This is a genomic window from Methylobacterium sp. D48H (genome assembly GCF_053345715.1).
Genome location: NZ_JBKFAP010000001.1, coordinates 1,056,252 through 1,257,701, shown reverse-complemented (window position 1 = coordinate 1,257,701; position 201,450 = coordinate 1,056,252). Strand labels below are relative to the sequence as shown.

General features: G+C 71.8%; 202 protein-coding genes, 4 tRNA genes and 1 other RNA gene (1 of these 207 cut by a window edge). 101 read left to right on the top strand and 106 right to left on the bottom strand.

Going from position 1 to position 201,450, the window contains the following annotated elements; genetic code table 11:
* A partial coding sequence (locus ACLBX8_RS06150; protein WP_447714743.1) for a hypothetical protein occupies positions 1 to 584 on the top strand: 584 nt, incomplete at its 5' end.
* Positions 585 to 587: 3 nt separating this feature from the next.
* Here ACLBX8_RS06150 and ACLBX8_RS06145 read toward each other — a convergent pair.
* Positions 588 to 947 (bottom strand): helix-hairpin-helix domain-containing protein, encoded by a 360-nt coding sequence (locus ACLBX8_RS06145; protein WP_091676385.1) that lies wholly within the window; start codon positions 945 to 947, stop codon positions 588 to 590.
* A 225-nt stretch (positions 948 to 1,172) separates the two neighbouring features.
* Here ACLBX8_RS06145 and rpmF point away from each other — a divergent pair, with 225 nt between their 5' ends.
* Positions 1,173 to 1,361: a 50S ribosomal protein L32 gene (rpmF, locus tag ACLBX8_RS06140; protein ID WP_003601373.1), complete on the top strand. Its 189-nt coding sequence runs from the start codon at positions 1,173 to 1,175 to the stop codon at positions 1,359 to 1,361.
* A gap of 19 nt (positions 1,362 to 1,380) precedes the next feature.
* Here rpmF and ACLBX8_RS06135 read toward each other — a convergent pair whose 3' ends face one another.
* Positions 1,381 to 1,695: a hypothetical protein gene (locus ACLBX8_RS06135; protein ID WP_447714742.1), complete on the bottom strand. Its 315-nt coding sequence runs from the start codon at positions 1,693 to 1,695 to the stop codon at positions 1,381 to 1,383.
* Positions 1,696 to 1,788: 93 nt separating this feature from the next.
* A complete protein-coding gene (gene phaR / locus ACLBX8_RS06130; protein WP_056531522.1) occupies positions 1,789 to 2,385 on the bottom strand; it encodes a polyhydroxyalkanoate synthesis repressor PhaR in 597 nt (198 codons plus the stop codon).
* Positions 2,386 to 2,710: 325 nt separating this feature from the next.
* On the opposite strand from phaR, the gene ACLBX8_RS06125 reads away from it, so the two are divergent.
* From ACLBX8_RS06125 to ACLBX8_RS06110, 4 genes are all read left to right on the top strand, one after another.
* The gene (locus tag ACLBX8_RS06125) at positions 2,711 to 3,895 is read left to right on the top strand and encodes an acetyl-CoA C-acetyltransferase (protein WP_091926534.1); all 1,185 of its coding nucleotides are present in this window, start codon (positions 2,711 to 2,713) and stop codon (positions 3,893 to 3,895) included.
* 114 nt (positions 3,896 to 4,009) lie between these two features.
* Positions 4,010 to 4,738, top strand: coding sequence for an acetoacetyl-CoA reductase (phbB, locus tag ACLBX8_RS06120; RefSeq protein WP_020090774.1), 729 nt, complete (start codon positions 4,010 to 4,012; stop codon positions 4,736 to 4,738).
* Between the two features lie 429 nt (positions 4,739 to 5,167).
* Positions 5,168 to 5,644 carry a hypothetical protein gene (locus ACLBX8_RS06115; RefSeq protein WP_234081968.1) on the top strand — a complete coding sequence of 159 codons (477 nt, stop codon included), beginning with the start codon at positions 5,168 to 5,170 and terminating at the stop codon, positions 5,642 to 5,644.
* A gap of 21 nt (positions 5,645 to 5,665) precedes the next feature.
* The gene (locus ACLBX8_RS06110) at positions 5,666 to 5,905 is read left to right on the top strand and encodes a hypothetical protein (RefSeq protein ID WP_447714741.1); all 240 of its coding nucleotides are present in this window, start codon (positions 5,666 to 5,668) and stop codon (positions 5,903 to 5,905) included.
* A 220-nt stretch (positions 5,906 to 6,125) separates the two neighbouring features.
* On the opposite strand, the gene ACLBX8_RS06105 is transcribed toward ACLBX8_RS06110, so the two are convergent.
* Together ACLBX8_RS06105 and ACLBX8_RS06100 are read right to left on the bottom strand one after the other, a co-directional pair.
* The gene (locus tag ACLBX8_RS06105; protein WP_447698330.1) at positions 6,126 to 7,352 is read right to left on the bottom strand and encodes a glycerophosphodiester phosphodiesterase family protein; all 1,227 of its coding nucleotides are present in this window, start codon (positions 7,350 to 7,352) and stop codon (positions 6,126 to 6,128) included.
* A gap of 95 nt (positions 7,353 to 7,447) precedes the next feature.
* A complete protein-coding gene (locus ACLBX8_RS06100; RefSeq protein ID WP_447698331.1) occupies positions 7,448 to 7,876 on the bottom strand; it encodes a cupin domain-containing protein in 429 nt (142 codons plus the stop codon).
* 99 nt (positions 7,877 to 7,975) lie between these two features.
* Between ACLBX8_RS06100 and ACLBX8_RS06095 the strand changes: the two genes are divergently transcribed.
* Positions 7,976 to 8,599 (top strand): ribonuclease D, encoded by a 624-nt coding sequence (locus ACLBX8_RS06095; protein ID WP_447680862.1) that lies wholly within the window; start codon positions 7,976 to 7,978, stop codon positions 8,597 to 8,599.
* Between the two features lie 164 nt (positions 8,600 to 8,763).
* Here ACLBX8_RS06095 and ACLBX8_RS06090 read toward each other — a convergent pair whose 3' ends face one another.
* Together ACLBX8_RS06090 and glnA are read right to left on the bottom strand one after the other, a co-directional pair.
* A complete protein-coding gene (locus tag ACLBX8_RS06090; RefSeq protein ID WP_447698332.1) occupies positions 8,764 to 9,402 on the bottom strand; it encodes a VOC family protein in 639 nt (212 codons plus the stop codon).
* 218 nt (positions 9,403 to 9,620) lie between these two features.
* The gene (glnA, locus tag ACLBX8_RS06085) at positions 9,621 to 11,030 is read right to left on the bottom strand and encodes a type I glutamate--ammonia ligase (RefSeq protein ID WP_012322030.1); all 1,410 of its coding nucleotides are present in this window, start codon (positions 11,028 to 11,030) and stop codon (positions 9,621 to 9,623) included.
* 332 nt (positions 11,031 to 11,362) lie between these two features.
* Between glnA and ACLBX8_RS06080 the strand changes: the two genes are divergently transcribed.
* Positions 11,363 to 12,397, top strand: coding sequence for a glutamine synthetase beta-grasp domain-containing protein (locus ACLBX8_RS06080; RefSeq protein WP_012322031.1), 1,035 nt, complete (start codon positions 11,363 to 11,365; stop codon positions 12,395 to 12,397).
* 266 nt (positions 12,398 to 12,663) lie between these two features.
* On the opposite strand, the gene ACLBX8_RS06075 is transcribed toward ACLBX8_RS06080, so the two are convergent.
* Positions 12,664 to 12,843: a DUF2735 domain-containing protein gene (locus tag ACLBX8_RS06075; protein WP_091926542.1), complete on the bottom strand. Its 180-nt coding sequence runs from the start codon at positions 12,841 to 12,843 to the stop codon at positions 12,664 to 12,666.
* 185 nt (positions 12,844 to 13,028) lie between these two features.
* Positions 13,029 to 13,367 (bottom strand): P-II family nitrogen regulator, encoded by a 339-nt coding sequence (locus tag ACLBX8_RS06070; protein ID WP_003600526.1) that lies wholly within the window; start codon positions 13,365 to 13,367, stop codon positions 13,029 to 13,031.
* 194 nt (positions 13,368 to 13,561) lie between these two features.
* Between ACLBX8_RS06070 and ACLBX8_RS06065 the strand changes: the two genes are divergently transcribed.
* Positions 13,562 to 15,064, top strand: a complete 1,503-nt coding sequence (locus ACLBX8_RS06065) for an NAD(P)H-hydrate dehydratase (protein ID WP_447698333.1) — start codon at positions 13,562 to 13,564, stop codon at positions 15,062 to 15,064.
* A 16-nt stretch (positions 15,065 to 15,080) separates the two neighbouring features.
* On the opposite strand, the gene ACLBX8_RS06060 is transcribed toward ACLBX8_RS06065, so the two are convergent.
* Positions 15,081 to 16,583, bottom strand: a complete 1,503-nt coding sequence (locus ACLBX8_RS06060; RefSeq protein WP_447714740.1) for a multicopper oxidase family protein — start codon at positions 16,581 to 16,583, stop codon at positions 15,081 to 15,083.
* 148 nt (positions 16,584 to 16,731) lie between these two features.
* On the opposite strand from ACLBX8_RS06060, the gene ACLBX8_RS06055 reads away from it, so the two are divergent.
* From ACLBX8_RS06055 to ACLBX8_RS06010, 10 genes are all read left to right on the top strand, one after another.
* Positions 16,732 to 16,816: transfer RNA gene (locus tag ACLBX8_RS06055), tRNA-Leu, on the top strand.
* A gap of 131 nt (positions 16,817 to 16,947) precedes the next feature.
* Positions 16,948 to 18,381, top strand: coding sequence for a trigger factor (gene tig / locus ACLBX8_RS06050; protein ID WP_447680865.1), 1,434 nt, complete (start codon positions 16,948 to 16,950; stop codon positions 18,379 to 18,381).
* 126 nt (positions 18,382 to 18,507) lie between these two features.
* The gene (locus ACLBX8_RS06045; RefSeq protein ID WP_012322036.1) at positions 18,508 to 19,134 is read left to right on the top strand and encodes an ATP-dependent Clp protease proteolytic subunit; all 627 of its coding nucleotides are present in this window, start codon (positions 18,508 to 18,510) and stop codon (positions 19,132 to 19,134) included.
* A 184-nt stretch (positions 19,135 to 19,318) separates the two neighbouring features.
* Positions 19,319 to 20,590: an ATP-dependent Clp protease ATP-binding subunit ClpX gene (gene clpX / locus ACLBX8_RS06040; protein WP_020090762.1), complete on the top strand. Its 1,272-nt coding sequence runs from the start codon at positions 19,319 to 19,321 to the stop codon at positions 20,588 to 20,590.
* Positions 20,591 to 20,836: 246 nt separating this feature from the next.
* On the top strand, positions 20,837 to 23,263 hold the full coding sequence (gene lon / locus ACLBX8_RS06035) for an endopeptidase La (RefSeq protein ID WP_447694113.1): 2,427 nt from the start codon (positions 20,837 to 20,839) through the stop codon (positions 23,261 to 23,263).
* Positions 23,264 to 23,345: 82 nt separating this feature from the next.
* The gene (locus ACLBX8_RS06030; protein ID WP_447714739.1) at positions 23,346 to 24,065 is read left to right on the top strand and encodes an aspartate/glutamate racemase family protein; all 720 of its coding nucleotides are present in this window, start codon (positions 23,346 to 23,348) and stop codon (positions 24,063 to 24,065) included.
* 61 nt (positions 24,066 to 24,126) lie between these two features.
* Positions 24,127 to 24,202 (top strand) — tRNA-Val (locus ACLBX8_RS06025).
* 357 nt (positions 24,203 to 24,559) lie between these two features.
* Positions 24,560 to 24,781: a hypothetical protein gene (locus tag ACLBX8_RS06020; RefSeq protein ID WP_331299404.1), complete on the top strand. Its 222-nt coding sequence runs from the start codon at positions 24,560 to 24,562 to the stop codon at positions 24,779 to 24,781.
* Between the two features lie 77 nt (positions 24,782 to 24,858).
* Positions 24,859 to 25,167, top strand: coding sequence for a hypothetical protein (locus tag ACLBX8_RS06015; RefSeq protein WP_447698337.1), 309 nt, complete (start codon positions 24,859 to 24,861; stop codon positions 25,165 to 25,167).
* A gap of 148 nt (positions 25,168 to 25,315) precedes the next feature.
* Complete coding sequence (locus tag ACLBX8_RS06010; RefSeq protein ID WP_447698338.1) at positions 25,316 to 25,561, top strand: hypothetical protein; 246 nt, start codon at positions 25,316 to 25,318, stop codon at positions 25,559 to 25,561.
* 446 nt (positions 25,562 to 26,007) lie between these two features.
* Here the strand turns inward: ACLBX8_RS06010 and ACLBX8_RS06005 are convergent, their stop codons facing one another.
* Positions 26,008 to 26,325 carry a GCG_CRPN prefix-to-repeats domain-containing protein gene (locus ACLBX8_RS06005; RefSeq protein ID WP_170855074.1) on the bottom strand — a complete coding sequence of 106 codons (318 nt, stop codon included), beginning with the start codon at positions 26,323 to 26,325 and terminating at the stop codon, positions 26,008 to 26,010.
* Between the two features lie 364 nt (positions 26,326 to 26,689).
* Here ACLBX8_RS06005 and ACLBX8_RS06000 point away from each other — a divergent pair, with 364 nt between their 5' ends.
* Positions 26,690 to 27,652 carry a phytanoyl-CoA dioxygenase family protein gene (locus ACLBX8_RS06000; protein WP_447680871.1) on the top strand — a complete coding sequence of 321 codons (963 nt, stop codon included), beginning with the start codon at positions 26,690 to 26,692 and terminating at the stop codon, positions 27,650 to 27,652.
* Positions 27,653 to 27,688: 36 nt separating this feature from the next.
* Here the strand turns inward: ACLBX8_RS06000 and ACLBX8_RS05995 are convergent, their stop codons facing one another.
* From ACLBX8_RS05995 to ACLBX8_RS05985, 3 genes are all read right to left on the bottom strand, one after another.
* Positions 27,689 to 28,612 carry an alpha/beta fold hydrolase gene (locus ACLBX8_RS05995; RefSeq protein ID WP_447698339.1) on the bottom strand — a complete coding sequence of 308 codons (924 nt, stop codon included), beginning with the start codon at positions 28,610 to 28,612 and terminating at the stop codon, positions 27,689 to 27,691.
* The gene (locus ACLBX8_RS05990) at positions 28,613 to 29,626 is read right to left on the bottom strand and encodes an SDR family oxidoreductase (RefSeq protein WP_447698340.1); all 1,014 of its coding nucleotides are present in this window, start codon (positions 29,624 to 29,626) and stop codon (positions 28,613 to 28,615) included.
* A gap of 125 nt (positions 29,627 to 29,751) precedes the next feature.
* Positions 29,752 to 31,182, bottom strand: a complete 1,431-nt coding sequence (locus ACLBX8_RS05985) for a mannose-1-phosphate guanylyltransferase/mannose-6-phosphate isomerase (protein ID WP_100250603.1) — start codon at positions 31,180 to 31,182, stop codon at positions 29,752 to 29,754.
* Between the two features lie 190 nt (positions 31,183 to 31,372).
* Here ACLBX8_RS05985 and selA point away from each other — a divergent pair, with 190 nt between their 5' ends.
* Together selA and ACLBX8_RS05975 are read left to right on the top strand one after the other, a co-directional pair.
* Complete coding sequence (gene selA / locus ACLBX8_RS05980) at positions 31,373 to 32,827, top strand: L-seryl-tRNA(Sec) selenium transferase (protein WP_447698341.1); 1,455 nt, start codon at positions 31,373 to 31,375, stop codon at positions 32,825 to 32,827.
* Positions 32,828 to 32,950: 123 nt separating this feature from the next.
* Complete coding sequence (locus ACLBX8_RS05975; protein WP_020090750.1) at positions 32,951 to 33,421, top strand: MarR family winged helix-turn-helix transcriptional regulator; 471 nt, start codon at positions 32,951 to 32,953, stop codon at positions 33,419 to 33,421.
* A 21-nt stretch (positions 33,422 to 33,442) separates the two neighbouring features.
* Here ACLBX8_RS05975 and ACLBX8_RS05970 read toward each other — a convergent pair whose 3' ends face one another.
* Both ACLBX8_RS05970 and ACLBX8_RS05965 read right to left on the bottom strand, forming a co-directional pair.
* Positions 33,443 to 34,813 (bottom strand): pentapeptide repeat-containing protein, encoded by a 1,371-nt coding sequence (locus ACLBX8_RS05970; RefSeq protein WP_447698342.1) that lies wholly within the window; start codon positions 34,811 to 34,813, stop codon positions 33,443 to 33,445.
* 45 nt (positions 34,814 to 34,858) lie between these two features.
* Positions 34,859 to 37,177 carry an FdhF/YdeP family oxidoreductase gene (locus ACLBX8_RS05965; RefSeq protein ID WP_447714738.1) on the bottom strand — a complete coding sequence of 773 codons (2,319 nt, stop codon included), beginning with the start codon at positions 37,175 to 37,177 and terminating at the stop codon, positions 34,859 to 34,861.
* Between the two features lie 156 nt (positions 37,178 to 37,333).
* Between ACLBX8_RS05965 and ACLBX8_RS05960 the strand changes: the two genes are divergently transcribed.
* Positions 37,334 to 37,507: a metallothionein gene (locus ACLBX8_RS05960; RefSeq protein ID WP_020090747.1), complete on the top strand. Its 174-nt coding sequence runs from the start codon at positions 37,334 to 37,336 to the stop codon at positions 37,505 to 37,507.
* 153 nt (positions 37,508 to 37,660) lie between these two features.
* On the opposite strand, the gene ACLBX8_RS05955 is transcribed toward ACLBX8_RS05960, so the two are convergent.
* Positions 37,661 to 37,948, bottom strand: coding sequence for an MTH1187 family thiamine-binding protein (locus ACLBX8_RS05955; RefSeq protein WP_447698344.1), 288 nt, complete (start codon positions 37,946 to 37,948; stop codon positions 37,661 to 37,663).
* Positions 37,949 to 38,058: 110 nt separating this feature from the next.
* Entirely contained in the window at positions 38,059 to 38,961 is a 903-nt protein-coding gene (locus tag ACLBX8_RS05950; RefSeq protein WP_091679325.1) for a LysR family transcriptional regulator, read from the bottom strand.
* A gap of 107 nt (positions 38,962 to 39,068) precedes the next feature.
* On the opposite strand from ACLBX8_RS05950, the gene kdgD reads away from it, so the two are divergent.
* The 3 genes from kdgD (at position 39,069) to gudD (ending at position 42,881) form a co-directional block, all read left to right on the top strand.
* Positions 39,069 to 39,983, top strand: coding sequence for a 5-dehydro-4-deoxyglucarate dehydratase (gene kdgD, locus ACLBX8_RS05945; protein WP_427507325.1), 915 nt, complete (start codon positions 39,069 to 39,071; stop codon positions 39,981 to 39,983).
* A 98-nt stretch (positions 39,984 to 40,081) separates the two neighbouring features.
* Positions 40,082 to 41,437 (top strand): MFS transporter, encoded by a 1,356-nt coding sequence (locus ACLBX8_RS05940; protein ID WP_447714737.1) that lies wholly within the window; start codon positions 40,082 to 40,084, stop codon positions 41,435 to 41,437.
* 94 nt (positions 41,438 to 41,531) lie between these two features.
* Positions 41,532 to 42,881, top strand: a complete 1,350-nt coding sequence (gene gudD, locus ACLBX8_RS05935; RefSeq protein ID WP_447714736.1) for a glucarate dehydratase — start codon at positions 41,532 to 41,534, stop codon at positions 42,879 to 42,881.
* A 22-nt stretch (positions 42,882 to 42,903) separates the two neighbouring features.
* Here gudD and ACLBX8_RS05930 read toward each other — a convergent pair whose 3' ends face one another.
* The 7 genes from ACLBX8_RS05930 to ACLBX8_RS05900 all read right to left on the bottom strand — a co-directional run bounded on the left by ACLBX8_RS05930 (position 42,904) and on the right by ACLBX8_RS05900 (position 50,487).
* Entirely contained in the window at positions 42,904 to 44,445 is a 1,542-nt protein-coding gene (locus ACLBX8_RS05930; RefSeq protein WP_447714735.1) for an amidohydrolase family protein, read from the bottom strand.
* A gap of 26 nt (positions 44,446 to 44,471) precedes the next feature.
* The gene (locus ACLBX8_RS05925) at positions 44,472 to 45,278 is read right to left on the bottom strand and encodes an ABC transporter ATP-binding protein (RefSeq protein ID WP_447714734.1); all 807 of its coding nucleotides are present in this window, start codon (positions 45,276 to 45,278) and stop codon (positions 44,472 to 44,474) included.
* Positions 45,268 to 46,197 carry an ABC transporter permease gene (locus tag ACLBX8_RS05920; protein WP_447714733.1) on the bottom strand — a complete coding sequence of 310 codons (930 nt, stop codon included), beginning with the start codon at positions 46,195 to 46,197 and terminating at the stop codon, positions 45,268 to 45,270. Before ACLBX8_RS05920 ends, ACLBX8_RS05925 begins: the two co-directional genes overlap by 11 nt.
* A gap of 4 nt (positions 46,198 to 46,201) precedes the next feature.
* Complete coding sequence (locus ACLBX8_RS05915) at positions 46,202 to 47,254, bottom strand: ABC transporter substrate-binding protein (protein WP_020090738.1); 1,053 nt, start codon at positions 47,252 to 47,254, stop codon at positions 46,202 to 46,204.
* 536 nt (positions 47,255 to 47,790) lie between these two features.
* Positions 47,791 to 48,684 (bottom strand): hypothetical protein, encoded by an 894-nt coding sequence (locus ACLBX8_RS05910; RefSeq protein ID WP_447698351.1) that lies wholly within the window; start codon positions 48,682 to 48,684, stop codon positions 47,791 to 47,793.
* Between the two features lie 11 nt (positions 48,685 to 48,695).
* Positions 48,696 to 49,682 (bottom strand): SPFH domain-containing protein, encoded by a 987-nt coding sequence (locus ACLBX8_RS05905; protein WP_447698352.1) that lies wholly within the window; start codon positions 49,680 to 49,682, stop codon positions 48,696 to 48,698.
* Positions 49,683 to 49,755: 73 nt separating this feature from the next.
* The gene (locus ACLBX8_RS05900; protein WP_447698353.1) at positions 49,756 to 50,487 is read right to left on the bottom strand and encodes an NUDIX hydrolase; all 732 of its coding nucleotides are present in this window, start codon (positions 50,485 to 50,487) and stop codon (positions 49,756 to 49,758) included.
* 250 nt (positions 50,488 to 50,737) lie between these two features.
* Here ACLBX8_RS05900 and ACLBX8_RS05895 point away from each other — a divergent pair, with 250 nt between their 5' ends.
* From ACLBX8_RS05895 to ACLBX8_RS05885, 3 genes are all read left to right on the top strand, one after another.
* Positions 50,738 to 52,927, top strand: a complete 2,190-nt coding sequence (locus tag ACLBX8_RS05895; RefSeq protein ID WP_447698354.1) for a marine proteobacterial sortase target protein — start codon at positions 50,738 to 50,740, stop codon at positions 52,925 to 52,927.
* Positions 52,924 to 53,514: a class GN sortase gene (locus ACLBX8_RS05890; protein ID WP_447698355.1), complete on the top strand. Its 591-nt coding sequence runs from the start codon at positions 52,924 to 52,926 to the stop codon at positions 53,512 to 53,514. Before ACLBX8_RS05895 ends, ACLBX8_RS05890 begins: the two co-directional genes overlap by 4 nt.
* A gap of 92 nt (positions 53,515 to 53,606) precedes the next feature.
* Positions 53,607 to 54,359 carry a helix-turn-helix domain-containing protein gene (locus tag ACLBX8_RS05885; RefSeq protein ID WP_447698356.1) on the top strand — a complete coding sequence of 251 codons (753 nt, stop codon included), beginning with the start codon at positions 53,607 to 53,609 and terminating at the stop codon, positions 54,357 to 54,359.
* 44 nt (positions 54,360 to 54,403) lie between these two features.
* Here the strand turns inward: ACLBX8_RS05885 and ACLBX8_RS05880 are convergent.
* From ACLBX8_RS05880 to ACLBX8_RS05870, 3 genes are all read right to left on the bottom strand, one after another.
* Positions 54,404 to 54,477: transfer RNA gene (locus tag ACLBX8_RS05880), tRNA-Gly, on the bottom strand.
* Positions 54,478 to 54,575: 98 nt separating this feature from the next.
* A complete protein-coding gene (locus tag ACLBX8_RS05875) occupies positions 54,576 to 55,097 on the bottom strand; it encodes a hypothetical protein (protein ID WP_447698357.1) in 522 nt (173 codons plus the stop codon).
* 49 nt (positions 55,098 to 55,146) lie between these two features.
* Positions 55,147 to 55,989, bottom strand: coding sequence for a BKACE family enzyme (locus ACLBX8_RS05870; RefSeq protein ID WP_331299386.1), 843 nt, complete (start codon positions 55,987 to 55,989; stop codon positions 55,147 to 55,149).
* 175 nt (positions 55,990 to 56,164) lie between these two features.
* On the opposite strand from ACLBX8_RS05870, the gene aroQ reads away from it, so the two are divergent.
* The 13 genes from aroQ to ACLBX8_RS05805 all read left to right on the top strand — a co-directional run bounded on the left by aroQ (position 56,165) and on the right by ACLBX8_RS05805 (position 69,294).
* A complete protein-coding gene (aroQ, locus tag ACLBX8_RS05865; protein ID WP_091977797.1) occupies positions 56,165 to 56,614 on the top strand; it encodes a type II 3-dehydroquinate dehydratase in 450 nt (149 codons plus the stop codon).
* A gap of 143 nt (positions 56,615 to 56,757) precedes the next feature.
* Complete coding sequence (locus ACLBX8_RS05860; RefSeq protein ID WP_056531596.1) at positions 56,758 to 57,459, top strand: orotate phosphoribosyltransferase; 702 nt, start codon at positions 56,758 to 56,760, stop codon at positions 57,457 to 57,459.
* Between the two features lie 13 nt (positions 57,460 to 57,472).
* On the top strand, positions 57,473 to 58,552 hold the full coding sequence (pyrC, locus tag ACLBX8_RS05855; protein WP_447698358.1) for a dihydroorotase: 1,080 nt from the start codon (positions 57,473 to 57,475) through the stop codon (positions 58,550 to 58,552).
* Positions 58,553 to 58,759: 207 nt separating this feature from the next.
* Positions 58,760 to 60,205 (top strand): amidase, encoded by a 1,446-nt coding sequence (locus tag ACLBX8_RS05850; RefSeq protein ID WP_447698359.1) that lies wholly within the window; start codon positions 58,760 to 58,762, stop codon positions 60,203 to 60,205.
* 423 nt (positions 60,206 to 60,628) lie between these two features.
* A complete protein-coding gene (locus tag ACLBX8_RS05845) occupies positions 60,629 to 62,404 on the top strand; it encodes an acetolactate synthase 3 large subunit (protein WP_100250623.1) in 1,776 nt (591 codons plus the stop codon).
* 82 nt (positions 62,405 to 62,486) lie between these two features.
* Positions 62,487 to 63,029, top strand: a complete 543-nt coding sequence (gene ilvN / locus ACLBX8_RS05840) for an acetolactate synthase small subunit (protein WP_447698360.1) — start codon at positions 62,487 to 62,489, stop codon at positions 63,027 to 63,029.
* A gap of 53 nt (positions 63,030 to 63,082) precedes the next feature.
* The gene (locus ACLBX8_RS05835; protein ID WP_447698361.1) at positions 63,083 to 63,379 is read left to right on the top strand and encodes an AbrB/MazE/SpoVT family DNA-binding domain-containing protein; all 297 of its coding nucleotides are present in this window, start codon (positions 63,083 to 63,085) and stop codon (positions 63,377 to 63,379) included.
* Positions 63,357 to 63,716 carry a type II toxin-antitoxin system PemK/MazF family toxin gene (locus ACLBX8_RS05830; RefSeq protein WP_447698362.1) on the top strand — a complete coding sequence of 120 codons (360 nt, stop codon included), beginning with the start codon at positions 63,357 to 63,359 and terminating at the stop codon, positions 63,714 to 63,716. The genes ACLBX8_RS05835 and ACLBX8_RS05830 overlap by 23 nt, the downstream gene beginning before the upstream one ends.
* Before the next feature lie 44 nt (positions 63,717 to 63,760).
* Positions 63,761 to 64,405, top strand: coding sequence for a glutathione S-transferase family protein (locus ACLBX8_RS05825; protein WP_091977792.1), 645 nt, complete (start codon positions 63,761 to 63,763; stop codon positions 64,403 to 64,405).
* Between the two features lie 82 nt (positions 64,406 to 64,487).
* Positions 64,488 to 65,144 carry a TetR/AcrR family transcriptional regulator C-terminal domain-containing protein gene (locus tag ACLBX8_RS05820; RefSeq protein ID WP_447698363.1) on the top strand — a complete coding sequence of 219 codons (657 nt, stop codon included), beginning with the start codon at positions 64,488 to 64,490 and terminating at the stop codon, positions 65,142 to 65,144.
* Between the two features lie 12 nt (positions 65,145 to 65,156).
* Entirely contained in the window at positions 65,157 to 66,176 is a 1,020-nt protein-coding gene (gene ilvC, locus ACLBX8_RS05815) for a ketol-acid reductoisomerase (protein WP_056531609.1), read from the top strand.
* 166 nt (positions 66,177 to 66,342) lie between these two features.
* Positions 66,343 to 66,996 carry a pyridoxamine 5'-phosphate oxidase family protein gene (locus ACLBX8_RS05810; protein WP_020090721.1) on the top strand — a complete coding sequence of 218 codons (654 nt, stop codon included), beginning with the start codon at positions 66,343 to 66,345 and terminating at the stop codon, positions 66,994 to 66,996.
* Positions 66,997 to 67,218: 222 nt separating this feature from the next.
* Positions 67,219 to 69,294 carry a methyl-accepting chemotaxis protein gene (locus tag ACLBX8_RS05805; protein WP_447698364.1) on the top strand — a complete coding sequence of 692 codons (2,076 nt, stop codon included), beginning with the start codon at positions 67,219 to 67,221 and terminating at the stop codon, positions 69,292 to 69,294.
* Positions 69,295 to 69,315: 21 nt separating this feature from the next.
* Here the strand turns inward: ACLBX8_RS05805 and tam are convergent, their stop codons facing one another.
* The 5 genes from tam to ACLBX8_RS05780 form a co-directional block, all read right to left on the bottom strand.
* Positions 69,316 to 70,098: a trans-aconitate 2-methyltransferase gene (tam, locus tag ACLBX8_RS05800; RefSeq protein WP_091679265.1), complete on the bottom strand. Its 783-nt coding sequence runs from the start codon at positions 70,096 to 70,098 to the stop codon at positions 69,316 to 69,318.
* A gap of 22 nt (positions 70,099 to 70,120) precedes the next feature.
* The gene (locus ACLBX8_RS05795) at positions 70,121 to 70,822 is read right to left on the bottom strand and encodes a haloacid dehalogenase type II (protein WP_447714732.1); all 702 of its coding nucleotides are present in this window, start codon (positions 70,820 to 70,822) and stop codon (positions 70,121 to 70,123) included.
* Complete coding sequence (gene trpS, locus ACLBX8_RS05790) at positions 70,819 to 71,883, bottom strand: tryptophan--tRNA ligase (protein ID WP_091679259.1); 1,065 nt, start codon at positions 71,881 to 71,883, stop codon at positions 70,819 to 70,821. The genes ACLBX8_RS05795 and trpS overlap by 4 nt, the downstream gene beginning before the upstream one ends.
* A 93-nt stretch (positions 71,884 to 71,976) precedes the next feature.
* Positions 71,977 to 72,738, bottom strand: a complete 762-nt coding sequence (locus tag ACLBX8_RS05785; protein ID WP_042674887.1) for an endonuclease III domain-containing protein — start codon at positions 72,736 to 72,738, stop codon at positions 71,977 to 71,979.
* A gap of 161 nt (positions 72,739 to 72,899) precedes the next feature.
* A complete protein-coding gene (locus ACLBX8_RS05780; protein ID WP_447714731.1) occupies positions 72,900 to 73,667 on the bottom strand; it encodes a GyrI-like domain-containing protein in 768 nt (255 codons plus the stop codon).
* Between the two features lie 195 nt (positions 73,668 to 73,862).
* On the opposite strand from ACLBX8_RS05780, the gene dapF reads away from it, so the two are divergent.
* Both dapF and mtaB read left to right on the top strand, forming a co-directional pair.
* On the top strand, positions 73,863 to 74,750 hold the full coding sequence (gene dapF, locus ACLBX8_RS05775) for a diaminopimelate epimerase (protein ID WP_091679253.1): 888 nt from the start codon (positions 73,863 to 73,865) through the stop codon (positions 74,748 to 74,750).
* Positions 74,750 to 75,976 carry a tRNA (N(6)-L-threonylcarbamoyladenosine(37)-C(2))-methylthiotransferase MtaB gene (mtaB, locus tag ACLBX8_RS05770; protein ID WP_447714730.1) on the top strand — a complete coding sequence of 409 codons (1,227 nt, stop codon included), beginning with the start codon at positions 74,750 to 74,752 and terminating at the stop codon, positions 75,974 to 75,976. Before dapF ends, mtaB begins: the two co-directional genes overlap by 1 nt.
* Before the next feature lie 182 nt (positions 75,977 to 76,158).
* On the opposite strand, the gene ACLBX8_RS05765 is transcribed toward mtaB, so the two are convergent.
* Positions 76,159 to 76,833 (bottom strand): RluA family pseudouridine synthase, encoded by a 675-nt coding sequence (locus tag ACLBX8_RS05765; RefSeq protein WP_447714729.1) that lies wholly within the window; start codon positions 76,831 to 76,833, stop codon positions 76,159 to 76,161.
* A 57-nt stretch (positions 76,834 to 76,890) separates the two neighbouring features.
* Here ACLBX8_RS05765 and ftsY point away from each other — a divergent pair, with 57 nt between their 5' ends.
* Complete coding sequence (ftsY, locus tag ACLBX8_RS05760) at positions 76,891 to 78,291, top strand: signal recognition particle-docking protein FtsY (RefSeq protein WP_447698369.1); 1,401 nt, start codon at positions 76,891 to 76,893, stop codon at positions 78,289 to 78,291.
* Here the strand turns inward: ftsY and ACLBX8_RS05755 are convergent.
* Both ACLBX8_RS05755 and ACLBX8_RS05750 read right to left on the bottom strand, forming a co-directional pair.
* Complete coding sequence (locus ACLBX8_RS05755; RefSeq protein ID WP_447714728.1) at positions 78,288 to 78,674, bottom strand: type II toxin-antitoxin system VapC family toxin; 387 nt, start codon at positions 78,672 to 78,674, stop codon at positions 78,288 to 78,290. The two genes, ftsY and ACLBX8_RS05755, sit on opposite strands and share 4 nt — an antisense overlap.
* The gene (locus ACLBX8_RS05750; RefSeq protein ID WP_042674895.1) at positions 78,671 to 78,931 is read right to left on the bottom strand and encodes a type II toxin-antitoxin system VapB family antitoxin; all 261 of its coding nucleotides are present in this window, start codon (positions 78,929 to 78,931) and stop codon (positions 78,671 to 78,673) included. Before ACLBX8_RS05750 ends, ACLBX8_RS05755 begins: the two co-directional genes overlap by 4 nt.
* Before the next feature lie 87 nt (positions 78,932 to 79,018).
* Between ACLBX8_RS05750 and ACLBX8_RS05745 the strand changes: the two genes are divergently transcribed.
* Positions 79,019 to 79,633, top strand: coding sequence for a septation protein A (locus tag ACLBX8_RS05745; RefSeq protein WP_447698370.1), 615 nt, complete (start codon positions 79,019 to 79,021; stop codon positions 79,631 to 79,633).
* Between the two features lie 3 nt (positions 79,634 to 79,636).
* On the opposite strand, the gene ACLBX8_RS05740 is transcribed toward ACLBX8_RS05745, so the two are convergent.
* The 3 genes from ACLBX8_RS05740 to ACLBX8_RS05730 are packed head-to-tail and all read right to left on the bottom strand — an operon-like array spanning position 79,637 to position 81,199.
* Positions 79,637 to 80,251 (bottom strand): DsbE family thiol:disulfide interchange protein, encoded by a 615-nt coding sequence (locus ACLBX8_RS05740; protein WP_447714727.1) that lies wholly within the window; start codon positions 80,249 to 80,251, stop codon positions 79,637 to 79,639.
* Entirely contained in the window at positions 80,248 to 80,391 is a 144-nt protein-coding gene (gene ccmD / locus ACLBX8_RS05735) for a heme exporter protein CcmD (RefSeq protein WP_020090708.1), read from the bottom strand. Before ccmD ends, ACLBX8_RS05740 begins: the two co-directional genes overlap by 4 nt.
* Before the next feature lie 10 nt (positions 80,392 to 80,401).
* Entirely contained in the window at positions 80,402 to 81,199 is a 798-nt protein-coding gene (locus tag ACLBX8_RS05730; protein WP_100250638.1) for a heme ABC transporter permease, read from the bottom strand.
* 405 nt (positions 81,200 to 81,604) lie between these two features.
* Here ACLBX8_RS05730 and ACLBX8_RS05725 point away from each other — a divergent pair, with 405 nt between their 5' ends.
* On the top strand, positions 81,605 to 82,279 hold the full coding sequence (locus ACLBX8_RS05725; RefSeq protein ID WP_056531636.1) for a hypothetical protein: 675 nt from the start codon (positions 81,605 to 81,607) through the stop codon (positions 82,277 to 82,279).
* 33 nt (positions 82,280 to 82,312) lie between these two features.
* Positions 82,313 to 82,624: a hypothetical protein gene (locus tag ACLBX8_RS05720; protein ID WP_100250639.1), complete on the top strand. Its 312-nt coding sequence runs from the start codon at positions 82,313 to 82,315 to the stop codon at positions 82,622 to 82,624.
* Positions 82,625 to 82,633: 9 nt separating this feature from the next.
* On the opposite strand, the gene ACLBX8_RS05715 is transcribed toward ACLBX8_RS05720, so the two are convergent.
* A complete protein-coding gene (locus tag ACLBX8_RS05715; protein WP_447698373.1) occupies positions 82,634 to 83,392 on the bottom strand; it encodes a tRNA1(Val) (adenine(37)-N6)-methyltransferase in 759 nt (252 codons plus the stop codon).
* Complete coding sequence (locus ACLBX8_RS05710; RefSeq protein WP_447714726.1) at positions 83,389 to 83,613, bottom strand: putative signal transducing protein; 225 nt, start codon at positions 83,611 to 83,613, stop codon at positions 83,389 to 83,391. Before ACLBX8_RS05710 ends, ACLBX8_RS05715 begins: the two co-directional genes overlap by 4 nt.
* Before the next feature lie 168 nt (positions 83,614 to 83,781).
* On the opposite strand from ACLBX8_RS05710, the gene ACLBX8_RS05705 reads away from it, so the two are divergent.
* On the top strand, positions 83,782 to 84,801 hold the full coding sequence (locus ACLBX8_RS05705; protein ID WP_091679233.1) for a polyprenyl synthetase family protein: 1,020 nt from the start codon (positions 83,782 to 83,784) through the stop codon (positions 84,799 to 84,801).
* 68 nt (positions 84,802 to 84,869) lie between these two features.
* On the opposite strand, the gene ACLBX8_RS05700 is transcribed toward ACLBX8_RS05705, so the two are convergent.
* Positions 84,870 to 85,298: a MarR family winged helix-turn-helix transcriptional regulator gene (locus ACLBX8_RS05700; RefSeq protein WP_056531645.1), complete on the bottom strand. Its 429-nt coding sequence runs from the start codon at positions 85,296 to 85,298 to the stop codon at positions 84,870 to 84,872.
* A 136-nt stretch (positions 85,299 to 85,434) separates the two neighbouring features.
* On the opposite strand from ACLBX8_RS05700, the gene ACLBX8_RS05695 reads away from it, so the two are divergent.
* Together ACLBX8_RS05695 and ACLBX8_RS05690 are read left to right on the top strand one after the other, a co-directional pair.
* Entirely contained in the window at positions 85,435 to 87,252 is a 1,818-nt protein-coding gene (locus tag ACLBX8_RS05695; protein WP_447714725.1) for a chloride channel protein, read from the top strand.
* Entirely contained in the window at positions 87,249 to 87,728 is a 480-nt protein-coding gene (locus tag ACLBX8_RS05690) for a hypothetical protein (RefSeq protein WP_447698376.1), read from the top strand. Before ACLBX8_RS05695 ends, ACLBX8_RS05690 begins: the two co-directional genes overlap by 4 nt.
* 19 nt (positions 87,729 to 87,747) lie before the next feature.
* On the opposite strand, the gene ACLBX8_RS05685 is transcribed toward ACLBX8_RS05690, so the two are convergent.
* Entirely contained in the window at positions 87,748 to 88,620 is an 873-nt protein-coding gene (locus tag ACLBX8_RS05685) for a 4-(cytidine 5'-diphospho)-2-C-methyl-D-erythritol kinase (RefSeq protein WP_447714724.1), read from the bottom strand.
* Between the two features lie 189 nt (positions 88,621 to 88,809).
* On the opposite strand from ACLBX8_RS05685, the gene ACLBX8_RS05680 reads away from it, so the two are divergent.
* Positions 88,810 to 89,952: an aminotransferase class V-fold PLP-dependent enzyme gene (locus ACLBX8_RS05680; RefSeq protein ID WP_447714723.1), complete on the top strand. Its 1,143-nt coding sequence runs from the start codon at positions 88,810 to 88,812 to the stop codon at positions 89,950 to 89,952.
* Positions 89,953 to 90,084: 132 nt separating this feature from the next.
* Entirely contained in the window at positions 90,085 to 91,422 is a 1,338-nt protein-coding gene (locus tag ACLBX8_RS05675; protein WP_447714722.1) for a hypothetical protein, read from the top strand.
* A 12-nt stretch (positions 91,423 to 91,434) separates the two neighbouring features.
* Here the strand turns inward: ACLBX8_RS05675 and ACLBX8_RS05670 are convergent, their stop codons facing one another.
* Complete coding sequence (locus ACLBX8_RS05670; protein WP_447714721.1) at positions 91,435 to 92,433, bottom strand: lipid II:glycine glycyltransferase FemX; 999 nt, start codon at positions 92,431 to 92,433, stop codon at positions 91,435 to 91,437.
* A 359-nt stretch (positions 92,434 to 92,792) separates the two neighbouring features.
* Positions 92,793 to 94,052 (bottom strand): glycosyltransferase family 4 protein, encoded by a 1,260-nt coding sequence (locus ACLBX8_RS05665; protein ID WP_447714720.1) that lies wholly within the window; start codon positions 94,050 to 94,052, stop codon positions 92,793 to 92,795.
* A gap of 106 nt (positions 94,053 to 94,158) precedes the next feature.
* Between ACLBX8_RS05665 and ACLBX8_RS05660 the strand changes: the two genes are divergently transcribed.
* Positions 94,159 to 95,343: a DUF1972 domain-containing protein gene (locus tag ACLBX8_RS05660; RefSeq protein WP_447714719.1), complete on the top strand. Its 1,185-nt coding sequence runs from the start codon at positions 94,159 to 94,161 to the stop codon at positions 95,341 to 95,343.
* Positions 95,337 to 96,581 carry a glycoside hydrolase family 5 protein gene (locus ACLBX8_RS05655; RefSeq protein ID WP_447714718.1) on the top strand — a complete coding sequence of 415 codons (1,245 nt, stop codon included), beginning with the start codon at positions 95,337 to 95,339 and terminating at the stop codon, positions 96,579 to 96,581. The genes ACLBX8_RS05660 and ACLBX8_RS05655 overlap by 7 nt, the downstream gene beginning before the upstream one ends.
* Positions 96,582 to 96,615: 34 nt before the next feature.
* On the opposite strand, the gene ACLBX8_RS05650 is transcribed toward ACLBX8_RS05655, so the two are convergent.
* On the bottom strand, positions 96,616 to 97,914 hold the full coding sequence (locus tag ACLBX8_RS05650) for a VpsF family polysaccharide biosynthesis protein (protein WP_447714717.1): 1,299 nt from the start codon (positions 97,912 to 97,914) through the stop codon (positions 96,616 to 96,618).
* Positions 97,911 to 100,016, bottom strand: a complete 2,106-nt coding sequence (locus ACLBX8_RS05645) for a GumC family protein (RefSeq protein ID WP_447714716.1) — start codon at positions 100,014 to 100,016, stop codon at positions 97,911 to 97,913. The genes ACLBX8_RS05650 and ACLBX8_RS05645 overlap by 4 nt, the downstream gene beginning before the upstream one ends.
* A gap of 434 nt (positions 100,017 to 100,450) precedes the next feature.
* Here ACLBX8_RS05645 and ACLBX8_RS05640 point away from each other — a divergent pair, with 434 nt between their 5' ends.
* The 7 genes from ACLBX8_RS05640 (at position 100,451) to ACLBX8_RS05610 (ending at position 105,296) form a co-directional block, all read left to right on the top strand.
* On the top strand, positions 100,451 to 100,705 hold the full coding sequence (locus tag ACLBX8_RS05640) for a hypothetical protein (RefSeq protein WP_020090689.1): 255 nt from the start codon (positions 100,451 to 100,453) through the stop codon (positions 100,703 to 100,705).
* A gap of 69 nt (positions 100,706 to 100,774) precedes the next feature.
* Positions 100,775 to 100,931, top strand: a non-coding RNA gene (gene ssrS, locus ACLBX8_RS05635) — 6S RNA.
* The gene (locus ACLBX8_RS05630; protein WP_447714715.1) at positions 100,921 to 101,538 is read left to right on the top strand and encodes a 5-formyltetrahydrofolate cyclo-ligase; all 618 of its coding nucleotides are present in this window, start codon (positions 100,921 to 100,923) and stop codon (positions 101,536 to 101,538) included. The genes ssrS and ACLBX8_RS05630 overlap by 11 nt, the downstream gene beginning before the upstream one ends.
* A 3-nt stretch (positions 101,539 to 101,541) precedes the next feature.
* On the top strand, positions 101,542 to 102,360 hold the full coding sequence (locus tag ACLBX8_RS05625; protein ID WP_012322254.1) for a TIGR00282 family metallophosphoesterase: 819 nt from the start codon (positions 101,542 to 101,544) through the stop codon (positions 102,358 to 102,360).
* A 207-nt stretch (positions 102,361 to 102,567) separates the two neighbouring features.
* Positions 102,568 to 103,557 (top strand): MotA/TolQ/ExbB proton channel family protein, encoded by a 990-nt coding sequence (locus ACLBX8_RS05620; protein ID WP_234082025.1) that lies wholly within the window; start codon positions 102,568 to 102,570, stop codon positions 103,555 to 103,557.
* Entirely contained in the window at positions 103,557 to 104,570 is a 1,014-nt protein-coding gene (locus ACLBX8_RS05615; protein ID WP_020090686.1) for a peptidoglycan -binding protein, read from the top strand. The genes ACLBX8_RS05620 and ACLBX8_RS05615 overlap by 1 nt, the downstream gene beginning before the upstream one ends.
* 279 nt (positions 104,571 to 104,849) lie before the next feature.
* Entirely contained in the window at positions 104,850 to 105,296 is a 447-nt protein-coding gene (locus tag ACLBX8_RS05610; RefSeq protein ID WP_447714714.1) for a methyl-accepting chemotaxis protein, read from the top strand.
* Between the two features lie 72 nt (positions 105,297 to 105,368).
* Here ACLBX8_RS05610 and ACLBX8_RS05605 read toward each other — a convergent pair whose 3' ends face one another.
* The gene (locus ACLBX8_RS05605) at positions 105,369 to 107,213 is read right to left on the bottom strand and encodes an ABC transporter transmembrane domain-containing protein (protein WP_447714713.1); all 1,845 of its coding nucleotides are present in this window, start codon (positions 107,211 to 107,213) and stop codon (positions 105,369 to 105,371) included.
* Between the two features lie 240 nt (positions 107,214 to 107,453).
* Between ACLBX8_RS05605 and rpmE the strand changes: the two genes are divergently transcribed.
* Together rpmE and ACLBX8_RS05595 are read left to right on the top strand one after the other, a co-directional pair.
* Complete coding sequence (rpmE, locus tag ACLBX8_RS05600) at positions 107,454 to 107,702, top strand: 50S ribosomal protein L31 (RefSeq protein WP_012322259.1); 249 nt, start codon at positions 107,454 to 107,456, stop codon at positions 107,700 to 107,702.
* Between the two features lie 355 nt (positions 107,703 to 108,057).
* Complete coding sequence (locus ACLBX8_RS05595; protein WP_447714712.1) at positions 108,058 to 108,840, top strand: MetQ/NlpA family ABC transporter substrate-binding protein; 783 nt, start codon at positions 108,058 to 108,060, stop codon at positions 108,838 to 108,840.
* A 66-nt stretch (positions 108,841 to 108,906) separates the two neighbouring features.
* Here ACLBX8_RS05595 and rcdA read toward each other — a convergent pair whose 3' ends face one another.
* The 5 genes from rcdA to ACLBX8_RS05570 all read right to left on the bottom strand — a co-directional run bounded on the left by rcdA (position 108,907) and on the right by ACLBX8_RS05570 (position 113,669).
* A complete protein-coding gene (gene rcdA / locus ACLBX8_RS05590) occupies positions 108,907 to 109,437 on the bottom strand; it encodes a protease adaptor protein RcdA (protein WP_020090682.1) in 531 nt (176 codons plus the stop codon).
* Between the two features lie 179 nt (positions 109,438 to 109,616).
* Positions 109,617 to 111,752: a TonB-dependent receptor family protein gene (locus ACLBX8_RS05585; RefSeq protein ID WP_447714711.1), complete on the bottom strand. Its 2,136-nt coding sequence runs from the start codon at positions 111,750 to 111,752 to the stop codon at positions 109,617 to 109,619.
* A gap of 44 nt (positions 111,753 to 111,796) precedes the next feature.
* Positions 111,797 to 112,129: a hypothetical protein gene (locus ACLBX8_RS05580; protein ID WP_447714710.1), complete on the bottom strand. Its 333-nt coding sequence runs from the start codon at positions 112,127 to 112,129 to the stop codon at positions 111,797 to 111,799.
* Between the two features lie 145 nt (positions 112,130 to 112,274).
* On the bottom strand, positions 112,275 to 113,249 hold the full coding sequence (locus tag ACLBX8_RS05575) for a copper chaperone PCu(A)C (RefSeq protein ID WP_447714709.1): 975 nt from the start codon (positions 113,247 to 113,249) through the stop codon (positions 112,275 to 112,277).
* 42 nt (positions 113,250 to 113,291) lie between these two features.
* Positions 113,292 to 113,669 (bottom strand): hypothetical protein, encoded by a 378-nt coding sequence (locus ACLBX8_RS05570; RefSeq protein ID WP_447714708.1) that lies wholly within the window; start codon positions 113,667 to 113,669, stop codon positions 113,292 to 113,294.
* Between the two features lie 229 nt (positions 113,670 to 113,898).
* On the opposite strand from ACLBX8_RS05570, the gene ACLBX8_RS05565 reads away from it, so the two are divergent.
* Together ACLBX8_RS05565 and ACLBX8_RS05560 are read left to right on the top strand one after the other, a co-directional pair.
* The gene (locus ACLBX8_RS05565) at positions 113,899 to 115,197 is read left to right on the top strand and encodes a L,D-transpeptidase family protein (protein ID WP_020090677.1); all 1,299 of its coding nucleotides are present in this window, start codon (positions 113,899 to 113,901) and stop codon (positions 115,195 to 115,197) included.
* A gap of 215 nt (positions 115,198 to 115,412) precedes the next feature.
* Positions 115,413 to 117,077 (top strand): calcineurin-like phosphoesterase C-terminal domain-containing protein, encoded by a 1,665-nt coding sequence (locus tag ACLBX8_RS05560; RefSeq protein ID WP_447714707.1) that lies wholly within the window; start codon positions 115,413 to 115,415, stop codon positions 117,075 to 117,077.
* 33 nt (positions 117,078 to 117,110) lie between these two features.
* On the opposite strand, the gene ACLBX8_RS05555 is transcribed toward ACLBX8_RS05560, so the two are convergent.
* Positions 117,111 to 117,689: a type 1 glutamine amidotransferase domain-containing protein gene (locus tag ACLBX8_RS05555; protein WP_056531689.1), complete on the bottom strand. Its 579-nt coding sequence runs from the start codon at positions 117,687 to 117,689 to the stop codon at positions 117,111 to 117,113.
* 166 nt (positions 117,690 to 117,855) lie between these two features.
* On the opposite strand from ACLBX8_RS05555, the gene ACLBX8_RS05550 reads away from it, so the two are divergent.
* Positions 117,856 to 118,059 carry a hypothetical protein gene (locus tag ACLBX8_RS05550; protein ID WP_012322267.1) on the top strand — a complete coding sequence of 68 codons (204 nt, stop codon included), beginning with the start codon at positions 117,856 to 117,858 and terminating at the stop codon, positions 118,057 to 118,059.
* 30 nt (positions 118,060 to 118,089) lie between these two features.
* Here ACLBX8_RS05550 and ACLBX8_RS05545 read toward each other — a convergent pair whose 3' ends face one another.
* Positions 118,090 to 118,479, bottom strand: a complete 390-nt coding sequence (locus ACLBX8_RS05545; protein WP_020090673.1) for a hypothetical protein — start codon at positions 118,477 to 118,479, stop codon at positions 118,090 to 118,092.
* A gap of 317 nt (positions 118,480 to 118,796) precedes the next feature.
* Between ACLBX8_RS05545 and ACLBX8_RS05540 the strand changes: the two genes are divergently transcribed.
* Complete coding sequence (locus ACLBX8_RS05540) at positions 118,797 to 119,006, top strand: cold-shock protein (protein ID WP_012322269.1); 210 nt, start codon at positions 118,797 to 118,799, stop codon at positions 119,004 to 119,006.
* Positions 119,007 to 119,232: 226 nt separating this feature from the next.
* Positions 119,233 to 119,469 (top strand): AsnC family transcriptional regulator, encoded by a 237-nt coding sequence (locus ACLBX8_RS05535; protein WP_091679178.1) that lies wholly within the window; start codon positions 119,233 to 119,235, stop codon positions 119,467 to 119,469.
* A 33-nt stretch (positions 119,470 to 119,502) separates the two neighbouring features.
* Here ACLBX8_RS05535 and ACLBX8_RS05530 read toward each other — a convergent pair whose 3' ends face one another.
* Positions 119,503 to 120,318 carry an inositol monophosphatase family protein gene (locus ACLBX8_RS05530; protein WP_447698397.1) on the bottom strand — a complete coding sequence of 272 codons (816 nt, stop codon included), beginning with the start codon at positions 120,316 to 120,318 and terminating at the stop codon, positions 119,503 to 119,505.
* A 420-nt stretch (positions 120,319 to 120,738) separates the two neighbouring features.
* On the opposite strand from ACLBX8_RS05530, the gene ACLBX8_RS05525 reads away from it, so the two are divergent.
* Positions 120,739 to 121,194 (top strand): DUF6101 family protein, encoded by a 456-nt coding sequence (locus tag ACLBX8_RS05525; RefSeq protein ID WP_447698398.1) that lies wholly within the window; start codon positions 120,739 to 120,741, stop codon positions 121,192 to 121,194.
* Between the two features lie 15 nt (positions 121,195 to 121,209).
* On the opposite strand, the gene ubiA is transcribed toward ACLBX8_RS05525, so the two are convergent.
* On the bottom strand, positions 121,210 to 122,157 hold the full coding sequence (gene ubiA / locus ACLBX8_RS05520) for a 4-hydroxybenzoate octaprenyltransferase (RefSeq protein WP_447698399.1): 948 nt from the start codon (positions 122,155 to 122,157) through the stop codon (positions 121,210 to 121,212).
* Positions 122,158 to 122,245: 88 nt separating this feature from the next.
* Positions 122,246 to 122,725: a hypothetical protein gene (locus ACLBX8_RS05515; protein WP_020090668.1), complete on the bottom strand. Its 480-nt coding sequence runs from the start codon at positions 122,723 to 122,725 to the stop codon at positions 122,246 to 122,248.
* A 220-nt stretch (positions 122,726 to 122,945) separates the two neighbouring features.
* Between ACLBX8_RS05515 and ACLBX8_RS05510 the strand changes: the two genes are divergently transcribed.
* From ACLBX8_RS05510 to ACLBX8_RS05490, 5 genes are all read left to right on the top strand, one after another.
* A complete protein-coding gene (locus ACLBX8_RS05510; RefSeq protein ID WP_056531698.1) occupies positions 122,946 to 123,698 on the top strand; it encodes a 16S rRNA (uracil(1498)-N(3))-methyltransferase in 753 nt (250 codons plus the stop codon).
* Between the two features lie 293 nt (positions 123,699 to 123,991).
* Positions 123,992 to 125,359, top strand: coding sequence for a glutamate--cysteine ligase (locus ACLBX8_RS05505; RefSeq protein WP_447698400.1), 1,368 nt, complete (start codon positions 123,992 to 123,994; stop codon positions 125,357 to 125,359).
* A 98-nt stretch (positions 125,360 to 125,457) separates the two neighbouring features.
* On the top strand, positions 125,458 to 125,799 hold the full coding sequence (locus tag ACLBX8_RS05500; RefSeq protein WP_447698401.1) for a hypothetical protein: 342 nt from the start codon (positions 125,458 to 125,460) through the stop codon (positions 125,797 to 125,799).
* A 79-nt stretch (positions 125,800 to 125,878) separates the two neighbouring features.
* On the top strand, positions 125,879 to 126,148 hold the full coding sequence (locus ACLBX8_RS05495) for a sulfurtransferase TusA family protein (protein ID WP_020090664.1): 270 nt from the start codon (positions 125,879 to 125,881) through the stop codon (positions 126,146 to 126,148).
* A 37-nt stretch (positions 126,149 to 126,185) separates the two neighbouring features.
* Positions 126,186 to 126,761, top strand: a complete 576-nt coding sequence (locus tag ACLBX8_RS05490) for an NUDIX domain-containing protein (RefSeq protein WP_026604542.1) — start codon at positions 126,186 to 126,188, stop codon at positions 126,759 to 126,761.
* A gap of 2 nt (positions 126,762 to 126,763) precedes the next feature.
* Here the strand turns inward: ACLBX8_RS05490 and ACLBX8_RS05485 are convergent, their stop codons facing one another.
* From ACLBX8_RS05485 to ACLBX8_RS05460, 6 genes are all read right to left on the bottom strand, one after another.
* The gene (locus tag ACLBX8_RS05485; protein WP_447698402.1) at positions 126,764 to 127,627 is read right to left on the bottom strand and encodes a WecB/TagA/CpsF family glycosyltransferase; all 864 of its coding nucleotides are present in this window, start codon (positions 127,625 to 127,627) and stop codon (positions 126,764 to 126,766) included.
* Positions 127,620 to 129,095, bottom strand: coding sequence for a GumC family protein (locus tag ACLBX8_RS05480; RefSeq protein ID WP_020090661.1), 1,476 nt, complete (start codon positions 129,093 to 129,095; stop codon positions 127,620 to 127,622). Before ACLBX8_RS05480 ends, ACLBX8_RS05485 begins: the two co-directional genes overlap by 8 nt.
* Before the next feature lie 280 nt (positions 129,096 to 129,375).
* Entirely contained in the window at positions 129,376 to 130,527 is a 1,152-nt protein-coding gene (locus ACLBX8_RS05475) for a glycosyltransferase (protein ID WP_447698403.1), read from the bottom strand.
* Entirely contained in the window at positions 130,524 to 132,500 is a 1,977-nt protein-coding gene (locus ACLBX8_RS05470) for a glycosyltransferase (protein WP_447714706.1), read from the bottom strand. The genes ACLBX8_RS05475 and ACLBX8_RS05470 overlap by 4 nt, the downstream gene beginning before the upstream one ends.
* Before the next feature lie 86 nt (positions 132,501 to 132,586).
* A complete protein-coding gene (selD, locus tag ACLBX8_RS05465; RefSeq protein WP_447714705.1) occupies positions 132,587 to 133,633 on the bottom strand; it encodes a selenide, water dikinase SelD in 1,047 nt (348 codons plus the stop codon).
* A gap of 62 nt (positions 133,634 to 133,695) precedes the next feature.
* Positions 133,696 to 134,415 carry a cytochrome c biogenesis CcdA family protein gene (locus tag ACLBX8_RS05460; RefSeq protein WP_447714704.1) on the bottom strand — a complete coding sequence of 240 codons (720 nt, stop codon included), beginning with the start codon at positions 134,413 to 134,415 and terminating at the stop codon, positions 133,696 to 133,698.
* Between the two features lie 196 nt (positions 134,416 to 134,611).
* Between ACLBX8_RS05460 and ACLBX8_RS05455 the strand changes: the two genes are divergently transcribed.
* From ACLBX8_RS05455 to ACLBX8_RS05445, 3 genes are all read left to right on the top strand, one after another.
* Positions 134,612 to 135,121 (top strand): hypothetical protein, encoded by a 510-nt coding sequence (locus ACLBX8_RS05455; protein WP_056531711.1) that lies wholly within the window; start codon positions 134,612 to 134,614, stop codon positions 135,119 to 135,121.
* Positions 135,122 to 135,250: 129 nt separating this feature from the next.
* Positions 135,251 to 135,574 carry a hypothetical protein gene (locus ACLBX8_RS05450; RefSeq protein ID WP_012322287.1) on the top strand — a complete coding sequence of 108 codons (324 nt, stop codon included), beginning with the start codon at positions 135,251 to 135,253 and terminating at the stop codon, positions 135,572 to 135,574.
* A gap of 88 nt (positions 135,575 to 135,662) precedes the next feature.
* Complete coding sequence (locus ACLBX8_RS05445; RefSeq protein ID WP_020090654.1) at positions 135,663 to 135,800, top strand: hypothetical protein; 138 nt, start codon at positions 135,663 to 135,665, stop codon at positions 135,798 to 135,800.
* Here the strand turns inward: ACLBX8_RS05445 and ACLBX8_RS05440 are convergent, their stop codons facing one another.
* Positions 135,801 to 136,043 carry a hypothetical protein gene (locus tag ACLBX8_RS05440; RefSeq protein WP_056531713.1) on the bottom strand — a complete coding sequence of 81 codons (243 nt, stop codon included), beginning with the start codon at positions 136,041 to 136,043 and terminating at the stop codon, positions 135,801 to 135,803. It abuts the gene before it with no gap.
* 168 nt (positions 136,044 to 136,211) lie between these two features.
* On the opposite strand from ACLBX8_RS05440, the gene flaF reads away from it, so the two are divergent.
* Positions 136,212 to 136,583 (top strand): flagellar biosynthesis regulator FlaF, encoded by a 372-nt coding sequence (gene flaF, locus ACLBX8_RS05435; protein ID WP_020090652.1) that lies wholly within the window; start codon positions 136,212 to 136,214, stop codon positions 136,581 to 136,583.
* A 13-nt stretch (positions 136,584 to 136,596) separates the two neighbouring features.
* Here the strand turns inward: flaF and ACLBX8_RS05430 are convergent, their stop codons facing one another.
* Positions 136,597 to 137,010 carry a flagellar biosynthesis repressor FlbT gene (locus ACLBX8_RS05430; RefSeq protein ID WP_056531717.1) on the bottom strand — a complete coding sequence of 138 codons (414 nt, stop codon included), beginning with the start codon at positions 137,008 to 137,010 and terminating at the stop codon, positions 136,597 to 136,599.
* 150 nt (positions 137,011 to 137,160) lie between these two features.
* Between ACLBX8_RS05430 and ACLBX8_RS05425 the strand changes: the two genes are divergently transcribed.
* Entirely contained in the window at positions 137,161 to 137,937 is a 777-nt protein-coding gene (locus ACLBX8_RS05425) for an SDR family NAD(P)-dependent oxidoreductase (RefSeq protein ID WP_447714703.1), read from the top strand.
* An 85-nt stretch (positions 137,938 to 138,022) separates the two neighbouring features.
* On the opposite strand, the gene ACLBX8_RS05420 is transcribed toward ACLBX8_RS05425, so the two are convergent.
* The 5 genes from ACLBX8_RS05420 to ACLBX8_RS05400 form a co-directional block, all read right to left on the bottom strand.
* Positions 138,023 to 138,253, bottom strand: a complete 231-nt coding sequence (locus ACLBX8_RS05420) for a hypothetical protein (protein ID WP_020090649.1) — start codon at positions 138,251 to 138,253, stop codon at positions 138,023 to 138,025.
* Positions 138,254 to 138,469: 216 nt separating this feature from the next.
* Positions 138,470 to 138,721, bottom strand: a complete 252-nt coding sequence (moaD, locus tag ACLBX8_RS05415; protein ID WP_020090648.1) for a molybdopterin converting factor subunit 1 — start codon at positions 138,719 to 138,721, stop codon at positions 138,470 to 138,472.
* 54 nt (positions 138,722 to 138,775) lie between these two features.
* Positions 138,776 to 139,375, bottom strand: coding sequence for a CDP-diacylglycerol--glycerol-3-phosphate 3-phosphatidyltransferase (gene pgsA / locus ACLBX8_RS05410; RefSeq protein WP_020090647.1), 600 nt, complete (start codon positions 139,373 to 139,375; stop codon positions 138,776 to 138,778).
* Between the two features lie 73 nt (positions 139,376 to 139,448).
* Entirely contained in the window at positions 139,449 to 141,515 is a 2,067-nt protein-coding gene (gene uvrC, locus ACLBX8_RS05405; protein WP_100250674.1) for an excinuclease ABC subunit UvrC, read from the bottom strand.
* Between the two features lie 74 nt (positions 141,516 to 141,589).
* Complete coding sequence (locus ACLBX8_RS05400) at positions 141,590 to 142,306, bottom strand: protein phosphatase CheZ (RefSeq protein WP_020090645.1); 717 nt, start codon at positions 142,304 to 142,306, stop codon at positions 141,590 to 141,592.
* A gap of 272 nt (positions 142,307 to 142,578) precedes the next feature.
* On the opposite strand from ACLBX8_RS05400, the gene ACLBX8_RS05395 reads away from it, so the two are divergent.
* Entirely contained in the window at positions 142,579 to 143,379 is an 801-nt protein-coding gene (locus ACLBX8_RS05395; RefSeq protein ID WP_447698407.1) for a L,D-transpeptidase, read from the top strand.
* 99 nt (positions 143,380 to 143,478) lie between these two features.
* On the opposite strand, the gene ACLBX8_RS05390 is transcribed toward ACLBX8_RS05395, so the two are convergent.
* From ACLBX8_RS05390 to pgeF, 3 genes are all read right to left on the bottom strand, one after another.
* Entirely contained in the window at positions 143,479 to 144,237 is a 759-nt protein-coding gene (locus ACLBX8_RS05390; protein ID WP_091977749.1) for a DUF2076 domain-containing protein, read from the bottom strand.
* A 197-nt stretch (positions 144,238 to 144,434) separates the two neighbouring features.
* On the bottom strand, positions 144,435 to 145,274 hold the full coding sequence (locus tag ACLBX8_RS05385; RefSeq protein WP_447698408.1) for an outer membrane protein: 840 nt from the start codon (positions 145,272 to 145,274) through the stop codon (positions 144,435 to 144,437).
* A 267-nt stretch (positions 145,275 to 145,541) separates the two neighbouring features.
* On the bottom strand, positions 145,542 to 146,309 hold the full coding sequence (pgeF, locus tag ACLBX8_RS05380) for a peptidoglycan editing factor PgeF (RefSeq protein ID WP_447698565.1): 768 nt from the start codon (positions 146,307 to 146,309) through the stop codon (positions 145,542 to 145,544).
* Between the two features lie 144 nt (positions 146,310 to 146,453).
* On the opposite strand from pgeF, the gene ACLBX8_RS05375 reads away from it, so the two are divergent.
* On the top strand, positions 146,454 to 146,645 hold the full coding sequence (locus ACLBX8_RS05375; protein WP_012322302.1) for a hypothetical protein: 192 nt from the start codon (positions 146,454 to 146,456) through the stop codon (positions 146,643 to 146,645).
* Between the two features lie 41 nt (positions 146,646 to 146,686).
* On the opposite strand, the gene ACLBX8_RS05370 is transcribed toward ACLBX8_RS05375, so the two are convergent.
* The 10 genes from ACLBX8_RS05370 to rpsF all read right to left on the bottom strand — a co-directional run bounded on the left by ACLBX8_RS05370 (position 146,687) and on the right by rpsF (position 155,547).
* Positions 146,687 to 147,757: a class I SAM-dependent methyltransferase gene (locus ACLBX8_RS05370; RefSeq protein WP_447698409.1), complete on the bottom strand. Its 1,071-nt coding sequence runs from the start codon at positions 147,755 to 147,757 to the stop codon at positions 146,687 to 146,689.
* Positions 147,754 to 148,656 carry a prolipoprotein diacylglyceryl transferase gene (lgt, locus tag ACLBX8_RS05365; RefSeq protein ID WP_056531735.1) on the bottom strand — a complete coding sequence of 301 codons (903 nt, stop codon included), beginning with the start codon at positions 148,654 to 148,656 and terminating at the stop codon, positions 147,754 to 147,756. Before lgt ends, ACLBX8_RS05370 begins: the two co-directional genes overlap by 4 nt.
* Before the next feature lie 82 nt (positions 148,657 to 148,738).
* A complete protein-coding gene (locus tag ACLBX8_RS05360; protein WP_447714702.1) occupies positions 148,739 to 149,653 on the bottom strand; it encodes a VOC family protein in 915 nt (304 codons plus the stop codon).
* Positions 149,650 to 150,552: an SMP-30/gluconolactonase/LRE family protein gene (locus ACLBX8_RS05355; protein ID WP_447714701.1), complete on the bottom strand. Its 903-nt coding sequence runs from the start codon at positions 150,550 to 150,552 to the stop codon at positions 149,650 to 149,652. The genes ACLBX8_RS05360 and ACLBX8_RS05355 overlap by 4 nt, the downstream gene beginning before the upstream one ends.
* 10 nt (positions 150,553 to 150,562) lie before the next feature.
* Positions 150,563 to 151,012, bottom strand: coding sequence for a cupin domain-containing protein (locus ACLBX8_RS05350; protein WP_447680939.1), 450 nt, complete (start codon positions 151,010 to 151,012; stop codon positions 150,563 to 150,565).
* 226 nt (positions 151,013 to 151,238) lie between these two features.
* Complete coding sequence (locus tag ACLBX8_RS05345) at positions 151,239 to 152,726, bottom strand: replicative DNA helicase (RefSeq protein WP_020090635.1); 1,488 nt, start codon at positions 152,724 to 152,726, stop codon at positions 151,239 to 151,241.
* A gap of 312 nt (positions 152,727 to 153,038) precedes the next feature.
* Entirely contained in the window at positions 153,039 to 153,611 is a 573-nt protein-coding gene (rplI, locus tag ACLBX8_RS05340) for a 50S ribosomal protein L9 (protein WP_020090634.1), read from the bottom strand.
* 41 nt (positions 153,612 to 153,652) lie between these two features.
* On the bottom strand, positions 153,653 to 154,702 hold the full coding sequence (locus ACLBX8_RS05335; RefSeq protein ID WP_056531742.1) for a DUF2232 domain-containing protein: 1,050 nt from the start codon (positions 154,700 to 154,702) through the stop codon (positions 153,653 to 153,655).
* Positions 154,703 to 154,830: 128 nt separating this feature from the next.
* Positions 154,831 to 155,082, bottom strand: a complete 252-nt coding sequence (gene rpsR, locus ACLBX8_RS05330; protein ID WP_007561044.1) for a 30S ribosomal protein S18 — start codon at positions 155,080 to 155,082, stop codon at positions 154,831 to 154,833.
* A 3-nt stretch (positions 155,083 to 155,085) separates the two neighbouring features.
* A complete protein-coding gene (rpsF, locus tag ACLBX8_RS05325; protein ID WP_447714754.1) occupies positions 155,086 to 155,547 on the bottom strand; it encodes a 30S ribosomal protein S6 in 462 nt (153 codons plus the stop codon).
* A gap of 506 nt (positions 155,548 to 156,053) precedes the next feature.
* Here rpsF and hpnA point away from each other — a divergent pair.
* The 6 genes from hpnA to ACLBX8_RS05295 all read left to right on the top strand — a co-directional run bounded on the left by hpnA (position 156,054) and on the right by ACLBX8_RS05295 (position 163,096).
* Positions 156,054 to 157,082, top strand: a complete 1,029-nt coding sequence (gene hpnA, locus ACLBX8_RS05320; protein ID WP_026604540.1) for a hopanoid-associated sugar epimerase — start codon at positions 156,054 to 156,056, stop codon at positions 157,080 to 157,082.
* A complete protein-coding gene (gene hpnC / locus ACLBX8_RS05315; protein ID WP_447698412.1) occupies positions 157,079 to 157,975 on the top strand; it encodes a squalene synthase HpnC in 897 nt (298 codons plus the stop codon). The genes hpnA and hpnC overlap by 4 nt, the downstream gene beginning before the upstream one ends.
* Complete coding sequence (gene hpnD, locus ACLBX8_RS05310; RefSeq protein WP_020090629.1) at positions 157,972 to 158,823, top strand: presqualene diphosphate synthase HpnD; 852 nt, start codon at positions 157,972 to 157,974, stop codon at positions 158,821 to 158,823. Before hpnC ends, hpnD begins: the two co-directional genes overlap by 4 nt.
* Positions 158,823 to 160,124 (top strand): hydroxysqualene dehydroxylase HpnE, encoded by a 1,302-nt coding sequence (gene hpnE, locus ACLBX8_RS05305; RefSeq protein ID WP_447698413.1) that lies wholly within the window; start codon positions 158,823 to 158,825, stop codon positions 160,122 to 160,124. The genes hpnD and hpnE overlap by 1 nt, the downstream gene beginning before the upstream one ends.
* A gap of 42 nt (positions 160,125 to 160,166) precedes the next feature.
* The gene (gene shc / locus ACLBX8_RS05300; protein WP_020090627.1) at positions 160,167 to 162,164 is read left to right on the top strand and encodes a squalene--hopene cyclase; all 1,998 of its coding nucleotides are present in this window, start codon (positions 160,167 to 160,169) and stop codon (positions 162,162 to 162,164) included.
* A gap of 233 nt (positions 162,165 to 162,397) precedes the next feature.
* Positions 162,398 to 163,096 carry a phosphorylase gene (locus tag ACLBX8_RS05295; RefSeq protein ID WP_447698414.1) on the top strand — a complete coding sequence of 233 codons (699 nt, stop codon included), beginning with the start codon at positions 162,398 to 162,400 and terminating at the stop codon, positions 163,094 to 163,096.
* 122 nt (positions 163,097 to 163,218) lie between these two features.
* On the opposite strand, the gene ACLBX8_RS05290 is transcribed toward ACLBX8_RS05295, so the two are convergent.
* The gene (locus tag ACLBX8_RS05290) at positions 163,219 to 164,745 is read right to left on the bottom strand and encodes a Do family serine endopeptidase (protein ID WP_020090625.1); all 1,527 of its coding nucleotides are present in this window, start codon (positions 164,743 to 164,745) and stop codon (positions 163,219 to 163,221) included.
* A 326-nt stretch (positions 164,746 to 165,071) separates the two neighbouring features.
* Between ACLBX8_RS05290 and ACLBX8_RS05285 the strand changes: the two genes are divergently transcribed.
* A complete protein-coding gene (locus tag ACLBX8_RS05285) occupies positions 165,072 to 165,437 on the top strand; it encodes a hypothetical protein (RefSeq protein ID WP_447698415.1) in 366 nt (121 codons plus the stop codon).
* Between the two features lie 70 nt (positions 165,438 to 165,507).
* On the opposite strand, the gene ACLBX8_RS05280 is transcribed toward ACLBX8_RS05285, so the two are convergent.
* The 4 genes from ACLBX8_RS05280 to ACLBX8_RS05265 all read right to left on the bottom strand — a co-directional run bounded on the left by ACLBX8_RS05280 (position 165,508) and on the right by ACLBX8_RS05265 (position 171,922).
* Positions 165,508 to 168,225 carry a valine--tRNA ligase gene (locus ACLBX8_RS05280; RefSeq protein WP_447698416.1) on the bottom strand — a complete coding sequence of 906 codons (2,718 nt, stop codon included), beginning with the start codon at positions 168,223 to 168,225 and terminating at the stop codon, positions 165,508 to 165,510.
* A gap of 113 nt (positions 168,226 to 168,338) precedes the next feature.
* Entirely contained in the window at positions 168,339 to 168,884 is a 546-nt protein-coding gene (locus tag ACLBX8_RS05275) for a PopZ family protein (RefSeq protein WP_056531758.1), read from the bottom strand.
* Positions 168,885 to 169,081: 197 nt separating this feature from the next.
* Positions 169,082 to 170,695 (bottom strand): TolC family outer membrane protein, encoded by a 1,614-nt coding sequence (locus tag ACLBX8_RS05270; protein ID WP_091679122.1) that lies wholly within the window; start codon positions 170,693 to 170,695, stop codon positions 169,082 to 169,084.
* 411 nt (positions 170,696 to 171,106) lie between these two features.
* Positions 171,107 to 171,922 (bottom strand): collagen-like protein, encoded by an 816-nt coding sequence (locus ACLBX8_RS05265; protein ID WP_447698417.1) that lies wholly within the window; start codon positions 171,920 to 171,922, stop codon positions 171,107 to 171,109.
* Positions 171,923 to 172,201: 279 nt separating this feature from the next.
* On the opposite strand from ACLBX8_RS05265, the gene ACLBX8_RS05260 reads away from it, so the two are divergent.
* Positions 172,202 to 172,426 carry a hypothetical protein gene (locus tag ACLBX8_RS05260; RefSeq protein ID WP_447680948.1) on the top strand — a complete coding sequence of 75 codons (225 nt, stop codon included), beginning with the start codon at positions 172,202 to 172,204 and terminating at the stop codon, positions 172,424 to 172,426.
* Positions 172,427 to 172,447: 21 nt separating this feature from the next.
* Here the strand turns inward: ACLBX8_RS05260 and ACLBX8_RS05255 are convergent, their stop codons facing one another.
* Positions 172,448 to 174,361: a putative bifunctional diguanylate cyclase/phosphodiesterase gene (locus ACLBX8_RS05255; RefSeq protein ID WP_175556273.1), complete on the bottom strand. Its 1,914-nt coding sequence runs from the start codon at positions 174,359 to 174,361 to the stop codon at positions 172,448 to 172,450.
* Between the two features lie 306 nt (positions 174,362 to 174,667).
* On the opposite strand from ACLBX8_RS05255, the gene ACLBX8_RS05250 reads away from it, so the two are divergent.
* On the top strand, positions 174,668 to 175,735 hold the full coding sequence (locus ACLBX8_RS05250) for a spore photoproduct lyase family protein (protein ID WP_447714700.1): 1,068 nt from the start codon (positions 174,668 to 174,670) through the stop codon (positions 175,733 to 175,735).
* 93 nt (positions 175,736 to 175,828) lie between these two features.
* On the top strand, positions 175,829 to 176,287 hold the full coding sequence (locus tag ACLBX8_RS05245; RefSeq protein WP_091925371.1) for a nucleoside deaminase: 459 nt from the start codon (positions 175,829 to 175,831) through the stop codon (positions 176,285 to 176,287).
* Between the two features lie 16 nt (positions 176,288 to 176,303).
* Here ACLBX8_RS05245 and ACLBX8_RS05240 read toward each other — a convergent pair whose 3' ends face one another.
* Positions 176,304 to 176,615 carry an ETC complex I subunit gene (locus ACLBX8_RS05240; protein WP_020090615.1) on the bottom strand — a complete coding sequence of 104 codons (312 nt, stop codon included), beginning with the start codon at positions 176,613 to 176,615 and terminating at the stop codon, positions 176,304 to 176,306.
* A gap of 25 nt (positions 176,616 to 176,640) precedes the next feature.
* Positions 176,641 to 176,717, bottom strand: a tRNA-Pro gene (locus ACLBX8_RS05235).
* A gap of 358 nt (positions 176,718 to 177,075) precedes the next feature.
* Between ACLBX8_RS05235 and ACLBX8_RS05230 the strand changes: the two genes are divergently transcribed.
* The 4 genes from ACLBX8_RS05230 to ACLBX8_RS05215 all read left to right on the top strand — a co-directional run bounded on the left by ACLBX8_RS05230 (position 177,076) and on the right by ACLBX8_RS05215 (position 180,313).
* Positions 177,076 to 178,014, top strand: a complete 939-nt coding sequence (locus ACLBX8_RS05230; protein ID WP_447714699.1) for an SMP-30/gluconolactonase/LRE family protein — start codon at positions 177,076 to 177,078, stop codon at positions 178,012 to 178,014.
* 115 nt (positions 178,015 to 178,129) lie between these two features.
* Positions 178,130 to 178,837 (top strand): glutathione binding-like protein, encoded by a 708-nt coding sequence (locus tag ACLBX8_RS05225; protein WP_132366017.1) that lies wholly within the window; start codon positions 178,130 to 178,132, stop codon positions 178,835 to 178,837.
* A 7-nt stretch (positions 178,838 to 178,844) separates the two neighbouring features.
* On the top strand, positions 178,845 to 179,420 hold the full coding sequence (locus tag ACLBX8_RS05220; RefSeq protein WP_082558041.1) for an NUDIX domain-containing protein: 576 nt from the start codon (positions 178,845 to 178,847) through the stop codon (positions 179,418 to 179,420).
* Complete coding sequence (locus ACLBX8_RS05215; protein ID WP_447714698.1) at positions 179,417 to 180,313, top strand: inositol monophosphatase family protein; 897 nt, start codon at positions 179,417 to 179,419, stop codon at positions 180,311 to 180,313. The genes ACLBX8_RS05220 and ACLBX8_RS05215 overlap by 4 nt, the downstream gene beginning before the upstream one ends.
* Before the next feature lie 94 nt (positions 180,314 to 180,407).
* Here ACLBX8_RS05215 and ACLBX8_RS05210 read toward each other — a convergent pair whose 3' ends face one another.
* The 4 genes from ACLBX8_RS05210 to clpB form a co-directional block, all read right to left on the bottom strand.
* Complete coding sequence (locus ACLBX8_RS05210; RefSeq protein WP_447714753.1) at positions 180,408 to 182,357, bottom strand: DUF4139 domain-containing protein; 1,950 nt, start codon at positions 182,355 to 182,357, stop codon at positions 180,408 to 180,410.
* A 258-nt stretch (positions 182,358 to 182,615) separates the two neighbouring features.
* Positions 182,616 to 183,077: a hypothetical protein gene (locus ACLBX8_RS05205; RefSeq protein ID WP_447714697.1), complete on the bottom strand. Its 462-nt coding sequence runs from the start codon at positions 183,075 to 183,077 to the stop codon at positions 182,616 to 182,618.
* Positions 183,078 to 183,411: 334 nt separating this feature from the next.
* On the bottom strand, positions 183,412 to 183,861 hold the full coding sequence (locus tag ACLBX8_RS05200) for a hypothetical protein (protein ID WP_447714696.1): 450 nt from the start codon (positions 183,859 to 183,861) through the stop codon (positions 183,412 to 183,414).
* Positions 183,862 to 184,043: 182 nt separating this feature from the next.
* Positions 184,044 to 186,668 carry an ATP-dependent chaperone ClpB gene (gene clpB / locus ACLBX8_RS05195; protein WP_447714695.1) on the bottom strand — a complete coding sequence of 875 codons (2,625 nt, stop codon included), beginning with the start codon at positions 186,666 to 186,668 and terminating at the stop codon, positions 184,044 to 184,046.
* 198 nt (positions 186,669 to 186,866) lie between these two features.
* Between clpB and ACLBX8_RS05190 the strand changes: the two genes are divergently transcribed.
* Positions 186,867 to 187,637, top strand: a complete 771-nt coding sequence (locus tag ACLBX8_RS05190; protein ID WP_042671271.1) for an MOSC domain-containing protein — start codon at positions 186,867 to 186,869, stop codon at positions 187,635 to 187,637.
* A 144-nt stretch (positions 187,638 to 187,781) separates the two neighbouring features.
* Here ACLBX8_RS05190 and ACLBX8_RS05185 read toward each other — a convergent pair whose 3' ends face one another.
* On the bottom strand, positions 187,782 to 188,372 hold the full coding sequence (locus tag ACLBX8_RS05185) for a c-type cytochrome (RefSeq protein ID WP_447714694.1): 591 nt from the start codon (positions 188,370 to 188,372) through the stop codon (positions 187,782 to 187,784).
* Positions 188,372 to 189,646 (bottom strand): PQQ-dependent sugar dehydrogenase, encoded by a 1,275-nt coding sequence (locus ACLBX8_RS05180; protein ID WP_447714693.1) that lies wholly within the window; start codon positions 189,644 to 189,646, stop codon positions 188,372 to 188,374. The genes ACLBX8_RS05185 and ACLBX8_RS05180 overlap by 1 nt, the downstream gene beginning before the upstream one ends.
* Before the next feature lie 317 nt (positions 189,647 to 189,963).
* Here ACLBX8_RS05180 and ACLBX8_RS05175 point away from each other — a divergent pair, with 317 nt between their 5' ends.
* Positions 189,964 to 190,617, top strand: a complete 654-nt coding sequence (locus ACLBX8_RS05175) for a protein-L-isoaspartate O-methyltransferase family protein (RefSeq protein ID WP_056531789.1) — start codon at positions 189,964 to 189,966, stop codon at positions 190,615 to 190,617.
* A 68-nt stretch (positions 190,618 to 190,685) separates the two neighbouring features.
* On the opposite strand, the gene ACLBX8_RS05170 is transcribed toward ACLBX8_RS05175, so the two are convergent.
* From ACLBX8_RS05170 to ACLBX8_RS05160, 3 genes are read right to left on the bottom strand one after another with little or no spacing between them, the layout of a single operon-like run.
* Positions 190,686 to 192,152: a flavin-containing monooxygenase gene (locus ACLBX8_RS05170; protein WP_447714692.1), complete on the bottom strand. Its 1,467-nt coding sequence runs from the start codon at positions 192,150 to 192,152 to the stop codon at positions 190,686 to 190,688.
* A complete protein-coding gene (locus tag ACLBX8_RS05165; RefSeq protein ID WP_091679093.1) occupies positions 192,149 to 193,051 on the bottom strand; it encodes an alpha/beta hydrolase in 903 nt (300 codons plus the stop codon). Before ACLBX8_RS05165 ends, ACLBX8_RS05170 begins: the two co-directional genes overlap by 4 nt.
* 1 nt (position 193,052) lies before the next feature.
* Complete coding sequence (locus ACLBX8_RS05160; protein ID WP_447714691.1) at positions 193,053 to 193,898, bottom strand: SDR family NAD(P)-dependent oxidoreductase; 846 nt, start codon at positions 193,896 to 193,898, stop codon at positions 193,053 to 193,055.
* A gap of 74 nt (positions 193,899 to 193,972) precedes the next feature.
* On the opposite strand from ACLBX8_RS05160, the gene ACLBX8_RS05155 reads away from it, so the two are divergent.
* Together ACLBX8_RS05155 and ACLBX8_RS05150 are read left to right on the top strand one after the other, a co-directional pair.
* The gene (locus tag ACLBX8_RS05155; RefSeq protein ID WP_447714690.1) at positions 193,973 to 194,662 is read left to right on the top strand and encodes a TetR/AcrR family transcriptional regulator; all 690 of its coding nucleotides are present in this window, start codon (positions 193,973 to 193,975) and stop codon (positions 194,660 to 194,662) included.
* A gap of 57 nt (positions 194,663 to 194,719) precedes the next feature.
* Complete coding sequence (locus ACLBX8_RS05150) at positions 194,720 to 195,967, top strand: NupC/NupG family nucleoside CNT transporter (protein WP_447714689.1); 1,248 nt, start codon at positions 194,720 to 194,722, stop codon at positions 195,965 to 195,967.
* A gap of 4 nt (positions 195,968 to 195,971) precedes the next feature.
* Here ACLBX8_RS05150 and ACLBX8_RS05145 read toward each other — a convergent pair whose 3' ends face one another.
* From ACLBX8_RS05145 to pqqA (ACLBX8_RS05135), 3 genes are all read right to left on the bottom strand, one after another.
* Positions 195,972 to 196,925 (bottom strand): class I SAM-dependent methyltransferase, encoded by a 954-nt coding sequence (locus ACLBX8_RS05145; RefSeq protein WP_020090598.1) that lies wholly within the window; start codon positions 196,923 to 196,925, stop codon positions 195,972 to 195,974.
* 159 nt (positions 196,926 to 197,084) lie between these two features.
* Entirely contained in the window at positions 197,085 to 197,174 is a 90-nt protein-coding gene (gene pqqA / locus ACLBX8_RS05140) for a pyrroloquinoline quinone precursor peptide PqqA (protein WP_020090597.1), read from the bottom strand.
* A gap of 80 nt (positions 197,175 to 197,254) precedes the next feature.
* Positions 197,255 to 197,344 carry a pyrroloquinoline quinone precursor peptide PqqA gene (gene pqqA / locus ACLBX8_RS05135; protein WP_007559223.1) on the bottom strand — a complete coding sequence of 30 codons (90 nt, stop codon included), beginning with the start codon at positions 197,342 to 197,344 and terminating at the stop codon, positions 197,255 to 197,257.
* 393 nt (positions 197,345 to 197,737) lie between these two features.
* Here pqqA (ACLBX8_RS05135) and mgtE point away from each other — a divergent pair, with 393 nt between their 5' ends.
* Entirely contained in the window at positions 197,738 to 199,150 is a 1,413-nt protein-coding gene (gene mgtE / locus ACLBX8_RS05130) for a magnesium transporter (RefSeq protein WP_376738881.1), read from the top strand.
* A gap of 15 nt (positions 199,151 to 199,165) precedes the next feature.
* Here mgtE and ACLBX8_RS05125 read toward each other — a convergent pair whose 3' ends face one another.
* Positions 199,166 to 200,707, bottom strand: coding sequence for an acyl-CoA synthetase (locus ACLBX8_RS05125; RefSeq protein ID WP_447714688.1), 1,542 nt, complete (start codon positions 200,705 to 200,707; stop codon positions 199,166 to 199,168).
* Between the two features lie 108 nt (positions 200,708 to 200,815).
* On the bottom strand, positions 200,816 to 201,450 hold the end of the coding sequence (locus ACLBX8_RS05120; RefSeq protein ID WP_447698431.1) for a molybdopterin cofactor-binding domain-containing protein. Its footprint extends 1,588 nt past the window's final position; 635 of the gene's 2,223 nt are visible here — the last part of the coding sequence; its start codon lies beyond the right edge, outside the window; it ends in the stop codon at positions 200,816 to 200,818.

Below are 201,450 nucleotides of genomic sequence, written 5' to 3'. Positions count from 1 at the left end.
CGCCTGCACCGGCCGCGCCTGCGCCGGCCGCGCCCGCCGCGCCGCCGCCGCCGGGCCAAGCCGCCCCTCAGGCGGCGACCCCCACGCCCGCCGCCGGCCCGACCCTCGAGCAGCCCTGCGGGACGCAGGCGGCCCGCTTCGAGAGCGCCAAGGGGTTCAAGATGGTGATCACGCGGGCCGGGCAGGTCCGCACGACGAACCCGCTCAGGCCGCTGACGACCGAGGTGAACGAGGTTCTCCAGGTGGTGATCGCCGGAAAGGTCGCCACGGCCTACGGGCCCGATTTCACGACGCTGCGGCGCGGCGGCGCCGCGTCGGGCATCGAGGCGATGCTGGGCGGTTCGATCCACTGGGAGCCGACGCTGCCGACCTTCCCCGACCCGATCGCGATCGTGAGCGAGGAGGGGACGCCCCTGGCGCAGCTGACCTTCCGCGCCTGCGAGGCGCCGCCCGCCGTCAAGGCGCCGAAGGTGCCGAAGGCCGAGGCCCGCAAGAAGGCGCCCCGCCAGGCGGCACCGAAGGCCGCAGCGGCCCCGAAGACGCCCCCCGGCTTCTCCATGCCCCAGGGGGCGATCGCCGAGTAGCGGCTACTTCTGCTTGGCGATGATCTTGTCCTTGATGCCGTCGTAGACGCTCTGCGGGATGATCTTCTTGGAGACGAGATCGTCCTTCCCGCGATACGGCCGTCCCTTGATGATCGCGGCCGCGCGCGCCGCGCCGATGCCGGGCAGCGCGTCGAGCTCCTCGGTGCTGGCGCTGTTGAGATCGATCAGCGCCCCCTTGGCGGCGTTCGGCGATCCGGCGACGGGCGCGCTCGGGGCCGCGGGCTTCGCGGGGGCCGTCGGTGCCGCGGTCGTCGGCGCCTGCGGCGCCTGCGCCAGGGCCGGGGCCGCGACGAGGCTCGACAGGAGGGCGAGGAGGGCGAGGGTCTTGGTGGAGGAAGCCATGGCGTTCTCCCGAGAGGCGCGGCCCGCACAGCGGTGCCGTCCGGCCAGATCTGCGCCGCTCCGCTTGAACCCGCCCTTAACGGTTGTGGTCCGGCACCCCTAGTCACGGGCCGGCGCCGGAGCTATAAGCCCGGCCTCATCCGTATCCCGCGGTGTGCGTGGCGATCCTCGATCGAGGAGCCGCCCGCGCGCCGCTTTGTCCGCGGCGTCACGAAGGATCCAGCCATGGCCGTTCCGAAGCGAAAGACCTCCCCCTCCCGCCGCGGCATGCGCCGCTCGGCCGACGCCCTCAAGGCGCCGACCTACGTCGAGGACAAGGATTCCGGCGAGCTGCGCCGTCCGCACCACATCGACCTGAAGACCGGCATGTACCGCGGCCGTCAGGTCCTGAAGGTGAAGTCGGCCGAGGCCTGAGCCTCGCGAGGGCGGCGCCTCAGGCGAGGCGCCGCGCGGCCTCCGCGTAGCGCGCGGCGGCCATCCGGGTCCGTTCCAGGCGCGACGGCAGCAGCGTCGGATCGCCCGCCGTCAGCAATTGCGCGATGAAGCCGGCGCGGGGTCTCCCCGCGGCCGCGCGTTCCGATGTCCGGGGGGCGGGCGGCTCATCGGACCGGCCACCGTCGATCAGGGCGAGCGCCTGGACCTCCGTCCGCGCCGCCTCGGGGGAGGCGTCCGCGTCCGGGACCGGCGCGCGCCGGGTGGAGCGGACCTGTGTCGGGCCGAGACGGCTGACTGTTCCGATACGCACCATGCGCACATTCTCCGCACGTTTCCGTGCCCGTGTCGCAAAGGTGGGGCCGACGTTTACCGATCGTCAACCCTTCGTCCGGTCGGTCCGGCCGAATTACTTTTTCGCGAGCGCTTCCAGGCGCTGCTGCATCTCCAGCATCTGGCGCTTGAGATCGTCCAGCTCGCCGCCCCCGTAGGTCGCGGGCTGAGTCGCGGCCGGCGCGGTCGGCTGGGCTCCCGGCGCGGGCGGGGCGAAGCCCGTGAACATCTTCATGGCATCGCCGAAGAAGTTCATGTTGGTGCGCACCTGCTGCTCGATGGCGTTCTGGAACGCCGCCGGGCCGAAGCTCTGGGCGAACTTCTCGCGCAGGCCGTCCTGGTCCTTGGCGAAGTTCGCCATGGAGAACTCGAGGAAGCTCGGCACCATCGTGCGCATGCTGTCGCCGTAGAAGCGGATCAGCTGGCGCAGGAACGCCACCGGGAGCAGGTTCTCGGCGCCGGCCTTGTTCTCCTGCTCGAAGATGATCTGTGTCAGGACCGAGCGGGTGATGTCGTCGCCCGTGCGCGCGTCGTAGACGACGAAATCCTCGCCGTTCTGCACCATCGTGGCGAGGTCCTCCAGCGTCACGTACGTCGAGGTGCCGGTGTGATAGAGGCGCCGGTTGGCGTACTTCTTGATGACGGTCTGGGTGGCCTTGACGGTATCCGCCATCGGGAACGGCCTTTCTGGACTCGGGACCGGGGGGCGTTGCAGACGCGCGGTGCTGTCTGACGGGGGCTGTCTTCGCGCCCGCAACACGATCCTTAAAGCCTTCCCCGGGCGCAGAAAACAGCAAACTGCAGCTGTTCAACGCAGAATAATGCAGAGCGGTCGGGGCGGTCGCGCCATTTCAGTCTCGCGGTCGCGTCATCGGCGCGTTTGGCGCGTTGATCCACAACCTTGACTTCGCCCACCTCAGGCCCTTCATCCCAGGGCCGGCACAGAGCGCGCCCCGGGACGTGGAAGGCGCGCCGGCTCGCGAGAGGAGAACGTTCACATGGCAGGCAGCGAAGAGATCGTCATCGTCGGAGCGGCGCGCACGCCGGTCGGCTCGTTCGGCGGCGCCTTCGGGGCGGTGCCGGCCCACGAGCTCGGCGCGACGGCGATCAAGGCCGCCCTAGAGCGCGCCAAGGTCTCGCCCGACGAGGTGGACGAGGTGATCTTCGGCCAGGTCCTCACCGCGGGCGCCGGCCAGAACCCCGCCCGGCAGGCGGCCATCAAGGCCGGCATCCCCGAGAAGGCTACCGCCTGGGGCCTCAACCAGGTCTGCGGATCGGGCCTGCGCACGGTCGCGATCGGCATGCAGCAGATCGCCAACGGCGACGCCAAGGTCATCGTGGCCGGCGGCCAGGAATCGATGTCGCTGTCGCCCCACGCGCAGTACCTGCGCGGCGGTCAGAAGATGGGCGACGTGAAGCTCGTCGACACCATGATCAAGGACGGGCTCTGGGACGCCTTCAACGGCTACCATATGGGCCAGACCGCCGAGAACGTCGCCCAGGCCTTCCAGCTCACCCGCGAGCAGCAGGACCAGTTCGCGACCCGCTCGCAGAACAAGGCCGAGGCCGCCCGCAAGGAGGGCCGGTTCAAGGACGAGATCGTCCCCGTCACGGTGCCGGGCAAGAAGGGCGACACGATCGTCGACACCGACGAGTACATCCGCGACGGCGCCACCCTGGAGGCGATGGGCAAGTTGAAGCCGGCCTTCACCAAGGACGGCACCGTCACGGCCGCCAACGCCTCGGGCCTCAACGACGGCGCCGCCGCCCTGGTGCTGATGTCGGCCTCGGAGGCCGAGCGCCGCGGCCTGACCCCGCTCGCCCGGATCAAGTCCTGGGCGACCGCCGGCGTCGACCCGAAGGTGATGGGCACCGGCCCGATCCCGGCCTCGCGCAAGGCCCTGGACAAGGCCGGCTGGAAGCCGTCCGACCTCGACCTGATCGAGGCGAACGAGGCCTTCGCGGCCCAGGCGCTGGCCGTGAACAAGGATATGGGCTGGGACGACGCGAAGGTGAACGTCAACGGCGGCGCCATCGCCATCGGCCACCCGATCGGTGCCTCGGGCGCCCGCGTCCTCGTCACCCTGCTCCACGAGATGAAGCGCCGCGACGCCAAGAAGGGCCTCGCCACGCTCTGCATCGGCGGCGGCATGGGCGTGGCGATGTGCGTCGAGCGGACCTGATCGGTCTGTCACGACAGTATCGGCCCACAACATAGACTTAAGGCCGAAGTCAGAAAAAATCGCGTGCGGACGCCATCCGCACGCGGCATCAAGTGATGCGAACAGGAGGAAACAATGGCTCAAGGACGCGTCGCCCTCGTGACGGGCGGCACCCGCGGCATCGGCGCGGCGATCTCGAAGCGGCTCAAGGACAAGGGCTACAAGGTCGCCGCCAACTACGCCGGCAACGACGAGGCGGCCAACGCCTTCAAGGCCGAGACCGGCATCCCCGTCTTCAAGTTCGACGTGGGCGATCTCGCGAGCTGCGAGGCCGGCATCAAGGCGATCGAGGCCGAGCTCGGCCCGGTGGACATCCTGGTGAACAACGCCGGCATCACCCGGGACGGTGCCTTCCACAAGATGACGTTCGAGAAGTGGCAGGCGGTCATCAAGACCAACCTGGACTCGATGTTCACCTGCACCCGTCCGCTGATCGAAGGCATGCGCAGCCGCAACTTCGGCCGCATCATCATCATCTCGTCGATCAACGGCCAGAAGGGCCAGGCCGGGCAGACCAACTACTCGGCCGCCAAGGCCGGCGTGATCGGCTTCGCAAAGGCGCTCGCGCAGGAGAGCGCCTCGAAGGGCATCACGGTCAACGTGGTGGCGCCGGGCTACATCGCCACCGAGATGGTGATGGCGGTGGCGGAGGACATCCGCAACAAGATCATCTCCACGATCCCGACCGGCCGCCTCGGCGAGGCCGACGAGATCGCCCACGCGGTCGAGTATCTCGCCAGCGACGAGGCCGGCTTCGTGAACGGCTCGACGCTGACCATCAACGGCGGCCAGCACTTCGTCTGATCGCCGCGGGCGCGCCGGATCGACCCGGCGCGCCCGCCCTGTGGGCGAGCCGCCCCACCGCGCCGGACGCGCATCTCTCCGTCCGGTGAGCGTTCCTTCCGACACTCCGCGCGGCCGAGCCCGACGACGGCGCTCCTAGCGCCGGGCCCCGCCTGCCGGCGACCGTCCCGGGCCGCGCCGGTCCGGCCCACGCGCCGCGCGCGCCGCCGGCCGTGGTCGCGGGCCCGCACCATCCGACCCATCAAGCGTGACGAAAGTCCTTCCCCGCGTGCGGAATCGCGCGTTGGGCGGGATAACGGGCATTGCGGGCAGCGATCGAGCCGCCGGCCCGCGTGTTCTGAGACACGAACAATTCGAACGGCCTCGTATAGACCTCCTTCCATCGGCTCACGGATGGTCCTGCCGATAGAAATCGAGGTCCTGAGGATCATGAACAACTGGTTTCACGGTAAATTCGGCGTTCAGTTTATCGGCGCGAGCCAGAATTGTTCTTCCCGCACGACCGCGATCCGTGACGACCGCTCCGGGCTGCCCGCAATCGCGAAGCTCGGGCTCGCGGCGGCCTGTGCCCTGGGGCTGGCGGCCTGCGTCACCCCGCAGGAGCGCCACGCGCTGGATCAGAACCAGTGCTACGCCTTCGGCTTCGAGCCCGGCACCGACGGCTTCGCCGAGTGCATGATGGGGCTCCACCAGCAGCGCGCCGTCGCCCAGTCCAACAGCAACCTGTACTGGCAGGCGCAGCTCGCCGAGCAGAACCGCCGCCGCGAGGCGCAGCAGGACCTCTACAAGGTCATGAGCCTGCAGCGCACCGGCGACGCGCGGTTCCCCGTCTGCGGCGCCTCCTCGGACGGCGGCATGGATCGCCGGACCATGACTTGGTACGGCCCGAACTGCCGCGCCCGCTGATCCGGATCGAGGGAGGTCCCCATGTCCGACATGACGACGCGCGGCCCGCGCAACCCGAGCCGGATCATCTTCGTGACCGTGGCCCTGATCGGCATCGCCGTCGGGTTCGCGACCGCCAGCCTCGTGTGGTTCACGCTCGCTGTCCTCGGCTCCGCCGCTCTGACCTGCGCGGGCTACGGCCTGATCCGGCGGCGGCTCGGCTGGAAGCCGCTGAGCGGTGAGTACCTGTTCAACCTCCTCCACGTGCTGAGCCCGCACTAGGCGGACACCGCGCACGGCCCTGCGGTCGCGCCGCGGGGCTCATCGGCGGGCGGCGCAGGTCCACGAAGACCTGGCCGCGCCGCGCCCCCATCCCCCAGACCGCTCCGCCTCCGAGGCCACCATGACGCTCGCCCTCATCATCACCGGCTTCCTGATCGTGAACTTCGTGATGGCCGGCCTCTTCTCCCTCGTGGCCCTCTGGGCCGACTGAGCGGCGGCGTTACGGAGCGCCGACGCAGTTGGCGTAGAAGGTCGTGGTCGCGGGCCAGTCGGAGAAGACTCCCAGCACGCCCACCTGACCGTGCAGGACGTCGAGCAGCCGCAGGATGTCGCCGTCGCCGGTGACCACCGGCTTGATCGACTGGTAATAGTACCCGCCGCCGCCCTTCAGGGGGCCCGAGCGCTCCAGCGACCACGCGATCAGCCCCAGCCCGGCCGCCTTGGCCTCCCGGGCGTAGGTCGAGGGCTCGATCGTCCCGTCCGGGCCCGGCCGGACCAGCATCCACAGCGGCGGCGCCAGGATCTTCACGCCCTTCCGGGCGAGCTCGGCCATGCCGGGCTGCCACGTGGCGGGCTTCTCCGGGTCGAAGCCCTTCGCGGTCTCGTCCCGGTCGTCGAGGAAGATCGCCTGGCGGCCGAATTCCGGATCCTTCTCCAACCAGTAGAGGATGTCGCGGAGCTGGAAGCTCTGCGGGTAGACGTCGGAGGCCGGGATCCCGGCCTCCCGGTACTCGTCGACCAGCTGCTGGGCGTACATGTCCTGCGTGTAGGTGCCCTGGAACGGCATCGGGACCTGGGGCGCCTTCAGTTCGGGGGTGAATTTCCGCCCCATCCCCTTCACCAGCGCGATGTACTCTTTGTGCGACATCAGCGTGCCGGTGCCGGCGTAGAGGTCGGTGCGCCAGCGCGGCGTGGCGTTCATGTAGGCCGCCACCGTGGTGGCGTCCGGGTCGGACGCGTCCATCTTCCCGTTCAGCGACTTGAATTCGTCCAGCGTCAGGTCGCTGGTGCAGCACTTGGCCGAGGCCTTCCGCCCGGTGGCCGGGTCGGCCGGCGTGAAGCCCTGCGTGCACTTCGCCGCGAGCTCGGGCCGGGCGAGGATGTCGGTGGTCGTGTGCAGGTCGCACTGGCTGTGGCGGCAGACGAGCTGGCGGTCCTTGGTGAAGGCCACGTCGCACTCGATGATCCCGGCGCCCATCCGGTACGCGGCGAGCAGGCCCTCCCGGGTGTGTTCGGGAAACATCAGCGGCGCGCCGCGGTGCGAGATCGAGAAGGTCCGGGGCGTGTAGGTCCGGTCGACGCCGCAGGCGGCGAGCCTGTCCTTGAGCGGGCCGGGCTTCAGCTGGTCGACGAGATAGAAGGGCCGGGGGCCGAGCTGGGCGGCCTCGCCGGCGAGCGCGGGGCCCGCTCCCAGAAGCAGCCCCAGCCCCAACATGATCGCACGCATCGCGAACCTCCCGTTTCAGGCCGCCGGTAGAGGGGGACGGTGACAGGGGCGTGACCCCGCACGCCCCGGCGCGCCGCCGCCATGATAGCGGCGGATCATCCGCGCGGCGTCGGCCGCCAGTCGGGCGGCGCCATCTCGAAGCCGGCGAAGTCGAAGCCCGGCGAGACCGTGCAGCCGACGAGCGTCCAGGCGCCCAGGCTGGTGGCGGTCTGCCAGTGGCCGGCCGGCACGACGCATTGCGGGCGCTGCCCGGCGGCGAGGTCCGGCCCGAGATGCCGGGCCTCGGCGTCGTGCCCGTTGGGGCTCGTGGTGATCACCAGCGGCGCGCCGGCGTGCCAGTGCCAGATCTCGGTGGCGTCGACCCGGTGCCACGCCGAGACCTCGCCGAGGTCGAGCAGGAAGTAGATCGCGGTGCCGACCGAACGGCCGTCGACGGTCCGTGGATCGCGGAACGTCTCGCGGTAATGGCCGCCCTCCGGATGGGGATTCAACCCCAGGGTCGCGATCACCTCGGCTGCCGTCATGTCCAGCTCCCTGTCGGTCCCGGCCGCGCGGATCGTCCGCGGCTTGCCGGCACTTGGCACCGATGCTACCGGCCGAAAACCCCGCAAGGTCCGAGAACGATGCCGAGCCCGACCGTACGTCTCCACCGCGGCGACCTGCCCGCCACCTACGACGCGGGGCGGGCGGTGGCCATCGACACCGAGACGCTCGGTCTCAACCCGCATCGGGACCGCCTCTGCGTTGTGCAGCTCTCCACCGGCGACGGCACGGCCGACGTGGTGCAGATCCCGCAGGACGGGCCGGAGCCGGTCGTGCTCAAGCGGGTCCTAGCCGATCCCGGCATCCTGAAGATCTTCCACTTCGCGCGGTTCGACGTGGCGGTCCTGTACAGGGCCCTCGGCGTGATGCCGAGCCCGGTCTACTGCACCAAGATCGCCTCGAAGCTCGCGCGCACCTACACGGATCGCCACGGGCTGAAGGACGTGGTCCGCGAGCTGGTCGGCGTCGACCTGTCGAAGCAGCAGCAATCCTCGGACTGGGGCGCCGAGACCCTGTCGCAGGCCCAGCTCGACTACGCGGCCTCGGACGTCCTCCACCTCCACGCGGCCCGGGAGCGGCTCGACGCGATGCTGGCCCGGGAGGGTCGCACCGACCTCGCGGCCGCCTGCTTCGGCTTCCTGCCGACGCGGGCGCGCCTCGACCTCGACGGCTGGCCCGAGACCGACATCTTCGCGCACACCTGATCGTCAGGCGGGGCCTGCACACTTCCTGTGCGGAGTGAGACTTTCCTGTCACCGCACCGCGATAAGTCGCTGGTAGGTTGTGGCTGCCTGGGCTTCCGAGTCCCGGCCAGGCCCTCCTCGCCGGTCGCCCACCCGATCAGGCCGGCGAGGAGGGTCCGTCGCCCTCAGGTCAGGGTCCGCGGGCCCGACGGCGTGCTGATCCGGGCGGTCCAGCGCGAGCCCGGGCCGGACACAACCTGCGGTGGAGCGACGAGGCCCAGCGCCGCGTGAAGCCCCGCGACGGCGGCGGGATCCGGATCCGTCAGGACGAGCGCCTCCAGACCGGCGCCGAGATCCGGCATCGTCGCGGCGGGATTGCCGCGCGGTCCCCACGCCATCGCGCAGGGCGCGGCCCCGTCCGCCGGCCACGCCCCGCCCGGGGGCACCGCGAAGCGCCAGGACAGGTCGCCCCGGGTCATCGTCGCCGCCGCGCCGAGGAGCGCGCTGTGCGCGGCGAGGAGGCCGTCGAGATCGTCCGCGCGGGCGACGAAGCCGCGCAGCCGCCGGCCCGAATCCCAGTCGGCCCGCACCCGCGCCGCGTCGCCGAGGCCGAACCAGCGGGCGCCCGACGGCGGCGGCGCCTCCGGATCGACGGCGATCACCTCCAGGAACAGGGCGTCGCCGAGGCGCAGCAGGTGGTTGCGCGTGCCCATCTCGCGGTGGCGACCGCCCTCGGGCATGGCGAGGCCGAGGCAGTCCCGCACATGGGCCACGCCCTCCGCGAGGTCGGGCGCGACGACGACGAGGTGGTCGAGGGTGAGCATCGTTCGGGCTCCGTGCGCGCGGGCACCTATGCAGCCGGCCGCCGGGCATGCCCGGGACCGCACCGGTCCCGACCCGGTCTCGGCGCTCACGGGCTGCCTCGGGTGAGGCGGCGAGGGGTAACGTCTGAGCGTCCCCAAGAAAAAGGCCGGGGCCCCGCGAGAGGCCCCGGCCCGGGAGTGCGTGCCGGGCCGGGCCTCGTGCCCGGCCGGCTCTCACATCACAGCGAGTAGTACTGCACGAACTCGATCGGGTGCGGTGTCATCTCGTAGCGCAGGACCTCGGTCATCTTCAGCTCGATGAACGAGTCGATCTGGTCGTCCGAGAACACGCCGCCCTCCTTGAGGAAGGCCCGGTCCTTGTCGAGGCTGTTCAGGGCCTCCCGGAGCGACCCGCACACGGTCGGGATCTTCTTCAGCTCCCGCGGCGGCAGCTCGTACAGGTCCTTGTCCATGGCCGGGCCCGGGTCGATCTTGTTCCGGATGCCGTCGAGGCCGGCCATCAGCAGCGCCGAGAAGGCGAGGTAGGGGTTCGCCATCGGGTCGGGGAAGCGGACCTCGACGCGCTTGGCCTTCGGGCTCTTGGTCCACGGGATGCGGCAGGAGGCCGAGCGGTTGCGCGCCGAGTAGGCGAGCAGCACCGGCGCCTCGTAGCCCGGCACCAGGCGCTTGTACGAGTTGGTCGACGGGTTGGTGAAGGCGTTCAGCGCCTTGGCGTGCTTGATGATGCCACCGATGTACCAGAGGCACTCCTGGGACAGGCCGGCATACTTGTCGCCCGCGAAGACCGGCTTGCCGTCCTTCCAGATCGACTGGTGGACGTGCATCCCTGAGCCGTTGTCGCCGTAGACGGGCTTGGGCATGAAGGTCGCGGACTTGCCGTAGCTCTGCGCGACGTTGTGGATGCAGTACTTGTAGATCTGCATGTGGTCGGCGAGCAGGGTCAGCGTATCGAACTTCATGCCGAGCTCGTGCTGGGCCGAGGCCACCTCGTGGTGGTGCTTCTCGACCTTCACGCCCATGGACTGCATGGCCGCGAGCATCTCGCCGCGCATGTCCTGCGCCGAATCCTGCGGCGGGACCGGGAAGTAGCCGCCCTTGGTCTGGACCCGGTGGCCGAGGTTGCCGCCCTCGTAGTCGGTGAAGCCGTTGGTCGGCAGCTCGGTGGAGTCGAGCTCGAAGCCCGTGCGGTACGGGTCGGCGCCGAACTTCACGTCGTCGAACACGAAGAACTCGGCCTCGGGGCCGACGTAGATCGTGTCGCCGATGCCGGTCTGCTGCAGGTAGGCCTCGGCGCGCTTGGCGGTGCCGCGCGGGTCACGGCCGTAGGGCTCGCCGGTGGCCGGCTCCAGCACGTCGCAGACGATCGACATGGTCGCGGCCGAGAAGAACGGGTCCAGCGTGGCGGTGACGGGATCCGGCATCAGCAGCATGTCGGACTCGTTGATCGCCTTCCAGCCGGCGATCGAGGAGCCGTCGAACATGGTGCCCTCGTCGAAGATCTCCTCGTCGATGAGCGACACGTCGAACGTGACGTGCTGCCACTTGCCGCGCGGGTCGGTGAACCGGAAGTCCACGTAACGCACGTCGTTGTCCCGGATCGTCTTCAGCACCTCGGCCGCAGTCGTCATCGTGGGCATCCTCCAGGGATCTCTGAATCGGCTCTCGTGGCGCACCCGCACGCGGTCGCGCGCCGGCAAGCGGCGCTTGATATCCGGCGCGGGCGTGCCTTGCCACCCGCCGGGCAGCGGAATCGGCCGACGGATGAAACGATCGGCCCGTTCGCGCACCCGATCTCGCAACCGTGATCGGCAGCTCCGTTTCTAGGGCACCGTTGTTCGCCGGCAATGGCCTTCCTGGCACGATCCATGCAATTGCGGCCGCAGCCGTCGACGAGGCGGCAAGCCGTTCGCGTCTTCCCGGGTTGCCCAGGTCGCGCATCGATACGGACGAGAGAACCGGAATGACCAAATACAAGCTCGAGTACATATGGCTCGACGGGTACACGCCGACCCCGAACCTCCGCGGTAAGACGCAGATCAAGGAATTCGACAGCTTCCCGACCCTCGAGCAGCTCCCGATGTGGGGCTTCGACGGCTCGTCCACCAAGCAGGCCGAGGGCGGCAGCTCCGACTGCATGCTGAAGCCCGTGCGCCACTTCCCCGACCCGGCCCGCAAGAACGGCGTGCTGGTGATGTGCGAAGTGATGATGCCGGACGGCGTGACCCCGCACGAGTCCAACAAGCGCGCCACCATCCTGGACGATGCCGGCGCCTGGTTCGGCTTCGAGCAGGAGTACTTCCTGTACAAGGACGGCCGCCCGCTCGGCTTCCCGGCCTCCGGCTACCCGGCGCCGCAGGGCCCGTACTACACCGGCGTCGGCTACTCGAACGTCGGCGACGTCGCCCGCAAGATCGTCGAGGAGCACCTCGACCTCTGCCTCGACGCCGGCATCAACCACGAGGGCATCAACGCCGAGGTGGCCAAGGGCCAGTGGGAGTTCCAGATCTTCGGCAAGGGCTCCAAGAAGGCCGCCGACGAGATGTGGATGGCCCGCTACCTCCTGCAGCGCCTCTGCGAGAAGTACGGCATCGACGTCGAGTACCACTGCAAGCCGCTCGGCGACACCGACTGGAACGGGTCGGGCATGCACTGCAACTTCTCGACCGCGTTCATGCGCGAGCACGGCGGCAAGGCCTACTTCGAGAAGCTCATGGAGGCGTTCAAGAACGCCCGCGAGGAGCACATCGCCGTCTACGGTCCGGACAACCACATGCGCCTGACCGGCAAGCACGAGACCGCCTCGATCCACGAGTTCTCGTACGGCGTGGCCGACCGCGGCGCCTCGATTCGCGTGCCGCACTCCTTCGTGAACAACGGCTACAAGGGCTACTTGGAGGACCGCCGCCCGAACTCGCAGGGCGACCCCTACCAGATCGCCTCGCAGGTGCTGAAGACGATCGCTTCCGTGCCGACCGAGGCCGCTGCAGCCGCGTAAGACGCGGAGCTTCGACAGACGATGCGAAGCCGGGCCCTCGGGTCCGGCTTCGCCGTTTCCGGGGTAACGGGCTTCCGATCTACCCCGTCCTGGGGGTTGGAGCGCGGCGCAGGCCTCGACGGAGGCCTCGGGGGATCGCGCGGACCGCCGGGCGCCCTCTCGAGGCCCGCTGGCGTGGGCACGTCAGGATGAGTGGGTCGGGTGAGGGAGCCCGTCGGGCCTGCTCGACGGCCGCAGGGGCGCCATCGCTCCCGAATTCCCCCGCCTCAGGACCGCCGCGGGCGCTCGTCCTCGCGGATGGCGGCCTCGTGGTACCACGCGCCTCCGCCGAAGCTCGGCACGGGCGCGGGCTTCGCCTCCGGAGCCGCCCGGGCGGTCTCGCGCGCGCGTCGGAACGCGGACAGATCGTAGATCTTGGCGGTCTCGCGCGGGTCCGTGGCGGCCATCGCACTTCCTCCTGCATCCGGTTTAAGCGGCCGGTCGGGCCGGCCGTTCCCGATGTTGTGGGGTGCGGGAGGCGGCGCTCCAGGGCCGGAGGCGCCGATGCCGGACATTCGCGCAGTGCGAAATCTTAGGCAGTGTCGCGCGGAGCGCGGCCGCCGGCGGTCTCACGACCGCGGGCGGGCTCGGGTCAGATCGCGTCCGTGCCGGTCTCGCCGGTGCGGATGCGGATCGCCTCCTCGATCGTCGAGACGAAGATTTTGCCGTCGCCGATGCGCCCGGTCTGGGCCGACTTGCGGATCGCCTCCACGGCGCCCTCGACCAGGGCGTCGGACAGGACGATCTCGAGCTTCACCTTGGGCAGGAAGTCGACCACGTACTCGGCGCCCCGGTAGAGCTCCGTATGGCCCTTCTGACGGCCGAACCCCTTCGCCTCGATGACGGTGATGCCCTGGAGGCCGACCTCCTGGAGCGCCTCCTTCACCTCGTCGAGCTTGAAAGGCTTGATGATCGCTTCGATCTTCTTCATGCCGCTCGGGCCTGCGCTGCGGTGCCTGGCATTTCTAACATCCTCGTGACGCCTTCGCCACGCCGTTTTCGCGGCGCGTCCGACCATAGTGCCTATTTGCTGTGCGATGCACGCACATCCTTAGAGCGCTTCACCGGAATCTGGCGCGATTTTAGTCAGGGCTGATCGGTGCACGGGCAGAGGCGGAGACGGATATGCGGTTGCTGACGGTCGCGGCAATGAGGCGGGTCGATGCCGCGGCAATCGAGGGCGGCGTGCCGGGCCTGACGCTGATGGAAGCGGCCGGGGCCGCCGTGGCCGGGCGCGCCCGGGCGAGGCTCCCGGCCGGTGGCCGCGTCGTCGTGCTGTGCGGGCCGGGCAACAACGGCGGCGACGGCTTCGTGGCCGCGCGCCTGCTGGCCGAAGCCGGCTACGCGGTCGAGCTCCTCTGCCTCGGCGCGGTGTCGGCGCTGACGGGGGACGCCGCGCTCGCGGCCGCGGCCTGGACGGGGCCGGTGCGCCCGGCCGAGGGCGGCGCGCTGCCGTCCGGCGACCTCGTGATCGACGCGCTGTTCGGCGCCGGCCTGTCGCGCGACCTCGACGGCGCCGCCCGCGCGCTCGTGGAGGCGGTGAATGAGACCGGGATGCCGGTGCTCGCCGTCGACGTGCCGAGCGGGGTCGACGGCGATACCGGCGCGGTGCGCGGCGCCGCCATCCGGGCAGTGGAGACCGTGACCTTCGTGACCTTCAAGCCCGGGCACCTGCTCCAGCCAGGGCGGGGCCTGTGCGGCCAGCTCAGCCTCGCCGATATCGGAACCGGCCCGGCGGCGCTGGAGGCGGGCCTGGCCGCCGGCGCGCCCCTCGACCGGAACGGGCCCGACCTGTGGGGCCGGGACTTCCCGCGCCTCACCGGCGCGAGCCACAAGTACACCCGCGGCCACGCCCTGGTCCTGTCCGGGCCGGCAACCAAGACCGGCGCCGCCCGGCTCGCCGCCCGCGCCGCCCTGCGGGTCGGGGCCGGGCTCGTCACCGTCGCGTCCCCGACCGCCGCGCTGCCCGAGAACGCCGCCCACCTCACAGCGATCATGCTGCGGCCCTGCGAGAGCGCCGACGACCTCGACGACCTGCTCACCGACGAGCGGCTGAACGTGATCCTGGCCGGACCCGGGCTCGGCACCGGCGAGCCGACCCGGGAGCGCGTGGCCGTGGCGGCCGCGGCCGGGCGCGGCCTCGTCCTCGACGCCGACGCGCTGACGAGCTTCGCCGGGAAGGCGCCGCTGCTCGCCGCCCATCTCGCCGACGGGGACGCGCGGGCCGTGCTGACCCCGCATGCCGGCGAGTTCGCACGGCTCTTCGACGGGACGGACGCGATGGCCGAGGGCACCGACAAGGTCGCCCGGGCCCGCGCGGCGGCCGCGCTCACCGGCGCCGTGGTGGTCTTCAAGGGGGCCGACACGGTGATCGCGGCCCCCGACGGCCGCGCGGCCATCAACGACCACGGCAGCCCCTATCTCGGGACGGCCGGGTCCGGGGACGTGCTCGGCGGCCTGATCGCCGGCCTGCTCGCGCAGGGCATGGAGCCCTTCGCGGCCGCCGCGGCCGGCGTCTGGCTTCACGGGGATGCGGGCCTGCGCCACGGGCCGGGCCTTATCGCCGAGGACATCCCCGAGCTGATGCCGGCGGTCTTGCGCGACCTCGTCGCGTCGACCGGGAGCTGACCCGGCGGCTGACCGCTCAGGTGACCTCGAACATCGTCCAGAGGCCGGTGTCGAACCGTTCCAGCACCGTGGCGCTGATCAGCCAGCGCCCCGGATTGTCCGCCAGGAAGCCGATCCGGGCCGTCCGCCCCTCCAGGAGCTGGAACGTGTCGAGCCAGTAGGGCTCCCAGCCGTCGTCCAGGGGATGGAGCAGGCGGAAGCAGTGGCCGTGCAGGTGCAGGGCCTGCGGGAAGGCGGTCTCGTTGCGTAGGGCCAGCACCACCACCTGCCCGCGCTTCACCGAGAAGATCGGCGCGAGGCCGGCGGTGCCGCTCGCGCCGTTCACCGACCAGATCTTCTGCGGGTCGCCCGTGTAGACCGGATCGGGCGCGGGGCCGTCCTTGGCTCCGTCCTTCACTCCGTCCTTGCCCTTCGGCACGAAGGCGCCGCCGGTGATCACCACGTCGCGGCGCAGGGCGTTCTGGAGCTTGATCTCGGCCGGCAGGCGCTTGTTCTCGCCGATCGGCCCGATCGGGGGCCGCTTCTCGGTGATCCGGGCGCCCTTGGTGACGACGCTCGCCAGGACCAAGCCCTTGCCGATCAGCGCGTGGATCTCGCAGGTGGCGCCTTCCTCCTCCGGCAGGTCGACGAGCAGGTCGTAGCGGGTGCCCGGCGGGAAGGGCAGGGTCGCCCGCAGGGGCTCGAACGTGTCGGTGGGCTGGCCGTCGACCGCCGCCACGTAGACCTTCACGCCCTCGAACTTGATGCGCGTTGCCCGGGCGTTGCAGGCATTGCCGAGACGCAGGCGGATTCGGGAGCCGGGCCTCGCCTCGAAGGCGCCCGGCACCGGCTTGCCGTTGACGGTCACGAGGTTGCCGAGGCGCCCGTGCGCGGCCGCGAGCGCCGTCTGCCCGAACGGCATGAGGGTGCCGTCGTCCTGGAGCCGCCAGTCCTGCAGCACGACGCTGACGTCGGCGTCGACCGCGGGCGGGTTCGTCTCCTCGACGACCAGCATGCCCGCGAGGCCCCGGCCCGACGGCTCGCTCGCCCCGCCGACGACTAGGGGCCGGATCAGGTAGGAGCCGGCATCCGGCGGCGTGAAAGTGTAGAGGAAGTCGCTGCCCGGCGGGATCGGCGCCTGGGTCACGCCGCCGACGCCGTCCATGGCGTTGACGTTGCGCACCCCGTGCCAGTGGAGCGACAGCGGCTTGTCGGTCCGGTTCTCGACCTTGAGGCGCAACGCCTGCCCGAGCTTCACCCGGACCACGGGCGGCAGGGCCTTGCCGTCGAAGCACCAGACCGCCGTCTCGGGTGCGGGGTCCGGCCGGAACCGGGCCTTGCCGGGCGCCGCCGGCAGGGCCGCCGGCGCGGCCGCGGGTTCCGGCTGGACGGGCGCGGATGTCCCAGGCGCGGCGGCCGGCGCCTGGGCCCGCGCGGCCTCCGGCGCGAGCCCGAAGGCCGCCGCGGCGGCGAGCAGGGTTCGGCGCGACGGCGTGCCGGCGCGCGAATCGGTCGGCGGCACGGTGCGGGATGGCGGCATGGGATCTCGGCTGCGGCTCGCGACGGACCCGCTCCTTAGCGGCGCGCGGGCTCCCGCGCCACAGGGGCAAGTTTTTTGCTGCGGGCCCGCCGGCCCATGCTATAGGGCGCGCTTCCGGCGGCCGGCGATGCGCCGGATGTCGGCGCGCGCGGGCGTGGCGGAACTGGTAGACGCGCTGGATTTAGGTTCCAGTGTCGCAAGACGTGGGGGTTCGAGCCCCTCCGCCCGCACCAGGACCTCTGCTGAGGTTGCGGTCCCCTCGGGACCCTCCGCCCCGTACCCGACATCTCGGCATCCCGGTCCGCGCGAGCACGACGCCGGCCCGGCCGGCGAACCCAGGTTTCTTTGAAGAGCGACGACGACGATGCAGGTGACCGAGATCAACGCCCAGGGGCTGAAGCGCGAGTTTCAGGTTCTGCTGGCCGCCCAGGAACTCGAGGAGCGCCTGACCAACGAGCTGTCCGGCATGAAGGACAAGGTGCAGCTCAAGGGCTTCCGTCCCGGCAAGGTGCCGGTCGCGCACCTGCGCAAGGTCTACGGCCGCTCCGTGATGGCCGAGGTGGTGCAGAACGCCGTCAACGAGGCGAACCGCCAGATCGTCACCGATAACGGCCTCAAGCTCGCCCTGGAGCCGCAGGTCGAGTTCCCGACCGATCAGGCCGAGGTCGAGAAGGCGCTCGACGCCAAGGGCGACCTCGCCTTCAAGGTCGCCCTCGAGGTGATGCCGAGCTTCGAGCTCGCCGACCTCTCCGACGTCAGCCTGACCAAGCTCGTCGCCAAGCCCGCCGACGCCGAGGTCGACGAGGCCCTGGAGCGCATGGCCGGCCAGAGCCGTCCGTTCACCGAGCGCGAGGAGGGCGCCGAGGCCCAGAGCGGCGACCGCGTCACCATCGACTTCGTCGGCCGCATCGACGGCGAGGAGTTCCAGGGCGGCAAGGGCGAGGGCATCGACCTGGAGCTCGGCTCCGGCTCGTTCATCCCGGGCTTCGAGGAGCAGCTCGTCGGCGCCAAGGTCGGCGACAAGCGCCTCGTGAAGGTCACCTTCCCGGCCGAGTACGGGGCCGAGCACCTCGCCGGCAAGGACGCCGAGTTCGACGTGACCGTCACGAAGATCCAGGCGGCGGGCGAGGCGAAGATCGATGACGAGCTCGCCAAGTCCATGGGCATGGAGTCGCTGGAGAAGCTCCGCGAGGCCGTGTCCGAGGCGATCGGCCGGGATTTCGAGGCCGCCTCGCGCCGCCGGCTCAAGAAGGAGCTCCTCGACGCGCTGGACGGCAAGTACGCCTTCGAGCTGCCCCCGTCGCTGGTGGCCCAGGAATTCGCCGCCGTCTGGGCCCAGGTCGAGCAGGACCTCAAGACCCGCGGCAAGACCTTCGAGGACGAGGACACCACCGAGGAGAAGGCCCAGGCCGAGTACCGGAAGATCGCGGAACGGCGCGTCCGTCTCGGTCTCGTGCTTGCGCAGGTCGGCGAGAGCGCCGATATCAAGGTCTCGGACGAGGAGGTGAACCAGGCCCTCATCGCCCGGGTCCGGCAGTTCCCGGGCCAGGAGCAGCAGGTCTGGGACTTCTACCGGAAGAATGCGCAGGCGCTCGCGGAACTCCGCGCGCCCCTGTTCGAGGAGAAGGTCGTCGACCACGTCCTCGGGCAGGTCAAGCTCGTCGAGGAGCCCGTCTCGAAAGAGGCGCTTTTCGCGGACGAAGATGACGACGACACGACCGGCGGCAAGCCGGCAGACAAGGCCGAGGCCAAGGGCGAGTCCAAGACCGACGCCAAGTCCGAAGCCAAGGCCGACTGAGTCCCGCTCTGTCCCAGGACGGCGGGCAAGGGTTAGGCGATGGTTAAGCATCGCCGGTGTTCGCTGACATGCCCGGGGCTGCCCTGATTCGCGGCAGCCCCGGGCCTCACTCCGGGGCAGGATGAGATGAGAGATCCGATCGACGTCTACAACAACGCGCTCGTGCCGATGGTCGTCGAGCAGTCGAGCCGCGGCGAGCGCGCCTTCGACATCTACTCCCGCCTGCTCCGCGAGCGCATCATCTTCCTCACCGGCCCCGTGGAGGATTACGGCGCGTCGCTGATCGTGGCGCAGCTGCTCTTCCTCGAGGCGGAGAACCCGAAGAAGGAAATCTCCTTCTACATCAACTCCCCCGGCGGCGTGGTCACCTCGGGCCTGTCGATCTACGACACGATGCAGTTCATCCGCTGCCCGGTGACGACCCTCTGCGTCGGCCAGGCCGCCTCGATGGGCTCCCTGCTGCTCACCGCCGGCGAGCCGGGCCACCGCTTCGCCCTGCCGAACGCCCGGATCATGGTTCACCAGCCGTCCGGCGGATTCCAGGGTCAGGCGACCGACATCCTGATCCACGCCCGCGAGATCGAGGCGCTGAAGCGGCGCCTGAACGAGATCTACGTGAAGCACACCGGCCGCGACTACGACACGATCCACACGGCGCTGGAGCGCGACAACTTCATGACCGCCGACGCGGCCAAGGAGTTCGGGCTCATCGACGAGGTGATCGAGAAGCGTCCCGAGCCGGCGGCCGCCTGACCGGCCCGCATCGCCTGACCGCCGCGGCGCGGCCTTGATCCCGCCGCGGCAGCGTGTTTGCATCGAGGTTCGGGCCCTTCGGTCAAAGGCGCGCAGCACACTGTTTCTTTAAACGGGCCCCCTACATTCATGCGATGCGCGTCCGCCCCTTGCCGGCGGCGGACGCGAGGAATCGGAGACCGATATGAGCAAGACTGGCGGCAACGACTCGAAGAGCACGCTGTATTGCTCGTTCTGCGGCAAGAGCCAGCACGAGGTCCGCAAGCTGATCGCCGGCCCCACGGTGTTCATCTGCGACGAGTGCGTCGAGCTGTGCATGGACATCATCCGCGAGGAGTCGAAATCCTCGCTGGTGAAGAGCCGCGACGGCGTGCCGACGCCCAAGGAGATCCGCCGCGTCCTCGACGACTACGTCATCGGCCAGGACTTCGCCAAGAAGGTCCTCTCGGTCGCGGTGCACAACCACTACAAGCGGCTCGCCCACGCGACGAAGCACAACGACGTCGAGCTGGCCAAGTCCAACATCATGCTGATCGGGCCGACCGGCTCGGGCAAGACCCTGCTCGCGCAGACGCTGGCCCGGATCCTCGACGTGCCGTTCACCATGGCGGACGCCACGACGCTGACCGAGGCCGGCTACGTCGGTGAGGACGTCGAGAACATCATCCTCAAGCTGCTCCAGGCCTCGGACTACAACGTCGAGCGGGCGCAGCGCGGCATCGTCTACATCGACGAGATCGACAAGATCTCGCGCAAGTCCGACAACCCGTCGATCACCCGCGACGTGTCGGGCGAGGGCGTGCAGCAGGCGCTCCTGAAGATCATGGAGGGCACGGTCGCCTCCGTCCCGCCGCAGGGCGGAAGGAAGCACCCGCAGCAGGAATTCCTGCAGGTCGACACCACCAACATCCTGTTCATCTGCGGCGGCGCCTTCGCGGGGCTGGAGCGGATCATCTCCCAGCGCGGCAAGGGCACCTCGATCGGCTTCGGCGCGACCGTGCAGGCCCCGGACGACCGCCGCACCGGCGAGATCTTCCGCTCGGTCGAGCCGGAGGACCTGCTGAAGTTCGGCCTCATCCCCGAGTTCGTCGGCCGTCTGCCGGTCCTGGCGACGCTGGAGGACCTCGACGAGGCCGCGCTGAAGAAGATCCTGCAGGAGCCGAAGAATGCCCTGGTCAAGCAGTACCAGCGGCTGTTCGAGATGGAGAACGTCGACCTGACGTTCCAGGACGAGGCGCTGTCGCTCGTCGCCCGCAAGGCGATCGAGCGCAAGACCGGCGCCCGCGGCCTGCGCTCCATCCTGGAGACGATCCTGCTCGACACGATGTACGACCTGCCGGGCCTCGAGTCCGTGGAGCAGGTGGTCATCGGTCCGGAGGTGGTGGAGGGCAAATCGCGCCCCCTCTACATCCACGGCGACCGCAACAAGGACACGCCCGCGAGCGTCAGCGCGTAGGCACTCGGCAGGGTTGCATCAGGCGCCCGGCCCAGGCCGGGCGCGCTGCGGGGATCGCCTTGAAAACGCGCTTCCTCGCAGCCACCTCAGGCTCAGCGCGGTGGCCGCACGCTCCTTCGAGGTCCGGTCCGCGTCGCCAGCCGCAAAGTTAGCGAAATCCGACCCTCGCGGCCCGGTCGGCACCCGGCTGTAGGCGCGCTCCGTGCATGGGGGCGCCGAACCTGGGCGTCCCTGAGAGGAAGTCACATGTCACAGTCGAAATCGCGCCAGCCGGTGGTCCCGGGTTCGACGGGCTCCTACGCCGTCCTCCCCCTGCGCGACATCGTCGTCTTCCCGCACATGATCGTGCCCCTGTTCGTGGGCCGCGAGAAGTCGATCCGCGCCCTCGAGGAGGCCGTCCGCACCGACCGCCACATCCTGCTCGCCACCCAGATCAACGCGGGCGACGACGACCCGGCGACCGACGCCATCTACAAGATCGGCACGCTCGCCTCGGTGCTCCAGTTGCTGAAGCTGCCCGACGGCACCGTGAAGGTGCTGGTCGAGGGTGTCGGCCGCGCCAAGGTCGTCGACTTCACCCGCTCGGATGAGTTCTACGAGGCGACCGCCGAGGCGCTCCACGACGAGCTCGGCGACCGCGTCGAGGCCGAGGCGCTCGCGCGCTCCGTGCTCTCGGAGTTCGAGAACTACGTCAAGCTGAACAAGAAGATCTCTCCCGAGGTCGTCTCCGCCGTGACCCAGATCGACGAGCCGTCGAAGCTCGCCGACACGATCGGCTCGCACCTGCTCGTCAAGATCTCCGACAAGCAGGGCATCCTGGAGACCCCCACGGTGGCGCAGCGCCTCGAGCGCGTGCTGTCGCTGATGGAGAGCGAGATCTCCGTGCTCCAGGTGGAGAAGCGCATCCGGACCCGCGTCAAGCGGCAGATGGAGAAGACCCAGCGCGAGTACTACCTGAACGAGCAGATGAAGGCGATCCAGAAGGAGCTGGGCGACTCCGAGGACGGCCGCGACGAGCTGGCCGAGCTGGAAGAGAAGATCGAGAAGACCAAGCTCTCCAAGGAGGCCCGCGACAAGGCGACGGCCGAGCTGAAGAAGCTGCGCCAGATGTCGCCGATGTCGGCCGAGGCGACCGTCGTGCGCAACTACCTCGACTGGATGCTCGGCATCCCGTGGGGCAAGCGCTCGAAGATCAAGAAGGACCTGCTCGGCGCTCAGGCGCTGCTCGACGAGGATCATTTCGGCCTCGACAAGGTCAAGGAGCGGATCGTCGAGTACCTCGCGGTGCAGCAGCGCGCGAACAAGCTCACCGGCCCGATCCTGTGCCTCGTCGGTCCTCCCGGTGTCGGCAAGACCTCGCTCGGCAAGTCCATTGCCAAGGCGACGGGTCGCGAGTTCGTCCGGATGTCGCTCGGCGGCGTGCGCGACGAGGCCGAGATCCGCGGTCACCGCCGGACCTATATCGGCTCGATGCCCGGCAAGATCGTGCAGTCGATGCGCAAGGCCAAGACCTCGAACCCGCTCATCCTGCTCGACGAGATCGACAAGATGGGCATGGACTTCCGCGGCGATCCGTCGGCGGCGCTCCTCGAGGTTCTCGACCCTGAGCAGAACAGCACCTTCAACGACCACTACCTGGAGGTGGATTACGACCTCTCGAACGTGATGTTCGTGACCACGGCCAACACCCTCAACATCCCGGGCCCGCTCATGGACCGGATGGAGGTGATCCGCATCGCCGGGTACACCGAGGAGGAGAAGGTCGAGATCGCGCGCAAGCACCTGATCCCGAACGCCCTGAAGAAGCACGGCCTCGGGACGCACGAGTGGTCGATCGACGACGATGGCTTGATGATGCTGGTCCGCCGCTACACGCGGGAGGCCGGCGTCCGCAACCTGGAGCGCGAGCTGTCCAACCTGATCCGCAAGGCGGTGAAGGAGATCCTGATCACCAAGACCAAGTCGGTCGCGGTGACCCCGGACACCCTTCCGGTCTTCCTCGGCCCGCCGAAGTTCCGCTACGGCGAGATCGACGCGGACGATCAGGTCGGCGTGGTGACGGGTCTGGCCTGGACCGAGGTCGGCGGCGAGTTGCTGACGATCGAGGGCGTCATGATGCCCGGCAAGGGCAAGATGACGGTCACCGGCAACCTGAAGGACGTGATGAAGGAGTCGATCTCGGCGGCGGCGAGCTACGTCCGCTCCCGGGCGATCGACTTCGGGATCGAGCCGCCGCTGTTCGACCGCCGCGACATCCACGTCCACGTTCCGGAAGGGGCGACCCCGAAGGACGGTCCGTCGGCCGGCATCGCCATGGCCACCGCGATCATCTCGACGCTCACCGGGATCCCGGTCCGCCGCGACGTCGCGATGACCGGCGAGGTGACGCTCCGCGGCCGGGTCCTGCCGATCGGCGGTCTGAAGGAGAAGCTGCTCGCCGCGCTGCGCGGCGGCATCAAGACGGTGCTGATCCCCGAGGAGAACGCCAAGGACATCGCCGAGGTGCCCGACAGCGTGAAGAACGGGCTGGAGATCGTGCCCGTGTCGCGGATGGATCAGGTGCTGGAGAAGGCGCTGGTCCGTCAGCCCGAGGCGATCGAGTGGGAGGAGCCGCTCCCGGTGGCGAAGCCCGCCCGGACCGAAGAGGACGGCGCCGCCTTCGTGGCGCACTGAGCCGCCCGATCGTTGAGACGAGCCCCCGGTGCCCCGAGCCCCGGGGGCTTTTTCATGCGCGGACGCGAGCGCGGAGGCCCGGATGCGCATCCTGCTGATCAACCCGAACACGAGTGCGCACGTCACCGATCTCGTCGCCGGCCATGTCCGCACTCAGCTCGGCGGCCGTGCGGAGCTGCGCGCCGTCACCGGCCGGTTCGGAGCCCGCTACATCGCGAGCCGGGCGGCGGCGGCGATCGCCGGCCACGCGGCCCTCGACGCTCTCGCGGAGCACGGCGCCGGCTGCGATGCGGTCTACCTGGCCTGCTTCGGTGATCCCGGCCTCCTCGCCCTGCGCGAGCTGTCGCGGGTACCTGTCATCGGCATGGCGGAAGCGGCCTGCCGCGAGGCCGCTGCGTCCGGTCGCTTCGGGATCGTCACCGGAGGCGCGGCCTGGGAGCCGATGCTGCGGGAGTTCGTGGCGGCGCTCGGCCTCGCCGACGCTCTCGCAGCCCTCCGCACGGTGGCTCCGAGCGGCGGCACCATCGCCCGTGACCCGGACGCGGCCTTGGAGATCCTCGCCGAAGCCTGCCGCGCCTGCGCGGGGGCCGGCGCCGAGTCGGTCATCCTGGGCGGTGCCGGTCTGGCCGGGCTCGCCGCGCGGATCGCTCCGCAGGTTCCCGTTCCGGTGATCTGCTCGGTCAAGGCGGGGACCCGCGCAGTTCTGGCCGCGGGCGCGTTCGGGCAGGCCCCGTCGAGGCCCGAACCTGTCGAAAGCATCGGCCTGACACCCGTGCTGGCGACGCGGCTCATCGATCCCTGATAAGGATCCGGGGTGCGGACCCTTGCACCGGACCGGGACCATGCCGTAACGGTCGCCAGCCGGGCGGTTAGCTCAGTTGGTAGAGCGTCTTCTTTACACGGAGAGGGTCGGGGGTTCGAGTCCCTCACCGCCCACCAAGATTGTTTCTCGTTTTCAGTTGTTTGCTGATGTGAGGCCGGCAAATTCCGGCCTCAACAGCCGTTCTGACGGCACCTTACGGCATCGTGGTTCCGGCTAGGCCGCGGCCCAAAGGAGAGGACGTGAAGCCGCCGCCGGCAGTCGACGGCTCGAGCGCCTCGGACATCTTCTGGCCGTCGCGCCTGCGCTGCTGCGCCTCCACGGCCCGGTCCTAGGACACGCCGAACCGAGCTGGTGCGCCTCAAGGACGAGATGAAGGCGCTGGAAAAGGTCTCCGTCCAGAAGAAACGCGGGATCCAGTTCGAGCGGCAGGCTGCCCGCTGACCGGCTTGGCGGAGCGTGCTAACCTAAGCCGCATGCCCCGCTGGCTTCAATTCGCCCTCGGCCTCGTCACGCTGATCGCGCTCGCCGCGGGCATCGTGCGTACGCTCGTGCGTCACATGCCGGACGCGGTCGCATCGTGGCTCGGGCCGTGGGCTTACGAGGCGTTGATCCTGCTGCTGGCCGTCAGCGTCGTGGCGATCATCGTGCGGGCCGCCCAGGGTTATCGCTCTCCTCGATCTGATAAGGTGCGGTAATGCTCCCCCGGCTCGCGATCCTCCTCCCTTTGCTCGTCTCCACGGTCGCGCACGCTGCGGGCCCCGGAGCCAGGGCGGTGGGCACCTTCGAGCACCAGGAGGACGGCTACGAGCAGGGCGTCGAGGTGAAGGCAGCGGGCGCAGCCAGCTTCACGGCCCGGTTCTCAACGGGAACCAAGGGCTGCGGCGGTGAGGTGACGATGAAAGGGCGGCCGACCGGACCCGACACGGTCGTCTTCAGCAAAACCGAAGGTGGGCAAACCTGTCGGATCACCGCCCGCTACGCTTCGGATTTCCGGTCCGTCGTCTTGGAAGAACAGGGCTGCACGATGTGGCACGGCGCCTCGTGTGAGTTCCAAGGGACGTTGAAGCGAACGGGTCGCTAGCTGCCCCGCCACGATGCGGCGCGCCTGTGGAGGCGCCGATAAATCTGGCGAGGGCGAATATCAGTACTAGGACACAATTAGAGAGTGGGCCTGTTGCAAAAACAGGAGGATCTTCGGATGCTTCGCCCTGATTCGAGGGCGGGCTCGCGTGTCGATGGCGTTCAATCAGATTTTATTCTCGATTTTTGTGTATCTAGGTGCCGCCATTTGCGGAGCAGTGGCGGGTGCAATACTGGGTTTTCTCGTCGGTGCTTGGTATGTTGACATCATGAAGGTAACTCAGCGCGAAGGCACGGCCGGCTATATGGTCGTTTTGCTTTTCACACCAATCGGGGCGGCCTTGGGAGCCGTTGCTGCCCTCGTCGCGCTGGTCATTCGTCGTCACTATTATTGAAGAGTTCAATCAGGCATTGTCGGGCGCCAACGCGCCCTGGCTGAACTGCCGCGCGCACTGCGCCACACCTTCGCGACGGGGGGCATGAGGGCGGGCGTGCCGTTCGGCAAGGTTGCTCGAGCGCTCGGCACCAACGGGCAGGTCGTGGAGCAGGTTTATGGCCACCACCTCCCGGAGCATCTGCGCGGCGTTGTGGAGACCGTGTCGCGCGACGCTCGGTCGTAGGGCACAGGAGGTATCCGAGGAACAGGCTCGGAACAGGTCTCCGGATATTCTTCGGAGACCTGTTCCGACAGGACCTCGCGAGGCCCGCTTCGTCTTTCCCCTGTGCCGTCGCTCTACGGCCTGGGAACGCCGATTCTTCCACGGAGAGGGTCAGGAGTTCGAGTCCCTCACCGCCCGCCAGCGCTCCGGCGCCGGCCTCCGTCGACGGTGAGGACGGGCGGCTACCGGTAGCCGCCGTTCGGCAGCCGTCCGTGATACGGCGTGTTGCGGCAATGGCCCCACGGTCCGCGCCAGTAGCCGGGCGGGCAGCCGTTCCCCGCTCGCACCTGATACCAGCCGCCGGGCAGCGGACCGACATAGGGCGTGCTGCGGCAGTGGCCCCAGGGGCCGCGCCAGGCGCCCGGCCCACATCCCCCCGCCACGAGCGTGATCGGCGCCGCGAGGCCCGGATCGGCCACGACCGGCATCGCCTGCGCGGCCGAGACCGGCAGCGCCGCCAGGGCTACGGCCGCGGCAGCTTTCGTTAAGATATTCATCATCACTCTCCGGGAAATCGGTCCGTATTGATCGCCCCGATCTTTCACAGAACTCATCAATACCCCCCGCAGATGCATTAAATATCGGCCATGAAAGAAATTGGTTCCGGAAATGCGAGCAATCCGATGCATTGGCGCGGCGCTTCCGCGCCGGCATCGCCCGTCAGCGGGAGCGCCGCTGGCGGCCGGCAGCCGCGTCCGGCCCCGGAAAGAGCTGCAACCGGAAATCTCAACCGGAGGTGGTTCATGATGAAGCTGAAGGCAAATGCCTGAGGCTGTGACGCTCAGTCATACCTAAGAATCGGTACTGTAAGCCTCGGAATAGACGTGGGCATCCTCGCGGAATCACTTCGAAGCGGAGGGTGCGATGCCAGTCACGATTCCGGATCGCCTGGGGCTCGGCGTCGCCGATGCCGGGAACGGCCTCTCCGCCCGCGCGGCCGAGGCACGGTCGCGGCTCGTCCGCTGGATCGTGGGTAATCGTGCGCAGGCGCGCGTCCCGACGCGGATCTTGACCGACGACGAGATCGCCGCGTTCCGGCGCGACGGGTTCGTCACCGTCCCGGCGATCACCACCGCAGAGGAGCTCGACACCCTGCGCGGCGCCTATGACCGTCTGTTCGAGGAGGCGCGGGGCTGGAAGGACGGGAGCCTATTCGACCTCGTCGACGTCGACCGCGGCGCCAGCGAGGCGCGCTCGCCCCAGCTCCTCAACCCGTCCCGCTTCGAGCCTCTGCTCCGGGACATCCTGTTCCGGGCCAACGCCCTGGCCATGTCGCGCCAGCTCCTGGGGAATCGCGCGGCGCTCGTCTTCGAGCACGCGATCCGCAAGCCGCCGAAGATCGGCGCCGCCACCGCGTGGCACCAGGACGAGGCGTTCTACGCCGCCTACACGAATTACCGGGCGATCACGGTCTGGATGCCCCTGCAGGACGTCTCGCCGGAGAACGGCTGCATGCTCTACGTCCCGGGCAGCCACCGGGAGCCGCTCCTCCCCCATCGCAGCATCGGCGGCGACCCGCGGATCCACGGGCTCGAGGCCCTCGGCGTTCCGGTGGAGCGCGCGGTCCCGTGTCCGCTCCCGGCGGGCGGCGCCACCTTCCACGATTGCCGGACCCTGCACTGCGCCGGGCCGAATCTCAGCGCCGGACCGCGGCGCGCCTACGCCCTCGGCTTCGGGGTCCGCGCGCCGGAGCACACGCTCCGCCACGAGCATCCCTGGAACGCCGAGAAGCGCACGCTGCGGCAGGAGCGCGAGCGGCAGGCCCGCGGCGGGCTGGCCCGGTTGAAGGCGGGCGCCAAGCAGCAGATCAAGGCGCTCATCCGCTGAGGGAGGCCCCGCCCGCGGGGCTCGTGACCGGGTCCGTCAGGCCTCCGACCGCACCGCCAGGGCCGCGCGCACGACCGCGTCGGTCTGCAGGTGGTGCAGCATGTGGCCGGCCCCCGGAAGGGACTCGAACCGCGCCCCCGGGATCAGGCCGGCCGCGCGCCGGGCGTGCAACTCGGTGTTCACCACCAGGTCGGCGCTGCCGCCCAGGATACGGGTGGGCCGGCGCAGGGACGGGTAGCCGAGGACGCTGCGCGCGAGCCCCGGCCAGAGCCAGCCCGCATCCTCGCCCTCGGCGGTGATCTGTGCCGGGCGACCCGCGAGGGCGAAGGGGAAGTCCCGCGCGAAGCGCGCCGGCATCGCCTCGGGGAAGAACATCGCGTTCCACAGGAGCGGGAGTAGCGCCCGGTCGCTGCTGGCGCCCAGGAACGCCGACAGCGCGTCGCCGCCGAAGGGCAGCGCCCGCGGCCCGAACAGCACCTGCTCCAGCCGCGGCTCGGGGAAGCAGATCGGCGCGAGGGCGACGATGCCGGCCACCTCGTCCGGATGGAGCATGCCGTAGGCGAGGGCGACGGCGCCCCCGAACGAGTGGCCCAGGATGACCGGGCGCTCCAGGCCGAGGCGCCGCACCGCCTCCCGGATGGACGCCGCCTGGTCCCAGATGTCGGCGCCCCCGCCGCGCGGCCGGCGGCTGAAGCCGTGGCCCGGGCGGTCGACGGCGACCACGCGGAAATGCTCGGCCAGAGCCGGCACGGGCCCGAGCCAGACGTCCTCCAGGCACATCAGCGTGCCGTGGATCGCCACGAGGTCCGGCCCGGCGCCGGTCTCCGCGTAGGCGATCGTCCGGTCGTCGGCCAGGGACACGATCCGGCGCGGCACGATCCGGGGATCGGCCTCGGGGCCGGTCCCGGCCTCCCGCGCCGGTCGGACGGGGCCGGGTAGGGTCTCCGTCGCGACAGCCACTTACAGGCGCCGCCGGCGCCCGGACGAGGTGCCGAGCACCGCGAAGGCCGTGGCCGCGCCGACGCCGAGCAGGCCCGCCGCCGCCGCGAGGGGGTGCAGGGTCGCGCGGGTATAGGCGCTGGTCCGCATGACCGGGACGGGCGGGTCGCCCCGCGTCTCGCCCGCTGAGACCGGCGCGTGCAGGGCGCCGTCCGGGTTGCGGGGCGCACTCCGGCGCTTCTGGAGCGCGATGATGGCCGGGCCGAGATAGTCGTAGGCGCCGGGCGCGAATTCCTTGCCGGCCACGAAGGCCTTGCCGGCCCCGCCCACGAAGATGTCGCGCTGCGGGTGGACGGCTGCGTGCAGGATGGCGTTCGCCACCTCCTCCGGCGGGTAGATCGGCGGCGGCAGGCTCGGCTCGCGGTCCATGTAGTTGCGCGCCCGCTGGGGCAGGGGGGTGTCGATCGAGGCCGGCTTGATCAGCGTCACCGAGATCGGCGCGTTCTCGTCCATCAGCTCCATGCGCAGGGCGTCGGTGAAGCCCTTCACGGCGTGCTTCGAGGCCGCGTACATGCCCTGGAACGGGAAGGCGAGGTCGGAGGCGATGCTGCCGACGTTGATGAGGGCACCGCCGTGTTGGCGCAGGTGCTCGGTCGCCACGAGGGAGCCGTAGACGGTCCCCCAGAAATTCGTCTGGATCAGGCGCTCGTGGTCGGCGTCGCTGATCTCGCGCAACCGGCCGTAGATCGAGCCGCCGGCCACGTTCACCCAGGTGTCGAAGCCGCCGAAGGTCGCCTCAGCCCGGTCGGCGACGGCCTGCACGTCGGCCCGCCGGCCGACATCGGCGACGACGTCGATCGCCTTGCCGCCGACACCCTCGATCTCGGCGCGGACGCGCGCCAGGGCGTCGCCGCTGCGGGCCGCCAGCACCACCCGGGCGCCGCGCTCGGCCGCCATCCGCGCCGTGGCGAGGCCGATGCCCGACGAGGCGCCGGTGATCACGATGACCTGCTCGCGGAGCGGCTTGTGCTTCATGCGGTGTCCCCGACGCTGCGGCGCGGCCGCACGGGAGCGGCCACACGCTAGGCTATCGATCGGGGCGGCCGCATGTTCCGGGCGCGGCTGCGGGTGATCGGGTCGCAGGCTGCCCGGCCGGGCGCTCAGCGGCCGTAGATGTCCTCGACGCGGATGATGTCGTCCTCGCCGGTGTAGGAGCCGACCTGGACCTCGATCAACTCCAGCGGGATCTTGCCGGGGTTGGCCAGCCGGTGCATCGAGCCGATCGGCAGGTAGACCGCCTCGTTCTCGTGGACCAGCACCACCCGCTCGTCGATCGTGACCTCGGCGGTGCCGCGCACCACCACCCAGTGCTCCGCCCGATGGTAGTGCTTCTGCAGCGACAGCCGCCCGCCCGGCACCACCTGGATCCGCTTCACCTGGAAGCGCTCGCCGAGGTCGATGCGCTGATACCAGCCCCAGGGACGGTACATCCGCAGGTGCGCGTCCGCCTCCGGCGCGCCCTGCGCCCGCAGGGCGCCGACCAGCTCCTTCACCTTGCCCGAATGCGCCTTGGAGGCCACCAGCACCGCGTCGGGGGTCGAGACCACCACCACGTCCTCCAGGCCCACCACCGCCGTCAGGCCCTCGCCCTGGCTGTGCACGAGGCTGTTCTTGGTCCCGATCAGCGACACCCGGCCGCGCACGGCGTTGCCGGCCTCGTCGTGGTCCAGCACCTGCCAGACCGCGTCCCAGGTGCCGACATCCGACCACGCGAACGACACCGGCAGCACGCCGGCCCGGGCGGTCCGCTCCATCACCGCGTAGTCGATCGAGATCTTGGGCGCCTGGGCGAAGGCCGCCGCGTCGAGGCGGACGAAGTCGAGGTCGGTCACCGCCGCCTCCAGGGCCGCGCGCGCGGCCGCCAGCACCTCGGGGACGAACGCCTCCAGCTCGGCCAGCATCAGGTCGGCGCGGAACAGGAAGTAGCCCGAGTTCCACAGGGCGCCGTCGGTGATCAGCGCCTCGGCGCCGGCTTGGGTAGGCTTCTCGACGAAGCGGGCGACGCGGGCCGCGCCCGGGGCCTCGGCGATCGGCTCGCCGCGGCGGATGTAGCCGTAATCGGTGGCCGGCCGGTCGGGCTCGATGCCGAGCGTCATCGTGTAGCCGGCCTGGGCGCCGGCGGCCGCGCGCCGCACGGCGTCGACGAAGGCCGCCGTGTCGGGCACGACGTGGTCGGCGGCCATGATCAGCACCACGGCCTGCGGGTCGCTGGCGGCGGCGTGCAGCGCCGCGACCGCAACGGCGGCGGCGGAGTCGCGGCCCTGCGGCTCCAGCAGGATGTCGGCGGAGAGACCGAGCTGGTCGCGCTGCTCGGCGACGATGAAGCGGGCCTCGGCCGAGGCGATGACGGTGGGCGTGGCGAAGACCGTGGCGTCCGACACCCGCGCCAGCGTCGCCTGGAAGGTCGAGCGCTCGGCGTCGACCAGACGGGCGAACTGCTTGGGCATGCTCTCCCGCGAGGCCGGCCACAGCCGCGTCCCCGTCCCCCCGCACAGGATCATCGGGTGGATCTGGATCGAAGGTCGGGACATGGTGACGTCTCCCGAGAGGGCTCGGCGGGGTCGGCGCGGCCGAGCCCGCCCCGCGCGGGTGCGATGGACTCTCGGGCGCCGATTTCAGGATCTGCCCTTACCGTCGGGCCGGGACCGGAACAACCTGCGCGCATTATCCGCGCGTCGACGGGCTGGCTCCGTGCACCGGGATGGTTATCTCTGGCCTGCCATGAACGCGCCCGTCCCCACCCCGCAGGCCGACGACCCGGCGCCGTCCCCGCGCCGGATTCCCGCGGTGGAGCGCCTCGTCGGCGGCGCGCCGCCGGCGGAGCTCGAGACCTACGGGCGGACGGCCTTCACGGACGCGATCCGGGCGGTGCTGGCCGAGATCCGGGTCGGGGGCGGCCCCGTCCCGGACGCGGAGTCTATCCGGGCCGCGGCGTCGGCGCGGCTCGCCGCCGAGCGGCGCCCGTCGCTGCGGCCGGTCTTCAACCTGACCGGGACGGTGCTGCACACCAATCTCGGCCGCGCCCTGCTGCCCCGCTCGGCCGCGGAGGCGGTGGCCGCCGTGATGGTGCAGGCGAGCAACCTCGAGTTCGATCTCGAGACCGGCGCCCGGGGCGAGCGGGACGACCATGTCGAGGGCCTGATCTGCCGCCTGACCGGCGCCGAGGCCGCGGTGGTGGTCAACAACAACGCGGCCGCGGTCCTGCTGGTGCTGAACGCGCTCGCCATGCGCAAGGAGGTGGTGGTCTCTCGCGGCGAGCTCGTGGAGATCGGCGGCTCGTTCCGGGTGCCCGACGTGATGGTGCGGGCCGGCTGCCGCCTGCGCGAGGTCGGCACCACCAACCGCACCCACCTGCGCGACTACGCGGAGGCTCTCGGGCCCCGCACCGGCCTCGTGATGAAGGTGCACCCGAGCAACTACGCCATCGCGGGCTTCACCGCGGTGGCCGATCCCGTGGCCCTCTACGCCCTCTGCCGGGAGCGCGGCGTGCCGCTGGCGGACGATCTCGGCAGCGGCAGCCTCGTCGACCTCGCGGCCTACGGGCTGCCCCCCGAGCCCACCATCCGCGCCGCCCTGGAGCGGGCCGACGTCGTCACCTTCAGCGGCGACAAGCTGCTCGGCGCGGTCCAGTGCGGCATCGTGGCCGGCCGGAAGGACCTGATCGCCCGCGTGCGAAAGAATCCGCTGAAGCGGGCCCTGCGCGTCGACAAGATGACCTACGCGGCCCTCGAGGCCGTGCTGCGGCTCTACCTGCACCCGGAGCGGCTGCGCGCGGAGCTCCCGACCCTGCGGCTCCTCACCCGCGACCGCGACAGCATCGCCGCCCAGGCCGAGCGCCTCGCCCCCGCAGTGGCGGAGCGGCTCGCCGGCCGCGCCACGGTCACGGTCGCCGAGTGCATCAGCCAGATCGGATCCGGCGCACTGCCGGTGGAGACGCTGCCCAGCGCCGCCCTGGTCCTGGCGCCGGCCTCGGCGGGCAGCCGCGGCGCGGGCGGCCGGTGCCGGCGGCTCGCTGAGGAGTTGCGCCGGCTCCCCGTGCCGGTGATCGGCCGGATCAGCGACGAGGCCGTCCGCCTCGATCTCCGGACGCTCGAGGACGAGGCCGGCTTCCTCGACAGCCTGGCGGCGCTCCCGCCCGTCGCGGGCGGGGGACGAACACCGAGACGAACCCCATAGGGTTGTTAAGAGAACGGGCCGGACGACCGGAGCTTGCGCGCCGGTATCCCGTGTTATGGTATGGTGACGAACCCGCGGTCGCGGTCGAGAATGGCGGTGCGTGGACCGCGATGGGCAAACGATATGGCGTATATTGCCGATACGGCTGAGGCGCAGCCGGAGACGGATCCGCTGCTTCTCGATAATCAGCTCTGCTACGCGCTCTATGCTGCCGCGCATCGGATGACCAAGTCGTACCGGCCGCTGCTCGAGCGGCTCGGACTGACCTATCCGCAATATCTGGTCCTGCTGGTGCTCTGGGAACAGGACGGCGTCACGGTCTCGGAGATCGGCCGGCGCCTGCGCCTCGATTCCGGCACGCTGACACCGGTGCTCAAGCGCCTGGAGAGCGCGGGCTTCCTGCTCCGGACCCGGCGCCAGTCGGACGAGCGCGAGGTCGAGATCGCCCTGACGCCAGAGGGCGCCGCCCTGCGCGCCGACGCGGTCTCGGTCCGCGAGAGCGTGATGTGCCAGCTCGAACTCAGCGAGCCGGAGATCCGCGCCCTGCGCAAGGATCTGAGCCTCGTCATCGAGCGGCTCAGCGTGAACGACTGAGCGGCCCGGACGCGATCGGGGTCACCGCCGCAGGCGGTTGCCGAGGACGAAGCCGTACAGCCCCATCAGGATGATGCCGACGCCGCCCTCGATGCCGACCAGCAGGTTGGTGACGCGGCCGGTGGGCTTCAGGCCGATCTCGGGCGGGTTCGCGGTCATCATGTTGAGCGCGCTGTAGCTCAGGAGATCGAGGGGATTGTAGGTCGGCCCGGCCTCCGGCCCCTCCACGATGAACAGGCCGCCCGTCAGGCCGAAGAGCCCGCCGAACAGCACGATCAGCAGCGCGAAGGCGCGGGCGATGCGCGACAGGCTCTCGCCGTAATCGCACAGCCACTCGACGAAGCGGTCGGCGGTCCAGCGATAGCCGTGCCGCAGGAATCCGGACCAGTCCCGGTCGGACCAGGCGGCGCGAGCCTGCTGCCCGGCATGGAACCGGCCCATCCGGCGGCCGCGCTTGTAGGCCCAGCTCGCCGCGTCGTGGCTGCCGATGCTCTTCCAGTTCTGCTCCAGGGCGAGGTAGCTCGCCTGGGCGGCGTCGTAGGCGCCGGCCACCTCCTCGCCGACCGCGCCGCCGAGCTGCTCCACGCTCATCCGCGTGCCGTTCAGCCACGCGCCGGCGAAGCGCGCGTGCCGCAGCCGGCAGGTCGCGAGGTTGAGCCGCACGAGGTCGGTGTCGGAGAGATCCGCCCCCGAGAGATCGGCGCCGTCGAGCTTCGCGCCGGTGAAGTGCGCGCCCCGCAGCCGCGAGCCGGCGAGGCTCGCCTTGGTCAGGCTGGCCTCGGCGAAATCCGCGTGGGTCAGGTTGGCGTCGGCGAGCTTGGCCTCGTCGAGCCGCGCCCCGCGGAAGACCGTGTCGTCCGCGTCCGCCCCGGAGAAATCCGCGCCCCACAGATCGGCGCCGGCGAAGTCGGTCCCGTCGAGCAGGGCGCCGGACAGGTCGGCGAAGCGCATCGCGGCCTGGCCGAACCGGGCATCCTCCAGCATCGCCCCGGCGAACTTCACCTGCCCGGCGACGATGCCGGTGAAGTCCGCCCCCGAGAGATCGGCCTCCGACAGGTCGGCCGCCTCCAGGATCGCCCCGGTGAAGCGGGTCGAGCGCCCGACCGCGCCGGACAGGCTCGCCCCGCGCAGGTTCGCGCCGGAGAGATCGGCCTCCTCCATGCGGGCGCGGGACAGGTCCGCGCCGGCGAGCGCGAGGCCGCCGGATTCGGCGTCGGTGACGAGGCCGGCGTCCGGCACATCCGCGAGGGCGCCCGGCCCGGCGCTCAGCTGCGACAGGTCCGCGCCCGGCTCGCGCAGGGGCGCCCCGGCGGCGATCCGGCCGACGAGCGCGCGCAGCCGCGATTCCACCGGAGCGTCCGGTCGCGCGTCGGGAGGAGTCGCCTGGTCCATGGTCGTTCCTTGCCGGAAGGCGCGACCGGACGCCAGACGCTCCACTCAGGGTGCGGCGGTCGCGGCCGTCACCCGCACGGTGATCGCCTTGGCGGCGGGAGTCTTGGACTGCTCGTCGTAGTGCCAGAGCGGCAGCAGGACGTTCAACTCCGGGTAGTATCCGGCGCAGTTGCCCTCGGGGATGTCGTAGGCGATCACCCGCAGCCCGCCGACGCGCCGCGTCACCTGGTCGTCCGCCTCGGTCGCCACGTCGACGCTGATCCCGTCCCTCAGCCCCAGCCGCGCGATGTCCCGGCGGTTCATGAACAGCACGTCCCGGGTGCCCTTCACCCCGCGGAAGCGGTCGTCGTAGCCGTAGACCGTGGTGTTGAACTGGTCGTTCGAGCGCAGCGTGATGAGGTCGAGCACCTCCGGACCCCGGTCGGGCAGGTCTGGATCGGCCTCCAGGCCCTCGGGGACCGCGAAATTCGCCCTGCCGGTGTCGGTCTCCCACTTGCGGTCGCGGGCGCCCAGCGGCTTCAGCAGACCGCCCGGGTGGAACATGCGGCCGTTCAGGTCGTGGAATACGCTCGGGTAGGTCGCCTCGATCGCGTCGCGAACCCGGGCGTAGTCGGCGACCCAAGCATCCCAGTCGATGCGGGGATTGGGCGGCAGGGTCGCCTTGGCGATCTCCGCCACGATCCAGGGCTCGGAGCGCAGGTGCGGCCCGACCGGGTCGGCCACGCCCCGCGAGCCGTGGAACTGGGCGGTGGAGCTCTCCATCGACACGGCCTGCGGGCCGCTCGCCTGCCGGTCGATCTCGATCCGCCCGAGGCAGGGCAGGATGTAAGCGACGGCGCCGTTCACGAGGTGCGAGCGGTTGAGCTTGGTCGAGATCTGCACGGTGAGCCGCTGCCGCCGCCAGGCCGGTTCCATCCGGGCGGTGTCGGGCACGGCCCGCAGGAAGTTGCCGCCGAGCCCGATGAACGCCTTCACACGCCCGTCGAGGACGCCCTCGCAGGTCTCGACGGTGTTGAGGCCCTTCTCCCGCGGCGGCTCGAAGCCGTAGAGTTCCCGCAGTTTGTCCAGCGGCGCCAGCTCCGGCTTCTCGGTGATGCCGACGGTGCGCTGGCCCTGCACGTTCGAGTGGCCCCGCACCGGGCAGATCCCGGCTCCGGGCTTCCCGATATTGCCGCGCAGCAGCAGCAGGTTCACGAGCATCCGGACGGTCTCGGTGCCCTTGCGGTGCTGGGTCAGGCCCATCCCGTAGATGCCGATCACCGCCTTCGCGCGGGCGTAGACTCCGGCGGCGGCCTCCAGGGCAGCCCGGGTGAGGCCGGAACGCCGCTCCAGCGCGGCCCAGTCCTGACCGTTACAGAAGGCGACGAAGGTCTCGAAGCCGTGGGTGTGCTCGGCGATGAAGGCGTGGTCGAGCACCCGCGGCCGGCCGGCGGCCTCCGCGGCCCGGTCGAGGGCGATCAGCGCCTTGCACAGCCCGGTGAGCGCCGCGAGGTCGCCGCCGGCCTTCACCTGATGGTACTGCGTCGAGATCTTCGTGGACGAGCGGGTGAGCATCTCGACCGGCGATTGCGGGTCGGTGAAGCGCTCCAGCCCGCGCTCGCGCAGCGGGTTGAAGGTGATGATCTGCGCGCCCCGGCGCCGCGCCTCCTGGAGCGGGTGCAGCATCCGCGGCGAGTTCGACCCGACGTTCTGTCCGAAGAAGAAGATCAGGTCGGTGGTCTCGAAATCCTCCAGCAGCACCGTGCCGACCGGCGCGCCGATCGACTGCGGCAGCGCCACCGAAGTCGGCTCGTGGCACATGTTGGAGGAGTCGGGCAGGTTGTTGTTGCCATAGAGCCGCGCGAGCAGGGCCCACATGTAGCTCGTCTCCAGCGACGCCCGGCCGGAGGCGTAGAACACCACCGACCGCGGGTCCTGCGCGCGCAGCTCCTTCAGCTCCCGGCCGATCTCGGCCAGGGCCTCCGCCCAGGTAACGGGCCGGTAGCGGTCCATCGCCGGGTCGTAGCGCATCGGGTGGGTCAGGCGGCCCTGCTCCTCCAGGGCGTAGTCGCTCCAGCCGAGAAGCTCCGTCACCGTGTGCGCGGCGAAGAAGTCCGGCGTCGCGCGGCGGCGCGTCTGCTCCCAGGCGGTCGCCTTGGCGCCGTTCTCGCAATACTCGAACGCTAGCGGCTTGGCGGGCTTCGCCCAGGCGCAGGAGGTGCACATGTAGCCGTCCGGCTTGTTCTGCTTGAGCAGCATCGCCGAGCCGGTGACCGGCACGCCCTCGCGGGTCAGGATCTCGACGAGGGAGCGGGCCGAGCCCCAGCCGCCCGCAGGCCCGTCATAGGGCTCGATCCGGACGTCGTCGGTGTTCTGATCGGCCATGGCGCCCTCCACCCGGCGCAGCGAGCACCGGACCTGGGGAACGCGCGAGCGGGCGAATGGGATCACGGGCGCGTCACCGCGCCCGGAGAAGGGTTTCCTCGCCGCCGCAGCGGTTCTAACGTCGACATGCGGACTGTCCCGCCGGAGGAGGAAATCATGGCCAGCGTCGACGTCGAGATGGTGAAGTGCGCCTGCCAGGACTGCGTCTGCGTGATCCCGGTCGCCAAGGCCGTGTCGCGGGACGGCAAGGCCTATTGCTGCGACGACTGCGCGAACGGCCACAAGGATCACGCCGGCTGCGAGCACGCCGGCTGCGCCTGCCACGGCTAGGGCTTTTCTCGTTCGCGTCGCGACGGTCCGGAGGACGCGTCACCGGTCGAGCCAGCCGCGACGCGCCCCCTCTCCCGCACGAGCGGGGACCCGCACCTCATTCGGCGCGGGTTCGGAGAACGACCCCGGGATAACGCGCTGCGGCGGTCGCGGTCAGGAGACCGCGGCGAGCTTGTCGGCCATCGACTGGTCCTTGTCGCGGCGCGTCGAGAAGATCAGCGTGAAGAAGGTCCGCTGGACGCCGAGCTCGGCGAGCCTCGCCTCGCACCGCTCCGCCAGCGCGCAGATCTCCGACAGCTCGCCCTCGATGTTCGTGCCGTTGGGATGCATCGTGGCGGTGAGCCCGCTCGACTCGATGATCCCCTTGAGCTCGCGGACGTAGCGCGAGACCGACGGGCCGACACCCATCGGCACGATGCAGAGGTCGGCCGAAACTCTCATGGTGCCTGCCTGATCCGGGAGGGGCGGCCCCGGCCGGCTGCGCGACCGGAAGCGGGGCGAGCGCGCAGCCTATCGCCGGCCGCACCGACTTTCCAGGCCGGCGCCGGCGGTCACGCCTCGCCGGTCTCCAGCGCCGCCGCCCGCACCGAGGGCAGGCAGGGATTGGCGTTGTCGCTGCGCCACGCGAGCCACAGCTCCGGCCCGGTCGTGGCCGGCAGGGCGATGGGCCGGAGCCGGATGTCGGCCATGCTGTTGCCCCGGGCGCTGCCCGGCACCAGCGCGACGCCGATGCCGGCGCCGACGAGGGCCAGCATCGCGTGGACTTGGTTCACCCGCTGCACGATCCGCGGCTGCACGCCCCCGGCCTCGAACAGCCGGTCGAGCAGGTCGATGAAGTAGCGCCCGCCCCGGGGCGACCAGGTCACGAAGGCCTCGCCGTCGAGGTCCCGTAGGGTCGGGGCGTGCGCCGCCGCGAGGCGGTGCCCGCGCGGGACCGCGAGCAGGAGCCGCTCGCGCGCCAGCGGCGCGGTGGCGATCGCGGATTTCGGATCCTGCAGGACCGGGGCCGGCCGCAGGATCGCGAGATCGGTGCGGTTCTCGCCCAACGCCAGGATCTGCTCGTCCGAGACCATCTCCTCCAGCACGAGATCGACCTCGGGCAGCGTCCGGCGGACATGGGCCACGACCTGCGGCAGCGTCCGGTAGGCCGAGGCGGCGGTGAAGCTGAGGCGCAGCACCCCGCTCTCGCCCAAGGCGGCGCGGCGCGTGATGCGCGCGGCGTTCTCGGCCGCCGCCAGCACCCGGTAGGCCTCGGCCAGGAAGGTGCGGCCCGCCGGGGTCAGGCGCACCGCCCGGGTGGTCCGCTCCAGCAGCGTCACGCCCAGCGTCTGCTCCAGCATCTGGATCTGCCGCGACAGGGGCGACTGGGTCAGGTGCAACCTCGCCGCGGCCCGGCCGAAATGCATCTCCTCGGCGACGGCGACGAAGCTGCGGGCGTGGCCGAGGTCGAACATTGATGCAGGATCCGGGATAATCCAGCCAAAATCAACGTTGGACGCATTTAACGCCGGCGCCTAACCCCGGACGCGACACCGAACGGTGCGTTCCAGGGAGAGAATCGATGGCGAGCATGACCCCGGCCGAGATGGCGCGCGTGCTGGGCTCCGGCCTGCTGTCCTTCCCGGTCACGCATTTCCGCGACGATCTCAGCTTCGACGAGACCGCCTACCGGGACAATCTCGGGCGGCTGGCCGACTACAGGGTGTCGGGCCTGTTCGCCGCCGGCGGCACCGGCGAGTTCTTCTCGCTGACGCCCGCCGAGATCGACCGCGTCCTGCGCGCCGCGGTCGAGGAGACCCGCGGCCGGACCCCGGTCATCGCCCCCGCCGGCCAGGGCACCGCCCTCGCGGTCGAGATGGCCCGGGCCGCCGAGGCCGCCGGCGCGGACGGGATCCTGCTGCTGCCGCCCTACCTCGTCGGCTCCGAGCAGGCCGGTCTCGCCGCCCATATCGAGGCGGTCTGCCGCGCGACCTCGCTCGGCGTCATCGTCTACAATCGCGCCAACGCCCAGCTCAACGAGCAGACGCTCGCCGGCCTGTGCGAGCGCTGCCCGAACCTCGTCGGCTTCAAGGACGGCGTCGGCGACGTCGAGCTGATGACCCGGGTCTACGCCGCTCTGGGCGACCGCCTGACCTATGTCGGCGGCCTGCCCACCGCCGAGACCTTCGCGCTGCCGTACCTGGAGATGGGCGTCACCACCTACTCCTCGGCGATCTTCAACTTCCTGCCCGAATGGGCGCTGTCCTTCTACGACAGCGTCCGCCGCCGGGACCGCGACGCCGTCTACCGGGAGCTGCGCGACTTCGTCCTCCCCTACATCGCGATCCGCAACCGCAAGCGCGGCTACGCGGTCTCGATCGTCAAGGCGGGCATGAGCGCCGTCGGCCGCCACGCCGGCCCGGTCCGGCCGCCGCTGACCGAGCTCGACGCGGCCGAGCGCGCCGAGCTGACGGCCCTGATCGGCGACCGCCGCTGAGCCCGCGCCTCGACACCCAAGACAGACCCGCCGAGCCAACGGCGGCCACGACCCGCCTCCCGGATCAACCGGGCGGCGACGAGCCTGGGAGAACGTCCATGAGTGCCAGTTCGACCGGCGCGCCGAGCACCCTGCTCGCCGCCGCCGACGCGGGTCGCCGCACCCGCGTCCGCCTGCTGATCGTCGCGATGCTGTTCGCCGCGACCACCATCAACTACGCCGACCGCGCGACCATCTCGATCGCCGGCCCCGACATGGCCAAGGAACTCGGCCTCTCGCCGGTCCAGATGGGCTACGTCTTCTCGGCCTTCGCGTGGTCCTACGTCCTCGCCCAGATCCCGGGCGGCTGGCTCCTTGACCGCTACAGCGTCAAGTGGGTCTACGCCGCCGCCGTCGCCCTCTGGTCGGCCTTCACGCTGGTCCAGGGCGCCGTCGGCTTCTTCACCGGCCTGACCGCCGTGGTGCTGCTCTTCGCCCTGCGGCTCGCCGTCGGCCTCACCGAGGCGCCGGTCTTCCCCGCCAACGCCCGGATCGTCGCCGCGTGGTTCCCGACCCGCGAGCGCGGCATGGCCTCGGCGTTCTTCAACTCGGCGCAGTACTTCGCCACGGTGCTGTTCACGCCGCTGATGGCGTGGATCGTCCACAATTTCGGCTGGCACCACGTCTTCACCAGCATGGGCCTGCTCGGCATCGCCTTCGCGGTCCTCTGGCTGCGCGTGGTCGACAGCCCGAAGAACCACCCGTCGATGAACCAGGCGGAGCGGGACTACATCGAGGCCGGCGGCGCGCTGCTCGACATGGACGGCCAGAGCCGGTCCAAGCAGGGCGATGCCGGCCGGACGCTGCGCCAGCTGCTCGCCAACCGGATGCTGCTCGGCATCTATGTCGGCCAGTACTGCATCACGGTGCTGACCTACTTCTTCCTGACGTGGTTCCCGGTCTACCTCGTCAAGGAGCGCGGCCTGTCGATCCTGCAGGCCGGCTTCGCCGCGGTGCTGCCGGCGCTCTGCGGCTTCATCGGCGGCATCCTCGGGGGCGTGATCTCCGACCTGCTCCTGCGCCGCGGCTTCTCGCTGACGGCGGCCCGCAAGATCCCGATCGTCGGCGGCATGCTGCTGTCGATGAGCATCATCGGCTGCAACTACGTCCAGGCGGACGCCCTGGTGGTCGGCCTGATGGCGCTCGCCTTCTTCGGCAAGGGCATCGGCGCGCTCGGCTGGGCGGTCGTCGCCGATACCTCCCCGCGGGAGAGCGGCGGCCTCTCGGGCGGCCTGTTCAACACCTTCGGCAACACCGCCGGCATCACCACGCCGATCGCCATCGGCTACATCGTCCAGAGCACGGGATCGTTCAACGGCGCCCTGGTCTTCGTCGGCCTGAACGCCCTCGTCGCCTGCTTCTGCTACCTCGTGGTGGTCGGCGAGATCCGCCGCGTCGAGCTCAAGGCCCACTGACCCGCACGCCGGACCGGCCCCGGCCGGTTCGGCCCCGCATCGATCCCGCCTCGCGCCCGGCGCAGACCGGCCGGGGGCCCCCGAGGAGGACGCCATGCTGAATGACAGTCGCCACGCCGCCCGCCACACGCCGACCGTGACCGCCATGAAGGTCGTGCCGGTGGCCGGCCACGACAGCATGCTGCTCAACCTTTCGGGCGCGCACGGCCCGTACTTCACCCGCAACCTCGTGATCCTGACCGACTCCACCGGCGCCACTGGCCTCGGCGAGGTCCCCGGCGGCGAGGGCATCCGCAAGACCCTGGAGGATGCCCGGGACCTCGTCGTCGGGCAGCCGCTCGGCGCCTGGAACGCGGTGCTCAACGCCATGCGGACGCGCTTCGCCGACCGCGACGTCGGCGGGCGCGGCCTGCAGACCTTCGACCTGCGCATCACCATCCACGCGGTCACGGCCGTCGAATCCGCCTTCCTCGACCTGCTCGGCCAGTACCTCGATGTGCCGGTCGCGGCGCTCCTGGGCGAGGGCCAGCAGCGCGACGCCGTCGAGATGCTCGGCTACCTGTTCTACGTCGGCGACCGCACCCGCACGGATCTCGGCTACCGCGCGCCGACGGCCCGCGACGGCTGGTTCTGCCTGCGGGACGAAGAGGCGCTGACCCCCGAGGCCGTGGCCCGGCTCGCCGAGGCCGCCTACGACCAGTACGGCTTCAACGACTTCAAGCTGAAGGGCGGCGTCCTGCGCGGCGAGGAGGAGATCGCCGCCGTCACCGCGATCCACGAGCGCTTCCCCAAGGCCCGCGTGACGCTCGACCCGAACGGCGCGTGGTCCCTCGCGGAGGCGATCCGCCTCTGCAAGGGCCAGGGCCACGTCCTGGCCTACGCGGAGGATCCCTGCGGCGCCGAGGGCGGGTTCTCGGGCCGCGAGATCATGGCCGAGTTCCGCCGCGCCACCGGCCTGCCCACCGCCACCAACATGATCGCCACCGACTGGCGCCAGATGAACCACGCGATCCAGCTCGGCGCCGTCGACATCCCGCTGGCCGACCCGCATTTCTGGACGCTCGCCGGCTCGGTCCGGGTGGCCCAGCTGTGCCGCGACCACGGCCTGACCTGGGGCTCGCACTCGAACAACCACTTCGACGTGTCGCTCGCGATGTTCACCCACGTGGCCGCGGCGGCGCCCGGCAAAGTCACGGCGATCGACACGCACTGGATCTGGCAGGACGGCGAGCGCCTGACCAAGGAGCCGCTGGCGATCCGCGGCGGCCTCGTGCGGGTGCCGGAGCGGCCGGGCCTCGGCATCGAGCTCGACATGTCGGCGGTGGAGGAGGCCCACGCCCTCTACCGCGACCACGGCCTCGGCGCCCGCGACGACGCGGCCGCCATGCAGTTCCTGATCCCCGGCTGGACCTTCGACAACAAGAAGCCCTGCCTGGTCCGCTGAGGCCCGGCCCGGGCCCGCGCCGTCAGACGCGCGAGCTCGGGCGGTAGAACGGCTCGTGCCGCGACGGGTCGATGTAGTCGGCGTAGAAGCGCCGCGCGTGGGGGAGCAGCGCCTTCGACAGCTGGCGCCGCTCGACCTCGTCGTCCGAGAGCGCCCGCGACAGGTCGTCGTGGAGCGCCTTCAGGGCGGCGTCGCGGTCGACCCGGGTGAAGCGGCCGTCCGCGTAGAGCACCTCACCCTCGCACAGAACCGCGGTGACGCCGCCGGTCTTGGCCCGCTGGATCACCGCGTCGAGGAGCGGCGTCTCCGGGTCGAGATACGGGTAGGCGATCTGGTCCCAGTCGATCAGGACCATGTCGGCGCCCTTGCCGACCTCGATCGTGCCGAGGCTGTCGCCGTAGGGGGTGGTGCGGGCGCCGCCGACGGTCGCCATGCGCAGCACCTGGGCCATGCTCGGCACGTCGGCCTCGTCCATGCCGGGCACCCGGTGGGCGCGCAGCACGAGGCGCATCTCCTGCAGCATGTCGCGGTCGTCGTTGATGCCGGCCTCGTCGAGGCCGATCGCCGTGTTGATGCCCTTCGCCTCGAAGCGGTTGAGCGCCGCCACGCCGGAGCGCAGCCGGAAGTTCGAGGAACAGTTGTGGCAGATGCAGGTGCCGGTCGCCGCCACCCGGTCGATGTCGGACTCGTTGAGCCAGACCCCGTGGCCGAGCGTCAGGCGGGGCCCCAGCATGCCGAACCGGTCGAGGTACTCGACCGCGGTCCCGCCGCCGCGCTTCTCCGCGTAGGCCTTCTGGTAGGCGGTCTCGACGAGGTGCATGTGCATCGGCACGTCGTAGGACTCGGACAGGCCGGCGAGGCCTTCGAGGGCCGCGTCCGAGCACCAGTGCAGGTTGGCGGGTGCGAGCTGGATCTTGGCCCGCGCGGCTCCGGCCTGGCCGCTATGCAGGCTGCGGAACAGCGAAAAGTTGTCCTCCAGGGACATCTGGAAGCGCTCGAACCAGCGCTTCATCGGGTCCTGCAGCGACGCCGGCAGGCTCGCCACGAAGTCCCTGTCGGCCTGGTAGACGAGGCGGTTCTGGTCGCGGACCGCGAAGCAGTACGAGACCCGCATGCCGATGTCGCGGTAGGCGCGCAACACCTCGTTGGAGCGCGCCTCGACCTCCTCCAGGCTGCCGGGCATCCAGCCGTGGATGTGCTGGACCGTGGTGATCCCGGAGCCGACCATCTCGAAGGCCGAGTACAGGGTGTCGAGGTAGAGGTTCAGGTTGCGTGCCACCATGCGGGTGACGAACCACAGCTCCAGGGGCATGTCGGGGGAGCCGAGCTGCACCGGGGTCAGGCCGACATGGTGGTGGCCGTTGACGAAGCCCGGCAGCAGGATCTCGCGGCCGGAGCCGATCACGGGTGCGTCGGGGTAGCGGGCGTGCAGGTCCGCGTAGGTGCCGACCGCGGCGATGACCCCGTCCTTCTGAAGAACCGCGCCGTCGGCGATCTCCTCCCAGCGATCGTGGTCGAGGGTGCGGGTGATCATCCGCCGGCTGCGGATCAGCGATGTGGCCATGGTCGTGTCCGTGTTGGGGGAGGGGGTCAGACGAGCGCTTCCTGCTCGGCGAAGGCCCGGTCGACCTCGTCGCGCAGGAGCTCGGTGAGGTGCCGCCGCAAGGCCTCCGCCTCGGGCGAGAACGGGTCGCGCGGGCGGGCGAGGTCGTTGCGGACGATCGTCTTGATCCGCCCGGGGCGGGCGGTGAACACCACCACCCGGTCGGCGAGCGCCACCGCCTCGTCGATGTGGTGGGTCACGAACAGCACCGAGGCGCCGCTGTCGCGCCAGACGTCGAGCAGGAAGTCCTGCATCTTCTGGCGGGTCTGGACGTCGAGCGCCGCGAAGGGCTCGTCCATCAGCAGCACCTTCGGGCGCATGGCCAGTGCCCGCGCCACCGCCACGCGCTGGCGCATGCCGCCGGACAGCTCGTCCGGCCGCTTGTCGAAGGCCTCGGCGAGGCCGACGCGCTGGAGCGCGGCCCGGGCGACGCTCCGCCGCTCGGCCTCCGGCACGCCCTTCAGCGACAGTCCGAAGCTGACGTTCTGCCAGACGCTGAGCCAGGGCAGCAGCGAGGTCTCCTGGAAGATCAGGCTGCGCTCCGGCGACGGGCCGGTGACCGGTTCGCCGAAGGCCAGGAGTTCGCCGCCGGAGGCGGGTTCGAGCCCGGCGATCAGGTAGAGCAGCGTGCTCTTCCCGCAGCCCGAGGGGCCGAGGAACACCACGAACTCGCCGGGCCGCACGGTCAGGTCGATGTCGCGCAGGGCCTCGTGGGCGCGGGCGGTGCCGGCCGCCCAGACCTTGGCGACGCCGCGGCACGCGACGGCGTCCTCGGATGCGGGATCAGAGGCCAAGGGAGGACCCCGCGTCGCGCGGCAGCCAGTACAGCAGCCGCCGCTGGACCAGCCGGAACAGCAGGTCGAAGGCGAAGCCGAGCAGGCCGATCAGCGTGATGGTGAAGAACACGAGCGACGGGTTGAAGGTGTTGCGCGCCAGCATGATCACCTGGCCGAGCCCGTAGCCGACGCCGGTCGCCTCGGCGACGAGCACCACCATCCAGGCGCCGAACAGGTTGAGGCGCAGCACCGCGAGCAGTCCCGGCAGGATCGCCGGCACGATCACCCGGGCGTAGATCTGGCGCTTCGACGCCCCCATGGTCCGCGCGACGTTGATGTAGTTGCGGTTGACCCCGTCGATCTGCTGGATGGTCGAGAGCACCATCGTGAAGAACAGGGCGATGAACACCATGAAGATCGCCGGGGCGTTGCCGATCCCGAACATGAAGATCGCGACCGGCAGCCACGCGATCGGCGAGACCGGCGCCAGCAGCGTGATGGTCGGCAGGGTCAGCCGCTCGAACAGCTTGAAGTAGCGGATCGCCACGCCGACGAGGATCGACAGGGAGGCCGCCAGGGCGAGGCCCGCCAGCACCCGGCCGGTCGAGGCGAGCACGGTGATCAGCACCGCCATGGCGGGGCTGGGGCCGGTATTCATCCCGGTGCCGATCTGCCAGCGCTGCGCGGTGTTGAAGAAGCGCGCTTGCTCGGCGAGGTTGCCGAGGAAGATGTGCGGCGGCGGCAGGAGCTTGGCGTCGGCGATGCCGAGCGCCCAGAGCAGCTCCCAGAGACCGGCGAAGCAGCCGACCGAGACCAGCATCCAGCTGGTCCGGCGGAGCAGGGGGACGAACCCTTCGGGCAGCGTGAGGCGTTGACCGAGCGGGAGGCGCGGCCGGTCCTGCGGGACGGCGGCCGCGCGGGCGAGGAAGGTGGCCATCCGCTCAGGCCGACTTCAGCTTGAGCTTGCCGTAGAGGTCCGGGTTCTCGGCGATGACCTGTTCAAGCAGGGTCCAGTCGATCGCGTCGCGGCCGGGCTTCTTCTTGATGTAGCCCATCTCGGCGACGGAATCGGTCCGGTCGAGGATGAACTGCGTCTGGTTGCGGGCGTCCACCACCGAGGGCTGCCGGCCCATGGCGAGCTGGGCGTTGCTCATCGAGGTCTTGTAGTAGGAGCCGACGAGCTTGTTCAGGGCGACCTGGGGGTCGCCCTCCGCCAGTGCCTGGGCCTTCATCATGCCCTTGATCAGGGCCTTCACGGCAGCCGGGTTCTTGGCGATCAGCTCGTTGCGGACCGCCAGCACGCAGTCGGTGTAGCCCTTGCCGTAGATGTCGGTCCCGTCGGAGAGCTTCACCGCGCCCTTCACGTCGGTGAGCAGCGCCGTGCCGTAGGGCTCGATGGTCGAGATGATGTCCAGCGCCCCGGCGCGAAACGCCTCCACGGCCTCCGGGGTCGAGCCCATGTAGCGGACGGTGATGTCCTTGAAGGCGACGCCGTTCTTCTTCAGCCAGTCGTAGGGCAGCACCTCCAGCGTATCGAGCTGGAAGGTCCCGAGCGTCTTGCCCTTGAGCTTCTCCGGGCTGTCGAGGCCGGGCTGGGCCACGAGCACGCAGCCCTCGATGCCGCCGCCGGCCACGATCTTCACCGGGGCGCCCGCGTCGTAGAGGGCCATGAAGCTCGTGTAGGGCATCACGCCGGCATCGACCTGGCCCATGCCGAGGAAGGTGACCTGATCCGAGAAGGTCGGCGTGTTGACGAAGTCGATCGTCAGCCCGTCATCCTTGGCGAGCTGCATCGCCTCGGCCAGGAAGAAGTTCAGGTTGCAGAAGCCGGTGCCGTGGGTCGCGCGGATGCCGGTGGCCGCCGCGGCCGGGCCAGTCAGGCCCGGGCCCACCGCCAGGGTCAGCGCGGCGGCGGTCCCGCCGAGGAAGCGCCTGCGGCTGGGCTTGAACCGCGTGAGATCCGGGACGCGATAATCGCCGTGACGGTCGCACATATCGACTCTCCTCAGAGGGCGGATCGCGCGATCCGCCGGACGGCGCGTGCCGGTGCTGAAACGGAGGGATCGGAGCTCGGGACAGGCTCAAGGCAGTCGCGGAGATCCGGTCGCCCGGCACCTCACCACATCGACGGCACGCCAACCTCTAGCCGCCGCCGGGGCGACGCTGCGCTGGTGAATACGAACCAAGAAGCGTGCCAGACGCGGGAATCTGCGGTGTTGGCGGCGCGCCTCGCCCGTCGGCGCTGTCGAGGAACGGCACCGCCGTCCTTGCGAGCGGAGCGAAGCAATCCAGCCGCGCCAGGCCTCCGGACATGGCGCTGCCCTGGGTCACTTCGCTGCGCTCGTGATGACGGAGGTGTCGCATCGACCGGTTCGACGCCCGCGAAAGCGGCTGTCTGCCGCCGGCGTGTTCAGCCGGGCTCTTCAGTCAATGCCGGTCCCGCGCGGGCGAAGAACGCGCGGAGCGGGCCCTCGGGCAGCATCCCGAGCCTCGCGCACAGGCGGTCGTCGGGCGCCCGGTCGGCGCCGCGCTACGCGGCCACGAGGTTGAAGGTGCGGTCGGCCGGGGCGAGGCTCACCCGCCGCCCCCAGTCGAAGGCGACGAAATCCTGCTCGATCCCGTCCGAGAACACCACGCCGCCCTCGTTCATCCGCGACACCACGGTGAGGGGCGATCCGGCGAACTTGCCGCCGCGGAGGTCGGTGCCGGTGGCGACGCTCGGGAACGGCTCGCGCACCCAGTAGCCGAAGGCCGCCTCCTCGATGCCCACCTCCACGGTGAGGTGCGTCGCCTCGCTGATCGAGCGCGCCCAGCCGGTCAGGCCGGTGCCCGAGGCCACGATCAGACCGCTCGACGAGTGGTCCTCCGCCCGCGCCCCGTCGTCGATGCGGTAGCGCGCCGATTGGTGGCTGCGGTGGCCGACGAAGATCTCGTTCAGGGCGAGCAGCCGCTCGCCGCCGTCGAAGGTCGCCTGCACCATGGTGCGCCGCTGGAGGGGCGCGGCGCCGGCCGCGCTGGCGGGCAGGAGCGCGCGCAGGGCCTCGACCCGCGCCCGGGCCAGCACGCCGTCGTAGAGGTCGGGCGCCGGGTTGACGCCGACCACCGGCTGCCCGTCGAGGTACTTGGCGACGTTGGCCACGAGCCCGTCCTGTCCCACCGCCACGACCACGTCCTCGGGGGCGAAGAGGAAGCGGTCGAGGTCGGGGCGCTTCACCAGGGCCTGCCGCCAGTCCAGCGGCACGGCGGACCGGGCCTCGGCGAGCACGGCCTGGAACTGCGCGTGGCGTGCCTCGACCTCGGCGAGCGTCTGGCCCCGGCTCTCCAGGAAGAACCGGACCTGGCCGCGGGTCGCGTGCCGGGCGATGAGCAACTCGTAGTCCGTGTCGCGGATGACGAAGACCACGCGGGGGGGGATGGCCGGCACGGCGGACCTCCTCAGCGCGGCGCGAGCCGCGGGGACAGCGCGCCCCGGAACTCGCCGAGGACGGCCGCCAGCAGGTCGGGCGTGACGTTGACGTGCTCGATCGTCTCCAGCTTGCCGGCGAGTTCCCGGGCCGCCAGCCCGAGCAGGACGGCGGGCGGCATGTCCCGGTAGACGGCGGCGCGGCGCTGCTCTGCGTCGGCTCTGGCTCCCTCGACGAGGCGGATCCGCTCGGCCTCCGCGGCCGCCTCCAGGCCCCGCGCCTCCGCGACGCCGGCGGCGCGGTCGCGGGCGTTCTCGGCCTCCTGCGCGATCAGCACGGTCTCGCGCCGGGCCAGCTCGGTCTTCGTGGCGAGCTCGTTCTCCGCGATGGCGCGCTCCTTCTCGACCGCCAGGGCGCGCCGCGCGAAGGTCGCCTCGTCGGCCTTCTGCTGCAGGGCCTCGAAGGTCGGTGTCTGCAGGGCGCGCTCCAGCTCGCTCGTCGGCGCGAGGTTGGTGAGCCGCACCGACACCGCCGCCACGCCGATCTCGGCCAGCGCCGGGGCGTCGGACAGCACCCGTTCCAGCACGGCGCGCAGCGGCTCCGGCCCGGCGTCGAGGAGGGCGCCGATCGGGCTCGCCCCTAGATACTGGAGCGCCGCCTGGCTGGCGATGCCGCCGAGGCGCGCCTCGATCCGCTCGATCGGCTCGCCCTGCATGCGCCCGGTTCGGAGGTCGATCGAGAAGTCGACCCGGCTCGCCAGCAGCTCCGGATCGACGACGTGCCAGCCGATCGTCCCCTGGACCACGACGGTCTGGAAGTCCCGGCTGCGGCCGCGGACGAAGAGCGTCATCTCGCGGTCGTCCACCGGCACCTCGCTGATACTGGCGGTCTCGGGCCGGAACCAGAAGACCAGACCCCGCCCGCTCTGCCGGACACGGCCGTTGCGGAAGCGGATGATGTGGCTGCTCGCCTCGCTCCGGAGCTGGGCGATGACACCGATGTTGCGGACCGTAGCCATGATGGGCTCCTCGAAGCGCTCTCCGCCGAAGTGGATACCGGTTCGGGTCAAGAGAGCGCGTTGAAACAAAGGCTTAGAACTGGCCTGACCTGTCGAAGCGGAAGAGTTCGGCGGGGCGGAACGCCGTCCCGGCCTCGCGGGCGCCCGTCGGCGCGATCCAGCCCCGGTCGCGCATGCGGCGCCGGAAGGCGGATTTGTTGAGGGGCGCGCCGCGGATCGCCGCGTGCACGTCCTGGAGCTGCCGGAGGGTGAAGTGCTCCGGGAGCAGCGCGAAGCCGACATCCGTGTAGTCGAGCTTGCCGCGCAGCCGCTTCACGGCGAGCGCGAGGATGTCGGCGTGGTCGAACGCGAGGGCGAGGGGTGCGCCGTCCTCCGCCTCGGCCGAGACCGGGCCGCCGGACTCGCCCGCCCAGGGCACGACCAGCGCCGCCGCCGCGAGCCCGGCACCGCCCGCCAGGGCCTCGGCGAAGGCCGATTCCGGCAGCAGCGCCAGGTAGGCCACCGAGACGATCCGCATCCGCGGATCCCGATCAACGGCGCCGAAGGTGTAGAGCTGCTCGAGCCGCGCCCGCCCGATGCCGGCCTTATCGCGCAGGACGCGCTCCGCGGCGGCGTCGAGGGTCTCGGCGATGCCCACGAACCCGCCCGGCAGGGCCCAGAGGCCCGCCTGCGGCTGCTGGCCCCGCCGCAGCAGGAGGGCAGCGAGCCGGCCCGCCCGGATCCCCAGCAGGACGAGATCGACCGCCAGGGCGGGCCGCTCGTAGGCCGCAGGATCGTAGCCTGCCAGGAACTCGGACTCGGTCATCGGTCTCTTCTGCTCAACTTGAGCATAACTAAGACGCAGATTGCGCATATGTCAAGCCGAGAGCGGATTTGCCGGGAAGCGCCGCGGGACGCACAGCTCCGCACCGGCTCCGCACAGATCCGCCCGGGCGCGGCCGGCCGGTGCGGTCCGAGCCTGGAAAAGGGCGAAGCTTCTCGTGGCGACGGAGGGGCTGGCGCGGGAGCTTCAGCGGCGAGCCGGCATCGATCCGCCGGCGCAGGAGGTTTCCCCGATGCCGTTCTTCGCTCCACGATCCGCGGTCGAGTCCCCCCGCAACGCCGCGCTGTCACCGCTCTTCCTCGCGCTGCTGGCGCTGCTCATCATGCTGGCCTCGGCCCACGCGGCGCCGGGCCGAGACCGGGGTGGCCTCACGCTGCGCGGGCCGGCCGGCACCGCGCCGGTCGAGGCCGTCCAACTGGCGACCGACATCAGCGTCGACGTCAGCGGCCCGACCGCCCGGGCCACCGTCACCCAGGCCTTCCGCAACGTCACGGCGGACTGGGTCGAGGGCACCTACCTGTACCCCCTGCCGGAGGACGCGGCCGTCGACGGGATGAAGCTCGTCGTCGGCTCCCGCGTGATCGTCGCCGACATCCGCGAGCGGGCGGCGGCCAAGCGCGCCTACGAGGCCGCGAAGGCGGCCGGGCAGTCGGCGGCGCTGACCACGCAGGAGCGGCCCAACGTCTTCACCAACGCGGTCGCCAATATCGGCCCCGGCGAGACGGTGGTGGTCCAGATCACCTATCAGCAGACGATCCCCGTCTCGGGCGAGACGCGGACGCTGCGCCTGCCCCTGGTGGTCGCGCCCCGCTACAATCCGGCCCCCGCCCCGGTGGACGCGGTCTCCCTCCACGGCGTGGCCGAAGCGGCCCGCGACCCGGTTCCGGATCGCGCCCGGATCAGCCCGCCGGTGCTCGACCCGGCCCTGTCGTCGCCGACCAACCCGGTCGCCGTCACCGTGCGGCTGCAGGCGGGCTTCCCCGTCGGTGACGTCCGCAGCGCGACCCACGCGATCCGCGTGACCGAGACCGGCCCGGAGGCGCGAACGGTCACGCTCGCCGACGGCGTCGTCCCGGCCGACCGCGACCTCGAGCTAACCTGGGCGCCGGTCCCGAGCCGGGTGCCCGGCCTCGGCCTGTTCCGCGAGACCGTGGCGGGCCGGACCTACCTGCTGGCCGCCGTGAGCCCGCCGGCGATCGAGACCGACACGACCGCCCGGCCGGCGCGCGACGTCACCTTCGTCATCGACAATTCCGGCTCGATGTCGGGCGCCTCGATGCGGCAGGCCAAGGCCGGGCTGCTCGCCGGTCTCGCCCGCCTGACCCCGTCGGACCGCTTCAACGTCATCCGCTTCGACGACACCTGGGACGCGCTTCATCCCGCGCCCGTCCCGGCGACGCCGGAGGCCCTGGCGCAGGCCCAGGCCTTCGTCGCCGCTCTGGAAGCCCGCGGCGGCACCGAGATGCTGGCGCCGCTCAAGGCGGCCCTCGCCGACCCGCACCCCGAGGACGGGCGCGTCCGGCAGGTCGTGTTCCTCACCGACGGCGCCGTCGGCGACGAGGAGCGGATCTTCGCGGCGATCCACGCCAATCTCGGGCGCACGCGCCTGTTCATGGTCGGCATCGGCTCGGCGCCCAACGGCCACCTGATGCGCCACGCCGCCGAGATCGGCCGCGGCAGCTTCACCGAGATCCGCGACCTCGCGCAGGTCGGCGAGCGGACCCGCGCGCTCTACGAGAAGCTGGAATCCCCCGCCGTCACCGACCTGACCGCGACCTTCTCGGTTCCGGGCGTCGAGGTCACGCCGGGCGCGCTGCCCGACCTGTATCGCGGCGAGCCGCTGGTCTTCGCCGCGCGGCTGCCGGGGGCGGCCGAGGAAACGGCCCGCGGGACCGTGACCGTCTCGGGCCGGGTGGGCGGCCGGACATGGACCCGGACGCTCCCCCTCGCCGAGGCGGGTGCGGGCGCCGGCATCTCCAAGGTCTGGGCGCGATCCCGGATCGGCGAGACCGAGACGGCGCGCATCACGGGGCGCCTCGGTGCGGACGCGGCCGACGCCGCCATCCTGGCGCTGGCCCTGGAGCACGGCCTGACGACGCGGCTGACCAGCCTCGTGGCCGTCGACGCCACGCCGCGCCGCGCGCCCGGCACGCCCCTCGTCGCCGCCGACCTGCCGCTGAACCTGCCGGCGGGCTGGGACTTCGCCAAGGTGTTCGGCACGGACCGGCCGGGCGCCACGCCCGCCGACGACGGGGCAGCGCGGATCGTGCCGATCCGGGCCGAGGGCGCGGCGGTCGACCTGCCGCGGACCGGGGCCGGCATCGTGGCGCAGCTCGGCCTGGGCCTGCTCCTCGCCCTGCTGGGTCTCGTGCTCGGCACCGGCCTGACGATCGGCGGCCGGCGGACCGGGGACGCGCGATGAGCCGGCGCACGGTGACCGGACTGGGGAGGGTCCTCGCGGCCCTCCTCACCCTCGCGGGGCTCGGTTTCGCGGCGCAGGCCGCCTGGATCCCCGCCAAGGCCGCCCTGGCCCAGCTGCTGCTGGAGCGCGCCTTCGCCCGCACCCTGGCCGAGGGTCGGCCCGCCCGGCCCTGGCCCTGGGCCGACACCGAGCCGGTCGCCCGGCTCACCGTCGCGGGCCGCAGCTTCGTGGTGCTGCGGGGCGGGAGCGGCCAGGCCCTGGCCTTCGGCCCCGGCCACCTGGACGGCACCCCGGAGGCCGGCGCGCCCGGCACCGCGGTCATCGCCGCCCACCGCGACACGCAGTTCGCGGTGCTGGGACAGCTCGGCCCCGGCGATCCCGTCACGGTGACCGGCCGCGACGGCCGGACCCTGCGTTTCCGCGTCACCGGCACGCGGGTGGCCCGGTGGGACGCGTCGGGCATCGACCCGCAGGCCCCGGGGCGGCATCTCGACCTCGTCACCTGCTGGCCCCTGGAGGCGCTGCAGGCCGGCCCGCTCCGGCTGATCGTCGAGACCGAGCTGGCCCCGGAGCCGGAGCGTTCCTGACGGCTCGGCGTGGACGGTCAGCTTGGCCGCGCTTGCGCGAATGTGCGGTTTCGTGCGGATCTGTGCGGGTCAAGCCCGTGCGAGCCGTGCCTGTGAGCGAGATCGAACTGTCCGAGGCGCAGAGCCGCGCCATTGCCCAGACCGTGCGCGAGGCGCTGGCCCGCCGGCGCATCTCCCGGCAGACGCTGGCCGAGGAGGCCCGGATCAGCATCTCGACCCTGGAGAAGGCGCTCGCCGGCCGCAGGCCCTTCACCCTGGCGACGACGATCCGCCTGGAGGAAGCCCTGGGCCAGTCCCTGCGCCAGGAGACGGGGCGACCGGCCCCGGAGGCGGCCCGTCACGCGCCCGACGAGCTCGGCTCCTACTCGCGGGAGAGCGTCGCCTGGATCGAGGGGCGCTACCTCACCCTGCGTCCGTCGTTCGGGTCGGCGGGCGCGATCTTCGCCTACCGCACCGAGATCGCCTGGGACGCGGACGCGGCCCGCCTCGTCTTCCGCGAGGCCGAGCGGCTCGACGCCCCCTTCGCGCAGTCCGGCAGCGTCGCCGTGCCGAGCCAGTCGGGCATGATCTACCTCGTGACCAACTGGCACGGGCAGCACCGCCTCGCGGTGCTGTGCCGCCCCAACATCCAGGGCGAGATGTACGGGGTCCTGACGACGCTCCACGCCGGGCGCGGCACGCAGCTGACCCCGGCTGCTGCGCCCCTGGCACTGCTGCCCGAGCAGGCTGGCGCACACGGGTACGGGCGGATCGGGCCGGAGGCGCCGGGCTACGCGCTGTACCGGGCCTATCTCGCCCGGGTGCACGACGACGGCTACGCCACCTTCTTCACGGGCGTCGCTTGACGGGGTCTGACGGGTGAGCCCGAAGGCGCAGAGCGCGGCGGGCTTGGAGCGGGTACCGGGAATCGAACCCGGGTATTCAGCTTGGAAGGCTGCTGCTCTACCATTGAGCTACACCCGCGCGGGCGGATCGTTAGCACGCCGGGTCGGCCGTGAGAAGGTGGGTCGGGATCGCCGCCGCGCGGGCGACGTCCCGAAACCGCGACGTCGCCGGCCGGCTCACAGGCACGGATTCATGACCGGCTCGCGCGGGATCGAGAGCAGGTCGTCGACCTGGGCGCGCAGGCCCGCGGCGCCGCCGGTCCGCAGGGCCTCGTACAGGGCCTCCGCGTCGCGGCCGCAGACCGCGCCGGGCCGCTGCTCCGGTTCCGTCATCCCGTCGCGCGACGGGACGGCCCCGTCCGGGGCGTTGTCGGCGATGAAGCGATCGATGCGCGCGAGCGCGGCGCGCAGTTCCTGCTGGAAGTCCGGGTCGGCGCCGGCGTGGCACGCCTGTCCGACGGTGCGCATCGCCTGCAGGATGCCGCGCATGCACAGCACCGCACCCTTGCCGGTCCGGTCGACCTTCGTGACAGTGTCGCCGCGCCGAATGGTCTGGATCCCGTTCACGAGCGCCTCCGCCGATCCCGGTCCGGCCTGACCGGGGGCCTCCGAGGCCACGGCCAGGAGCGCGCAGGCCGCGGCGGCGCAGCCGACGATCAGGGATCGCGGTCGGGACGGCGTGCGTGTCGTGAGGCGCATGGATCCGGTGCCGTCTCCACCGCGCGACCGCGGCAACATCCGCGCGCGCTCAACCCAGGCCCAGGGCGGCGCGGGCCTCCGCGGGCGTGGCGACGCGGCGGCCGTGGCGCGCCACCGCCTCGGCGGCGAGGCCGACGAGCTCGGCGTTGCTCGCCGCCAAGCGGTCCTTCGTCACCCGGATGTTGTCCTCCAGGCCGGTGCGGACCGCGTCCGCCCCGCGGGCGAGCGCCCAGTCCATCACGATCGCTTGGTTGCGCCCGATCCCGGCCGCCGTCCAGGTCGCCTCCGGCAGGATCCGCCGGGTCTCGGCGAGCAGGATGTCGAGGAGGTGCTCCTCGGCCGGCATCGCGTTCTGGACGCCCATGACGAACTGCACGTGCGGGCGCGCGTCGATCAGGCCCGCCTCCACCAGCCGCTTGGCGCCGTGCAGGTGCGAGAGGTCGAAGATCTCGATCTCGGGACGGACGCCGTACTGCTTCATCTGGCCGGCGAGGTCGGTCACGAGGCTCGCGGAATTCTCGTAGACGATCGTCGGGAAGTTCACCGAGCCGGTGGACAGGGAAGCCATGTCGGGCCGGTGCTTGAGCGAGAGGCCGCGGGCGGCCGGGTCGCGCCCGCGCCCGCCCGTCGAGAACTGCACGATCATCCCCGGGCAGTGCCGGCGCAGCCCCTCCTGCACGGCGGCGAACCTGTCCGGATCGGAGGAGGGCGACTCGTCGTCGTTGCGCACGTGGATGTGGCAGAGCGTGGCGCCGGCCTCGAAGGCCTGCTGCGTCGACTCGATCTGCTCGGGCACGGTGACCGGAACGGCCGGGTTGTCGGTCTTGCGCGGCACCGAGCCGGTGATCGCCACCGCGATCACCACGGGCGCGTCGCTCCGGGATCCTGCCATTCGCCTGTCCTCCCTGCCGCATCGGGCTTCCGCGACCGGGATAGCGCCGCGGGATCCGGATCTGAACCGCCCGGCGCGGGCGGCAGCTCCGTGTGCGGGACATCTCCGACCGGATGACAGCCCGGACTTGAGTCTTGCGGGCGCTTGCCGCACCTCTCGACCCGCGAGGCACACGATGAACGACACCGTCCTGGTCCTGAACGGGCCGAACCTGAACCTGCTCGGCAAGCGCCAGCCGGAGATCTACGGCCGCGAGACGCTGGCCGACGTCGAGGCCCTGTGCCGCGAGACGGCCGCCGGCCTCGGCCTCGCGGTCGATTTCCGCCAGAGCAACGCCGAGCACGTGCTGATCGACGCGATCCACGAGTACCGCGTCGGCTCGGCCGGCATCGTCATCAACGCGGGCGCCTACACCCACACCTCGGTCGCCATCCTCGACGCGCTGAACACCTGCGAGGTGCCGGTGATCGAGTGCCACATCTCGAACGTTCACCGCCGCGAGGCCTTCCGCCACCATTCCTACATCTCGCTCGCGGCCACGGCCGTGCTGGCGGGATTCGGCACGCACGGCTACGCGCTGGCGATCCGGCACCTCGCGCATCTGCGGGCCGGCAGACCTGCGTGAGGCGCGGATAGCGCCGCGATCAGGGTTGACGCTGGCGGAGACAGGGCGGAGGAGGGCGGTCAGGCCCTATTCCCACGCGATCTCTCTGGCCGGACCGGTTCTCAAGGCCCCGGAGAGCGCCCCAAGCGGAGCGCGCACGCCGCATGACCAGCCCCTTCCTGCCCCTCGACCGGAAAGTGATCGCCCGCGAGGCGGCCAAGATGTTCCTCGAGATCGAGGCGGTGCTCTTCTACAAGGACGAGCCGTTCAAGTTCACCTCGGGTTGGGCGAGCCCGGTCTACACCGACAGCCGGAAGATCATCTCGTTCCCGCGCCTGCGCTCGACGCTGATGGATTTCGCCACCGCCACCATCGTGCGCGAGATCGGCTACGAGAAGCTGACCCACATCGCCGGCGGCGAGACCGCCGGCATCCCCTTCGCGGCCTGGATCGCCGACCGGATGATGCTGCCGATGCAGTACATCCGGAAGAAGCCCAAGGGGTTCGGCCGCAACGCCCAGATCGAGGGCGAGATCGTCGAGGGCGCCCGGACGCTGCTCGTCGAGGACCTCGCCACCGACGGGCGCAGCAAGGTCAATTTCTGCAAGGCCCTCCGCGATTCGGGCGCCCAGGTCGATCACTGCTTCGTGCTGTTCTACTACGACATCTTCCCCGACAGCGCCGCGCTGATGGAGGAGATCGGTATCAAGCTCCACTATCTCACCACGTGGTGGGACGTGCTGGCGGTGGCCAAGGAGATGGGCACCTTCGACCCGAAGACGCTGGCCGAGGTCGAGCGCTTCCTCAACGCGCCGGCGGAGTGGTCGGCGGCCCATGGCGGCATCTCCGCCTTCGGCCAGGCCTGAGGGGCATCCCGCGATGAGCGTCGCCGACCTGTTCCCCGCCGAGCGCCAGGACGCGAAGACCGTCGACCGGATCACGATCCGGCGGCCGGACGACTGGCACATCCACCTGCGCGACGGCGCGATGCTGAAGGCGGTGCTGCCCTACACGGCGGCGCAGTTCGCCCGGGGCATCATCATGCCGAACCTCGTGCCGCCGGTGACAACGGTCGCCGCGGCGCAGGCCTACCGGGAGCGCATCCTGGCGGCCCTGCCCGCCGGCATGGACTTCACCCCGCTGATGACCTGCTACCTGCGGGACGACACCGACCCGGACGAGATCGAGCGGGGCTTCGCTGAGAAGGTCTGGGTCGCTGCGAAGCTCTACCCGGCCGGGGCGACCACGAACTCGCACGCGGGCGTCACGGACCTCGTCGGCATTACCCCCGTCCTGGAGCGCATGGAGCGGATCGGCATGCCGCTCCTGATCCACGGCGAGGCGACCGACCCGGAGATCGACATCTTCGACCGCGAGGCCGCCTTCATGGAGGGCAGCTTGATCCCGCTGCTCGCTCGCCATCAGGGGCTGAAGGTCACCGTCGAGCACGCCACCACGGCGGAGATCCTCGACGTGGTCCGGGAGCACCGCGGCCGGTGCGCGGCGACGATCACGCCGCACCACCTCGTGATCAACAGGACGCACATCTTCCAGGGGGGGCTGCGCCCGCACCTCTACTGCCTGCCGGTGGCCAAGCGCGAGCGGCACCGTTTGGCCCTGCGCGAAGCCGCGACCTCCGGCGAGGCCTGCTTCTATCTCGGCACCGACACCGCGCCGCATGTCCGCGGGGCCAAGGAGGCGTCCTGCGGCTGCGCCGGCGTGTTCTGCGGGCCTTCCGCGCTCCAGACCTACGTGCAGGTCTTCGACGAGGAGGGGGCGCTCGACAAGTTCGAGGCCTTCGCGTCGCTCAACGGCGCCCGCTTCCACGGGCTGGAGCCGAATGCCAAGACCGTCACTCTCGAGCGGCGGGAGAGCCGCATCGCCGAGGCCGTCGCGGTCGACGACACGGCAGTCGTCGTGTTCCGCGGCGAGGAGACGCTGCCCTGGTCGGTGGTATAGCGAATCAGGGCGATGGGTGCGCTCCGTCATCGCGAGCGCAGCGAAGCGACCCAGGGATGCGCGACATCGGTGATCGTCGCGCGACACTGGATCGCTTCGCTGCGCTCGCAACGACGATGATCGGCACTCCATCCAATCAGCCAGAGCCATCTTTGCCTGGATCCAACCTCCGGTTACCGATCTTCCGTTGATCCGGGGGAGGGCAAGATGCAGGACGCGCGACAGGACGGCATCACCGCCATGGGCGCGGTGGACCTCGCGGCCGCCATTCGCGGCCGGGTCGTCTCCTGCGCGGAGGTGATGCGCGCCTATCTGGAGCGGATCCACCGGATCAACCCGCAGGTGAACGCCCTCGTGGGCCTCGCCGACGATGCCGCGCTCCTGCGGGAGGCCGAGGCCGCCGACGCCGCGCTGGCGCGGGGAGACGCCGTCGGGCCGCTGCACGGCTTCCCGCTGGCCGTGAAGGATCTCGATCCGGTCCGCGGCCTGCGGTTCACGCAGGGCTCCCCGATCTTCGCCGACCGGGTCGCCGACACCGACTCGATCATGGTGACGCGCCTGCGCGCCGCCGGGGCAATCTTCATCGGCAAGACCAACATCCCCGAGTTCGGCCTCGGCTCGCACAGCTTCAACCCGGTCTACGGCGCCACCGGCAACGCCTACGATCCGGCCAAGACCGGGGGCGGCTCGAGCGGCGGCGCCGCGGTCGCAGTCGCCTTGCGGATGCAGCCGGTCGCCGACGGCAGCGACCATGCCGGCTCCCTGCGCAACCCGCCGGCCTTCAACAACTGCTACGGCCTGCGCCCGAGCTGGGGCCGGATCCCCGCCGAGGCCAAGGACGTGTTCAGCCCGAACCTCGGCGTGCTCGGGGCGATCGGGCGCACGCCCGGCGATATCGGCCTGATGCTCTCGGTGCTGGCGGGCTACGACCCGCGCTGCCCGAACGCCATTCGGCAGGACCCGTCCGCCTTCGCGAGCCCGCTCGCCCGCGACTTCCGCGGGACCCGGATCGCGTGGCTCGGGGATTGCGGCGGCCAGATCCCGTTCGATCCCGGCGTGCTCGACGTCGGGCGTTCGGCGCTCGCCACCTTCGCGGAGATCGGCTGCACCGTCGAGGAGGCGATGCCGCGCTACGACATGGAGACCCTCTGGCAGGACTGGCTGGTGCTGCGGGCCTTCACCGTCGCGGCGAACCTCCGCCCGTTCTACGACGAGCCCCGCCACCGGGCCTTGCTGAAGCCGGAGGCGGCCTGGGAGGTCGAGCGGGGGCTGGCGCTCGGCGCCGACCGGATCATCGCGGCGCTGGAGGGGCGCACCCGCTGGTACGAGACCCTGCGCCGCTTCATGGAGACCTACGACTACGTGGTCATGCCCAGCGCCCAGGTCTTCCCGTTCGACAAGGGCCTGCGCTGGCCCGAGACGGTGGGCGGACGGGCGATGGACACCTACCACCGCTGGATGCAGATCACGATCCCCGCGACGATGTCGGGCCTCCCGTCGCTCGCCGTGCCGGCGGGCTTCGGCGAGGCCGGTCTGCCCACCGGCATCCAGATCGTCGGCCCGAACCACGGCGAGCTCGCCTGCCTGCAACTCGGCGCCGCCTACGACGCGGCGAGCAACTGGGTCCGCCGCTTCCCGCCGCCGCTGAACTGAGGGGCGGCTCGACGATCCAGCCGGCGCAAACAAGCGCCGGACGCGTTGACCCGCTCCGCGCTCTCCGCTAAGAGGCCCGACACTTCGCGTGCCGACCATGAGCCAGTTCCGGATCATGTGGCCGCCGCGGGGCAGGTTCGGGTTTCCGATGACGACGGTCCTTATTGTAGCGGTAGCGTCACCGACGGGGCGGCCCTGAACGAGGGCCGCGATCCGGGCGGTGGCGCATGCAGGGTCCCTCGGGGCCCTTTTTTGTTGCCCGCGTCCGGGCGGGACAGGACTGGGACGGACGGAGATCCGGGGCGAGAGGCACCTTCGGGCGAGGCGGAGACCGCCCCGCGTGACGGGGGTGCCGGGAGAGAGGACGGGGCAGGGCGGCGATCACGGGATCGCGGTGGCTCCGGAGAGCGCGAGGAGACGAGCATGGGCGGCGAGGTCATGACCGGGGCCGAGATGGTCATCCGGGCCTTCCAGGATCAGGGTGTCGACACGCTGTTCGGGTACCCGGGCGGCGCCGTACTTCCGATCTACGACGCGCTCTTCCACCAGAACGCCGTCAAGCACATCCTCGTCCGCCACGAGCAGGGCGCCGTCCACGCCGCGGAGGGCTACGCCCGCTCGTCCGGCAAGGTCGGCTGCGTCCTCGTCACCTCGGGCCCCGGCGCGACCAACATCGTCACCGGGCTCACCGACGCGATGCTGGATTCGATCCCGCTCGTCTGCATCACCGGCCAGGTCCCGACGCACCTGATCGGCACCGACGCGTTCCAGGAATGCGACACGGTCGGCATCACGCGCCACTGCACGAAGCACAATTACCTGGTCAAATCGATCGACGACCTGCCGCGCATCTTGCACGAGGCGTTCTACGTCGCGGCGAACGGCCGGCCGGGCCCGGTCGTCGTCGATCTGCCCAAGGACATTCAGTTCGCCTCGGGCCTCTACGAGCGTCCGGAGATCGCGAGCCACAAGACGTACCGCCCGGCCGTGAAGGGCGACGCCGACCGGATCCGCGCGGCCGTCGAGCTGATGGCGACCGCACGGCGGCCGGTCTTCTACACCGGCGGCGGCGTGATCAACTCGGGCCCAGAGGCCTCGCGGCTGCTGCGCGAGCTCGTCCGCGAGACCGGCTTCCCGATCACCTCGACCCTGATGGGGCTCGGCGCCTATCCGGGCACGGACGAGAAGTTCCTGGGCATGCTCGGCATGCACGGGACCTACGAGGCCAATCTCGCGATGCACGAGTGCGACGTGATGATCTGCGTCGGCGCGCGGTTCGACGACCGGATCACCGGCCGGCTCGACGCGTTCTCGCCCTTCTCCAAGAAGATCCACATCGACGTCGACGCCTCCTCGATCAACAAGGTCGTGAAGGTCGATGTCGGGATCGTCGGCGACTGCGCCTCGGTGCTCGGCGACATGCTGGAGGCGTGGCGCGCCCTGCCGTCGCGGCCCGACAAGTCGAACCTCGATCCGTGGTTCCAGAAGATCAGCGCCTGGAAGGCGCGGGACTGCCTCGCCTACTGGCCGTCGGGCACGATCATCAAGCCGCAATACGCCGTGCAGCGCCTCTACGAGGCCTGCAAGGACCGCGAGACCTACATCACCACCGAGGTCGGTCAGCACCAGATGTGGGCCGCCCAGTACTTCAAGTACGACGAGCCGAACCGCTGGATGACGTCGGGCGGCCTCGGCACGATGGGCTACGGCCTGCCGGCGGCGATCGGCACCCAGCTCGCGCACCCGAACGGGCTCGTGATCGACATCGCGGGCGAGGCCTCGATCCTGATGAACATGCAGGAGATGTCGACGGCGGTGCAGTACCGCCTGCCGATCAAGGTGTTCATCCTGAACAACGAGTACATGGGCATGGTCCGCCAGTGGCAGGAGCTGCTGCACGGTTCGCGCTACTCGCAGAGCTACTCGGAGAGCCTGCCGGACTTCGTGAAGCTCGCGGAGGCCTACGGTGCCAAGGGCATGCGCTGCGAGAAGCCTGGCGACCTCGACGGCGCCATCGCGGAGATGCTCGCCCATGACGGCCCGGTGATCTTCGACTGCATCGTCGACAAGACCGAGAACTGCTTCCCGATGATCCCGTCGGGCAAGGCGCACAACGAGATGCTCCTGTCCGATTACCTCGGCGAGACCGGCGTCGAGCTCGGCGACGTGATCTCCGAGGAAGGCAAGATGCTGGTGTGAGGGCGGGCGGCCCGGCGTCACCGCCGGGCCGCGATCCGCCGCTGCGGCGGCGATGGGTCGAACGACGAGGACGAGACCGGCGATGAACGCGATGAACACCCACTACCCCGATGTCGTCCGCGTCGAGCCGGTGAACCGGCACACGCTGGCGGTGATCGTCGACAACGAGCCCGGCGTGCTCGCCCGCATCTCGGGCCTGTTCTCCGGCCGAGGCTACAATATCGAGAGCCTGACCGTCTCCGAGACCGAGGAGGCGCGCCACATCTCGCGCATCACCATCGTGACCACCGGGACGAACGCCGTGATCGAGCAGATCAAGGCGCAGCTTGACCGGCTGGTTCCGGTGCACCGGGTCGTGGACCTCACGCTCCAGGGCAACGCCATCGAGCGCGAGATCTGCCTCGTGAAGGTGAAGGGCGAGGGCGAGCACCGCAGCGAGGCCCTGCGGCTGGCCGCCGCCTTCGGCGCCAAGACGCTGGACGCCACGCTCAACTCCTTCGTGTTCGAGTTGACCGGTGCCACCGAGGAGATCGACCGGTTCGTCCGCCTGATGAGCGTGATCGGGCTGGTGGAGATCTGCCGCACCGGCATCTCCGCGATGGGGCGCGGGGCGGAGCCGCTGTAGGATCCGGCGGCCCGAATCTGCTACGATGCGCCGTCCCCGCAGGAGGCGGAGCGATGGAAGCCAAGGTCATTCGCTGGGGCGACGATCTCGCCGTGCGGCTCAGCAGTGCGGAGGCCGAGGAACTCGGCATCCGTGAGGGCGAGACCGTGGAGATCGTCTCGAAGCGCTCGCCGCAGCCCGAGCCGACGCAATGGGCCGGGCGTCGGTATGTCGACGGGCTGCCGGTCTACACCCTCGAGGAGATGATCGCCGAGGCCCGGCGTCTGGGCCCGGAGGCCGAGCCGCCGACGGTCGATTGGGGACCGGATCGCGGGTCCGAGATCATCGATGACGACAACGACCCATACTGACTGGCAGCCGAAGCCGGGCGAACTCCTGCTCGTCGATCTTGAGCCGGTTCGCGGCACGGAACAAAAGGGTATTCGGCCCGCGCTTGTCGTGTCGGATCCGAACATGAACCAGTTGACGCGTCGCGTGATTGTCTGTCCGATCACGCGCAATCCGCATCCGTGGCCGACGAAAGTGTTCCTGCCGGCGGGCCTTTCCGTCACTGGCGCTGTCTTGGTGGATCAAGTCCGCTCGATCGACAGGGCTACACGCATCCTGAGGAGTCTTGGCAGCGCGCCCGATGAGATCGTGGCCGACGTGCGCGGCAAGCTCAGGACGCTGCTCGGCCTTACGGTCTGAGATACGCGCGCTCTTCGTATGCTTTCCACAGCAGACAGGCTTTCATGACCGCCCGCACCCTCTACTACGCCCCCGGCGCCTGCTCGCTCGCCGCCCACATCATCCTGGAGGAATCCGGGCTGCCCTACGAGGGCCTCAAGCTCGATCTCGCCGCGGGCGACCAGCGCCGGCCGGAATACCTCGCGATCAACGATCGCGGCCGCGTGCCGGCGCTGACCGAGGACGGCTGGGTGCTCACCGAGTGCGCGGCCATCATGCGCCACGTCGCTCGTCAGGTGCCGGAGAAGGGGCTCTGGCCCACGGATCTCCGCGAGCAGGCCGCCGCCGACGAGTGGCTCGGCTGGCTCGCCTGCAACCACCACGTGACCTACGCCCATGTCCGCCGGCCCGAGCGCTACACCGAGGACGAGAGCGCCTTCGAGGGCATCAAGGCGAAGGCGGCCAACACCTACGCGGACCTCGCCACCATGACCGAGGTGCGCCTGTCGCACGGCGGCTGGGCGGTGGGCGACCGGTTCAGCGTCGTCGACGCCTACCTGACGGTCTTCTGGTTCTGGGCCAACGGCCCGGTGCTCCGGTTCGACATGGCCGGGCGCTTCCCGGCCTGGACCGCCCATGCGCGCCGGGTCGCCGAGCGCCCGGCTGTCCAGGCCGTCTTCGCCCGCGAAGGGCTGCCGCTCCCCCGCTAGCAGGTGCGGTCACGGCACCCCCTTGCCGCGCCCTACGAATCGGCCTAAAGCGCGTACCGTACGGTACGGTACGCCATTCGAGATGATGCAGGCCAGCGCGACAGCAGAGCGGGAAGAGCCGTCGGCACGCCAGCAGGCGGTGCTGGACGCCGTGCTCGGCCTCATGGTCGAGGACGGCGAGCAGCTCACCATGGACGCGGTCGCGCGCCGGGCGAGCTGCTCGAAGGAGACGCTCTACAAGTGGTTCGGCGACCGAGACGGGTTGCTGACCGCGACGGTGCGCTGGCAGGCCTCCCGGGTCCATGCCGGGAACGACAGCGCGCAGGTGCTCGACGGCGCGACCCTGCGGGAGCGCCTGCAGGACTTCGCCGTGACGTGGCTTGAGGTCATCACCGGCCCGACCTCGGTGGCGCTGAACCGCATCGCCATCGCGCATGCGGGCTCGCGCAAGAGCAATCTCGGCGGCATCGTCCTGGCGAATGGGCGCTTCGCGATCGGCGAGCGGGTGAAGCCCGTGCTGGAGGCGGGGCGCGCCGCCGGCCTGCTGAGCTTCGCCGACAGCGAGGCTGCCTTCCGCACCTTCTTCGGCCTCGTCGGCCGGGATATCCAGATCCGCCTTCTGCTCGGCGAGACCCTCGACCTCGACGGGGCCGAGATCCGGCGCGACGCGGGCCGCGCCGTCGAGCAGTTCCTGGCCCTCTACGGCCGGGCCAAACCCGACCCGAAACACCAAGTCTAAGAGGAGACAGACATGCGGGTGTATTACGATCGTGACGCCGACCTGAACCTGATCAAGGGCAAGAAGGTCGCCATCGTCGGCTACGGCAGCCAGGGCCACGCCCACGCGCTCAACCTGCGCGATTCCGGCGTGAAGGACATCGTCATCGCGCTCCGCGAGGGCTCCGCCACCGCCAAGAAGGCGGAAGCCGAGGGCTTCAAGGTCTTGTCGGTCGCCGAGGCCGCCAAGTGGGCCGACGTGGTGATGATGCTGACCCCCGACGAGCTGCAGGGCGACATCTACCGCGAGTCCCTCGAGGGCAACATGAAGCAGGGCGCCGCGCTCCTGTTCGCCCACGGCCTCAACGTCCACTTCAACCTGATCGAGCCGCGCAAGGACCTCGACGTCCTGATGGTCGCCCCGAAGGGCCCCGGCCACACCGTGCGCTCCGAGTACCTCCGCGGCGGCGGCGTGCCGACCCTGATCGCCATCGCGCAGGACGCGAGCGGAAACGCCCACGACCTCGGCCTGTCCTACGCCTCGGCGAATGGCGGCGGCCGCGCCGGCATCATCGAGACGACCTTCAAGGAGGAGTGCGAGACCGACCTGTTCGGCGAGCAGGCCGTGCTCTGCGGCGGCCTCGTCGAGCTGATCAAGGCCGGCTTCGAGACCCTGGTTGAGGCGGGCTACGCCCCCGAGATGGCCTATTTCGAGTGCCTCCACGAGGTGAAGCTGATCGTCGACCTCATCTACGAGGGCGGCATCGCCAACATGAACTACTCGATCTCCAACACGGCCGAGTACGGCGAGTACGTCACCGGCCCGCGCATCGTCACGCCCGAGACCAAGGCCGAGATGAAGCGCGTGCTCAACGACATCCAGTCGGGCACCTTCACCCGCAACTGGATGCTGGAGAACAAGGTCAACCAGACCTCGTTCAAGGCGACCCGCGCCAAGCTCGCCGCCCACCCGATCGAGGAGGTCGGCGCCAAGCTCCGCGGCATGATGCCGTGGATCTCCGAGAAGGCGCTGGTCGACAAGACCCGCAACTGATCCGCATCCGCGCGGTCGGGCCCGGCCCGTCCGCGCACGCGCGGGGCCGGTCACGCGGAGGCGTGGCCGGCCCTTCGCGTTCCGGGTTGCCCGACACGGGGTGTCCCGGCCATAAGCCCGCCAGCGGTCCCGCGCGTACGAGGACCGGCAAGCGGAGAGGACACGCATGGCATCGCTCTATTCCGACGCGCACCGGGCGCTGCAGGAGGAGTTCGGCACCACCAAGCTCGCCGTGCGTCTCGACGAGGACTGGGTCCACGAGACCGTCCAGCCGGACGAGGCCGCCTTCATCGGCTCCCGCGACATGTTCTTCCTCTCGACCGTCGACCCGGACGGCATGCCGACGGTCTCCTACAAGGGCGGTCCCACGGGCTTCGTGAAGGTGCTCGACGACAAGACGCTCGTCTTCCCGGGCTTCGACGGCAACGGCATGTTCTACTCGATGGGCAACATCGAGGGGCAGGCCAAGGTCGGCCTGCTGTTCATCGACTTCGAGACGCCCCACCGGATCCGCGTCCAGGGCCACGCGACGCTGCTGCGCGACGACGCCCTCTTGGCCGCGTACACCGAGGCCAAGTACCTGGTGAAGGTCGCGGTGACGAAGATCTGGATCAACTGCCCGCGCTACATCCACAAGTATCAGAAGCTCGAGCAGAACAAGTACGTGCCGCGTCCCGGCCGCGAGACCCCGCTCGCCGCCTGGAAGCGCCTCGACCTCGCGGGCGACGTGATCAGCGATGCCGACAAGGCCCGCGTCGCCCAGGAGGGCCGGCTGGAGGTCGCGGAGTACGAGGCGCTGATGGCCCGCGGCGAGGCCTGATCGTCCATTCCGGCCGCCCCGCAGTCCCGGGCGGCCGGTGCGGAACTCAATTTTCGTCAAATTAGATGTTGCCGAGTATATATCTTTAGCATCACATATTAATACGGCAAGACTTCTGTATATATATTTTCATGGTCTAAAAAATTCTTGACGATGTGAGTGACGAGCCATAAATTTCGTGCAGATTTTGCCGATCGTATCTTTGCTCGGACCGTTAAGACCATGGTTTCGCTCCCGCTGCGCGTCGCATTGATCTGCAGCATCCTGATCGCTGCGGTGTTCGCGGGTGGGACGACTTTTCTCGCCCGCCGAATCGACGCGTCCTTCGATGAGCAGGCCGCAGAGATACAGTCGGAGACGCTGTCGAACGAGGCGCGCGAGGTCCGCTTCCGCCTCGCGGTAGCGGCCAAGACTGCCGAGAGCATCGCGGCCTCCGCGTCGGCCCTGCGCGCCGGCCGCATCCAGGACCGGGACATCTACGACGCGCTGCTGCGCGAGCTTCTGCGCGCCAACCCCGAGCTGATCGCGACCTGGACGGGCTGGGAGCCGGACGCCCTGGACGGGCGCGACCGCGCGTTCGCCGGCACGGCCTCCTCGGACGCGAGCGGCCGCTTCATGCCTTACTGGAACCGCGGGAGCGGCACGATCAAGCGCGAGGTCCTCACGGGCTACGAGGCCGAGCCGGACGGTGCCTATTACCTCCGGCCGAAGCGGCTGAACCGCTTGGTCGCCATCGAACCCTACATCTACCCGGTGGCCGGGAAGGACGTCGTCATGATGTCGTTCGGCGCACCGATCACCGTGGGCGGCACGTATCGCGGCACCGCCGGCGTCGACATCGATCTCGGGTCCCTGAATGCCGCCCTCGGGGCGGTGAGGCCGTTCGGGACCGGCTACCTCGCCGTGGTCTCGGCTAACGGAACGACCGTCGCGCATCCGACCGGCGCGGCGGCCGGGAAGCCGATGCACGGCTTCGACGCGTCGGCGGCCGACGCGGCCCGGCAGGCGATCGCGGCGGGAGCCGTGGTGGTGACCGACGCGCCGGGCCCGGACGGGGCGCCGTGGCGCTACATGGCGCAGCATATCCAGGCGGGCGAGACGCCCGACCGCTGGGCGATCGTCGTCGCGGTGCCGGTGGCGACGCTCACGGCCGCCGCCGATCGGGCGCGCGCGACGCTGATCGGCATCTCGGTCCTCTGCGTGCTGATCGGGTGCGCGGCCGTCTTCGGCGCGCTGCACCGTCTCGTCGGGGCGCCGATCCGCGGCCTCGGCCGGACCATCGGCGACATGGCCGCGGGCGATTACGGGGCGGATGTGCGCGAGGCGCGGCGGCGCGACGAGGTCGGACTGGTCGGGCGTGCCGTGCTGAAGCTGCGCGACGGCCTGCGGGCGCAGGCGGAGGCCGACGCGCGGACGCGGGCGGAGGCTCAGGCGGCGGCCGACCGGGACCGCAAGCGGGTGACCGCGGACTTGGCGAACAGCTTCGAGCAGGCCATCGGCGGCATCGTCGCGACGGTCACGGACGCGGCCACCGCGCTGCAGGCCACGGCCGGGGCGCTGGCCGCCACGGCGTCGGAGACCGCCGGCCAGTCGACCACCGTCGCGGCCGGGGCCGAGGAGGCCGCCGCCAACGTCCGGGCCGCGGCCTCGGCGGCCGAGGAGCTCGGCAGCTCGGTGCAGGAGATCGGGCGTCAGGTCCAGGGATCCGCGCAGCTCGCGCGGGCCGCGGCCGACGAGGCCGGGCGCACGGTGCGGCTGGTGGAGGATCTGAGCGCGGCGGTGATGAAGATCGGTGATGTTGTGGCGCTGATCAGCGGCATCGCCGGCCAGACCAACCTGCTGGCCCTGAACGCCACCATCGAGGCGGCCCGCGCCGGCGAGGCCGGCCGGGGCTTCGCGGTTGTGGCCGCCGAGGTGAAGGCGCTGGCCGAGCAGACCGCACGGGCCACCGAGGAGATCGCGGGCCAGATCGCCCGCGTCCAGGCCTCGACCGAGCAGGCGGCCTCGGCGATCGGCAGCATCACGACGCGCGTCGACGAGATCAGCGGGGCGGCCACGACGATCGCGGCCGCGGTCGAGCAGCAGGGCACGGCAACCCAGGAGATCGTCCGCAATGTGACCCAGGCCGCCGCCGGCACGGGCGAGGTGACGACGAACATCGCCCGCGTGGCCGAAGCCGCCGACATGACCGGCTCTGCCGCCGGTCAGGTGCTGGAATCGTCCGCGGACCTGTCGCGGCAATCCGCGCATCTCCGGGCGGAGGTCGGCCGCTTCCTCGGAACGGTGCGCGCGGCCTGATGGTCGCCGTGCCGGCCCGCGCTACGGCGCCTTGCGGGCGACGATGAACACGCGCGGGAAGGCGAGCAGGCGCCGCCCGTCGCTGCGCGGCGGGTAGGCGGCGTCGATCGCGCGGGTGTAGGCCGCCAGGAAGCCGGCCCGCTCCTCCGGATCCAGCGGGTCGAGGAACGGCCGGAGCCCGGTCGCGCTGACCCAGTCCACGATGGCGGCCGCGTCCGCCATGCGGTGGTGGTAGGCGGTGCGCCAGACGTCGACGGCGGCGGCGCGCGGCGCCAGCAGGTCGTAGTAGGCGGCGGGTTCCAGCATCCGCCCGAGGCGGCCGGCCACGGCGGGATCGCCGATCGCGGCCGCCCAGGGGCCGTCCGCCGCGACCGCGCGCATCAGGCGATGGGTGTGCTCCGCGAGGTTGTCGGGCATCTGCACGGCGAGCACGCCGCCCGGGGCGAGGAGACCGAACAGCCGCGGCAGCAGGGTCGCGTGGTCCGGCAGCCATTGCAGCACGGCGTTGGCGTAGATCAGGTCCGGGGCCCGCTCGGGTACCCAGGTGGCGGCGTCGGCCAGCGCGAAGGACAGGCCCGGCAGGCGGGCGCGGGCGCTCTCCAGCATCGCCGGGGAGGTGTCGAGGCCGATCACCTCCGCGTCGGGGAAGCGCGCCGCGATCAGCGCGGTGGAATTGCCCGGCCCGCAGCCGAGATCGACGGCGAGCCGCGGTGCGTCGAGGGGCACGCGGGCGAGGAGCTCGGCGGCGGGGCGGGTCCGCTCGTCCTCGAAGCGGGTGTAGAGGGCGGGGTTCCAGTCGGCCATCACACCCTCCCGTATCGATCCGTCAGCAGCCGAGCCGGTCGGCGAGATCCGCCAGATCCCGCGCCGCGTGGGTGACCGGCACCGTCGGCGCGGTCTCGCCGCCGGCCGGGCCGTGCTCGTGCGGGCGGGCGATGTGGGCGGTGGCGAGCCCGTGGCTGGCGGCCGCCGCGAGGTCGTTCCAGTGGGCGGCGACCATCATGGTCTCGCCGGCCGCGAAGCCGAAGGCCGCGACCGCGTCGCGGTAGAGCGCCGGCTTCGGCTTGTAGTCGCGGGAATAGCCGGCGCCGAGCACCGCGTCGAAGATCAGGCCGTTGCGGCGGGCGAGGTCGGCCATCAGCCGGACATGCCCGTTGGAGTTCGGTGCCAGGAGGTGCTTCTCGCGCAGGCGTCGCAGCGCGTCCGGCACCTCGGGCCACGCGTCGAGCCGGTGCCACGCCTGGACAAGCTCGCCCCGCACGGCCTCGGAGACGCCCGCGATGCCGAACTGCGCCAGCACGCCGGGCAGCGACTCGGCCTGGAGCGTGTCGAGGTCGACGTAGGGTCGGGCGCCGGAGCGCACCGTCTCCATCGACGGGTTGTAGCGGGCCCGCCACGCGTCCGCGAAGGCGCCGGCATCGAGGTCCGGCGCGACGGGCGCGAGCAGCCGCGCCGCCTCGCGGGCGACGCCGGAGCGCCAGTCGACCAGCGTCCCGAAGACGTCGAAGACCAGCGCCCGGACGGTCACCGCACCGCCTGCAGGCTGGGACCGCGCCGTACGAAGCCGACGATGTCCTTGACCGCGTCGAGGGTCTGCGCCGCGATGGTCTCGGCCCGGGCGCCGCCGTCGGCCAGCACAGCGTCGATATGGCTCGGATCGGCGGTGAGGCGGCGCATCTCCTCGGCGATCGGCGCGAGGCTCGTCACCGCGAGGTCGGCCAGAGCCGGCTTGAAGGTCGAGAACTGCGCCCCGCCGAAATCGCGCAGAACGTCCTCGCGGGTGATCCCGGCGAGCGCCGCGTAGATCCCCACGAGGTTGTCGGCCTCGGGCCGCTCCTTCAGGCCCGCCACCTCGGATGGCAGGGGCTCGGGGTCGGTCTTCGCTCTCCGGATCTTCTGCGCGATGGCGTCCGCGTCGTCCGTGAGGTTGATGCGGGCGTTGTCCGACGGGTCGGACTTCGACATCTTCTTGGTGCCGTCGCGCAGCGACATGACCCGGGCGGCCGGGCCGCCGATCAGCGGCTCCGTGATCGGGAAGAACGCGTCGCCGTGGCCGTGCGCCGTGATCGACCCCGAGAAATCGGTGTTGAACTTCTGTGCGATGTCCCGGGTCAGCTCTAGGTGCTGCTTCTGGTCCTCGCCGACCGGCACATGGGTCGCCCGGTAGGCCAGGATGTCGGCCGCCATCAGCACCGGGTAGTCGTAGAGGCCGATCGAGGCGTTCTCCCGGTCCTTGCCGGCCTTCTCCTTGAACTGGGTCATGCGGTTCAGCCAGCCGAGGCGGGCGACGCAGTTGAACACCCAGGCGAGCTCGGCGTGCTGCGGCACCTGGCTCTGGTTGAAGACGATCGAGCGCTTCGGATCGATGCCGGCGGCGAGGAAGGCGGCGGTGACCTCGCGGATCTGGCCGCGCAGGGCCTCGGGATCCTGCCAGACGGTGATCGCGTGCAGGTCGACCACGCAGTACAGGCACTGCGCGTCGCGCTCCTGCATCTCCACGAAGCGCTTCACCGCCCCGAGATAGTTGCCGAGGTGCAGGTTGCCGGTGGGCTGGACGCCCGAGAAGACCAATTCGGTGAACGCGGCCATCGGCGCCGATCCTGAGCGAGGGAAGACCGGGGCTCCGCGCCGTCCGGGCGCGCGGTTACTCGCACCCGTAGGCCGGAATGGTCAAGGACGCGCTCACGGCTCCCGCGTGGGCAGCTTCGCGCTGGGGCAGAGGTCGACCAGGACGCAGCGCCCGCAGGCCGGGCGATGATGATGGCAGACCTTCTGCCCGTGCAGCATCAGGATCTCGTGATTGTCGTAGAGGTCCTGCGCGCTCCAGTCCGCGGGGAGCTGCGCCCGCAGGATCGGGTGCGACGGGCCGACATCGACCCGCCTGCCGATCAGCCCGAGGCGCTGGGCGACCCGGTGATGGTGGCTGTCGACCGGCAGCGCCGGCATCCGCAGGGTGGAGAAGGACAGGACCGCCGCGCTGGTCTTCGGCCCGACGCCCGGGATCGCCTGCAGCCATTCCCGCGCCGCCTCGACCTCCATGTCGGCCAGGAAGGCGAGGTCGAGGCTGCCGTGCCGGTCGCGCAGGGCGCGGAGCACGTCGCGGATGCGCGGCGCCTTCAGCTCCGGCCAAGTCACGCCCGCGATGGCGGCCTCGATCTCCGGCACGTCCGCGTCGAGCACCGCGTCCCAGTCGGGGAAGCGCGCCCGCAGCGCCTTGAAGGCCCGGCCGGACTCGGCGTTGCGGGTCCGGTGCGACAGGAGCGACGAGACGAGCTCGCTGACCGGATCCAGGCTGTGGAAGTACGGGATCGGGCAGCCGTAGACCGGGCAGAGCCGCGCGTGGACGGCGAGCGCCTTCTCGGCCAGGGCCGGATCCGCGACGGCGGGGACCGCCTTGCGGCGTGAACGCGGGACGGTCGCGGATCTGAGGTCGGCGGCGGGCATGTCGGGCGAATCCGCCGGCCGCCGCCCCTGTTCCTGCCGGTACGGGGCAGCGGCGATCTGTCCGCATCGTCGGGTCCGCGCGCTTCCAGCGGAGAGCAGGGCGCGCTCGATTCCGAGGCGGTCGTCGCGACCGAAGGGCGCCGCCGCCGGCCCGCGCTCGCCTACTTCACCAGCGCGTAGATGTTCACGTCGAGGCTGTCGTCGGTGCTGTCCTTGAGGTCGGTGGCGTACTCCTCCACGAACCGGTCCTGCACGACGATGTCCTTGGCATCGAGGTAGGCGGTCAGCGTCTCGTAGGTGCTGTCGATCGACTCGTAGGAGCCCTTGTGGGCGAAGCGCAGCGCCTTGCCGGAGGGCGTCGTGCCGAAGCGCAGGCCGTCGGTCTCGGCCGGTGCCGGGCTCGGCGCGGCCGCCACCGGGACCATCGCCTCGAACTCGAAGCCGTCGTCGTCCGTGCGGGTGAAGACCGCGAGCGGCCGACCGGCCGACGCGACGCCGAGCTTGGCGAGGTCGGCCTCGATCCGCGCGAAGGCCTGCTTCAGGTTCGGCACGGCCTCCTCCCACTTGGTCTTGCCGGACAGGATCGCGGCGGGCTTGGCCGGGAGGGTGACCTCGTCGACGTCGCCGGGCTCGCCGGCCTTCTCGATGAGCGTGGGCCGGCCGGGTGTCCCCGTGCTCGTGGCCGGGGGCGTTCCCGCCGCAGACTGGCCCGCGGGCGGGGGCGCCACCGATTGCTGCGGGGCCGGGGCCGCGCTCTTGTCGGGATCGGCGACCGGGTTCGGCGCCGTCGTGGTCGGCAGCGGGTTCGTCTGGGCCGGCGCGGGCGCCGTGGAGGGCGGCGGCGCGGGCTGCTGCTGGGCGGCGATCGGGCCGGCCGACGCGAGCACGAGGGCGGCCGAGAGGGCGACGGGCGGACGAAGGCGGATCACGTAGGGCGCTCCGGTCGAGGCCCGCGGATGATCGCGCGGGCTCCCGCAACGTAACCTAGTGGTGAACGGGACGGCCCGCGAGGGCGCCGCGGACGAGAGCCGCGGGTGCGGCGCATCTGCCACGCCGTGGCACCCCTCGCGCCGGGCGGCGGCTTTTGCGATATAGCCCGCGCCTTCCTCCAACCGCGGGACCGCATGAGCGCACTCGCCCACAGACGCTTCCTGAAGATGCATGGCGCCGGCAACGCGATCGTGGTGCTGGACCTGCGCGGCTCCGCGGCGAAAGTCCGGCCCGAGGAAGCGCGGGCGATCGCCCAGGATCCCGGCTCGACCTTCGATCAGCTGATGGTCCTGCACGATCCCGTGAGTCCGGGCACGGACGCGTTCATGCGCATCTACAACACCGACGGTTCGGAATCGGGCGCCTGCGGCAACGGCACGCGCTGCGTCGCCTACGCGATGCTCGACGACCCGGCCATGGCGCGGCCGGCCGAGGGCGGCCGGCTCACCCTGGAGACCAAGGCCGGCCTGCTCGGGGTGCGCCGCGTCTCGGAGCGCGCCTTCACGGTCGATATGGGCCGGCCGCGGCTCGCCTGGGACGAGATCCCCCTGTCCGAGCCGTTCCCCGACACCCGGCGGATCGAGCTGCAGATCGGCCCGATCGACGACCCGATCCTGCACTCGCCGGGCGCCGTGAACATGGGCAACCCGCACGCGGTGTTCTTCGTGGAGCAGGATCCGGACAGCTTCGACCTCGCCCGGATCGGCCCGATGCTGGAGAACCACCCGCTGTTCCCGGAGCGCGCCAACATCTCGGTGGCGCAGGTGACGGGCCGCGAGACGATCAAGCTCCGCGTCTGGGAGCGGGGGGCCGGGCTAACGCTCGCCTGCGGCACCGCCGCCTGCGCCACCGTGGTGGCCGCCTCGCGCCTGCGGATGATCGGCCGGCAGGCCAGCGTCGCGCTGCCGGGCGGCGAGCTGTTCGTCGAGTGGCGCGCCGACGACCACGTCCTGATGACCGGTCCGGTCGCGCTCGTCGCCGAGGGGACCCTGGCGCCGGAGCTGTTCGACAGCGCGGCCTGATGGCGGTCGAGACCCTCACCTTCGGCTGCCGCCTCAACACCGTCGAGTCCGAGGCCCTGCGGGCCCACGCGGCTGCGGACGGGCGCGACCGGGTGGTGGTGAACACCTGCGCGGTGACCGCCGAGGCCGGGCGGCAGGCCCGCAAGGCGATCCGGCGCATCGCCCGGGAGCGGCCCGGCGCCGAGATCGTCGTCACCGGCTGCGGCGCCGAGGTCGAGACGGAGGCCTACGCGGCCATGCCGGAGGTCGCGCGCCTCGTCGGCAACGCCGAGAAGCTGCGGCCGGAGGGCTGGTCGGCGGCCGCGACCGGCCCGGGCGCCGTCATGGCGGCGCGAACGGCCGAGCCGACGCGGGTCGAGGCGGTCGCCGGGCACACCCGCGCCTTCGTGCCCGTGCAGAACGGCTGCGACCACCGCTGCACCTTCTGCGTGATCCCGTTCGGGCGGGGTGTCTCCCGCTCGGTGCCGGAGGCGGACGTGATCGCGCAGGTCGAGACCCTCGTGGCCCGGGGCGGGCGCGAGGTGGTGCTGACCGGCGTCGACCTCACCGCCTACGGCCGCGACCTCGCCGGCCCGGCCCCGACCCTCGGCGGTCTCGTGCGGGCGATCCTCCGGGCGGTGCCCGACCTCGCGCGCCTGCGCCTCTCCTCGATCGATTCTGTCGAGGCCGACGACGCCCTGCTGGCGGCGATCGCCGAGGAGGAGCGGCTCATGCCGCACCTGCACCTGTCGCTGCAGGCCGGCGACGACCTGATCCTCAAGCGCATGAAGCGCCGGCACCTGCGCGCCGACGCGATCCGCTTCTGCGAGACGGTGCGGCGGCTGCGACCCGACATCGTGCTCGGCGCCGACCTAATCGCGGGCTTCCCGACCGAGACGGAGGCGCAGTTCGCCCGCTCCCTCGACCTCGTGGCGGAATGCGGCCTGACGCACCTGCACGTCTTCCCCTATTCTCCACGTCCCGGCACGCCGGCCGCGCGCATGCCGCCGGTTGCGCCAGACGTGATCCGTGCGCGGGCGGCGCGGCTGCGCGAGGCGGGTGCGGGTGCCCTGCGGCGGCACCTCGACGCGCAGGTCGGGCGCCGCCTGACGGTCCTGGCCGAGCGAGGCGGCGTCGGGCGGAGTGTGGATTTCACGGCCGTGCGGCTGGCGGCCGATGAGGCGCCCGGGACGTTCCACAGCATCGCCATCGCCGGGCACGACGGGGCGCGGCTGATCGGCGACTAGCGCCCGGTCTTCCTGGCCTGTCACGCTCCGTGCGGGCCCCGAAAGGACGGATGCGGTCCAGGCGCATGTTCAATCGTGCCCGCCGCCGTCTTTGCGAGCGGAGCGAAGCAATCCAGCGGCGCCAGGTCTCCCGATGTCGCGCTGCCCTGGGTCGCTTCGCTGCGCTCGCGATGATGCGAGGCTCACGCGCCCATCGTCGCCACGGCTTCGGCGACGTGCGGTGGGGGCGGCGCCGTCACCGTGATGGCCTCCCGTTTAGGATAAAGCGGGATCGACAGCGCCCGCGCGTGGAGGTGCAGCGCGCTCCCGCGGGGCGCGCCGCCGTAGACCGCGTCGCCCAGGATCGGCCAGCCGGAGGCGGCGCAGTGGACCCGGAGCTGGTGGGTCCGGCCGGTGACCGGCTTCAGCTCCAGCCAGGTCCGCCCGCCGGCGCGGCCGAGCACCCGCCAGTGCGTCAGCGACGGGTCCCCCGCGGGGTCGGCCTTCATCCACCACGAGCGCGGATCGTCCGAGCGGCGGGCCAGCGCCAGGTCGATGCTGCCTTCCTCCTCGGCGGGACCGCCGGCCACGATCGCCCAGTAGGTCTTGCCGACGGCGCTGCCGGAGAAGAGCTTCCCGAGCCGCGCCAGAGCCTTGGCGTGGCGGCCCAGCGCGAGGCAGCCGGAGGTGTCGCGGTCGAGCCGGTGCGCGGCCTCCGGCCGGCGGGGCAGGCCGAACCGGAGCGCGTCGAGGTGGTCGGTGAGCGTCTCGCCGCCGCGGGGGCCCGGATGGACCGGCAAACCCGCCGGCTTGTCGATGACGAGCAGCAGGGCATCGCGGTAGAGGAGGCGCGCGCCTATGTCGAAGGCGTTGGACATCCGGATCGGCTAGAGGGTCGGTGTCGGCGGGGCAAGGTGGGGCGAGGACGCGATTTCATGGCGAGCGAGGAGAAGCCCGGCTGGTTCGGACGCCTGTTCGGGCGCAAAGGCCAGCCCGCGCCCGAGGACAGAGCCGAGGATCAGGCCGAGGACAAGCCCGAGGCCGAGCTTCCGGCCGGGGCGGCCTCGCCCTCCGAGGGGGAGCCGGACTTCGCCACCGCCGCGGAAGATGTCACTCACGTTCCGCTGCCGCCCGAGGAGACCGGGGAGCCGGTCCCGGACGCGGTCGAGGGTGCGGACCTGCTGCCCGTGGAGGGCGAGCCGGAGCGTCCGCCGGCCGGCACCGCCGGTGACGATCCCGCGCACGGCGCCGACCCGGTCGATACGGGTGATATGAACCGCGAGCCGGTGGTGGAGCCGGCTGCCGAAATGCAGCCCGAGATTCAACCCGATTCCCAGCCCGACATCCAGCCGGTCGACAGCGCCGCGGCCCTCGCGCACGACGCCGGCGCCGGACCGGACCGCGAGCCGGAGGCCAAGGGCTGGTGGAGCCGCCTCACCTCCGGGATGAAGCGGACCTCGTCGGCGCTATCCGACCGGGTCACGGGCCTGTTCACCAAGCGCAAGCTCGACGCCACGACCCTTGAGGATCTGGAGGACGCCCTGATCCAGGCCGATTTCGGCCTGGAGACCGCGATGCGGGTCTCGGAGGCCGTCGGCAAGGGCCGCTACGAGAAGGGCATCTCGCCCGACGAGGTCCGGGCGATCCTGGCCGCGGAGGTGGAGCGGGCGCTGGAGCCCGTGGCGGTGCCGCTGACGATCGACGCCGCCCGGAAGCCCTTCGTGATCTTGACGGTCGGCGTGAACGGCGCCGGCAAGACCACGACGCTCGGCAAGCTCGCCTCGAAGCTCCGGGCGGAGGGGCGCACCGTGATGCTCGCGGCCGGCGACACCTTCCGCGCGGCGGCGATCGACCAGCTCAAGGTCTGGGGTGCGCGCACCGGCACGCCGGTGGTGAGCGGCGCGCAGGGGGCGGACGCGGCGGGCCTCGCCTTCGACGCCCTGAAGCAGGCGGGCGCCGCCGGCACCGACGTGCTGCTGATCGACACCGCCGGCCGGCTCCAGAACAAGGCCGGCCTGATGGCCGAGCTGGAGAAGATCGTCCGCGTGCTGCGCAAGCAGGACCCGGAGGCGCCGCACGCCACGCTCCTCGTCCTCGACGCCACGGTCGGCCAGAACGCGCTCAGCCAGGTGGAGCTGTTCTCGCAGGCCGCGCCGGTCTCGGGCCTGGTGATGACCAAGCTCGACGGCACCGCCCGGGGCGGCATCCTGGTGGCACTGGCGGCGAAGTTCGGCCTGCCGGTGCACTTCATCGGCGTCGGCGAGGGCGTGGAGGATCTGGAGCCCTTCGCGGCCCGCGACTTCGCCCGGGCGATCGCCGGGCTGGAGAAGGATTAGGCGGCGCGCAGCACGTCGGTGCGGGCGAAGTCTTCGCCCTTGAACAGGAGCGGCGCGTTCAGCGACCGGGCGAGCGCGTAGGCGAAGCAGTCGCCGAAGTTCAGCCCGGCCGGGTGCCGACCCTTGCCGTAGCGGGCGAAAGCGTCGGCGGCCATCTGCGCGAGCGCGTAATTGACCGGCACGACCGATATGCGTCGCGCCCCGATCCACGCGTCGAGCGCCGCACGACCGTCCGCCGCGCGCATCGCCACGATCGCACACTCGAGGTAGGTCGCTGCCGCCATCGCGATCCCGTCTGCGCGGGCAATGGCACGGGAGAAATCGTCGGCTTCCGGCTCATCGAAACGTATCGCCAAGAAGGCCGAAGAATCGACGACGATCACACTGGCAGACCGTGTTCGTCGTAGGCGAGGATCTCGTCGATCGGACGCGCGTCCACGAGCGGGCTCGCGTTGAGGCGACGGCGCATCGCCTCATCGGCGGCCAGCCCTTCGGCGATGCGCCGCGCCGCCTCGTCGTTGATCCGCTCCCGCTCCCGCCGCAGCAGGTCCAGCAGCAGATCCGGCGCCGGCCGCCGGGTGGTTTCCGCGAGGTCGGCCAGGAGCGCCTCGATCTCGGCATTCTCGATCGTGATGGACATCGACCGCTCCGCGTTACACACACCCCGGCGAATCCCGTCCGACGCTCCCAGCCTACCGTGAGCGCCGCAGCCGAGCCAACCGAGCGTATGCAGATCGAATCCGTCCCCCCGCACCGCCACCTGCCGCCGCTCGTGAAGCTGGCGCTGGAACTCGGGCCGCTGGTGCTGTTCTTCCTCGGCAACGCCTATTCCGAGAAGTTCGGCGTCGCCCCGGACCAGAAGCTGTTCGTGGCCACGGGCGTTTTCATCGCGGCGACCGTGGCGGCTCTGGCGATTCACTACGTGATGGTGCGCCGCCTGCCGATCATGCCACTCGTGTCCGGCGTGGTGGTGGTGGTGTTCGGCGGCCTGACCCTGGCGCTGCAGGACAAGACCTTCATCATGGTCAAGCCGACCATCGTGAACGCCCTGTTCGGTACCGTGCTGCTCGGCGGCCTCGTGTTCGGGCGCTCGCTGCTGTCGGTGGTGCTCGACTCGATGTTCAGCCTCACCGACGAGGGCTGGCGGAAGCTCACCTTCCGCTGGGGCGTGTTCTTCTTCGTGCTGGCCGCGCTCAACGAGCTGGTCTGGCGGACCCAGACGGAGGATTTCTGGGTCAACTTCAAGGTGTTCGGCATCATGCCGATCACCGTGCTGTTCGCCCTCGCGCAGACGCCGCTTCTCACCCGCTACGAGCGCAAGAAGGCGCAGCCGGAGGCGTGATACTTACTGCGCCGCCGCCACCTTCCCAGCGGCACGGATGCGCGAGAGCACGCTGGAAAAATTCTCCGGCGTGAGGATGCCGACCAGCTTGTCGCGGATCACGCCGTCGGGCCCGATGATGAAGGTCTCGGGCACGCCGTAGACGCCGAAATCGATCGCCGCGCGGCCGCCGGCATCGGCCCCCACCGCGCTGAACGGGACGCCGTGCCGGGTCAGGAAGCGCTGGCCGGCCTCGGGGTTCGGCTCCTTGTAGTCGATCCCCACGAGCCGGATGCCGGGCTCCTTCGCCAGCCGCATCAGCATCGGGTGCTCCACCTGGCAGGGCGCGCACCACGAGGCGAAGACGTTGAGCACCGTGATCTGGCCCTTGAGGTCCGCGCTCGACAGGCCGGGCACGGGTGCGCCGTTGGCGATCAGCCCCGGCACGGCGGGCAGGTCGAAGCGCGGGACCGGCTTGCCGATCATCGCGGAGGGGAGGGCAGCCGGGTCGGCGCCGGAGCGCAGGCGCAGGAACAGCACGGCGGCGAGCGCCGCGAAGACGAGCGCCGGCAGGATCAGCAGCAGCGAGCGGCGGACCGGCGGTGTCCGGCCGGCGGTGTCGTCGAGGGGCGCGCTCATCGCCGGTCCTCGCCGAAGCCCCTTAGGGCGCGCCGCTGCGCCCGTCGGTCGCGCAGGGCGTTGCCCACGAGGGCGACCATCACCACCGCCGTGAACGCGTAGGCGGCCAGGATGAAGCCGCCGTGAGACCCGAGATCCATCGCGGTCCTCCTAGACCGGCTGCCCGACCGGCATCGCGGCCGGTGTCGGGGTGAGGCGCGGCTGGGCGCGGTCGAGGCGCTCGGCCTCGCGGATCGTCAGCGTCCGCACCCGGCGGCGCATGATCTCGGTGCGCATCGCGTAGAGGTGCAGGGTCATCCCGCCGAGGGTCGCGGCGGCGATCATGACCAGCAGCGGGTGGAGCATCGAGGGATCGATGGTGGAGCCGCCCATGCGCAGGATCGAGGCCGGCTGGTGAAGGGTCGACCACCAGTTCACCGAGAACTTGATGATCGGCAGGTTCACGGCACCGACCAGCGTCAGGATCGCGACCGCGCGGGCGGCGCGGTTCGGATCCTCCAGGGTCCGCCACAGGGCGATGATGCCGCAGTAGATCAGCAGCAGGATCAGCATGGAGGTCAGGCGCGCGTCCCAGACCCAGTAGGTACCCCACATGGGCTTGCCCCACAGCGAGCCGGTCACGAGGCAGATCAGCGTGAAGGCGGCCCCGATCGGCGCGGCCGCCCGCTGGGCGACGTCGGCCAGCGGGTGGCGCCAGACCAGGGTTCCGATCGCCGACACGCTCATCGCGCCGTAGAAGAACACGCCGAGCCACGCCGCCGGGACGTGGATGTACATGATCCGCACCGTCTCGCCCTGCTGGTAGTCGGGCGGCACCACGAAGAAGGTCTGGTACAGGCCCAGGGCCAGCACGCCGAGGGACAGGGCCGTCAACCACGGCACGAGCGCCCCCGACCACCGCATGAAGTGGCTGGGGTTCGACAGGCGGGTCCAGAGGGAAGGCGTCATCGCGGCAGCTGTCTCGGACATCGTGGAAGCGGTCTAGCCTAGGGTGCGGTGCAGCAACAATGCGGGTCGGCGGCGCAGGCGGCGGGGGTGCCGCAATGGCATCGTGCGCCGGGCCGGAACCCGTCGGGCCTTCGGATCCGAGAAGCTGCTGTACGACTGCGCCGACAACGAGCCGTCTTCCTGAGACATCCTCAACGCACGCGCTCTCCCGCACGGGAGCGGGAACCCGCGCCACGCCCGCACGTGTCCGACGATGACGCACGTCCGCGACCGCAGCTTTTCGCGTCCGAGCCTTGCGCATCGCGGGCGGATTGCGCATATAGATGTGAACAAAAAGAGAACGAAAGAGCGTCCCCGATAAAAGCTGTGGACGACGCGACCTCACCCTGACGGACCGAGCGCCCCATGCGAACCGCCGACAAGCAGATCGCCGACATCCTCGTCCGCTACGGCGAGCCCTTCGGGGGCAACGTCTGGCGCGTCCAGGGGACCGCCGTTATCTACCACAAGACCCTGGAGCGCATCGCGGCCCAGGCCGGCATCGTGTTCGAGCCGCCGACCGTCATCCGGGCCGAGCGCGACGAGGCCGTGATCCTGGTCACCGGCCGGCTGCCCGGCGCGAAGCCCGGGACCGAGCGGGTCGAGTGGTCCATGGGCGAGGCGCTGGTCAACGTGAACTACCGCGTCTCGGGCAAGCAGGCGGCCTACGTCTACGCCATGGCCGAGAAGCGCGGGAAGGACCGCGTCATCCTCAAGCTCATCGAGCTGCACGGCCTCGTCTACTCCGAGGAGGAGGCCGACGAGTTCCGGGCACACCAAGTCCCGGTCCGGGCCGTCGACGAGGATTTCGAGGAAGCCCCCGCCTTCGACGAGGTCACCGAGGCCGAGGGCGACCTCAAGCGCCGCATCGACGAGGCCGAGACCATCAACGCGGTCACCGACCTGATGCTGGACGGCGCCACCCAGGCCGTCCTGGCGACGATGCCGCCCGGCACCCGCGACGAGGTGCGCGACTACGCCAAGGCCCGCCTCGTGGCGCTGGGCTGGCCGAAGCGCGCCGGACGCCGCAGCGCCGCCTGATCCCGCTTCCCACCCCCACCGAAGGAGACCGCCATGCATCGCGCGACGAGCCGCCGCACCATGAAGGCCCGCCGGGATTACCACCGCGGCTGGAGCATCGAGACCCTGTCGTACAGCCCGACGCGGATCGTCCGCCTCGGCGCCGAGAAGGTCGCGATCCTGTTCCCCCCGGTCGAGCCCGGCGCGGCCTGGCAGCTCTACCCGCATCCCGACACGTTCCCGGGGCTCAACTTCGAGGGGCTGCCCGAGCCGCTGCGCCCCGAATTCCTCGCCTTCCCGGACCTTCCGGAGGTCGAGCGGTTCCTCGGCATCCGCGACGCCGAGCCCGCCGCCCTCGCGGCGTGACGCGGGCGCTCAGGGGGCCGGCCACGGTGCGCCGCGATGGAGCGCCTCGGCCTCGTCGGTGAAGGTGCCGTCGGGGCTGTGCAGGACGAGGGGCGGCAGCAGGCTCGGCAAGGCGCGGCTGCCGCGGGTCGCCGCGATCAGCACGCGGATCGCGGGCACGTCGCCGCGGGGATGGACCGGGCGGATCGCCAGCCCGCCGTAGCGGCCCCGGAGCGCGTCGAGGCAGGCCGGGAGGGCGTCCGCCCGGTGGATGAGGCCCAGGCGCCCGCCGGGCCGCAGGATCGCCGTGCAGGCGCGAATCCAGGCGTCGAGATCGCCGCCCGCGAAGGTGTGGGCGGCGGCGCGGCCCGGATGCGGCGAGGCGCGGTGATCGCCGGCCGCGAAGAACGGCGGGTTGGTGAGCACGACGTCGAAACTGTCCGGCAGCAGACCGGCGGCGCGGCGTTCCGCCGCGGGGGCCAGCACGTCGGCGACCACGATCCGCGCGTCGATGCCGTTGAGGGCCGCGTTGGCGCGGGCCAGATCGGCAAGCGCCGGGTCGCGCTCGACCAGGGTCGGCCGAAGGCCCGGCGCCAGGGCCGCGCAGGCGAGGCCGACGGCGCCGGTCCCGGCGCCGACGTCGCAGAGCCGGTCCCCGGCCCGCGGCGTGAGCAGCCGGGCGAGCAGCACCGCGTCGGTCCCGGCGCGGTGCGCGCCCCGCGGCGGCTGGTGCAGGCGCAGGCGGCCGCCGAGGAAGGGATCGGCGCCGCTGCCGGCCTCGGCGGTCACGGCTGGCGCAGCTCGTGGGCGATGCCGGCATCGGTCAGCAGGCGGCGGGCCTGGGCCTCGTGGTCGCGCGGCACAAGGAGGCGCTGGCCGAAGACGCCGATCGACCCCTCCATCAGGCTCATGTGACTGTCGGCCACGAGGACCGGGATCTTGGCCGCCTCGAGGACCGAGCGGGCGAACCCGATCAGCACGACGTCGTTGGCCCGGATCAGCTCGATCATCGCGGCGCGGCTCCGGAACGGGCGGGGATCGGCGGTTTCGTCGCGTGAGATCCGCGCTGGCGACACCCCATATCCGGCCGGCGACGATGTTGCGGCGCCGCGGGGCGCGTGCGAAGGGATCGCCCGCCCCCTGCGGGGCGACCGGTCTGGAGGTCACGGATCTTGGGTATGGCCCTCTCCATCGAGAATCCGAAGCCCGAGGCGGAGGCGGGGCTCAACGACCTCGTCGCGCTGGTGGCCGACGGCATGGCGCGGGTCAACACCACGATCCTGTCGCGGACGGGATCGGACGTGGCGATGATCCCCGAGGTCGCCAACCACCTGATCGCCTCCGGCGGCAAGCGCCTGCGCCCGATCCTGACCCTGGCCTGCGCCCGGCTCTGCGGCTACGCGGGCGCCGCCGACGGCGACGTGAAGCTCGCAGCCAGCGTCGAGTTCATGCACACCGCCACGCTCCTCCACGACGACGTGGTCGACGAGAGCGACATGCGGCGCGGCCGCGTCGCCGCCCGGATCAAGTGGGGCAACGAGGCCTCCGTGCTGGTCGGCGACTTCCTGCTCGGCCAGGCCTTCCGGATGATGGTCGAGGTCGGCTCGCTCAAGGCGCTCGACATCCTCTCGGCCGCCGCCACGGTGATCGCCGAGGGCGAGGTGATGCAGCTCACCAACGCCAAGAACCTGGAGACCGACGAGGCCGCCTACCTCGCGGTGATCCGCGGCAAGACCGCCGAGCTGTTCGCCGCCGCCTGCGAGGTCGGGCCGGTACTCGCCGGCCGGCCCGAGGCCGAGCAGGCGGCCGCCCGGTCCTACGGGATGAATCTCGGCATCGCCTTCCAGCTGATCGACGACGTCCTCGACTACGGCGGCACCTCCGCCGAGCTCGGCAAGAACGTCGGCGACGATTTCCGCGAGGGCAAGATCACCCTGCCGATCGTGCTGGCCTATCGCCGGGCCAGCGAGGGCGAGCGCGGCTTCTGGCGGCGCACCCTGCAGCAGGGCGAGATCGGCGAGACCGACCTGGAGACCGCCCTCGACCTCCTGCAGCGCCACGGCGCCCTGGAGGAGACCGTGGCCCGCGCCCACCATTACGGCGCCGAGGCCCGGGCCGCCCTCGACATCTTCCCGGACGGGCCCGTCAAGGCGGCGCTCCTCGGGGCCGTCGAGTTCTGCGTGGCGCGGGCGCGCTGAGGGCGGGCGCTCTCGGCCGCCGCGTCGACGGTCACCGACCTCCGCCAGCTTGACGGCCCGCGTCGGCCTCACCGCGTCGCGGGCCCGAGGGCCTCGGTGAGGGCGGGGGCGAGGTCGCGCAGCTCCGCGAGATGTGCGTCCGTGAGGGTCCGCAGCAGGGCCTCGGCGCGCGGCGTCAGCGACAGCTCGCTCCGCCGCCTGTCCTCGACGGCGCGGGTCTTGGTCAGCAGGCCGGCCTCCACCATGCGGGAGACCAGCTCGGCCGCGCTGTGGGGGGCGATGAGCAGCTGCTCGGCCAGCAGGCCGACCGTGGCGGGCGCGCGCCCGACGTGGCCCGCGAGCGTCAGCAGCGCCTGATGCTGCTGCGGCGGCAGCCCCGCCCGGGCCGCCGCGGCCTCGCTGAACGCCAGGAAGCGGCGGAGACGGAATCGGAAATCCGCCAGCGCCGCGTACTGCTCCCGCGACAGCGCCGCCGTTCCGGGGGCATCGGCCTCCATGATCGCCTCCGTGGTGAATCGTCCGAGCCGCCGATGCTGCGTCGTATCGGCAGTCCTGTCCCGGCTGCAACGGTCGAGCCATTGTCTAATATATCGGATCACGACATAAGTGCCGCCGCGGCGAAAGGAGGCCCTGATGATCGGCGGGACTGGGAGCGACAGCGGGGACGGTAGGCCGTCGCGGCGGGCGCTGGGAGATTTCAGCGCGGACCGGCGGGTCCTGACGCTGGCCGGCATGGCGGTCGTCACCGGGACCGCCGCCAGCGGCACCGCCTGGATCCTGCTCACGCTGATCGGCCTCGTGACCAACCTCGCTTGGTACGGCCGGCTCGACGCCGACCTGACCTCCCTGGCCGGCGCGGCGCCGGGGCCCTGGATGGTGGCGATCCCGGTGATCGGGGCGCTGATCGTCGGCGCCATGGCGCGCTACGGCTCGGAGAAGATCCGCGGCCACGGGATCCCGGAGGCGATGGAGGCGATCCTGATCGGCAGCAGCCGGATGTCGCCCAAGGTCGCCGTGCTCAAGCCGCTCTCCTCGGCGGTGGCGATCGGCACCGGCGGCCCGTTCGGCGCCGAGGGGCCGATCATCGTGACGGGCGGCGCGGTCGGCTCGCTCTTCGCCCAGTTCTTCCATCTCAGCGCCGCCGAGCGGAAGACCCTGCTGGTGGCGGGCGCGGCGGCCGGAATGACCGCCATCTTCGCGACGCCCGTGGCGGCCGTGCTGCTCGCCGTGGAGGTCCTGCTGTTCGAGTGGCGGCCGCGCAGCCTCGTCCCGGTGACCGTCGGGGCGGTCACCGCGGCCTGCTGGCGGCCGGCCCTGTTCGGCGCCGGCCCGCTCTTCCCCTTCGCCGACAATCCGGCCCTGCCCTGGTGGGGGCTGCCCGCCTGCGCGCTGCTCGGGGTCGCCTGCGGCCTGATCTCGGGGGCGCTGACCCGGGCGCTCTACGCGCTGGAGGACGGATTCGGGCGGCTTCCCCTCCACTGGATGTGGTGGCCCGCCCTCGGCGCCGTCGTGGTCGGGCTGGGCGGCCTCGTGGAGCCCCGGGCGCTCGGCGTCGGCTACGACGTCATCCACGACCTGCTCTCCGGCCACATGCTGGCGAGCGCCGTCGTGCTGATCCTCGTGGTGAAGGCGGTGATCTGGCTCGCCGCCCTGTCGTCGGGCACGTCCGGAGGCGTGCTCGCGCCGCTGCTGATCCTCGGCGGCGCCGTCGGCTGGCTGATCGGCCTCCTCCTGCCCGGCGCCCACGGCTTCTGGGCGCTCATCGGCATGGCGGCGATGCTCGGCGGCACCCTGCCGGCGCCGCTGACCGGCGTCGTCTTCGCCGTCGAGGTGACCGGCGACGTCGCCGCCCTGGCGCCGCTGCTCGCCGCCACCATGGCGGCCTACGCGGTGACCGTGCTCCTCCTCAAGCGCTCGATCCTGACCGAGAAGATCGCCCGGCGCGGGCAGCACGTGACCCGGGAATACGGGATCGATCCCTACGAACTCGCCCGGGTCGAGGCGGTGATGACCCGCACGGTCGAGACCCTCGACGCGGACCTGCCCCTGGCCGACGCCCTCGCGGCGATCGAGACCGGTGCCCACCACGCCTATCCGGTGGTCGACGGCGCGGGCCGGCCGGTGGGCCTCGTCTCGCGCAGCGACGCCCTGCGCTGGACCCTGGAGGAGCGCGACGGCGAGGCCGAGGCGGGCACCCTCGGCGAGCGCGTCTCGGACGCCGATCTCGCCGTCGTCCATCCGGGCGACGTGGTCTCGCACGCCCTCGACGTGATGCTGTCGGCCGGGCAGGGGCGCCTGCCGGTCACCGATCCGCGCACCGGCGGCCTCGTCGGGCTTCTGACCCGAAAGGACCTGCTCCAGGTGCGCGCCACCGTAGTTCGGGCCGAAGCCGAGCGTCGCGCGTTCTACCGGAAGGGGCGGGGTGAGCGGCGCGCGCGGATGGAAGCATGACCCTGGACCTGCACCGTCCCGGCCGGACCACCCGCCTCGATCGGCTCGCGCCGGGCAGCGTCTACCTGATCGCCGGCCGGGACGGGCCGGATCTCGCCCTCGTCGTGCAGCGTGAGGGACGTCGGGAGGCCCTGCTGCTGAACCGCCGTCACGCGGTCGATGGCCACCTGCGGGTCGCGTCCGAGATCGCTCCCGAGGCCGACGTGCTGGCGCTGCCGGGGGCCGTCCTGGCGCCGAGCGGCGCCCTCGCGGACGTCGCCCACGGCGTGACCGCCGCTCCGGCCGCGCTCCACCTCGGCGACGGCCGGGCGTATCTGCGCGGACGCATCTCGGACGGCCGACTCGCGACCTTCGATGTCGGGACCGGTCGGGCCAGCGCGATCGATCCCGGCGACCTGCCGCGGGCGCGCGGCTGGCGCGTGATGGTGCCCGAGGGCCGCGGCGTCGTGACGGTGTACGAGGCGGAGCCCGGCTGAACGCCGCCCGCGGGCCGGGTCAGCGCAGGAAGGTCGGCGCCACCCACCATCCCGGATGGGCGGCGCGCAGGGCGGCGGCGGCCCGGACGGCCGCGCGCCGGTCGGCGAACAGCGCGAAAACGGTCGCGCCGGAGCCCGACATCCGCGCGAGGCGGCAGCCTTGGGCGCGGAGGGCCGCCAGCGCGTCGCCGATCACCGGCGCCACGGTCAGGGCCGGCGCCTCCAGATCGTTGCGGGCCCCGGCCAGGGCCCGGAGCAGCGCGTCGCTCGCCATGGCCCGCGGGATCGTCGGGTGCGGCGCGCCCGCGAGATCCTGGCCGACGCTCAGGCCCAGCGCCTTGAAGACCGGGGCGGTGGGCACCGGAACGCCGGGATTGATCAGCACCGCGGGCAGCGGTGCGAGGCCGAGGACCGGCCCGATCGCCTCGCCCGCGCCGCGCATCATCCGGGCCCGCGGGTCGAGGCAGACCGGCACGTCGGCGCCGGTCTCCCGCGCCACCGCGCCGACGGCCTCGTGGTCGAGGGGCAGCCCGTTGAGGCGCGCCAGCAGGCGCAGGGCCGCGGCGGCGTCGGAGGAGCCGCCGCCGATCCCCGCCGCGACCGGCAGGCGCTTCACCAAGTGGAAGGCGCCCACGCGCAGGCTCGGCACCCGGGCGGCGAGCCCCCGGGCGGCCCGCAGGACGAGGTTGTCGTCCGTCGGGCCGGCGGGGCCGGCGGTGGGGCCGCTGACGGTCAGGCTGAGCGGTGCCGCGGGATCCAGCGTCAGGCGGTCGGCCGTGCCCGCGAAGGCGACGAGGCTCTCGAGCACGTGATAGCCGTCACCGACGCGGCGGCCGAGGACGTGGAGCGTCAGGTTGACCTTGGCGGGGGCGCGATCGGCGAGCAGGGTCACGGGGTCTCGGTCGGGTCGTGGCGATGTGTCCCGAGGCTCTACAGGCTCGCGGCCCGGAACAACAGCTCAGCTGCCGCCCCCGCCGAACACCCCGCGCGGACCGGGCGCGCCGGCCTGCGGCCTGGGCGCCGCGCGATGGAGTCCGGGCCGTGGTGCCGGCGGATCCGATCCTCTAGGCTGTCGCGCATCATGGCGTTCACCGAATCCGTCGCCGCGGGGCTCCCGTGCCAGCGCCATCTCTTCGAGATGCCCGCCGACGTCAGCTACCTCGACGCCGCCGCCTGGTCGCCGCTGCCGCGGGCCGTGCGCGCGGCGGGCGAGGCGGGTATCCTGGTTAAGAGCCGTCCCTGGGACCATCCCCGCACGGCGGTCCCGCCCTGGGCCGAGCGGGCGCGCGCTGCGGCCGCCCGGCTGATCGGCGCCGGCGCGGACGAGATCGCGATCGTCGGGGCGGTCAGCCACGCCATGGCGGTGGCCGCCCGCAACCTGACCCTGAGGCCGGGCGGGCGCCTGCTCCGCGTGGCCGACGAGTTTCCGTCCCTGCGCTTCGCCTTCGATCGGCTGGCCGACCGGCAAGGTCTGGTGGTGGAGGAGGTGCCGCGCCCCCTGGACGGCGACTGGACCGCGGCGGTCGCGGCCGCGATCGACCGGCCGGGCGCCCCGCCGCTCGCCCTCGCCACCCTGACCCCGCTGCACTGGACCGACGGCAGCCTGATCGACCTCGACCGGCTCGCTCCCGCGGTCCACGCCGCCGGCGCGGCCCTGGTGATCGACGCCACGCAGGCCGTGGGCGCCGTGCCGGTCGACGTCGCCCGGTGGCGCCCGGACTTCCTGGCCTTCCCGACCTACAAGTGGGCTCTCGGACCGTACGGTCTCGCCTTCCTGTACGCAGCGCCGCACCGGCAGGACGGGGCGGCCATCGAGGAGAATATCGGGAACCGCCCGCCGGCCGCCGGTGCCCGCCGCTACGACCGGGGCGAGCTCAACGATCCGGTCGCGCTGTTCATGGCCGTGACCGGGCTGGAGCAGATCGCCGAATGGGGCGTGCCGGCCGTCGCCGCCCGGCTGCGCGGGCTGACGGACCGCTTGGCGGACGGGGCCGCCGGCCTCGGCCTGGCGCCGTTGCCGGCGTCCCTGCGGGCGCCGCACATCCTCGGTCTGCGGCCACCCGCGGGTCTGCCGACGGGCCTCGTCGATCGCCTGCAGCGGGACCGGGTCTACGTGAGCGAGCGCTCCGGCGCGCTGCGCATCAGCCCGCACGTCTGGGCGGACGAGGACGACCTCGCGCGCTGCCTTGCCGCACTGTCTGGGGCCTTCCGGGGGATCACCTGAGACGGTCCGGAAACGGACGCTCCGGCATGAGCGCCGGGCCGGGAGCGAGTCGCGAGACCATGCCGCGCCGCCGACTGCTTCCCGGCGCCGGCGCCCGGACCGCGCGCCCACACGGAGACCGTCCACCCCCACATGACCGATTCGATGCCGCGTCCCGGTGATCGGCTCCGGCTCCCGGGCGCCGGCCGCCTCCGCCTGCCCGGACCGATGCGTGCCGTCCTGTCGGGGCGGTTCGCCGTGATCCTGTCGGGCGAGCTGACCCAGAGCCTGTTCCACTTCCTCCTCAACATCCTGCTGGTGCGCGCGCTCGGCGCGCACGATTACGGCCTGTTCGCCATCGTCTTCGCGGTCGGGGCGGTCGGCATCACCTACATCCGGGCCCTGGTGGCGGTCCCGGCGACGATCCACGTCGCCCGGAGCCTGGGACGTCCGGCGGCGCTCGGCTACGACGTGATGTTCGGCTCGGGCGCGGTGCTGGTCTCCGGCCTCATGGCGGCCGCCGTCGGCCTTCTGCTGATCCCGGTGATCGGCCTCGGCGCCCTCGCGGCCGGGGCCTTCGTGGGCCTCTACGCCTTCCGCAGCTACCTGCGGATCGTGCTCCTCGCCCGCGGCCGGCCCCGGATCGCTGGCCTGAGCGACCTGGTCTACGCGGTCTGCGGCGGTCTCCTCGTCGCGCGCTGGCTGAACGGGGAGGGCACGGCCCTTCTCGATCGGGCCTTCGCGGCGATCGCGCTCGCGCACGCGGTCGCGATCGGGGTGGCCTACGCGGCGCTGCGCGAGCGGATCCGCTTCTCGCTGCACGCGCGGGCGCGCGCCCGCTACCGGGCCATCTGGCGGACCCTGGCGTGGTCGCTCGCCGGCGTCACCAGCCTGACGGTCCAGGGTCAGGGGCTGACCCTGCTGCTGGCGCTCCTGGCCGGGCCCGCCGCCTACGCGCCGATCGCCGCCACGATCGTGCTCTACGCGCCGCTGCGCATCCCCGCGAGCGCGCTGCTGAACATGATCCTGCCCGAGATCAGCCGGCTGCTCGCGGCCGGGCAGGTCGACGCCGCCCGCCGGCTCGTCGTCCGCAACGGAATCCTGCTCGGCAGCGCCTGTCTCGCCTACGGGGCGGTGATGGCGGCCGCCCTGCCGCTGGTCGAGGACATCCTGTTCAAGGGTCGGTTCGCCGCGCAGCCGATGGGCTGGATCGGGCTCGGTGTCTGGGCAGTGGTGACCGTGTCGCTGCTCTACGCGATCCCGCGGGCCTATCTCGAGGCCTCGGCGGCGTTCCAGACCATCACGGCGGGGGCGGTGGCGAGCGCCGCCCTCGGGATGGCCGTGATGGTGCCGGCGCTGCTGCTGCTGCCGCCCGCCACCGCGCTCGCCGGCCTGCTGGCCTCCGAGGTGGCGACGCTGGTCTGGTCGGTCTCGGCCTTCCGGACCCTGGCGCGGCGCCCGGGACCGGCGCGACCCCTCGGCGCCGCGTGACCGGCCCGTCGCTCAGCGCAGCGCGAGCAGGGCCGGCGCCAGTCTGCGCAGCGCCGGCGTCCGGCTGTAGACCCAGAGCGGGTTGTGCTGGACCACGTCGGTGCACAGGCCGCGCTTGAACTCGAAGACGGCCCGGTTCGCCGCCGGATCGATGCCGCCGAAATCGAAGACCCGGCAGCCCTCTTCCTTCGCCCGCTCCACGAAGCGCCAGACCGCGAGGGTCGCGGCGCCCGTCGCGCGGGCCCGCTCGTTCGAGGCCGTGTAGAAATCCGTGCAGCGGCTGTCCGACAGGTGCGCGATCCGCACGAGGACGCGCTGCCCGTTCTCGCGGACGTCGAGGAACAGCAGGCGCTCGTCCTCGGCCGCGATGTCGCGGTAGGCCTGCGGCTGCAGCGTCGTGGCGAAGCCCTTGCGCTCGCGCAGGGCCGCGAACATCGCGGTGAAGTCGTCGAAGGCTTCGAGGCGCTCGGCCCTGTCCTCGAGGAAATGCGTCGTCACCTCGGGGTTGCGCTCGGCCTTGCGCAGGGCCTTGCGCCAGCGCGGCTCCATGCCGGCCTGGATGGCGTCGAGGTCCTGGGTCAGGTCGAGTTCGAGGGTGTGGTCGGGCGCGCCGATCACCGGGGCGAAGCCGTGCATCAGCAGCGCCAGCGTCGCGTCGCGGGTCTCGAACTGCTCGTAGTCGACGGCGAGGACGTCGAGCCGGCCGAGCGCGAGGTGGTCGATGAACGCGGCGAACACCGCCTCCGCGCGGTGCGCGCCCGCGGCGGTCAGCAGCGGGCCGCCCTGGACGTGGATGAACCGCGCCGGCCCCTTCCGGCGCGTCTGCCACTGGACGAAGGCGAGGTCCGCGCCGTCGCCGGACACGACCGCCCGCCGCACCTCCAGGCCGCGCCGCGCCTTGTAGGTGCCCCAGGGGCTGCCGCAATAGATGTTGGCGCCCGGGCAGGCCCAGACCCGCCGGTCCCAGTCCAGGGCATCCGCGGTCTCCTGAACCGCGAGCTTGGCCGCCATGTCGCTCCTCGTCCTCGCGCCCCGTCCCGGCCGGGCAGGGTTTCCCGCGCCGCACGCCTCATCGGTCAGGCGCCACCGCATTGCATCCTCGCGCGGCCGATCGTCCACAGGGTGACGGTGGCCGCGCGGGTCGGTTTCCGCTGCGTCGCGAGCGGGGCTCCGGTGCCCGGGCGGCCGGGGCCGGTAAGGGGACGCGCCCGGGCCGGTCGTTGCGCGGCGCCGGCAGCAGGCCCGGCCGCGGCGCTTGGCCACGGACCGCGGGCGTGCAGGAGGTCGTCCCGGTCACGCCGAGGGCGCCCGCGCTCAGGGCGGACGCCCGTTCCGGACCGACGCCGGTCCCGCGGGGACGCGCGGGGATCCTAGGCGGCCGGTCGCGCCGGCGCGTCCGCGGCGCGGGACGGATCCGTCGCCGTCGGGCGGCGCAGCGTCGTCCGGACCATGGCCTCGATGCCCTCCGCCGCCGAGGCCTCCGAGAACAGGCTCAGGTAGCGCGCCCGGGCCGCCCGGCCGAAGTCGCGCCAGCGCGCCGGGTCGGCGACCAGATCCGCCAGCACGGCGGCGATCGGCTCCGGGCCGCCCGGCGGGACGATCCAGCCGGTCTTCCCGTCCTCCACCACCTCGGGCAGGCCGCCGATCGCCGTGACGAGCGGCGGCACGCCGTAGGACATCGCCTCGATCGCCACGCGGCCGAGGGATTCGGGCCGCTGCGACGGCATCGTGACCACGTCGGCCCAGCGGTAGAGGGCGGCGGGATCGGCCACGAACGGCTCGAGCGTGACCTGCGCGGCGAGCCCCGCCTCGGCGATCCGCCCGACCAGGGCCCGCTCGCGGGCCTCGTCCTCGAAGGCGCTGCCGACGATGCGCAGCGCGATCCGCCGACGCACGGGCTCCGGCAGGGAGGCCAGCGCCTCCACGAGGACGTCCTGGCCCTTGATCCGGCTGATCCGGCCGAGCATCAGCACGCGGAGCGGCCGGGAGCCGTCGTAGGTGTTCCGATTCGGCTCGGCGGGACCCGCGATCCCGTTGTAGACGACCCGGGCGGTCGCCCCGCGGGGCAGGGCGTAGGCCCGCTCGGTGGCGCGCGAGTTGAAAACCACGTTGGCGCCGCTCCAGCGGATCAGCCCGCGCAGGATCTTCAGCACGGTGCCTTCGGGGATCTCGTGGACGTGGACGATGCTCCGGCCGGGGACCAGCCGGGCGGCCAGCAGGTAGTCGGCCACCACGGTGGTGTTGATGTAGACGAGGTCGCTCGCGCGGATGCGGCGCCACGCACGGATCATCGCGATGGGCAGAGCCATCAGACCCAGGGTTACGAGGCGCGCCAGGTTCTTGCGCCGCAGGATCCAGAGCGGGGCGATCACGATCTCGCTGGCGAAGGGCTCCAGCGCGGCCACGATCGGCCCGCGTCGCGGCAGCACCACGTCGATCCGCGCACCCGGATGGGCGGCCCGGATCGTGCGGACGGTCTCGATGAAGCAGCGATCCGAGCCGTACAGCTCGAATCCCTGGTGGACGCACGTGATCCGAAGCTCCGCCGCGGCGTTGGCGACGGCCCGCAGCGCGGGGGCGGCAGCACGATCGCTGTCGCGCGCCGCTCTCAGTCCGAAATTGTCTACCATAAGATGATTTCTGTATTGAATAAACAACTAGCAGTTGTAGAAGCCGGTCGTCGGGATTGTATCCTTCGGATCTACAATAGGGCCGACACATTGGAAAGGAAGTTTCATGCCTGACCGCGCACCGAAACTACTTATTCTCGGCACGCGCGGTATCCCGGCCGCCCACGGTGGTTTCGAGACTTTCGCGGAACGTCTCGCGCTCTACTTGGTCGAACGCGGCTGGCAGGTCGGCGTGTACTGCCAGAGGGATGTCGAGACGGTGCGGGAGCGCATCGCGTGCAGCACCTGGAACGGTGTCGAGCTGATCACCGTGGAGATCGGCCTGCGCGGCCCCGCAGCGACACTCGCCTTCGACGCGATCTGCGCCCACGGTGCCGCGACCCGCGGGGGCGTCTGCCTCGTGCTCGGCTACAACGGCGCCGCGTTCCTGCCCTACCTGCGGGCGCGGGGCGGGCGTATCCTGACCAACATGGACGGGATCGAGTGGCGCCGTCCGAAATGGTCGCTGCCCGTGCGCGCCTTCTTCTACGTCAGCGAGTGGATCGCCGCGTGGTCCTCGCAGCGGCTGGTGGCGGACCATCCCGTCATCGCCGACCACCTCGCCCGTCGCAGGCCGCGCGGCGCCATCGCGACCATCCCGTACGGCGGCGATCCCCCGGCGGCCGATGTCGGACCGCCGCCCCTCGGCCTCGCGCCGGACCGCTACCTCGTCTCGATCGCCCGCATCGAGCCGGACAACAACATCCTGACGCTCGTCGAGGCCTTCTCGCGCCGTGCCCGCGGCGTGCGGCTGGTGGTGCTCGGCACGCTGAGGGTCGGCAACCCGTACCATCGCGCCGTGGAGGCAGCCGCCTCGCCGGAGGTGCTGTTTCCCGGCGCCATCTACGAGCCTGGGCAGGTCCAGGCCCTGCGGGTCCACGCGCGGGCCTACCTCCACGGCCACACCGTCGGCGGCACCAACCCGTCGCTGGTCGAGGCGCTCTGGGCGGGCAACGCCGTGGTCGCCCACGACAATCCGTTCAACCGGGGCACGGCCGGGGACGCGCAATTCTATTTCTCGGATCCGGACAGCTGCGCCGCGGCCATCGAGCGCGTGCTCTCCGACGGGGCCGCGGTCGCGGCGGCCCGCGCGGCCGCGCGGGCGCGCGCCGAGCAGTTCCGCTGGGACGCCGTGCTGGCCGCCTACGAGGACGCGCTGCGCCGTGTCGGCGGCTACCCGCCGGCCCCGGACCGCGCGGCGCGCGCCACCGCGGCCGAGCCCGTCGCCGCTCCGGCCTGTCCGAGATGGTAGGCCCCAGCCGGCGGTCGGTGCTCGCCGGCGCCCTCGCGGCGGGTGCGGGTGTCCGGCCCGTCCAGGGCAGTCCCGCGCCGGTCGCCCTGCGCCGGGGCATCGCCCTCTGGCCCTGGTTCTCGCTGACCACCGAGTACCCGCCCCCGCGGACCGACTACGCGTGGCCGCCCTTCCAGGCCGGACGGCCGGTGCCGACCCGCGACGACCTCGCCCGGATCGCCGGGTTCGGCTTCGACTTCGTGCGCCTGCCCCTCGATCCCGGGCCGTTCGTGGCCTTCACGGGGCCGCGGCGCGCCGAACTCCTCGGCACCTTGTCGGAGGCCGTCGACGCGGCGCTGGCGGCCGGGCTGCGCGTCCTGGTCAATGTCCAGGCGAACGCCGCGACCCACCACTACACGCCCGACGCGTTCTACGGCTCGGACCGGGCGCCGCTCTTCGCGGCCTATCGCGACCTCGTCGGAGACCTCGCGCGCCTGTGCGCGCGGAAGGGCACGGACCGCGTGGTCCTGGAGCCGGTGAACGAGCCGCCGCAGGCCTGCGGCGGCGGCGCCTGGAACCGGGTGCAGGACGGGCTCCTGGCCGCGGCCCGCGCGGCCGCGCCGGCGCTCACCCTGGTGGCGACCGGCTCCTGCGGCAGCCTCGTCGCCGGCCTGACGGCTCTGGATCCGGCCGCGCTCGCGCGGTTCGCGCCGCTCCTCTACACCTTCCACTTCTACGAGCCGTACCTGTTCTCCCACCAGGGGGCGACCTGGCTCACCGAGGAGCCGTTCTACCGCTGGCTCACCGCCGTGCCCTGGCCCGGGAGCCGCGGCACGCTGCGCGAGACCCTCGCGGCGGTGCGGGCGCGCATGGAGACGGACCGCACGGTGCCGGAGGCCGAGAAGGCGCGCGACCGCGCGGTGATCGAGGCGAAACTGCACGCGTATTTCGAGGCCGCGCCCGGCCCGGCCTACATCGCCGACGCGATGGCGCCGGTGGCGACCTGGGCGGACCTCTACGGGATCCCGCGCGGGCAGGTGCTGATGGGCGAGTTCGGCGCCCTGCGCACCGACGCCCGTTTCACGGCGTCCCGGGCGCAGGACCGGGCCGCCTACATCCGGGACGTGCGGCTGGCGGCGGAGGCGAACGGGTTCGCGTGGTCGTTCTGGAATCTGTTCGACGGCCTCGGCCTCATGGACGACGCGCACGTCGCCGATCCCGCCCTGATCGCGGCGCTCGGGCTGCGGGCCCGGCCCTGAGGCGGTCCCCGACCGATCCGCGGCTCGGGCCCTCTCAGCCGCGGCGCGGAAGGGGCGGGAACAGGACAATGAGCATCAGGGCGAACTTGGCGAGCAGGGTCGTCTTGCCGGCCAGGCCCTCGAACGTGTTGACGAGGATCACGAAGGTCAGGATCGGGAGCCAGACGCCGCGCCGGCAATCCCGCGCGATCTCCGCGAGGTAGAGCCCCACCGCGATCACCAGCACCCCCGTGACCAGGATGCCGTGGTAGAGCACGGCCGAGATGATCGAGTTCTCGATGCCCCATTCCAGGCCGTAGATCCGGCGCAGCGTGTTCACCTGCAGGAAGTCGGGGGCGAGCAGGAGCTGCCGGAACGGGATCGCGTCGAACACCGTGAGCATGTCGACCCGGGCCTGCGCGCTGCCGCCGTCCGAGACGAACCGGTCCAGCAGGGTGTCGAAGAACCCGGCCGAGGCGAGGACCGCGACCAGCACGGGCAGCAGCGTCAGGGCGAAGCACGCGCAGGCCGCCGCCGCCAGCGGGACGCGGCCGGTGCGCAGGGTGCGGTTCAGGGACACGAGCCCGACAGCGCCGCCGAGGATCAGCGTCGTGACGGTGGCCGAGCGGCCCCCGAACGTGACCAGGGCGACGAGCTGGAGGACGATCATGGCGGCGCGCGGCATCGGCGCCAGGCGGCCGCCGCCCTTCGCCAGCGCCAGGATGTAGCACGCCGTCATGGTCGCGTTGGCCAGCGGGTGGCCCTGGAGGGCCGCCGAGCGGGTGTCGGACTCGAACGCCACGCCGTCGAACCGGTAGGGGAAGAAGCGCTGGCCGCTCGCGAGCTCGAACAGGCCGAGCAGGGCGTTGGCGAGCATCACGAGGTGGAAGATCGTCTCCAGCCGGCCGAGTGTTTCGGCGTCCCGGTCCATCAGGAGGATCGGGACGAGGCCGGCGAGCACGAAGGTGTCGATGGAGCCGGCGAGGCCCGCGCCGCCCCGGGCCGCGATCAGCGCGAGGAGCAGCACGCCGCAGGCGGCCAGGAGCACGCTGGCCGGCCGCCGGTTCAGAGCCCCGGCCACCGGGATCACAGGATAGCCCGCGCGCATCAGGGTCCAGCCGATCAGGACGACCGCCAGGTAGGTGGCGGGGTGGATCTTCGAGGCGGCCGAGCCGGTGATCCCCTCGTAATTGAGGCCGAGCACCCACAGGAGGCCGCCCGAGACCCCGACGAGGAGCAGGGCCCAGACCGACAGCGCCACCGATTCCGCCCGCAGGAGGGCGCGCAAAACCGGGCCCGTGCGCGCCGCCGGATCGTGGCGGCGCGCGAAGCCGGTCTGCCGGAGGGTCCTCACGCCTTGCGCCGGGTCAGGAGCAGGGAGCCCGAGATCGGCCGGCCCAGCGCCTCCGACGTGTCGACGAGGTCGATCAGGTCGCGCTGGCGCGTCGCGCCGTTGCAGGCGACGAGGAGCAGCCGGTCGGCGGCGGCCGCCAGGGGACCGAGCCGCAGGTTCTCGGTCAGCACGCCGCCGTCGACGAGCACGAGGTCGAAGCGTCCCTTCACGCCCGCGATGAAGCGCTCGACATTGGCGGGGGTCAGGGCATCGCGCAGGGGCTTCTCGGTGTCGCCGAGCCCGACCCGGCGGGCGCCGGAGGCCGGGTCCGTCCGGGTCACGGCGTTGAGGCTCTGCTCGCCGCGGAGCACGTCGAGGAGGCCGCCGGTGCCGGAGCCGTCCGCCCGCAGGTCGGCGTCGACGCGCAGGACGCGGTCGCCGCGCGCGACGGCGACCGCGGCGAGCAGCCCGATCACCGCCTGGCGCTCGGCCTCGTCGGATTCGCCCGAGGTGACGAGCAGCGCCAGCGCGTGGCCGCTCGCGCCGGAGGTCGCGGCCAGGTGGTCGAGGGTGAGGCTCGCGGCGCTCGCGCTCGCGCCCCGCGGCCGCAGGCCGGGCAGCACGGCCACCACCGGGGCGTTCGACAGCCGCTCCAGCTGCCGCGGCGAGAGCACGGTCGGCGCCAGATATTCCCGCGTCAGCGCGAGGCCCGCGCCGAGGCCGAGGCCGCCCGCGAGGGCGGCGGCGACCAGGATCAGCCGCGGCGGCCAGCTCGGATCCTGCGGCGGCCGCGCCGCGGTGATGATCCGGGCGTTCGAGCTGTCGATGCTGGTCTGCTCCTTGATCTCCCGGGCGCGCACCAGGAAGGCGTTGTAGACCGAGCGCGCCGCGTCGACCTCGCGCTCGAGCTCGCGCTGCTGCACCGACGACTGGGCGTTCACCGCCGACTGCCGCTGCAGGCGCTCCAGCTCCGCCGCGAGGGTCCGCTCGTTTGCCTGGGCGCGCTGGGCCTCCGTTTCCGCCGCGCCCGCGATGCGGTTCAGCTCGGCGTCGATCAGCCGGCGGACGTCCTGCATCTGGGCGCGCACCGCGGCGATGAACGGGTGGCGCTCGCCGAGATTGGTGCGCAGGTCCGCCTCCTTGGCGGCGAGCTCCGCGTACTGCCCGCGCAGGCGCTCGATCACCGAGGACTGGATCGCCTCCGGCATCGCCCCAGACCCGATCGCCTGCCCGCGCGCCTCCCGGATCCCCTGGAGCCGCGCCCTGGCGTCGGCGGTCCGCGCCCGCGCGGCGACCAGCCGCGCGTTCAGGTCGGTGAGCTGCTGCTCGTTCACGAGCCGGCCGCTCGACGCGATCAGGCCGTTGCGCGCCTTGTAATCCTCGAGCTTCTTGTCGGCGGCGTTGACCGCGCTGCGCAGCTCGTCGAGGCGGCCGCGCAGCTCGCCCGCGGCGCGCTTGGCGGCGTCCGAGCGGGCGTCGGTCTGGTCCGTCAGGTAGGCGCTCGCGATGGCGTTGACGATCCGCGCCGAGAGATCGGGGTCCGTCGTGGTGACCACGAGATCGATGACGAAGACCTTGTCGGCGCGCTTGACCGCGAGCCGCCGCCGCAGCTGGTCCAGCGCCCGGCCGCGGGCGTCGACCGGCCGCTCCGCCCTCGGCCCGGCCACCAGCGCGCGGAGCTCGCCGAGGACCCGCGCGACGACGCCGTCCTGCGGCGCGCCGAAGCCCGGCGCGGTCGCGAGCCCGACCTGATCGACCGCCCGGCCCAGCACGGCGTCCGACTCGATCACTTTCACCTGGCTCTCGACCTGGGCGATGCCGCCGTCCGGCGACAGCCCGGCGGGGTTGACGTCGTTCGAGACGACCTGGCGGTCGCGGGGATCGATCAGGATCTGCGCCGTGGCGGTGTAGAGGGAGGGCGTGATCAGCGCGTAGGCGAGGGCGAGCAGGCCGAGGAGCAGCGCCGTCCCGAGGACCAGCCGCTTGCGCCGCCACAGGATCCGCCACAGGTCGCCCAGCTCGGCGGTGGTGTCGGGGCGGTTCGGGCCCGGACGCTCGGGATGGGCCGGCTGCACGGGGGTGAGCCACGTCGCGACAGCGATGTTATGGTCGATCTGTGCCACGATCGGTCACCGTCGTCTCAAACCTGGTCGGTCCCTCGCGGGTGCCTTCCCCACTGCAAGAGTCGCGCAGCCTCCTGACAATGGATCGGGACCGCGATCCGCGCCTGAGCGGCCCGGATGACTGGAAGCGTGGTAAATCAAATCCGCGCGGCGCGCTCCCGCGCACGCCTCGTTCATCGCGGTCCCGGTGTTGCTGCAGCGTGTCGGCGGCGCGGACGCGGCGTCGCATCGCGGCGGGCCGCCGAGGGACCGTCCGGATGTCCCGCACGCCGCGGTGCCGCAGCGCCCGCCGACCCAGACCCATGCGTTCAGACATCGGCGTGGATAACGCCTTCGGGCTGCTCTATTCCCCGATCGGATAAATTGTATTGGCGCTTCCGAGACGCAACAATCGCTTCAAGCTGCGATCTGTACTCTAATTCAGGTGCTCTGCCATGGAAGCGATCGGCGTCGAGGACCGGGGCGGCGGCCGGCGCGACGCCAGCGCCCGCCTGCGTCGGATCGCGGCCGCGACCGGCGTCCCGCTCGCCGCCTTCTTCGGGGCGCCGGCGCCGCGCCCGCTGGCCGAGCTCAGCGAGCTGATCGGCCTGTGGCAGTCGATCGCCGACCAGGAGGGCCGCAACGCGATCCTGGCGGTGGCCCGGGCGCGGGCCGCCGGGACGAAGGACGGGCCGGGCGGGCCGGCCTGACGGACCGGCCCGCGGATTTTGCGGCGCCCGGCCCTGGCGGGAACGCGCCGGGACCGCTACATGATGGGAGCGGGGCTGCAGAGTTCGTCAGGAGCACTATCCCCGGGGCCTTATCGACTCCCTCGGGAGCTGTCCCTGGCCTCGTCCCTGGACTTGGCCAACACGGCGCCCACCTACGCTGTAGGTTTCCCGGGATCGATCCTCCAACGGCTCACGTGGCTCCGCACCCGACCTCTCCCAGAACCGGCACCGAGGCTCCGGACGCCGCCCGCAAAGCGGAACTCCGCGCCGCGGCCCTCGCCGCCCGCGACGCCCTCGATCCCGCGGCCCGGCAGGCGGCCTCGACGGCGATCGGGAACGCGCTCCTCGCGCTGCCCGAACTCGCCCAGGCCCGTCTCGTGGGCGCCTTCTGGCCGATCCGCAGCGAGGTCGATCCCCGGCCCGCCGCCGAGGGCCTGCGCGCCCGCGGGCAGGCCGTGGCCCTGCCGCACGTCACGCCGGACGGCCTTGTGTTTCGGGAATGGCGCGCCGGCGACGCCCTCGTCGCCGGCCGGTTCGGCCTCAGCGAGCCCGACCCGTCGCTGCCACCGGTGGAGCCCGACGCGCTGATCGTGCCGCTCGCGGCCTTCGACCGGACCGGGCAGCGCATCGGGTACGGCCGCGGCTACTACGACGGCGCGATCGCGCGCCTGTCCCGCACGAGCCCGGTCCTGACCGTCGGCATCGGCTTCGCCGCCCAGGAGGTGGCGCGGGTGCCGGCCGAGCCGCACGACCGCCCCCTCCAGTTCGTGATCACCGAAGACGGCGTGATCCGCTGCGACAGGACCGCCTGACCCATGCGCCTGCTCTTCCTCGGCGACGTCGTCGGGCGTTCGGGCCGCACCGTGGTGTGCGAGCACCTGCCGCGGCTCCGGGAGCGCTGGCGCCTCGACTGCGTGGTGGTCAACGGCGAGAACGCGGCCGGCGGCTTCGGCATCTCCGAGACGATCTGCGACGAGCTGATCCAGGCGGGCGCCGACGCGGTCACCCTCGGCAACCACAGTTTCGACCAGCGCGAGGCGATGGTGTTCATCGCCCGCCAGCCGCGCCTGGTGCGGCCGGCGAACTATCCGCCCGGCACGCCGGGACGCGGCGCCACGGTCGTGGAGACCCAGGGCGGCGCCCGCGTCCTCGTGGTCAACGTGATGGGCCGGGTCTTCCTCGACGCGATGGACGATCCCTTCGCGGCGGTGGAGCGCGAGCTCACCGCCTGCCCCCTCGGCGCGGCGGCGGACGCGGTGATCGTCGACGTCCACGCCGAGGCGACGAGCGAGAAGCAGGCCTTCGGCCACTACCTCGACGGCCGGGCGAGCCTCGTCGTCGGGACGCACACGCACACGCCCACGGCGGATCACCGGATCCTGCCCGGCGGCACGGCCTACATGTCGGATGCCGGCATGTGCGGCGATTACGATTCGGTGATCGGCATGCAGAAGGACGAGCCGATCCGCCGCATGATCCAGAAGACGCCCGGCTCCCGCTGGGAGGTCGCCGTCGGCGAGGGCACTTTGTGCGGCATCGCTGTGGAGACGGACGCGCGCGGCCTCGCCACGCGGGTCGCGGCCCTCCGCCTGGGGCCGAATCTTGAGGAGACCGCGCCGCATTTCTGGGATTAGCGCCCTGTCCGGCCCGGTGGATGCCGGTTTGGCGTAAGGCGGTCGCGGGCCGCTAAGCCTTTTGTGCGGGACTGGTCTCGATCGGCCTGGGCATAGCTCCGCGATGACCTTCCCGAGACTTGATCGCGTGCGGGCCTACCCCCACAGTGCCCCCCGAGGGGCGCCGATGGCCGGCTGCCGCGTGGTGAGATCAGGCTAGAACGATCGATGGCCGCCCGAGAAACCGGCGACGACAAGAATGGGCCGCTGGCACAGCCCGGGATCTATCTCGGGCGGATGGTCATCTTCCTGATCCTTGTAGGCTTCCTGGCCTTCATTCTGTTCCGGCAGATCACACCGGCCTTCCTGGCCAATCCCGGGCTCAACGGGCTCATCCTCGGTGTGCTGCTGATCGCCGTCCTGATCGCCTTCGGGCAGGTCGTCCGGCTGTTCCGCGAGACCGCCTACGTCAACGCCGTGGCGGGCGGCGCGCAGGTCAAGAAGCCGCCCGCCCTGCTGGCGCCGATGGCGCCGATGATCGCCGCGCGGGCCGGCGGAGCCACCCTGCCGGGGACGACCGGCTACCTCGACACGATCGCGGTGCGCCTCGACGAGGGCCGCGAGATCCTGCGCTACATCTCCGGCATCCTGATCCTGCTCGGCCTGCTCGGCACCTTCTGGGGCCTCATCGACACGCTGTCGGCGGTCGGCGGCGTCATCAAGGGCATGCGCGGCGGCGGCGATGCCGGCGTGATGTTCGACGAGCTGAAATCGGGCCTCGCGGTGCCGCTCTCGGGCATCGGTCTGGCCTTCTCGGCCTCGCTGTTCGGCCTCGCCTCGTCGCTGATCACCGGCTTCCTGGAACTGCAGGCGGGCCAGGCCCATGCCCGGTTCCACAACGAGTTGCAGGATTGGTTGATGTCCGGCGCGGCAGCTCCGGAGTCGGCGCCAGTCGCGGCGGCGGCGACCGCGGCGCGGCCGGCCGCCGGCACGCAGGAGCTGAAGGAGGCGGTCGACCGCCTGAGCGCCCTGGTGGCCGAGGGCGGCGGCAGCCGCGCGGCGACCCAGGCGATGACCAACCTCGCCGAGGGCATCCAGGGCCTCGTCCAGCACATGCGCGCGGAGCAGCAGATGATCCGCGACTGGGTCGAGGCGCAGGCGAGCCGCGAGCGCGAGCTGAAGCAGGTGCTGGACCGGCTGGGCCGGGAGCGCGTCTAGTGGCCTCCACGGCGACCCGGACCCGGCGGACGCTCAACGTCTGGCCCGGCTACGTCGACGCGCTGGCCACGCTGCTGCTGTCGGTGGTCTTCCTGCTCACGGTCTTCGTGGTCGGGCAGTTTTTCCTGTCGCAGGAGCTGACCGGACGGGACGAGACCCTGGCCAGGCTCAACCGCCAGATCGCCGACCTCACCGACCTCCTCGCCCTGGAGCGGACGAACCGCCGCAACCAGGAGGAGGAGGCCCGCAATCTCCGCACGACGCTCGCCGGCGTCGAGGCCGAGCGCGACCGGGCCAAGGTGCAGGCCGAGGCCGCGACGGTCAGCCAGGGCGCGGCGGGCACCCTCGACAAGCAGCTGGAGACCGAGCGCGGCGCGACCCGGCGGGCGCAGTCCCAGATCGACCTGCTCAACGAGCAGATCAGCGCCATGCGCCGCCAGCTCGCCGCCCTGGAGGACGCCCTCGCGGCCTCCGAGAGCCGCGACAAGGAATCCCAGGCCCGGATCGCCGAGCTGGGCAGCCGGCTGAACGTCGCCCTCGCGCAGAAGGTCCAGGAGTTGGCCCGCTACCGGTCCGACTTCTTCGGCCGCCTGCGGCAGATCCTCGGCAACCGGCCCGACATCCGCGTGGTCGGCGACCGCTTCGTGCTGCAATCCGAGGTGCTGTTCCCGGCCGGCTCCGCGACCCTCAAGCCCGAGGCCGGGCCGGAGCTCGACCGCATCGCCGGCGCGGTCTCGGAACTCGCCAAGCAGATCCCGGCGGACCTGCCCTGGGTGCTCCGCGTCGACGGGCACACCGACGCGCGCCCGATCAGCACGTCGCAGTTCCCGTCGAACTGGTCGCTCTCGGCGGCGCGCGCCATCGCGGTGGTGCAGTTCCTCGCCGGCAAGGGGATACCGCCGCAGCACCTCCTGGCGGGCGCCTTCGGCGAGTTCCAGCCCCTAGAAGCCGGGGCGACCGAGGAAGCCTACGCCCGCAACCGCCGGATCGAGATGAAGCTCACCGAGCGCTAGCGCTGTCGGACCGCCGCGGCGCCGCAGGGGGTGTCGGCGCGCGGCCCGCGTCCGGTGACCAGTTTCGCGGCGATCTCGCTCCGCATTCCCAAGTGCATGTGCCGATCAAGCCAGCATCCGATCGTCTTACGAGAGCTTCGAACACCAGAAGCCGGAAGAGATAGGCGGTAATTGTTCCGGCGGGCGCCGATTTCTCCTGTGCGCGCCGCAGCTCTGCTGGATTAACGCATCGTTATCCTTGACGTCCCATGGTGCGGCCGATCCAGGGAGACCGTATCGATGTCGAAGCTCAGCCTGCCCCTGAACGCGGTTCGGCCCGGAGCCGACGATTACCCCCGGCCGCACGTCGCCCTGCGGGACGAGGCCAGCGCGATCGCCGCGGCCGTGCGGGTCTTCGAGGACGGGCTGACGGACCTGCGCGCGGGCGTGCCGGCCGCGGACGACGCCGCGTCCGCCGCGGCGGCGGCCGACGCGGCGACCGGCCTCCTGGCCGGCATCGCCGGTCAGACCAGCCTGATGGCGCTCCGGGCCGCGATCGAGGCGGCCCGCGACGGCGGAGAGGGCCGGGGCTTCGCGGCCGCGGCCGCGGAGGTCAGGGACCTGGCCGGGCAGATGGTGCGGGCGACCGACACGATCGTGGCCCAGGTCGGCCAGATCCAGGCCGCGGCGGAGCGGGCGCAGGATACCGCGACCCGGGGGCAGCGCCAGGCCGCGTCCGCGCACTGAGGCCGCGCACCCCGCACCGGCGATCCGTCGCGCGGACGGGCGCCGCACCGGGCGGCTCCGGGCGCGGCCCGGCTACTCGGCGACCGGCAGGCGCTCGCCCCGGCTGCGGGGCTCCTTGCCCCGCGCCGTCTCGTCCAGCGCGTCGGTGAACTGCAGGTTCGCGAGCTGAGCGTAGAGCGCGCCCTGGGCCAGCAGGCTCTCGTGGGTTCCGGTCTCGACGATGCGGCCGTCGTCGAGGACCAGGATGCGGTCCGCGGCGCGGATCGTGGCGAGCCGGTGGGCGATCACCAGGGTGGTCCGGCCCTGCATCAGCGTGGCGAGGGCGGCCTGGACGGCGCGCTCGGACTCGGCGTCCAGGGCCGAGGTGGCCTCGTCGAGGAGCAGGATCGGCGCGTCCTTGAGGATCGCCCGGGCGATGGCGATGCGCTGCCGCTGGCCGCCCGAGAGGGTCACGCCGCGCTCGCCCACCTGGGTCGCGTAGCCCTGCGGCAGGGCCGAGACGAAGCCGTGCGCGTTGGCGAGTTCGGCCGCGCGCCGGACCTCCGCCTCGCCGGCCTCCGGGCGGCCGTAGCGGATGTTCTCGGTGACGGTGCCGGAGAACACGACGGGGTCCTGGGGCACCAGGGCGATGCGGGCGCGCAGGCGCTCGGGATCGACCTGGGCGATGTCGGCGCCGTCGACCAGGATCCAGCCGCCCTGCGGGTCGTAGAAGCGCAGCAGCAGCTGGAACACCGTCGATTTGCCCGCGCCGGAGGGGCCCACGATGGCGATGCGCTCGCCGGGCGCGGCCGCGAAGCTGAGGCCGCCGAGGGCGGCGTGTTCCGGGCGGGTGGGGTAGGCGAAGCGCACGTCCTCGAAGGCCACCGCGCCCCGGGCCGGCTCGGGCAGCGGCAGGGCCGGGGACGGCGCGCGGATCGCGGGCTCCGCGGCGAGGATCTCGGTGAGCCGCTCGGCCGCGCCGGCCGACATGGCGAGGTCGCCGTAGACCTCGGAGAGCTGCCCGAGGGCGCCGGCGCCGAACACGGCGTAGAGCACGAACTGCGAGAGCTCGCCGCCCGTCATCGTGTGGTTCAGGACGCCCTGGGCGCCGTACCACATCACCCCGACCACCGAGGCCGAGATCAGGAAGATCGCGACGCCGGTGAGCAGCGCGCGGGCCCGGATCGAGGCCTGGGCGGCGCCGTAGGCCTCCTCGGAGGCCGCCGCGAACCGGGCCGCCGTCGAGTCGGAGCGGCCGAAGGCCTGCATCGTCCGCACCGCCCCGACCGCCTCGGCGGCGTAGGCCGAGGCCTCGGCGAGCCGGTCCTGGGCCGCCCGGGAGCGCCGGCGCACGCCGCGGCCCGACACGATCAGCGGGAAGACGATGATCGGGATCGCGGCCAGCACCATCACCGACAGGCGCGGGCTCGTCACCACCATCATGGCGGTGGCGCCCACGAACAGGAACAGGTTGCGCAGCAGGATCGAGACCGAGACGCCGAAGGCCGACTTGATCTGCGTCGCGTCCGCGGTGAGCCGCGAGACGATCTCGCCGGACTGCGCCCGGTCGAAGAACGCCGGATCGAGCTGGGTCAGCCGCGCGAAGACGGCGCTGCGGAGGTCGGCGACGACCCGCTCGCCCAGCGTCACCACCGTGTAGACGCGGGCCGCGCTCGACAGCGCGAAGGCCGCGACGACCCCGAGCAGGGCGAGGAAGTAGGCGTCGATCACGTTCGAGCCGTCGGCGGTGAAGCCGTGGTCGATGACCCGGCGCATGGCGATCGGGACGACCAGCGTCGAGGCCGACGCGCAGATGAGGGCGACGAGCCCCGCGGCGATCCGCGCGCGGTAGCGCAGCGCGAAGGGGAGGAGCGGCCGGAGGGCGCTCAGCGGGGCTCTGGGTCGGCCGGCCGCGGCCGCCTTGGTCTTACGGGCCATCACGCCTCACGTGTTGTCGTTCTCCCGGTCCGCGGCGCTTGTGACCGGGGAGCGGCTGCGGTATAGGCCGCCGCTCATCCGATTGCGTGTGTTCAATGGCCGCGGGCCGCCACCACGGTCGGCTTGGACGTGCCGTTGCCACGAACCCATGGTTCGGTGCAACCGGTGACATCTTCCGCATTCCGGGCCGGGCGGCGCCTCCTGCGCTTCCCGCCGGCGTGCCAGACAGGGACCAAGGTCATGGCGAAGGACGCGGCCGCGAAGGCCAAGGGGACCGAGCACCCCGATTACCACTTCATCAAGGTCGTGATGACGGACGGTACCGAGTACCAGACCCGTTCGACCTACGGGAAGGAGGGCGACACCCTCAATCTCGACATCGATCCGCTGACCCATCCGGCCTGGACCGGCGGTGAGCAGAAGATGCTCGACCGCGGCGGCCGCGTGTCGCGCTTCAACTCGCGGTTCGGCAACCTCGGCAAGCGCTGAGCGCCGCAGCCGTCACGGCGACGTCGTTCGAGACGGGCGGTCCCTGCCGGGGCCGCCCGTTTTCGTGCGCGGCGTCGCGCGGTCGCGCGCGTTATCCACAGGACGGGTTTGCGAAGATCGCCCGGACCTTGGCGCGAACCGCGCGTCCGGGCCGGCGGGCGGAAACGCTTCTTCTCGGTCGGGGCGCACCCGCGGCCTCCGCGGCCGGGTCCGGCCGCCGCCGGCGCATTCAAAGCGCGGCCGGGCCGTCGTATCCTTCCCCGGTCACCCGCGGTTCGCCGGAACTCCGCCGCGCGGGCGGCCCGCCTGTCCGGGGGCCGAGGCTCTCCGGACGCACTGCTAGGATCGAGATCCGATGAGACGTCTGCTGCTGCTGTTCCTCGCCCTGGTCGGTCTGGCCGCCGCGCCGGCCCTGGCCGCGGACAAGATCAAGGTCGGCATCATGGGCGGGGATGCCGAAGTCCTCTGGGCGAAGGCCAAGGAGATCGCGGCCCGCGACGGGCTCGACATCAACCTGGTGGTGTTCTCCGACTACCTGCTGCCGAACGAGGCGCTCCAGTCCGGCGACCTCGACGCCAACGCCTTCCAGCACAAGCCGTTTCTCGCCAACCAGATCAAGGCGCGGGGCTACAAGATCGTCCCCGTCGGCGAGACGATCGTGACGCCGATCGGCCTGTACTCCAAGCGGGTCAAGGCCGTCGGGGACCTGAAGGACGGCGCGCAGATCGGCATCCCGAACGACCCGTCGAACGGTGGTCGGGCGCTCCTGCTGCTGCAGGCCGAGAAGCTGATCCGCCTGAAGGACGGGGTCGGCCTGCTGCCGACGGTCTTCGACGTCGTCGACAATCCCAAGCGCCTGAAGTTCCAGGAGGTCGACGCCGCGCAGCTGCCCCGCAGCCTCGAGGATCTCGACGCCGCGGTGATCAACACCAACTACGCCGTCGATGCCGGCCTGATCCCCGGCAAGGACTCCATCGCGATCGAGTCCAAGGTCGACAACCCCTACAACAACGTCATCGTGGTCCGCCAAGCGGACACGGGCAAGCCCTGGGTGCCGAAGCTGGTCCGCGCCTTCCAGAACGACGCGATCCGCCAGATCCTGAAGGAGCAGTTCCCGGGCCAGTTCCCGGCGTTCTGAGCGTCGGGGCCGGGACGCCGGCCACGCGCGGCGGCGGCGCTCCCCGGAGCGTCGCCCGGCCCCCGCTCAGCCCTCGCTCATGCGGAAGGCCATCCGCAGCAGGCCCTGCTGCGCGGCGACGGGGCTCTCCACCGGCTGGGGCGTCGGCCGGTCCTCGGCGATCAGCGCGTCGAGGTGCAGGATGCGGCTGTGCAGGCGCCGGGCCCGGAGGATCAGCTGCTGCAGGCGCATCGGCAGCAGGTTGAAATCCTGCTGCTTCGGCGGCTCGGCCGTGCCGAGCTTGACCCGGTGCTTCTCCAGGAGGGCCTCGGCCGGGGTCATCTCGCCCTCGGCGACGGCGCGCTGCACCAGGAGCCACGAGGCGATCTGCATCAGCAGCGTGGTCAGGCGCATGCTCTCGGCCGCGTAGCTGAGCGTCGCGTCCCGGGACACGAGGCGCGACTCGTCGCGGCCCTCGCCGTCGAGATAGGCGGCCGTCTCCTCGACCAGGGTCATCCCGTCGCGGAACAGCGCCTTGAAGGCTTCCGAGTTGACGTAGGACCTGCCGAAATCGACCCAGTCCTGATCGTCCCGGAACGTGACATCGAAGCCGTTCATCTGCCTCTCCTGTGCCGTCCGACGGCCCGGCTCGTTCCGATCCGGGACGCTCCGTCCGTGGCTTTCGGACGACGCCGCAATCCTAGCGCCGATTGGCCCGGACAGCAGGGTTCATGTTTTTTTAACCTTAACCCGCCGCCCGGGATCTGGAGAAGTGCCGCGGATGGCGGCACCCGCGCTCAGAACGAGGCCCGGATACCGCCGAAGACGCTGCGGCCGCTCCCGGGATAGAAGGCGGCCAGCGCGGCCGGGCCGCCGGCCGTCGCGGCGGCGTTCGCCACCACGGCGATGTCCGAGACGTAGCGGGCGTTCGTGAGGTTGCGGGCATCCACGAACAGGGCGACGCCGTCGGCGAGATCGAGGCCGGCCTCGACGCCGAGCAGGGCGTAGCCGGGCACCCGCAGGGTGTTGGCGTGATCGGCGAAGGCGCCCTGCGGCACCCAGTCGAGCGACGGCGCGACGTGGAAGCCGCGCGGGTGCCGGTAGCTCAGGACGGTGCGCAGCACGTCGGCCGGGATCCCGGCGATGCGGTTGTTGCCGAAGACCGGGTCTCCGACGAACCGGAAGTCGTTGTGGTTCCAGATCTGGGTCACGCTGAGCCCGTCGCCCGCCGCCGCGAGGTCGCGGACGAGGTCCAGGGTGAGCGCCGCCTCGACGCCCTGGTGGACGGAGCGGGGGGTGTTGAAGGTGGCGGATGGGATGTTGAGGCCGGGATTGGTCGCGAAGTTGATCAGCTCGTCGCGCAGGTCCGACCGGTAGAGCGTCACGTCGAAGGCGAGGCGGTCGACGCGCCCGCGGGCGCCGGCCTCGTAGGTCCAGGCGCGCTGCGCCCGCAGGGGCACGAAGGTGGTGCTCAGCAGGTTCTGCTGCACGAGGTCGGAGAAGTCCGGCACGTCCCGGGACCGGACCACGTCGCCGAAGATCTGGATGTCGGGGCGCGGCTGCCACAGCAGGCCGACCTTCGGATTGACGCCCGCGTAGGTCACGTCGGCGAAGCGCGGGTTCGGGTTGCCCGGCAGGCCGCCCTTGTCGCTGAAGGTCCGGTTCGACGAGAACGCCTTCGCGCCGGTCATCAGCGCCATGTCCGGCAGGAACCAGAAGCGGTTCTCGCCGTACGCCTCGAGGCTCGAGGCGCTCTGAAGGGCGTTGAGCGTCTGCGCCCCCCGCTGCCCGCGGACGTTGACGAATTGCAGCGCGGAGTTCTGACCCGCGAAGGCGCGCAGGCCCAGCACCACGTCGTCGCGGAAGCCGCCGAGATCGAAGGTCCCGGCCCAGTGCGGGCTGATCCCGTAGGTCCAGCCGTCCTGGTCGATCGCCTGGAAGATCGGGTGGTACAGGCTCTTGTGGATCGCCCAGGTGTCGACGTCGAGCTTGCCCACGTCGAGCAGGAACGAGGTGCGGTTCGCGATCCGCTCCGTCTCGACCTTGCGGGACTGGTTGCCGGTGATCGCCGTGGGGTTGGCCAGCGTCGGCGTCGAGAGGCTCTGGCCGAGGGTCAGGGTGCCCGGCAGCTTCTGATCGGTGAGGTAGGTGCCGAGATAGAAGCGGGTCTCGATGTCGGGCGCGATCCGGTAGCCGATATTGGCGTTGAAGTTCTTCGTGGCCTGGGCCTCGTGGGCGCGGAACCCGTCGGAATTGGTCAGCGTCGCGTTGACCAGACCGTCGAGCGGCCCGTCGATGCGGGACATCTGCGCCTGCTCGCGGATCGTGCCGAAGCTGCCGCCGTCGACCCGCAGGATGTTGGGCGCCAGCGCGGTGTAGGCCGTGGGCGTGACGGCGTTGACGGCGCCGCCGAGCGTCGTCGCCCCGAAGGTCAGGGCGTTGCCGCCCTTGTAGACCTCCACCGAGCGCAGGGCGAGCGGGTCGACCTGATAGAAGTCGCCGCTCCCGTCCGCGAGGTTGAGCGGGATCCCGTCCTGCAGCAGCTCCAGCCCGCGCAGGTGGAAGGCGCGGGCGATGCCCGAGCCGCGGACCGACAGGCGCAGCTCCTGCCCGTAGCGCTCCTGCACGTAGACGCCGGGCACGTCCTTGAGCACGTCGCGGAGCGTGTTGGTGTAGCGGTCCTGGAGCGCCGCGGCGTCGACGAAGGCCACGGAGCCGACGGTCCCCGCGAGGGCGGCCCTCTGGCGGTCGACGCTCGGCACCGAGAGCGAGCCGCGGGTTTCGTCCGACGGCGCGTCCGTCGCGGCGGCGCCGACGACGCTGAGTTCGGACAGGGTGACCGAGGCGGCGGACGGTGCCTGGGCCGCGGCCGGCGTCGCGCAGGTGAACAGCAGGAGCGCGGCACGTCGGCCGGCCCGGAACTGGCGGGGCATGGTGTGGGATCCGTGTCTGGCGATCGGGAAGGCGGGGCGATCGGTCAGACGACGGGCGGAGCGCGGGCTCCGAGGCCGGGACGCGGGGGCGCCCGCGGGAGGGCGACGCGCCGCGGCCGGGGGGCGGCGGCCGCGACGGGTCGGGCGACCGGGACGGCGGCGACGGTCGACGGCGCGGGCAGGGTGGCGGGGCCGGCCGCGTGGCAGGCGACGCAGCAATCCCCGCGGTGAGGGGCCGGCAGCTGTTTGCCGGCCGGTGCCGGATCGGTCGGGCCGCCGTCGGCGAGGCAGAGGACGTGGTCCGGCCCCGCGGCGGCGGAGACCAGGCCGCCGAGGACGCCCTGGAGCGCCAGGGCGTAGAGGGCGAGGAGCGCCACGATCCGGGCGAGCGCGCGCGCCGGCCGCGCAGGGGCGACCCGAAGGTCCGCGCGGCCGCGACGGCCGGGCGCCGCGGCGGCCCGGCCTCGTGGATCTGCTCGCGTCACGGCTGTCGCCCAGCGGCCGAAGCTCCGTCCCGGGCTGCTAGTGCTGGTGCTGGTGCTGGCCGCCCGGCGCGCCCGCGCCGATCGGCGCCACCGTGAACGTCACCGGCACGGCGCCGGCGCGCTGGAAGGTGAGCGTCCCGGCGACCGTCTCGCCCGCCTTCGGCGCGCCGGTCAGGTCCTCGAACATGAGGTGATAGCCGCCGGGCTTCAGCTCCACGGTCTCGCCGGGCTTGATGGTCAGGCCGTTCGTGACCGGCGCCATCTTCATGACGCCGCCCTCCATCGACATGGAGTGGATGTCGCTGCTCTTGGCGAACGGCACCGTGGCGCCCGTGAGCGTGTCCGGGGCGCTCCCCGTGTTGGTGATGCGCACGTACCCGCCGGCGACCTTGGCGCCGTTCGGCGTGGCGCGCAGCCACGGCGTCTCGATCGTCAGGTCACCGGCCTTCACGGTCGTCGCGGCCGCGGCCGTCCCCGCGGCCGGCGCGCCGCCCGCCTGGGCGACCTGGACGATCCGGAAGGACGGCGCGGCCGCCTTCAGGTCGTGGGCGTCCTGACCGGCCTTGGGGATCTTCGACCAAGAATAGCTGCCCTCCGCGCAATCCTGCTGGACCGGGACGTAGACGGTCGCGCCGGGCTCGAAGGTGCCGGCGACCTGCGCCAGGAAGGTGAACTCGTCGACCTGATCGTCCGGAAGGGAGCCGCCGCTCCACGTGATCGACGTCACGCCCTCCGCGGCCGTGCCGTGATGGGTCGCGTAGGTCTTGGCGTAGGGTCCGCGCGTCGTCGCGAGGGTCCAGCCGGGTTTCGGCATCGGCTTGGCGCCGATCAGGCCCTCCGGGATGGTGACGCTCACGCGGGTCGTCGGCTTGCCGTTGCAGCCGTGCATGATCTGGACGACGCCGCGATACGAGGCGCCGGGGGCTGCCTGCTTGCGTTCCAGCACCGCGTGGGCCTGCGCCGCGGAGGCGAGCAGCCCGAGGCCGAGGGCGGCCGAGACAAGGGTCTTCATGGGAATACATCCGTCCTGAGGGATCCGAGAGGTGGTGATCGCTCAGGCGGTCGGCGGCCCCCTCGGGGACGCGATGGTGCCGGGCGGCGCGCGGGCGCCGACGCTCCGGTTGAGGGGCCAGGCCGGCCGCAGGTCCGCGGTCGCGGCCCATCGGAAGCCGACGGACGGGGGGCGCGGCGGGATCGCCGGGCCGGTGGCCTGGGCCGCCGCGCAGCAATCGCCGTGGTCGTGGGGGACGGGCGCGCCCGATGGAGCGGACGCGTCGGCATGCTGCGCGCAGAGGCCGTCGGTCGCCGCCGGCACCGGCATGAGGCCGCCGAGAAAGGCCTGGAGCAGCAGGGCGTAGAGCGCCAGCAGGGCGACGACGGCCCGCAGGGCCGGCCCGACACGTCGATCCGAAAGGGCCTCGCCCGAATCCATGCTGCTCCCGCGCGCCGTCCGAACCGGACCGCTATGGCATCCCTGCCACACCGGCGCGACGATGGCTGTTGCCAGGGTGCCGCAGACGGACGCCGCGTGCGCTGGCGCACGGCGATGCCACATTCCGGCCCCTTCGATAGGGAGTCTTAACGCCATCCCGACACCGTGGCGCCCGAGACAATCCGCTCCCGTCACGACCTGACGAACCCCGGACCAGAGCCAGCGACCGATGCGCAAGAAGGCACAAAACCGGTTCCCCGCGATCCTCGGCGTCGCCGCCCTCGGCGCGCTCGGCATCGGCGGCGCCCAAGCCCGCGATCAGGGCAACTATGCCCAGGCCGAGTGGGCGCAGGACTACGCCTCACCCGCCGGCATGCAGGTGCAGCGCGAGACGGTGCCGATCCTCTCGCCCCAGACCGTGACGTCCACCGAGCAGATGGTGGAGCGCTACAAGGACATCGTCGCCCGCGGTGGCTGGCGGCAGGTTTCCGGCGCCGACCACCTGCGGATCGGCTCGCGCGGCCCGGCCGTGGCGGCCATCCGCCAGCGCCTGATCGTCACCGGCGACCTCGATCCGGCCGCGGGCGGCTCGGGCGTGTACGATTCGTACGTCGCCGCGGGCGTGAAGCGGTTCCAGGCCCGGCACGGCCTCAGCCAGACCGGCGCGATGACGATGGCCACCCAGCAGGCCATGAACGTGCCCGCCGACGTGCGCCTGCGCCAGCTCGAGATCAACGTCGTGCGCCTGCGCTCCTACTCGGGCGATCTCGGCCGGCGCTTCGTGATCACCAACATCCCGGCCGCGCTCGTCGAGACGGTCGAGAACGGTCAGGTCGTCACGCTCCACGCCGCCGGCGTGGGCAAGATCGACCGCCAGTCGCCGATCATGAACACCAAGGCGACGCAGATCAATTTCAACCCGACCTGGACGGTCCCGGCTTCCATCGTGAAGAAGGACCTGATCCCGAAGATGCAGAAGGATCCGAACTACCTCACGGACAACAAGATCCGGATCCTGTCAAACGGCTCCGAGGTCTCGCCGAAGTCGGTGAACTGGTTCTCGGACGAGGGCACCCGCTACACCTACCGGCAGGATTCGGGCGCCGACTTCAACTCGATGGGCATCGTCCGCATCAACATCCCGAATCCCTACGGCGTGTTCATGCACGACACGAACACCAAGGGCGTGTTCGGCGACGATTTCCGCTTCATCTCCTCGGGCTGCGTGCGCGTGCAGAACGTGCGCGAGTACATCACGTGGCTGCTGAAGGACACGCCCGGCTGGGACCGACAGAAGGTCGAGGAGGCGATCGAGAGCGGCAAGCGCATCGACGCCAACATCTCCCAGCCGGTGCCGGTCTACTGGACCTACATCACCGCCTGGTCGACCCCGGACGGCATCGTCCAGTTCCGCGACGACATCTACAAGCGTGACGGCGTGAACGTGCCCTCGACCATCGGCGCGCCGACCCCGGTCGCCAGCGCCGAGCCGATGCCGCAGACCTTCGAGCCCGGCGACGAGGAGTAGTCGGACCCGCGGGCGCCGGCCGCTCCCGGCGACGCCCGCCCGTCGAACCCGATCCGAGGCCCGCACCTCTGCCGAGGCGCGGGCCTCGCGCGTTCGGGGCCGCGCCTGTCATCCGGAGGTCAAACGCGTCTGATTGGCCGCGGAGGCAGCGTCCCGGATGCCGGTTGCCGGCCTCCCGCGGGACGCCGCGCCGCGAAGCCGTGCAGGAGCCATCGATGTCGCGCGACACCCAGCCCGGAGGCCTGACCCGCCGGAGCACCATGGCGGGCGCCGCCGCCCTCGGCCTCGTCGCGGGCCGGGCCGGCGCGCAGGAGCCCGCCGAGGCCGCCGAGGCCACCGGGATCGTCTCCGCGCGCGACGCGGCCGGCGGGGAGCCGGTCCCGCTGCCGGGCGTGCTGGTGTCCAACGGTCGCGAGATCGCGCGGACCGACGAGCGGGGCCGCTACCGCCTGCCGATGCCGGGCGACGGCGCGGTCTTCGTCATCAAGCCGCCGGGCTACGCCCTGCCGCGCGACGCCGACAACGTGCCGCGCCACTCCTACATCCACCAGCCCGGGGGTACGCCCGCCGAGCTGGGCCTGCGCTACCGCGGCCTCGCGCCCACCGGGCCGCTCCCGGCCTCGATCGACTTCACCCTGACCCGCGCGGACGAGCCCGACGACTTCGACGTCGTGCTGTTCACCGATCCCCAGCCCGAGAGCCGGTTCGAACTCGACCACGTGCGCGACACCGCGGTCGCCCGCGCCATGGCGATCCCGGCCGCCTTCGGCCTGACCACCGGCGACGTGCTGTTCGACGATCTCTCGCTCTACGGCCGGTCCAACCGGATCGTCGGGCGGATCGGCCTGCCCTGGTACAGCCTGCCGGGCAACCACGACCTCAACATGCAGGCGCCGGACGCGCGCTACAGCCGCGAGACCTGGATGCGGGTGTTCGGCGCGCCGACCTACGCGTTCCGGCACGGCCGGGCGTGGTTCGTGATGCTCGACAACGTCGAGTGGCTCGGGCCGCCGGTGCCGGTGGGCGCCAACACCTACCGGGGCCGGATCGGCGACCGCGGCCTGGCCTTCCTGCGCAACCTCCTGGCCGAGATCCCGCGGGACGACCTGATCGTGCTGGCCATGCACATCCCCCTGCACACCGAGACCGGCCCCGAAGAACCCCGCACCCACACCACGGACCGCGCCGCGCTCCTCGACCTGCTCGTCGGCCGCAAGGTGCTGAGCCTCGCCGGCCACACCCACACGACCGAGCACCACTACCTCGCCGACGGGCACCACCATCACGTGCTCACCGCCGTCTCGGGCTCGTGGTGGAGCGGTCCCGACACCCGCACGGGCATCCCCTCGGCCGACAGCCGCGACGGCACGCCGAACGGGTTCCACGTCCTGTCGATCCGCGGCACCGACTACACGACGCGCTACGTCGCCGCGCAGGGTCAGCCGGACGAGACCATGCGGATCCTGTTCGAGAGCGAGCTGCGGGCCGGCGCGCCCGAGGTGGTGCGCTGGACCCGGCCGGTGCAGGGGCTGCGGCCGCCGGTGCCGCAGGACGCGCTCGCCGACACGACCCTGGTGGTGAACGTGTTCGACGGCGGCCCGCGCACGCGCCTCGCGTTCCGGGTCGGGGACGCGACGCCCCGGCCGATGGCGCGCACCCGCCGCCCCGACCCGTTCGTCACCGAGCTCTACGAGCGCTACCCGGAGACGAAGAAGAGCTGGGTGAAGGCGGTGCCCTCGACCCATATCTGGACGGCGCGGCTCCCGGACGACCTCGCCCCGGGCGCCCACCGGGTGACCGTGGAGGGCGCGGACGAGTACGGCCGCCCGATCCGCGGCTGCACGGTGCTGGAAGTCACCGGCGAGCGCGGCCGTGGCTGAGCGGGGGCGCCGGTCGTCCGGCGCCCGCGCGGGTCACGCCGCCAGCTGGCGGGCGCCGTGGCCGCCCTCCTGGATCTCCTCGACGATCTTCGCGCAGAAGGCGTCGAGGTCGCCCGGGTTGCGGCTCGTGACGATGCCGTGGTCGGTCACGACGTCCTTGTCGTGCCAGCGGCCGCCGGCATTGATCACATCGGTCCGGATCGAGCTGAACGAGGTCAGGTCGCGGCCCTTGGCCGCGCCGGTCTCGATCAGCAGCCACGGGGCGTGGCAGATCGCGGCCACGACCTTGCCGGACGTCAGGAAGCTCCTGATCAGGGCGAGGGCCCGGGGCTCGAGCCGGAGCTTGTCCGGGTTGATCTGGCCGCCCGGGAGGACGAGGGCGTCGTAGGATGCCGGGTCGACCTGCTCCAAGTCGGTGTCGACCGCGACCTCCCGGCCCCAGTCGGTCTTGTCCCAGCCGCGGATCGTGCCCTTGCTCTGGCGCGACTGCGGGGCGGCGACGGTCACCGCGGCGCCGGCCTCGGCCAGCTTGGCCTGCGGGACGGTCAGCTCGCTCTCCTCGAAGCCGTCGGTGGCGAGGATCAGGATCTTGGCTTGGCGGATGTCGGGCATGGCGGGTCTCCGGTTCGGGGATCTGCCCGGCTAACCGAGGGTCGTCCGGCCCGTTCCCGCGGCCCTCCGCCGCCCGGCCGCGTCCGGAAGCGGACGCCGGACCGGTGATCGGAACCCCCGCGAAGGCGGCCCGTTGGTCCCCATCCCAGCCACTAGGAGTCGCGTCATGGCCAATCCCGGCCTTCCCGAGCCCACGCCCGGCGACCTGCCGCCGCCCCCACCGACGCCCGAAGAGGAGCCCGATATCGGCCCGACTGGCCCGCGCACGCCCTATCCGGTGAACGATCCGGGGATCGGCGAACCCGGCGGTCCGGGCTCCGAGCCGGACATCTTCCCCGGCACGCCGACGGATCCCGGGACGCGCATGTGACGGCGCCCGCGACGGCGGTGCGCCCGGCCGTCAGTGACCGCCGTGCGAGGTCCGCACGTCGCGCGGGGCATTGAGGATCTCGGAGAGGCTCGTCACGACGTGGCGGGCTTCTTCGTCCGTCAGGCGGAGCTGGAACGGCGGCAGGGCGCCGGCCTGCAGGGCGACCACCGCCTGGCCCTCGTCGTCGGTACCGACCTCGATGGCCGACGACGTCACGTCGAGCATGGCGACCTCCTCGTCGCCCATCTCGTCGGCCATGTCGGGCTCGTCCGTATCGTCGATCGCCGTGAGGAGTTGCCCGACGGCGCGCACCAGCGCCCGGGCGGCGCGGGCATCCATCACCACCGCCGTCGCCTGATCGTCCTTCTGGAAGGAGAGCTGGATGTTCGCACCGTCCAGCGAGACCGAGATGCCTGCCATGTATCGTCCAGAGCCACGCGCCTTAACTGCTTGAGCGCATTCCGTATATGCATCGTGAATGCCCGGAATCACAGGGGGCGGTGCCGCGCGGCCCCCTCCCGATCCCGGCCTGCGACGCAGATGATACGCCGCCCATGCCTTGTTGCGGCCGCAGCCTGCGCCTAAATACGTCCTCGGGGGGCTTATCCACCGAGGCTGACGCTGTTCAAGGTTCAGCGACTCGCGCCCCGCCGCACTGGCCAAATCCAGAAAGACCGTGGTGCATCACGCGGCCCTCGTGCCGCGCGGATGGCCTATGGACGAACGAGGTACACTACGTGAATACCGGCACTGTGAAGTGGTTCAATGAGACCAAGGGCTACGGTTTCATCCAGCCCGACGATGGCGGCAAGGACGTGTTCGTCCACATCTCGGCCGTCGAGCGCGCCGGGATGCGCAACCTGATCGAAGGCCAGCGGATCGCTTACGAGATCCTCACGGACAAGCGCAGCGGCAAGGACGCCGCCGGCAACCTGCAGGCGGCCTGACCGTCGCGGGTTCCGAGGCGCCTCCCGCGCCCTCAGTGCGCCGAAGTGTGCAACTGAGGATTGCGGGTGGCGCATGAAGCGGCCGCCAGACGCGGTTCCCCCTTCCGACGCTGCCTGCCCGGGCGAGACTACCCGGGTTCCGGTCGCGTCGGAGGCAATATCCCAGAAACGACGCCGGGCGCAGCCAACGTCCGGTCCAGAAAAGAAAAGAAAAGAAAAGACAGTGATGTTATTCGAGTACACACGGCGCCGCGGCGTCCGTTCCCCCGTCACCGATGCCCCGACCTTCCGGGTCGGCAAGCTGGCGCGGGCCAAGACCGCGGACCAGACCGGGGCCGATCTCAGCGACCTGATCGACCGGTCCTACAACTACCACTCCCCGCGTGAACTGCACTGGCATCTCGCCGAGCGTCTCGGGCTCGCGCCCGCCGCGGTGAAGATCCGCGAGACCGCGACGGCCTGAGGCCGCTCGCCGCGGACACGCGGGGCCTCGGCCTCAGCGGTCCCAGGCGGCGAGCACCGGGTCGCGCAGACCCAACGGCGCGGCGAGCAACTCGCCGTGCACCGGGTCGGCGCGATTGTACGGCGTCGCCGCCCCGTAGAAATCGCAGACCACGCCGCCCGCCTCGCGCAGAACGAGGTCGGCGGCGGCCAGATCCCAGTCGCGGGCATTCCCGGAGATCATCCCGATATCGACCGTCCCGTCCGCCACGCGGGCGAGCCTCAGGGCGAGGGACGGGATCCGCGCGATCACCTCGAAATCCGGGTCCGCTCCGGCGCCCCGGGCCAGGCGGTCGAGCATCGGCTTCGGGCCGGTGACGCGGGCGCCGGGCAGGCTCTGCCTGGTATCGACGCGGATCGGTTCGCCGTTCCGCGTCGCGCCGCGCCCGCGCACGGCCTCGTAATCCGCGTCGCCCACCGGCGCGTGGACGAAGCCGATCAGCGGCTCGCCGCCCGACAGGAGCGCCACCGCGATCGACCAGTCCGGATGGCCCGACAGGAACGCCCGCGTCCCGTCGATCGGATCGACGATCCACACGAGGTCGTGGCCGAGGCGCGCCGGGTCGTCGGCGGTCTCCTCCGACAGCCATGCCGCCCGCGGCACGAGGGCGCTCAGACGCACCTTCAGGAAGGCATCGACCGCGACGTCCGCCTCGGTCACAGGCGAGCCGCCGGCTTTCGACCAGATGCGGGCCGAAGTCTGCCCGCCGAGCCTGAAGAACGGCCGCGCGATGTCGGCGGCCTCGCGCATCACGGCGCGCAACTCCGGCATCAGGGCGGATACGGCATCGTCGGTGAGAGGCTCTGGCATCGCGCTCCGCGTGGAATCCGTGCGGCCCGCGAGGGCCCCGCCGGCCCGCCCGTCCGGCGGGCGGACGTCCGGGCCCGCTTGGGCTCACCCGGTCGGGCTGAGAAGACCCGGCGCGGAGGATCGCGCGCCTGGTCGCCCCGTTGTACGGCGGCGCCCGCAGCGCCACAAGGATGCTGGTTGATCGATCGATAACGACCGATCTGCGCAAGGAAATGTTGAGCATTCAAGGAAGCATTGAGCATTCCGCAAATGACAGCGCTGTCCAGATTCGCTTAACGACGGCTCTTAAGCGGTGCGGAGGAGTTCGGGTGCGATTTTGCTTGGCATAACGGACGGCCCGACAGGGGTCGCCACTTGCTCCAGGGACTCGGACCGATGAACACTTCCCCGGCCACGGACAAAAGCCACGCAGGACACCCGATGCACGGTGCCGACACCGCGCCCCGCTTCGTCGCTTCGCCGCTGCCGGTGATCGGCCGCACCCCCGGCGCGCGCCGGGCGGTCGGGATCGCGCTCGCCTACGCCACCGAGGACGCGGAGATCGTGGGCGCCGATCGGTTCAGCCTGATCCTCGTCGACGCCGAAGGCGACGTGCTGCAGCGCCTCGGCAGCTTCGAGGAGGACGACGTGGTCGCCTTGTGGCGCGACATCGCGGCGCGGGCGGGCCTCGTGCGGATGATCGTCCGGGAGGACGGCCTCCTCGTCCCGGTCTCCCAGCAGATCGGCCGGCTGATTCTCGGTCAGGTCCGCATCCGTCGCCGCCACGCCGGTCTCGGCCGCCGTCGCCCGCGCTTCCTGGCCCGCCGCAAGACGGGCCGGCTGCCCGCGCGCCCGCAGATCTTCCGCGGCGAGAACGAGATCATCGCCCGCACCTGAGGGTGCCGACGGTGCCTAGAACAGGTTGCGCAGCAGCGCGTCGGCGGTGAGGCCGACGAACAGGATCAGGCCCGCGTCCCGGTTCGACCGGAACAGCGTGAGAGCCCCGCGCCCGTCGCGCTCGCGCAGCGACAGGACCTGCCAGGCGAGGTGCCCGGCGAAGGCGGCGACCCCCAGATACCCGACGAGCCCCGCTCCGGCCCCGCACGCGGCCAGCACCACGAACAGGGCGGCCAGCGCGTAGCAGAGCCCGACGGCGAGCCGCACGTGCCGGCCGAACAGGCGGGCCGAGGAGCGGATCCCCGCGATCTCGTCGTCCTCGATATCCTGCACCGCGTAGATCGTGTCGTAGCCGATCACCCAGCACAGGGCGCCCGCGTAGAGCAGGAGCGCCGGCGGATCGAGGCGGGCGAACACCGCGGCCCAGCCCATCAGAGCCCCCCAGGCGAAGGCCAGTCCCAGGATCGCCTGCGGCAGCGGCATGACCCGTTTCATGAACGGGTAGATCGCCACCGGCAGCAGCGAGCAGAGACCGATGATCACCGCCTCCGCATTGAACTGCAGCAGGACGGCCAGCCCGATCAGGGCCTGGATCACCAGGAACAGGGCGGCGTGGCGCGGCCGCACCTGCCCGGAGGGCAGGGGGCGCAGGCGCGTGCGCTCGACCTGCGCGTCGAGGTCGCGGTCGGCGATGTCGTTGTAGGTCGAGCCCGCCCCGCGCATCGCCACGGCGCCGATCAGGAAGAGCAGGCAGTGCCAGGGGTCGGGAAAGGCCTGGTCCGCGGCGATCGCCGCCAGGGCGGCCGACCACCAGCAGGGCAGGAGGAGGAGCCACCAGCCGATCGGCCGGTCGATCCGGGCCAGGCGCAGGTACGGGCGCCAGGGCCGGGGCGCCCGCCGGTCGACCCAGTGCCCGGAGACCGCGTCGGCCGGCCGCCCGTCGTCAAACACCGTGCCGTTCATCGGTCGGATCTCCGGTCGTCCCGCACGTGAGTCCCCCGCCGCTGCCGAGGGGGGACCCGCGCCGGATCCGCGATCCTCTCAGACGATCTCAGAGAGCGCCCTGCGGCAGCTTGAAGCTTCCGGTCAAGCCCGGGCCGCCGAGCAGCCCGCCGCCGCCGCCGCCCGCCTGGGCCTGCGCCTGGGCGCGGGCCTGCGCCTCCATCTTGGTCGCCTGGGCGGCGACGCTGCAGATCTTGGTGCGGATACCGCTGACCTTCACGTGGTCGGCCTTGAAGCCCTCGGCGAAGGAATCGGGGATCGAGCACCATTCCTTGTTGGCGGCGATCCACTTGATGCCCTCCGCGCCGTTGGACTGGAGCTTCCCGAACAGGGCGCAGGCCTCCTGCGGGGTCATCTTCTTCTTGGACTGCGACGCCGCATTGGCGCGGCCGACCAGAGCCTTGCGCTCGGCCAGGGTCTTCTGGATGGCACCGCATTCCGGTGCCGCGCTCTGCGCGAACGCCGCCGTGCCGAACAGGACGGTGCCGACCAGCACCGCCGCCCCCAGCTTCAGACTCCCCTTCGCCATTCCGCGACTCCCTCGACGCCCCTGCCGAATCCGCGAGCGGCCGGCTCTCTTCCGTTCCGTTGGGTTCGCCATAGGATTGTGGCGTCATTCGAGCGGCAAACCGGCTGCGCCATGCACCGGTGGACTGGCTGCCGAAAACCGGGGCTCGTAACCATTCGGCAACACTTTCGGTCGCGGTCCCCGCGTTGACAGGCCCGCCGGCCCGCGCGACCACGCCGCCATGCCGGCCTATGACTTCACCGCTCCGCGCCTCCACGTCGCGGCCGATCTCGCGGCGGGGGTGATTCTGCCCCTCGACCGGGCTCAGGCGAACTACCTGCTCAACGTGCTGCGCCGGGGGCCGGACGATCCGGTCCTGGTCTTCAACGGCCGCCACGGCGAGTGGCGCGCCCATCTGGTTCAGACCGGGCGCAAGGGCGCCGACCTGCACGTCGCCGCGCAGACGCGTCCGCAGCCCGCGGGCGCCGACCTTCACTACCTGTTCGCCCCGCTGAAGAGCGCGCGCCTCGACTATCTCGCGCAGAAGGCGGTGGAGATGGGGGCCGGGACGATCCGACCGGTCATCACCCGGTTCACGCAGGGCGATCGCGTGAACATGGACCGACTGCGGGCCAACGCGGTCGAGGCCGCCGAGCAGTGCGGGATCCTGGCGATTCCCGATTGTCCGGAGCCCGAGCGCCTGCCGGCCGCACTCGCGGGCCTCGCGCCCGGGCGGCTCCTCGTGTTCTGCGACGAGGACGCGCCCGTGCGCGACCCGGTGGCGGCCCTGCGGGCGGCCGGCGACCCGCTGGCGCCCCCTCCGCTCGCCGTGCTGGTCGGTCCCGAAGGCGGCTTCTCCGAGGAGGAGCGGGCGCTGATCCGGGCGCGGCCGAACACCGTGGCGCTCTCCCTGGGGCCGCGCATCCTGCGGGCCGACACCGCCGCCGTCGCCGTGTTGACGCTGGTGCAGGCGGTGCTCGGCGACGCGCGCTGACGCGCGCTGCCCCGATCCATGTGTGCCCGCGCACATGGAAGGACCGCGCCGGTCGATTGTTTCCCCGGATCAGACGTGAAGCGGCGCGCCGGTCGAGACCGCCGCGTTGTGGGTTCACGGCGGCTCGATTATGTCCCGGATCGGACGCCGCCTGCGCCGCGTGCTCATCGGGGTCGGGGGCGGGTGTCCGCCCGGATCCCGCTCGCGAGAGCGGGTTTGTACCGGGTGGATCCGCCGGAGCAGTCCGGCGCGCCCGTTCCCAGGCACAAGTCAGACGCACGGGCAGGCAGCGCATGGCGCGCGACAGCAACGACACCACGCCGCTCACCACGCGCGCCGAACTGATCGAATGGTTCGCGGCGGGCGAGAAGCCGCGCGCGCGCTTCGCGATCGGCACCGAGCACGAGAAGATCCCGTTCTATCGGGAGAACCGGGCGCCGGTCCCCTACGAGGGGGACCGCGGCATCCGGGCGCTCCTGGAGGGGCTCGCCCGCGAGACCGGCTGGGAGCCGATCCTCGATCTCGGCAACATCATCGGCCTGTCGGCGGAGGCGGGCGGCGCGATCTCGATCGAGCCCGGCGGCCAGTTCGAGCTGTCGGGCGCGGCGCTCCCCGACGTGCACGCCACGGCGGCGGAACTCGCCACGCACCTCGCCGCGGCGAAGCGGGTGGCCGATCCCCTGGGAATCGGCTTCCTGACGCTGGGCATGAGCCCGAAATGGCGCCGGGACGAGACCCCGGTCATGCCCAAGAGCCGCTACCGGATCATGGCTGGCTACATGCCGAAGGTCGGGTCCCTCGGTCTCGACATGATGCTGCGCACCGCCACCGTGCAGGTGAACCTCGACTTCGCCTCCGAGGCCGACATGGTGCGCAAGATGCGCGCGTCCCTGGCGCTGCAGCCGGTCGCGACCGCGCTCTTCGCCAACTCGCCCTTCACCGACGGCCGGCCGAACGGCTTCCTGTCGCGCCGGTCCGAGATCTGGCGCGACACGGATGCCCACCGGACCGGGATGCTGCCCTTCGCCTTCGACGCGGGGTTTGGCTACGAGGCCTACGTCGACTGGCTGCTCGACATGCCGATGTACTTCGTCAAGCGGGGCGACACCTACCACGACGTGTCGGGCGCCTCGTTCCGCGACCTGATGGCCGGCAAGCTCCCCCAGCTGCCGGGCGAGTTCGCCACGGTCTCGGACTGGGCCAACCACGCTTCCACGGCCTTCCCCGAGGTGCGGCTCAAGCGCTTCCTGGAGATGCGCGGCGCCGATGTCGGCGGCCCCGGCATGATCGCCGCCCAGGCCGCCTTCTGGACCGGTCTCCTCTACGACGACTCGGCCCTCGACGCGGCCATCGACCTCGTGAAGGGGTGGAGCCTCGCCAACCGCGAGGCCGCGCGCGCCACGGCGCCGCGCCTGGGGCTCGCGACGCCGGTGGCCAATACCACGCTCGGGGCCGTCGCCGCCGAGGCCCTGGCGATCGCCCGCGCGGGCCTCCGGGCGCGGGGCCGCCGCGACGCCGAGGGCCGGGACGAGGTGATCTACCTGCAGCCGCTCGAGGCCGTTGTCGCGGCCGGGCGGACGCGAGCCGAGGATCTCCTCGCCGACTACGAGGGGCGCTGGGGCGCCTGCGTGCGTCCGGCCTTCACGGAATGCGTCTTCTAGCACCCGGCTGAGCGGCTCACGCCGCCCGCGCGAATCGCCGTTGGAACCTGCTAATAGAACGTTCTGACAAGGCGCGACGCCCGGGGAGAGGCCGCATCATGATCCGCATCATCGCCGTCATCCTCGCCGGTATGGCTTCCGTTCCGGTGGCCTCGAGCACGGCGCGAGCGGCGGACCTGGCGCGGTTGGAGGGCGCTGGGCCGGCCCCGGGGCGCTGGCATCACGGGGCCGGCGGCCGGATCGCCGGCACCGTGGCCGCGCGGGGGCGGCCGCAATACAGCTACTACGGCGAGTACGGCTATCCCGCGCCGTTCGGCTACGGTTACGCCTACACGCCGGTCCCGAGCCGCGGCTTCGAGTACGGCTACAACGGTCCCCGCTATGTCTGGACGGCGCCGGACAGCTATGCCGGACCCGCCTTCGGCTATCACGTGTGGTGAGGACGCCGCTGGCGCCGGAGCGCGGCGATGCCTATGACGCGCCGGGGCCGGCATCCGCGCCGGTTCGGGAGCTTCCGGCGTGCGGGACGAGGATCCGGACTGCGTCGACCTCGACCTGAGCGGCCTGAAATGCCCGCTCCCGGTCCTGCGCACCCGGAAGGCGCTGCGCGGCCTCGCCGCCGGCCGGACGCTGGTGGTGACCTGCACCGACCCACTGGCCGCCCTCGACATCCCGAACCTCGTGCGCGAGGAGGGCGCCCGCCTCGACGCCGCCGAGCGCCTCGAGGGGCCGCCCGCGGGGCGCCTGCGCTTCCGCATCACCGTGTCCGCAAGGCCGCCGCATTCCTGAACGATCCGTCGGGCTCCAGGAGCGAGGCGAGATCGGAATGGCACCACGGATCGGGGGCGTGCGCCTCGTACATGACGGCTGGGCGCGCTACCTCGTCGCCGAGGTGATGCAGGAGGACGGGAGCCGCATCACGCGGGAGATGGAGGATCACGGCCGGGCGGTCGCGGTGCTCCCCTACGATCCGGAGCGGCGGGTCGCCACGCTCGTCTCGCAGTTCCGGGCGCCGGTCCTCTACTCGGGCGGGCCGCCGAGCCACATCGAGGTGCCGGCCGGGCTCCTCGACGAAGGCGCCTCCGAGGACGAGGCGCGGCGCGAGGCGATGGAGGAGACGGGCCTGCGCCTCAGCGCCCTCGACTTCGTCGCCAGCGCCTGGTCGATGCCGGGGATCTCCACGGAACGGATGGACCTGTTCCTCGCCGCCTACGGCGAGGCCGACCGGACCGGCACCGGCGGCGGTCTCGCCGCCGAGGGCGAGGCCGTGGCGGTCCACGAGATCCCGCTGCCGGAACTGGCCGCCATGGGCCGCCGCGGCGCGATCACCGACATGAAGTCGCTGACGCTGCTCTTCGCGCTCCAATTGCGACGGCCGGACCTGTTCGCGGAGCGGCGCTGAGGTCAGCCGGCGCGCCGCCGGAACTGGTCGCGCGCGGCGAGGCCGATGAAGCGCCACGACTTGATGAAGTAGCGCCGGAACAGCCGGCGCGGCGCCTGCAGGAACCGGTAGATCCACTCGAGCCCGAGGCGCTGCATCAGCCGCGGGGCGCGCGGCAGGAACCCGGCGGCGACGTTGAGGGCGTCGCCGACGCAGAAGACCACCGGCTCGCCGAGCGTCTGCCCGTGGCGATCCACCCAGATCTCGGATTTGGGCGCGCCGACGCCCATCACCAGCAGCGTCGTCCCGTGGGCGCGGATCCGCTCCGCCAGGGCGCGGCTGTAGGCCGCGTCGTGCTCGAAGCCGAAGGGCGGCACGGCGCTCGCCACGGCGCCGGGCGGAAGGCCCGCCGCCTGCAGCCGGGTCGCCAGCGCGTCCGCCGCGTCCTGTCGGGCGGAGACGAAGAAGACCCGCCGCGCGAAGGCCGGCGGGTCGGCCAGGACGCAGCCCAGGAGATCGTGGCCGGTTATCCGGTGAACGGGCTGGGCGCACGCCTTCCGGGCCAGCCAGACCAGCGGCATCCCGTCGAGGGTCCGGGCCGCGGCGCGCGCGTAGGCCTCGCGGAACGGCGCGTTCTCGCTGAGCTGGACGATGTGATCGACGTTCGCCGTCACGATCATGCGCGGGCGACCATCACGCCGGGCCGCGACGTCGGCCACGAGGGTCGCGGCGGGACCGGTGTGAAACCGGTAGCCGAAGAGTTCGACGGTCGCGCCCGTCTGCGGCGATTCGGACGCCGCGGGGGCCGGGGCGCTCACCGTGTGTGCCTCCCCGAGGACCGGATCCATAGCGCCCAGGTAGAGGCTGATCTCGCCGATGTCACGCATCGGCGGCCCGGAAGCTCGCGGCCGGCCGGGTGGCGGCGCGCAGGCTGCGGCGACGGTCGCTGTCGGCGCCGAGCAGCAGGGCGATGCCGCCGCCGAGCAGCAGGCCGAGGACGAGCGCCACCGGCAGGACGATCTTGGGGGAGGGCGGGAAGGTCCGCTGGCGCGCCGGGACCGCGGCCGAGATGATCCGGACGTTGGTGGTGTTGAGCCGCTCCTGCTCGCTCGCCTCGCGGGCGCGCTTCAGATAGGCCTCGTAGATGCCGCGGCGGGCGTCGAGGGTCCGCTCCAGCTCGCGCAGGCCGACATAGGCCCGGTCGCTGGACGCGGTCTCGTTCTTCACCCGGTCGAGATTGGCCCGGATCGCGGCCTCGCTCGCGGCGGCGCGGTCGTAATCCTTCTGGGTCGTCTCGATGATCCGCTCCTTCTCGCGCTGGATCAGGCGCTGCAGGTCGCGCTGCTGGGCGTACTGCTCGGCCATGGCCGGGTGGCGCTCGCCGAGGCGGGTGGCGAGCTCCGCGGTGTTGCGGGACAGCGTGGCGTATTGCTGCCGCAGGGCCTGCATCTCCAGGCTCTGCAGCATTTCGGGAAGGGCGGTGCTGGGATCCGACGAGCGCATCCGGCGCGCCTGATCGAGGCGCGACTTGGCCTCCGCGGTCTTGATGGAGGCGGTGACGAGCTGCTGGTTCAGGTCGCCGAGCTGCTGGTCGGTGAGCAGGCGGCCGCTGGCGGCCACGAGCTTGTGATCCTCGCGGTAGCGCACCACGGCGCTCTCGGCCTGCTCGACGTCGCGCTTGAGGCTGTTGAGCCGCCCCGCCAGGGCGTCGGAGGCGCGCCGCGCGGTCTCGGTCCGGGCCGCGGCCTCCTCGGCGAAGTAGGCGTCGCCGACGGCGTTGGCGATGCGGGCGGCCTTCTCGGGATCGCGCGACTGAACGGAGACGTCGATCACGAAGGTCCGCTCGGCCCGCCGGACAGTGAGCCGGTTCTGCAGCGTGTCGAGGGCCGTGAAGACCGGGTCGCGGCTCGCCGGCGGGGGCAGCATGCCCAGCGCGCCCTTGATCCAGGTGAGGGTCGGGTTGTTGCCGTCCGGCAGCACGAACTCGTCGTCCTGGTCGAGGTGGAGCTTGGCGATCACCCGGCGCAGGACGCTGTCGGACTGGATCACCCGCACCTGGCTCTCGGCGATCGACACGCCGCTGTCGGCCTGGGGCTGGCGCGCGTTCACGTCGTTCTCGACGACGCGCAGGTCGCTCGGATCCACCAGGATCTGGATGCTCGACGTGTAGCGGGGCGGGATCAGGCCGAGGAGCGCCACCGCGACGGCGACCATGAACAGGCCGCCCAGCACGATGAAGCCGCTGCCGCGCCACAGCCGCCGCAGGATCACGCGGCCGTCCGTCGGCGGCGCGACCTGCGGCAGCACCATCCGCACGGGCCGTTCGCCGCTCATCCGCGTCGAGAAGTCGAACATACGCCTCGCTCCCTGACCTGCCTCGGCGGAGACCGCCGCCCGTCACCCGCCCCGTCGCCCGTTCCCTTTCTGACCAGCTCCGTGCCGATCTGGAACAGGTGCCCGCCCGAGGCGCTGCCTTCTTCGGGAGCCCAGCAATCAACATACCGGACCAGTAGTGTCGCCCCGATGCGGCACTTGCTTCAGGAAGCTGGCAGATATCGCTTACAGATGCAGTCCTGACTGTCACGACAATCGGGCGTGAAAAGTTCCCGATTTGTTGGGGACTACGCAGGTCGCCTCAGGCGGTGCCCGCGTGTGCGACAATTGACTCCAGCGCATCGTAAGCCGCGGGATCGCCGGCCAGGAAGCGCAGGAAGCGCGCGCCGTCCTCGGCCGCGATCGCGTTCCAGCGCGCCACGTTGGCCCGACTCATTCCGGCGGCGCGGGCCAGGGCGCCGTCGCGGATCAAGCCGGCGAGGGCGCCCGCGGCCGCGTCGGGCTCCTCCGGCCGGATCAGCAGGGCCGACGCCCCCAGGACCTCCCGGAACACCGGGTCGTCCGGCGCCACCACCGGAAGGCCGCCGTGCTGGACCTCCAGCAGCGGCAGGCCGAGGCCCTCCGCCTTGGAGGTGGAGACCAGCAGGTGGCACGACCCCGCGAGGGCGCGCAGCTCGGCGTCGGCGAGGTACCCGTGGCGGTGCAGGAACGGCGGCGGTGCGTCCAGGAAGGCGTGCTGTCCCCAGCCGACCCGGCCGACGAGGTGGAGCTCCGCCGGGATACCGGCACGGATGAGCGCCGCCGTCAGCGCGAGGGTCGCCGGATAGTTCTTGCGCGGCTCGATGGTGCCGATGGCGAGGATGCGCAGCGGCCGGCCCGGCGCGTAGGCAGCCGGTCCCGGCAGGTGCGCGAGCCCGAAGGCGTCGCGGACGGGAGGGCGTAGCAGGGCGACGCGGGCGCGCTTGGCGCAGAGCGCGCGCACGTCCGCGCCGGTGGTCCGGCTGTTGACGAAAAGGTTCGGGCACCAGCGCAGGGCCAGGGCGAAGCTGGGGCTCATGTAGAGCCGGCTGCGAAGGCTCAGATCCTCCGTCCGCGTGAGCAGGAAGGTGTCGTGGACGTAGAGCAGGCAGCGCGACGCCGCGACGGCGCAGAGCGGCCCGGGCGGGAAGCCCGGGAACAGGAACAGGGCGTCCCGATCCATCAGCGCCCGCGCCGGCAGGCCGAGCTGCTGCGCGGCGACCATGCCGGGCAGGGAGCCCGCGGTCACCGGCCGCACCGCGTGCGGGGCGAGCCGGTCCGGGGCGAACAGGTCGAGGGTGACTCGCTCGATCCCCGTCACGTGGGCGCGCAGATGGGTCTGATCGAGGTAGATCCGTCGCCGAGTCGGCGCCGCCCGCGCGCTGTCCGCATTGTCGCCGGCGACGTGGCCGGCCCTGTCGCCGCGGGCCGTCACGTCTGGCTCCGGCGCAGCGCGCCGGCGAGGTAGAGGCACCGGCGCACGAGGAGCGGCATCCGACGCCCGAAGACCATCTGCTTGGCCCGCCGCAGTCGGCGCACGAGCGGGCGCGAGACCGCCGGGACGGTGCCGGCCGCGCCCGCCCGCAGGTCCGCAGCGAAGGGGAAGTGCCCGAGCATCTCGGGGGCGAAGCGCGGGCCCGTCGGCGCGCTCGGCAGACCGTGACGCCGGAAGACCGCGTCCAGCGACAGCGCGGAGGCGGCCGGGCTGTAGCGGCTCTCCAGGGCGATGCGCGCGAAGGCGCCGAGCCGCGCGCGCGCCTCACTGTCGCCGACCAACGCCGCCAGCGACTCGGCGAGGGCGCCCGGCCGCACCGGCACGAGGCGGCCCGACACGCCGTCGATCACGGCCGAGGTCAGGCCGGAGGTGCGGTAGGCGAGCGTCGGCACCCCGCACAGACCGGCCTCGATCGGTGTCTGCCCGAGGGTCTCGTGACGGCTGGCGGTGACGTGGAGGTCGCAGGCGCCGTACCACGCGGCCAGGAGCGCCTCGTCGGCGATGAGGCCGGGCGCGAACAAATTCGCGACGCCGAGCCGGGCCGGGTCGTCGAGCCGGCCGACCGCCACCACGCCGACGCCCGGGCCCGCCACGGCCTGAAGCGCGGCCCGGAGATCGGCGAAGCCCTTGTCGGGCCCGTCGACGATGACCGAGGAGACGAGGATCAGGACGTCGTCGGCCGGCAGGCCGAGCGTGCCGCGCAGCGCCGCGCGATCGCCGGGCCGGAACACGGCGGTCGGGAAGGCCAGCCGCACGGGCTCGATCACGCTGCCGGGTGGGGCGAGTTCGCGCGCCCGCGCCAGCGTCCAGTCGGAATTGGCCAGCAGCCAGGGCGCGGAGGGTCGGATCGGGGATCCGGGCGCGGCGCCGGCAAGCACCGCGCGCTTGCGCTCGTGCATCCCGGCGATCCGGCCGGGCGCCAGCTGCGGGTACTCGTCCGGGCCGGGGCAGGCGGCGTCGCAGCCGGACGCGGCGCGCCCGCAGTCGCGGGGGTGGGCGCACCGGCCCGTCAGGGGGAAGAGGTCGTGCAGCACGAGGCCGACCGGACCGCGCCGCGCCAGGCGGCCGACGACGTCGAGGCTGCGGGTGGCGCCGTGCAGGTTGCCGGCGAGGACGAGATCGGGGGCGGCCGCCGCGACCGCGGCCTCCGCCTGCGGGAAGTCGTCGCGCCACTCGGCGGCCTCCGGGCGTCCGCTCAGCGTCACCTCCGCGACCCGGTGGCCCGCGAGCGTCAGCGCCTCGGCGAGGCGGCGCTGGGCCACGCCCGCGCCCCCGCGGGTTCCGGTCCCGGTCAGCGACACGATCGACAGGCCGGCGGCGGGCGGGGGCGGCGGCGCGTCGAGCCTGTGGAGAAGGATCGGGCGGCCGATCAGGCTCCGCCGATCGGCGGGGATCGCCGACCAGGCGGAGGCGGCGTCGAGCGTCCCGTCGGCGTCGATGATCGCGTGTGCGAGGGCGTCCCGTCGCCAGAGGATCCCGCCGTCCGCGGCCCCGGGGCCGTCGAGGCCGCGGACGGCGTCGTCGAACAGGACGCGCAGCCCCGCCACCGCGTCGGCGCGGGTGAGCGCGGCCTCCAGAGCCAGGGCGGTCAGCGCGCCGGGCGCGAGCAGGTCGCCGGCGCGGAGCCAGAACAGGTGCTCCGGATCGGGAGTCGACAGGATGCGCGCCGCCGCGGCGCGGCCGGCCGCCGGGTCGAGCAGGTCGTGCCGCAGTTCCGGGTAGCCCTGGCGCAGGACCGACGCGACGGTCTCGGCGAGCGCGGCATCCGCGCCGGCCACCGTGACGACGCGGATCCGCGGCCACGGACGCCCGTCGGGGAGCGACGCGGGACGGGCCGGCGCGCCGGCGCTGCGCCCGAACGGCCAGCCGGCGACGCCGTGGGCGGGCGGTGACATGTCTGCGGCGTCGGTCACGGCGGCTCTGGCGGCGGCTCGGGTCTCGTGCGGGGCGGCAGAGTGGACGGGAAGGTTGAAGATTGCCTCTCGGGGCGGGCGGCCCGTCAGGCCGCCACGCGGATCCGCGCCGGGCCGGCCTCGATCCGGCCGATCCGGGCCGCCGCCGGGTAGCCGGCCGCCCGGATGCGCGCCAGGATCGCGTCGGCCCGGTCGGCCGAGCAGGTCACCAGCAGCCCGCCCGAGGTCTGCGGATCGGTCAGGAGATGGCGGCGCCACTCGGGGAAGTCGGCCGGCAGGTCCACGGCCTCGCCGAACGCCGCCCAGTTGCGGTGCGAGGCGCCGGTGACCGCGCCCGCGCGCGCCAGCGCCTCCGCCTGCGGCAGCAGGGGAAGGGCGTCGGCCTCGAGGGCGAGCGTGAGGCCGGCGCCGCGAGCGATCTCCAGGCCGTGCCCCAGGATGCCGAATCCGGTCACGTCGGTCAGGGCGTGCACGGCGGGCTCGGCGGCGAGATCGGTCCCGATCCGGTTGAGCAGCGTCGTGGTCGCGAGGAAGTCGCGGTAGCCGGCCTCGTCGAGGGTCGCCCGCTTGATCGCCGCCGAGTAGACCCCGACCCCGAGGGCCTTGGTGAGCAGGACGGCGTCCCCGGCCACCGCGTCGGCGTTGCGCCGCACCGCCTCGCGGCGGCAGGTCCCGATCACCGCCAGACCGTAGATCGGCTCCGGCGCGTCGATCGAGTGGCCGCCCGCCACCGGGATGCCGGCCGCAGCGCATTGCTCCGCGCCGCCGCGCAGGATCCGCGCGACCACCTCGGGGTCGATCTTGCCGAGCGGCATCCCGAGGATCGCCAGCGCGAAGAGCGGGCGGCCGCCCATGGCGTAGACGTCCGAGATGGCGTTCGTCGCGGCGATCCGGCCGAAATCGACGGGGTCGTCCACCATCGGGGTGAAGAAGTCCGTGGTGGCGATGAGGCAGGTGCCGTCCTCCAGCTCCCACACCGCCGCGTCGTCCGCGGTCTCGTTGCCGACGAGGAGCCGCTCGAACGGGCCCGCCGCCGGCTGCTGGGCGAGGAGCTGGCGCAGGGTGGCCGGGTCGAGCTTGCAGCCGCAGCCGCCGCCGTGGGCGAGACTGGTCAGGCGGGGGGCATCGCTCATGGCCGAACTCCGTTCCGGATAACCTGGGGTCTTCGCGGGGTCTTCGCCGGGTCTTCGCGGAGTCAGTAGCGCGTCGTCACCGCGTTGAGCCAGTCCGGCGAGGCCGCGACGGCCGCGGCCTCGACCCGCTTGTCGAGGCCCGTCAGCACCAGCAGGCCGAGCACGACCATCACGGCGCCGAGCGCGGCCTTCGCGGCCCGGCCGGCCGCGGCGAGGCCGCCGCGCCAGCGCAGCAGCGCCTCGCGGGAGACGAGGCCCAGGAGCATCAGCGGGGCCGCGGCGCCGATCCCGAAGGCCAGCATGGTCAGGGCGACGCCCCCGAGATGCTCGCCCCGCGCCGCCATGAGCGAGGCCGCCCCCAGGGTCGGTCCCACGCAGGGGCTCCAGGCCGCGCCGAGCAGCAGGCCCACGGCGAACTGGCCGGGCAATCCCCCGGAGCCGACGCCGCCGAAGCGATCCTCCACCCAGGCGCCGACCGGGCCGGCCGCCGTCGCGACCCGGGCCTGGAGCCGCGGCAGCATCAGCACGACGCCCAGGAGCACCAGGAGCACCGCACCGGCGCGCCGGAACACGTCGCCGTCGAGCCCGACGGTGAAGCCGATCGTCGCGACGAACAGCCCGATGGCCGTGAAGGCGATGGCGAGGCCGGCCGCCAGAGCCACCGGACCCAGGCGATGCTCGGCCGCCGCCGTGCCGAGCACGATGGGGATCAGCGGCAGCACGCAGGGCGAGAGCACCGAGAGCAGGCCGGCCAGGAACGCGAACCCCACCGTTCCCAGCATGCCCCGTGCCCTCCCGCTGGCGCCTCGCCCGACGAGGCTTCGACCCTGGCGCGCGGGCCGTCAACGCGCCAGGCGGACGCGGGCCGGCGGGAACAACGCGGCCGCGCGCCGCTTTCGGCGACAGTCCGGCGGCGTTGCCGGGCGAGGCGTCGAGGAAGGCGCCCAGGAAGGCGCCGAGGCGAGGCGGAGCGGACCGGTGACCATCTTCTTCACGGGCGACACGCATTTCGGCGATCCGCGGGCGCTGCGCTTCGACCACCGGCCCTACCCGGATCTCGAGGCCCACGATGCCGGCCTGATCGCGGCCTGGAACGCGACGGTCGCGCCCGGCGACACGGTCTGGCACCTCGGCGATTTCGCCCTCGGCCCGAGCGGTGACCGGATCCGCGCGATCCTCGCCGGACTGAACGGCGAGAAGCACCTGATCGCCGGCAACAACGACGGGCCGGACACGCTCACGGCTCCCGGCTGGGCGTCGGTCCGGCACTACGCGGAACTCGCTGTCGAGGGGCGGATGGTGGTACTCTGCCACTACGCGTTCCGTACTTGGAACGGCATGAGCCGGGGCGCGCTGAACCTCCACGGCCACAGCCACGGGAAGCTCAAGCCGATGCCGAAGCAGTACGATGTCGGCGTCGATCCGATGGGTGCGGCCCCCGTGCCACTCTCCGCAATCCTGACCTCCCGACTGCGCCGGAAGCGGTGATTCGGGGCGGAACTTTCACGTCAGCTTCACTGTTTCAGCGGACAGAGAAGGAGTGGACCTGAGCCGCTCCGAGAAGCCCGGCAGGACCGCCCGCGGATCTGCCATCACAAACCGTGTGTGAGTGTTCCCGTGAGTGCCAAGTCGGTCACTCTGACCCGCTGCCTCGCCAGCCTCCTGGCAGGCCTCGCCCTGACTTCCGCCGCGTCGGCCCTGCCGTCCTGCATCGAAGCCCAGCGCAAGGTCGACGAGGCGAACGCCCTGCGCTTCCAGGCGCGTCAGGAAGCCCGCCTGGGCAACCATGACCGCGTCTGCGACACGCTCGACGAGGTGGGCGACCGCTACGACGATGCCCGCGACGCGTTCGAGCGATGCGGAGAGGGCGTCGTGGCCATCGATCTCCGCAGCGAGCTGCGGGGTCTGCGGATCGCCAAGAAAATCAACCGCTGCGACTGACCGGGTGCGCGATCGCACCTCGGCCGTCCCGTTCCTGAAGCATCACCCCGATACGCGCGACGCTGGTCGCCGAGAAGGTTCTGCGCCGATGACCCCCGCCACGCTCTCGAACGACATCGAGCCCACCGTCACCCGCACCGGTCCGTCCTTCGCGGCCGCCCTGTGCGGTTTCGTCAGCACCACCGTCGCCACGACGATGCTGCTCATGCTGATCGGCACGTTCTGATTAGGGTGCGACCGACCAGAATCTCTGGCGGTTGAACAGCATCTCCTGGGAGCCGATCTTCGGGGTCGGCTCCGTCCTCCGGCCGCAATCGGGTTCGGCCGGTTTCGTGACCGCCGCCAGGGTCGCCGGCGCCGCCGGCACGAGGCCCAGTCGGGACTGCACTTCGGGTTGCCGTGCTGCCGCGATGGTCAGCACGCAGGCGATCAGGCCGCCGGCAACAGTTCCGAGAACGAAATTCAACATCGGGGTTGGGGTCCGGGGGCCGGTTCCTTTCGGCCGCACAGCGTCGTCGATAACCAACCCGGCGGCATCATGGCGGATGCGGCGCTCACGCGCTTTTAACTCCTGATCTGCGACAGCTACGCGCTAGCTTGCCTCAGTGGCAGGCCCGACGACGGGGCTGGACCGCCGATGAACTACGCCGCCAACGCCTACGCCAAGACCTCCCACAGCGCGCTGTCGCCCCGCGAAGCCGAATCCGCCGTGCTGCTCAAGGCGGCGCAGAAGCTGATCGGCGCCAGCCAGGGGCTCGCCAGCGGCGACGCCGGGCGCATCAACGAGGCCCTGTCGTTCAACCAGCGGGTCTGGACGCTGCTGACCTCCGAGGCGACGTCCGCGGAGAACCCGCTCCCCGCCGACGTGAAGCAGGGCGTCGGACGCCTGGGCGTGTTCGTGCTCCAGAGCTGCATCGACACGATGATCGCTCCCACGCCGGAGAAGATCGCCACGCTGGTGTCGATCAACAATCACATCGCCGCCGGCCTGCAGGGCAATCCCGGCTGAGGCCGCGTACCGGTCAGCGAGCTGCCGCGGCGTCCGGCACCTCGGCCGGCGATTCGGCGCCGGCCGCCTCCCACTCGACGAGCTTGCGGCTCAGCTTGAGCGACCGGTAATACTCGCCGGCCTCCACCGCCTGGGCGATCGCGGCGATCTGCCCGGCGGCGGCCGGCGCGAGTCCCAGCAAGTCCGTGGCCTGCCGGAAGAACAGGTCGATGCCCTGCGTCGGGTCGTCGGCGAGGTAGATGACCGTCAGGGTCAGGTGGAGACGCTTGCAGGCCGTGTCGGCCTCGCTCTCCGTGATGATCTCGCTCTCGCGCAGGAACTTGCACTGCGTCTCGATCAGGAAGGTCGAGCGACGGTCGCCGTTGCGGAGCAGCGCGCCATTGATGATCAGCCGCTCGAACGGCTTGAGTTCCAGGCGCAGGGGCATCGGGTGTTCCTTTCTAGAAGACCCGGCGATCTCATTCGCGAACCGTTAACGTTTCGCGAATGGGGGACGGGCGCGTTGCCGTTGCCGCGGGTGGCCACCGTGATAAACTCGGACAAATTCCGGCCGGGCGAGCCACGTCCAGGAGGGTCGATGACGGCGACGGGCGATCAGCGCGCGCGGTATTCCAGCCTCGCCGGCAAGCGCGTCCTCGTGACCGGCGGTGCCTCGGGCATCGGCGAGGGGCTGGTCGAGGCCTTCGTCGGGCAGGGCGCCCGCGTCCTGTTCTGCGATATCGCGGACGATGCGGCCCGCGCCGTGGTGGCGCGCCTCGCGCCCGGCGCCGCGCACGCCCCGCTCTACCGGCGCTGCGACCTGACCGATATCGAGGCGGTCCGCGCGCTGGTGGCCGAGGCCGACACGGCCCTCGGCGGGCTCGACGTCCTGATCAACAATGCCGGCAACGACGACCGCCACGCTCTCGCGGACGTGACGCCCGCCTACTGGGACGACCGGATGGCGGTGAACCTGCGCCACCTGTTCTTCGCGGCCCAGGCGGCAGTTCCACCCATGCGCCGCGCCGGCGGTGGCGTGATCCTCAATTTCGGATCGATCAGCTGGCATCTCGGGCTAACGGAGATGCCGCTCTACCAGACCGCCAAGGCGGCGATCGAGGGCATGACCCGGGCGCTCGCCCGCGACCTCGGCCGCGACAACATCCGGGTGGCGGCGATCGTGCCGGGCAACGTTCAGACGCCCCGCCAGGAGCGATGGTACTCGCCGGAGGGCGAGGCGGAGATCGTCGCCGCGCAGTGCCTGGACGGCCGGATCCAGCCGGCGGATGTCGCCGCGCTGGTCCTGTTCCTGGCCTCGGACGACGCCCGGATGTGTACGGCCCACGCGTACTTCATCGACGGGGGCTGGCGCTAGGACCGGCGCCGGGCAACCAAGCGGCCGGGCGAAGGATCGGCCGGGCGGAGGCGTCGACGGCTTCGGCCCGGCCCGCTTCCCTGCCTCAGTCGCAGGTCTCCTTCTTGACGGTCTTCGAGTCGCCCATGTCGTTCTCCTTGCGCACCGTCTTGGTGACGCAGCCGTCGCCGTGGTCGTGGACGGTCACGGACTTCGACTCGGAGGCCGGGCGGTCGACGACGACGGCCGGGCGGTCGCGCTCGATCACCGTGGTCTGGGCCTGCGCGGCGGCGCCGAGGCTCAACAGGGCGGCGGTCGCGAGCAAGGTCATGCGCATGCTGAAACTCCAATACCGATTTCGGTAGCGGATAACGGCAATGCCAGCTTGGGCGTTCCGCGGCGTGTCGCGTCCTGAGGCGGGCCGAACCCGTAGAGAACTTGGCTCGGCCCGCGCGCCGTTCGGCATGAGGTGCAGCCGGAGCGACGGCGCCAATGACCGCGGAAGCCGACCCGAAGCAACCCCGGCGAACTACGTGCGCGGCGCGGCCGGGTCTCAGCCGCCGGTCATCGGCGGGAAGAAGGCAATCTCGCGGGCTCCCGCGATCGGCGCGTCCGGCTTGGCGTGGGCCCGGTCGATCGCGGCGCGGACGACGCCGGCATCCTCGAAGGCGTAGGCGTATTCCTCGCCCCGGCCCCGGAGCCAACCGACGAGATCGGCGACGGTGGCGACCTCCGGCGGCGGCGCCAGCTCCTCCTCGGAGCGGCCGATCCGCTCGCGGACCCAGGCGAAATAGACGAGCTTCATCGCATCACCGTACCGGAGACAGGGCAGGGACCGCGCGTCCCGGAGACGGATCCCTCAGCGCGGATCGTCGATGACGTGCTTGATCCCGGCCCGCATGTAGTCCCACCCGGTCCAGAGCGTGAGCGCGGCGGCGAGCCACAGGAGCGTCAGGCCGATCGGCTCGGTTCCCGGGAGCACCGTCTCGCCCGCCGGACCGGCCACCAGGAAGCCGAGGGCCAGGAGCTGCACGGTGGTCTTCCACTTCGCGATCCGGCTGACCGGCACGCCGACCTTCAGCTCCGCCAGATACTCGCGCAGGCCGGAGACCAGCACCTCGCGGCACAGGATCACGATGGCCGCCCAGATATTCGAGCCGACGATGGTGTGGTCCGCCGCCAGCATCAGCAGGCACGCCGAGACCAGGAGCTTGTCGGCGATCGGATCGAGCATCCGGCCGAGCGCCGAGCTCTGGTGGTAGGTGCGGGCGACGTACCCGTCGAGGTAGTCGGTGATCGCGGCCGCGACGAACACTCCCAGCGCCGTCCACCGCGCCGTGTGGGATTCGGGCCAGAACAGCAGCGCGACCATCACCGGCACGGCAACGAGGCGCCCGTAGGTCAGGCAATTCGCGAGCGTCCAGGCCGGCGACCGTCGTCGGGGAAGGACGGCGTTCATCGGAGGGGTGAAATCAGAGCGGGGCCCGGGCGTCAACGCCTCAGATTCCGCCGCGGCCATCGCGGCCGGGTTCTCAGGCGCCGGCATGAAAGAAGTCGTAGACCGCCCGCGCGGTGGCGGCGTTCACGCCCGGGGTCTTGGCCAGATCCTCGAAGGCGGCGCGCTCGATCGCCTTCACGGTCCCGAAGTGGTGCAGCAGCGCGCGCTTGCGGCTCGGACCGATCCCGGCGATCTCGTCCAACGGATTCTTCACCATCTCACGCTTCCGCTTGGCCCGATGGCTGCCGATGGCGAAGCGGTGCGCCTCGTCGCGGAGCCGCTGCACGAAGTAGAGCGTCGGGTCGCGCGGCGGAAGCTTGAAGGGTGGCCGGCCGGGCACGAAAAATGTCTCCCGGCCCGCATCCCGGTCGCGGCCCTTGGCGACGCCGACGAGCGGCACGCCCGCCACGCCGACCTCCTCCAGCGCCGCCCGCGCGGCGTCGAGCTGGCCCTTGCCGCCGTCGATCAGCACGAGGTCCGGCCAAGCCGGGAACGCCTCGCTCTCCTCCGCCGGGGCCGGCACCGGCTCCGGCACGCCGCCCTCGGCGGCGGCCACGGCCGCCTCGCGCTCCGTGCGCGGCGCCTCCTTCACGAGCCGCTTGAAGCGCCGCTGCAGCACCTCGCGCATCATGCCGTAATCGTCCCCGGGGGTCAGGTCCTCGGACTTGATGTTGAACGTGCGGTAATGCGCCTTCATGAAGCCCGTCGGGCCGGCGACGATCATGCCGCCGACCGCGTTCGTGCCCATGATGTGCGAGTTGTCGTAGACCTCGATCCGGCGGGGCGCGCCGTCGAGCCCGAAGGCCTGGCCGAGGGCGGCGAGGAGCTTGCCCTGCGAGGCCGTGTCGGCGAGGCGCCGCGCCAGCGCCTCCTTGGCGTTGCGCTGGGCGTAGTCGACGAGGTTCTTCCGCTCGCCCCGGCTCGGCCGGTGGATCTCGACGCGGTACTCCACCCGGCTCGACAGGGCCGCCGCGACCAGCTCCGCGTCCTCGATCGCGTGGCTCGTCAGCACGGTCCGGGGGGCGGGCTTGTCGTCGTAGAACTGGCCGATGAACGAGCCCAGCACCTCGTCGGGCGTCATCGTCCGGTCGGCCTTCGGGAAATAGGCGCGGTTGCCCCAGTTCTGGAAGTTCCGGAAGAAGAACACCTCGATGCAGAACTGGCCGGCCTGCTCGTCCAGCGCGAACACGTCCGCCTCCTCGACGCCCTGGGTGTTGACCCCCTGCACGCCCTGGATCGCCGACAGGGCGGCGATGCGGTCGCGGAACCGGGCGGCGCGCTCGAACTCCATCGCCTCGGACGCCTCCTGCATCTCGGCGCGCATCCGGTCCTTCACGGCGTTCGACTTGCCGGCGAGGAACGCCCGGGCGGAATCCGCCATGGCCGCGTAGTCGTCCGCGGCGATCTCACCCGTGCAGGGGCCGGAGCAGCGCTTGATCTGGTAGAGCAGGCAGGGCCGGGTGCGGTTCTCGTAGTAGCTGTCGGTGCAGGTGCGCAGCAGGAAGGCGCGCTGCAGGGCGTTCACCGTCCGGTTCACCGCCCACACGCTGGCGAACGGGCCGTAATAATTGCCCTTCCGGCGCCGGGCGCCCCGGTGCTTGACGATCTGCGGGGCGGGGCCGTCGTCGGTGACCAGGATGTAGGGGAACGACTTGTCGTCCCGCATCAGCACGTTGAAGCGCGGCTTCAGCTGCTTGATCAGGTTGGCCTCGAGGAGGAGCGCCTCGGTCTCGGTCGCCGTGGTGACGAACTCCATCGCCGCCGTCTGCGAGATCATCCGGGCGATGCGGTTCGAGTGCGCCTGGCCCCGCGCGTAGGAGCCGACCCGCGCCTTCAGGTTCTTGGCCTTGCCGACGTAGAGGACGTCGCCGCGATGGTCGAACATCCGGTAGACGCCGGGCGAGGACGGCAGGGTCGACCAGAACCTGCGGATCACCTCGGTTCCGGCCTGGACGGCGCCCGGCTCGAAGTCGAAATCGATCTCCGGCGCCTCCGTGTCGGGGAGGCCGGCTTCCGGCTCGTCGGCGGCCTCGTCCCGCTCGGCGTCGCGGCCGTCGTCGAAGGTGTCGGGGGGCAGGTCTGAGAGGGCTCTGCGGCTCATACCGCAGATCTAAGCGTTCCGGACCGCCAGGGGGACCGGGGCGGCGACAAAAATCGCGCGCCCGGTCGGCTCGATCAGTCGAACAGCGAGTCGATGTCGCTCTGGTCGACGTGGCCGATGTCGTGGTCGAGCTTGGGCCCGTTGAGCAGCGAGCTCTCGTCGTCCAGGGAGGTCGGCACCGGCATGACGGTGATGAGCTCCTTGAAGCTGTCGAGTTCCGACCACGTGGCGATGAGCCGGTCGAGATGCTCCTCGATGAACTTCATCACGCTGACGATCTTGGTGATCCGCTGGCCGGTCAGGTCCTGGAAGTTGCAGGCCTCGTAGGCGGTGATCACGCGCTCGAGGATCACGTCGACGTGCTGCTTCGTGCCGGGCGGCAGCGTCGCGGCGTTGAGCATGCCGGCGTGGCTCTCGATCTCCTCGATCGCGCCGAGGAGCTGCGTGGTGGCGCGCTCCGTCGAGTCGACCACCGCGTCGAGCTCGTCGGCCGCCCGGCGCATGCCCTTGCCGGTGTTCTCGGTCCGGTGCAGCGTCGCCAGCTCCGACTTGGTGCGGGTGATCGCCTCCTTCATCACGTCGAGCTCGGTGCGCATCGCCAGCGCCTCGTGCAGCTCGCGGCGGCACGACTCGATGGTCTCGCTCGCGCTCATCTGCGTGACGCGGCGCAAGTCCTGGATGGCGTTGAAGATCTCCTCCAGGCGCTCGCTCGAGGCGGACGCCCCGGGTCCGGGAGGGGGAGCCGCGGGAAGCCCGAGACTGTCTTCGATGCGATAGCGCTTCTGGGTCATCGTCCGGGCGTGAGCGTTCGGGTTCCGTCGCCGCGACTGTCTACCATAACGGTTAGCGGACTGTGACTGCCGAGCTTCTTGCCGCCGGCCCCCTGCGCCTGTGGGCCCAGGGCCCCGGCGGGGCTTAACCGCCGATTCACGCTGGTCGCGACGGGCCGGGGACGGGCCGGGCCGCCCCGGTGATTCACCACGTTCGTTCACCGGATTCGGTAAAATTCGACGGGATCGTTCGCGGGCCGGGAGCACGGGCACCGGCTCGGGAGCATGCGACGATGCGGCGTTCAGTCCGTCTGGGAATGGGGGTGGCCGCGGCCGCGTTCGTGCTGTGCGGCCCCGCCCGGGCGCAGCAGGCGCGCTACGCCGAGGGCGGCTACGGCGGCGGCCTGATCGAGTATCTCGTCACCGGCAGCGCCGGCGGCGCGCCCGGGCGCGGCTGGCCGCAGCGCGCGGCGCCGCAGCAGCGCGTCGCGGCCTATTCCGGCGAGCTGGTGCCGGTCGAGCCGGAGCCGGCGCAAGGTTACGGGCAGGCGTACGGGCAGGCTTACGGCCAACCCTATGGCCAGGTTTCCGGCGCCCCTCAGCCCTACGGTGCGCCCCAGGGAGATCCGGGCCGGATCAGCCGCGCGGTCTCGCCGGAGTACCAGCGCCAGGAAGTGGCCTTCACGGGGCGGCAGAAGCCCGGAACGATCGTGATCGACACCGCCGGAAAGCATCTCTACCTGGTGCAGGCCGGGCAGCGCGCCCTGCGCTACGGGATCGGCGTCGGCCGCCCCGGTTTCGCCTGGAGCGGGCTGAAGACGGTCAGCCGCAAGGCGGAGTGGCCGGACTGGACGCCGCCGGCCGAGATGCTGGCCCGCCGTCCCGACCTGCCGCGCCACATGGCCGGCGGCCCGGAGAACCCGCTGGGCGCCCGCGCCCTCTACCTGGGTTCGTCGCTCTACCGGATCCACGGGACGAACGAGCCGAACACGATCGGGCAGTCGGTCTCGTCGGGGTGCATCCGCATGATGAACGACGACGTCATCGATCTCTACGAGCGCGTGCCGGTGGGGACGCGGGTCGAGGTCCTCTGAGCGGCCGACGCGGCCCGGTCGCGGATCGGACCTTCCGGATACGAGAAAGGCCCGGCCGCGCCTGACGCGACCGGGCCTTCCGCTGCGTCTCAGGGACGATCAGGTCCAGTCGCTGTCGTCGCCGCCGCCGAGGTCGCCGCCGAAATCGCCGCCCGGATCGCTGTAGCCGGCGTCCTGGAAGCTGCCCATGTCGCCGCCGCTGTTGTCGAGGGCCGAGCCGAGATCCTGGTTGCCGCCGTCGCCGTAGTAGTTGTTGACGACGGTCTCGCCCCCGCCGCCGAGACCGGCGGCCGCGGCGCTGCCGAGGCTCGAATGGCCGCCCGCGAAGGCGTTCGACAGGGCGCTGCCGAGGAGCATGCCGCCCGCCGCGCCGGCCGCCATCGGCAGGGCCGTCGCCATGAAGCCGCCGCCGCGCGCGGGCGCTTGGGGCTGGCCGCCCCACGGGCCGCCCTGCTGCTGCGGGTAGCCGCCCTGCTGCGGGTAGCCCTGCTGCGGGTAACCCTGCGGCGGGCCGCCCTGGTTGCCCCAGGGCTGGCCGCCCGGACGCGGCTGCCCGTAGCCGGGCTGGGGCTCCTGGCGCTGCTGGCTGCCGCCGCCGAAGATGCTCGACAGGAAGCCGCCGCCCCCGGAGGACTGGGCCGGCGCCGCCTGGCTGCGGGCCTGCTCCAGCTGCTGGTTGAGGCTCTTGATCGCCTCTTCCTGCACGTAGATCAGCTGCGCCATCGCGTAGGGCGCGTAGGGCTGCGCGCGGAGCTTGTCGGCGATGAACCGCTCCGCCTCAGCGTCGCGGGGCTGGGTCTGCGCCTGCTCCAGCCGCTGGAAGATTCCCGAAATGACGTCGCGTTCTTCGCTGTTCATGGAGTCGTCCTCCTCGAATCTCACCCGCGGGCCCGAACGCGCCGCATGGCAGCTAGGACATGGGTGCGCGGCGACGCTTTGTCAGGGGGATTGCGAAAACTTCATCCGCCTATCCGGAAACGCGAGAAGCCCGACCTGCCGGCCGGGCTTCCTGCATGCCGAGTGGGGGGCGCGGCCGCGGCCGCGCCGACGCGATCCTAGAACGTGCCGAACTTGTAGTTCAGGCCGGCGCGGACGACGGCGAACTGGTCGTCGCGGCGCCCGACGCCGCTGTAGACGACCGGGAAGTTGTTGGCGGCGTTGATGACGAACGCGCCCTGGTTGCGGGTGCCGCGGTCGAGGTTGACGTACAGGCCTTCGACCTTGAGCGTCACGGCCGAGGAGCGGAAGAAGTTCAGGAACGAGTCGGTGGGCAGGGCGTACTCGATGCCGCCGCCGGCGGCCCAGCCGGTGCGGAAGCTGTCGTTGCCGGCGAAGCCGCCGAAGGAGCGGTCGGCGCTGCCCGAGCCGTAGGCGAAGCCGCCGGTGCCGTACACGAGGGTCCGGTCGAAGGCGTAGCCGAGGCGGCCGCGGACGGTGCCGAAGAAGTCGAGGCTGGAGAGGCCGCGCGGGTCGGTGACGTAGTAGCCGGGGGCCAGCGCGCCGGAGATGAAGGCGCTGTTCCGGCTGCGGCCGAAGTCGAGGTACTGGGCGTCGGCCTCGAAGCCGATCACGACACCGGAGCCCGGGGTGAACTGGTAGTTGTAGCCGATCTGGCCACCGCCGGAGAAGCCGTCCTGGCTGCGGTTGCGGAAGGAGGCGACGGTGCCGGGGGCAGCGTAGGGGAAGGGGACGGCGAAGGTGTTGCCGGTGTTGCGGTCGCTGGCGTCGAAGGCGTAGCCGGCGTTGATACCGAAGTAGGCGCCGGTCCAAGTGAAGACCGGGACGGGGGTGAACACCGGCGGCGGGGCGGCGCGGCGCGGCAGGTCGGCGGCGAAGGCCGAACCCGCGAAGGCAACGCCCGCGAGGGCCGTGGTCACACGGAGCATGGATTTCATGATCTGGTCCTCACTGGTGGTCCGCGCCGTCCTAAGCGGGGACGGTTGCGGAACCGGATCTGGCTGCGTTCCAGCGGTTCCAGGGTTGCTTTGCGCTCCGCGGTGTCGCCGACCGCTCTCGCGGCCCCTTGTGGCAACCCGCCGTTTTCCCCGGCACCTTGACCCCTAAACGCGGTCGAATGGCCAAGGTTCATTTACGGCTACGCTTTTTTTCGGGCCGAGGATCGACAAAGTGTCGCAGCCCCTTTCCGAGGCCGCACTGGCTCGTCAGGGCACCAGCGTGATCGCGGAGATCAGGCGGCCGTAATCCGCCTCGCCGCGATGCGTGGTCCGCCGGTAGCTGTAGAACCGCTCCGGATCGGCGTAAGTGCAGAGATTGAGTGCGGTGGCCTCGCCGATCTCGGCCTCGCCGAGCCGGGCCAGGATGAAGCCCGGAAGATCGAACTGGGCGTGCCCCGGCCGCGTGCCGGGGCCGAGGAAGCGCTCCATGCCGGGGGCATCGCTCCCGAAGCGCGCGACGAAGTCCGGACCGACCTCGTAGGAGGCCTGACCGATCGTCGGTCCCAGGACGGCGACGATGCGGCTGCGCCGCGCCCCGAGCGCCTCCATCGCCGACACGGTCGCGCCGATCACGCCGGTGAGCGCACCCTTCCAGCCGGCATGGGCGGCGCCGACGACGCCGTTCTCGGGATCCGCGAACAGGATCGGCCCGCAATCCGCGGTGGCGATGCCGAGCGCCAGGCCCGGAACCCGCGTCACCATGGCGTCGGCCTTCGGCCGCTCCGCCGCGAAGGGGGCCTCGACCGTGACCACGTCGGCCGAGTGGACCTGATACAGGCTCACGAGCCGGTCCCGCGCCAGGCCGAGCTGCGCGCACATCCGCGCCCGGTTCTCGGCGACGCGCCCCGGCGCGTCCTGGGAGCCGAGGCCGCCGTTGAGCGACGCGTACAGGCCCTCGGAGACCCCGCCGACGCGGGTGAAGAAGGCGTGGCGCACGCCCGCATGGGCGGAGAGTTCCGGCGCCTCGATGAACATGCCTGCGGTCACGGTCGGCCTCGCGCTTGCCCCTGTCGCGCCCCGATAGCGCAAGGGCGGACCCTTGACGATGTCGTTCAACCGTCAGATTCTTGCTGCATTGCAGTACGGAGCCGATCCGGCCCCGCCTTGAGAAGGATCGCGATGTCACGAGGGATCGAGACCGACGCCCTGCCCGAGACGCCCGAGGCCGAAGAGCCCCGGATTCCGAGCGCGCCTGCCCACCCCGTCACGGGAGAGCCCGCCGCCTTCGACCCGACCGACCTCAACCCGCCCGCGCCGCCGACTCCGCGGCCCGCCAGCCAGACCGATTCCGGCTTCGGCTCCTTCGGCTGAGAGTAGCCGGCCCGTACGGGGCCGCGCATCGTCCCGGCGGCTCAGAGCCCCGGAAATCCCGGGAGCGGCCCGACGGACGGGCCGCTCACCGCCAGCACCTTGAACAGGCTTCCCATCCCGCCCCGGGCCGGATCGGTCAGGCGCGCGGCCGCCGCGTCGATCGCGGTGGCCTGCGCGGGGCTCGCCCGTGCCTTCAGACGCTCGGCACGGGCCCCGAGTCCGAGGGCGGCCAGGAATTCGCCCTGGTCGACGGGGCCGTGGATCGCGGCGCCCTCGGCCCGCGCCGCCTGGGCGAGGGCGGCGAAATCGACGTGATGCGTCAGGTCCGCCTCGCCGGGCTCCGCCAGCGGGTCGGCGAAGCGATGTCCCGCCAGCGCCTGGAGGGTGTCGCCGAAGCCCGGACGCACATGGCCGTAATCGATGGCCAGCAGGGCGCCGCCTTCGGAACACAGCCGCCGCGCCAGCGCGCGGATCAGCGCGAGCCCGGCCGCCGGCACGCTCATCAGCGCGCCGTCCGGGCCGTCCGCCGCGAGGCCCGGGACCGGCTCCGGCGACAGGCCGAAAGCGAGGCCGCCCGCCGGATCGAGACCGACCTGCCGCTCGTGCCAGCCCGACGGCCGGCGCTCGAACTGGCGCACCGGCAGGCAGTCGAAGAACTCGTTGGCCAGGATGATCGCCGGCCCCTCGGGCAGCGTCTCGACGCTGTCGTGCCACGCGGCACCGGTCCCGGCGAGGGCGCGCGCCTGCGCGGCCCGCAGCACCGGGCTCGTCTCGACGAGGTGCGGTGCCACGCGCACGCCCGGGAGCGCTGCCCGCAACGCGCGCAGCGCGTCCGCCATCAGCGTGCCGCGGCCGGGCCCCAGCTCCACCAGGAGGAGCGGATCCGGCGACCCGATCGGGCCGCGGACGTAGGCTGTCCAGGCACCGAGCAGTTCGCCGAACATCTGGCTGATCTCGGGCGCGGTGGTGAAGTCGCCCTGGGCGCCCAGGGGATCGCGGGTGCGGTAGTAGCCGTGGACCGGGTGGCCGAGGCAGAGGGCCATGTAGCGGTCGACGCCGATCGGCCCGTTCTGCCGGATCAGCCCCGCGATCTCGGTTCCGAGGGGGGTCACGCCTCGACGGCCGCCTTGCGGGCGGCCTCGGCGGCCGGCGCTTCCACCGGATGGCGGGGCCGTGTCCGGCCGGTCGCGGCCAGCACGATGTAGGTCAGGCCGACGATCATCATCGGCACGCACAGCAGCATGCCCATGGTCACGCCGCCGCCCATCGGACCGAGATGGTCGCCGAACAGGAAGCCGAGCTGGCGATCCGGCTCGCGGAAGAACTCGCAGACGGTCCGGGCCAGCGCGTAGCCGAGGACGAAGATGCCGCCGAGGAGCCCGGGCTTGCGGAAGCCGAACCGGCGGACGCTGACCGCCATCACGATGAACAGCAGCAGGCCCTCGGTGGCGGCCTCGTAGAGCTGGCTCGGGTGGCGCGGCAGCGGGCCGCCGCTCGGGAACACGATCGCGTAGGGGAAGTCCGGCGCCACGCGGCCCCAGAGCTCGCCGTTCACGAAATTGGCGATCCGGCCGAAGAACAGGCCGATCGGCACCACCACGGCGCCGATATCGAGGAGCGTGTAGGCGTTCAGACCCTTGCCGCGGGCGAACAGCACGAAGGCCAGGATGGCCCCGATGAAGCCGCCGTGGAACGACATGCCGCCGTTGCGGATCGCCAGGATCTCCCACGGATCGGCGATGTACATCGGCAGATTGTAGAACAGCACGTAGCCGATCCGCCCGCCGAGCACGACGCCGAGCGCCACCCAGACGACGAGATCGTCGATGTCGACGACCTGCGGGCGCTTCACCACGCCCCAGAGGCTGTCGGCCATGACGAGGCGGCGCGCGTAATACCAGCCGCCGATCAGGCCGGCGATGTAGGCGAGCGCGTACCATTTGATCGTGATCGGCCCGATCGCGATCGCCACCGGATCGATGGCCGGAAAGGGCAGGGCGAGGAGCGGCATCTAACTCACCTCCGGGGCGGCCGGATTGGACGCCGGAGGGGCGACGCGTCAAGCCCGGGCGCACGCTCCCGGAACGGAGGCCTCAGCCGCGCACGAACAAGAAGCCGTGTCCGTCCGGGCCGGCGCAGTAGGCCGCCGTGCCGTCGGCGGAGGTCCGCGGCGTTCGCCCGCTCTCGCGCAGGCGCCGCGACAGGGCCCGCGGATCCGCTGCGGTGAACACGTAGCGGGTGGCGGCCCGGTCGGCGGGCTCGACGACGAGCCGCCGCTCTGTCGCGGGCGTGCGGTAATGCAGGAGCTCCACGTGCGGCGCGGGGTCCGGCGGCGCCAGGGCGATCACGTCGACCTGCGGATCGTCGACGCCGTCGAGGCGCGCCTGCTCCGGCCCGCGGTTCAGGCCGCGCTCCGACACCGCCAGTCCGAGGGGGCCGGTCAGGAAGGCCAGGGTGGCGTCGAGGTCGGTGACGGTGATCGCCGAGTGATCGATCCCCAGGAACAGGCCCGGCGGGTCGCGCCAGCGGGCGGCCGCGGGGCCGTCGGGGAAGAAGATCAGCTCCAGGGGATGCCCGTCGGGGTCGCGGAACTTGTAGGCGGTCACGCCACCCGTGGAGGCCGGCAGGCGCTGCGGCCCGCCGCGGCTGATCGGCGTCGGGGCGAGCCGTGCCAGTCGCGCGGCCGCGGCTTCCATGTCGCGGACCGGGATCGCGAGGTGCTGGAAGAACGGGTCGGTCGCCGCGGGATCGGCCGGGTAGGGCGCGCCGGGCGGATCGACCGCCAGGAAGGTCACGGTCTGCCCGCCGAGGCGCATGCGCAGCTGGGTGGCGCGCCGGTCCGCGAGCCCCATCGCCTCCGCCTGCGCGGCGGGAACCGGCTCCGGCGGGGCGATCCGCGCGAAGCCGAGCCCGTCCCGGTAGAAGGCCTCCGTGACGGCGAGGTCCGCGACCGTGCGGCCGAACCCCGCGAGGGCCCGCACGCCGCCCTCGGGAGCGGTGCCGCTCACAGGAGCGGCACTCCCCGCACGTTCACGTAGATCGCGTAGAGCGCCTGCGAGGCGCACAGGAACAGGCGGCTGCAGTTGCGTCCGCCGAAGGTGAGGTTGGCGACCGTCGCGGGCACGAAAATCTTGCCGACCAGCTCGCCACCGGGGTCGATGCAGTGGACACCGTCCCCGGCGCTCGACCAGACATTGCCGTGCTCGTCGCACCGGATGCCGTCGGCGTTACCGGGCGCGATCCGGCAGAACACGTCGCCGCCCGACAGGCTGCCGTCCTCGGCCACGTCGAAGACACGCACGTGCTGGAGCGGATCGGTGTCGAATTGCAGCCCGGTCTCGACGATGTAGAGCCTGCGCTCGTCGGGCGAGAAGCAGAGCCCGTTCGGCCCCTGGAAGTCGTCGGCCACCACCCGCAGCGAGCCGTCGCGCGGATCGAAGCGGTAGACGGCGGCGGGCAGCTCGGATTCCTGCTTGCCGCCCTCGTAGTCGGTCTGGATGCCGTAGGGCGGGTCCGAGAACCAGATCGTCCCATCCGACTTGCAGACGATGTCGTTGGGCGAGTTCAGGCGTCGCCCCCGGTAGTGCTCGACCAGGCCGGTGACCCGCCCGTCGAGCTCGGTCCGATGGATGCGCCGGCCGCGGTGCGAGCAGGACAGCATCCGCCCCTGGCGGTCGCGGGCGTGGCCGTTCTCGAAGTCGCTCGCCTCGCGGTAGACGCTCAGGCCGGCCGATTCCGACCAGCGCATCACCCGGTTGTTGGGGAGATCCGAGAACAGGAGCTCGTCGCGGTCGCCGAACCAGACCGGGCCCTCGGTCCAGCGGAACCCGTCCGCGAGCTTCTGCAGCGGCGCGTTCGGCAGGATGTAGGCCTTGAAGCGCGGCTGCGTGAGTTCGAAGCCGTCCATGGAACCGCCCCTACTTGAAGCGGCCGGGCTGATTGACGGTCGGCTCGACCTGGAGCCCGGTCACGATCATCGTGCAGGGCTCGTCGCCCACCGTCCCGGACAGGTGGCCCTTCCGGCCGTCGCGCGCCTTCGTGTTCTGGTCCTCGCCCATCATCAGCTCGCCCGGGCCCATCTCGACCCGGTGGCCGTCCATCGTCTCGACGAACCAGCGGCCCGACAGGACGGCGATCCATTGCGGCCGCGGATTCTCGTGCCACTCGCCGACCCAGCCGACCGGCAGGACCGTGAAGGTCACGACCGACGGCGCCGGGTCCATCTTGTCGTTCCACTGCGGCGCGGTCTCGGGGTTGATCCCCTCGAACTTGAACCGCTCGAGGTGGAACAGCTCCTGGCGGCTCACACCCTCCGCATCGGTGTAGACGTGCCAGTACGGCATCTTCGGAGAGGTCGGCTCGCTCATCGTCGCTCCTGCCGCGGCGGGACACACCCTCCCACAACGGCCGGGCTTGGCGATGGTTCGCGGCTCCCGACGAAGGCCAGAACGGCCGGGACATCGCTCCGAGTCCTGGTCAGCAAAGCTCCTCACCGTCCTTGCGAGCGCAGCGAAGCAATCCAGCCGGCGCCACACTCGGCGATCACGCGCCGGCCCGGCTCGCCTCGCCGCGCTCGCGATGACGACGCGACGCTCACATCTGCTCGGGGATCCGGTCCGTCTGCGCGAGGTTCGAGAACCGGGTGATGTTCGCGTCGAACTGCAGCTCCACGGTCCCGGTCGGGCCGTGACGCTGCTTGCCGAGGATCACCTCGGCCTTGCCGTGGACGCGCTGCATCTCGGCTTCCCAGGCGAAGAACTCCTCGGTCCCTTCGCGGGGCTTCTTGTTCCCGACGTAGTACTCCTCGCGGAACACGAACATGACGACGTCGGCGTCCTGCTCGATCGAGCCCGATTCGCGCAGGTCGGCGAGCTGCGGGCGCTTGTCGTCGCGGTTCTCCACCTGACGGGAGAGCTGCGACAGGCCGATGATCGGCACCGCCAGCTCCTTGGCGAGCGCCTTCATGCCCGTCGTGATCTCGGTCATCTCCTGCACGCGGTTGTCGCTGCGCTTGCCCGAGCCCGAGAGGAGCTGGAGGTAGTCGACGATCAGCAGGTCGAGGCCCTTCTGGCGCTTCAGGCGCCGGGCCCGGGCGGCGAGCTGGGCGATCGAGATGCCGCCGCTCTGGTCGATGTAGAACGGGATCGTCTGCATGTCCCGAGCCGCGTCGGTGATCTTGTAGAAATCTTCCGGACGGATGTCGCCGCGTCGGATCTTGTAGGAGGGCACGCCCGACTGCTCGGCGATGATGCGGGTGGCGAGCTGCTCGGCCGACATTTCCAGCGAGAAGAAGCCCACGATGCCGCCGTTCACGGTCCGGGTCGTGCCGTCCGGCTGCTTCTCGCCGCGATAGGCCTTGGCGATGTTGAAGGCGATGTTGGTCACCAGCGAGGTCTTGCCCATGGCCGGGCGGCCCGCGAGGATGATCAGATCGGAGGGCTGCAGGCCGCCCATCTTGGCGTCGAGGTCGGACAGACCCGTGGCGATGCCCGAGAGCTTGCCATCGCGCTGGTAGGCCTTGGCGGCCATGTCGACCGCGGCGGTCAGCGCGTCCGAGAATTTCTGGAAGCCGCCGTCGTAGCGTCCGGCCTCGGCCAGCTCGTAGAGCCGGCGCTCGGTCTCCTCGATCTGGTCCCTGGGCGCCTGCTCCACCGGCGCCTCGTAGGCGCCGTTCACCAGATCCTCGCCGATGGTGATCAGCCGGCGACGGATGGCGAGGTCGTAGATCGTGCGGCCGTACTCGCCGGCGTTGATCACCGTCGTCGCGTCGGCGGCGAGCCGCGCGAGGTACTGCATCACCGTCTGGCCGCCGAAATCGGCGTCGCCCAGATAGGTCTTCATGGTGATGGGCGTGGCGAGCTTGCCGGCCTTGATCAGGGAGGCCGCCACCGTGAAGATCTGCTGGTGGGCATCCTCCATGAAGTGCTCGGCCAGCAGGAAGTCCGACACCCGGTAATAGGCGTCGTTGTTCACCAGGATCGCGCCCAGCAGCGCCTGCTCCGCGTCGATGTTGTGCGGGGCGACGCGGTACTCCGCCTGGACCGCTTCGAGCTTGGCCGTGAGCGCATTGGGCAAGGCCATCGGCGGACGACTCCGTATCAGGCGCCGCGGCGGGCGCGCCAGGATCACACCGCACGACCTTGGCGCCGGTATGGTTACCGAAGCCTAGCCGACGGCCGGTTCTCCCGGGCCGGGGCGCGGAAAAGCGGACGCCCGCCGACTCTCGCGAGGGGCGGGCGTCCATGCTGGAACAAAACTGGAACGTGTCAAGTCTCGGGGACCATCATCCCCAGTGTTCACCGGTATACACGGCGGGGTCGGCCTCGCTGCCCGGCCACGCCGCCGCAGGCCCGACCGGCCGGTTGGCCGGCCGGTCAAGCCTGCAACCGGGAATCAGCCGCGGTCGTCGGCGCCCTCGCCGGCATCGGCCAGCGCCTGACCGACCTCGAGGCCGAGGTCGTCGAGGTTGAACGCCTCGCGCTCGGTCACCGACTCGCCGCGGGCCTGACGCTCGGCCTCCTCGGGGCTGCGGGCGACGTTGACGGTGATCTCCACCTCGACCTCGGGGTGCAGCACCACCGGGACCGTGTGCAGACCCAGCGTCTTGATCGGCTGGTTCAGGGTGAACTGACCGCGATCGACCGTGAAGCCCTCCTTCGCGACGACCTCGGCGAGGTCGCGGGTCGAGACCGAGCCGTAGAGCACGCCGGTCTCGCCGGACTGACGGATGAGGACGAAGCTCTGGCCGTTCAGCTTCTCGGCGACGACCTCGGCGTCCTTCTTGCGGTCGAGGTTGCGGGCCTCGAGCTGGGCGCGCTGGGCCTCGAAGTGCTTCTTGTTGGCTTCCGTCGCGCGCAGGGCCTTGCCGCGGGCGAGCAGGAAGTTGCGGGCGAAGCCCGGACGGACATTCACGGTCTCGCCCATCTGGCCCAGCTTGGCCACGCGCTCGAGCAGGATCACTTCCATGGTCTTTCTCCTTCAGGTGTTCGGCCGCGCGGGCCGGGGTCTCACGGCGCCGGATCGCCCTTGGGGCGTCGGCGGTCGAGGGCTGTGTCGGCGAGGCCGAACAGGGTCAGGGCGACCAGGGCGATGCCCTGGGTCACGAACAGGATCAGGTACATGCCGAACAGCATGAGCCCGCGCCCCGGCCGGCCGCGGGAGCGGTCGTGGAAGGCGGCGAGCCCCTGGAGGGCGAAGGCGGCGCTGAACGCGCCGAGCAGCGCGACCCCGAACACGCCGACATAGCCGGGCGCGAAGCACATCCCGACGGCCGCCGCGACCGCCACGAGCGTGCTGCGCGGCATGGCGGTCGAGGGGATGTCGGGCCAGGGCCGCGGCAGGCGGCCGGAGATCTTCACGATCCGGGCCGACGCCCAGAGGTAGAAGGCCAGCAGCAGGGCGAGGCCGTTCGCCGCGAAGGCGGGCACGACGCGGGCGAGGGCGTCCGCCACCTCGGCCCGTGTGACGTCCGCCGGGTCGGCGTCGGCCTGCGGGGCCGGACCGGGCGTCGCCGCCCCGTCCTTGCCGCCCGCCTCGCCGCCGGTCGAGGGCGCGTCGGCGCGCGGGGCATCTGCGCGTGGGGTCTCGGGGGACGGGCGGGCGGAGGGCAGCCGCGTCTGGACCAGGGTCTGCGCGAGCCCGCGCAGCTGCGCGTCGAAGGCGGCGTGGTTCGGTGACGACAGGACCGCGATGGCGATGAAGGCGAGGGCGGCCGTGGCGGCGATCCAGCCGAGCAGGCGGCCGGTCGGGTACCATTCGAGGCCGGCGGGCGTCTCGCGCCCGAGGAGCGCGAGGTAGGCGAGCCACCAGGCGGGCAGGGCGATGTAAGCCGCGAAGGCCAGTCCCAGGAAGGGCGCGATCACCAGGATCAGCGCGAGGCTGCCGGCGGCGGCCGCGGCGAGCGCGGCCTTGTGGCTCCAGCCCAGGCCGACGATCAGGATCGGCAGCGGCGCCACGAGGTAGAGCAGGATCGCGAGCGGCGTCGCCTTCAGCAGCACCCCGAACAGGAGTGCGGAGACGAGGCCCGCGCCGATACCGATGCCGATGTGCTGTGCCATGAATTCCGCTGTCCCGCTGCCGGTACGGCAGGGTTAGAGGCGGCTACGCGCCCCAACGATCGGGCGGCGCGAGCCGCCCTCTGGGAGGGCCGGCCCGGGCAGATGCCGGGCCGGCGGGTTCTGATGGCCTACTTGATCACGTAGGGCAGCAGGCCGAGGAAGCGGGCGCGCTTGATCGCCTGAGCGAGCTCGCGCTGCTTCTTGGCCGAGACCGCGGTGATCCGCGACGGCACGATCTTGCCGCGCTCGGACACGTAGCGGGACAGGAGCTTGACGTCCTTGTAGTCGATCTTCGGCGCGTTCGCGCCGGAGAACGGGCAGGTCTTGCGACGACGGAAGAAGGGACGGCGTCCGCCGCCCGCACCAGCACCGAATGCCATGGGTTAGCCCTCCCCGCCGAAGCTGCGCTCGCCGCGGTCACCGCGATCGCCGCGGTCACCACGGTCGCCGCCGAAGCCGCCACCGCCGAAGCCCTCGTCATCGCGACGACGGCCGCGCTCGCGATCCTTGCGGTCGTCGCGGTCGCGCTTCTGCATCATGGCGGACGGCTCGGAATCGAGCTCCTCGACCCGGATGGTCATGAAGCGCAGCACGTCCTCGGAGATCTGCATCTGGCGCTCCATCTCGGCGATGGCGGCCGGCGGGGCGTCGATGTTGAGGAGGGCGAAGTGCGCCTTGCGGTTCTTCTTGATCCGGTAGGCGAGGGACTTCACGCCCCACATCTCGATCTTCTCGAGACGGCCACCGTTCTGCTCGATCACACCCTTGTAGATGTCGATCATCGTCTCGACCTGCTGGGACGTCACGTCCTGGCGGGCCAAGAGCACATGCTCGTAGAGAGGCATTGTCGGGCCTTTCATCGTCAAAAGGAGCCCGGCCGCCGGAAGGCGGCTGATTCGGGCCGGTTCATCTCGCGCTACGCTCGGCGCCAAGCCCTTCGAGCCGATTTTCAGGCCCGAGCGGTTGATCGAAGGCGGAGACACCGGACGACGGGATCTGGGAGAGCCCTGTGCCGCGAGCGGCACCGTCCGTTCAGCCCCCGGCCGGAGCGAACGCGAGGGGCGGCGCATAGTCGGTTTTTCGCGACCTGGCAAGGTCGTGGCAAGGTCGCGGCGTGAGTCGCGGGCCCGAATTCCCCGCGGCCGCGGGGATCGGGCCGCGCGTCCCGTGCCGGGCCCTGCCGGGACGGCCCCGCCTGTTGTGCGTAACACGCCCACGGGCGCGTGCCGCGCCGCGGCGCGACCCTGTCCGGCACCGCTCAAGCTTGCCGCTCGGGCGGTTCGATGACACAAGCGCGGCGCGGCTGGGGATCCCCGGCCGCACTGGTTTTCGGTAATCCTCCAGATCCGCGATGGCAGAGGCCCCAGCTTCCGGCCCGTCCGAGGTCGGTCCCGTGCTGATCACCGGCGCGAGCGGCTTCCTCGGCTCAGCCCTGGTCGACGTGTTCCGCCGGGCCGGCTTCCCGGTGCGCATCCTCGTGCGCGCGTCGAGCCCCCGCCGCAACCTCACCTGGACCGACGTGGAGATCGCCGAGGGCGACATGCGCGACCCGGCCGCCGTGGCGGCGGCGATGCGCGGCCAGCGCTACCTGATCCACGCCGCGGCCGACTACCGGCTCTGGGCGCCGGACATGGAGGAGATCGTCCGCACCAACCGCGACGGCACGCGCCTGATGATGCGCGCGGCGCTCGAGGCCGGCGTGGAGCGTGTCGTCTACACGTCGAGCGTCGCGACGATCAAACCGCCGGCCGACGGCGTCACGCCCTCCGACGAGACCATGCCGCTGACGCCCGAGACCGCGATCGGCGCCTACAAGCGCAGCAAGGTCGTGGCCGAGCGGGTGGTCGAGGAGATGGTCGCCCGGGACGGCCTGCGGGCGGTGATCGTCAACCCGTCGACGCCGATCGGCCCCCGCGACGTCAAGCCGACGCCGACCGGCCGGATCATCCAGGAGGCGGCGCTCGGCAAGATGCCGGCCTTCGTCGATACCGGGCTCAACCTCGCCCACGTGGACGACGTGGCCCAGGGGCACCTCCTGGCGCTGCGCAAGGGCCGCATCGGCGAGCGCTACATCCTCGGCGGCGAGGACGTGTTCCTCTCGCAGATGCTCGCCGACATCGCCGGCATGGTCGGGCGCAAGCCGCCGACCGTGAATCTGCCCCGGGCCGCCGTCTACCCGGTGGCGTTCTTCGCGCAGCTCGCCGCGCGGGTCACCGGCAGGCAGCCCTTCGCGACGATCGACGGGATCCGCATGTCGCGCTACCGGATGTTCTTCTCGGACAGGAAGGCGCGCGCCGAACTCGGCTACACGGCCCGGCCGTACCGCGAGGGCCTGTCGGACGCGATCACGTGGTTCCGGGAGGCGGGCTACCTCGCATGAGCACCCTCGATTCCGCCACCGCGACGCGCTCCGGCAAGGGGCACCGCGACGAGAACTTCCCCGTCGCCTCGCACCTGATCCATCCCCGCCACCGGGGCGCGATCCTGGCGTTCTACAACTTCGTCCGCGCCGGCGACGACGTGGCCGATCACGCCGCCCTGTCGCCCGAGCGCAAGATCGAGCTGCTCGATCGCCTCGCCGACGCGCTCACCGGCGCCGGGCCGTCCGATCCCGAGGCCGAGCCGCTGAAGCGCGAGCTCGCGGCCCGCGGCCTGCCGCCCCGGCACGCCCTGGAACTCCTCGACGCGTTCCGCATGGACGCGCGCAAGAACCGCTACGCGGACTGGGACGAGCTGATCCACTACTGCCGCTACTCGGCGATGCCGGTGGGCCGCTACGTCCTCGACGTGCACGGCGAAGACCCGGCCCGGGTCTACCGGGCGTCCGACGCCATCTGCGCGGCGCTCCAGGTGATCAACCACCTCCAGGATTGCGGCAAGGACTTCGCGGCGCTCGACCGGGTCTACCTCCCGCAGGATTCCCTCGACCGCCACGGTGCCACCGTGGGGATGCTCGGGGAGGAGAAGGCGCCGCCGCAGCTCCGGGCCGCGATCCGCGAACTGGCGCAGCGCTGCCTCGACCTCCTCGACGAGGGCGCGGTCCTGCCGGACCTGATCGACGACCTGCGCCTGTCTCTGGAGATCGCCGCCATCCACCGGCTCGCCGTCGTGCTGAGCCGGGGCCTGCTCGAGCGCGACCCGCTCTCGGAGAAAGTCCATCACGGCAAGGCCGCCTTCGCGCTGACGGCGCTGGGCGGCGTCGCCGCCACCCTGGCGCGCCGGCCCTTCCGCGGCCGGACCGTCCGGGCCGCGGCTCAGGGAATCCGCTCGTGACCGCCACCGCCACGCCCGCCCAGGACCACGCGAGCGCCGCCCCGGCGCTGCCCGCCGCCGGCTCCTCCTTCTACACGGCGATGCGCCTGCTGCCGAAGGAGCGGCGGGAGGCGATGTACGCCGTCTACGCCTTCTGCCGCGCCGTCGACGACGTCGCCGACGACGGCGGCACCCGGGCCGTCCGGCAGGTCGAGCTCGACCGCTGGCGGGCCGATATCGACGCGCTCTACGCCGGCCGCCCGGCCCCGCGGGTGCGCGACCTCGTGGAGCCCGTGCGCCGATTCGGCCTGAAGCGCGAGGATTTCCAGGCGGTCATCGACGGCATGGCGATGGACGCCGTCGAGGACATCGTCGCCCCCGACGCCGAGACCCTCGACCTCTACTGCGACCGGGTCGCCAGCGCGGTCGGCCGGCTGTCGGTGCGGATCTTCGGCATGCCGGAGGCGGACGGCATCCGGCTGGCGTGGCACCAGGGCCGCGCGCTCCAGCTCACCAACATCCTGCGCGACATCGACGAGGATGCCGAGCGCGGCCGCCTCTACCTGCCGCGCGAGAAGCTCCGGGCGATCGGCCTCACCGACCCGACGCCGGCCGAGGCGATCGGCCATCCCCGCATCGGCGAGGTCTGCATCTCCCTCGCCCGCGAGGCCGAGGACCATTACCAGGCGACCTGGGAGATCATCCGGCGCAGCCCCCGCAAGGCGACCAAGGCCGCCCGGCTGATGGCCGCCGCCTATCACCTCTACCTCAAGGCGGTCCTCGCGCGCGGCTGGGCGATGCCCCGCGCCCGGGTGAAGCCCGGCAAGCTCGCGCTGCTGGGCGTCGTCGTCCGGCACGGCCTGATCTGATGGGCACCGTCCACGTCGTCGGCGCCGGCCTCGCCGGCCTCGCCGCTTCCGTCGCGCTCGCCGAATCCGGCGCCCGGGTGGTCCTGCACGAGGCCGCCAAGCAGGCCGGCGGCCGCTGCCGCTCGTACTACGACCCGGCCCTCGGCCTGACCATCGACAACGGCAACCACCTGCTCCTGTCCGGCAACGCCGATTCCCTCGGGTTCCTCCGGACGATCGGCGCGCCGGCCGACGCCCTGGTGGGGCCGGACGTGGCGGAGTTCGACTTCGCCGACCTGAAGACCGGCGAGCGCTGGCGGCTGCGGCCCAACGCCGGGCGGCTGCCCTGGTGGGTCATGAGCCCGGCCCGCCGCGTCCCCGGCACCCGGGCCCGGGACTACCTCGCGCCCCTCGGGATCCTGCGCGCGGCCTCCGGCAAGGCGGAGGGCGCGGGCGGGACCATCGGCGCCCACATGGCCTGCGAGGGCACGCTCTACCGGCGCCTCTGGCACCCGGTGCTGCTCGCGGCCCTCAACACCGAGCCCCGCGACAGCGACGTCGGGCTGGCGGCGCGGATCCTGCGCGAGACCCTGGGGGCGGGCGGCAAGGCCTGCCGCCCGCTGGTGGCCGTCGAAGGGCTGTCCTACGCCTTCGTGGATCCGGCGATCCGCTACCTCACGAGCCGCGGCTGCGAGATCCGCCTCGGCCGTCGCCTGCGCGGCCTCGACCTCGCGGACGGCCGGGTCGGGCAGCTCGTGTTCTCGGACGGTCCCGAGAGCCTCGGCCCGGAGGACGGCGTCGTGCTGGCGCTTCCGCCGTGGGTCGCCCGGGAGGTGTTGCCCGGTCTCCTCGCACCGACGGAATTCCGCTCCATCGTGAACGCGCATTTCGCGCTGGTGCCGAAGCCCGGCAGCCCCCTCGTCCTCGGCGTGGTCAACAGCCTCACGGAGTGGCTTTTCGCCTATCCCGACCGGTATTCGGTCACGATCAGCGGTGCCGACCGGCTCCTCGACGTGCCCCGCGAAGACCTCGCGCGGCAGATCTGGGCCGAGATCGCACAGTTGTGCAACCTTGCACCGGACCTGCCCAGCTGGCAGATCGTAAAGGAGAAGCGTGCGACCTTTGCGGCGACGCCGGCGGAAGCCGCGCGGCGCCCGAAGGCCGAAACCGCCTACGACAATCTCGTCCTGGCAGGCGATTGGACCGCCACCGGCCTGCCGTCGACGATCGAGGGAGCGATCCGCTCTGGCCAGACGGCCGCACGTTCCTTGCGTGCGGGATCTGCCGCGCGTGCTGGAACCCAGGTGCGCGGCGCAGCTTGAGGCATGGCGTCCGCCGCGAGGCGGTCGTTCGAGGCGAGGACTATGAGAGAGGCCGTTAGCAAAGTCGAGGCGCTGCAGCGCTCGAAGACTCAGGGGATCTCGCTCGAGGACGTCGAGCGCGGCGTGGCGCAGGCGACGCGCGCGCTGACCGCCCTGGCGCACGACGACGGGCACATCTGCTTCGAGCTCGAGGCGGATGCCACGATCCCGTCCGAGTACATCCTGTTCCACCATTTCCGCGGCACGCGGGTCCCCGGCGACCTCGAGGCCAAGATCGGCAACTACCTCCGCCGCACCCAGGGGCGGCACGGCGGATGGGCCCTCGTCCACGAGGGGCCGTTCGACATGAGCTGCACGGTCAAGGCGTATTTCGCCCTCAAGATGATCGGCGACGACATCGAGGCGCCGCACATGCGCCGGGCGCGCGAGGGCATCCTGTCCCGCGGCGGCGCGGCCAACGCCAACGTGTTCACCCGCTTCATGCTGGCCCTCTACGGCGAGGTGCCGTGGCGCGCCGTGCCGGTGATGCCCGTCGAGGTGATGTTCCTGCCGAAGTGGTTCCCGTTCCACCTCGACAAGATCAGCTACTGGGCCCGCACCACCGTGGTGCCGCTGTTCGTGCTGCAGGCGACCAAGCCCCGGGCCCGCAACCCGCGCGGCATCAGCGTGCAGGAGCTGTTCGTCACCCCGCCGGAGAGCGTCCGCTCCTGGCCGGGCTCGCCCCACGCCACGTGGCCCTGGACGCCGATCTTCGGCTTCATCGACCGGGTGCTGCAGCGGGTCGAGAACCACCTGCCGCGCAAGAGCCGGCAGCGGGCCATGGAGATGGCCCGTGCCTGGGTGAGCGAGCGCCTCAACGGCGAGGACGGCCTGGGCGCCATCTTCCCCGCCATGGTCAACTCGGTGCTGATGTACGAGGTGATGGGCTACCGGCCCGATCACCCGCAGGTCCGCGTCGCCTGCGACGCCATCGAGAAGCTCGTCGTCGAGAAGGCCGACGAGGCCTACGTCCAGCCCTGCGTCTCACCGGTCTGGGACACGGCGCTCGCGAGCCACGCGCTGCTCGAGGCCGGCGGCCCCGAGGCCGAGGCCCAGGCCCGCGCCGGTCTGGACTGGCTGAAGCCTCGGCAGGTGCTCGACATCGTCGGCGACTGGGCGGCGCGCAAGCCGAAGGTCCGGCCGGGCGGCTGGGCGTTCCAGTACGCCAACGCGCATTATCCCGACCTCGACGACACCGCCGTGGTGGTGATGGCGATGGACCGGGCCATGCATCAGCACGGCCTCGTCGCCGGCATGCCGGACTACAAGGCCGCGATCGCCCGCGCCCGGGAATGGGTCGAGGGTCTGCAATCCGAGGACGGTGGCTGGGCGGCGTTCGACGCCGACAACAACCACATGTACCTCAACCACATCCCGTTCTCGGATCACGGCGCGCTGCTCGACCCGCCGACCGCGGACGTGACCGCCCGCGTGGTCGGGATGCTGTCCCAGCTCGGCGAGACCCGGGAGACCTCCCGCGCCCTCGACCGCGGCGTGAACTACCTCCTGAACGATCAGGAGGAGGACGGCTCGTGGTACGGCCGCTGGGGCATGAACTTCATCTACGGCACGTGGTCGGTGCTCTGCGCCCTCAACGCCGCCGGGGTCGACTCCGCCGACCCGCGCATCCAGAAGGCCGTGTCCTGGCTGATCCGGATCCAGAACCCGGATGGCGGCTGGGGCGAGGACGCCTCCTCGTACAAGATCGACCCGGCCTTCGAGCCCGGCTCGTCCACCGCCTCGCAGACCGCCTGGGCGCTCCTCGCCCTGATGGCGGCCGGCGCGGTCGACGACCCGGCCGTGACCCGGGGCATCAACTTCCTGACCCGCACGCAGGGCGCGGACGGGTTCTGGAAGGAGGAGCGCTACACCGCCACGGGCTTCCCGCGGGTCTTCTACCTGCGGTACCATGGTTACCCGAAGTTCTTCCCGCTCTGGGCGATGGCGCGCTTCCGCAACCTCAAGCGTGGCAACAGCCGGCGCGTCCAGTTCGGCATGTGACGTCCGCCGAAGTCCTGGACCCGGCCCGGCGGGCCGGCTCCGCTCCGCCGGATCGCGGCGCGCTCGACCGTCCCGACAGCCGATCCGCGAGCCCCGGTACGAGACACGTGGCCTCCTCAGACAGCGATCCCGCGGGACCGGACGAACCGCCCCCCGCGCCGGATCCGGCCCGGACCCCGCCTCGGCGCTCGCGCCTTCTTGCGGATCTCGCCGGACTCGTCCACGAGCGCGCCATGATCGATCCCGCCGCACCCGTCCTGGCCGTCACCGGCCTCGCCCGCGAGCGCCGCATGGCGGCGGGGGAGGGGGTCGAGGCCGTAGGAGCCGGCGGCAATCCCCAGCGGCTCCGCCAGCTCCTGGAGGCCCGCGGCCAGCCCGGCTGCCGGGCTGTGATCAGCTTCGGCATCGCGGGCGGCCTCGATCCCTCGCTCCGGCCCGGCGACGTCGTGGTGGGCACCGGCGTGGTGAGCGAGGAGGGGCGGCGCGCCGCCGATCTCGACCTGTCGGCCACGCTGCTCAACCTCCTGTCCGGCGTCGGGCCGCGGGTGATCCCGGCGGATCTGGCTGGCGTCGACACGGCGGTTCTCGCCGTCGACGGCAAGACCGACCTGCGGACCACCACCGGCGCCGCGGCCGTCGACATGGAATCGCACGTGGCCGCGTCCTTCGCGGGCCGGCACGGGCTGCCCTTCGCGGCCGTGCGCGTAATCTGCGACCCGGCCGACCAGGCCCTGCCGGCCTTCGCGGCCTCGGCCCTCACGCCGGACGGCGAGCCCGACATCGCCGCGGTGTTCTTCGCCTTCGCGCGCGGCCGGGCACGCCTGGGAGACCTGATGCGCCTCGCCCGGGACTCGAACGCCGCCTTCGCGGCGCTGGGACGGTGCCGGACGCGGCTCGGGCCTGGACTGGGCATACCGGTCCCAGGGCGCTGAGGCGCCCAGACGCTCAGTCGCGGTGAAGGGGCCACGAAAAAGCGCCGGCCTGTTCGGCCAGCGCGAGTCGGAGGTCACCACGAGACGGCGCGGGGCGGACCCCGCGCCGGGAGAAACCGGCCTCAGCCGGCCTTCTTGTTGAGCGAGACCGCCACGAACCGGGTCTGGCCCTTGCCGCTCTTCACCCGCATCAGCACGGCCTTGCGCCCGCTCGACTCGGCCGCCCGGATCTGCGTCGCCACGTCCGACGGACGGGCCACGCTCTGGCCGCCGACGTCGAGGATCACGTCGCCCGCCTCGATACCCTTGGCGGCCGCCGGGCCGTCGGGATCGACCTGGACCACCGCGACGCCCTGATCCGACAGGCCGACATCGCCGGCCGGGGCGAGCTGCAGGCCGAGCCGCGGCTGGCCGTTGCCCGAGTCGTCGTCACGGCTCGCCATCTTGGTGCCGTCGGTCGGCATCGTGCCCAGCGTCACCGTGGCGGTGTCGGTCTTGCCGCCGCGCAGGTAGCTCAATTCGACCTTGGCGCCCGGCTTCAGGCCGGCGATCTTGCGCGACAGTTCGCGGGCGCTGTCCACCGTGTCGCCGTTGACCTTCTCGATCACGTCGCCCGCCTTCAGGCCGGCCTTGGCCGCCGGGGTACCGTTCTCGGCGTGGTCGACCAGGGCGCCCTTGGCCTTGTCGAGGCCCAGGCCCTCGGCGATGTCCTGCGTCACGGGCTGGATCTGGACGCCCAGGTAGCCGCGGGCGACCTTGCCGTCGGTCCGGAGCTGGTCGACCACCGCCTGAACGGTCTCGGCGGGGATCGCGAAGGCGAGGCCGACGCTGCCGCCCGACGGGGACGCGATGGCGGTGTTCATGCCGACCACCTCGCCGTTGACGTTGAAGGTCGGGCCGCCCGAGTTGCCCTTGTTGATGGGCGCGTCGATCTGCAGGAAGTCGTCGTAGGGGCCGGCGCCGATGTCGCGGCCGCGGGCCGAGACAATGCCGGCGGTCACGGTTCCGCCGAGGCCGAACGGGTTACCGATCGCCACCACCCAGTCGCCGACCTGCGGCGCGGCCTTGCCGAACTGGACGTACGGGAAGTTCGAGCCCTCGGTGATCTTCAGCAGGGCGACGTCCGTCTTGGAATCCTTGCCGATGACCTTCGCGTCGAGAGTGCGCCCGTCGTCCAGCGTCACCTGCACGGTCTTGGCGTGGTCGACCACGTGGTTGTTGGTGACCACGTAGCCGTCGGCCGAGATGATGAAGCCGGATCCCACCGCGCCGCGCGGGCCCTGATGCTGGGGCTGCATCCCGCCGGGACCGTTCTGGCCGAAGCGCTTGAAGAACTCGCGCAACTGCGGCGGCACGTTCTGGAGGTTGCGCCCCTGGCTCGGGCCATCGTCGTCGTCGCTGCTCGCCGAGTCGTCGAGCTTCACCTTCACCGAGACCACGCCCGGCTTCACCTTGTTGACGATGCCGGCGAACGAGCCCGGCGGGTGCTCGGGCGCCTCGATCGGCGACTTGGGCAGAGCCTGCGCGTAGGCCGGGGTCGCGGCCGGCAGATAGCCGCTGCCGATGGCACCGCCGGCAATCAGCGCTGCGGCCGCTACGGAGGCGAGGGCGCGGCGCGAGGTGCGGCCAGTGGGACGGGTCTCGGTCATGGGGGGTCTCAACCTCTCGGGACTGATCGGGACGACGCCGGCGGTCGCGGCCGTCGATGGGATCTGTCTAAGGCGCGGCGCCTGACCCGGGCGTGGCGATCAAATTACCGTTTGGACAGGTAGCCGAGCGCTCGCGGAGCCCCAGCGCGATCGCGGCGCGTGACCGAGACCGGAGGTCCGACGACCCGGCGCGGGTTGGGCCGGATCCAGGCTCGTGCTGTCCGGCACCGCCGTTTCCGGAAGTCGATCTTAAATACCGCTCAGTTCGGCGGGCCGGCGCAATCTCGGTGCCGCCAGATTTGAATGTGTAGGCAGAGGAATTGACAATGAAGGTGCTGTTGGCGGTCGCCATGTTATTCGGGTCGACTGTCGGCGCGCTGGCGGTCGAGTCGTACGCGGATTACCGTGATTACTTCGACGCGAAGCCCGTCATCGCAAGTCGCGCGCCGCGCAGCGTTTCCGAGAGAACGTACAGCGTCGATACGCGCCGCCCCGGAGATGAGCGCGTTGCGAAATCGGCGGCCAACTTCCGGCCCGGCTACTGGAACCAGTCGGGCGGCTACGTTCCACCGGACTATTCCCTGCATCTGCGGGGCGCGTCGCAGGACGGCTTCTGGACCCCGAACGACGCGTCCGCCGCCAGTTGGGGCGGGCCGCGGGCGTTCACCGGAACCCTCGGCACCCGACGCTGACGGGCGAGCCTCCGGGACCGGGTCACCCCCGGGGCGGGCCTGACACGTCGGAGCGCTCCCGGACGGGCGCTCAGTCCCCGCTGAGCCGGACCAGAGCTTCCTCGATCTTCGCCAGCCGCGCCGACTCGCTCTCGCGGCGCTCCCGATTCTCCTCGATGATCTCCTCGGGCGCCCGGGCCACGAAGTCGGCGTTGCCGAGCTTGGCGTCGATCTTCTTGATCTCGCCCTGCGCCTTGCCCTGCTCCTTCTTCAGGCGCGCGACCTCGGCCGCGAGGTCGACCACGCCTTCCAGCGGCAGCGCGGCGACGCTGCCGCGCACCAGGAGCTGGACCGAGTTCCTCGGCGGCGTCTCCGCCAAGGTGATCTCCGACAGTCGGGCGAGGCGCAGGAGCGTGTCGCGCCAAGCCTCAACCCGCGCTCTCACCTCCGGGGCGGCGCCGACCATCACCAGCGGGATCTGCGCGCCGGCCGGGACATTGGTCTCGGACCGCGCCGAGCGGATCTGGCTGACGAGATCGACCACGAACCCGACCTCGGCCTCCGCGGCCGCGTCGGCGAGGCCGCCGAGGTCCGGCCAGGCGGCCAGGGTCAGCAGGCCGCGCTCCGGCAGGTCGGCGCCCTTGATCGCCCACAGCTCCTCCGTGAGGAACGGCATGAAGGGGTGCAGCAGCTTGGCGACCTGATCGATCAGGAACGCCACGCTCGCCTGCGTCTCGGCCCGGACCGCCGGATCGACACCCTCGCCCTGGAGCACCGGCTTGGCGAGCTCGAGATACCAGTCGCAGAAGATGTTCCAGACGAAGCGGTAGGCCACCGCCGCCGCGTCGTTGAAGCGGAAGGCCTCGAGGGCGCCCGCGACCTCGTCGACCGCGCGGGCCGCCTCAGTGAGCGCCCAGCGGTTGATCGCGCCGGTGGCGGAGCGCGGGTCGAAGGCCGGGTCGAGGCGGCAGCCGTTCAGCTCCGCGAAGCGGGCGGCGTTCCAGAGCTTGGTCGCGAAGTTGCGGTAGCCCTGGACCCGGTCGGTGGACAGCTTGATGTCGCGGCCCTGGACGGCCAGGGCGCAGAGGGTGAAGCGCAGGACGTCGGCGCCGACCTGATCGATCAGTTCCAGGGGATCGACGACGTTCCCCTTCGACTTCGACATCTTCGCGCCCGACGCGTCCCGCACCAGGGTGTGCAGGTAGACCGTGTCGAAGGGCGCCCGGTCGGTGAGGTGCAGGCCCATCATCATCATCCGGGCGACCCAGAAGAACAGGATGTCCTTGCCGGTCACCAGGGTGTTGGTCGGGTAGAAGCGCGCGAGTTCCGGGGTCGAGTCGGGCCAGCCCAGCGTCGAGAACGGCCAGAGCGCCGAGGAGAACCACGTGTCGAGGACGTCCGCGTCGCGGGTGAGCGCGACCGGCCGGCCGTGCTGCGCCTCGGCCGCCGCCTGCGCCTCGGCCTCGCTCTCGGCGACGAAGATGCCGCCGGCGTCGTCGTACCAGACCGGGATCTGGTGGCCCCACCAGAGCTGGCGCGAGATGCACCACGGCTCGATGTTGGTGAGCCACTGGAAGAAGATCTTCTCGTAGTTCTCGGGCACGAACTTGGTCTGCCCGTCGCGCACCGCCTGGAGGGCGCGCTCCGCGAGCGGCTTGACGTTCACGTACCACTGGTCGGTCAGGTAGGGCTCGATGACCACGCCCGAGCGGTCGCCGTGCGGGACCGCGTGGGTGTTCGGCTCGATCGCGCGCAGCCGACCGCGCGCCTCCATCAGCGCCACCACCTCCTTGCGGGCCTGCGCCCGGTCGAGGCCGTGGAGCGCCAGGGCCTCCGGCTCGGGCGCGACGCCGTCGAGGAACTCGGCGTTGCCGTCGAGCAGCATCCGGCCCTCGGGGTCGAGGACGTTGATCAGGCCGAGTCCGTGGCGGCGGCCGACGTCGAAGTCGTTGAAATCGTGGGCGGGCGTGATCTTGACCGCGCCCGTGCCCTTCTCGGGATCCGAGTAGGTGTCGGCCACGATCGGGATCAGCCGCCCGACCAGCGGCAGGCGCACGCGCTGGCCGACGAGCGCGGTGTAGCGCGCGTCCTCGGGATGGACCGCGATGCCGGTGTCGCCCAGCATCGTCTCGGGGCGGGTGGTGGCCACCGTGATGACGGCGCCGGTCTCGTTGCCGGCCTCGTCCACCACCGGGTAGTCGAAGTGCCAGAGATGGCCCCTGGTCTCGACCTGCTGGACCTCCAGGTCCGAGATCGCGGTCTGAAACTTCGGGTCCCAGTTCACCAGCCGCTTGTCGCGATAGATCAGGCCCTGCCGGTGCAGGTCGACGAAGGTCTTGAGCACGGCCCGGCTCAGCCCCTCGTCCATGGTGAAGCGCTCGCGGGACCAGTCGCAGGAGGCGCCGAGCCGCTTCAGCTGGTTGACGATCGCGCCGCCGGATTCCGCCTTCCAGGCCCAGACCTTCTCGACGAAGGCCGCGCGGCCGATCTCGCGGCGGCCGGGCTCCTGACGCTCCATCATCCGCCGCTCGACCACCATCTGGGTGGCGATGCCGGCATGGTCCGTCCCCGGCTGCCAGAGCACATCCTTGCCGCGCATGCGCTCGAAGCGGCAGAGGATGTCTTGCAGCGTGTTGTTGAGGGCGTGGCCCATGTGCAGGGAGCCCGTCACGTTCGGCGGCGGGATCACGATGCAGTACGGCGGGGCCCCGGCGCGCTCGGGCCGGCCGGCACGGAAGGCGTCCGCCTCGGCCCAGGCGGCGGAGATCCGCGCCTCGACGGAGGTGGGCTCGAAGGTCTTGTCCATCATCGCGGGTACGGGCCGGCGCTTGTCCAAACGGGGGTGGCCCCGCTTTCGACCGTCACGCCGCTCCCGTCAACACGCGGACGGCGGCCCGCGGCCGCCGTACCCAGGCCGCCGGCTCAGCGGCCGCGCGACACCCGCTCGATCTCGGCGCGCACGAGGCGCTCGACCACGGCCGGGAGGTTGTCGTCGAGCCAGGATTTCAGCATCGGCCGGAGCATCTCCTTGACGAGATCCTCCAGGGTCCGGGCGTTCTGCGTCAGCACGGTGTGGGCCAGCAGGTTGAACGCGCCGCTGACGCTGGCATCCGTGGCCGGAGAGACCAGGGCCTCGGGCTCCGGCTCGGGCGCGCGGGCGGCCTGGAGCACGGGCTGCGGGGGCGGAGGCGGTGGGGGCGGCGGCTCCGGGGCCGGCTCGGGCTCGGGCTCCGGTTCGGGCGCGGCGGTCACCGGGTCCTCGAAGTCGATCGCGTCGAAGTCGAGCAGGTCCGGGGCCGGCTCGGGTTCCGGCTCCGGCTCGACGACGCGCGGGCGCATCACCGGCTCGGCGACCTCCGCGAGGTCGAGCACGTCGTCGGGCTCCGGAGCGGGCGCCGCGACCTCGGCCGGCTTGGCGGCCTGATCGTCGGCGATGATCCTCCGGATCGACGCGAGGATCTCTTCCATCGAAGGCTCGTGCGCCTTATCGGCAGCCTTGTCCTGGAATTTCGAGTCCGGGATCTTGGGGCTTGCTGCACTCATCGGCAGGCGCACTCGGGCATGGGAGACTGGAAAGCGACCCGAATGGATCGATGTTCAATCAGTATTCCATGCCGTTTCGTGACGGCAAGCGCGCCCACAACACACTCCCCGTGGAAAAGCCGTCAGCGACCGTCCGGGGTGCGCAGGCCGAACCAGAGATCCTTGACCTGATCGTAGTGAACCTTGGCGCTGTAGTATTCGACCGGGAGCGCCGTGAAGCGCGCGGTCAACTGTCCGATCGCCTGGACCACCCCGTAGGAGAAGATGACCCGGTCACGCTGGGCGACGATGAGGTTCACCCGGGAGTTCAGCAGTTCCTGCTGCGCGTTGAGCACGTCGAGGGTCGTGCGCTGGCCGACGCGCGCTTCCTCGCGCACGCCGTTCAGCGCCACCTCGTTGGCCTGGACCTGGGCCTGGGCGGCGATGACCTGCGCCTTGGCGGCCTCGAGCCGGCCCCAGAAATCGACGATCTGGGCGCGGACCTGATCGCGGATCTGATCGACCTGGATGCGGGCCTGGCCGACCGACTCCTTGGCCTGCCGGATCTGCGCGTAGGTCTGGCCGCCCTCGTAGATCGGGATCGAGAGCCGGCCGCCGACGAAGCCGACGAAGAAGCTCTGGTTCGGTCCGTTCTGGTCGTAGAGCTGGCTGAGCGAGCCCTGCAGGCTGAGCTGCGGGGCGAGCTGGCCTTCCAGGACTTTCACCTGGGCCTCGCTCGCGTCGACGTTGTGGATGGCCGAGACGACCTGCGGGTGCTCGCGCAGGCCGACGGCGATCGCCTGATCGAGGCTGCGCGGCACGAACCGGTCCAGCGGCCGACCCGGCGCGAGCTGGCGCGGCTCGACGCCGATGTTCTGCCGGTAGACGCCGATGCTCGTGCGGAGGGTCGATTCGGCCTGGGCGACCTGCGATCGCGCGCCGGCCAGTCGGGCCTCGGCCTGCGCGACGTCGGTCCGGGTCACCTCGCCGACGTTGAAGCGGTCCCGGGTCTGGCGGAGCTGCTCTTCCAGAACCTCGACGTTGTTCCGGTTCAGCTCCAGCGTCGCCGTGTTGCTGAGCACGTTCATGTACGCCTGGACGGCGCTGTACAGAACCGACAGCTCGGTGAAGCGCAGGCTCTCGCGCTGGCTGTAGACCTGCGACTCCGCGCGCCGGACCGTGTTGTCGGTCTGGAAGCCGTTGAAGATCGTCTGCGTGACGTTCAGGCTGGCGGAGCTCGGCAGGTAGGTGGTGCGCGTCGTCCGCCGGGAGGTGATGACCTGGCTCGCGATGTCGGAGGTCGCGCCGCCGGACAGGCCCTCGCCGCCGGTCGCGGATCCCGCCGCCCCGGCACCTGAGGTTCCGATGCCGGTGGTGCCGCCCGCGGTCCCGATCCCCGTCGTCCCGATCCCCGTGGTCGTTCCGGTCCCGGTCGTCCCGGCGCCCGCCGTTCCGCCCAAGCCGCCGCCCGTTGTCCCGAGGGCCGATCCGGCGGTGGTCGCGGCCGTGCCGCCGGTGGCCGCCGACGCGACTGTGCTGGACGAGCGCGTCTGAAGGTACTGGACGCCGATCGCGGCGTTGACGTTGACGGTCGGCCGGTAGCCCGACTGCGCGATCGCCACGTTCTCGTCGATAGCGCGCACGCCCGCACGGCTGGCGTTCAGGCTCGGATTGCCCTGATAGGCCTTCGCGAGAGCGCTCTCCAGAGTCTCGGCCGATGCCGGCATGGCAGCCAGCATCGCGAGTCCGGACACCATCCCGGCCAGGCGGAACGTCGGGCAACTCGCTGGTGGACGTCGTGTCACGATGAACAAGCCCTTGCGGTCTCTTTCGGTCCGGAAGTCCGAGACGAAAACGGCCAAGGTACGGCGTTTCGCTCGTCTCCGATCAAGCCCGCCCCACCGTCACGCTTAGCGCAAACCGGGCGCTTTGGCTCGCCTCGGTGCGGGTCTGGCGGCGGAATGTGCGGCGTTGGGGCATTAAGGTGACACACCCGGCGCGGACAGCGCGGCACGCGAGCGAATTGAGTTGTTAAGTCGCATAAATACGCTCTTCCAAAGACTATTGCCGGCGTGCAGCCACGCGAGACTTGGGAGCCGACGCGTCGCCCCCGGCCGGGCAGGGCGGCCCGTTCCGCGGCTGGCCCTGCGGTCGACACCGGTCCGCGCCTAGTAGCGGTCCATCCCGCCGCCGCCGGCGTCGGGCTCCAGATCCAGCGGTCCCTCGGGCGCGGATTCCGGCTCGGGTGCGCGGCGCGCCCGCGCCGGCGGCCGCGGCTTCGGCGCCGGCCCTGCCAGCGCGGCCGACGGGTTCGGTTTCGGCGCGGCGCTCGGGGAAGCCGCCGGCCCTGCCAGCGCGGCCGACGGGTTCGGTTTCGGCGCGGCGCTCGGGGAAGCCGGCTGCCCGCGGGTGCCGCCAGGCGGCCCGGGCGGGCCGGGCGGGCCCATGGCACCCATCAGCCCCGGTGCGCCGGCCATGCCGATGGGTCCGCGCTCGCCCGGCGGGCCCGGCGGTCCGGCGACGCCCTCCGCGCCGGCTGGCCCCTGGGGGCCGGGCGGCCCGGGCGGTCCCATCGCGCCCCGCTCGCCGGGAGGTCCGGCCTCGCCCCGCGGACCCGTCTCGCCGCGCGGGCCGGCCGGGCCGGGGAGCCCGGGCGCCTGCGGCCCCTGCTGGCCGCACTCGCCGACCACGATGCTGCGGGTCTGCTTCGGCGTCCGCAGCGTCGCGATGCAGGTGGCCGGATGGTAGACGACGCGAAACTCGAAATAGCCGCGGCTGTCGGTCCGGTGGGGGAACTGGCCGTCGAGCGTGATCTCCACCCCCGGATCGTCGGCGTAACCGATGATCCAGAGATCACCGCCGGTGATCTTGGCGGCCTCGATGCGCATGTCCGCCGCCCGCGCCGGCAGCCCGCAGGCGGCCGACAGGGCCAGCATCGAACACAGCGCCCAGCGCTCGCGCCACAGGCGCTTGGCAGATCTCATGGCAGGTCACGCAGTCTTTTAGACGGTCAGAATGCCATAGCCCGCAAACTAAGCAATAAATTGCGGAGAAAGTTGGATGTGGAAAAGCGCGGCCGGTCGAAGGCCGTAGTCCGAAATGGGTATTCGAAAGGCGCGCGGCGGGGCCTGTAGCGTGACCGCGCTGGACCCGGTCTGGCGTGTGCGGACCGGGCCGGCAGAGGAGTGGCGCGGACCGATTCACCGGTCACCGCCGCGCGAGCGCCCCGGGCCGCATTCGGACCCGCGGTGGAGGGTTCTGCCGTGGACAACGACGATCCGCCCTGGGACACGGACCCGCTCTGGTACGACCGGACCGAGTCCGGAACGCCGCCGGGGCCCATCCTCGAGGCGCTGGCCTGGCTGTTCCTGCTGGCGATCGCCGGGTGCGCGGCGCTCGTGTGGCTCTACGGGATGCCGGACCGCCTGTGGCGCGCGGCGGCGCGCCGGCTGATGCGCCGCGATCCGGCGGATGCCGGGCGGTTCTGAGCCGCGCGCGCCGGCACCGGCTCAGGCCGCGGCGATGCGCGTGCTGAGCAGGGTGGCTTCCAGATCTTCCACCGGCATCGGGCGGCCGAGATGGTAGCCCTGCAGGAACGGGCAGCCCATCGCCTGCAGGATGTTCAGGTCCTCGGCCGACTCGACGCCTTCCGCCACCACGTCGAGCCCGAGCAGCCGGCCGAGGCCGAGGACGGCGAGGACGAGCCCGCGCTTGTCGTCGCTCGCCCCGAGGCCGGTCACGAAGCTCCGGTCGATCTTGATCCGGTCCGCCTTGAGCTGGCGCAGCGAGGAGAGCGACGAGTAGCCGATGCCGAAATCGTCCAGGGCGACCCGGATGCCGGCGCGGGACAGCGCCTGTAGCTTGCCCTGCACCGCGCCGATGTCGAGGGCCGTCTCCTCGGTGATCTCGATCTCCAGCATGGTGGGCGGCAGGCCGAGGAGGTTCAGGCGCCCGATGACGATCTCGTCCACGGGGACCTGCGCCATCTCCCGGGGTGAGACGTTCATCGCCACGCGCACGCCGCTCAGGCCGCGGCGATGCAGGATCTCCAGCATCGCGCAGACCTGCTCGAGGATGTAGCGGAGCAGCGATTCGGTCAGGCCGGCCATCGCGGCGGCGGCGATCAGGTCCGGGGGCGCGATCCAGCCGAGCCGCGGATGCTCCCAGCGGATCAGGGCCTCCAGCCCGACCAGGGTCCGGCCATCGGCGGCGTAGATCGGCTGGAACCAGACCTTCGGGGCGTTCTCGACCAGGGCCTGCGACAGGTCGCGCTCCAGGTCCCGCCGCATCTGCAGCCCCTCCCGCAGGCCCGAATCGAACACCCGGTAGCGGTTCCGCCCGGCGGCCTTCGCGGCGTAGAGCGCCTCGTCGGCGCAGCTCAGCATCTCGGTGAAGCTCGGCTCCGCGCTCGCGTGGACGCCGATGCTGACCCCGAGGCGGCCCGCGTCGAAGCCGTCGAACGGCTGGGACACCGCGGCGATGAGGTTCGCCGCCATGACGTCGTCGGGCACGCCCGACGTCACGGGATCGTACAGCACCGCGAACTCGTCGCCGCCCAGCCGCGCCGCGAGACCGTTCTCCGGCAGCGCGTCCTTCAGCCGGCGCGCCACCTCGACGAGCACCCGGTCGCCCGCCTTGTGGCCGTAGACGTCGTTGACGAACTTGAACCCGTCGAGGTCGAGCATCAGCAGGCTGAGGGTCCCGGTGCGGAGCCGGTTCTCCGTCGCCTGGAGGAAGCCCGCGCGGTTCAGCAGGCCGGTGAGATCGTCATGCGTGGCGCGCCACCGCATCTCGTCCACGAGGGCGCTGGCGCTGGCATGGGCCTCGGCGCGGGACCGGGCGAGGGCGTGGGCCTCGTTCTTGAGCCGGCTCGCCTCGCGAAACACGGACTCGCTGCGGAACGCCGTGTGCGTCAGGGCGAGGAAGTAGAGCAGCACGCAGGCCGCGAGGCAGTTCCGGTCGAAGTCGCCGGCATAGGCGAGGCAGGCCACGACGGACAGCAGCGGCAGGGCGATGAAGGCGAGGGGGATGCGCGCGTACGCGATCCCGTGCGTCACCGCCCCCGCGGTCACGCCGCAGGTGATGGTCAGGTAGAACAGGGTCTCGGCGGTCGTGTAGCCGTCGCACAGGAGTGGCTGACAGGCCCAGACCAGTCCGGAGAGGAACGCCGCGACCGTGAAGACGCGCAGGTGCCGGTCGACGGAGCGCGCGGCGGCCGCGGCGAGGCTCGGCGTCATGTCGGCGGTCAGCGCCAGGCCGAGGCAGGGGATCCGGCAGAGGGCGATTCGCAGGAGGTTGACGCTGGTCGACGCCGCGAACCAGATGGCCCCCACGGTGCCGTGCCCGCTCCTGTAGGCGACGAGCATGCTCGCCACGCCGAGCAGCATGTTGACCGGGATGGCCGCCAGCACGCTCCCGCGCATGGCCTCCAGCTGATCCCGCCGGATCAGCGCGCCCCACCTCGGATCTGCAGGGTCGAGAGATTCACCGGAGCCGGGTGAGCCCGGCTCGGATCTCTCCTGGTCCCGAACGATCATCGCACGTCCACTCGAAGATGAGGGACTCATGGCACCGAATCGTAAGATATCGTTGAACGATCAACGCGCGCCGCGCCAGATCCCGAGCTTTTCGCGCGCCGCGCGAAGAGAGACTCCGGGTCGCAAGGCATTCCGGCCGCGTCGCCGCGCACCATATCGGGTCGCGGGCCGCTTCCGGGCCTCGGATCGTCCATGGCCCTGACCCGCGACCTGCTCGATATCCGGACGATCTATCACGAGCCCACTGTCGGCGACTTCCTGCTGGGCCGGGACATCCTGGCGCGCTTTCCCGACGCCGCGCGCATCGTCGTGCCGTCGCACTGGAACATCCCGGAACTCCACGGCAACGCCGGCTCGGTGGAGGATTGGGTGCGGATCAAGCGCTCGACGCTGGTCCTCGGCGTGAAGAAGGGCCTCGCCATGCGCCCCAACGGCCGCAGCGCCCACTTCATCGCGCCCTCGACCTCCAACGGCTGCGCCATGGCCTGCGCCTACTGCTACGTGCCGCGCCGCAAGGGCTTCTCCAACCCGATCTCGCTGTTCGTGAACCTCGAGCAGGCCTGCGCGGCGATCGCCCGCCACGCCGGCCGCCAGGGGCGCCTGCCGGAGCCGGACCCGATCGATCCGGAGCACTGGGTCTACGATATCGGCGAGAACGGCGACCTCTCGGTCGACGCGGCAGTCAGCGACGGCGTGCGCGCCCTGGTCGCGCTGTTCCGCACCCTGCCCAACGCCAAGGCCTCCTTCGCCACCAAGGCCGTCAACCGCGACCTCCTCGCCTACGATCCGCAGGGCAAGACGCGCGTCCGCTTCTCGCTCATGCCGGCGCGGATCGCCCGGATCGTGGACGTGCGCACCGCCCCGATCGCCGAGCGGATCGCCGCCATCGACGAGTTCGTGGCCGCCGGCTACGAGGTCCACGCCAACTTCTCGCCCGTGATCCTCTACGAGGGCTGGGAGGCCGACTGGCGGGCGCTGTTCGCCGAGATCGACGCGACGCTGTCCGACGCCGCCAAGGCGCAGCTCAAGTGCGAGATCATCATGCTGACCCACAATGCGGATCTGCACGCGGTCAATCTCGGCTGGCACCCGAAGGCCGAGGACCTGCTCTGGCGGCCGGACATCCAGGAGGCGAAGGTCTCGGAGGGCGGGGGCACCAACCTGCGCTACCGGGCCGGCTGGAAGGGCCGCTGGCTCGCCCGCTTCAAGGCCCTGCTCGCCGAGACGATGCCCTACTGCACGGTGCGCTACGCGTTCTGAGCTCGGAGCGCTGAACTTCCGGCCGCGCGCGGCGTTGGCGCGCCAGCGGAGGAAAGCTCAGCCATGTCGAGCGCATCCATGTCGAGCCCATCCATGTCGACGCACGAGGACCATATCGGCGAGGCGGTGGCCCTCGCCGCCGCCAATGTCGAGGCGGGCGGTGCGCCCTACGGCGCGGTCATCGTGCGGGAGGGGACCGTGCTGGTCCGCGCGGCCAACACCGTGCACGCGACGAACGACCCCAGCGCCCATGCCGAGATGGTGGCGCTGCGCGAGGCCAGCCGCCTCCTCGGCCGCCGCGACCTCGGCGACTGCGTGATGTACGCGAGCGGCCGCCCGTGCCCGATGTGCCACGCCGCGATGCGCCTGGCCGGCTTCAAGGAGGGCTACTTCGCCTTCTCGGCCGAGGAGGCCGAGACCTACGGCGCCGGCAGCGCGTCGATCTACGCCGAGCTCTGCCAGCCCCTCGACGCGCAGCCGATGCGCGTCACGCAGCTGCGTCCGCCGGGCGATTCGCCCTACCCGGCGTGGAAGGCGCGCCGCGAGGCCTGACGCGGCGGCGACGGCCTCAATGGGTCCAGGGCGCCGTGCGGTTGAACTTGAAATTGTCCGAGTAGGACAGGCCCTTGCGCTGGACGGGCTTGGCCGGCTGCTCGACGCGGTAGGCGATCCCCTCGCGCTTCGCGTAGGCCACGGCCTCCTCCTCGGTGTCGAATTCCAGGCGCACCTGCTGGAGCATGTCCGAGGACCCGTTCCACCCCATCAGCGGATCGATCTCGCGCGGGCTGGTCCGGTCGAACTCCAGGATCCACTGCTTGGTCCGGGCGAGGCCCGACTGCGTGGCGTCCCGAGACGGACGGAAGATGCGGGCGCTCGGCATCTGACTCGACAAGCTCCTGATCGAATGGTCGGGGCGATAGGATTCGAACCTACGACCCCCTGGTCCCAAACCAGGTGCGCTACCAGACTGCGCCACACCCCGACTGCCACACGGCCTCAATGCCGTAGCGGTTCCGCCGTTCCCCCGCAAGGCGCGGCGCGGTGCGCGCCGACGCTTCCGGGATCGGCCCTTCGCGGCGGCCTGGCCGTCGCGTACCACTTGTCAGACAAATCAGGGCGCGGTAGCGTTCGGGCTGGGACGAGGACCGGGCCGCCCCGCTGTCGAACCGGCGCCTGCCATCACTGGGGGGTGGAGGATGGTGCGCCCGGATCGACGTGCCGGGCGGTTCCGGCCCTCGTCGCCGCAGCGTCGCCGCGGTGCTGCGCCTGCGTCCGCGCGGCGGGCCTTGCCGGCCCGCGCCGGAACGGTGACGATCGCCGCGAGTGACAGGGACCTGCCCGTGTGGACACCGAGCCCGCGCTACCCGGACCCGGCGGTCGAGATTCTCGACGCCGCCTTCGCCCGCTACCGGGTGTTCAACGCGGCGGTCGAGCGCGTCGCGACCGGCTTCCGCTGGTGCGAGGGGCCGGTCTGGTTCGGCGACGGACGCTACCTGCTCTGGAGCGACATCCCCAATGACCGCATCCTGCGCTGGGACGAGGAGAGCGGGGCGGTCGGCCTCTACCGGCGGCCGTCGGGCTTCGCCAACGGCAACACCCGCGACCGGCAGGGGCGGCTCGTCACCTGCGAGCACGGCGGCCGTCGGGTCACCCGGACCGAGCATGACGGCGCGATCACCGTCCTGGCGGACGCGTTCGAGGGCCGCCGGCTCAACTCGCCCAACGACGTGGTGACCGCGGCCGACGGCGCGGTCTGGTTCACCGACCCACCCTTCGGGATCGGCGGGTTCTACGAAGGCGTGCGCGCCGAGCCCGAACTGCCGCAGAACGTCTACCGGCTCGACCCGGTCACCGGTGCGCTGGAGGCCGTGGCCACCGACCTCGCCGGCCCCAACGGCCTGTGCTTCTCCCCCGACGGCCGCGTGCTCTACCTCGTGGAATCGCGCGGGCAGCCGACCCGGCGGATCGTCGCCTACGACGTGGTCGCCGGCCGCACGCTCCGCGACCGGCGGGTCCTGATCGATGCCGGGCCGGGCACGCCGGACGGGCTGCGCTGCGACGTCGACGGCAATCTCTGGTGCGGGTGGGGCATGGGCGACGACGCCCTGGACGGCGTCATGGTATTCAACCCCGACGGCCGGCCGATCGGCCGCATCCGGCTGCCGGAGCGCTGCGCCAATCTCTGCTTCGGCGGCCGGCACCGCAACCGCCTGTTCATGGCGGCGAGCCAGTCGCTCTACGCCGTCCACGTCGACGTCCAGGGCTGCGCCGGCGGGTGAGGCCCGGATGCCCAGCCCTGCATGCGCCGCCGGCGTCGTCGCCGGCACCATGCTTGACCGGAGCGGCGCGCCGACCCACTTCCCGTCCGCCGGGGGCATAGCGGGACACCAGCCGATGATCGAACTCCATTACTGGCCGACGCCGAACGGCCATAAGATCACGATGTTTCTCGAAGAAGCGGGCGTTCCTTACCGCATTCATCCCGTCAATATTGGCAAGGGTGAGCAGTTCAACCCGGATTTCCTCAAGATCGCGCCCAACAATAGGATGCCGGCGATCGTCGACGACGAGCCGGCGGGCGGCGGCGCGCCGGTCACGCTGTTCGAGTCGGGGGCGATCCTGCTCTACCTCGCCGAGAAGACCGGGCGCTTCATCCCGGGTGACGCGCGCGGCCGGGCCGAGGTGCTGCAATGGCTGTTCTGGCAGATGGGCGGCCTCGGCCCGATGCTCGGCCAGAACCACCACTTCTCGCAGTACGCGCCCGAGAAGATCGACTACGCGATCAAGCGCTACGTCAACGAGACCAACCGGCTCTACGGCGTCCTCGACCGGCGGCTGGCCGACCGCGCCTTCGTCGCCGGGCCGGACTACTCCATCGCCGACATGGCCTGCTATCCCTGGATCGTACCGTGGGAGAAGCAGGGGCAGAACCTCGACGAGCACCCGAACCTCAAGCGCTGGTTCACGGCGATCGCCGAGCGGCCCGCCACCAAGGCGGCCTATGCCCGCGCCCCGGAGGTCAATCCCGATTTCGGCAAGACCATGAGCGAGGATGCCAAGAAGGTGATGTTCGGCCAGACCGCCGCCAGCACCAAGCGCTGACCGGATCATGGTCGAGATCCCGCCCGCCCTGCCGCTGCAGGTGATCCACCGCGGCTGGAACACCTTCGGCATCGCCACGCTGACGCTGCAGGACGGCAGCACCGTGCGGCGGGCGCTGGAGGACCACGGGCAGGCGGCCTGCGTGCTGCCCTACGATCCCGAGCGGCGCGTGGCGCTGCTCGTCCGTCAGGCGCGGGTCGGGCCCGCCTTCTGGGGTGAGTCGGCCGAGTTCGACGAAGCCCCGGCGGGCGGCCTCGACGGGGGCGCCCCCGAGGCGACGGCGATCCGGGAGGCGATGGAGGAGGCGGGCGTCCGGCTGACCCGGCTGGAGCCGGTCGCCCACGCCTACAGCATGCCGAGCGTGTCCTCGGAGCGCCTCTGGCTCTACCTGGCACCCTACGCCGCGGCCGACCGGGTCGGCCCCGGCGGGGGTCTGCACGCGGAGGGCGAGCAGGTGGTGGCCGTGGAGATGCCGCTGGCAGCGCTGGCGGAACAGGCCCGGGCCGGCCGCCTGCCCGATCTCAAGACCCTGGTTCTCGTCCAGGCCCTGATGCTCCGAAGCCCCGAACTGTTCGCCGCATGACCCTCTCGCCCACCGCACCCGCGCCGGATGTCCTCGCGGCGATGCTCGCCTTCGCCGAGGAGGCGGCCCCGCTGGCCCTCGCCATGCGGGCGGGAGGCCTCGCGATGAGCAACAAGGGTCCGGATCTCGGCCAGGCGCTGACCGAGGCCGACCTCGCCGTCAGCCGGTTGATGCACGCGCGGTTCGGCCCCGACCTGATCGAGGAGGAGACCGCCGAGGATCTCGGACAGGCGGCGGCCCGGGCGCTGCTCGCCCGCGACGCCTGGACCTTTGTGGGCGACCCGATCGACGGGACCCGGCCCTTCGCGGGCGGCCTGTCGGGCTGGGGCGTGATGGTGGCGGCCTGCCGCGGTGGCTGGCCCCGGGCCTGCGTCATGAGCCTGCCGGCCTGGAACGAGGACCGCTCCGCACCGGCCGGGGGCGTACCGGCGGAAGCCATGGAGGGTCTCCTGCTGGCGGCGAGCGAGGGCCGCGCCTACTGGGCCCCGACCCGCGGCGGCCGCATGACGACGGCGCTGCGCCCGCTCGAGCGCCCGGAGCGCCGGACCGGCCATGTCGGCTGGCTGTCGGTGACGGCGCAGCGCTACACCCTGGATTACGGCCGCGGCTGGTTCCCCTGGAGCGAGGGCGGGGCGATCTCGGACGCCGCGCTCCTGGCCACCGGGCGCCTCGACGCGACCCTGAGCAACAACCGATTGTGGGACCTGGGCCCGATCCTCCCGCTGTTCGAGGCGCTGGGCTTCCGCCTGTTCCACTGGCCCGATCTCGGGGATCCGACGGCGGACTTCGTGGACCTGTTCGACGCCGAGCTGTCGGCCCACGACGATCTCTGGCTGGTGTGCCGGGATCGCGCGCAGGCCGCCGATCTGGCGACGGCCATCCGCCCCGCCTAGGACAGGGCCCTGCCGGGCCGCGTCCGGGTCGCGTCCGGGCCGGGATGGCCGTCGATCGGGCGGTCCCGGATCGCGCGGGGATCCGGGACCGCTCTCAGAGCGCCGCGATCAGCGACCGGATCCGCGCCTGCGACGCCCTGAGCCCGTCCTCGGCCTGGGTCCGGGCGGCATCGAGCTTCGCCAGCTCGTCCTCCTGGGCACTCAGGCGGCTGAGATAGCGGCGCGCCAGCTCGCTGTCCTTCGGAACGGCGCCGAGATTGCTGCGGATGCGCTCCTGCTCCGCCTGCACCTTCGCCGCGCGCTCGCCGATCTCCTCGACGGTCCGGGTCGCCGCGGCGACCTCGGCGCGGGCCTGGGAGAGGGTCTTGAGCTTGCCGCCCAGCTCCGGGTCGGTCGCCAGGGAGGCCCACCGGACGAGCAGCGCCTCGTCGGCGTCGACGAGGTCGTAGGCGTCGACCCGGACGCGCTCGAGCACGGCCCGGGTCTCGGCCGTCCCGCCGGCGGGAACCGCGACCTTGAGGCGATAGGCCGTGGGGGTCTCGCTGTCGCGAGCGGACGCGGTGAGGGTCCAGCCATCCCGTCGGGGATGCTCGATGATCACGGAGCGGGCGGCGTCCGGCGCACCCTTGATCGTGTAGGTCGTGACCTCCCGGGCGATCACCGTCGCGCGCGCCACGCCGTCGACCACGGTGATCTTGGTCAGGGCGTCGCTCGGCGCGGTCTCCGCCTGGACGGCGACCTTGCGGTCGAGGGCGAAGCTGGCGAGCCGCTGCTCGCCGACGGGCGTCGCGGGCAGGCGGGCGTCCCCCAGGTAGCCGGCCTTGCGGTCGTAGAGGGTGATGAGGCCCGCCGGCAGGGTCGCGCCGGCGCTGTTGCGGATCCGGAGGGCCGCGATCGGGTGAACCCCCTGGCCTGGCTTCCAGAGGGCGACCCGCTCGGCCTCGATCTCGGTATCGAGGAACGGCACCGACAGCGTGCCGCCGGCGCGCAGATCGACCGGATGCGGCAGCGTGAAGTTCGCCGCGACATCCCCCTCGCTGGCGGCGGCGCCCGCGGTGGCGGCCGCGGCGTCGTAGCTCGGTTCCGCGGCCTCCATGCGGCTGTCGCGGGTGTCCATCCGCGCCATCGGGGCCGGAAGAGGCGCGGCGGCGGAAGCCGGGGCGCGCAGGCGCGCGACCGACTTCGACGCGACCGTGCCCGGGTCGAGGTCCGGCATGCCGACATCCTCGACCATCACCGGCGCCTCCGGTCTCTTGCGCCAGTAGCGCTTGTGCAGGCGCTGGAGGAGCGCCACCGGCGACCCGGACGAGAGGGTGACGTCGACGCCCGTCCAGTCGGCGCCCAGCGCGTTCTCGATGATGGCCCAGGCCTGCAGGTTCGCGCGGCCGCCGCCGCCATCGACGATGCGGTAGCTCGTCTTCCAGACGGGCGCGGCGACGACGTAGGTCAACCGGACCTCGCGCTGGCCCTGCCCGGAGACGGCGATCTCGACCCGGTGGGCGTCGCCGACCTTGGTCTTCCCGGCCGCCGCGATAGCCTCGGCGATCTTGGCCGCCATGGCCGGGTCGAGGATCGTCACGGAGGCGCCGTCCTCGATCGGCACGGATTCGAGCGTGCCGGTCGCGGTCAGGACGGTCAGGATCGAGACGTCGCCGGTCTCAGTCCCGGCATTCCGCTCGGAGACGCCGAGCACCCGCCCTTCGAGCGTGCGCCCGCCGCTCTGGACCCGGATCGGGACGCCCTGCAGCTTGCCCACGAGGCGGGTCGGCGCGGACAGGTCGTCCGCGGTGAACGGCATCGTCCGCAGGGTCTCGTCGGCCTGATCCACCCCGTCCAGGTGCAGGGCGCCGACGGTTCCGACGGGATCGCGCACGACGAGGCTCTTGAGGATGTCGTCGATCTGCTCGGGCCGGACGCTGAGCCCGATCGTCCCGTCGCCGTCGACGGCATGGACCAGGGTCACTTCGGCCAGGCCGCCGCTCGACAAGGTCACCGCGCGGATGCCGTCGGGCGCTGCCATCAGGGGCGGTGCGGCTGCAATCATGGACACGAGGACTCCGGCTAAGGTCAGATGCGATCGGATCAATTCGTCTGGCTCCAGTCAGGGCGCGCCCGCCGCACGCGGTCCCACCCTGGCCGACCGCGCGCCGTCCGGCAAAGGCTTCGTGACGCGCGCGGGCGTGAGCCGATCGCGGGCGCCCCTCCCGTGCTGTCCGCGCCGGGGCGCGCCGGGTCGCGGCGCCGATGCGGCGGGACGGGAACGGCGGCGCGATGGGGGCAGGCTGCGGTCCGCGGATGCACCCTACCGTGTCCGGCCGAATGTCCTGCCGTTCCAGACGGCGATCGCGCCGCACGGATCCTGCCCGGATCGTCCGCACGTCGCCCCGGTCATATCGACGATGACCGCCGGGCGGCCTCCCACCGTGCGGAATCGGAGGTCGTGGGCGACGGCGTCGAAGGCGTCCACGAACCCGTCCGTCGTCGAGGCGAAGACCTGCATCTCGCAGCCCGCGGTGCCGCACGCGGCGGACTCGTCATCGCCGCATTGGACGGCCGCGAAATCCAGGATGAAGTCCGGTACAGCGTCGCCGTTCACGTCCTGGCGGGTGATGAAGCCCGGCTTGAGCGTGGTCGGCTCGGACCCGCAGGACGCCTCGGCCCGCGCGGCCGCCGCCGCGACCGGCGGCGGGAGATCGTCCGCCGCGGCGGTGAGCGGGACGGCGGGCGGGAGGGCGAGAGCCAGGGCGGCGAGGGCGCGACGCATGCGGCCAGGATCCTCAGGCCCGTCCGCCCTGTCCAGCGCACTAGCTCATCGCGGCCCCGATGGAGGCTACGCCCCGGGCCTTCCTCCGACCCAGGCGCGCAGCGCGTTCGCGCCGTCCGGACGGATTGTGACCGCGACGCTGTGGGCACGGTCGACAGCGGGAATGAGGGCGCCGCTCGACAGGGCGACGTCACCGGCGAGGGCGCCGAAGCCGTATCGGACATCCGCGCATCCAGCGAGGGTGGGTGACCGATCCTGTGCTCTCCCGGCGCTTCCCCGAGCGTCGACCCGGGGAGCGACCGCCTGCCTGCGGCGCCGGAGAGCCAGACAACCTCTACTCGGCGCAGGCGAAGCGCGTCCCGTCCCACAGGAAGGTCGTGCGGCCCGGCCCCCTCCGGACCGAGCCGCAATTCCATCCCTCGTCGTTCGCCGAAGCCGCCGGCCGGCCATTCAGCGCGCGAAACCGGAGGTCGTGCGCGTAGATGTCCAACACCACGACGAACCCGTTCTTCGAGGATGCGAGGACGATCTTCGGGCATCCCATGAGGCCGCACTGGGAGACTTCTTCGTCGCCGCATCGGAGTCCGCCGACGTTGAGGATGAAGTCCGGCACCCCGTCACCGTTCACGTCCTGCCGGTCGATGACGAACGGATCGAGCGTCGCCGGCGCGGATCCGCAGGCGGCCTCGACCTCGGCGATGGCCGCGGCCACCGGCGGCGGGAGATCGTCCGCCGCTGCGGCGAGCGGCACGGCGACGAGAAGGGCGGCGACGGCAGGGCGCATGGCGCCAGGATTCGGACACCCGTCCGCCCTGTCCAGCGCACGAGCTCATCGCGGCATCGGCGGTCGGTGCCGCGCGCCCGTCCTCCCCGGGGATCGCCTCGTGAGGGCCCGTGTCCGAGAGGCGCAACGGACCGGGCGGCGCACCTGAGTGCCGGTGCGCCGCCCCTCGCCCGTCCGGCCGATCAGTTCAGCGTCGCGTTGACCGGGCGGCGCTCGGCCCCGACCGTCACGTCGCCGATCATCAGGCCCATCGGCCCGAGGCGGACCGGCACCGTCTCGCCGTCGTGGACCTTGCCGGAGAGCACCAGCTCGGCCAGCGGATCCTGGACGTTCTTCTGGATCACTCGCTTCAACGGCCGCGCCCCGTAGGCCGGGTCGTAACCCTTGTCGGCGAGCCAGTTCTTGGCCTCCTCGTCGACCTCCAGGGTGATCTTGCGATCGTCCAAGAGCTTCTGCAGGCGCCCGAGCTGGATCTCGACGATCGCCCCCATCTCTGACCGCGCGAGGCGGTGGAACAGGATGATCTCGTCGACCCGGTTCAAGAATTCCGGCCGGAAATGCCCCCGCACAACGCTCATCACCTCCTCGCGGACCGCGTCGGTGTCCTGGCCCGCGGGCTGGTTCACCAGATACTCGGCCCCGAGATTCGAGGTCATGATCAGCAGCGTGTTGCGGAAGTCGACCGTCCGCCCCTGGCCGTCGGTGAGCCGCCCGTCGTCGAGAACCTGCAGCAGGACGTTGAACACGTCCGGGTGGGCCTTCTCGACCTCGTCGAACAGCACGACCTGGTAAGGCCGGCGCCGCACGGCCTCGGTGAGGGCGCCGCCCTCCTCGTAGCCGACGTAGCCCGGAGGCGCGCCGATCAGCCGGGCGACCGCGTGCTTCTCCATGTACTCGGACATGTCGATGCGCACGAGCGCCGTGTCGTCGTCGAACAGGAAGCCGGCGAGCGCCTTGGTCAGCTCGGTCTTGCCCACGCCGGTCGGGCCCAGGAACATGAACGAGCCGATCGGCCGGTTCGGGTCCTGAAGCCCGGCGCGGGCGCGCCGGACCGCGGTTGAGACCGCCTCCACCGCCTCGCGCTGGCCGACGACGCGCTTGGACAGCGCCTCCTCCATGGCCAGGAGCTTCTCGCGCTCGCCCTCCAGCATCTTGTCGACCGGCACGCCGGTCCAGCGGGAGACGACCCCGGCGACGTGGGCGGGCGTGACTGCCTCCTCCATCATGCCGTCGCGGCCGTTCTCCGCCTTCGCCTCGATCTCGGCGAGCTGCTTCTCGAGGCCCGGGATGACCCCGTAGGCGAGCTCGCCCGCGCGCTGGTACTGGCCCTGGCGCTGCGCCGCGGCGAGGTCGTTGCGGGCCTCGTCGAGCTTCTTCTTGAGGCCGGCGGCCGTGCCGAGCTTGTCCTTCTCGGCCTTCCAGCGGGCGGTGATCGCCGCCGAGCGCTCCTCGAGGTCGCCGAGTTCCTTCTCCAGCCGGACCAGCCGGTCGCGGGAGGCGGAATCGGTCTCCTTCTTGAGCGCCTCGCCCTCGATCTTCAGCCGGACGATCTCGCGGTCGATGTTGTCGAGCTCCTCGGGCTTCGAATCGACCTGCATGCGCAGGCGCGAGCCGGCCTCGTCGACGAGGTCGATCGCCTTGTCGGGCAGGAAGCGGTCGGTGATGTAGCGGTTCGACAGCGTCGCGGCCGCGACCAGGGCGGAATCCTGGATGCGCACGCCGTGGTGCTGCTCGTACTTCTCCTTCAGGCCGCGCAGGATCGAGACCGTGTCCTCCACGGTCGGCTCCGACACGAAGACCGGCTGGAAGCGCCGGGCGAGGGCCGCGTCCTTCTCGACGTGCTTGCGGTACTCGTCGAGCGTGGTCGCGCCGACGCAGTGCAGCTCGCCGCGGGCGAGCGCGGGCTTCAGCAGGTTCGAGGCGTCCATGGCCCCGTCCGCCTTCCCGGCGCCGACCAGCGTGTGCATCTCGTCGATGAACAGGATGATGCCGCCCTCGGCCGCCGTGACCTCGGAGAGCACGCCCTTCAGCCGCTCCTCGAACTCGCCGCGGTACTTCGCACCGGCGATCAGCGCGCCCATGTCGAGGGCGAGCAGGCTCTTGTCCCGCAGGGACTCGGGCACGTCGCCGTTGACGATGCGCAGGGCCAGACCCTCGACGATCGCGGTCTTGCCGACGCCGGGCTCGCCGATGAGGACCGGATTGTTCTTGGTGCGCCGGGACAGGACCTGGATGGTCCGCCGGATCTCCTCGTCGCGGCCGATCACCGGGTCGAGCTTGCCGTCGCGGGCGGCCTCGGTGAGGTCGCGGGCATACTTCTTGAGCGCATCGTAGGCGTTCTCGGCCGAGGCGTTGTCGGCGGTGCGGCCCTTGCGCAGGGCGTTGATCGCGGCGTTGAGGGAAGCCGGGGTGACGCCCGCCGCCTGGAGCGCGCGGCCGGCCTCGGAATCCTTCTCCACCGCCAGGGCAAGGAGCAGCCGCTCCACCGTCACGTAGGAATCGCCCGCCTTCTCGGCGGCCTTCTCGGCGGTGTCGAACAGGCGCATCAGCTCGCGCGTCGCCTGCGGGGCGGCCGCGTTGCCGGAGACCTTCGGCTGCTTTGCGAGCCACTGCTCGGTCTGGGCCAGCGCCACGCGCGACTGGCCGCCCGCGCGGTCGATCAGGCCGGCGCAGAGGCCTTCCGGATCGTCGAGCAGCACCTTGAGCAGGTGGCCCGGCTGAAGCTGGGGATGTCCCTCGCGCATCGCGAGGTTCTGAGCCGCCTGCACGAAGCCGCGGGCGCGCTCGGTGTACTTCTCGAAATTCATGCACAACCCTCCCGTACCGGCATCCGCCGCCCGATGAGAGGCGCGGCGCCACCGAAACGTCGCCCTCCGGCTATCCGCCGCGCGAGGGCCCCGGCGCCGTGGTGGCCGCCGGTAGACCCGATGTGGTGTTGCAATTGAGCACCACAAGGGGCCGCGAAGCTCTTGCGCGCCGGATCATTTCAGGGCCACGCTCCGCGCATGACCGCATTGATTCATGTCAGCGCCCTGTATCGCTACCCGGTGAAGGGCCTGAGCCCCGAACCCGTCGAGCGGGCGGAGCTCGAGACCAGCGGCCACTTCCCGGGCGACCGGCTCTACGCCATCGAGAACGGTCCGTCGGGCTTCAACGCGGTCGCGCCCCGCCACCAGCCCAAGACCAAGTACCTGATGCTCATGCGCGACGAGGCGCTCGCCCGCCTGCGCACCCGCTACGACGATGCCACGGCGACGCTGACCGTGGAGGGGTACGGCGACCCGCAGGCCTTCCGGCTCGACACCGAGGCGGGTCGCGAGGGCCTCGCGGAGCTGATGCGGCGCTACGTCCCCGAGAGCCTCCGGGGCGAGCCGAAGGTCCTCGCCGCGCCGCCGCAGTACCGGTTCACCGACTCCCCGACCGGCTACGTGTCGCTCATCAACCGAGCGAGCGTGGCCGCGGTGGAGGACTACCTCGGCGCGCCCGTGGACCCGCTGCGCTTCCGCGGCAACCTGCTGGTCGAGGGGCTCGAACCCTTCGCCGAGCTCGAGATGGTCGGGCAGGTGGTCGAGGCGCCGAGCGGGTTGCGGCTCAAGATCACCAAGCGGACCGTGCGCTGCGCGGCGACCAACGTCGACCCGGTCAGCGGCGTGCGCGACTGCGACATCCCCTGGACCCTCGACGCGCGCCTCGGGCACCGCGACCTCGGCGTCTACGCGGAGGTGATCGCTGGCGGGCCGCTGGCGCGGGGCGACGCGCTGCGCGTGGTGGGGTGACGCGCGACGGGTGATCCCAGCGCTGCCGTTGTTGCGAGAGCAGCGAAGCGAGCCAGGCAGCGCCACGCTGACAAGCCGCGCGCCGCCCTGGGTCACTTCGCTGCGCTCGTGATGACGGGTGGACGCGGTCCAACGGATGTCATCTCAGAGCCGCGACACGTAGGCCGCGAGATCCTTGATGTCCGCGTCGCTCAGGCCCTGCGCGACCTCGTTCATGGCGGGGTCGTAGCCGGGCCGGGCGTTCGACTTGTAGCCGGCGAGCGCCTTGGCGAGATACTCCTCCCGCTGCGCGCGGATCCGCGGGATCGCGTCCCGGCCCGCGAGATCCGGCCCGTGGCAGGAATTGCACTGGTGCTTCGCCACCAGCGCCTGCGCGCGCTCCGTCAGAGCCGCGTCGGCCGGCGGCCCGGAGCGGTCGGGCGGCGACAGCGTCGCCACCGCGTCAGCGAAGGCGCGCAGGTCGTCGTCGGAAAAGCCGGCCGCGACCTCGTTCATCGGCGGCGCCTCCCGCTGCTTCTCCCGGAACTGGAAGAGCTGCGTGACCACGTAGTCCGGGAGCTGCCCGCCGAGCGAGGGCACGCCCTCCGTCGCCGACGTGCCGGCCCCGTGGCAGCCGATGCAGGGGGCGAGGCGCTCCTGCATCGCCGCGTCCGGGGCAGCGAGCGCCGCGCCCGACAGCAGCAGCCCGCCGAGGGCGGGGACCAGCCCGCGGGCTGCCCGAATGGGGCGGCGCATCACCGGCCGTAGCTGACGCGGTAGATCGCGCCGTTGTAGTCGTCGGAGACGAGCAGCGATCCGTCCTTGGCGACCAGCACGTCGACGGGCCGGCCGACATACTTGTTGTCCTGGAGGAAGCCGGTCAGGAACGGCTCGACCGCGGCGGTCTTGCCGTCCGGTCCGGGCTTGGCCACGACCACGTCGCCGCCGAGCTTGGTCGTGCGGTTCCACGAGCCGTGCCGGGCGACGAACATCGCGTCGCGGTAAGCCTCCGGGAACTGCGTGCCGGTGTAGAACCGCAGGCCGAGGGAGGCCGTGTGCGGCCCGAGGAGCGCCGCCGGCGCGGTGAATTCCGAGCAGGCATGGCCCCAGCCGTATTCCGGATCCGTGAACGTGCCCTGGTGGCAGTACGGATAGCCGAAATGCTGCTTGCCCGGCTCCGTGAGCACGTTCAGCTCGTCGTTCGGGATGTCCTCGGAGACCCAGTCGCGGCCGTTATCGGTGAACCAGAGCTGCTTGGTCTTCGGGTTCCAGTCGAACCCGACGGTGTTGCGCACGCCGCGGGCGACCACTTCGGCGTTCTTGCCGTCGAGGTCCATGCGCCGGATCTGCGCGTGCGTGTCCGGCGGCATCACGATGTTGCCCGGCGCGCCGACCGGGACGTAGAGCTTGTTGTCCGGGCCGATGGCGATGAACTTCCAGCCGTGGGCCTCGTCCTTCGGCAGGTCGTCGTAGACCAGGGTCGGCTTCGCCGCACCGTCGAGGTGGTTGGCGATGTCATCGTAGCGCCAGATCTTCGAGAGTTCGGCCACGTAGAGGGCACCGTCGTGGTACGCGACGCCGTTCGGCCGGTGCAGGCCCGTCGCGATGGTCTTCACCGCGCGCTTCCCGTCACCGTCTGGGTTCGGCAGCACCGCGTAGATCTTCCCCACCGTCCGGGTGCCCACGTACAGCGTGCCGTCCGGCGCCTGGGTCATCTCGCGGGCGTTGGCGAGGCCGCTGGCGTAGACCTCGATCTTGAAACCCTCCGGGACCTTCAGCTTGTCGAGCGGCAGCTTGGCGGCCGCGGTCGCCAGAGGCGGTCCGGCCACCGGCGCGAGCTTGGCCGCGGCGCCGCCCTCGGGCCGGCCGTAGAGCGCCGAGCCGCGATCGACCTGGACGCTGGGCGGCGGGGCGGCGGTCGCGGGCGTCTCCTGCGCGGCAACCGGGCCGGATCCCATCAGGCCGAGACTGAGTCCGGCGAGGGCGGCGGCGAGGCCGCGGGTCAGGATCGGCTGGCTGATCGGCGTCATGATGTCTCCCGGTGGCGGCGGCCTCGCGGACCGCCCGCTCGCTCTGCACTCTTTATTCAACGGTCCGCCGGGGAGTGCGACCGGCCCGGGCGGCAGGGAGGCGACACTCCGCGGCCGCCGTAACGTCGGCCGGGATTCGGTGCGCCGCCGCGTCCTCCGGGGCCATCTTCGGCTGTCGCGTCGGCTCACCTTGCGTTTTGGGCAATGATCTCCGAAAACGCCCCCCGTCCGGGAAGCTTAGGCTTGGCCGGGGCTGCCGGCCGTCCGCCGGTGCCCGGCCGACGCGGCGTTCCGATCCGGTTCGAGGACACGTATCGATGATCGATTACGCGCAGGCGCGGCGGATGATGGTCGACTGCCAGTTGCGGACCTTCGACGTGAACGACAACACGGTGCTCGACGCGTTCGACACCGTGCCGCGCGAGGCCTTCGTGCCCAAGGGCCGCGAGCCCTTCGCGTATATCGACCAGACCCTGAACCTCGGCGAGGCCGGCGGCGAAACTCGCTGCATGCCGGCCCCGATGGTCGTGGCCCGGATGATCCAGGCCCTGCGGGTCCGGCCGGGCGTCGCCGCCCTCGACGTCGCCACCGGCTACGGCTACGCCGCCGCCGTCATGGCGGAACTCGGCGCGCAGGTGACGGCGCTGGAATCGGTGCCCGATCTCGCCGCGGCGGCGCGCACCCGGCTCGGCGCCTCCGCCCAGGTGATCGAAGGCCCGATCGCCGACGGCGCGCCCAAGCAGGGCCCCTTCGACGTCATCCTGATCAACGGCCGGGTCGAGGTCCGGCCGCAGGCGCTGCTGAACCAGCTCAAGGACGACGGTCGCCTGGTCTGCGTGTTCGGTCCGCACCGCAACGCCAAGGTCACGCTCTTCGTGCGCGCCGGCGACGCGTTCGGCGCTCGGCCGCTGTTCGACGCGTCGCTGCCCGGTCTCGAGGCCTTCGCGGCGGAGGCCGGCTTCGCGTTCTGACAGCGCGTGCCGGATCGCGTCCGCCCCCGTCGGCGCGGGCGGATCCGTGACGGCGCCGCAGGCCCCGATCAACCGAGCCTGTAATCCCCCAGCCGGGCCCGGCGGGCGCTCCGGCGATAGGCCATCACCGAGTCGGGCCAGAGGGTGTTGTTGCGCCCGGTCGCGTCGAGGTACCAGCTGCGGCAACCGCCGGCCTGCCAGATGCTGTCGGCCATGCGGCTGTGGATCCGGTCCACGAACCGGGCCTGGGCCTCCGGCCGGACCTCGATGGTCTGCCTCCCGCGGCGCAGCGCCTTCAGGCAGTCGAGGACGTGCTGCACTTGGATCTCGATCATCGAGATGACCGAGTTGTGGCCCAGCCCGGTATTGGGCCCGAGCAGCATGAAGAAATTGGGGAATCCCGCGACCGTGATGCCCTGGTAGGCGCCCACGCCGCCGGCCCAGGCCTCGGTCAGGCTCCGGCCGTCGCGGCCGACGAGGTGCATCCGCGCGAAGGTCGCGGCCACGTCGAAGCCCGTGGCGTAGACGATCACGTCGAGGTCGTGATGCCGCCCGGCCTCGGTGGTCACGCCGGTCTCGGTGATCCGGGCGATGCCGTCCGTCTCCAGGGTGACGTTCGGACGCTGGAGCGCGGGGTAGTACTCGTCGGAGATCAGCACCCGCTTGCAGCCGAGGCGGTAATTCGGCGTCAGCTTCGCCCGCAGGGCCTTGTCGGGGACCGCCTTAGCGAGATGGTGCCGCGCCAGGGACTCGGCCTGGCCGGTGAGCTTCGAGACCTTGGTGAAGCCGAGCAGCGCCCGCACCTCGTGCAGCCAGAACAGCCGCGCCCGCTCGAGCCGCCGGCTGAGCGGCAGGCGCCGGTAGCGCTCCCGGGCCCGCTCCGCGATGGCGTGGTCGTTCTTGGGCATGATCCAGGGCGGGGTGCGCTGGAACAGCGTCAGGTGCGACGCGACGGCGGCGAGTTCCGGCACCACCTGGATCGCGCTGGCGCCGGTGCCGATCACCCCGACTCGCTTGCCGGCCAGCGCCACGGAGTGGTCCCAGGCCGCCGTGTGGAAGGCGGGGCCGGCGAACGCGTCGCGGCCGGGGATGTCCGGGTAGGCCGGATGGTGGAGCCCGCCCATGCCCGCGACGATCGCGCGCGCCGTGATCGGTCCCCGGTCGGTCTCCACGTGCCACAGGGCGCGCGCCGCGTCCCAGGTGGCGCCGGTGAAGGTCGTCCCGAGCTGGATCAGGGGTGTCAGGCCGTTCCGCTCGGCGGTGTCCCGGAGATAGGCCAGGATCTCCGGCTGCGGCGCGTACATCCGGCTCCAGTCGGCCTTCGGCGCGAAGGACAGCGAGTAGAGGTGCGAGGGGACGTCGCAGGCCGCCCCCGGGTAGGTGTTGTCGTGCCACGTGCCGCCGATGCCGTCGGCCTTCTCGATCACCCGCAGCGGGCCGATGCCCGCCTGCCGGCAGCGGATCGCCATCGCGAGCCCCGAGAATCCGGCGCCGACGATCAGGACGGCCAGGGTCTCGTCCGCGGGCTCGGTCATCGCTGGGTGCTCCCGGACGGGGCGTGCGGCGCGTGCGCCGTCAGGAAGGCCGCGGCCTCGTCGAGGGAGGTCCGCGCCTCCGGCAGCATGCTGGCGGCGAACTGCCAGGCGTGGGACACGACCGGGAACAGCTTGAGCTCCGTCTCGACGCCGGCCCTGCGGGCCCGCTCCGCCATGCGCACGGAATCGTCGCGCAGGACCTCGCGGGCGCCGACATGGAACAGCAGCGGCGGGAAGCCGGTCGGGTCGCCGTAGAGCGGCGAGACCCGCGGATCGGCCGGATCGGCGGCGCCCAGATACATCGGCCGGATCGCCGCGAGCGCCTGCGGGTCGAACATGGCGTCGCGCCACGCATTGGTCACCCGCGATCCGTCCTCGGACATGAAGTCCGTGGCCGGCGAGAACAGGGCCGCCGCCCAGGGCATCGGCAGGCCGCGGGCGCGGGCCTCGCCCATCAGCACGAGGGCGAGATTGCCGCCGGCCGACTCGCCCGCCACGCAGGCGGCCCCCTCGGCGCTGAACGCCGCCCAGACCGCCGTGACGTCGTCGACCGCCGCGGGGAACGGGTGCTCGGGGGCGAGGCGGTACTCGGGCGCGAAGATCGTGAAGCCCCGGTTCGCCAGCGCGCCGGTGACCGGACGGTGCGTCCGCGGCGAGCAGGCGATGAAGCCGCCGCCGTGAATGTAGAGCATCCGCCGGCCGGGGCCCGCTTTCGGCCGGACCCACTCGCCCTTCACGCCACCGACGATGCCCGGCTCGTAGGTGACGCCCTTGGGGTCGGGGAAGGTCGGTGCCTCGAAGATCCGGCGGAACGCGGCCGCGTCCCGCGCCCGGGACAGGGGGCCGCGGACCCGGCTGCGGACCATGTAGGCCCCGAGATACGCGCGCAGGCTCGCCATCTCAGAGCGTCCCGCCGGACAGGCGCACGATTGTCTTCCAGTAGCCCACCGGCATCAGCCGCTGGATCAGCGCGGCGTTCTTCGCGTCCTTGCCGATGACGATCCGGGGCGCCCGGGTCTCGATGCCGCGGATGATGGCGGCGGCCGCGTCGGCGGGCGCCAGGGTCAGGAGCTTGCCGAACGCCTCCCGCGCCTTCTCGTCCTCAACGGCCGCGCGCTTCGCCGCCTCCGGGTCGGTCGGCGGCCGCCGGCCGCGGGCGTTGCGGGAGATGGCGGTGGCGACGCCGCCCGGGTGAACCACCGTCACCCCGAGGCCGGTGCCGGCGTACTCGTGCCGCAGGGCCTCCGAGAAGCCGCGCACGCCGAACTTGCTGGTGCAGTAGGCGACCTGGCCGGGCGGTGCGATCAGGCCGAACAGGCTCGACAGGTTGACGATCTGCGCCGCCGGTCGGGCCCGCAGCATCGGCAGGAAGGCGTGGCACATCCGCACGACGGCGCGCAGGTTGATGTCGAGCAGCCACTCGAAATCGTCGAGATGCGTCTCGTCGAACCGGCCGCCGAGGGCGACGCCGGCATTGTTGATGAGGAGGTCGAGATGCCCGGACCGCTCCGCGACCCAGGCGGGCAGCGCGCGGATTCCCGCGGCATCCGTGAGGTCGAGGACGCGCGTCTCCACCGTGACGCCGCGGATCTTCGCGGCGACGGCCGCGAGGCCGGTCTCGTCTCGGTCCACCAGGAGAAGGGTGCAGCCCTTCGCGGCGAGGCCCTCGGCCAGCGCCGCGCCGATGCCGCTCGCCGCCCCGGTGATCAGGGCCACCGCGCCCGCGAGTTGGAACCGCTGTGCCAAACCGCGCCCCCCGTGCCGCCGATCTGGATCGGATCGTCCACGGGGGATAGGCCCCGCCGGCCGGATTGTCTAGGGTGAACACCCTAGACGGGGACGGGATCATGTCGCGGGGCGAGGGTCGGAGGGTCGAGCGCGAGCGGGAGGTCGGCCCGGAGCCCGGTCCCGCGGCCGCGTCGCCCGACACGCGCACCCGGATCCTCGCCGTCAGCCTCGCGCTGTTCAATGCCCGCGGCCTCGGCCACGTCACGACGGCGGAGATCGCGGCCGCGGCGGGGATCCGCGAGGGCAATCTGCAGTACCATTTCCCGCGCAAGCGCGGCCTCGTCGAAGCCCTGTTCGCGGCCTTCGAGACCGAGGCCGTGGCGGTGGCGGGCCGGATGCCCGCCGACCCCGCGGCGCCGGAGGCGCTGCTCGTCTACCAGAGGGCGTGGTTCGACCTGATGTGGCGCTACCGCTGCGTCTACCGCGACGGTATCGCCATGGTGGAGATCGCGCCGGCCCTGCGCGCCCGGGTGCACGCGCTGCGGGCCGAGACCCAGGCGCTGGCCCGCGCCGTGTTCGAGGCGGCCGTGCGGGCGGGGCGGCTGCGCGTTTCCCCGGACGCGCTCGGGCGACTCATCGACAACGCCTGGATCGTGTCGAGCCACTGGATGAGCCACCGTCTCCAGGGCGGCACCGCCCTGACGGAAGCGGATCGGGACTGGGGCTTCGCGCAGGTCCGCGACCTCTTCGCGCCCTATCTCGCGCCCGAGAGCCCTACTTGACGGCCACTGGCCCGATCCTTCCATGCGCTCCGGCCAAGCTCGGACCCGAAGGACGCGATGCTCGACCGCCTGACCCATGCCGGCCTCAGCCTGCTCGTGCTGCTCGCGGTCGCGTTCCTGTTCTCGACCAACCGGCGGGCGATCAGTCCCCGCGTGGTCCTCACGGGACTGGCTTTGCAGGTCGGCCTCGGCGCGCTGGTCCTGTTCCTGCCCGCCGGGCAGGCCGCGCTGCGCGCCGCCGCGGACGCGGTCGTGACCGTGCTGTCCTACGGCGACCGCGGCACGGCCTTCCTGTTCGGCGGCCTCGTCGAGCCGAAGATGTTCGAGCTGTTCGGCGGCTCAGGCTTCATCCTGGCGCTGCGGGTCCTGCCGCAGATCCTCTACGTCTCCGCGCTGATCGGCGTGCTCTACCACCTCGGCGTGATGCAGGTGCTCGCCCGCGGGCTCGGCGCCGTGCTCCGGCGGATCCTCGGCACCTCGCCGATCGAGTCGTTCTCGGCGGTGATCACGATCGCCATCGGCCAGAGCGAGATCGCCGTCGCCCTGCGCCCGTTCCTCGCCCTGCTGACCGGCGCCGAGCTGTTCGCCGTCATGTCGAGCGGCGCCGCGTCGACGGCGGGCTCGATCCTGGCCGGCTACGCGGCGCTCGGCGTGCCCATGACCTACCTGCTCGCGGCCTCCGTGATGGCGATCCCGGGGGGCCTCGTCTACGCCAAGATCCTGATGCCCTCGACGGAGCCGACCCGGATCGCCACCACCCGGGTAGAGTTCGGCGAGACACGGGCGGCCAACATCATCGAGGCGGCGGCCGACGGCACTCAGAAGGGGCTCGCGGTGGCGGTCTCGGTGGGGGCCATGCTGATCGCCTTCGTCGGGCTGATCGCGCTGGCGGACGGCCTGTTCGCCACCCTCGGCGGCTGGATCGGCTACCCGTCCGCCTCGTTCGAGGGCGTGCTCGGCTGGGCGCTCGCCCCGCTGGCGTGGCTGCTCGGCGTGCCCTGGGACCAGGCGACCCTGGTCGGCGGGGCGATCGGCCAGAAGCTCGCCTTCAACGAGTTCCTGGCCTACGCCAACCTGTCGCCGGTCCTGAAAGCCGGAACCCTCGAGCCGCGGGCGCAGGCCATCGTCTGCTTCGCCCTGTGCGGCTTCGCGAATCTCGCGTCGATCGCGATCCAGCTCGCGAGCTTCTCCAGCCTCGTCCCGGAGCGGCGCTCGGAGGTCGCCCGGTACGGCCTGCGGGCCATCCTCGCGGGGACGCTGTCGAACCTCACGAGCGCGGCGATCGCGGGGCTGTTCGTGGCGTGACGGGTCAGGCCGCCTTGCGCGCCGCGAGCAGCAGCGCGTTCGGGCGGGTCCGCTTCGGCACCGGCAGGACGCGGTCGAGGACGGCGCCGACGCCGTACGCGAAGGCGAGCGCCGCCGCCCAGGACCATGTCCGCCGGAAGAAGCGGTCGCGGCAGCGGACGGGGCTGACCTTGGCCATCCAGTGGATCAGCGAATCGTGCCGGTCCATGCCGATGGCGTGGACGGCCTCGGGCGTGCAGCCGAGCGTCCCGGCCAGCGCCTCCAGGGCTCTGGGCGTCCACCACGTCAGGTGGTGGGGCGGCGCGTTGATGACGAAATTCGGGACCGTGGTGTTGGGCGAGGGCCATAGCGGCGTGCCGATCAGGACCACGCCACCCGGCTTGACGCAGGCCGCGAGCGCCCGGGCGAAACCCAGCGGGTCCGCCACGTGCTCGATCACCTGGAACGCGCAGGCGACGTCGTAGACCGGCCCGACGCGCGCCGCGTGCGCCTCCACGGTCTCGTCGAGGATCGCGCCGGTCGGGTCCTCGGCGGAGAAGTTCGGATCGAGGCCGGTATAGGTGGCGTCCGGCACGTAGGCGCGGAACCCGCCGTGTCCGCAGCCGACATCGAGCACCCGGGCTCCGGACGGGACGTGCGCGGCGGCCTGGCGGAATTCCAGGCGCTCCGTCTCCGGGCCAGCGAGCTTATCGTGCGCGGCGATCCGGCCGTAGAACGCCCGGTAGAAGGCCGCGTCGCCGGCCACCGGCGGATCGAAGAAGATCAGTCCCGTAGGAGATTCCCAGAGCCGGAACGTGCCGGCGGGGCGGAGCAGCGGCCCGACATCGACGCGGCCGGAATAGTGCCAGAGGAGCGTCAGGAAGCCGGCATCCAGGCGCTCGACGCAGCGCAGAGCGGGGGCACCGGTGATCGGGCAGGGGGGGATCGACCGATCGGCCGTGTGCGCGCTGTCCGCCAAACTGGTCCTCGCTCGCTCCGCAGGCCCGGCTGGTCCGGGGCGCCGCAGCGGCACAGGTTTGGTGCGGCCCGTCAAGCCGAGGCGCGGCTCGTGTCGAGCGCGCAAAGAAAAAGGCGCCGCTTCGGATGAAGCAGCGCCCGGAAACGTCAGAACGACGTCTTAGTGGAAGGTGTCGATCTCAGCGGACTCGTAGCTGGTGACTTCCATGCCGACGCAGATCTCGGAGACGACGGGGGCGGACCAAGCCATGATTTCCTCCAGGTAAGTTGATGCGATGGATAGAGAGGCCACGAAGGCCGGAGCGAACCGCGCTCCGGACCGCGCGCGACTTAGTTGAACGTGTCGATCTCGGCGGACTCGTAGCTGGTGACTTCCATGCCGACGCAGATCTCGGACACGATCGGGGCAGACCAAGCCATGGCGTTTCTCCTCGCTGTTGCTGCGATCCATATAGGCAATATCTTGGACGCAATACAAGCGAGCACAACACTTATATTTCTCATAGGGAGCCTGGCCCTGGGCGGCGCGGGGTCGTTCCGTGGCCGCGCGGCCACCCGCCGGAGCCCTGTTCGGCATCGGCTGCGGATGGGCGCGGTTTCGGCTTGACGGGCCCCGCGCCCGGGCGCACGACGCACCCGCGCGACGGTGTCCTCGACGGTGTCGCGCTCCCATTCCAGCAGCGACCCGCGAAGCGACGTGCCCGACCGATCGTGCCTGCCGTGCCCGGCCCCGTGCCGTCGTTCCGCCTGAGCCGCTGAGAGGCCCGGCCGCGGGGCGACCGACGCGGCGGCCGGCCACGGCCCAGACCCAGGATGACCGGCGCCGCGTCGCCTCGTAACCCACGAGGCGAGGCCATGAACGAGATCGCCCCCTTCGATACGCGCGTCGATCCCTCCGTGCTGGCCGCCCGCCTGTCGGACGAACGGGCGCCCGACATCGTCGAGGCCCTGAACGACGAGGCACCCGAGGTCGCCGCCGCCATCCTGCTCGGCCTGCCGCTGGAGCGGGCGATCGAGGTGCTGGACCAGCCGGAACTCGACTGCGCCGCCGACATCATCGAGATGCTGCCGCGGGACCGGGTCGCGGGCTACCTGTCGGGCATGTCGGCCGACCGGGTCACGGACGTGTTCCGCGAGATCGAGGAGCCGGGCCGCTCCGACCTGCGTGCCCGCCTCGACGCCGAGACCCGCGGCGCTGTCGATCGCCTGTCGGCCTACGGCGAGGAGACCGTGGGCTCGCTGATGACCACCGAGTTCGTCACCGTGCCGGGGACCTGGACGGTGGGCCAGACGCTGGAGCACATCCGCCACGTCGAGAAGACCCGGGAGACGATCTACGCGATCTTCGTGCTCGACCCGCGCACCCGCGCGCTCACCAAGGCGGTGCCCCTGCGGCGCCTGATCTCGGGGGACCCGGGCGACAACGTGCTCAGCGTCGCGCCGGGACGCCGGCCGCTCGCGGTCTCGCCCACGGCCAGCCGCGAGGAGGCGGCCCGGCTGATCTCCAAGTACGACCTCCTGGCGCTGCCGGTCGTCGACGCGGTCGGCCACGTGATCGGCATCGTCACCGTCGACGACATGATCGACGCGATGATCGAGAAGCAGACGCAGGACGTGCAGCGCTTCGGCGGCATGGAGGCGCTGCCCGAGCCCTACATGGATATCGGCTTCTTCACGATGATCCGGAAGCGGGCCGGCTGGCTGTGCGCGCTGTTCCTGTCGGAGATGCTCACCGCCTCGGCCATGCAGGGCTTCGAGGGCGAACTGGAGAAGGCGATCGTCCTGACCCTGTTCATCCCGCTCATCATGAGCTCCGGCGGCAATTCCGGCTCGCAGGCGACCTCGCTGCTGATCCGGGCGTTGGCGCTCCACCAGATCCGCCTGCGCGACTGGTGGCGGGTGGCGCTGCGCGAATTGCCGACCGGGATCTTCCTCGGCGCGATCCTCGGCGTGATCGCGGTGATCCGGATCGTCGCGTGGCAGAAGCTCGGCCTCTACGATTACGGCGCGCACTGGCCGCTGGTCGCCGCCACGGTCGGCGCGGCGCTGGTCGGGATCGTGACCTTCGGATCGCTCGCCGGCTCGATGCTGCCGTTCCTGCTCCAGCGGATCGGCTTCGATCCGGCCACCGCCTCGGCGCCCTTCGTGGCGACGCTGGTCGACGTCACCGGCCTCGTCATCTACTTCTCGGTGGCGCTGCTCATCCTCCGCGGGACGCTGCTGTAGGAAGGCCTCCGCGCGTCATCCCGTAACCGCCTCGGCCAGCCGCTTCCTCTGGACCTTGCCGTTCGCCGTACGCGGCAGGGCGTCGAGGAAGCGGATCTCCCGCGGGCGCTTGTAGGCGGCGAGCCGCTCGGCGCACCACGCGAGCAGGGCCTCCGCGTCGGGCTCGGCGCCCGCCTGCAGCACCACGAAGCCGCAGATGACCGAGACGTCCGCCCGCACCGGCAGCTCGGCGACGCCCACTTCCGCCACGGACGGGTGGGTCGACAGCACCGCCTCCACCTCGTTCGGCGAGACCCGGTAGCCCATCGCCTTCATCAGGTCGTTGTTGCGGCCCTCGAACCAGAGGTAGCCGTCGGCGTCGAGGCGCGCGAGATCGCCGCCGACGAACCAGTCGCCGCGCATGACCTCCGCCTCTTCCTCCGGCCGGTTCCAGTAGCCGAGCATCAGCGCCGGCTCGGTCCGGTGGACGGCGAGGAGCCCGCTCTCTCCGGCCGGGAGCGGCACGGGCTCGCCCGCCACGGGCAGGATCGCCACCCGCCGGCCCGGCTGCGGCTTGCCGGGCGAGCCGGGGCGCACCGGGATGGTCGGGCCGCTGGAGATGTAGGTCGAGATCTCGCTCATCCCCAGCGCCTCGTAGAGAGGTTTTCCGGTGGCCTGACCCCAGGCCTCCAGCAGCTCCACCGCGAGGGGCTCGCCGGCCGTGCAGCCGTGGCGGAGGCTCGACAGGTCGTGGGCGCCGAGGTCGCCGTACTTGAGGATCTGGCGGTAGAGCGTCGGGACGGCGGCGAACAGGGTCGCGCCGTACGCCGCGATCAGGCGCGGCCAGACTCCGGGATCGCGCGGGCCGTTGTAGAGCACCGCGGTCGCGCCCACCGACCAGGGATCGCTCAGGCCGACGCCCAGCGTGTAGGTCCAGTTCATGGTGCCGGCGTGGAGCATCACGTCGGATTCGGTGAGCCCGAGCCAGTGGTCGAGCATGGGGCGGCGGCCGTAGGCGGCGCGGTGGGCGTGCAGCACGCCCTTCGGCCGGCTCGTCGTGCCGGAGGTGTAGATCAGCATCGCCGGGTCGTCGGCGGCGGTGTCGGCGTAGTCGGGCAGGGGCGGGCCAGCTTTCAGGGCGGAGACCGCGGCGGCGTCGAGCAGGAGGCGCCCGCCCAGGGCCTCGGGCGCGACCGTGCAGCCGCTTCCGATCACCACGGCGGCGGCCCCGGAATTGTCCATGAGGAACGCCGCCTCGCTCTCGGTGAGCTGCGGCGAGGACGGCAGCGCCACGAGGCCGGCCGCCAGGGCGCCGAAGTAGACGAGGACGTAGTCGGCCTCGTTGCCCATCCGGATCATCACCCGGTCACCGGGCCTCAGGCCGAGGCCGAGGAGACCCGCCGCGATGCCGCGCACCGCCCGCTCGACTTCGCCGAAGCTGAGGCGGTCCGCGGTGCCGTCGCCGACCATCACCAGGGCGGTCTTGTCGGGACGCAGGCGCGCGTTCTCGGCGAGGCAGTACCGCGCCGCGTTGAAGCGGGCCGGCGGACGGTGGTCATCGTGCTGGCTGTCGGACACCGGGCGCTCCCCGCGGGCGGCTTTTCGCCGGGTGTCCCGCCTGGGCGCGCCTGCGTCAACTGGGGCCGTCGCCCCGCCGGCGAGCACGGCCCCCGGGCAGTCTGGCCCTCAGGTCCGCCGCTGCGCCTGGCCCTCCTGCTCCTCGAAGCCCTTGAGCATCTTGTCGAGGGTCATCGGGTAGTCGCGGACCCGAATCCCGGTAGCGTTGTAGATCGCGTTGGCGAGCGAGGCGCCGGCGCCGCAGATGCCGAGCTCACCGAGCCCCTTGCTCTTCAGCGGGTTCGCCTTGTCGTCGAGCTCCGGCAGGAACACCGCGTCGATCTCCGGGAGGTCGGCGTGGACCGGCACGTGGTACTCGGCCATGTCGTGGTTGACGAAGAAGCTGTAGCGCGGATCGACCACGGCATCCTCCATCAGCGCCGCGCCGACGCCGAAGGTCATGCCGCCGATCGCTTGGCTGCGCGCGGTCTTGGCGTTGAGGATGCGCCCGCCGGTGAACACGCCGAGCATCCGCCGCAGCCGGATCTCACCGGTATCGACGTCGACCCCGACCTCTGCGAAGTGCGCCCCGTACGAGTACTGCGAGAACTTCTGCTTCATCTCGCCGGGCTTGATCTCGCCGGAGGCCTCCAGCCCGGACTTGGCGAGATCGGTGAGCGACTCGGTGCGGTTGCCGGACGTGACCGCGCCGTCGCGGAAGGTGGCGCCGTCCGGGTTGAGGTCGCCGGCCTTGAGCAGGGCCT

Bases quoted from the DNA above. Each gene is read 5' to 3' on its own strand.
- ACLBX8_RS06145 (WP_091676385.1), bottom strand. From the start codon at position 947: ATGGCTTCCTCCACCAAGACCCTCGCCCTCCTCGCCCTCCTGTCGAGC.
- rpmF (WP_003601373.1), top strand. From the start codon at position 1,173: ATGGCCGTTCCGAAGCGAAAGACCTCCCCCTCCCGCCGCGGCATGCGC.
- ACLBX8_RS06135 (WP_447714742.1), bottom strand. From the start codon at position 1,695: ATGGTGCGTATCGGAACAGTCAGCCGTCTCGGCCCGACACAGGTCCGC.
- phaR (WP_056531522.1), bottom strand. From the start codon at position 2,385: ATGGCGGATACCGTCAAGGCCACCCAGACCGTCATCAAGAAGTACGCC.
- ACLBX8_RS06125 (WP_091926534.1), top strand. From the start codon at position 2,711: ATGGCAGGCAGCGAAGAGATCGTCATCGTCGGAGCGGCGCGCACGCCG.
- phbB (WP_020090774.1), top strand. From the start codon at position 4,010: ATGGCTCAAGGACGCGTCGCCCTCGTGACGGGCGGCACCCGCGGCATC.
- ACLBX8_RS06115 (WP_234081968.1), top strand. From the start codon at position 5,168: ATGAACAACTGGTTTCACGGTAAATTCGGCGTTCAGTTTATCGGCGCG.
- ACLBX8_RS06110 (WP_447714741.1), top strand. From the start codon at position 5,666: ATGTCCGACATGACGACGCGCGGCCCGCGCAACCCGAGCCGGATCATC.
- ACLBX8_RS06105 (WP_447698330.1), bottom strand. From the start codon at position 7,352: ATGCGTGCGATCATGTTGGGGCTGGGGCTGCTTCTGGGAGCGGGCCCC.
- ACLBX8_RS06100 (WP_447698331.1), bottom strand. From the start codon at position 7,876: ATGACGGCAGCCGAGGTGATCGCGACCCTGGGGTTGAATCCCCATCCG.
- ACLBX8_RS06095 (WP_447680862.1), top strand. From the start codon at position 7,976: ATGCCGAGCCCGACCGTACGTCTCCACCGCGGCGACCTGCCCGCCACC.
- ACLBX8_RS06090 (WP_447698332.1), bottom strand. From the start codon at position 9,402: ATGCTCACCCTCGACCACCTCGTCGTCGTCGCGCCCGACCTCGCGGAG.
- glnA (WP_012322030.1), bottom strand. From the start codon at position 11,030: ATGACGACTGCGGCCGAGGTGCTGAAGACGATCCGGGACAACGACGTG.
- ACLBX8_RS06080 (WP_012322031.1), top strand. From the start codon at position 11,363: ATGACCAAATACAAGCTCGAGTACATATGGCTCGACGGGTACACGCCG.
- ACLBX8_RS06075 (WP_091926542.1), bottom strand. From the start codon at position 12,843: ATGGCCGCCACGGACCCGCGCGAGACCGCCAAGATCTACGATCTGTCC.
- ACLBX8_RS06070 (WP_003600526.1), bottom strand. From the start codon at position 13,367: ATGAAGAAGATCGAAGCGATCATCAAGCCTTTCAAGCTCGACGAGGTG.
- ACLBX8_RS06065 (WP_447698333.1), top strand. From the start codon at position 13,562: ATGCGGTTGCTGACGGTCGCGGCAATGAGGCGGGTCGATGCCGCGGCA.
- ACLBX8_RS06060 (WP_447714740.1), bottom strand. From the start codon at position 16,583: ATGCCGCCATCCCGCACCGTGCCGCCGACCGATTCGCGCGCCGGCACG.
- tig (WP_447680865.1), top strand. From the start codon at position 16,948: ATGCAGGTGACCGAGATCAACGCCCAGGGGCTGAAGCGCGAGTTTCAG.
- ACLBX8_RS06045 (WP_012322036.1), top strand. From the start codon at position 18,508: ATGAGAGATCCGATCGACGTCTACAACAACGCGCTCGTGCCGATGGTC.
- clpX (WP_020090762.1), top strand. From the start codon at position 19,319: ATGAGCAAGACTGGCGGCAACGACTCGAAGAGCACGCTGTATTGCTCG.
- lon (WP_447694113.1), top strand. From the start codon at position 20,837: ATGTCACAGTCGAAATCGCGCCAGCCGGTGGTCCCGGGTTCGACGGGC.
- ACLBX8_RS06030 (WP_447714739.1), top strand. From the start codon at position 23,346: ATGCGCATCCTGCTGATCAACCCGAACACGAGTGCGCACGTCACCGAT.
- ACLBX8_RS06020 (WP_331299404.1), top strand. From the start codon at position 24,560: ATGCCCCGCTGGCTTCAATTCGCCCTCGGCCTCGTCACGCTGATCGCG.
- ACLBX8_RS06005 (WP_170855074.1), bottom strand. From the start codon at position 26,325: ATGATGAATATCTTAACGAAAGCTGCCGCGGCCGTAGCCCTGGCGGCG.
- ACLBX8_RS06000 (WP_447680871.1), top strand. From the start codon at position 26,690: ATGCCAGTCACGATTCCGGATCGCCTGGGGCTCGGCGTCGCCGATGCC.
- ACLBX8_RS05990 (WP_447698340.1), bottom strand. From the start codon at position 29,626: ATGAAGCACAAGCCGCTCCGCGAGCAGGTCATCGTGATCACCGGCGCC.
- ACLBX8_RS05985 (WP_100250603.1), bottom strand. From the start codon at position 31,182: ATGTCCCGACCTTCGATCCAGATCCACCCGATGATCCTGTGCGGGGGG.
- selA (WP_447698341.1), top strand. From the start codon at position 31,373: ATGAACGCGCCCGTCCCCACCCCGCAGGCCGACGACCCGGCGCCGTCC.
- ACLBX8_RS05975 (WP_020090750.1), top strand. From the start codon at position 32,951: ATGGCGTATATTGCCGATACGGCTGAGGCGCAGCCGGAGACGGATCCG.
- ACLBX8_RS05970 (WP_447698342.1), bottom strand. From the start codon at position 34,813: ATGGACCAGGCGACTCCTCCCGACGCGCGACCGGACGCTCCGGTGGAA.
- ACLBX8_RS05965 (WP_447714738.1), bottom strand. From the start codon at position 37,177: ATGGCCGATCAGAACACCGACGACGTCCGGATCGAGCCCTATGACGGG.
- ACLBX8_RS05960 (WP_020090747.1), top strand. From the start codon at position 37,334: ATGGCCAGCGTCGACGTCGAGATGGTGAAGTGCGCCTGCCAGGACTGC.
- ACLBX8_RS05955 (WP_447698344.1), bottom strand. From the start codon at position 37,948: ATGAGAGTTTCGGCCGACCTCTGCATCGTGCCGATGGGTGTCGGCCCG.
- ACLBX8_RS05950 (WP_091679325.1), bottom strand. From the start codon at position 38,961: ATGTTCGACCTCGGCCACGCCCGCAGCTTCGTCGCCGTCGCCGAGGAG.
- kdgD (WP_427507325.1), top strand. From the start codon at position 39,069: ATGGCGAGCATGACCCCGGCCGAGATGGCGCGCGTGCTGGGCTCCGGC.
- ACLBX8_RS05940 (WP_447714737.1), top strand. From the start codon at position 40,082: ATGAGTGCCAGTTCGACCGGCGCGCCGAGCACCCTGCTCGCCGCCGCC.
- gudD (WP_447714736.1), top strand. From the start codon at position 41,532: ATGCTGAATGACAGTCGCCACGCCGCCCGCCACACGCCGACCGTGACC.
- ACLBX8_RS05930 (WP_447714735.1), bottom strand. From the start codon at position 44,445: ATGGCCACATCGCTGATCCGCAGCCGGCGGATGATCACCCGCACCCTC.
- ACLBX8_RS05920 (WP_447714733.1), bottom strand. From the start codon at position 46,197: ATGGCCACCTTCCTCGCCCGCGCGGCCGCCGTCCCGCAGGACCGGCCG.
- ACLBX8_RS05915 (WP_020090738.1), bottom strand. From the start codon at position 47,254: ATGTGCGACCGTCACGGCGATTATCGCGTCCCGGATCTCACGCGGTTC.
- ACLBX8_RS05905 (WP_447698352.1), bottom strand. From the start codon at position 49,682: ATGGCTACGGTCCGCAACATCGGTGTCATCGCCCAGCTCCGGAGCGAG.
- ACLBX8_RS05900 (WP_447698353.1), bottom strand. From the start codon at position 50,487: ATGACCGAGTCCGAGTTCCTGGCAGGCTACGATCCTGCGGCCTACGAG.
- ACLBX8_RS05895 (WP_447698354.1), top strand. From the start codon at position 50,738: ATGCCGTTCTTCGCTCCACGATCCGCGGTCGAGTCCCCCCGCAACGCC.
- ACLBX8_RS05890 (WP_447698355.1), top strand. From the start codon at position 52,924: ATGAGCCGGCGCACGGTGACCGGACTGGGGAGGGTCCTCGCGGCCCTC.
- ACLBX8_RS05875 (WP_447698357.1), bottom strand. From the start codon at position 55,097: ATGCGCCTCACGACACGCACGCCGTCCCGACCGCGATCCCTGATCGTC.
- ACLBX8_RS05870 (WP_331299386.1), bottom strand. From the start codon at position 55,989: ATGGCAGGATCCCGGAGCGACGCGCCCGTGGTGATCGCGGTGGCGATC.
- aroQ (WP_091977797.1), top strand. From the start codon at position 56,165: ATGAACGACACCGTCCTGGTCCTGAACGGGCCGAACCTGAACCTGCTC.
- ACLBX8_RS05860 (WP_056531596.1), top strand. From the start codon at position 56,758: ATGACCAGCCCCTTCCTGCCCCTCGACCGGAAAGTGATCGCCCGCGAG.
- pyrC (WP_447698358.1), top strand. From the start codon at position 57,473: ATGAGCGTCGCCGACCTGTTCCCCGCCGAGCGCCAGGACGCGAAGACC.
- ACLBX8_RS05850 (WP_447698359.1), top strand. From the start codon at position 58,760: ATGCAGGACGCGCGACAGGACGGCATCACCGCCATGGGCGCGGTGGAC.
- ACLBX8_RS05845 (WP_100250623.1), top strand. From the start codon at position 60,629: ATGGGCGGCGAGGTCATGACCGGGGCCGAGATGGTCATCCGGGCCTTC.
- ilvN (WP_447698360.1), top strand. From the start codon at position 62,487: ATGAACGCGATGAACACCCACTACCCCGATGTCGTCCGCGTCGAGCCG.
- ACLBX8_RS05835 (WP_447698361.1), top strand. From the start codon at position 63,083: ATGGAAGCCAAGGTCATTCGCTGGGGCGACGATCTCGCCGTGCGGCTC.
- ACLBX8_RS05830 (WP_447698362.1), top strand. From the start codon at position 63,357: ATGACGACAACGACCCATACTGACTGGCAGCCGAAGCCGGGCGAACTC.
- ACLBX8_RS05825 (WP_091977792.1), top strand. From the start codon at position 63,761: ATGACCGCCCGCACCCTCTACTACGCCCCCGGCGCCTGCTCGCTCGCC.
- ACLBX8_RS05820 (WP_447698363.1), top strand. From the start codon at position 64,488: ATGATGCAGGCCAGCGCGACAGCAGAGCGGGAAGAGCCGTCGGCACGC.
- ilvC (WP_056531609.1), top strand. From the start codon at position 65,157: ATGCGGGTGTATTACGATCGTGACGCCGACCTGAACCTGATCAAGGGC.
- ACLBX8_RS05810 (WP_020090721.1), top strand. From the start codon at position 66,343: ATGGCATCGCTCTATTCCGACGCGCACCGGGCGCTGCAGGAGGAGTTC.
- ACLBX8_RS05805 (WP_447698364.1), top strand. From the start codon at position 67,219: ATGGTTTCGCTCCCGCTGCGCGTCGCATTGATCTGCAGCATCCTGATC.
- tam (WP_091679265.1), bottom strand. From the start codon at position 70,098: ATGGCCGACTGGAACCCCGCCCTCTACACCCGCTTCGAGGACGAGCGG.
- trpS (WP_091679259.1), bottom strand. From the start codon at position 71,883: ATGGCCGCGTTCACCGAATTGGTCTTCTCGGGCGTCCAGCCCACCGGC.
- ACLBX8_RS05785 (WP_042674887.1), bottom strand. From the start codon at position 72,738: ATGCCCGCCGCCGACCTCAGATCCGCGACCGTCCCGCGTTCACGCCGC.
- dapF (WP_091679253.1), top strand. From the start codon at position 73,863: ATGAGCGCACTCGCCCACAGACGCTTCCTGAAGATGCATGGCGCCGGC.
- mtaB (WP_447714730.1), top strand. From the start codon at position 74,750: ATGGCGGTCGAGACCCTCACCTTCGGCTGCCGCCTCAACACCGTCGAG.
- ACLBX8_RS05765 (WP_447714729.1), bottom strand. From the start codon at position 76,833: ATGTCCAACGCCTTCGACATAGGCGCGCGCCTCCTCTACCGCGATGCC.
- ftsY (WP_447698369.1), top strand. From the start codon at position 76,891: ATGGCGAGCGAGGAGAAGCCCGGCTGGTTCGGACGCCTGTTCGGGCGC.
- ACLBX8_RS05750 (WP_042674895.1), bottom strand. From the start codon at position 78,931: ATGTCCATCACGATCGAGAATGCCGAGATCGAGGCGCTCCTGGCCGAC.
- ACLBX8_RS05745 (WP_447698370.1), top strand. From the start codon at position 79,019: ATGCAGATCGAATCCGTCCCCCCGCACCGCCACCTGCCGCCGCTCGTG.
- ACLBX8_RS05740 (WP_447714727.1), bottom strand. From the start codon at position 80,251: ATGAGCGCGCCCCTCGACGACACCGCCGGCCGGACACCGCCGGTCCGC.
- ccmD (WP_020090708.1), bottom strand. From the start codon at position 80,391: ATGGATCTCGGGTCTCACGGCGGCTTCATCCTGGCCGCCTACGCGTTC.
- ACLBX8_RS05730 (WP_100250638.1), bottom strand. From the start codon at position 81,199: ATGACGCCTTCCCTCTGGACCCGCCTGTCGAACCCCAGCCACTTCATG.
- ACLBX8_RS05725 (WP_056531636.1), top strand. From the start codon at position 81,605: ATGCGAACCGCCGACAAGCAGATCGCCGACATCCTCGTCCGCTACGGC.
- ACLBX8_RS05720 (WP_100250639.1), top strand. From the start codon at position 82,313: ATGCATCGCGCGACGAGCCGCCGCACCATGAAGGCCCGCCGGGATTAC.
- ACLBX8_RS05710 (WP_447714726.1), bottom strand. From the start codon at position 83,613: ATGATCGAGCTGATCCGGGCCAACGACGTCGTGCTGATCGGGTTCGCC.
- ACLBX8_RS05705 (WP_091679233.1), top strand. From the start codon at position 83,782: ATGGCCCTCTCCATCGAGAATCCGAAGCCCGAGGCGGAGGCGGGGCTC.
- ACLBX8_RS05700 (WP_056531645.1), bottom strand. From the start codon at position 85,298: ATGGAGGCCGATGCCCCCGGAACGGCGGCGCTGTCGCGGGAGCAGTAC.
- ACLBX8_RS05695 (WP_447714725.1), top strand. From the start codon at position 85,435: ATGATCGGCGGGACTGGGAGCGACAGCGGGGACGGTAGGCCGTCGCGG.
- ACLBX8_RS05690 (WP_447698376.1), top strand. From the start codon at position 87,249: ATGACCCTGGACCTGCACCGTCCCGGCCGGACCACCCGCCTCGATCGG.
- ACLBX8_RS05680 (WP_447714723.1), top strand. From the start codon at position 88,810: ATGGCGTTCACCGAATCCGTCGCCGCGGGGCTCCCGTGCCAGCGCCAT.
- ACLBX8_RS05675 (WP_447714722.1), top strand. From the start codon at position 90,085: ATGACCGATTCGATGCCGCGTCCCGGTGATCGGCTCCGGCTCCCGGGC.
- ACLBX8_RS05670 (WP_447714721.1), bottom strand. From the start codon at position 92,433: ATGGCGGCCAAGCTCGCGGTTCAGGAGACCGCGGATGCCCTGGACTGG.
- ACLBX8_RS05665 (WP_447714720.1), bottom strand. From the start codon at position 94,052: ATGGTAGACAATTTCGGACTGAGAGCGGCGCGCGACAGCGATCGTGCT.
- ACLBX8_RS05660 (WP_447714719.1), top strand. From the start codon at position 94,159: ATGCCTGACCGCGCACCGAAACTACTTATTCTCGGCACGCGCGGTATC.
- ACLBX8_RS05655 (WP_447714718.1), top strand. From the start codon at position 95,337: ATGGTAGGCCCCAGCCGGCGGTCGGTGCTCGCCGGCGCCCTCGCGGCG.
- ACLBX8_RS05640 (WP_020090689.1), top strand. From the start codon at position 100,451: ATGGAAGCGATCGGCGTCGAGGACCGGGGCGGCGGCCGGCGCGACGCC.
- ACLBX8_RS05625 (WP_012322254.1), top strand. From the start codon at position 101,542: ATGCGCCTGCTCTTCCTCGGCGACGTCGTCGGGCGTTCGGGCCGCACC.
- ACLBX8_RS05620 (WP_234082025.1), top strand. From the start codon at position 102,568: ATGGCCGCCCGAGAAACCGGCGACGACAAGAATGGGCCGCTGGCACAG.
- ACLBX8_RS05610 (WP_447714714.1), top strand. From the start codon at position 104,850: ATGTCGAAGCTCAGCCTGCCCCTGAACGCGGTTCGGCCCGGAGCCGAC.
- ACLBX8_RS05605 (WP_447714713.1), bottom strand. From the start codon at position 107,213: ATGGCCCGTAAGACCAAGGCGGCCGCGGCCGGCCGACCCAGAGCCCCG.
- rpmE (WP_012322259.1), top strand. From the start codon at position 107,454: ATGGCGAAGGACGCGGCCGCGAAGGCCAAGGGGACCGAGCACCCCGAT.
- ACLBX8_RS05595 (WP_447714712.1), top strand. From the start codon at position 108,058: ATGAGACGTCTGCTGCTGCTGTTCCTCGCCCTGGTCGGTCTGGCCGCC.
- rcdA (WP_020090682.1), bottom strand. From the start codon at position 109,437: ATGAACGGCTTCGATGTCACGTTCCGGGACGATCAGGACTGGGTCGAT.
- ACLBX8_RS05585 (WP_447714711.1), bottom strand. From the start codon at position 111,752: ATGCCCCGCCAGTTCCGGGCCGGCCGACGTGCCGCGCTCCTGCTGTTC.
- ACLBX8_RS05575 (WP_447714709.1), bottom strand. From the start codon at position 113,249: ATGAAGACCCTTGTCTCGGCCGCCCTCGGCCTCGGGCTGCTCGCCTCC.
- ACLBX8_RS05570 (WP_447714708.1), bottom strand. From the start codon at position 113,669: ATGGATTCGGGCGAGGCCCTTTCGGATCGACGTGTCGGGCCGGCCCTG.
- ACLBX8_RS05565 (WP_020090677.1), top strand. From the start codon at position 113,899: ATGCGCAAGAAGGCACAAAACCGGTTCCCCGCGATCCTCGGCGTCGCC.
- ACLBX8_RS05560 (WP_447714707.1), top strand. From the start codon at position 115,413: ATGTCGCGCGACACCCAGCCCGGAGGCCTGACCCGCCGGAGCACCATG.
- ACLBX8_RS05555 (WP_056531689.1), bottom strand. From the start codon at position 117,689: ATGCCCGACATCCGCCAAGCCAAGATCCTGATCCTCGCCACCGACGGC.
- ACLBX8_RS05550 (WP_012322267.1), top strand. From the start codon at position 117,856: ATGGCCAATCCCGGCCTTCCCGAGCCCACGCCCGGCGACCTGCCGCCG.
- ACLBX8_RS05545 (WP_020090673.1), bottom strand. From the start codon at position 118,479: ATGGCAGGCATCTCGGTCTCGCTGGACGGTGCGAACATCCAGCTCTCC.
- ACLBX8_RS05535 (WP_091679178.1), top strand. From the start codon at position 119,233: ATGTTATTCGAGTACACACGGCGCCGCGGCGTCCGTTCCCCCGTCACC.
- ACLBX8_RS05530 (WP_447698397.1), bottom strand. From the start codon at position 120,318: ATGCCAGAGCCTCTCACCGACGATGCCGTATCCGCCCTGATGCCGGAG.
- ACLBX8_RS05525 (WP_447698398.1), top strand. From the start codon at position 120,739: ATGCACGGTGCCGACACCGCGCCCCGCTTCGTCGCTTCGCCGCTGCCG.
- ubiA (WP_447698399.1), bottom strand. From the start codon at position 122,157: ATGAACGGCACGGTGTTTGACGACGGGCGGCCGGCCGACGCGGTCTCC.
- ACLBX8_RS05515 (WP_020090668.1), bottom strand. From the start codon at position 122,725: ATGGCGAAGGGGAGTCTGAAGCTGGGGGCGGCGGTGCTGGTCGGCACC.
- ACLBX8_RS05510 (WP_056531698.1), top strand. From the start codon at position 122,946: ATGCCGGCCTATGACTTCACCGCTCCGCGCCTCCACGTCGCGGCCGAT.
- ACLBX8_RS05505 (WP_447698400.1), top strand. From the start codon at position 123,992: ATGGCGCGCGACAGCAACGACACCACGCCGCTCACCACGCGCGCCGAA.
- ACLBX8_RS05500 (WP_447698401.1), top strand. From the start codon at position 125,458: ATGATCCGCATCATCGCCGTCATCCTCGCCGGTATGGCTTCCGTTCCG.
- ACLBX8_RS05490 (WP_026604542.1), top strand. From the start codon at position 126,186: ATGGCACCACGGATCGGGGGCGTGCGCCTCGTACATGACGGCTGGGCG.
- ACLBX8_RS05485 (WP_447698402.1), bottom strand. From the start codon at position 127,627: ATGCGTGACATCGGCGAGATCAGCCTCTACCTGGGCGCTATGGATCCG.
- ACLBX8_RS05480 (WP_020090661.1), bottom strand. From the start codon at position 129,095: ATGTTCGACTTCTCGACGCGGATGAGCGGCGAACGGCCCGTGCGGATG.
- selD (WP_447714705.1), bottom strand. From the start codon at position 133,633: ATGAGCGATGCCCCCCGCCTGACCAGTCTCGCCCACGGCGGCGGCTGC.
- ACLBX8_RS05460 (WP_447714704.1), bottom strand. From the start codon at position 134,415: ATGCTGGGAACGGTGGGGTTCGCGTTCCTGGCCGGCCTGCTCTCGGTG.
- ACLBX8_RS05445 (WP_020090654.1), top strand. From the start codon at position 135,663: ATGACCCCCGCCACGCTCTCGAACGACATCGAGCCCACCGTCACCCGC.
- ACLBX8_RS05440 (WP_056531713.1), bottom strand. From the start codon at position 136,043: ATGTTGAATTTCGTTCTCGGAACTGTTGCCGGCGGCCTGATCGCCTGC.
- flaF (WP_020090652.1), top strand. From the start codon at position 136,212: ATGAACTACGCCGCCAACGCCTACGCCAAGACCTCCCACAGCGCGCTG.
- ACLBX8_RS05430 (WP_056531717.1), bottom strand. From the start codon at position 137,010: ATGCCCCTGCGCCTGGAACTCAAGCCGTTCGAGCGGCTGATCATCAAT.
- ACLBX8_RS05425 (WP_447714703.1), top strand. From the start codon at position 137,161: ATGACGGCGACGGGCGATCAGCGCGCGCGGTATTCCAGCCTCGCCGGC.
- ACLBX8_RS05420 (WP_020090649.1), bottom strand. From the start codon at position 138,253: ATGCGCATGACCTTGCTCGCGACCGCCGCCCTGTTGAGCCTCGGCGCC.
- moaD (WP_020090648.1), bottom strand. From the start codon at position 138,721: ATGAAGCTCGTCTATTTCGCCTGGGTCCGCGAGCGGATCGGCCGCTCC.
- pgsA (WP_020090647.1), bottom strand. From the start codon at position 139,375: ATGAACGCCGTCCTTCCCCGACGACGGTCGCCGGCCTGGACGCTCGCG.
- uvrC (WP_100250674.1), bottom strand. From the start codon at position 141,515: ATGAGCCGCAGAGCCCTCTCAGACCTGCCCCCCGACACCTTCGACGAC.
- ACLBX8_RS05400 (WP_020090645.1), bottom strand. From the start codon at position 142,306: ATGACCCAGAAGCGCTATCGCATCGAAGACAGTCTCGGGCTTCCCGCG.
- ACLBX8_RS05395 (WP_447698407.1), top strand. From the start codon at position 142,579: ATGCGGCGTTCAGTCCGTCTGGGAATGGGGGTGGCCGCGGCCGCGTTC.
- ACLBX8_RS05390 (WP_091977749.1), bottom strand. From the start codon at position 144,237: ATGAACAGCGAAGAACGCGACGTCATTTCGGGAATCTTCCAGCGGCTG.
- ACLBX8_RS05385 (WP_447698408.1), bottom strand. From the start codon at position 145,274: ATGAAATCCATGCTCCGTGTGACCACGGCCCTCGCGGGCGTTGCCTTC.
- pgeF (WP_447698565.1), bottom strand. From the start codon at position 146,309: ATGTTCATCGAGGCGCCGGAACTCTCCGCCCATGCGGGCGTGCGCCAC.
- ACLBX8_RS05375 (WP_012322302.1), top strand. From the start codon at position 146,454: ATGTCACGAGGGATCGAGACCGACGCCCTGCCCGAGACGCCCGAGGCC.
- lgt (WP_056531735.1), bottom strand. From the start codon at position 148,656: ATGCCGCTCCTCGCCCTGCCCTTTCCGGCCATCGATCCGGTGGCGATC.
- ACLBX8_RS05355 (WP_447714701.1), bottom strand. From the start codon at position 150,552: ATGGACGGCTTCGAACTCACGCAGCCGCGCTTCAAGGCCTACATCCTG.
- ACLBX8_RS05350 (WP_447680939.1), bottom strand. From the start codon at position 151,012: ATGAGCGAGCCGACCTCTCCGAAGATGCCGTACTGGCACGTCTACACC.
- ACLBX8_RS05345 (WP_020090635.1), bottom strand. From the start codon at position 152,726: ATGGCCTTGCCCAATGCGCTCACGGCCAAGCTCGAAGCGGTCCAGGCG.
- rplI (WP_020090634.1), bottom strand. From the start codon at position 153,611: ATGGAAGTGATCCTGCTCGAGCGCGTGGCCAAGCTGGGCCAGATGGGC.
- ACLBX8_RS05335 (WP_056531742.1), bottom strand. From the start codon at position 154,702: ATGGCACAGCACATCGGCATCGGTATCGGCGCGGGCCTCGTCTCCGCA.
- rpsR (WP_007561044.1), bottom strand. From the start codon at position 155,082: ATGGCATTCGGTGCTGGTGCGGGCGGCGGACGCCGTCCCTTCTTCCGT.
- rpsF (WP_447714754.1), bottom strand. From the start codon at position 155,547: ATGCCTCTCTACGAGCATGTGCTCTTGGCCCGCCAGGACGTGACGTCC.
- hpnA (WP_026604540.1), top strand. From the start codon at position 156,054: ATGGCAGAGGCCCCAGCTTCCGGCCCGTCCGAGGTCGGTCCCGTGCTG.
- hpnC (WP_447698412.1), top strand. From the start codon at position 157,079: ATGAGCACCCTCGATTCCGCCACCGCGACGCGCTCCGGCAAGGGGCAC.
- hpnE (WP_447698413.1), top strand. From the start codon at position 158,823: ATGGGCACCGTCCACGTCGTCGGCGCCGGCCTCGCCGGCCTCGCCGCT.
- shc (WP_020090627.1), top strand. From the start codon at position 160,167: ATGAGAGAGGCCGTTAGCAAAGTCGAGGCGCTGCAGCGCTCGAAGACT.
- ACLBX8_RS05295 (WP_447698414.1), top strand. From the start codon at position 162,398: ATGATCGATCCCGCCGCACCCGTCCTGGCCGTCACCGGCCTCGCCCGC.
- ACLBX8_RS05290 (WP_020090625.1), bottom strand. From the start codon at position 164,745: ATGACCGAGACCCGTCCCACTGGCCGCACCTCGCGCCGCGCCCTCGCC.
- ACLBX8_RS05285 (WP_447698415.1), top strand. From the start codon at position 165,072: ATGAAGGTGCTGTTGGCGGTCGCCATGTTATTCGGGTCGACTGTCGGC.
- ACLBX8_RS05280 (WP_447698416.1), bottom strand. From the start codon at position 168,225: ATGATGGACAAGACCTTCGAGCCCACCTCCGTCGAGGCGCGGATCTCC.
- ACLBX8_RS05275 (WP_056531758.1), bottom strand. From the start codon at position 168,884: ATGGAAGAGATCCTCGCGTCGATCCGGAGGATCATCGCCGACGATCAG.
- ACLBX8_RS05270 (WP_091679122.1), bottom strand. From the start codon at position 170,695: ATGGTGTCCGGACTCGCGATGCTGGCTGCCATGCCGGCATCGGCCGAG.
- ACLBX8_RS05265 (WP_447698417.1), bottom strand. From the start codon at position 171,922: ATGAGATCTGCCAAGCGCCTGTGGCGCGAGCGCTGGGCGCTGTGTTCG.
- ACLBX8_RS05255 (WP_175556273.1), bottom strand. From the start codon at position 174,361: ATGCGCGGGAGCGTGCTGGCGGCCATCCCGGTCAACATGCTGCTCGGC.
- ACLBX8_RS05250 (WP_447714700.1), top strand. From the start codon at position 174,668: ATGGCCCTGACCCGCGACCTGCTCGATATCCGGACGATCTATCACGAG.
- ACLBX8_RS05245 (WP_091925371.1), top strand. From the start codon at position 175,829: ATGTCGACGCACGAGGACCATATCGGCGAGGCGGTGGCCCTCGCCGCC.
- ACLBX8_RS05240 (WP_020090615.1), bottom strand. From the start codon at position 176,615: ATGCCGAGCGCCCGCATCTTCCGTCCGTCTCGGGACGCCACGCAGTCG.
- ACLBX8_RS05225 (WP_132366017.1), top strand. From the start codon at position 178,130: ATGATCGAACTCCATTACTGGCCGACGCCGAACGGCCATAAGATCACG.
- ACLBX8_RS05220 (WP_082558041.1), top strand. From the start codon at position 178,845: ATGGTCGAGATCCCGCCCGCCCTGCCGCTGCAGGTGATCCACCGCGGC.
- ACLBX8_RS05215 (WP_447714698.1), top strand. From the start codon at position 179,417: ATGACCCTCTCGCCCACCGCACCCGCGCCGGATGTCCTCGCGGCGATG.
- ACLBX8_RS05210 (WP_447714753.1), bottom strand. From the start codon at position 182,357: ATGATTGCAGCCGCACCGCCCCTGATGGCAGCGCCCGACGGCATCCGC.
- ACLBX8_RS05205 (WP_447714697.1), bottom strand. From the start codon at position 183,077: ATGCGTCGCGCCCTCGCCGCCCTGGCTCTCGCCCTCCCGCCCGCCGTC.
- ACLBX8_RS05200 (WP_447714696.1), bottom strand. From the start codon at position 183,861: ATGCGCCCTGCCGTCGCCGCCCTTCTCGTCGCCGTGCCGCTCGCCGCA.
- clpB (WP_447714695.1), bottom strand. From the start codon at position 186,668: ATGAATTTCGAGAAGTACACCGAGCGCGCCCGCGGCTTCGTGCAGGCG.
- ACLBX8_RS05190 (WP_042671271.1), top strand. From the start codon at position 186,867: ATGACCGCATTGATTCATGTCAGCGCCCTGTATCGCTACCCGGTGAAG.
- ACLBX8_RS05185 (WP_447714694.1), bottom strand. From the start codon at position 188,372: ATGCGCCGCCCCATTCGGGCAGCCCGCGGGCTGGTCCCCGCCCTCGGC.
- ACLBX8_RS05180 (WP_447714693.1), bottom strand. From the start codon at position 189,646: ATGACGCCGATCAGCCAGCCGATCCTGACCCGCGGCCTCGCCGCCGCC.
- ACLBX8_RS05175 (WP_056531789.1), top strand. From the start codon at position 189,964: ATGATCGATTACGCGCAGGCGCGGCGGATGATGGTCGACTGCCAGTTG.
- ACLBX8_RS05170 (WP_447714692.1), bottom strand. From the start codon at position 192,152: ATGACCGAGCCCGCGGACGAGACCCTGGCCGTCCTGATCGTCGGCGCC.
- ACLBX8_RS05165 (WP_091679093.1), bottom strand. From the start codon at position 193,051: ATGGCGAGCCTGCGCGCGTATCTCGGGGCCTACATGGTCCGCAGCCGG.
- ACLBX8_RS05150 (WP_447714689.1), top strand. From the start codon at position 194,720: ATGCTCGACCGCCTGACCCATGCCGGCCTCAGCCTGCTCGTGCTGCTC.
- pqqA (WP_020090597.1), bottom strand. From the start codon at position 197,174: ATGGCTTGGTCCGCCCCCGTCGTCTCCGAGATCTGCGTCGGCATGGAA.
- pqqA (WP_007559223.1), bottom strand. From the start codon at position 197,344: ATGGCTTGGTCTGCCCCGATCGTGTCCGAGATCTGCGTCGGCATGGAA.
- mgtE (WP_376738881.1), top strand. From the start codon at position 197,738: ATGACCGGCGCCGCGTCGCCTCGTAACCCACGAGGCGAGGCCATGAAC.